This is a genomic window from Mesorhizobium sp. 10J20-29, from assembly GCF_054130485.1.
Window position 1 is genome coordinate 2,575,428 of record NZ_CP199156.1, and the last position, 224,079, is coordinate 2,799,506.

General features: G+C 65.0%; 206 protein-coding genes and 4 tRNA genes (2 of these 210 running past the window's edge). 95 read left to right on the top strand and 115 right to left on the bottom strand.

Going from position 1 to position 224,079, the window contains the following annotated elements:
• Positions 1-413 carry the 3' portion of an extracellular catalytic domain type 1 short-chain-length polyhydroxyalkanoate depolymerase gene (locus ACT2BZ_RS12315; RefSeq protein WP_457935450.1) on the top strand. It extends 718 nt beyond the left edge of the window, so only the last 413 of its 1,131 coding nucleotides appear in the window; the start codon falls outside the window, past its left edge; it ends in the stop codon at positions 411-413.
• Positions 414-1,009: 596 nt separating this feature from the next.
• Here the strand turns inward: ACT2BZ_RS12315 and ACT2BZ_RS12320 are convergent.
• From ACT2BZ_RS12320 to ACT2BZ_RS12330, 3 genes are all read right to left on the bottom strand, one after another.
• The gene (locus ACT2BZ_RS12320; RefSeq protein WP_457935451.1) at positions 1,010-1,921 is read right to left on the bottom strand and encodes a PfkB family carbohydrate kinase; all 912 of its coding nucleotides are present in this window, start codon (positions 1,919-1,921) and stop codon (positions 1,010-1,012) included.
• A gap of 62 nt (positions 1,922-1,983) precedes the next feature.
• Positions 1,984-2,967, bottom strand: a complete 984-nt coding sequence (locus tag ACT2BZ_RS12325) for a sugar phosphate isomerase/epimerase family protein (protein ID WP_457935452.1) — start codon at positions 2,965-2,967, stop codon at positions 1,984-1,986.
• 246 nt (positions 2,968-3,213) lie between these two features.
• Positions 3,214-4,083: a LysR substrate-binding domain-containing protein gene (locus ACT2BZ_RS12330; protein WP_457941287.1), complete on the bottom strand. Its 870-nt coding sequence runs from the start codon at positions 4,081-4,083 to the stop codon at positions 3,214-3,216.
• 116 nt (positions 4,084-4,199) lie between these two features.
• On the opposite strand from ACT2BZ_RS12330, the gene ACT2BZ_RS12335 reads away from it, so the two are divergent.
• On the top strand, positions 4,200-5,759 hold the full coding sequence (locus ACT2BZ_RS12335; protein ID WP_457935453.1) for a trimethylamine methyltransferase family protein: 1,560 nt from the start codon (positions 4,200-4,202) through the stop codon (positions 5,757-5,759).
• Between the two features lie 194 nt (positions 5,760-5,953).
• On the opposite strand, the gene ACT2BZ_RS12340 is transcribed toward ACT2BZ_RS12335, so the two are convergent.
• The 7 genes from ACT2BZ_RS12340 to ACT2BZ_RS12370 all read right to left on the bottom strand — a co-directional run bounded on the left by ACT2BZ_RS12340 (position 5,954) and on the right by ACT2BZ_RS12370 (position 14,336).
• Positions 5,954-6,103, bottom strand: coding sequence for a hypothetical protein (locus ACT2BZ_RS12340; RefSeq protein WP_457935454.1), 150 nt, complete (start codon positions 6,101-6,103; stop codon positions 5,954-5,956).
• Between the two features lie 411 nt (positions 6,104-6,514).
• Positions 6,515-7,507, bottom strand: a complete 993-nt coding sequence (locus ACT2BZ_RS12345; protein WP_457935455.1) for a sugar ABC transporter substrate-binding protein — start codon at positions 7,505-7,507, stop codon at positions 6,515-6,517.
• Between the two features lie 112 nt (positions 7,508-7,619).
• Positions 7,620-8,678, bottom strand: a complete 1,059-nt coding sequence (locus ACT2BZ_RS12350) for an ABC transporter permease (RefSeq protein WP_457935456.1) — start codon at positions 8,676-8,678, stop codon at positions 7,620-7,622.
• Between the two features lie 12 nt (positions 8,679-8,690).
• Positions 8,691-10,208, bottom strand: a complete 1,518-nt coding sequence (locus tag ACT2BZ_RS12355; RefSeq protein WP_457935457.1) for a sugar ABC transporter ATP-binding protein — start codon at positions 10,206-10,208, stop codon at positions 8,691-8,693.
• Positions 10,205-11,092 carry a sugar phosphate isomerase/epimerase family protein gene (locus ACT2BZ_RS12360; protein ID WP_457935458.1) on the bottom strand — a complete coding sequence of 296 codons (888 nt, stop codon included), beginning with the start codon at positions 11,090-11,092 and terminating at the stop codon, positions 10,205-10,207. The genes ACT2BZ_RS12355 and ACT2BZ_RS12360 overlap by 4 nt, the downstream gene beginning before the upstream one ends.
• A 40-nt stretch (positions 11,093-11,132) precedes the next feature.
• Complete coding sequence (locus ACT2BZ_RS12365; protein WP_457935459.1) at positions 11,133-13,199, bottom strand: oxidoreductase; 2,067 nt, start codon at positions 13,197-13,199, stop codon at positions 11,133-11,135.
• 183 nt (positions 13,200-13,382) lie between these two features.
• Positions 13,383-14,336, bottom strand: coding sequence for a LacI family DNA-binding transcriptional regulator (locus ACT2BZ_RS12370; protein ID WP_457935460.1), 954 nt, complete (start codon positions 14,334-14,336; stop codon positions 13,383-13,385).
• A gap of 204 nt (positions 14,337-14,540) precedes the next feature.
• On the opposite strand from ACT2BZ_RS12370, the gene ACT2BZ_RS12375 reads away from it, so the two are divergent.
• The 3 genes from ACT2BZ_RS12375 to ACT2BZ_RS12385 all read left to right on the top strand — a co-directional run bounded on the left by ACT2BZ_RS12375 (position 14,541) and on the right by ACT2BZ_RS12385 (position 17,269).
• Positions 14,541-15,560, top strand: coding sequence for a Gfo/Idh/MocA family protein (locus tag ACT2BZ_RS12375; protein ID WP_457935461.1), 1,020 nt, complete (start codon positions 14,541-14,543; stop codon positions 15,558-15,560).
• 406 nt (positions 15,561-15,966) lie between these two features.
• Positions 15,967-16,254: an XRE family transcriptional regulator gene (locus tag ACT2BZ_RS12380; RefSeq protein WP_457935462.1), complete on the top strand. Its 288-nt coding sequence runs from the start codon at positions 15,967-15,969 to the stop codon at positions 16,252-16,254.
• Complete coding sequence (locus ACT2BZ_RS12385) at positions 16,241-17,269, top strand: tyrosine-type recombinase/integrase (RefSeq protein ID WP_457935463.1); 1,029 nt, start codon at positions 16,241-16,243, stop codon at positions 17,267-17,269. Before ACT2BZ_RS12380 ends, ACT2BZ_RS12385 begins: the two co-directional genes overlap by 14 nt.
• A gap of 72 nt (positions 17,270-17,341) precedes the next feature.
• Here ACT2BZ_RS12385 and ACT2BZ_RS12390 read toward each other — a convergent pair.
• Together ACT2BZ_RS12390 and ACT2BZ_RS12395 are read right to left on the bottom strand one after the other, a co-directional pair.
• A tRNA-Gly gene (locus ACT2BZ_RS12390) sits at positions 17,342-17,415 on the bottom strand.
• A gap of 119 nt (positions 17,416-17,534) precedes the next feature.
• Positions 17,535-18,443, bottom strand: coding sequence for a glycosyltransferase family 25 protein (locus tag ACT2BZ_RS12395; RefSeq protein ID WP_457935464.1), 909 nt, complete (start codon positions 18,441-18,443; stop codon positions 17,535-17,537).
• Positions 18,444-18,607: 164 nt separating this feature from the next.
• Between ACT2BZ_RS12395 and ACT2BZ_RS12400 the strand changes: the two genes are divergently transcribed.
• The gene (locus ACT2BZ_RS12400) at positions 18,608-19,429 is read left to right on the top strand and encodes a hypothetical protein (protein WP_457935465.1); all 822 of its coding nucleotides are present in this window, start codon (positions 18,608-18,610) and stop codon (positions 19,427-19,429) included.
• A 186-nt stretch (positions 19,430-19,615) separates the two neighbouring features.
• A complete protein-coding gene (locus ACT2BZ_RS12405; RefSeq protein WP_457935466.1) occupies positions 19,616-20,776 on the top strand; it encodes a sugar-transfer associated ATP-grasp domain-containing protein in 1,161 nt (386 codons plus the stop codon).
• Between the two features lie 13 nt (positions 20,777-20,789).
• Here ACT2BZ_RS12405 and ACT2BZ_RS12410 read toward each other — a convergent pair whose 3' ends face one another.
• Entirely contained in the window at positions 20,790-22,076 is a 1,287-nt protein-coding gene (locus ACT2BZ_RS12410) for a mechanosensitive ion channel family protein (protein ID WP_457935467.1), read from the bottom strand.
• 158 nt (positions 22,077-22,234) lie between these two features.
• Between ACT2BZ_RS12410 and ACT2BZ_RS12415 the strand changes: the two genes are divergently transcribed.
• From ACT2BZ_RS12415 to ACT2BZ_RS12455, 9 genes are all read left to right on the top strand, one after another.
• Positions 22,235-22,642: a baeRF12 domain-containing protein gene (locus tag ACT2BZ_RS12415; protein ID WP_457935468.1), complete on the top strand. Its 408-nt coding sequence runs from the start codon at positions 22,235-22,237 to the stop codon at positions 22,640-22,642.
• Positions 22,639-22,959: a c-type cytochrome gene (locus ACT2BZ_RS12420; RefSeq protein ID WP_457935469.1), complete on the top strand. Its 321-nt coding sequence runs from the start codon at positions 22,639-22,641 to the stop codon at positions 22,957-22,959. The genes ACT2BZ_RS12415 and ACT2BZ_RS12420 overlap by 4 nt, the downstream gene beginning before the upstream one ends.
• Before the next feature lie 270 nt (positions 22,960-23,229).
• A complete protein-coding gene (locus ACT2BZ_RS12425; protein ID WP_457935470.1) occupies positions 23,230-23,655 on the top strand; it encodes a PqqD family protein in 426 nt (141 codons plus the stop codon).
• Positions 23,628-24,737: a serine kinase gene (locus ACT2BZ_RS12430; RefSeq protein ID WP_457935471.1), complete on the top strand. Its 1,110-nt coding sequence runs from the start codon at positions 23,628-23,630 to the stop codon at positions 24,735-24,737. Before ACT2BZ_RS12425 ends, ACT2BZ_RS12430 begins: the two co-directional genes overlap by 28 nt.
• Before the next feature lie 7 nt (positions 24,738-24,744).
• The gene (locus tag ACT2BZ_RS12435; protein WP_457935472.1) at positions 24,745-25,491 is read left to right on the top strand and encodes a glycosyltransferase family 2 protein; all 747 of its coding nucleotides are present in this window, start codon (positions 24,745-24,747) and stop codon (positions 25,489-25,491) included.
• Positions 25,488-26,189, top strand: a complete 702-nt coding sequence (locus tag ACT2BZ_RS12440) for a glycosyltransferase family 2 protein (RefSeq protein WP_457935473.1) — start codon at positions 25,488-25,490, stop codon at positions 26,187-26,189. Before ACT2BZ_RS12435 ends, ACT2BZ_RS12440 begins: the two co-directional genes overlap by 4 nt.
• The gene (locus tag ACT2BZ_RS12445) at positions 26,189-27,649 is read left to right on the top strand and encodes a nucleotidyltransferase family protein (RefSeq protein WP_457935474.1); all 1,461 of its coding nucleotides are present in this window, start codon (positions 26,189-26,191) and stop codon (positions 27,647-27,649) included. Before ACT2BZ_RS12440 ends, ACT2BZ_RS12445 begins: the two co-directional genes overlap by 1 nt.
• A gap of 86 nt (positions 27,650-27,735) precedes the next feature.
• Entirely contained in the window at positions 27,736-28,005 is a 270-nt protein-coding gene (locus ACT2BZ_RS12450) for a DUF6460 domain-containing protein (RefSeq protein WP_457935475.1), read from the top strand.
• Between the two features lie 122 nt (positions 28,006-28,127).
• The gene (locus ACT2BZ_RS12455) at positions 28,128-29,387 is read left to right on the top strand and encodes an MATE family efflux transporter (protein WP_457941288.1); all 1,260 of its coding nucleotides are present in this window, start codon (positions 28,128-28,130) and stop codon (positions 29,385-29,387) included.
• On the opposite strand, the gene ACT2BZ_RS12460 is transcribed toward ACT2BZ_RS12455, so the two are convergent.
• Both ACT2BZ_RS12460 and ACT2BZ_RS12465 read right to left on the bottom strand, forming a co-directional pair.
• Positions 29,384-30,475 carry a quinone-dependent dihydroorotate dehydrogenase gene (locus ACT2BZ_RS12460; RefSeq protein ID WP_457941289.1) on the bottom strand — a complete coding sequence of 364 codons (1,092 nt, stop codon included), beginning with the start codon at positions 30,473-30,475 and terminating at the stop codon, positions 29,384-29,386. The genes ACT2BZ_RS12455 and ACT2BZ_RS12460 overlap by 4 nt on opposite strands.
• The gene (locus ACT2BZ_RS12465) at positions 30,475-30,822 is read right to left on the bottom strand and encodes a DUF952 domain-containing protein (RefSeq protein ID WP_457935476.1); all 348 of its coding nucleotides are present in this window, start codon (positions 30,820-30,822) and stop codon (positions 30,475-30,477) included. The genes ACT2BZ_RS12460 and ACT2BZ_RS12465 overlap by 1 nt, the downstream gene beginning before the upstream one ends.
• Positions 30,823-30,936: 114 nt before the next feature.
• Between ACT2BZ_RS12465 and ACT2BZ_RS12470 the strand changes: the two genes are divergently transcribed.
• Entirely contained in the window at positions 30,937-31,401 is a 465-nt protein-coding gene (locus tag ACT2BZ_RS12470; RefSeq protein WP_457935477.1) for a hypothetical protein, read from the top strand.
• Between the two features lie 163 nt (positions 31,402-31,564).
• Positions 31,565-32,224: a response regulator gene (locus ACT2BZ_RS12475; RefSeq protein WP_457935478.1), complete on the top strand. Its 660-nt coding sequence runs from the start codon at positions 31,565-31,567 to the stop codon at positions 32,222-32,224.
• A 4-nt stretch (positions 32,225-32,228) separates the two neighbouring features.
• Here the strand turns inward: ACT2BZ_RS12475 and ACT2BZ_RS12480 are convergent, their stop codons facing one another.
• Entirely contained in the window at positions 32,229-35,705 is a 3,477-nt protein-coding gene (locus ACT2BZ_RS12480; RefSeq protein WP_457935479.1) for a PAS-domain containing protein, read from the bottom strand.
• A gap of 249 nt (positions 35,706-35,954) precedes the next feature.
• Between ACT2BZ_RS12480 and mscL the strand changes: the two genes are divergently transcribed.
• Positions 35,955-36,383, top strand: coding sequence for a large conductance mechanosensitive channel protein MscL (gene mscL / locus ACT2BZ_RS12485; RefSeq protein WP_457941290.1), 429 nt, complete (start codon positions 35,955-35,957; stop codon positions 36,381-36,383).
• Positions 36,384-36,500: 117 nt separating this feature from the next.
• Positions 36,501-37,667: a pyridoxal phosphate-dependent aminotransferase gene (locus ACT2BZ_RS12490; RefSeq protein WP_457935480.1), complete on the top strand. Its 1,167-nt coding sequence runs from the start codon at positions 36,501-36,503 to the stop codon at positions 37,665-37,667.
• Between the two features lie 54 nt (positions 37,668-37,721).
• Here ACT2BZ_RS12490 and hemA read toward each other — a convergent pair whose 3' ends face one another.
• The gene (hemA, locus tag ACT2BZ_RS12495) at positions 37,722-38,999 is read right to left on the bottom strand and encodes a 5-aminolevulinate synthase (protein ID WP_457935481.1); all 1,278 of its coding nucleotides are present in this window, start codon (positions 38,997-38,999) and stop codon (positions 37,722-37,724) included.
• Positions 39,000-39,247: 248 nt separating this feature from the next.
• Between hemA and galE the strand changes: the two genes are divergently transcribed.
• Positions 39,248-40,240 (top strand): UDP-glucose 4-epimerase GalE, encoded by a 993-nt coding sequence (galE, locus tag ACT2BZ_RS12500; protein WP_457935482.1) that lies wholly within the window; start codon positions 39,248-39,250, stop codon positions 40,238-40,240.
• A 93-nt stretch (positions 40,241-40,333) separates the two neighbouring features.
• Here galE and ACT2BZ_RS12505 read toward each other — a convergent pair whose 3' ends face one another.
• Positions 40,334-41,089, bottom strand: coding sequence for an SDR family NAD(P)-dependent oxidoreductase (locus tag ACT2BZ_RS12505; RefSeq protein ID WP_457935483.1), 756 nt, complete (start codon positions 41,087-41,089; stop codon positions 40,334-40,336).
• Positions 41,090-41,203: 114 nt separating this feature from the next.
• On the opposite strand from ACT2BZ_RS12505, the gene ACT2BZ_RS12510 reads away from it, so the two are divergent.
• Complete coding sequence (locus ACT2BZ_RS12510) at positions 41,204-42,094, top strand: LysR substrate-binding domain-containing protein (protein ID WP_457935484.1); 891 nt, start codon at positions 41,204-41,206, stop codon at positions 42,092-42,094.
• Between the two features lie 78 nt (positions 42,095-42,172).
• Here ACT2BZ_RS12510 and ACT2BZ_RS12515 read toward each other — a convergent pair.
• The 10 genes from ACT2BZ_RS12515 to ACT2BZ_RS12560 form a co-directional block, all read right to left on the bottom strand.
• Positions 42,173-42,247: transfer RNA gene (locus ACT2BZ_RS12515), tRNA-Phe, on the bottom strand.
• A 170-nt stretch (positions 42,248-42,417) separates the two neighbouring features.
• Positions 42,418-42,633 (bottom strand): DNA gyrase inhibitor YacG, encoded by a 216-nt coding sequence (gene yacG / locus ACT2BZ_RS12520; RefSeq protein WP_457941291.1) that lies wholly within the window; start codon positions 42,631-42,633, stop codon positions 42,418-42,420.
• A gap of 5 nt (positions 42,634-42,638) precedes the next feature.
• On the bottom strand, positions 42,639-43,268 hold the full coding sequence (locus tag ACT2BZ_RS12525) for a Maf-like protein (RefSeq protein WP_457935485.1): 630 nt from the start codon (positions 43,266-43,268) through the stop codon (positions 42,639-42,641).
• Positions 43,269-43,292: 24 nt separating this feature from the next.
• Entirely contained in the window at positions 43,293-43,511 is a 219-nt protein-coding gene (gene infA / locus ACT2BZ_RS12530) for a translation initiation factor IF-1 (protein WP_019172992.1), read from the bottom strand.
• A 91-nt stretch (positions 43,512-43,602) separates the two neighbouring features.
• Positions 43,603-43,998: an arsenate-mycothiol transferase ArsC gene (locus ACT2BZ_RS12535; protein ID WP_457941292.1), complete on the bottom strand. Its 396-nt coding sequence runs from the start codon at positions 43,996-43,998 to the stop codon at positions 43,603-43,605.
• Between the two features lie 48 nt (positions 43,999-44,046).
• Complete coding sequence (locus ACT2BZ_RS12540; RefSeq protein WP_457935486.1) at positions 44,047-44,532, bottom strand: UPF0262 family protein; 486 nt, start codon at positions 44,530-44,532, stop codon at positions 44,047-44,049.
• A 1-nt stretch (position 44,533) separates the two neighbouring features.
• Entirely contained in the window at positions 44,534-45,826 is a 1,293-nt protein-coding gene (gene hisD, locus ACT2BZ_RS12545; RefSeq protein WP_457935487.1) for a histidinol dehydrogenase, read from the bottom strand.
• 10 nt (positions 45,827-45,836) lie between these two features.
• On the bottom strand, positions 45,837-46,271 hold the full coding sequence (locus ACT2BZ_RS12550) for a DUF2948 family protein (RefSeq protein WP_457935488.1): 435 nt from the start codon (positions 46,269-46,271) through the stop codon (positions 45,837-45,839).
• A 91-nt stretch (positions 46,272-46,362) separates the two neighbouring features.
• The gene (murA, locus tag ACT2BZ_RS12555) at positions 46,363-47,655 is read right to left on the bottom strand and encodes a UDP-N-acetylglucosamine 1-carboxyvinyltransferase (RefSeq protein WP_457935489.1); all 1,293 of its coding nucleotides are present in this window, start codon (positions 47,653-47,655) and stop codon (positions 46,363-46,365) included.
• Positions 47,656-47,822: 167 nt separating this feature from the next.
• The gene (locus ACT2BZ_RS12560; protein WP_457935490.1) at positions 47,823-48,008 is read right to left on the bottom strand and encodes a hypothetical protein; all 186 of its coding nucleotides are present in this window, start codon (positions 48,006-48,008) and stop codon (positions 47,823-47,825) included.
• 157 nt (positions 48,009-48,165) lie between these two features.
• Here ACT2BZ_RS12560 and ACT2BZ_RS12565 point away from each other — a divergent pair.
• The 9 genes from ACT2BZ_RS12565 (at position 48,166) to ccoS (ending at position 55,523) form a co-directional block, all read left to right on the top strand.
• A tRNA-Thr gene (locus ACT2BZ_RS12565) sits at positions 48,166-48,240 on the top strand.
• Between the two features lie 313 nt (positions 48,241-48,553).
• Complete coding sequence (gene ccoN / locus ACT2BZ_RS12570; RefSeq protein ID WP_457935491.1) at positions 48,554-50,209, top strand: cytochrome-c oxidase, cbb3-type subunit I; 1,656 nt, start codon at positions 48,554-48,556, stop codon at positions 50,207-50,209.
• Between the two features lie 5 nt (positions 50,210-50,214).
• Entirely contained in the window at positions 50,215-50,955 is a 741-nt protein-coding gene (gene ccoO / locus ACT2BZ_RS12575; RefSeq protein ID WP_457935492.1) for a cytochrome-c oxidase, cbb3-type subunit II, read from the top strand.
• Positions 50,952-51,122, top strand: coding sequence for a cbb3-type cytochrome c oxidase subunit 3 (locus ACT2BZ_RS12580; protein WP_457935493.1), 171 nt, complete (start codon positions 50,952-50,954; stop codon positions 51,120-51,122). Before ccoO ends, ACT2BZ_RS12580 begins: the two co-directional genes overlap by 4 nt.
• Positions 51,113-51,991 (top strand): cytochrome-c oxidase, cbb3-type subunit III, encoded by an 879-nt coding sequence (gene ccoP, locus ACT2BZ_RS12585; RefSeq protein ID WP_457935494.1) that lies wholly within the window; start codon positions 51,113-51,115, stop codon positions 51,989-51,991. Before ACT2BZ_RS12580 ends, ccoP begins: the two co-directional genes overlap by 10 nt.
• On the top strand, positions 51,988-52,209 hold the full coding sequence (locus ACT2BZ_RS12590) for a hypothetical protein (RefSeq protein ID WP_457935495.1): 222 nt from the start codon (positions 51,988-51,990) through the stop codon (positions 52,207-52,209). The genes ccoP and ACT2BZ_RS12590 overlap by 4 nt, the downstream gene beginning before the upstream one ends.
• Positions 52,210-52,250: 41 nt before the next feature.
• Positions 52,251-53,030, top strand: coding sequence for a DUF2189 domain-containing protein (locus tag ACT2BZ_RS12595; RefSeq protein ID WP_457941293.1), 780 nt, complete (start codon positions 52,251-52,253; stop codon positions 53,028-53,030).
• A 40-nt stretch (positions 53,031-53,070) separates the two neighbouring features.
• The gene (locus ACT2BZ_RS12600) at positions 53,071-55,344 is read left to right on the top strand and encodes a heavy metal translocating P-type ATPase (protein WP_457935496.1); all 2,274 of its coding nucleotides are present in this window, start codon (positions 53,071-53,073) and stop codon (positions 55,342-55,344) included.
• Positions 55,345-55,346: 2 nt separating this feature from the next.
• On the top strand, positions 55,347-55,523 hold the full coding sequence (gene ccoS / locus ACT2BZ_RS12605) for a cbb3-type cytochrome oxidase assembly protein CcoS (RefSeq protein WP_457941294.1): 177 nt from the start codon (positions 55,347-55,349) through the stop codon (positions 55,521-55,523).
• Between the two features lie 14 nt (positions 55,524-55,537).
• Here the strand turns inward: ccoS and ACT2BZ_RS12610 are convergent, their stop codons facing one another.
• The 7 genes from ACT2BZ_RS12610 to ACT2BZ_RS12640 form a co-directional block, all read right to left on the bottom strand.
• A complete protein-coding gene (locus ACT2BZ_RS12610; protein WP_457935497.1) occupies positions 55,538-56,224 on the bottom strand; it encodes an ABC transporter ATP-binding protein in 687 nt (228 codons plus the stop codon).
• A complete protein-coding gene (locus tag ACT2BZ_RS12615; protein WP_457935498.1) occupies positions 56,221-56,970 on the bottom strand; it encodes an ABC transporter ATP-binding protein in 750 nt (249 codons plus the stop codon). Before ACT2BZ_RS12615 ends, ACT2BZ_RS12610 begins: the two co-directional genes overlap by 4 nt.
• Positions 56,963-57,943: a branched-chain amino acid ABC transporter permease gene (locus tag ACT2BZ_RS12620; protein ID WP_457935499.1), complete on the bottom strand. Its 981-nt coding sequence runs from the start codon at positions 57,941-57,943 to the stop codon at positions 56,963-56,965. Before ACT2BZ_RS12620 ends, ACT2BZ_RS12615 begins: the two co-directional genes overlap by 8 nt.
• Positions 57,944-57,945: 2 nt before the next feature.
• A complete protein-coding gene (locus ACT2BZ_RS12625; RefSeq protein ID WP_457935500.1) occupies positions 57,946-58,866 on the bottom strand; it encodes a branched-chain amino acid ABC transporter permease in 921 nt (306 codons plus the stop codon).
• A 136-nt stretch (positions 58,867-59,002) separates the two neighbouring features.
• Positions 59,003-60,145: an ABC transporter substrate-binding protein gene (locus ACT2BZ_RS12630; RefSeq protein WP_457935501.1), complete on the bottom strand. Its 1,143-nt coding sequence runs from the start codon at positions 60,143-60,145 to the stop codon at positions 59,003-59,005.
• 147 nt (positions 60,146-60,292) lie between these two features.
• Positions 60,293-60,691: a Cu(I)-responsive transcriptional regulator gene (gene cueR, locus ACT2BZ_RS12635; protein WP_457935502.1), complete on the bottom strand. Its 399-nt coding sequence runs from the start codon at positions 60,689-60,691 to the stop codon at positions 60,293-60,295.
• Positions 60,692-60,704: 13 nt separating this feature from the next.
• Positions 60,705-63,215, bottom strand: a complete 2,511-nt coding sequence (locus ACT2BZ_RS12640) for a heavy metal translocating P-type ATPase (RefSeq protein ID WP_457935503.1) — start codon at positions 63,213-63,215, stop codon at positions 60,705-60,707.
• A gap of 178 nt (positions 63,216-63,393) precedes the next feature.
• Between ACT2BZ_RS12640 and ACT2BZ_RS12645 the strand changes: the two genes are divergently transcribed.
• Positions 63,394-63,918 (top strand): Spy/CpxP family protein refolding chaperone, encoded by a 525-nt coding sequence (locus ACT2BZ_RS12645; RefSeq protein ID WP_457935504.1) that lies wholly within the window; start codon positions 63,394-63,396, stop codon positions 63,916-63,918.
• Between the two features lie 41 nt (positions 63,919-63,959).
• Positions 63,960-64,346, top strand: coding sequence for a DUF302 domain-containing protein (locus ACT2BZ_RS12650; protein WP_457935505.1), 387 nt, complete (start codon positions 63,960-63,962; stop codon positions 64,344-64,346).
• A gap of 29 nt (positions 64,347-64,375) precedes the next feature.
• Here the strand turns inward: ACT2BZ_RS12650 and ACT2BZ_RS12655 are convergent, their stop codons facing one another.
• From ACT2BZ_RS12655 to ACT2BZ_RS12675, 5 genes are read right to left on the bottom strand one after another with little or no spacing between them, the layout of a single operon-like run.
• The gene (locus ACT2BZ_RS12655) at positions 64,376-66,103 is read right to left on the bottom strand and encodes a SulP family inorganic anion transporter (RefSeq protein WP_457935506.1); all 1,728 of its coding nucleotides are present in this window, start codon (positions 66,101-66,103) and stop codon (positions 64,376-64,378) included.
• A gap of 14 nt (positions 66,104-66,117) precedes the next feature.
• Positions 66,118-66,549 (bottom strand): DUF6691 family protein, encoded by a 432-nt coding sequence (locus tag ACT2BZ_RS12660; protein ID WP_457935507.1) that lies wholly within the window; start codon positions 66,547-66,549, stop codon positions 66,118-66,120.
• Positions 66,550-66,559: 10 nt separating this feature from the next.
• On the bottom strand, positions 66,560-66,982 hold the full coding sequence (locus tag ACT2BZ_RS12665; protein ID WP_457935508.1) for a YeeE/YedE family protein: 423 nt from the start codon (positions 66,980-66,982) through the stop codon (positions 66,560-66,562).
• The gene (locus ACT2BZ_RS12670; protein WP_457935509.1) at positions 66,979-67,335 is read right to left on the bottom strand and encodes an ArsR/SmtB family transcription factor; all 357 of its coding nucleotides are present in this window, start codon (positions 67,333-67,335) and stop codon (positions 66,979-66,981) included. The genes ACT2BZ_RS12665 and ACT2BZ_RS12670 overlap by 4 nt, the downstream gene beginning before the upstream one ends.
• Before the next feature lie 4 nt (positions 67,336-67,339).
• A complete protein-coding gene (locus ACT2BZ_RS12675; RefSeq protein ID WP_457935510.1) occupies positions 67,340-68,218 on the bottom strand; it encodes an MBL fold metallo-hydrolase in 879 nt (292 codons plus the stop codon).
• Between the two features lie 231 nt (positions 68,219-68,449).
• Here ACT2BZ_RS12675 and ACT2BZ_RS12680 point away from each other — a divergent pair, with 231 nt between their 5' ends.
• Entirely contained in the window at positions 68,450-68,896 is a 447-nt protein-coding gene (locus tag ACT2BZ_RS12680) for an N-acetyltransferase family protein (RefSeq protein WP_457935511.1), read from the top strand.
• A gap of 1 nt (position 68,897) precedes the next feature.
• On the opposite strand, the gene ACT2BZ_RS12685 is transcribed toward ACT2BZ_RS12680, so the two are convergent.
• Positions 68,898-69,977, bottom strand: a complete 1,080-nt coding sequence (locus ACT2BZ_RS12685; RefSeq protein WP_457941295.1) for a DNA topoisomerase IB — start codon at positions 69,975-69,977, stop codon at positions 68,898-68,900.
• A gap of 282 nt (positions 69,978-70,259) precedes the next feature.
• On the opposite strand from ACT2BZ_RS12685, the gene ugpB reads away from it, so the two are divergent.
• The 4 genes from ugpB to ACT2BZ_RS12705 all read left to right on the top strand — a co-directional run bounded on the left by ugpB (position 70,260) and on the right by ACT2BZ_RS12705 (position 74,447).
• Positions 70,260-71,570, top strand: a complete 1,311-nt coding sequence (gene ugpB, locus ACT2BZ_RS12690; RefSeq protein ID WP_457935512.1) for a sn-glycerol-3-phosphate ABC transporter substrate-binding protein UgpB — start codon at positions 70,260-70,262, stop codon at positions 71,568-71,570.
• A 70-nt stretch (positions 71,571-71,640) separates the two neighbouring features.
• A complete protein-coding gene (ugpA, locus tag ACT2BZ_RS12695; RefSeq protein WP_457941296.1) occupies positions 71,641-72,525 on the top strand; it encodes a sn-glycerol-3-phosphate ABC transporter permease UgpA in 885 nt (294 codons plus the stop codon).
• Positions 72,526-72,531: 6 nt separating this feature from the next.
• Complete coding sequence (gene ugpE, locus ACT2BZ_RS12700; protein ID WP_457935513.1) at positions 72,532-73,380, top strand: sn-glycerol-3-phosphate ABC transporter permease UgpE; 849 nt, start codon at positions 72,532-72,534, stop codon at positions 73,378-73,380.
• Complete coding sequence (locus tag ACT2BZ_RS12705) at positions 73,380-74,447, top strand: sn-glycerol-3-phosphate import ATP-binding protein UgpC (protein WP_457935514.1); 1,068 nt, start codon at positions 73,380-73,382, stop codon at positions 74,445-74,447. Before ugpE ends, ACT2BZ_RS12705 begins: the two co-directional genes overlap by 1 nt.
• A 21-nt stretch (positions 74,448-74,468) precedes the next feature.
• Here ACT2BZ_RS12705 and ACT2BZ_RS12710 read toward each other — a convergent pair whose 3' ends face one another.
• From ACT2BZ_RS12710 to ACT2BZ_RS12730, 5 genes are all read right to left on the bottom strand, one after another.
• The gene (locus ACT2BZ_RS12710; RefSeq protein WP_457935515.1) at positions 74,469-75,581 is read right to left on the bottom strand and encodes a GNAT family N-acetyltransferase; all 1,113 of its coding nucleotides are present in this window, start codon (positions 75,579-75,581) and stop codon (positions 74,469-74,471) included.
• Positions 75,582-75,660: 79 nt separating this feature from the next.
• Entirely contained in the window at positions 75,661-77,046 is a 1,386-nt protein-coding gene (locus tag ACT2BZ_RS12715; RefSeq protein WP_457935516.1) for a lipopolysaccharide biosynthesis protein, read from the bottom strand.
• Positions 77,036-78,151: a GNAT family N-acetyltransferase gene (locus ACT2BZ_RS12720; protein WP_457935517.1), complete on the bottom strand. Its 1,116-nt coding sequence runs from the start codon at positions 78,149-78,151 to the stop codon at positions 77,036-77,038. Before ACT2BZ_RS12720 ends, ACT2BZ_RS12715 begins: the two co-directional genes overlap by 11 nt.
• 32 nt (positions 78,152-78,183) lie before the next feature.
• Positions 78,184-79,119, bottom strand: a complete 936-nt coding sequence (locus tag ACT2BZ_RS12725; protein WP_457935518.1) for a hypothetical protein — start codon at positions 79,117-79,119, stop codon at positions 78,184-78,186.
• A gap of 279 nt (positions 79,120-79,398) precedes the next feature.
• On the bottom strand, positions 79,399-81,138 hold the full coding sequence (locus ACT2BZ_RS12730) for a GumC family protein (RefSeq protein ID WP_457935519.1): 1,740 nt from the start codon (positions 81,136-81,138) through the stop codon (positions 79,399-79,401).
• 211 nt (positions 81,139-81,349) lie between these two features.
• Between ACT2BZ_RS12730 and ACT2BZ_RS12735 the strand changes: the two genes are divergently transcribed.
• From ACT2BZ_RS12735 to ACT2BZ_RS12750, 4 genes are read left to right on the top strand one after another with little or no spacing between them, the layout of a single operon-like run.
• Entirely contained in the window at positions 81,350-82,894 is a 1,545-nt protein-coding gene (locus ACT2BZ_RS12735) for a hypothetical protein (protein WP_457935520.1), read from the top strand.
• A gap of 45 nt (positions 82,895-82,939) precedes the next feature.
• On the top strand, positions 82,940-84,145 hold the full coding sequence (locus ACT2BZ_RS12740; RefSeq protein ID WP_457935521.1) for a glycosyltransferase family 4 protein: 1,206 nt from the start codon (positions 82,940-82,942) through the stop codon (positions 84,143-84,145).
• Between the two features lie 5 nt (positions 84,146-84,150).
• On the top strand, positions 84,151-85,737 hold the full coding sequence (locus ACT2BZ_RS12745; RefSeq protein WP_457935522.1) for a glucosamine inositolphosphorylceramide transferase family protein: 1,587 nt from the start codon (positions 84,151-84,153) through the stop codon (positions 85,735-85,737).
• A gap of 41 nt (positions 85,738-85,778) precedes the next feature.
• Entirely contained in the window at positions 85,779-86,150 is a 372-nt protein-coding gene (locus ACT2BZ_RS12750) for a nuclear transport factor 2 family protein (protein WP_457935523.1), read from the top strand.
• An 18-nt stretch (positions 86,151-86,168) separates the two neighbouring features.
• Here ACT2BZ_RS12750 and ACT2BZ_RS12755 read toward each other — a convergent pair whose 3' ends face one another.
• The 3 genes from ACT2BZ_RS12755 to proC form a co-directional block, all read right to left on the bottom strand.
• A complete protein-coding gene (locus ACT2BZ_RS12755) occupies positions 86,169-87,320 on the bottom strand; it encodes a glycoside hydrolase family 5 protein (RefSeq protein WP_457935524.1) in 1,152 nt (383 codons plus the stop codon).
• Between the two features lie 11 nt (positions 87,321-87,331).
• Entirely contained in the window at positions 87,332-88,090 is a 759-nt protein-coding gene (locus ACT2BZ_RS12760) for a WecB/TagA/CpsF family glycosyltransferase (protein ID WP_457941297.1), read from the bottom strand.
• A gap of 263 nt (positions 88,091-88,353) precedes the next feature.
• A complete protein-coding gene (proC, locus tag ACT2BZ_RS12765) occupies positions 88,354-89,169 on the bottom strand; it encodes a pyrroline-5-carboxylate reductase (RefSeq protein ID WP_457935525.1) in 816 nt (271 codons plus the stop codon).
• A 207-nt stretch (positions 89,170-89,376) separates the two neighbouring features.
• On the opposite strand from proC, the gene folD reads away from it, so the two are divergent.
• The 3 genes from folD to ACT2BZ_RS12780 all read left to right on the top strand — a co-directional run bounded on the left by folD (position 89,377) and on the right by ACT2BZ_RS12780 (position 93,104).
• Complete coding sequence (gene folD, locus ACT2BZ_RS12770) at positions 89,377-90,276, top strand: bifunctional methylenetetrahydrofolate dehydrogenase/methenyltetrahydrofolate cyclohydrolase FolD (RefSeq protein WP_457941298.1); 900 nt, start codon at positions 89,377-89,379, stop codon at positions 90,274-90,276.
• A gap of 56 nt (positions 90,277-90,332) precedes the next feature.
• A complete protein-coding gene (locus ACT2BZ_RS12775; RefSeq protein WP_457935526.1) occupies positions 90,333-91,295 on the top strand; it encodes a GlxA family transcriptional regulator in 963 nt (320 codons plus the stop codon).
• A 99-nt stretch (positions 91,296-91,394) separates the two neighbouring features.
• Positions 91,395-93,104: a vWA domain-containing protein gene (locus tag ACT2BZ_RS12780; protein ID WP_457935527.1), complete on the top strand. Its 1,710-nt coding sequence runs from the start codon at positions 91,395-91,397 to the stop codon at positions 93,102-93,104.
• Between the two features lie 68 nt (positions 93,105-93,172).
• Here the strand turns inward: ACT2BZ_RS12780 and edd are convergent, their stop codons facing one another.
• The 3 genes from edd to zwf form a co-directional block, all read right to left on the bottom strand.
• Positions 93,173-94,996 carry a phosphogluconate dehydratase gene (gene edd / locus ACT2BZ_RS12785; protein ID WP_457935528.1) on the bottom strand — a complete coding sequence of 608 codons (1,824 nt, stop codon included), beginning with the start codon at positions 94,994-94,996 and terminating at the stop codon, positions 93,173-93,175.
• Between the two features lie 71 nt (positions 94,997-95,067).
• Complete coding sequence (pgl, locus tag ACT2BZ_RS12790; protein ID WP_457935529.1) at positions 95,068-95,769, bottom strand: 6-phosphogluconolactonase; 702 nt, start codon at positions 95,767-95,769, stop codon at positions 95,068-95,070.
• The gene (gene zwf / locus ACT2BZ_RS12795; RefSeq protein ID WP_457935530.1) at positions 95,769-97,241 is read right to left on the bottom strand and encodes a glucose-6-phosphate dehydrogenase; all 1,473 of its coding nucleotides are present in this window, start codon (positions 97,239-97,241) and stop codon (positions 95,769-95,771) included. The genes pgl and zwf overlap by 1 nt, the downstream gene beginning before the upstream one ends.
• A gap of 158 nt (positions 97,242-97,399) precedes the next feature.
• On the opposite strand from zwf, the gene ACT2BZ_RS12800 reads away from it, so the two are divergent.
• From ACT2BZ_RS12800 to ACT2BZ_RS12810, 3 genes are all read left to right on the top strand, one after another.
• Positions 97,400-98,875, top strand: a complete 1,476-nt coding sequence (locus ACT2BZ_RS12800; protein ID WP_457935531.1) for an aldehyde dehydrogenase family protein — start codon at positions 97,400-97,402, stop codon at positions 98,873-98,875.
• Between the two features lie 57 nt (positions 98,876-98,932).
• On the top strand, positions 98,933-99,682 hold the full coding sequence (locus ACT2BZ_RS12805; protein ID WP_457935532.1) for an SDR family oxidoreductase: 750 nt from the start codon (positions 98,933-98,935) through the stop codon (positions 99,680-99,682).
• A 132-nt stretch (positions 99,683-99,814) separates the two neighbouring features.
• Entirely contained in the window at positions 99,815-101,131 is a 1,317-nt protein-coding gene (locus ACT2BZ_RS12810; protein WP_457935533.1) for a Mur ligase family protein, read from the top strand.
• Here ACT2BZ_RS12810 and ACT2BZ_RS12815 read toward each other — a convergent pair.
• Positions 101,128-102,414 (bottom strand): NAD(P)/FAD-dependent oxidoreductase, encoded by a 1,287-nt coding sequence (locus ACT2BZ_RS12815; protein ID WP_457935534.1) that lies wholly within the window; start codon positions 102,412-102,414, stop codon positions 101,128-101,130. The genes ACT2BZ_RS12810 and ACT2BZ_RS12815 overlap by 4 nt on opposite strands.
• A 146-nt stretch (positions 102,415-102,560) precedes the next feature.
• On the opposite strand from ACT2BZ_RS12815, the gene ACT2BZ_RS12820 reads away from it, so the two are divergent.
• Entirely contained in the window at positions 102,561-103,634 is a 1,074-nt protein-coding gene (locus ACT2BZ_RS12820) for a hypothetical protein (RefSeq protein WP_457935535.1), read from the top strand.
• 189 nt (positions 103,635-103,823) lie between these two features.
• Here ACT2BZ_RS12820 and ACT2BZ_RS12825 read toward each other — a convergent pair whose 3' ends face one another.
• From ACT2BZ_RS12825 to aceA, 4 genes are all read right to left on the bottom strand, one after another.
• Positions 103,824-105,257 carry a glutamine synthetase family protein gene (locus tag ACT2BZ_RS12825; protein ID WP_457935536.1) on the bottom strand — a complete coding sequence of 478 codons (1,434 nt, stop codon included), beginning with the start codon at positions 105,255-105,257 and terminating at the stop codon, positions 103,824-103,826.
• Positions 105,258-105,389: 132 nt separating this feature from the next.
• Entirely contained in the window at positions 105,390-105,884 is a 495-nt protein-coding gene (locus tag ACT2BZ_RS12830) for a response regulator (protein WP_457935537.1), read from the bottom strand.
• Positions 105,885-106,106: 222 nt separating this feature from the next.
• Complete coding sequence (locus ACT2BZ_RS12835) at positions 106,107-106,349, bottom strand: SMc00767 family acetate metabolism repressor (protein WP_457935538.1); 243 nt, start codon at positions 106,347-106,349, stop codon at positions 106,107-106,109.
• Between the two features lie 30 nt (positions 106,350-106,379).
• Complete coding sequence (gene aceA / locus ACT2BZ_RS12840) at positions 106,380-107,693, bottom strand: isocitrate lyase (protein ID WP_457935539.1); 1,314 nt, start codon at positions 107,691-107,693, stop codon at positions 106,380-106,382.
• A 238-nt stretch (positions 107,694-107,931) separates the two neighbouring features.
• Here aceA and ACT2BZ_RS12845 point away from each other — a divergent pair, with 238 nt between their 5' ends.
• On the top strand, positions 107,932-109,362 hold the full coding sequence (locus ACT2BZ_RS12845; RefSeq protein WP_457935540.1) for a helix-turn-helix domain-containing protein: 1,431 nt from the start codon (positions 107,932-107,934) through the stop codon (positions 109,360-109,362).
• A 1-nt stretch (position 109,363) separates the two neighbouring features.
• Here the strand turns inward: ACT2BZ_RS12845 and ACT2BZ_RS12850 are convergent, their stop codons facing one another.
• Positions 109,364-110,341, bottom strand: a complete 978-nt coding sequence (locus tag ACT2BZ_RS12850; protein ID WP_457935541.1) for an NADPH:quinone reductase — start codon at positions 110,339-110,341, stop codon at positions 109,364-109,366.
• A gap of 174 nt (positions 110,342-110,515) precedes the next feature.
• On the opposite strand from ACT2BZ_RS12850, the gene ACT2BZ_RS12855 reads away from it, so the two are divergent.
• The 5 genes from ACT2BZ_RS12855 (at position 110,516) to ACT2BZ_RS12875 (ending at position 115,740) form a co-directional block, all read left to right on the top strand.
• On the top strand, positions 110,516-111,481 hold the full coding sequence (locus ACT2BZ_RS12855; protein ID WP_457935542.1) for a DMT family transporter: 966 nt from the start codon (positions 110,516-110,518) through the stop codon (positions 111,479-111,481).
• A 151-nt stretch (positions 111,482-111,632) separates the two neighbouring features.
• Positions 111,633-112,730 (top strand): polyamine ABC transporter substrate-binding protein, encoded by a 1,098-nt coding sequence (locus ACT2BZ_RS12860; protein ID WP_457935543.1) that lies wholly within the window; start codon positions 111,633-111,635, stop codon positions 112,728-112,730.
• A 72-nt stretch (positions 112,731-112,802) separates the two neighbouring features.
• Complete coding sequence (locus tag ACT2BZ_RS12865) at positions 112,803-113,942, top strand: ABC transporter ATP-binding protein (protein ID WP_457935544.1); 1,140 nt, start codon at positions 112,803-112,805, stop codon at positions 113,940-113,942.
• Between the two features lie 8 nt (positions 113,943-113,950).
• The gene (locus ACT2BZ_RS12870) at positions 113,951-114,925 is read left to right on the top strand and encodes an ABC transporter permease subunit (protein WP_457935545.1); all 975 of its coding nucleotides are present in this window, start codon (positions 113,951-113,953) and stop codon (positions 114,923-114,925) included.
• Positions 114,922-115,740 (top strand): ABC transporter permease, encoded by an 819-nt coding sequence (locus ACT2BZ_RS12875; RefSeq protein ID WP_457935546.1) that lies wholly within the window; start codon positions 114,922-114,924, stop codon positions 115,738-115,740. The genes ACT2BZ_RS12870 and ACT2BZ_RS12875 overlap by 4 nt, the downstream gene beginning before the upstream one ends.
• 6 nt (positions 115,741-115,746) lie before the next feature.
• Here ACT2BZ_RS12875 and ACT2BZ_RS12880 read toward each other — a convergent pair whose 3' ends face one another.
• On the bottom strand, positions 115,747-117,585 hold the full coding sequence (locus ACT2BZ_RS12880; protein ID WP_457935547.1) for an AsmA family protein: 1,839 nt from the start codon (positions 117,583-117,585) through the stop codon (positions 115,747-115,749).
• 223 nt (positions 117,586-117,808) lie between these two features.
• Here ACT2BZ_RS12880 and ACT2BZ_RS12885 point away from each other — a divergent pair, with 223 nt between their 5' ends.
• On the top strand, positions 117,809-119,767 hold the full coding sequence (locus ACT2BZ_RS12885; RefSeq protein ID WP_457935548.1) for an acetoacetate--CoA ligase: 1,959 nt from the start codon (positions 117,809-117,811) through the stop codon (positions 119,765-119,767).
• Positions 119,768-120,022: 255 nt separating this feature from the next.
• Here ACT2BZ_RS12885 and ACT2BZ_RS12890 read toward each other — a convergent pair whose 3' ends face one another.
• From ACT2BZ_RS12890 to ACT2BZ_RS12900, 3 genes are all read right to left on the bottom strand, one after another.
• A complete protein-coding gene (locus ACT2BZ_RS12890; protein ID WP_457941299.1) occupies positions 120,023-121,711 on the bottom strand; it encodes an ABC transporter permease in 1,689 nt (562 codons plus the stop codon).
• A gap of 105 nt (positions 121,712-121,816) precedes the next feature.
• On the bottom strand, positions 121,817-122,866 hold the full coding sequence (locus ACT2BZ_RS12895) for a Fe(3+) ABC transporter substrate-binding protein (protein ID WP_457935549.1): 1,050 nt from the start codon (positions 122,864-122,866) through the stop codon (positions 121,817-121,819).
• Positions 122,867-123,071: 205 nt separating this feature from the next.
• Positions 123,072-127,055 carry a PAS domain S-box protein gene (locus ACT2BZ_RS12900; RefSeq protein ID WP_457935550.1) on the bottom strand — a complete coding sequence of 1,328 codons (3,984 nt, stop codon included), beginning with the start codon at positions 127,053-127,055 and terminating at the stop codon, positions 123,072-123,074.
• 245 nt (positions 127,056-127,300) lie between these two features.
• Here ACT2BZ_RS12900 and ACT2BZ_RS12905 point away from each other — a divergent pair, with 245 nt between their 5' ends.
• Entirely contained in the window at positions 127,301-127,765 is a 465-nt protein-coding gene (locus tag ACT2BZ_RS12905; protein ID WP_457935551.1) for a phasin, read from the top strand.
• A 280-nt stretch (positions 127,766-128,045) separates the two neighbouring features.
• Positions 128,046-128,122 (top strand) — tRNA-His (locus ACT2BZ_RS12910).
• A 62-nt stretch (positions 128,123-128,184) separates the two neighbouring features.
• Here the strand turns inward: ACT2BZ_RS12910 and ACT2BZ_RS12915 are convergent.
• From ACT2BZ_RS12915 to ACT2BZ_RS12940, 6 genes are all read right to left on the bottom strand, one after another.
• Positions 128,185-128,520 carry a hypothetical protein gene (locus tag ACT2BZ_RS12915; RefSeq protein ID WP_457935552.1) on the bottom strand — a complete coding sequence of 112 codons (336 nt, stop codon included), beginning with the start codon at positions 128,518-128,520 and terminating at the stop codon, positions 128,185-128,187.
• A gap of 111 nt (positions 128,521-128,631) precedes the next feature.
• Positions 128,632-129,576, bottom strand: coding sequence for a carbohydrate kinase family protein (locus ACT2BZ_RS12920; protein WP_457935553.1), 945 nt, complete (start codon positions 129,574-129,576; stop codon positions 128,632-128,634).
• Positions 129,577-129,700: 124 nt separating this feature from the next.
• The gene (locus tag ACT2BZ_RS12925; RefSeq protein ID WP_457935554.1) at positions 129,701-130,819 is read right to left on the bottom strand and encodes a DmpA family aminopeptidase; all 1,119 of its coding nucleotides are present in this window, start codon (positions 130,817-130,819) and stop codon (positions 129,701-129,703) included.
• 7 nt (positions 130,820-130,826) lie between these two features.
• A complete protein-coding gene (gene xseA / locus ACT2BZ_RS12930) occupies positions 130,827-132,398 on the bottom strand; it encodes an exodeoxyribonuclease VII large subunit (protein ID WP_457935555.1) in 1,572 nt (523 codons plus the stop codon).
• Between the two features lie 78 nt (positions 132,399-132,476).
• Positions 132,477-132,680, bottom strand: a complete 204-nt coding sequence (locus ACT2BZ_RS12935) for a hypothetical protein (RefSeq protein ID WP_457935556.1) — start codon at positions 132,678-132,680, stop codon at positions 132,477-132,479.
• A 75-nt stretch (positions 132,681-132,755) separates the two neighbouring features.
• Positions 132,756-133,712 (bottom strand): LysR substrate-binding domain-containing protein, encoded by a 957-nt coding sequence (locus tag ACT2BZ_RS12940; protein WP_457935557.1) that lies wholly within the window; start codon positions 133,710-133,712, stop codon positions 132,756-132,758.
• Between the two features lie 179 nt (positions 133,713-133,891).
• Here ACT2BZ_RS12940 and ACT2BZ_RS12945 point away from each other — a divergent pair, with 179 nt between their 5' ends.
• Complete coding sequence (locus ACT2BZ_RS12945; RefSeq protein WP_457935558.1) at positions 133,892-134,179, top strand: DUF1127 domain-containing protein; 288 nt, start codon at positions 133,892-133,894, stop codon at positions 134,177-134,179.
• Positions 134,180-134,276: 97 nt separating this feature from the next.
• On the opposite strand, the gene ACT2BZ_RS12950 is transcribed toward ACT2BZ_RS12945, so the two are convergent.
• Together ACT2BZ_RS12950 and ACT2BZ_RS12955 are read right to left on the bottom strand one after the other, a co-directional pair.
• Positions 134,277-135,899, bottom strand: coding sequence for an ABC-F family ATP-binding cassette domain-containing protein (locus tag ACT2BZ_RS12950; protein ID WP_457935559.1), 1,623 nt, complete (start codon positions 135,897-135,899; stop codon positions 134,277-134,279).
• Positions 135,900-136,031: 132 nt separating this feature from the next.
• Positions 136,032-136,829: a class I SAM-dependent methyltransferase gene (locus tag ACT2BZ_RS12955; protein WP_457935560.1), complete on the bottom strand. Its 798-nt coding sequence runs from the start codon at positions 136,827-136,829 to the stop codon at positions 136,032-136,034.
• 108 nt (positions 136,830-136,937) lie between these two features.
• Between ACT2BZ_RS12955 and ACT2BZ_RS12960 the strand changes: the two genes are divergently transcribed.
• From ACT2BZ_RS12960 to ACT2BZ_RS12970, 3 genes are all read left to right on the top strand, one after another.
• On the top strand, positions 136,938-137,789 hold the full coding sequence (locus ACT2BZ_RS12960; RefSeq protein ID WP_457935561.1) for a hypothetical protein: 852 nt from the start codon (positions 136,938-136,940) through the stop codon (positions 137,787-137,789).
• A gap of 266 nt (positions 137,790-138,055) precedes the next feature.
• Positions 138,056-138,265 carry a hypothetical protein gene (locus tag ACT2BZ_RS12965; RefSeq protein WP_457935562.1) on the top strand — a complete coding sequence of 70 codons (210 nt, stop codon included), beginning with the start codon at positions 138,056-138,058 and terminating at the stop codon, positions 138,263-138,265.
• Positions 138,235-139,968, top strand: a complete 1,734-nt coding sequence (locus ACT2BZ_RS12970) for a putative bifunctional diguanylate cyclase/phosphodiesterase (protein WP_457941300.1) — start codon at positions 138,235-138,237, stop codon at positions 139,966-139,968. Before ACT2BZ_RS12965 ends, ACT2BZ_RS12970 begins: the two co-directional genes overlap by 31 nt.
• Positions 139,969-139,986: 18 nt before the next feature.
• On the opposite strand, the gene ACT2BZ_RS12975 is transcribed toward ACT2BZ_RS12970, so the two are convergent.
• From ACT2BZ_RS12975 to ACT2BZ_RS12985, 3 genes are all read right to left on the bottom strand, one after another.
• The gene (locus tag ACT2BZ_RS12975) at positions 139,987-140,931 is read right to left on the bottom strand and encodes a DUF937 domain-containing protein (protein ID WP_457935563.1); all 945 of its coding nucleotides are present in this window, start codon (positions 140,929-140,931) and stop codon (positions 139,987-139,989) included.
• A gap of 93 nt (positions 140,932-141,024) precedes the next feature.
• Positions 141,025-142,398 carry a glutamate--cysteine ligase gene (locus tag ACT2BZ_RS12980; protein ID WP_457935564.1) on the bottom strand — a complete coding sequence of 458 codons (1,374 nt, stop codon included), beginning with the start codon at positions 142,396-142,398 and terminating at the stop codon, positions 141,025-141,027.
• Between the two features lie 136 nt (positions 142,399-142,534).
• On the bottom strand, positions 142,535-143,269 hold the full coding sequence (locus ACT2BZ_RS12985) for a 16S rRNA (uracil(1498)-N(3))-methyltransferase (RefSeq protein WP_457941301.1): 735 nt from the start codon (positions 143,267-143,269) through the stop codon (positions 142,535-142,537).
• 211 nt (positions 143,270-143,480) lie between these two features.
• Here ACT2BZ_RS12985 and ACT2BZ_RS12990 point away from each other — a divergent pair, with 211 nt between their 5' ends.
• Positions 143,481-144,368 carry a hypothetical protein gene (locus ACT2BZ_RS12990; protein ID WP_457935565.1) on the top strand — a complete coding sequence of 296 codons (888 nt, stop codon included), beginning with the start codon at positions 143,481-143,483 and terminating at the stop codon, positions 144,366-144,368.
• A gap of 16 nt (positions 144,369-144,384) precedes the next feature.
• Here the strand turns inward: ACT2BZ_RS12990 and ACT2BZ_RS12995 are convergent, their stop codons facing one another.
• Positions 144,385-144,843: a hypothetical protein gene (locus ACT2BZ_RS12995; RefSeq protein ID WP_457935566.1), complete on the bottom strand. Its 459-nt coding sequence runs from the start codon at positions 144,841-144,843 to the stop codon at positions 144,385-144,387.
• A gap of 57 nt (positions 144,844-144,900) precedes the next feature.
• On the bottom strand, positions 144,901-145,575 hold the full coding sequence (locus ACT2BZ_RS13000; protein WP_457935567.1) for a hypothetical protein: 675 nt from the start codon (positions 145,573-145,575) through the stop codon (positions 144,901-144,903).
• Between the two features lie 74 nt (positions 145,576-145,649).
• On the opposite strand from ACT2BZ_RS13000, the gene ACT2BZ_RS13005 reads away from it, so the two are divergent.
• Positions 145,650-146,348, top strand: coding sequence for a type 1 glutamine amidotransferase (locus tag ACT2BZ_RS13005; protein ID WP_457935568.1), 699 nt, complete (start codon positions 145,650-145,652; stop codon positions 146,346-146,348).
• Positions 146,349-146,655: 307 nt separating this feature from the next.
• On the top strand, positions 146,656-146,793 hold the full coding sequence (locus tag ACT2BZ_RS13010) for a hypothetical protein (RefSeq protein ID WP_457935569.1): 138 nt from the start codon (positions 146,656-146,658) through the stop codon (positions 146,791-146,793).
• Here ACT2BZ_RS13010 and ACT2BZ_RS13015 read toward each other — a convergent pair.
• Genes ACT2BZ_RS13015 through ACT2BZ_RS13035 form a run of 5 tightly spaced genes read right to left on the bottom strand, consistent with a single transcriptional unit; the run spans position 146,785 to position 151,189 of the window.
• Positions 146,785-147,537, bottom strand: coding sequence for a metallophosphoesterase (locus ACT2BZ_RS13015; RefSeq protein WP_457935570.1), 753 nt, complete (start codon positions 147,535-147,537; stop codon positions 146,785-146,787). The genes ACT2BZ_RS13010 and ACT2BZ_RS13015 overlap by 9 nt on opposite strands.
• Complete coding sequence (locus ACT2BZ_RS13020; protein WP_457935571.1) at positions 147,538-148,212, bottom strand: LutC/YkgG family protein; 675 nt, start codon at positions 148,210-148,212, stop codon at positions 147,538-147,540.
• The gene (locus ACT2BZ_RS13025) at positions 148,209-149,636 is read right to left on the bottom strand and encodes a LutB/LldF family L-lactate oxidation iron-sulfur protein (RefSeq protein WP_457935572.1); all 1,428 of its coding nucleotides are present in this window, start codon (positions 149,634-149,636) and stop codon (positions 148,209-148,211) included. Before ACT2BZ_RS13025 ends, ACT2BZ_RS13020 begins: the two co-directional genes overlap by 4 nt.
• Before the next feature lie 4 nt (positions 149,637-149,640).
• Positions 149,641-150,405: a (Fe-S)-binding protein gene (locus ACT2BZ_RS13030; protein WP_457935573.1), complete on the bottom strand. Its 765-nt coding sequence runs from the start codon at positions 150,403-150,405 to the stop codon at positions 149,641-149,643.
• A complete protein-coding gene (locus ACT2BZ_RS13035; protein WP_457935574.1) occupies positions 150,398-151,189 on the bottom strand; it encodes an FCD domain-containing protein in 792 nt (263 codons plus the stop codon). Before ACT2BZ_RS13035 ends, ACT2BZ_RS13030 begins: the two co-directional genes overlap by 8 nt.
• Before the next feature lie 233 nt (positions 151,190-151,422).
• On the opposite strand from ACT2BZ_RS13035, the gene ACT2BZ_RS13040 reads away from it, so the two are divergent.
• From ACT2BZ_RS13040 to glcF, 5 genes are all read left to right on the top strand, one after another.
• Positions 151,423-152,667 (top strand): DUF3422 family protein, encoded by a 1,245-nt coding sequence (locus ACT2BZ_RS13040; protein ID WP_457941302.1) that lies wholly within the window; start codon positions 151,423-151,425, stop codon positions 152,665-152,667.
• A 112-nt stretch (positions 152,668-152,779) separates the two neighbouring features.
• On the top strand, positions 152,780-154,276 hold the full coding sequence (locus ACT2BZ_RS13045) for an FAD-linked oxidase C-terminal domain-containing protein (RefSeq protein ID WP_457935575.1): 1,497 nt from the start codon (positions 152,780-152,782) through the stop codon (positions 154,274-154,276).
• A gap of 11 nt (positions 154,277-154,287) precedes the next feature.
• Positions 154,288-155,556 (top strand): FAD-binding protein, encoded by a 1,269-nt coding sequence (locus tag ACT2BZ_RS13050; protein ID WP_457935576.1) that lies wholly within the window; start codon positions 154,288-154,290, stop codon positions 155,554-155,556.
• On the top strand, positions 155,553-155,933 hold the full coding sequence (locus ACT2BZ_RS13055) for a DUF4870 family protein (RefSeq protein WP_457935577.1): 381 nt from the start codon (positions 155,553-155,555) through the stop codon (positions 155,931-155,933). The genes ACT2BZ_RS13050 and ACT2BZ_RS13055 overlap by 4 nt, the downstream gene beginning before the upstream one ends.
• Before the next feature lie 32 nt (positions 155,934-155,965).
• Positions 155,966-157,294 (top strand): glycolate oxidase subunit GlcF, encoded by a 1,329-nt coding sequence (gene glcF, locus ACT2BZ_RS13060; RefSeq protein WP_457935578.1) that lies wholly within the window; start codon positions 155,966-155,968, stop codon positions 157,292-157,294.
• On the opposite strand, the gene ACT2BZ_RS13065 is transcribed toward glcF, so the two are convergent.
• Positions 157,295-158,215: a bifunctional 5,10-methylenetetrahydrofolate dehydrogenase/5,10-methenyltetrahydrofolate cyclohydrolase gene (locus ACT2BZ_RS13065; RefSeq protein ID WP_457935579.1), complete on the bottom strand. Its 921-nt coding sequence runs from the start codon at positions 158,213-158,215 to the stop codon at positions 157,295-157,297. It abuts the gene before it with no gap.
• Between the two features lie 211 nt (positions 158,216-158,426).
• On the bottom strand, positions 158,427-159,191 hold the full coding sequence (locus ACT2BZ_RS13070) for a L,D-transpeptidase (RefSeq protein WP_457935580.1): 765 nt from the start codon (positions 159,189-159,191) through the stop codon (positions 158,427-158,429).
• Between the two features lie 196 nt (positions 159,192-159,387).
• Between ACT2BZ_RS13070 and ACT2BZ_RS13075 the strand changes: the two genes are divergently transcribed.
• The 3 genes from ACT2BZ_RS13075 to ACT2BZ_RS13085 all read left to right on the top strand — a co-directional run bounded on the left by ACT2BZ_RS13075 (position 159,388) and on the right by ACT2BZ_RS13085 (position 161,465).
• The gene (locus ACT2BZ_RS13075; protein WP_457935581.1) at positions 159,388-160,029 is read left to right on the top strand and encodes a DNA-3-methyladenine glycosylase I; all 642 of its coding nucleotides are present in this window, start codon (positions 159,388-159,390) and stop codon (positions 160,027-160,029) included.
• Positions 160,010-160,441, top strand: coding sequence for a DUF1801 domain-containing protein (locus ACT2BZ_RS13080; RefSeq protein WP_457935582.1), 432 nt, complete (start codon positions 160,010-160,012; stop codon positions 160,439-160,441). Before ACT2BZ_RS13075 ends, ACT2BZ_RS13080 begins: the two co-directional genes overlap by 20 nt.
• Positions 160,442-160,523: 82 nt before the next feature.
• Complete coding sequence (locus tag ACT2BZ_RS13085) at positions 160,524-161,465, top strand: glycosyltransferase (protein ID WP_457935583.1); 942 nt, start codon at positions 160,524-160,526, stop codon at positions 161,463-161,465.
• Between the two features lie 16 nt (positions 161,466-161,481).
• Here ACT2BZ_RS13085 and ACT2BZ_RS13090 read toward each other — a convergent pair whose 3' ends face one another.
• The gene (locus ACT2BZ_RS13090) at positions 161,482-161,736 is read right to left on the bottom strand and encodes a hypothetical protein (protein ID WP_457935584.1); all 255 of its coding nucleotides are present in this window, start codon (positions 161,734-161,736) and stop codon (positions 161,482-161,484) included.
• 96 nt (positions 161,737-161,832) lie between these two features.
• Positions 161,833-162,453: an FkbM family methyltransferase gene (locus ACT2BZ_RS13095; RefSeq protein ID WP_457935585.1), complete on the bottom strand. Its 621-nt coding sequence runs from the start codon at positions 162,451-162,453 to the stop codon at positions 161,833-161,835.
• 182 nt (positions 162,454-162,635) lie between these two features.
• On the opposite strand from ACT2BZ_RS13095, the gene hisS reads away from it, so the two are divergent.
• From hisS to hisG, 3 genes are read left to right on the top strand one after another with little or no spacing between them, the layout of a single operon-like run.
• Positions 162,636-164,234, top strand: a complete 1,599-nt coding sequence (hisS, locus tag ACT2BZ_RS13100) for a histidine--tRNA ligase (protein WP_457935586.1) — start codon at positions 162,636-162,638, stop codon at positions 164,232-164,234.
• A 60-nt stretch (positions 164,235-164,294) separates the two neighbouring features.
• On the top strand, positions 164,295-165,416 hold the full coding sequence (locus ACT2BZ_RS13105) for an ATP phosphoribosyltransferase regulatory subunit (RefSeq protein WP_457935587.1): 1,122 nt from the start codon (positions 164,295-164,297) through the stop codon (positions 165,414-165,416).
• Entirely contained in the window at positions 165,413-166,111 is a 699-nt protein-coding gene (hisG, locus tag ACT2BZ_RS13110) for an ATP phosphoribosyltransferase (protein ID WP_457935588.1), read from the top strand. Before ACT2BZ_RS13105 ends, hisG begins: the two co-directional genes overlap by 4 nt.
• 2 nt (positions 166,112-166,113) lie before the next feature.
• Here hisG and ACT2BZ_RS13115 read toward each other — a convergent pair whose 3' ends face one another.
• Positions 166,114-167,025, bottom strand: coding sequence for a hydrogen peroxide-inducible genes activator (locus ACT2BZ_RS13115; protein ID WP_457935589.1), 912 nt, complete (start codon positions 167,023-167,025; stop codon positions 166,114-166,116).
• A 254-nt stretch (positions 167,026-167,279) separates the two neighbouring features.
• Between ACT2BZ_RS13115 and katG the strand changes: the two genes are divergently transcribed.
• From katG to guaA, 7 genes are all read left to right on the top strand, one after another.
• On the top strand, positions 167,280-169,463 hold the full coding sequence (gene katG, locus ACT2BZ_RS13120) for a catalase/peroxidase HPI (RefSeq protein ID WP_457935590.1): 2,184 nt from the start codon (positions 167,280-167,282) through the stop codon (positions 169,461-169,463).
• 171 nt (positions 169,464-169,634) lie between these two features.
• Positions 169,635-170,924, top strand: coding sequence for an RsmB/NOP family class I SAM-dependent RNA methyltransferase (locus ACT2BZ_RS13125; RefSeq protein WP_457935591.1), 1,290 nt, complete (start codon positions 169,635-169,637; stop codon positions 170,922-170,924).
• A 62-nt stretch (positions 170,925-170,986) separates the two neighbouring features.
• Positions 170,987-171,751, top strand: coding sequence for a Crp/Fnr family transcriptional regulator (locus tag ACT2BZ_RS13130; protein ID WP_457935592.1), 765 nt, complete (start codon positions 170,987-170,989; stop codon positions 171,749-171,751).
• A 56-nt stretch (positions 171,752-171,807) separates the two neighbouring features.
• Positions 171,808-172,263, top strand: coding sequence for a TspO/MBR family protein (locus ACT2BZ_RS13135; RefSeq protein WP_457935593.1), 456 nt, complete (start codon positions 171,808-171,810; stop codon positions 172,261-172,263).
• Between the two features lie 82 nt (positions 172,264-172,345).
• Entirely contained in the window at positions 172,346-172,813 is a 468-nt protein-coding gene (locus ACT2BZ_RS13140; protein ID WP_457935594.1) for a PaaI family thioesterase, read from the top strand.
• A 46-nt stretch (positions 172,814-172,859) separates the two neighbouring features.
• Positions 172,860-173,450 (top strand): 5'-methylthioadenosine/S-adenosylhomocysteine nucleosidase, encoded by a 591-nt coding sequence (locus ACT2BZ_RS13145; protein ID WP_457941303.1) that lies wholly within the window; start codon positions 172,860-172,862, stop codon positions 173,448-173,450.
• A gap of 135 nt (positions 173,451-173,585) precedes the next feature.
• Positions 173,586-175,145, top strand: a complete 1,560-nt coding sequence (gene guaA, locus ACT2BZ_RS13150) for a glutamine-hydrolyzing GMP synthase (protein WP_457935595.1) — start codon at positions 173,586-173,588, stop codon at positions 175,143-175,145.
• Between the two features lie 12 nt (positions 175,146-175,157).
• On the opposite strand, the gene ACT2BZ_RS13155 is transcribed toward guaA, so the two are convergent.
• Positions 175,158-175,799: a Vgb family protein gene (locus ACT2BZ_RS13155; RefSeq protein WP_457935596.1), complete on the bottom strand. Its 642-nt coding sequence runs from the start codon at positions 175,797-175,799 to the stop codon at positions 175,158-175,160.
• 38 nt (positions 175,800-175,837) lie between these two features.
• Entirely contained in the window at positions 175,838-177,058 is a 1,221-nt protein-coding gene (locus tag ACT2BZ_RS13160) for a helix-turn-helix domain-containing protein (protein WP_457935597.1), read from the bottom strand.
• A 112-nt stretch (positions 177,059-177,170) separates the two neighbouring features.
• Here ACT2BZ_RS13160 and ACT2BZ_RS13165 point away from each other — a divergent pair, with 112 nt between their 5' ends.
• Together ACT2BZ_RS13165 and ACT2BZ_RS13170 are read left to right on the top strand one after the other, a co-directional pair.
• Positions 177,171-177,965, top strand: a complete 795-nt coding sequence (locus ACT2BZ_RS13165; RefSeq protein ID WP_457935598.1) for a DUF899 domain-containing protein — start codon at positions 177,171-177,173, stop codon at positions 177,963-177,965.
• The gene (locus ACT2BZ_RS13170; RefSeq protein ID WP_457935599.1) at positions 177,962-178,225 is read left to right on the top strand and encodes a hypothetical protein; all 264 of its coding nucleotides are present in this window, start codon (positions 177,962-177,964) and stop codon (positions 178,223-178,225) included. The genes ACT2BZ_RS13165 and ACT2BZ_RS13170 overlap by 4 nt, the downstream gene beginning before the upstream one ends.
• Positions 178,226-178,264: 39 nt before the next feature.
• On the opposite strand, the gene ACT2BZ_RS13175 is transcribed toward ACT2BZ_RS13170, so the two are convergent.
• From ACT2BZ_RS13175 to ACT2BZ_RS13200, 6 genes are all read right to left on the bottom strand, one after another.
• Entirely contained in the window at positions 178,265-180,346 is a 2,082-nt protein-coding gene (locus ACT2BZ_RS13175) for an ATP-dependent helicase (protein ID WP_457935600.1), read from the bottom strand.
• Between the two features lie 340 nt (positions 180,347-180,686).
• On the bottom strand, positions 180,687-181,973 hold the full coding sequence (locus ACT2BZ_RS13180) for a cysteine desulfurase-like protein (RefSeq protein WP_457935601.1): 1,287 nt from the start codon (positions 181,971-181,973) through the stop codon (positions 180,687-180,689).
• Positions 181,974-182,031: 58 nt separating this feature from the next.
• The gene (locus ACT2BZ_RS13185) at positions 182,032-182,706 is read right to left on the bottom strand and encodes an amino acid ABC transporter permease (RefSeq protein ID WP_457935602.1); all 675 of its coding nucleotides are present in this window, start codon (positions 182,704-182,706) and stop codon (positions 182,032-182,034) included.
• A gap of 173 nt (positions 182,707-182,879) precedes the next feature.
• Positions 182,880-183,677, bottom strand: coding sequence for an ABC transporter substrate-binding protein (locus tag ACT2BZ_RS13190; RefSeq protein WP_457935603.1), 798 nt, complete (start codon positions 183,675-183,677; stop codon positions 182,880-182,882).
• A 71-nt stretch (positions 183,678-183,748) separates the two neighbouring features.
• Positions 183,749-184,942, bottom strand: a complete 1,194-nt coding sequence (locus ACT2BZ_RS13195; RefSeq protein ID WP_457941304.1) for a pyridoxal phosphate-dependent aminotransferase — start codon at positions 184,940-184,942, stop codon at positions 183,749-183,751.
• A gap of 147 nt (positions 184,943-185,089) precedes the next feature.
• Entirely contained in the window at positions 185,090-185,881 is a 792-nt protein-coding gene (locus ACT2BZ_RS13200) for an HpcH/HpaI aldolase family protein (RefSeq protein WP_457935604.1), read from the bottom strand.
• Between the two features lie 128 nt (positions 185,882-186,009).
• Between ACT2BZ_RS13200 and ACT2BZ_RS13205 the strand changes: the two genes are divergently transcribed.
• Entirely contained in the window at positions 186,010-187,101 is a 1,092-nt protein-coding gene (locus ACT2BZ_RS13205) for an LLM class flavin-dependent oxidoreductase (RefSeq protein WP_457935605.1), read from the top strand.
• On the opposite strand, the gene ACT2BZ_RS13210 is transcribed toward ACT2BZ_RS13205, so the two are convergent.
• The 18 genes from ACT2BZ_RS13210 to ACT2BZ_RS13295 form a co-directional block, all read right to left on the bottom strand.
• Positions 187,098-189,098 carry a 3-hydroxyacyl-CoA dehydrogenase NAD-binding domain-containing protein gene (locus tag ACT2BZ_RS13210; protein WP_457935606.1) on the bottom strand — a complete coding sequence of 667 codons (2,001 nt, stop codon included), beginning with the start codon at positions 189,096-189,098 and terminating at the stop codon, positions 187,098-187,100. The two genes, ACT2BZ_RS13205 and ACT2BZ_RS13210, sit on opposite strands and share 4 nt — an antisense overlap.
• Entirely contained in the window at positions 189,098-189,493 is a 396-nt protein-coding gene (locus tag ACT2BZ_RS13215; protein WP_457935607.1) for a RidA family protein, read from the bottom strand. The genes ACT2BZ_RS13210 and ACT2BZ_RS13215 overlap by 1 nt, the downstream gene beginning before the upstream one ends.
• A 21-nt stretch (positions 189,494-189,514) precedes the next feature.
• Complete coding sequence (gene kynA / locus ACT2BZ_RS13220) at positions 189,515-190,354, bottom strand: tryptophan 2,3-dioxygenase (protein ID WP_457935608.1); 840 nt, start codon at positions 190,352-190,354, stop codon at positions 189,515-189,517.
• Entirely contained in the window at positions 190,351-191,544 is a 1,194-nt protein-coding gene (gene kynU / locus ACT2BZ_RS13225) for a kynureninase (protein ID WP_457935609.1), read from the bottom strand. The genes kynA and kynU overlap by 4 nt, the downstream gene beginning before the upstream one ends.
• Positions 191,541-193,160 (bottom strand): benzoate-CoA ligase family protein, encoded by a 1,620-nt coding sequence (locus tag ACT2BZ_RS13230; RefSeq protein WP_457935610.1) that lies wholly within the window; start codon positions 193,158-193,160, stop codon positions 191,541-191,543. Before ACT2BZ_RS13230 ends, kynU begins: the two co-directional genes overlap by 4 nt.
• A 1-nt stretch (position 193,161) precedes the next feature.
• The gene (locus ACT2BZ_RS13235) at positions 193,162-193,614 is read right to left on the bottom strand and encodes a cupin domain-containing protein (RefSeq protein WP_457935611.1); all 453 of its coding nucleotides are present in this window, start codon (positions 193,612-193,614) and stop codon (positions 193,162-193,164) included.
• A 22-nt stretch (positions 193,615-193,636) separates the two neighbouring features.
• Positions 193,637-194,794, bottom strand: a complete 1,158-nt coding sequence (locus ACT2BZ_RS13240) for an acyl-CoA dehydrogenase family protein (protein ID WP_457935612.1) — start codon at positions 194,792-194,794, stop codon at positions 193,637-193,639.
• On the bottom strand, positions 194,794-195,597 hold the full coding sequence (locus ACT2BZ_RS13245) for an enoyl-CoA hydratase family protein (RefSeq protein WP_457941305.1): 804 nt from the start codon (positions 195,595-195,597) through the stop codon (positions 194,794-194,796). The genes ACT2BZ_RS13240 and ACT2BZ_RS13245 overlap by 1 nt, the downstream gene beginning before the upstream one ends.
• An 11-nt stretch (positions 195,598-195,608) precedes the next feature.
• On the bottom strand, positions 195,609-196,085 hold the full coding sequence (locus ACT2BZ_RS13250; RefSeq protein WP_457935613.1) for a MarR family winged helix-turn-helix transcriptional regulator: 477 nt from the start codon (positions 196,083-196,085) through the stop codon (positions 195,609-195,611).
• Positions 196,079-196,837, bottom strand: coding sequence for an SDR family NAD(P)-dependent oxidoreductase (locus ACT2BZ_RS13255; RefSeq protein WP_457935614.1), 759 nt, complete (start codon positions 196,835-196,837; stop codon positions 196,079-196,081). The genes ACT2BZ_RS13250 and ACT2BZ_RS13255 overlap by 7 nt, the downstream gene beginning before the upstream one ends.
• Positions 196,834-199,131, bottom strand: a complete 2,298-nt coding sequence (locus tag ACT2BZ_RS13260) for a bifunctional salicylyl-CoA 5-hydroxylase/oxidoreductase (RefSeq protein WP_457935615.1) — start codon at positions 199,129-199,131, stop codon at positions 196,834-196,836. The genes ACT2BZ_RS13255 and ACT2BZ_RS13260 overlap by 4 nt, the downstream gene beginning before the upstream one ends.
• Before the next feature lie 153 nt (positions 199,132-199,284).
• Positions 199,285-199,800: a VOC family protein gene (locus ACT2BZ_RS13265; protein WP_457941306.1), complete on the bottom strand. Its 516-nt coding sequence runs from the start codon at positions 199,798-199,800 to the stop codon at positions 199,285-199,287.
• Positions 199,801-199,963: 163 nt separating this feature from the next.
• Positions 199,964-200,779 (bottom strand): ATP-binding cassette domain-containing protein, encoded by an 816-nt coding sequence (locus ACT2BZ_RS13270; protein ID WP_457935616.1) that lies wholly within the window; start codon positions 200,777-200,779, stop codon positions 199,964-199,966.
• On the bottom strand, positions 200,776-201,651 hold the full coding sequence (locus tag ACT2BZ_RS13275) for an ABC transporter ATP-binding protein (protein WP_457935617.1): 876 nt from the start codon (positions 201,649-201,651) through the stop codon (positions 200,776-200,778). Before ACT2BZ_RS13275 ends, ACT2BZ_RS13270 begins: the two co-directional genes overlap by 4 nt.
• The gene (locus tag ACT2BZ_RS13280; RefSeq protein ID WP_457935618.1) at positions 201,648-202,523 is read right to left on the bottom strand and encodes an ABC transporter permease; all 876 of its coding nucleotides are present in this window, start codon (positions 202,521-202,523) and stop codon (positions 201,648-201,650) included. The genes ACT2BZ_RS13275 and ACT2BZ_RS13280 overlap by 4 nt, the downstream gene beginning before the upstream one ends.
• The gene (locus tag ACT2BZ_RS13285; RefSeq protein WP_457935619.1) at positions 202,489-203,496 is read right to left on the bottom strand and encodes an ABC transporter permease; all 1,008 of its coding nucleotides are present in this window, start codon (positions 203,494-203,496) and stop codon (positions 202,489-202,491) included. Before ACT2BZ_RS13285 ends, ACT2BZ_RS13280 begins: the two co-directional genes overlap by 35 nt.
• Positions 203,497-203,568: 72 nt before the next feature.
• Positions 203,569-205,101, bottom strand: a complete 1,533-nt coding sequence (locus ACT2BZ_RS13290) for an ABC transporter substrate-binding protein (protein ID WP_457935620.1) — start codon at positions 205,099-205,101, stop codon at positions 203,569-203,571.
• 76 nt (positions 205,102-205,177) lie between these two features.
• Positions 205,178-206,755, bottom strand: coding sequence for a phytoene desaturase family protein (locus ACT2BZ_RS13295; protein ID WP_457935621.1), 1,578 nt, complete (start codon positions 206,753-206,755; stop codon positions 205,178-205,180).
• A gap of 105 nt (positions 206,756-206,860) precedes the next feature.
• Between ACT2BZ_RS13295 and ACT2BZ_RS13300 the strand changes: the two genes are divergently transcribed.
• The 5 genes from ACT2BZ_RS13300 to ACT2BZ_RS13320 all read left to right on the top strand — a co-directional run bounded on the left by ACT2BZ_RS13300 (position 206,861) and on the right by ACT2BZ_RS13320 (position 213,606).
• Entirely contained in the window at positions 206,861-207,652 is a 792-nt protein-coding gene (locus ACT2BZ_RS13300) for a cyclase family protein (protein ID WP_457935622.1), read from the top strand.
• Between the two features lie 87 nt (positions 207,653-207,739).
• On the top strand, positions 207,740-209,311 hold the full coding sequence (locus ACT2BZ_RS13305; RefSeq protein WP_457935623.1) for a phytoene desaturase family protein: 1,572 nt from the start codon (positions 207,740-207,742) through the stop codon (positions 209,309-209,311).
• Positions 209,311-209,793 carry a MarR family winged helix-turn-helix transcriptional regulator gene (locus tag ACT2BZ_RS13310; RefSeq protein ID WP_457935624.1) on the top strand — a complete coding sequence of 161 codons (483 nt, stop codon included), beginning with the start codon at positions 209,311-209,313 and terminating at the stop codon, positions 209,791-209,793. The genes ACT2BZ_RS13305 and ACT2BZ_RS13310 overlap by 1 nt, the downstream gene beginning before the upstream one ends.
• A gap of 44 nt (positions 209,794-209,837) precedes the next feature.
• Positions 209,838-211,991 carry a thiamine pyrophosphate-dependent enzyme gene (locus ACT2BZ_RS13315; RefSeq protein WP_457935625.1) on the top strand — a complete coding sequence of 718 codons (2,154 nt, stop codon included), beginning with the start codon at positions 209,838-209,840 and terminating at the stop codon, positions 211,989-211,991.
• Positions 211,984-213,606: an indolepyruvate oxidoreductase subunit beta family protein gene (locus ACT2BZ_RS13320; protein WP_457935626.1), complete on the top strand. Its 1,623-nt coding sequence runs from the start codon at positions 211,984-211,986 to the stop codon at positions 213,604-213,606. The genes ACT2BZ_RS13315 and ACT2BZ_RS13320 overlap by 8 nt, the downstream gene beginning before the upstream one ends.
• Positions 213,607-213,620: 14 nt before the next feature.
• Here the strand turns inward: ACT2BZ_RS13320 and ACT2BZ_RS13325 are convergent, their stop codons facing one another.
• Positions 213,621-214,730, bottom strand: a complete 1,110-nt coding sequence (locus ACT2BZ_RS13325) for a calcium:proton antiporter (protein WP_457935627.1) — start codon at positions 214,728-214,730, stop codon at positions 213,621-213,623.
• Between the two features lie 163 nt (positions 214,731-214,893).
• On the opposite strand from ACT2BZ_RS13325, the gene ACT2BZ_RS13330 reads away from it, so the two are divergent.
• From ACT2BZ_RS13330 to ACT2BZ_RS13340, 3 genes are all read left to right on the top strand, one after another.
• A complete protein-coding gene (locus ACT2BZ_RS13330) occupies positions 214,894-215,844 on the top strand; it encodes a sugar-binding transcriptional regulator (protein WP_457935628.1) in 951 nt (316 codons plus the stop codon).
• A gap of 88 nt (positions 215,845-215,932) precedes the next feature.
• On the top strand, positions 215,933-217,987 hold the full coding sequence (locus tag ACT2BZ_RS13335) for a bifunctional aldolase/short-chain dehydrogenase (protein WP_457935629.1): 2,055 nt from the start codon (positions 215,933-215,935) through the stop codon (positions 217,985-217,987).
• A gap of 101 nt (positions 217,988-218,088) precedes the next feature.
• A complete protein-coding gene (locus tag ACT2BZ_RS13340) occupies positions 218,089-219,264 on the top strand; it encodes a M23 family metallopeptidase (RefSeq protein WP_457935630.1) in 1,176 nt (391 codons plus the stop codon).
• 78 nt (positions 219,265-219,342) lie between these two features.
• On the opposite strand, the gene ACT2BZ_RS13345 is transcribed toward ACT2BZ_RS13340, so the two are convergent.
• From ACT2BZ_RS13345 to ACT2BZ_RS13355, 3 genes are read right to left on the bottom strand one after another with little or no spacing between them, the layout of a single operon-like run.
• A complete protein-coding gene (locus ACT2BZ_RS13345; protein WP_457935631.1) occupies positions 219,343-220,395 on the bottom strand; it encodes a substrate-binding domain-containing protein in 1,053 nt (350 codons plus the stop codon).
• A 46-nt stretch (positions 220,396-220,441) separates the two neighbouring features.
• A complete protein-coding gene (locus ACT2BZ_RS13350; RefSeq protein WP_457935632.1) occupies positions 220,442-221,437 on the bottom strand; it encodes an ABC transporter permease in 996 nt (331 codons plus the stop codon).
• 40 nt (positions 221,438-221,477) lie between these two features.
• On the bottom strand, positions 221,478-222,989 hold the full coding sequence (locus ACT2BZ_RS13355) for a sugar ABC transporter ATP-binding protein (protein WP_457935633.1): 1,512 nt from the start codon (positions 222,987-222,989) through the stop codon (positions 221,478-221,480).
• 135 nt (positions 222,990-223,124) lie between these two features.
• Between ACT2BZ_RS13355 and mtnK the strand changes: the two genes are divergently transcribed.
• A protein-coding gene (gene mtnK, locus ACT2BZ_RS13360) for an S-methyl-5-thioribose kinase (protein WP_457935634.1) crosses the window boundary here: on the top strand, positions 223,125-224,079 show its 5' portion. Its footprint extends 320 nt past the window's final position; only the first 955 of its 1,275 coding nucleotides appear in the window; its start codon is at positions 223,125-223,127; its stop codon lies beyond the right edge, outside the window.

Below are 224,079 nucleotides of genomic sequence, written 5' to 3' on the forward strand. Positions count from 1 at the left end.
GGGTGCATGGCGCAGCCGGCGAGGCGTCACGAGAAGAAATCGTAAACGGGCATCGGCGACTGGCCTGGGACAACAGCGAGGGAACGGAAGCAATCGAGTATTATCTCGTCCAAGGCATGCCACACGGCACACCTCTCGATACTGCCGATGGCCTGAGCCACAGCGCACCCTATATGATCGACACCGGCATATCGTCCACGCAGCATATCGGCAGGTTCTGGGGGCTGGTCGAATCTGGGTCAGCTCGGATTTTGTCGGCTAGCTCCGGGTCGAGACTCAACGGCGCAGGTGCTCGCGCAGCCGACGGAGCGAAACATCGAGAGGCGAGGAGCGGATCCATTCCCCACGGCACGGTCGGCGGCGTGCGCCAGATCATTGAGGAGGCGCTACGCAAGGCGGGACTGATGAAGTAGCGGCAGTGGGGAGCATTTCTAAAGCTAACCTTCACATCAACGGTCTTCCCCCGCCAATGTCGGTCTCTGCGAACAGGAAAAGCCACACTACGAGCGCTACCGCTGCCACAATGGCAGCCGTGACCGTTCCGCACTTCCTGAGTTAACTACTGGACCGGTCTGCCATGAGTATCTCCTATTCAACCAGCAAGGATCCCAAGCTGAGGAATGCGCCGCAAATTGCGAAATTCGGCGCGAGTATCCGCCGAGATTCAACGACACTTTTGTCCATTGCACCCTCCGCAATTTTGTCAGCTAACAAACGGGGTCGTGTGGACTTGGTTTCGAGGAAACCATGTCCGCGACCGACGACTTATCAAACGTTTTCAGATTTGCCCTAACTGTTGCAGCAGTCTCGAAGCAGCGTAGCTTTGCGTCGATACGTAACTGCACACTCGAACCAAATTGCACCAAGAGCGATTTCGGTTCGGAGCTCGACACAGAGACGCTCCAGATGCGCCGAGCCGACGAGGGCGCGCTGCCAAGCCGGTTGCTTCAGTTCACCAGAGCAGCAAGAACGAAGGCGAAGGGATAAAGCGGGGTTCGGGTCCGAGGAATCATTCCATGTGATCATGCGAAGGCCGCTGCGACACATGAATCCCGGCCGCCTCATTTGCAGCTCGCATACTTGTTTCGAACGAGTGACCTGTCGAAAGGGCCACCACCAGCGTGCCCATGAAGACGTCGCCAGCGCCATGCGTGCTGACAACCCGCACCGGCCTGACAGGCAGAAGGACCGGCGGCTCGCCGACGGTGATGCCGGCCGCTCCCGACCCGCCCGCCGTAACCACGACCGAGGCGATTCGCCCAGCAAGGACCTTTGCGGCAGCCTCCGCAGATATAAGGTCGGTCACCGCGATGCCGGTGAAGTCCTCTGCTTCGATCGCGTTGACGACCAGCAGGTCGACCAGCGCGGCGAGTTCGCCTGAAATCGGACGGTAGGGCGCCGCATTGAGGCACACCCTGAGCCCCGCCTCTCTGGCTGCCCTTGCGGCCGCCAGGTTGATCGCCTCGGGCATCTCGTTCTGCATAACCAGGGCCTGCACCTCTCCTGCGAAGGCCAACCCGACCAGGCCCGCAGGGTCGGCTAGCAGGTTCGCTCCCGAGACGATCACGGCACCATAGTCTCCGTCCGAGTCGGAGATCGCGACACTCATGCCCGACCCGATGCCCGCGCATCGGGCAACCGACGAAGTGTCGATGTCATGGGCGGTGAGTTCATCGAGCAAGAAGCGTCCGAAGGCGTCGTCGCCCACCGCCCCAACCATGCGGACGGTCGCGCCCGCCTTGGCCGCCGCTATGGCCTGGTTGCCGCCCTTGCCGCCGAATTTCGGGCGCCAGGACCTGCCGATCACGGTCTCGCCTTTGCGGGGCAGGCTCGGCGCATCGACCATTATGTCGTAGTGCAGGCTGCCGGCCACGACGATGACGGGAGCCACGCTGCTGTCGGATGGGGCAGACAAGACCATGCCTTTCTTGCGAGACTGATCGCCGCGTCGGCGTAAGCCTGCCGCGGCGGCTTCCCGCGGGCTCAAGCTCCGAAGAGAGCTTCGTTGACGATTCTTTGGCTCGCGACCGCGTCCTGCTTCGCAAGTGCCTCGCCCAGCCGGTTGTTCGCATCGAGCGTTGCGGCGACTTTCAGCAGCCGCTCGACCGTCGCGATGTTTGCCTCGCACTCTGCGATCGGGTCGAGGCCGCTGGCATCGGGAAAAGTGTCGAAATAGAGCGCCCCCTTGTAGCCGTCCCGGTGCACCTGCCGCAGCAGCTCCAGCGTCGAACGCAGATGCACGGAGCCGACCATTAGGCCGTCGTCGCGCTTCGAGTATCCGTCGTTGAGGTGCACGCCAAGCAGCCTGCTGCGGCGATGGATCAGGTGAGCCACGAATGCAGGCTGCTCGCCGGCATAGAGCGAGTGGGCGAAGTCAAGGGTCACGCCGACATTGGGAGCGCCGACCTCGTCGATTGCCAGCAGCGTCGTCGCGGCGTCGCGCAGCAGGCTCTGGGCGCGCGGTTCGTCAGGCTTGTATTCGATGCTTACACGGCAATCCGGATCGTGTTGCGCGACTTCCCGGATGCCCTCGATTTCCCAGGCCCATACCTGTTCGTAGTCGAGCTGGAAGTTGTAGTCGAAGCCATCCTGGCCTAGCCAGATCGTCATCAGGTCGATGCCCATCTCCCGCGCGGCGTCGATGCCCCGCTTCGTCATATCGAGCGCTTCCTGCCTGACGTTGCGGTCCGGATTGGTGAAGGCGCCCCGCTTGAAGGCAGGGTTGGTGTAGTAGCGCATGGCTAGGCCGTTGACAGTCAGGCCGAGATCGGAAATTCGCGCGGCGAGGGCTTTCGGCTCGCCCGGGACGTGGTCGGGAAAATTGAGATCGAGATCCGTCAGGCCATCGACCGTCGCTGCTCGCTCGATCAGTTGCAGCGTCGACGGTTTCCCCGCAAGGTCGGGCCAGAACAGGTGCGGCGCCGAGCCGAACGAATTCAGTCGAGTGGCAAAGCGGGAAAGCGTCATCGCGTGGCCTTCAAGATGTTGTGGCGACGAGATGCGCCGGGTGGTGCACTCATCCATATTCCGATCAACGTCGCAACCCTGCTCAGCCGCCTGACCGGTTGGTGCGCTACACGTGCCGTAAACCGAGCACTCCAGCTATCCAATAGCACTCGCGTTCAGTCGCTCAGTGACATGAACAAGTTGACCGATGCGCCCATCTGCAATGTGACATGCAGACGGGGTAACGAAGCCAGGGAGGGGGCTCCGTTAACTTTCGAGGGACAATACCCAGCGCGCGAAATCCGCAACATCGGGATTGCTCATCGCGTCAGCCCTATGCACCAGAAAATACCCGTAGCCCTCGATCTGATGTTGAGACAGACGGAATAGACTTCCACGCTCCATTTCAGTCTCGACAAGCGCATCGTTGAGCGCAATTCCTTGGCCGTCGATCACTGCCTGCACCCGGAGGTTGGGGTCGGGGATGGTAAGCACGGCGTCGCGCGCCTTGAATGGCAGACCGGCAACCCGATGCCAATCCTCCCACGCTGCACTGCCACTGCGATCGGCAAGCAGAGTGAGTGTGCTTACCGCCGACGCCAGCCCTTCAGCCTGAACCAGAGCCAGCGCATCTGCCGAGCCGGTCGCAAAGGCGGGGCAAGCGAAAAGCCGCTGTGTCACGGAGTCTGCCGAGTCGCCGCGGCCCCACCTGATGGCTAGATCAACGCCCTCATTATCCAGATCCTTGAGGTCGATCATCGGTTGCAACCGTAACCGAACACGCGGATGCCCCTTCATGAACATCATCAGCCGCGGCGACAGCCAGCGCGAAGCAAAATAGGTGGTCGTCGCGATTGTGATCGGCGCCCGTGGTGCATCGCGCAACTCGTCAATGCGCGCCTCGATGGCATCAAGCGAGCGCATGCTGCATATCCACAGCTCGCGGCCCTTCGGCGTCAGCACAATGCCACGCGGCTTACGGTCGAAAAGATTGAACCCAAGTGCTTCCTCAAGCACCCGCAACTGGTAGCTGACCGCGCCCTTCGTTAGATTCAGCTCATCCGCTGCACTGGAGAAGCTCTCGTGCCGAGCCACGACATTGAAAACGCGCAAGCTGTCGAAATGCTGGAACCGCATCAACACCGTCTAGTTTTTCTGAACGCTCCAGGCAATTGATTTCGTTTGTCATGTGATGTGTTTTGAGGTGCAATTCAGTCGACGGTTCGAGCCATTACCGTCGAGAGGTTCAGGCCATGCTGGAAATGCCGGTCGACGAGTGCCCACGCGTTCCTCAGAATCCGCGCCGCGGCGGCCGAACGCGCCCCGTTGCGGTCAATCCAACCCGGCAGGCCATGGGAACATTTCGGCGCGAGGTTCCCGCCTACGAATTGCTGAGCGAGGAAGCACTTCGTGCCCTGGAAGACCAGGCCGACTGGCTGCTTTGCGAGATCGGGATTGATTTCCGAGGAGATGTCGAGGCCCTACGCTTGTTTTCCAATGCGGGTTGCAGCGTTGTCGGTGAGCGGGTTCGATTCCAGCTTGGCCAAGCAAGAGCGCTTTGCGCATCAGCCCCGTCGAGCTTTACCCTGCACGCTCGCGACCCCCGGCGATCGGTTGTTCTGGGTGGCGATCATGTGGTCTTGATGCCCGGCTACGGTTCACCGTTCGTCACCGATCTCGACCGGGGCCGGCGCTACGCTACGATCGAGGACTTTCGCAACTTCGTGCGTCTGACCTTCATGTCGCCCTGGTTGCACCATTCTGGTGGCACGGTCTGCGAACCGACCGACATTCCGGTGAACAAGCGCCACCTCGATATGGTCTATGCTCACCTCACGCTTTCATCCAAACCATTCATGGGCGGGGTGACATCGTCCCAGCGCGCCGCTGATTCAGTCGCCATGGCACGGATCGTCTTCGGTGCGGACTTCATGGAAACCAATGCCGTCATGCAAGGCAATATCAACGTCAACTCGCCGCTGGTTTTCGACGAAACCATGACCGGCGCGCTACGCGTCTACGCCGCGGCAAACCAATGCGTCTGCGTCTCGCCGGCGATCTTTTCCGGCGCCATGGGGCCGGTAACCCCGGCCGCCGTCGCCGCTCAGACTCACGCCGAGGCAATGGCTGGCATTGCACTCGCACAACTCGTTCGGCCGGGATGCCCCGTCGTCTATGGCAGTTTCCACAACTCGATGAGCCTGAAATCGGGTGCGCTCACCTTCGGCTCACCCGAGGCCAATCTGGTCACCATGGCGCTGGGACAACTGGGACGGCGGCTTGGCGTGCCCGTGCGCTCAGGCGGCGGCCAGATCACGGCTGCTAATTCCGCTGATGGTCAGGCCATGCAGGACAGCGCCTCGGCCATGTGGGCAACCATTATGTCAGGGGCCAACCAAGTCTGGCACGCAGCCGGCTGGCTAGAGGGCGGCCTGACTATGGGCTACGAAAAGTTCGTGATGGATCTCGACCATTGCGGCGCCATGCTGCGCTTGGTTGCCGGAATGCCGGTTTCGGACGACACACTGACCAGAGAATCCTATTTCGAGGCGGGACCTGGTATCAATTTCTTGTCGACCCGGCATACGATGCAGAACTTCGCTACTGCCAATTTCATGCCCGATATCGCCGAAGCTGGCCCATACGAGATGTGGGTCGAAAACGGAAGCCGCACCGCTGAGCAGCGCGCAAACGATCGCTGGAAATCAATGCTGGAAGACTATCAGGCACCTCCGATCGATCCCGCTGCAGAAGCGGCCCTGCGAGCCTTCATCGCGGATCGCAAATGTGCGATGGCCGACGAATGGTATTGAATAGATACTGGCTTTCATACCAATGCTGAGAAGTCCGCTGGTCATGCGCTTATCGTGATAGATCAGCTTCAGTCGCACCTTCCAGCGCTTGCCAATACTCGCCGTGTCCCGAGCAGCATCAAAGTTTCAAACGCACACTACGACTCACCCCCGGCCGATTGGCGCGCTATCTGTGCAAAGACTGAGCATTGCAGTCATCCAACAGCGTTGGCGTTAAGTTTCTCGAAGACGTGAAGAAGCTGGTCCGTGCGCTCGATCGAGAAGACCTGCTCCGGGCCGGATGGTGCGATGTCTATAGACGGGCTGGCATAGAGCAGCCTCGAATCCATTGCGCCCTTATCCATCGGGTATGCCGTCGCTCAGGACCTGTGGTCGTCAACGAGCAGGATCATGTCTCGATGACATAACTGAGAGCAAAGAGCCCCAGCACAATTGAAGCTACGGCCGTCCAGCCACGTTGTGTAGCCTTGATCTCGTCGTTCCTGTCCGGGTCGCTCATTTTTTGTCCCCTGGCTTCGTATATTATTTGGGCCCCGCTACATGACTTTCAACCGCATCACAGTCTTGCTGTCCTTGCGTCAACGCAACCGTGGTTGAGACTCGGAAGCGCTCCGCCATTGACTGCTAGCGCATCAGAGACCCGCAGAGTGCGCCTTCTCGCGACTGCATCAGATAGCATCCGGCGCGCCGAGACGCACCACGAGTCGCTCCAGGAACGGCCCGGTTCCCGGACCGCTCCTGGTTCACGCAGTAGACTATTTCTTCAGGTTGCCCCAGTTACGGGCGTCATCAACGTTGGACTTGTCTATGAGGTATGGCTTGGTCTGCATGCTGTCTTCATATTCCTTACCTTCGAAATATGCGATGACCTGCTCGAGTATTCCGCCGCCGCCCATAGCGTAAGGGTCCTGCGCAACCGTTGCGTCTTGCGTGCCCTCTCTGATGCGATCCAAAGCCAGCGGCGTGCCGTCAAGACCAATGACGGTGACGTGGCCGGCCTCACCGGGTGGCACGAGTTTTCCAATCTGGCGCAGCGCGGAGACGATGCCCCGCACCATTTCGTCATTGTGGCTGAACACGCCGACGATGTTCGGGTCCTGAGTGAACGAGTCCAATACCATCTTGTTCGCGTTGTCCGCCGCCCACTCCGTGTTTAGGGAGCGCACCTCAACGTTCGGATAGTTGGCCGCCATCCGATCAGTAAAGCCCTTATGGCGAGCCTGCGCCTGGGCTGAGCCTACTGAGCCGCGCGTCTCAAGCGCGACACCCTTTTCACCAATCGCCTTCGCAAGAGCGTCTGCTCCAAGCGCTCCTCCTGCCTCGTTGTCGAAATCGACAAAGCCCAGATACTCTCCCTCTGGAGGTGCATTCTCCATGATGAAAACCGGAATGTTGGCCTCGTTGGCGCGCTTTACGCCTGCCACCAGCAAGGTCGCGTCGATCGGGTTGATGATGATCGCATCCGGCTGTTTGGTGACCGCGTCAAGCGCTTGCGTGACCTGATTGTTCGGATCGCCCTTGCCATCGATGACGTTGAGCACGATGCCAGCTTCTTCGGCCCGTTTCTTCATGCCTTCGACCATGGCAACCTGATACTCGAACTGAAGGCCAAAGGTGATGTATTCTACTGTCTTTCCCTTGGCATCCCCTTCGGCGCTAAATGCTGTGCTGGACAGTGCTGTCGAGCCGACCGTGGCGGCGACAGTCGCTACGAGCAGCATCCGCCGCGATAATGTGTTCAGTGTCATTTCTTCCTCCTTGTGGTTCTCTTTGATCCCGCGTGATCAAATTAGCGAAGCCTGCGGGCCGACTTTCGATTGGGCGTGGACTCATTGCGGGCGGGGTCGAACCAACCGCTCTCTATTCCCGCGCGGTTCGGCCTTGAGATTTTTCGCGCCGGATAAGCATGGTGCGCTTGCGCAAGCCCGTTTCGACATATGAGCGTCGATATACGTCGAGTGCAGCCGCGGCGGCGATGACCGCGCCACTAACGATGTAGTCGTAGTTTGGCGGCACGTTCAGCAGGTTCACGGCATTCTGGACGAGCCCAAGCAGAATGACACCAAGAAGCACACCTGAAATCTTGCCCTCGCCGCCGAACAGACTTACGCCGCCGATGACCACTGCCGAAATAACGGTAAGTTCGTAGCCGAAGCCGGCCGTCGCAGCTCCCGCCTCTAGGCGCGCGGTTATCATCAGGCCGCCGAGTGCCGCAGCAAATCCTGAAATGACATAGGCCATCAGAACTACCCGGTTGGTCTGGATGCCGGCCAGTCTTGCTGCTACCGCGTTGCCGCCGGTGGCGAATATCTCACGTCCGAACCGTGTTCGCGTAAGCACGACATGAGCAACAAGCGCGACCGCCGCCGTGAAGATGATGACAAAGGGAATGCCAAAGATGCGAAGCGACTGGATTTCGATATAAATTGAGGGCACCGGCGCAATGTTGCGCCCATCCGAGATGAGATAGGCAACGCCGCGAGTGACGCTCATCATCGCCAACGTTGCGATCAAGGCAGGCACCCTTAGCTTGGTGACGGCGACCCCATTAAGCAACCCGATGCCGGCGCCGGCGGCAAGTGCCAGCAGTGCCGCGACGATAACTGGTAGCCCAGTCTGGGTTGCCAGCACCACGCCCAACACCGACGAGAGTGCCAGCACCGCACCGACCGACAAGTCGATGCCTGCAACCAAGATCACGAAGGCTTGGCCAATCGCGACGACGGCGATGATGGTCGAAGAGAAGAGCAGGTTCTCGATGTTGATGCGGGTGAAGAAGACCGGCGATGCAAAGCTAAGCATCACCCCGCCAATTATGATGACGACAAGCAGGCCGAGACCCTGAACCAGGTCCAGCAGACGTGTGCTCTCCTGCATAGGGGCGGCGGTAATAGGGGCTGATTTCGTTGAGTTTGCCATCGGTTCCGTCTTTCAACCAGTGGTGGCCAGGGCGATCACCGCCTCCGGGGTGAGGTTCGAGCGATCAAGTTCCCCGACTATTCGGCCTGAGCGCATGACGAGGACGCGGTCGCTGAGCGACAGCACTTCGGGCATTTCGGAGCTGATTAGCAGGATCGCCGTGCCGGCCTCGGCAAGCCGGATTATGAGCTCGCTGATCTCGGCTTTAGAGCCGATGTCGATACCCTTTGTGGGCTCATCGAGAATGAGTAGCTTGGGCTGACGCGCCAGCCAGCGTCCAATCACGACTTTCTGCTGGTTGCCGCCGGAAAGCGTCGAGATGGGGACGCTTGTCGAAGCCATTTTGACCGCGACGGAACGGGTGGCTGTGGCAACCGCTTCGTCCTCGAGACGCTTTGAAACGAACCCGCCCGGCGCGATGCGGTCCAGCACGGCCAGCGATGCGTTGGTTGATACGCTGAGATTCGCTACCAGACCCTGATGACGACGGTCCTCGGGCACCAGGCCGATCCCAGCCTGGATCGCGGCGCGCGGGCTACCTGCGGGCACTGGCTGTCCAGCCAATTCGACGCTACCGCTCTCATAGGGCTCAACGCCGAAGACGCAGCTCGCCAGCTCTGTGCGGCCAGCTCCAATCAGGCCGGCGAGGGTCACGATCTCACCGGCGCGGACCTCGAACGAGATATCGTCAACCACGCCGACCCGCGTCAAGTTGCGAACTTTCAGCACCGTGTCGCCGATCGGACGCGGCTGCGCTTTGACGTGTGCGACATCGCGGCCAACCATCAAGCGGATGACCGCATCGGCATCGAGCGAGTCGGCCGGCTCGCTCGCAACAAGACGGCCGTCTCGCAACACTGTTACCGTGTCAGCGATGCGAAAGACCTCCTCCAGCCAATGCGAGACAAAAACGATGCCCATGCCTTTGGCTTTGAGCTCGTCGACGACGTGGAAGAGTTGCTCGATCTCTCGGCCGGAGAGCGACGTTGTCGGTTCATCCATTATGAGCACGCGCGAATCCTCAGAAATTGCACGCGCAATCTCGACCAACTGACCCTCGGCGGGCGAAAGGCGATGCGCGAGCATGTTGGGTGAGAGCGACGGTGCGACTAAGGCAGTGGCCTGCTCCGCTCGGCGATACTGCTCGCGACGGGAGATGAACCCGTAGCGGGTCGGCCAGTGGCCGAGCATGATGTTCTCCGCGACGGTCATGTTGGGGACGAGGTGGCTGTCCTGATGAATGGTCGCCACGCGGGCACGGTGCGCAGCCGCTGGCGTCGCCTCCAGCCGTTTGCCCTCGACGCGGACCTCGCCGCCGTCAGGCGCGTAGTTTCCCGACATTATTTTTATTAGAGTCGATTTTCCTGCACCGTTCTCGCCGACCAGCGCATTTACCTCGCCGGCGCGCACCTCGAAGTTGACATCGTCAAGCGCAATGACGCCCGGAAACGTTTTGGAGACGTTTTCAGCGATCAGTATCGGCTCGGCGTGCCCGGTCATCGGCAACACGGCAGAACGGACGGCGCTCATACCCCCCTCCCCAACCCTTTTGCAGCAGCCTTACCGGCAGCAGGACTCGGGAGTTCGTCGACCAGCGATTTGACATAGAAGAAAGCTTCGCGGGCGATGCGGTCAGGCTCGACAGCGCGGCGATCGAACCCAATTTCCATGGTGAGGTAGCCGTCAAAGCCTTGCTCTGCCAGCGCTGTGACCAGCCCTCGATAGTCTGCGCGTCCTGCATCACTCGGTGCAGCCCGGTTTGCATCGGCGAGATGAACGTGTCGCAACGCCCCGCCCATTCGGTGGACGTAGTCGACCGCAACCTCGTTGCGGTAGATAGTATGGTAGGTGTCAAACATCAGTCCGACATTGCTTGCGCCAACCTCACGCTTCATGCGCATAGCGTCGTCGCAGGAGTCCACGAGATTGCTGTCGGCCGAAGTGGGCTCGATGATCATCGACACGTCGCGAGTAGCGGCATGTTCGGCGAGCTTGGCTAGAGCGGACCGGCTCCATTCCCACGCTTGCTCTCGCTGGGTGCCGAATATCTGCCAACCAGCGACATAAAGAACCTGCTTGCCACCCAAGTCGGCGCAGAGATCAATTACCTTGCGATACTGGTCGAGTGTGTTTTCGCGTTCCGCGTCTAGAGGCGAAGCAGCATTGAAACCCGGTCCGCCGCCTGGTGCAGGCAGCATACTGGCCAGCGCCAGTCCATTCGCTTCCAGACAAGCCTTGATCTCGCGGCGGCGTTCCGAATCCAGATAGTCGGGGTAAGCATGGGGGCTTGCTGCGCCGATTTCGACTCCGTCGTAGCCGATAGCAGCAATACGTTCGATGGTGTCGTTGAGCGGATAAGATGGGACCCAAACCGGAAAGCTGGAATAGACCCAGGTGTTAAAAGCTAGCTTCACGTTTTCCTCCCAAACTTCTTGATCGAGTCGCTCCCCGAACTCACAAGTCGCGGCCGAGTTCGAACGCTTCCTGGATGGTGCTCTGGATGAGCCTCGGCACGACGCAGTCACCGACCCGCTCGACTCTGACCCCAGCAAAATCGGGCGATTGCTTGAGTTTGAGATAGAGGTCCTCGCGAGATCGCCTGCCAATCACTGGCACTACCCAGTCCACTCCCTCGATGGCTTCCTCGTCACCCGGCATCAGGATGTATTTGGCCCAGCCGATGGCGTCCGCGGCGCTAAAGACGGCAGAGACCCGCACTCTTCCAGGCTCGATCGCAGTGACGTTTGTGGCGGTCCGCATGGAGATCCCTTTTATGGCGGCGCGCCGGTAGAAAAGTGTGCGATTCCCGGCCTCGATATCCTCGCCGACAAGCGTGTGGCCTGAGACAATCGTCACTTGGCAGCCATCATCGGCCAGGAACTCAGCAGTGCCAGCTGCCTCCCAGTGTCCGTTGTTGTCGATCAGCACGACGTGGCCGGAAAGACGAATGTCGCCAGACAAGACCTGGTCGCAGGAAACTACGTTGTCGCCACCAAGCCCTTCGATTTCGGGCAAGATTTGTCGCCCGAGTTTCCTCGAGAGAACGGAGTCGGCATCAGCCTTGCCAGGCAGGTTAGGGTCTGAACCAGTCGCAACGACCACGATGTCCGGATCGCAGGCTTTAATGTTATCTAATGTCGCCGCCTCGCCGAGCCGAACGGTGACGGCGTGCTCGCTCACGGCGGCTTCGAGATATGACGTTACCTCGCCAACTGCCGCATGCTCGGGCTGCGCAGCGGCCAGGTTGACGAGGCCGCCAAGCCGCTTCGCACGCTCGAACAAGACTACACTATGGCCTCGACGTGACGCGAGTTCTGCCGTCTTTAGCCCGGCAGGACCCCCGCCCGCGATGACTACACGCAATTGCTTGGGCGCCAAGGATATGATGCGCTCGCTATGCGTCAGCTCGCGCCCGGCGCCCGGGTTGTGTATGCAGCGCACACCCTTCTCTTGGCCAACCTGGAAAATGCAGCCATCGTTGCATGAGATACAATTGCGCACGAGGTCGCCGCGACCAGCCTTGAGCTTATTTGCCGTCTCCGGATCGGCGATCAACTGCCGAGCCATACCAACGAGGTCGGCTTCGCCGTCGCGAACAAGCGCTTCTCCGGCCTGCGGCGTTATCCGGCCGAAGGCCACGACGGGTAGTTTGGTGGCGGCCTTCAGCGCCGCGTTGATCTTACGGAAATCTTCGCGGGCGACGGCCGCCGGCGGAATCTCCATCCAGTAGCTGGAGAATGAACCGGCGTCTGCATTGAAGTAGTCGACGGCTCCTGTGCCCTCCAGCGCGGCCGCCATTTCCAGTCCATAGTCCGTATCGTAGCCGAATGGAGTGAACTCATTTACGCACAGCCTGATACCGATGGGCACGTTGCCGATCGCGTCGCGGATTGCAGCTACAACTTCGCAGGAAAGTCGCATGCGGTTCGCGAAGGTGCCGCCATAGGCATCCGTCCGGTGGTTGAAGTAGGGCGAGGCGAAGGAACGCAGCAGCCCGTCATGTGCGATCTTGATCTCGATGCCGTCGAGGCCGGCATCTATCAAGTTCTTGGCGCTTCGGGCAAATCCCTCGATCACCGCACGGATATCGTCGTCGTCCATCGCCTTGGTCGAGTGATGGCTCGACGGTTCTGGCATCTGCGTTGGCGCCCACATTATATGTGGCGGCTGCTCAAGTGATGTGTGTCCGCCATGCGTCAGCTGGCCGAAAATTTTCGCGCCATGGCTATGGACCGCGTCAGCGATTTTGGCGAGACCCGGGATTACCGCCGGGTCCCAGGCGTTGATAAAGCGGCGTGACATCTTGCCAGTCGGATGCACCGCTTGGCTTTCCATGATGATCAGGCCGACGCCGCCGCGGGCCCGCTCCTCATGATAGGCGCGCAGATCGTCTGAGGGCATGCCGTCGAGATGACCCAGCGCGGTAAAATGCGGTTGAAACACCAGACGGTTGCGTAGTGCAACACCCCGAAGGGCGAAACTACTGAGCAGATGCGGATGCCGCGATGTGTCGGCCTTCATATGATCACCAATGAGAAATCGTTTACGTAATCGATTACGTAAACGATTACTCTCTGATGGTCAACGGTGAATCTTGGCGTGACCGGCCAAACTGGTCGGCTTGCCAACCGTCTTTATTTGAAGGCGGCCTGAGCCCGCACTAGACGATGCGCAGCTGCCGTCGCCGAGCGCACTCGCCCGTGATCACGAAGACTTCCGTCGACGCGACGACTCGCGCACGATGAGGTGGGTATCGAGGAGCTTGTGGATAGGCGGACCGATTTGCGTCTTGTCGATCCGTGACATCAGGAGCCGAGCCGCCTCCTCGCCCATCTCGATGCTCGGCTGCGCCACTGCGGTGATGCGCGGCCGAAAAGCGTCGGCCCACGCAAAATCGTCGAAACCGGCAATGGCGATATCCTCAGGACAGCGTAAGGTGCGCGCGTTGATTGCGCGCACCATGCCGAGTGTCATGAAATTGTTGGTGCAGAACACTGCGTCTGGAAGCGGATCTAGATCGAGAAGCTTGCTGCCGCCCGCTTGGGCCGAAACGACGTCGGAGGCACATTCGACCACTAGTTCTGACAGAATCTCCAAGCCGGCGTCTTCCATTGCTTGCTTGTAACCGGTCAGACGGTCGTCAATGGAATTGGCCTGAAGCGTCGCTTTTAGCACTGCGATACGTTGATGCCCCTGATCGATAAGGTGTTTGATCATCCTGGCAGCTGCACCACAATTGTCGACTTCGACCGAATCGACATTGATACCAGCAAGCGAACGGTCGACGAACACTAGCGGAAATGCCTGATCCATGAGCGACTTGAAGTAAGGGCCGTTGTCGCCGGCAGGCGCCACGATTAGGCCATCGACGCGCTTTTCCATCAGCACGTCGAGATAGGCTCGTTCTTTATCCGGGTCCTCTTCCGTATTGCACAGCATCACGTTCACACGGTTGGGAAGATTGTGGACGACATGGTCAATTCCCTTCACCAAATCGGAGAAGAATGGGTTGGTAATGTCCGAGATAATCGCGCCGATGGTTCCGGTGTGACTCCGCCTGAGACTGCGAGCGATTCCGTCTCGGCGATAGTGGAGCTCGGCTATGGCGGCGAGCACGCGGGCTTTGGTGTCTTCTGCTACAAAACGCGACTCGTTCATTACGTGCGATACCGTCGCTACCGATACACCAGCGCGACGCGCCACATCTCGTATGTTAGCCATCCATGATCCCCAAAGCCGATAGCACTAGACATTCCACAATGAGCCGTCGAATGGCTTGACGTAATCGTTTAACTTGTTCATTTGGACGGTTCAACGATGTTTTTTTGAACACTAGTCGAAAAGTCCTGAGCTGAGATGGCTATGCAAAATCCAGTGCGATTCGGTGTGCTAGGTGCTGCTGGAATAGCTAAGGCGGCAGTAGTGCCCGCCATCACAAGAGCCCGTAATGCTGAGGTTGTCGCAGTCGCAAGCCGACACCCGGGGGCTGCTACTGACTGGGCCCGCGAGGCTGGCATCGAGCGCGTGTTCGGCTCCTATGATGAACTGCTGGCCGATCCGAATGTCGAAGCTGTTTACATACCGCTACCAAATTCCGAACACGCGCACTGGACCGTCGCTGCCGCTCGTGCTGGCAAAGCAATCCTGTGCGAGAAGCCGCTCGCGATGAGCGCATCGGTCGCCGAAACTGTGGCGCGAGCCTGCGCCGACCACAAGGTGCTGCTGATGGAGGGCTTCATGTATCGCTTCCATCCCCAACATGACCGTGTGCGGGAAATCATCGCGTCGGGAGAGATCGGCGACGTGGTCGAGGTCCACGCTCACCTTTCGGTCGATCTCATGAGCCCAGTGGATCCCGCTAATGTTCGGTTTGACAAGAAACTTGGCGGTGGGGCGCTCCTCGACATGGGCTGCTATGTCGTCCACATCGCCCGTAGCCTCTTCGCCGAGGAGCCAGTAAGCGTTTTGGGGCGTTGGTCAATCGACGATCGATTTGGGGTCGATGTGGCGGCTGCCGCTTTCCTCGAATTTTCGGCGGACCGCGTCGCAATGGTGAGCTGCTCCTTTAAGGGCAACGCTCAGGGCTTCTACCGAGTTCTAGGGAGGCGCGGCCAGATAGACGTGCCGCGGGGCATTATTCCAGGCTTGGGTTCGCGCATGTCCGAGACATTAGTCATCGTGGTCGACGAAAACGGACGCCGACGCGAAGAAGAACTGCCGGGGGTGGATCAATATCAGTTGATGATCGAGGCTTTCGCCAATGGGGTTCGCGGCGATCTCTCCGCCATCCCGCCGATTGAAGATTCGGTGAACAATATGCGTGTCCTCGATGCCTTTGCCAATTCAGCGAGTTCGACCGCCAATACTTCGCTTAGTTTCTGAGAGCATGGCCGTGGGGAGATTGTCGGCACCGGAGTCTAGCGGGGCTAGAGAACGTCAGGCAGGCAACCTCTGTTCCAGTCAATTGACCCGGCACATCCCCGCCACTCGCACCAATCAGGATTCGAACCTCTGACCTCTGCCTGAGGAGGACAGCGCAGCCTCCATATTAGCCGTTGATGCGCCATGTCTCTTCGGCTATGACAGCCAGGTCGCGGCGGCCGTCAGGCTCCCGCGCCCGGAGCCGCTTCGGTTCCCGGCCAGCACCCGTAGCTCAGCTGGATAGAGCGCTGACCTCCGAAGGCACTGACTGCCCGCCCCTTCGCGAGAGGTCAAAATTGCATGATGATTCCTAATGCGACGCAAGCGCTGAAAATCTTGATATAATAGGCAGCGAAAGGAATTTCGCATGCTAGTCAATGCCGCACTCATCCATGCTCTTCCCATTTCGAAGCGTAGGGTTTTCAATCGCAAAGAAGCCGCAAGCTACGTCAGCCTCAGCATAGGCAAATTCGACGAGTTCGTGCGTGTCGGACTAATGCCCAAGCCGTTGCCAATGCCAGGTGTCAAACGCTGGGACTTGCACGCTCTCGACCGTGCGATCGACGCAATGTCCGAGTGTTTCAGTTCTCGACCGCCGGATGACGAGCTCGACCGAGAGCTGGCTGAGTTTGAGGCAAAGCATGGTCGCGCTTGAACTGAAAGGTATACACAAAGTCAAATCAAAGGGCCGAACTTACTGGTATGCTTGGCGCGGCGGCCCACGCCTCGCCGGTGAACCGGGCACACCTGAATTCGTGGCCAGCTACAACGAAGCTGCCGCGAGTCGCATATCTAGTGATGACAATCGCTTTTCGTCGCTCGTTGCCCTCTATAGGGCGAGCGGCGACTATAAGAAGCTTGCTGACTCGACCAGGCGACAGTGGGGCCCATGGCTTGATCGCATTGCTGAGCACTTTGGCGAGTTGCGCATTGCGCAGTTCGGTCGCCCGGAGAAGATAAGGCCGCTGATCGTCAAGTGGCGCAACCGATACGCTGCAACGCCGCGGACTGCCGATTTCGGCATGCAGGTGCTTTCTCGGGTCTGCTCTTTCGCTGTTGATCCTCTTTGCAGGATTGCCTCGAACCCTTGCGAGGGCATCAAGCAGATCTATTCCGCAAACCGCTCCGAGATCATCTGGACGGACGACGATATCGCAAGAGTGAAAGCTTTCTCCTCGCCGGAGGTTGGCCTTGGCATCGATCTTGCTGCATGCACGGGGTTGCGCGCCAGTGACCTCACTCGCCTGTCCTGGTCACACGTCGGCGAGCATGCAATCATCATCACAACGGGCAAGAGTAGAGAGCGCCGTCGCGAGGCCGTGATCCCGATCTATCAGGACCTCCGTGATGTGCTTGCGCGAATTCCACGCCGCTCAACTGTGATCTTGACCAACAGCAAGGGGCGTCCGTGGGCGCCAGGGTCACTTGGCGACCGCGTGGTCGAGGCGAAGAAGCGCGCGTGGCCTGACGGCACCAAGCTTCACTTTCACGATCTCCGCGGCACGGCCGCCACGAGATTCTACAATGCCGGGATCCCGGAGCGAGAAATCGCCGAGATCTTGGGTTGGGAAGAAGAGGGCGTCTCCCGCATCATTCGACGCTACGTGGGCAGGCAGGCATTGGTCCTGGAGCACATCAGGCGACTTAACGAGACCGGATCGAGAACGTAGCCTGTAAAACGCACTGTAAAACGTCGCTCAGAGAGCCAGCGTCAGATATCCGCAAACGCTTATAGGACAAGCTGGAGCGGGTAGCGGGAATCGAACCCGCGCGTTCAGCTTGGGAAGCTGACAAGCTACCATTACATCATACCCGCACGAGCTCTCGATACCATGCCCCGCCCGCCGCCTGCAATCGCAAAGCGGTGGTCGGGCAACGCGCGATCCCTGCCAGGAAATCGCCGGTAACGGCCCGCCCGGACAGGATTTTTGGCCTCTACACGGCAGTGTTTGTGATCATGATCAGGGAGCGGCAACGCGCCACCAGGCCGGTAGAACGGCGTTTTCCAGATAGCAGTTTTCCGCCGATCCGGATGCGCACAGCTTTGGTGATGGACTTGCGGAACGCACCTCGGCACAACCGTCTCCTCAGGGCAGCCAACTGGAGGAACGGCCGAAGGACTTCATGGCGTAATTTTGCAGTCCCAGTGCGTTTGGGCTCGCGTGTCGCGGTTGCCGGCCCGTCGCCACCCCACGGGATGTTTCCCTTCAATCCCAGTCCCAGTCCCTGCGCGGTCAAGTAGCAGTCCTGTGTGCAGAGCGCAGGGTCGAGCTGATACGGCCGAAGGGCCTGGGCAGCGGGAAGGTCCGGCGAAAACAGAAACCGGTCCACCGGTTCGCAGACGGTATCGGCCAACCGCAGGAGAACCTCTGCGCCTGTCCGGGAAACGAAATACCCGCCTGACCCCGTATGGTCTGACGCTAGCCGGCACATCCGGTGCATGCGGGCTTTCCGACATCCTTTCTTGGACATCTCGATCCGTGCAAAAGACGTCTCCGCTTTCACCAGAGCCGCATCTGCCGGCAGCCAGTCCGCATTGTTTAAGAAGTCGCTGAAATCGTCCGAAAGATGAATGTCGTCTTCTGCGATGAACGCCCAGGGTTCGCCGCGCTCCACCACCATTGACCATGCCTCGCGGTGGCTGAGGAAACAGCCAATTTCGGCACTCGAAAGGGGCGACCACACCGTGGACCGCTCCTGCCATTGCCGGTTTTCCGCTGCCGAAAGTGCCAAGCCATCCACGGCTTCCACCCTGGCGACTTCCAAGTCGTGACCTTCGACCTGCGCCATGAAGTGAGCGAGGCGTTCGGGCGTTCGCTCAAGATTGATCAGGTAGCAAATCATCTCGCAAAAGGTCTCGAATCCAGTTCAAAAAGGGCGATTGGCTGGGGACGAATGACGGTCATCCTTTCCAGATAGACGCGCTGCTTGCGCAAAGGCATTGATCAGGGTCAATCGGGAAGGCGCCCGAGGGCGGTGCCGGTTGTGCCTTTTGCCCGGCCCGACGAATGCACAACGCGGATGCAGTTCTTCTCGCCGCTCCGCTCATGATGCAAAATTTGCTTGCGGCCCACCCCTGCGATAGACAGGGCTTCAGGCCTGCGGAGAACCATTGCAATCGGAGAATCAGGTTGTCGCCGACTCTCGCACAGACAAATCTGCAGCTCTATCAGCAGTTGCGAGCGGCCGGACACTCACGGCAGGACCTGGCCATCCTGCAGAGGGACAACGAGACAGCCTGCATGCTCTTTGGCAGCAAGATCAGGTCGACTGGAAGACCGTTCCTCTGTCACGCCGTGGGAACGGCCAGTGCGGCCCTGGCACAGGGCGCGAGCCTCGATCTGGTCCGAACCGCGTTCCTCCACGCCGCTTACAAGCATGGACGGTTTCCCGACGGTACGCGCGGAAACAGCGATGCACATCGCAGCTGGCTTCGCGAGCGCACGGGAGGTGGGGTCGAGAAGCTTGTCTTCGCCTTCTCGCAATACCCCTTCAATGTTTCGATCGCCCGGAAGCTGGTGGACAATGGAGCCGATGAGAGCCAGAACAAGGAGATGCTGCTGCTGAAGCTGTGCAACGATGTCGACGATACCCATGACTTCGGCGCCTTGCTCGCGCACAAGCCGCGCTACAGCGACCCGCACTACCTGAGCGATCTGGAGACATTGTCCACGCATTTCGGCTTCGATGTCTGCGCCGAATTCTTTGCCCAAGCCAGGCGCGACATGGCCGACAACCAGTGGCTCGATGCAGAAACGGTCTACAGTCGTTTTCCCTTCCCGCGTTCGCTGGTCGGGGAGATATGGCGCAGGATCAAGGGAAGGAACTAGCAAACTCCGTGGGCTTGGCTTAGCGACAAGCCGCCATCTCGTCGTTCCGGCGCGCCAGATGCCATGCCCGCCGCGGCTCATAAGGCTGTGGTCGCACCGCGGGAAAATCTGTGCCAGACATTCCCCTGCAACCCGCCCCGGACCGGGTGCCGGCGATGCGCAGGAACGGGTGGTGCAAGGTTGGGCATGTCAGGCGAGTTTGCGACACGGTTTTTCGGCCCGGGTTCCGCGCTCGCCGCCCTCAAGGCCCGGCTGCGGCGGGCGCGGCGGGTGCGCCGCCAAATCCGCAACAGTCCGATGCTGCTGAAGGCGCGCCGGCTCATGGCCGATCCGCGTTACGACGCCTACCGCGCAGACGTGGCACGCTATTGGCGGCTGCATTTCGGCCTCGAGATCACCCCGCTCTGGCATCTCGCTTTCGCCGATGGCACCGGCAACGATGATGTCCGCTTCATTCCGGGACAGGTCTGGGTCGACGACATCCTGCCCTTCTTCAACGAGAACGCACTCAGGCCCGCCTATCTGGACAAGAATCTCAGCGACGTACTCCTGCAGGCGGACCGGACGCCCGTCACGATCCTCAAGCGCATGCACCGGACCTACTACGTCGGCTCGGCGCCGCTGTCGCGCCGCGATGCCGCGGCACACCTCGCTGAATTCGAGGGTCGGCGTTTCATCGTCAAGGGCAGCCGTACCGACAACGGCGTCGGCATCCGCCTGCTGGAGGTCGCCGGCGGCGCTCTTCGCGTCGGTGGCCAGGGATGCTCCCTCGAGGATATCGAGCGGCTCTACGGCGACGACTTCCTCGTCCAGGAGATGATCGTCCAGCATGCCGATATGGCCGGCGTCCATCCCGCCTCCGTCAACACCATCAGGGTCGTGACGCTGCGCTGGCGTGAGGAAATTCGCGTGCTGATGACGATTGCGCGCTTCGGCGTCGGCGGCCGCATCAATGACAATCTTGGCACCGGCGGTATCGCCTGCGGCATCGGGCCGGACGGCCGGCTGGCCCAGCGGGCCTTCGACATCCACGGCAACGTCTTTGCACAACATCCGACCACCGGCTTCAGCTTCGCCAGCCGGCTCGAGGTCCCGGGTCACGCCCGTGCCTGCGCCTTCGCGCGCGACCTGCATCGGCAGATCTACCACTTCGACATCGTCTCGTGGGACATCGCGATTGCGCCCGATGGCGAGCCGATCTTTCTCGAGGTGAATTTCCGCGGCGGCTGCGATTCCTACCAGCTCGTGCACGGTTCGCCGCTGTTCGGCGATCTCACCGAGGAGATTCTGCACGCCGTCAGGGAGAGCCGGACATCAGCCGGAGCAAGGCGCCGCCGCCCATCCTAGCGACAGGCCACCTTCAATCCCCTGCCTCCCTGCGCATGATAACCTCGCGGTGCGGATAGGGGATTTTCACGCCATGCTCCTTGAAGGTGTCCCACAGCGCCAGCAGAACCTTGCCGCGCACATTGGTCAGCCCCTGTTGCGGGTCGTGGATCCAGAAGCGCAGCACGAAGTCGAGCGAGGAATCGCCGAAAGCCGTCAACCAGCAGACCGGCTTGCGGTCGGCGTCGACTCGGGCAACGCCCATGGCGGCCTTGATCGCGATCTTGCTCACCAGATGCGGGTCGGAATCGTAGGAGACGCCGAAATGGATATCGAGCCGCACATGGTCGTCGCTGAACGACCAGTTGATCACCTGCTGGGTGATGAAGTCCTCGTTGGGGATGAGGTATTCACGGCCATCGCGGGTCACCACCGACACGAAGCGCGCGCGCAGTTCGCGGATCCAGCCGAAGGTCTCGCCAAGCGTGATCGTGTCGCCAGGCTTGATCGACTTGTCGAGCAGGATGATGACGCCCGAGATGAAGTTCGACACCACCTTCTGGAGGCCAAAGCCGAGGCCGACGCCGATGGCGCCCGACAACACGGTCAGCGCGGTCAGGTCGACGCCGACCATGGACAGCGCGGCCGCACCGGCGAAGATGACGAGGCCAATCTTGACGATCTTGCCTATCAGCACGCGGATCGACGGCGTCAGTTCTTCCGACTGCTGCAGCCGCTCGTCGAAATAGTTGCCCGAAACGATCGCCAGCCAGATCGTGCCGCTGAGCAGCAGGAAGGCCTTGATCGCCATCAGGACGGTCAGGCGGATGTCGCCGAGTTGCACCGCGAGCCCGTCGAGAAATGCCGCCACCTCGTCGTTCAGCCCGAGGATGACCAGTGCCGCGTATGTCCATGCAAGCACGCTGATCACCCGCGCGACCAGCCGGTTGCGGATGACGCGCGACAGTACCGAGACCGTCAGCCAGGCCAGCGCCAGCGACAGGGCAATGCTGATCAAATAACTCCGGCTCGGCCAGGTCGTGGCACGCAGGATGGTCAGCGTGACGAACAGCAGGCCGACGAAGACGATCCACTTGGTGCGCCGCATCAGCGCGACCACCACCCGCAGCAACCCCTGGTGCCCTTTGATTCGTCGGGCGCGTTCCTCGAGCCGTCCCTCCACCCGGCCCGCCAGCAGCTTGGCGGCAAGGAACAGCACCGCGATCATGGCGAGCTGGTAGAGCGACCAGGGCTGCGACAGCTCGACGATCTGCTGTTCGACCCAGCCTGCTACGTCGCCTGCGATGCGCTCGATATCCATTGATCCACTCTATACAGCCGGCCGTCGCGGGCAATGCGCCGGTGGTATTGACTTGCGTCAATGCCGCGCGTGCCGCGACCTGCGATTTTGCAGGACCGGCCGCGCGTTCAGCGACAATCAGGGCCGATGGTACAACAGCAGGACGAGGCAGGCTTCTCATGATCATTCCCAACGACACCGTCATCGCCGTCGCGGACGGACAGTCGCTGCGGCTCTTCCGCAACAAGGCGGCAGAACCGCAGATCGCACTCGAAGCCATGCCCGACGCGTCGATAGAGATTCGCAACGAGGGCTCGGGCATGCGCCACAGAAGCACCGGCGCCAATCCCGACAGGAGCCGTCTCGCCGAGGACGACCATGCAGCGTCCGTCGCCAGCTATCTCAACCGCCAGGTCATCGCCGGTGAGGTCGGCCAGCTTGTCGTCATCGCAGATCCGCGGACGCTCGGCGAAATGCGCAAGCACTTCCACCCGGCTGTCGCCTCCGCCCTTGTTGGCGAGATCGCCAAGGATTTGACGGGCCAGTCCGTGGAATCGATCAAGGCCGCGCTGGTCAAGGCATCATGAAAAGGCTGCTCGCCGTACTGACCGTCCTCTCGGCAGCGCTCCCCGCGGCGGCGCAGGACAATGGCGACATCGAGGCGGGCAAGGCCCTGATCGAGGCCCGGTGCGCCGCCTGCCACGCCATCGGCGTCGCCGACAAGAGTCCCCACCCGGATGCACCGGCCTTCCGTACGCTGCACGAAAAATATCCTCTGCAGAACCTGGAGGAGGCTCTGGCAGAAGGCATTTTCACCGGCCATCCCGACATGCCTGAGTTCGAGGCCACGCCGGTCCAGATTGCCGGCATCATCGCCTATATTTCCAGCCTATCCGGCAACTGACCTGCAAGTTGTCGCGGAGGAGTGGCATCGCGTTCATCACCTCTGCAGGACTTTTTGATTCGGCACGCTGCCGGCCTCCGGCGATGGCTTCGTGCCAGCCAAAACCAGGAAAATCTTTTCCGACTGTGGGCAAGCCGCCGGTTACGGCCCTCCTGCTTTAACCACAGCATTTCTCCGTCGTCCGCCCGCGCTTGAAGCACAAGGCCCGGATAGTCTATAAGAGCACTGCCCCTCCCTTAGGTAATGCAAGGCTTTTTCGATGGAGATTCTATGTCCATCAGAGTGACCGACGTCTATGCGATTAACGACCCGGACATCGTTGCCGAGGATTTCAACGGTCAGGTCGTGATCCTGAACCTGTCCGACGGGCACTATTTCAGCCTTGGCGGCGTGGCGTCTCCGATCTGGGCCGCGCTGCTTGATGGCCACACGCCTCAGGCCATTCTGGGCAGCATTGCCGCTAGCCAGCCGGGCTTGCGCGACAGCGCGGCGCAGTTCCTTGATCGCGTGCTCGAACTCGGATTGATAAGGCCGCGCGAGGGCTCTGCCACGCCCACCGGGCCTCTCGCCGCCGACTGGTCCGGCGAGGCAGCCCAGATAGAGGTCTTCGACGATCTCGCCGAACTGATTTTTGCCGATCCTATCCATGACGTTGACGAGCAGGCGGGATGGCCGGCGCCACGTCCCGACCGGTGACCGCCGAGCAGCGGCTTTCACCCGCCACCGTTTCGCAGGATGGCCTTGCCGCCTATGCCGGCCGGCTGCTTGAGGCAGCCAGGCATTATCCGCGCGAGCGCCTGCAGCGGCGAAGCTTTGCCATGCCAGGGCTCGACCTTGCAGTCTGGTTCGCCAGCCCCGAACTCGCCGATCTCTGCGCCGCGATGCTCCTGCAACAGGACCGCACCGCGGCGTCGCCGCATAGGGCAGAGGTGTTCGCCCTGGACGCCGGTGCGGATGGCTGGGATCACCCAGCCGGATGGGACGAACATGCCGGCTTTTCGTCGCGCGAGTTTAGCCAGATCCTGGCCGCTGCCGGCAGGCGTGGCTTCTACCACCACGACGCGCCGTCTTGGCAGTTCTACGATCCGGCCGAGGCCTTCGGGGTCCAGTCCCTGCCGTCTGGTCTGGCCATGCCGCCATGGGAGAAGGCCTCGCCGCTCCGCCTGTTCCTGCACTGGGCCTACGCGCAAGCAGGCATGCGCCTCACCCATGCCGCGACCCTGGGGTTCGACGGCCGCGGGGCACTTATTGTCGGCGCCAGCGGCTCGGGCAAGTCCGGCACCACGCTTGCCGGCGTGATGAACGGCCTGGCGAGCGTCGGCGACGACTACGTCGCGGTCGTGCAGGGCAATCAGGTCACTGCCTACCCGGTCTTCCGCCAGTTCAAGCAGGACCCGCCCGGACTTCGTGGCGCCGGCGTGCGGCTCGAAGCCATTCCCGATTCCCGGTTGAACTGGCACGGCAAGATCGAGTTCGACCCGGCGGGCCTGGCGCCGGGCTGCATCGCCGACAAGCTGGAGATCCGGGCCATCCTGCTGCCGCATGTCGCCCGGCTCGAGCGCACCCGCATCGAGCCCGTCGGCACCCGCGAAGCTGCGCTCGCCCTCGTGCCCTCGGCGGTCTTCCAGCTTCCCGGCGATGCCGAGGAAGGGTTCCGCTTTTTCGGCAGCATCGCAAAGCGCCTTCCAGCCTACCGCCTTCACCTGTCGGAAGATCCGCGCGAGATCGCCGATACAATCGCATCCCTGCTTTCCCAGGAGGCCGGTCATTTCCGTTAGCGTCATCATGCCTGCCTTCAATGCCGGCCGCTTCGTCGACGTCGCCGTGCGCTCGCTACTCGCCGAGCGCGACGGCATAGACCTCGACGTGATCGTCGTCGACGACGGATCGACCGACGACACGCGCGACATCGTGGCGGCAATCGCAGCGGAGTTTCCCGAGGTCAGACTGCTTGCCAATCCGCGCAAGGGCATCGCCGCGGCGCGCAACACCGGCGTCGCCAGCATCCGGCCGGACTGCCGCTTCGTCGCCTTTCTGGATTCCGACGACATTTCCTATCCGGGCCGGCTGGCGCGCCAGCGCGCCATCCTCGCCGGAGACCCTGCCATCGACGTGCTCTACGGGCTGATGGAGATGTTCTCGGTCGCCGATGAAACGGGCATGAGGCCCGACCCCGCCAGCCCCACCAAGGTCATCCGCGGCCCCTATCTCCAGTCAGCCATGTACCGCCCCTCAGTCATCGCCGCGGTCGGGCAGTTCGACGAGAAGTTCCGTCAGGGCTGCGATACCGATTTCATCCTGCGTGTCGTAGAGAAGGGCTACAATCTGGTCCTCGACGAAGGCATTGCCGGCTATTACCGGCGCCACGACGCCAACGTGACCCTCAACGTCGAGGAGATGCAGCGCGAATTCATGCTGGCCAGCATGAAATGGGCCGCCCGCAACCGACTCGGCGGCAAGAGCGGAATTCCCAAGGTGTTCTCGGAACTGTTCCTGCGCCGCGACCAGATCGAAGAGGGATTCGGCGAATGACGACGTCCTATGTGGTGGTGATCCCGGCCTATAACGCAGCCGCCACCATCGGCGAGGCAATCGACTCGATCCTCGGCCAGAGCGTACCGCCCGAAGCCGTCGTCGTCGTCGATGACGGCTCGACCGACGAGACAGCCGCGCTGGCCGCCGCAAGCTCCGGCAAGGTTACCGTCATCCGCCAGATCAACCAGGGCCCCGGCGCCGCGACCACGGCCGGGTTGAAGACGGTGGACACGCCCTTCTTCGCCACGCTCGACGCTGACGACATCTGGCTGCCCGGCAAGGCCGAGCGCCAGCTTGCCATCCTGCGCGACGACCAAGGCCTCGCCGCCGTGTTCACGCTCGGCCGCCTGTTCAGGGATGGAAGCCAACCGGACCCGGCGGGAGACGGCAGGGTCACCCGTCTCTGGACGCGCACCACGATGTTCTTCCGGACCGGCGCTGCGCAGGAAGTGGGCGATCTTGTTGATCCGCCGGGGCGCCTCGGTGAACTGGTCGACTGGCTGGCGCGCAGCCGCGAAATCGGCCACCGCCATGTCATGCTGGAGGAAATCCTCGCCATGCGCCGCATTCGCCCGGGCAGCCTGTCGAGCAATCTCGACGCCGAGCGCAGTCGCGGCTACCTGATTGCAGCGCACAACGCCCTGGAGCGGCGGCGCCAGCGCGCCAGGCAATCCGGTTCCGGACAAGATAGCTGATGCCCCGCCACCGCTCCGGTGCGATTTTCCGTGCGGCATGGCCGACGCCGCAGATCGACAGGCTGCTGCGCGCCGCGACCCTGCCGGACGATGCGCTTGCCGCCGAGTCGTGGCGCGCCTTCGAGGCCGCCGCCGACTTCGACCAGCTAACCGCAGGCGAAATGCGCCTGATCGGGCTGGCGGCGAGGCGCCTCGCCACGCTTGCCCCCGATAGTCCCATGCGGCCCCGCATCGAGGGCATCGAGCGCGCCAACTGGTCGCGCAGCCAGCTTGCCATCGGCGAGGCCTCCGCCGGCATGCGCGCGCTGCAGGCCGCTGGCGTCGAAATGCTCGTCATAAAGGGCGCCATGCGCGCGGCGACAGGCGACGCGGGCGCGCGCGGCCGCATGCTGAACGATGTCGACGTCGTGGTCCGCCCCGACGACCTCGCCCGTGCCTACGAGATACTCACGGACGATGGCTGGCGTCCCGCCGGTTCGGGCTCGATCGTCTATCACGCAAGCCGGCTTTCCGACGCCGTCGGCATAAACCTTGTGCACGGCCGCTTCGGCAATCTCGATCTTCACCGCACGCCATTTCATCCGCCTTATGAACTTGCAGAGGACGATGCCGCGATCTGGCGGCGCTCGCTGGCAGGCACAGTCGGCTATGCTTCCGTGCGCGCTCCGTCGCCGACCGATGCGGTCACCATCTCCATGGCGCATGGCGCGCTCGACGCTCACAAGTCGAGCGACTGGCTGGCCGATATCGCCGCAAGCATCGACCGCGGCGTTGACTGGAGCATGCTCGAAGAAGTGGTCTCCCGCCGCCGCCTTCAGGCCGCAGCCGCCATCGCGCTCGGCTATGTCAGCGACAGGCTGGACCGTGAGGTACCTGCCGAGCTGCAGCGGAAGTTCGAGCGCTCCGCCTACAGCCATCCGTTCGGCCTCCTGGCCGCCGCCGCGGAAACGCGCCCCAAGGCGAGAACCCTCGGCTTGGCCTGGCTGCTGCGTGCCGTCGCCAAGCAGGGTCGGCTGTGGCGCACGCATCGCCGCTCCTCGGCGCGCAGACGGGTCGTGCTGTCCAGGCCGGTTATCGGCAGGGCGCCGACCGAGACGGCCGTCCGCACGCTGCAGAAGGTCCTGGAGTTGCCCGACCGGGGCGATGGCGAGGCCTGGGATGGCTCCATCGACCTGACACTGGCGCTCGACCTGCCGCCGGCCATGCGCCGCATCGATTTCGAGGTAAACTCGCTGACCCGCCACCACGTCCGGCTGAGAACGCTGGTGCTCGGCCGCAGCGCGCGCGCGCGCCTGCTCCGCTTCCGCTTTCCCCTCTCGCTTGCCGAAGGCGAGGGCGCTCCGACGCTCAACGCGGTTCCGTCCCGTCGCTTCAACGCCGGCGCCCCGGATGAGATGCTGGCACGCTACGGCGCCACGCCTTTCCAGATCGTCAGCATCAAGGCGCGCAAGGGCGCCTGACAGCCTCCCTGGCCGTCCGGGCAACTGCTTGCTTGAATGCAAGCGGCCGAATGCGTATCTCGGGGCGACGGTTCACAGGCTGGAGAATGACATTGTCGGCAATGGCGCGCTTTCTTGGCGATACGCCGCTTCGGGTCTTTCTGAAGCTGGTCGTCATCTCCTTCCTGGTCGGCGTCGTCATGAGCGCCTTCGATTGGTCGCCCTTCGACGTGCTCGCGGGCATCCGCGAGTTCTTCTTTGACATCTGGAACATGGGCTTTTCAGCGCTGGAACGCTTCTTCGGCTACTTCCTGCTGGGTGCTGCCATCGTCGTCCCGGCATTCATCATCCTCAGGCTGTTCAGCTTCCGCCGTTAGGCCGCGTTCACAATGAGCGGGAGAACCTCGTGACGGGTGCCGTGCAAGGCCACACGCCCCAACAGGCGGCGGTCGCGCCCTTCTCGGTGACGCACCGTGCTGTGCTCGCCATCGCCATTCCCATGACGCTGGCCTACCTGACAACGCCGCTGCTCGGCCTCGTCGATACGGCCGTTGTCGGCCAGTTCGGCGACGCCGCGCTGCTCGGCGGGCTCGCGGCCGGCGCCGTCGTCTTCGACGTCGTCTTCACAAGTTTCAACTTCGTGCGTTCGGGCACCACCGGGCTCGTCGCCCAGGCCTTCGGGCGCAGCGATGCCGCCGAGGAACAGGCCGTCTTCTGGCGCGCCTTCGCCATCGCGGTTGTCGCCGGCGTGGTGCTGGCGGCGCTGGCGCCGCTGATTGTCATTGGCGGCAAGTGGTTCATGGGTGCCGAGCCGCGCGTCAACGAGGCGATGAGCACCTATGTCAACATCCGGCTCTACGGAGCGCCTTTCCTGCTCATCAACTACGCCATCCTCGGCTACGTGCTCGGCCGCGGCGAGGGCGCGCTCGCGCTGCTCCTCCAGATGGTGCTCAACCTCAGCAACATCGCACTCTCCATCCTGCTCGGCCTGAAGCTCGGCTGGGGCGTCGCTGGCGTCGCCTGGGGCACGGTCGGCGGCGAGCTCATCGCCGTGCTGTTCGGCATGGCGGTGCTGCTGCGCCGCTTTGCCGGCGCGCCCCGGCTGGAGCGGGCGCGGCTCCTGGACCGACCCGCCTTCCTGCGCATGATCTCGCTCAACCGCGACATCATGATCCGCTCCTTCTCGCTGCTTGCCGCCTTCGCGCTGTTCACCCGCCAGGGCGCGCAGTTCGGCACGCTGACGCTTGCCGCCAATGGCGTGCTGATGAACTTCTTCCTGGTCGCCGCCTTCTTCCTCGACGGCTTCGCCACCGCGGCCGAACAGCTTGCCGGACGCTCGCTCGGTGCCCGCAACGAGACGGCATTCCGCCGCACCGTCTATCTCTCCTCGCTCTGGGGATTTGCCCTGGCGGGCATCGCGACCGTTCTGCTGCTCTTCTTCGGCGAGCATCTGATCGCGCTTGTCACCACCGCCGAGGACGTCCGCTCCGCCGCAGCAGCCTATCTGCCCTGGGCGGCCTTCACCGCGGTCAGCGGCGTGCTCGCCTTCCAGATGGACGGTGTCTTCATCGGCGCAACCTGGTCGAGGGACATGCGCAACATGATGCTGCTGTCCTTGCTGGCCTTCGTGGCGGCGCTGCTTACCCTGACGCCGCTCTTCGGCAATCACGGCCTGTGGATGTCGCTGCATCTCTTCCTGATCGTGCGCGGCTTCAGCCTGCTCGCCATGCTGCCAGCAAAACTCAGGACGGCCTTCTAGAAGTCCTTCGCCGCCCAGTCGTCGACGCTGGCGTCGCGCAACTCGGCGATCGACTTCAGCTTCTGTGCCTTGGCGAGCCGCGACATCTCGCCGAGGATCCGCCCCGGCAGGGCAGGACCGGCATAGACCATGCCGGTATAGAGCTGCACCAGGTCGGCGCCGGCGCGGATTTTTTCCAGCGCCGTCTCGCCGCTGTCGATGCCGCCGACGCCGATCAGCGCGACTTTCGGCCCGAGCAGCTTGCGCATCCGCGCCAGCGCGATGGTCGAACGCTCGAACAGCGGCCTGCCGGACAGCCCGCCCGTCTCGCCGGCATGGTCGCGTGATGCAAGAGCCGGCCGCGCGATCGTCGTGTTGGAGACGATCACGCCGTCGATTGCATGCGCCTTCACCTCGGCGGCGATGTCCTCAAGATCGGATTGCGCGAGGTCCGGCGCGATCTTCAGGAACAGCGGCACCTTGCGCCCGGCGGAGGCAATCGCCGCATCGCGCGCGGCCGATACGCGCGCCAGCAGTTCGGCGAGGCTCGCCCGTGCCTGCATGTCGCGCAGGCCTGCGGTGTTTGGCGAGGAGATGTTGATCGTCAGGTAGGCGGCGAGCGGTGCGAAGCGTTCGACGCCAAGTTCGTAGTCGCGCACCCGGTCGGCGCTGTCCTTGTTGGCGCCGATGTTGACGCCGACAATGCCGGCCCGGACTTTCCGTGCCTGCAGCCGGGCCTCTGCTGCCGCGTGCCCCTCATTGTTGAAGCCCAGCCGGTTGATGACCGCCCCGTCCTCGACCAGCCGGAAGATGCGCGGCTTCGGGTTCCCGGCCTGTGGAAGTGGGGTCACCGTGCCGACCTCGGCGAAGCCGAATCCCAGCCTCAAAAGCGCGTCGGGCACCTCGGCGTTCTTGTCGTAACCGGCGGCCATGCCGAGCGGGTTGTCGAAGTCGAGACCTGCGACCGAGAGCTTGAGCAGCGGGTCGAGGCGTGGCGACAGTGCGACCGGCAGGCCGGACTTCAGTGCTGCGATCGACAGACCATGTGCGGTCTCCGGGTCGAACTGGAACAGCGCCTTGCGCCCGAGCCGCTCGAGCAGGCCGAGCATCATGAGGTGAGATCCGGAAAGGAGTGCGCACCATCGGAGCCGATCGGCAAGGGTTTGACCCAGGAAACCGCCGACAGGTCGAGCGGCGCGTAGAGATGCGGAAACAGCGCGCCGCCGCGAGAGACCTCGTATTTCAGCGCTCCGCCGAGCCGGCTTTCGTCGATCGCCACGAGCAGCAACCCGCTCTGGCCGGCAAAATGCTTGGCAGCGGTCTCTCGCACCTGGTCGGCGGTCGAGAAATGGATGAAGCCGTCGGCGAGGTCTATGGGCGCGCCGTTGAAGGATCCGCGCTTTTCGGCCTCGCGCCACAGCGCCTCGGGACAGATCTTGAAAATGGTCTTGGACATGCGCGCCCTATAGGCTCAAACCGCGCCGCCGCAAAGCCGAAGCTGACGCGAATTCCCCATTTTCGGCGCAAATGAGGCCGAAAATCCGCTACAGTCCAGCGACCGGAGAAGACCATGCACGCCAAGCCCGCTATTGCCGCCCTGTTCGCCGCGCTCGTCGTCGCCGGCCCCGCCTCGGCGGCCGACACAGAGAACTTCCGCCTTGAGCGATCAACTGACGGCTATGTCCGCATGGACACCCGTACCGGCGAGATGTCGATCTGCGAGGAGAAATGGGGCGAGCTGGTCTGCCGGATGGCCGCCGACGAGCGCACCGCGGTACAGGACGAGATCGAGCGGCTGCAGGACGAGGTCAAGGCGCTGGAAACGCGGCTTGCCGACGTCGCCGCGCTGGAGGATCGTGTCGCCAAGCTCGAAAACTCGCTGACCGCCCGTATCGAAAAGACCCTGCCGACAGAGGAGGAGTTCAACAAGACGATGAGCTACATGGAGCGCTTCTTCCGCGGCTTCATCGGCATCGTCAAGGATCTCGAGGGCGAGAACGCCAAGCCGGTCGAGCCCGAGGCCAACCGCACCTGACGCGATGGCATGCTCTTCGCCACGGTAAAGTTGCGGCCGTGCGGCGTTTGCATGCGCGCAATTGGGGACCTGCCTGATTGCGGCTTGAAAAACCTGTCCACCCCCTCATAATCGGCTAACTGTCCGGCGCCACGCCGTGTTGGGCGGATTCGGGGAGGAATATTTGCCGTCAGGCTACAAGTTCGTCATCGCGGACGACCATCCGTTGTTTCGTGGCGCTTTGAAGCAGGCCCTGTCGGGGCTGAGCAGCGCGGCGACGGTCCTGGAGGCAGGCGACTTCAAGAGCGCCAAGGCGCTGGTCGCCGGCCACGACGACATCGATCTGGTGTTGCTGGACCTTACCATGCCGGGTGCCGCAGGCCTTTCAGGCCTCGTCTCGCTGCGCGGTATTCACGCCGCCGTGCCCATGGTCGTCGTTTCGGCGCATGACGATGCCGAAACCATCCGCCGCGCGCTCGAACTCGGCGCCTCTGGCTTCATCTCCAAGTCGGCCAGCATGGACGACATCCGCAAGGCAGTGGAGATGGTGCTTGCGGGCGGCGTCTGCACGCCGAGCGACGTCGAACTCGGCGTCGAGCACGACCCCGAAATCCTGGACCTGATCAAGCGGTTGCAGTCGCTCACACCGCAGCAGGCACGCGTGCTGGGCATGCTGGCCGAGGGCCTGCTCAACAAGCAGATCGCCTACGAGCTCGGCGTCTCCGAGGCCACCGTCAAGGCGCATGTCTCGGCGGTCCTGCACAAACTCGGCGTCGACAGCCGCACCCAGGCCGTTATCCTGCTGTCGCGCATCGGCACCGACCCGCTGCCGCCGGTCGGCTGAAGGCCTATTCTGCAGCTGCCGGCGTCATGCGCCGCAGCCGCGTCATCATCGAACGCAGCACTGCCGGCTTCAGCGGCTTGTTCAGCACCGGCACATCGATCAGTTCGGCGGCCGCACGGACCTCGTTGGAGCGGTCGGCGGTGATCAGCACGGCCGGGATGTCGTCCCCGTGTCGGTTCCGGAAGGCGCGGATGAAGTCGATGCCGGTCTGGCCGTCGAGATGGTAGTCTGCGAGCACGATGTCGGGCCGAATTTCGGTCGGACTGTCGCCCGGATGCGTGATCACCCGGCACCCCCAGCCCTCGAGCAACAGGCGCATGCCATCGAGGATGCGCGCTTCGTTGTCGACGCACAGCACCACCATGCCGCTGAGCGCCGCCGTCGGCCCGCGCGCTGCCGCTGGCTTCTCGGGCCGCACCGCTTCCGCAGCCTCGGTCACCGGCAGGATGACGGAGAAGCGGCAGCCCTTTCCCCGCCCGGAATCGACCTGCAGCTCGAGCCGCAGCACCCGCGCGATGCGGTCGACGATCGACAGGCCGAGCCCAAGCCCCTGCGCCTCACGCGCGCCTTCCTCGAGGCGCGTGAATTCGCTGAACACCGAATTCAGCTTGTCGATCGGAATGCCGATGCCGGTATCGTAGACCTGGATTTCGGCGAGTTCGCCGCGCCGCCTGACGCCCACCAGTATGCGGCCGCTGCGCGTATACTTGATGGCGTTGGACACCAGGTTCTGGATCAGCCGGCGAAACAGGTTGCGGTCGGTGCGCACCATCAGCGAAGACGGCACGATGATCAGCTCGAGCTTCTTTTCAGTGGCCATCGGCTGGAAATCGGTTCCGATCTGCCTGAGCAGGCTGTCCAGCAGAAACACAGTCTCGGCGGGCTTCATCGCGCCTGCATCGAGTCGCGAAATGTCGAGCACGGCGCCGAGGATCGTTTCGACCGATTCGAGCGAGGATTCGATATTCAGCGCCGCTTCGCTGGCCACTCCCTTGCCGGCCTTCTCGATCAGCGAGGCGCAGTAGAGCCGCGCCGCGTTCAGCGGCTGCAGGATGTCGTGCCCGGCCGCCGCCAGGAAGCGCGTCTTGCCGAGGTTGGCCTCCTCGGCAAACATCTGCGCCTGCGCCAGTTCCTCGTTGACGCGCGTCAGTTCGGCGGTGCGCTGCTGCACCCGCTGCTCAAGCGATTCATTGGCGCGCTTCAAAGCCAGGTCCGCGGCAACGCGTGCCGAGATGTCGGCGTAGGTTGCCACGATGCCGCCGTCAGGCATCGGGTTGGAGCGCAACTCGATGGTTCGTCCGCTGGTCGCAAGTTCGAGTTGCCAGGGGCTGCCGAAATTGGTCATTCGGTTGAGGATCGTGACCTCGGTCTCGGCCGAGATATCGCCTCGCTGCACAAGGTAGCCGAGGATCTGGTCGAGTGAGACGCCGACCTGGCCCATCTCGTCGGGCAGGTCGAACAGCGCGCGGTACTGTCTGTTCCAGCACGTCAGCCGGAAGTCGCGGTCGAGCACGGTAATGCCCTGTTCCATCTGGTCGAGCGCGGTCTGCAACAGGTCCCGGTTATGCTGCAGCGCCTCGGTCGCGTCATCGAGCAGCCGGAACGTGTCACGCGAAGCGCTGTCGCCGCGCTTGACCAGCAGCGACAGGATCAGCCGCGCCGAAGACGAGCCCACCGCGCTCGCCAACAGCTGCTCGGAAAAGCGGATGACGTCCATGCCGGCCTGTTCGCTGCCGACCAGCGGGCCGTTGTTGCGCTCGTAGGTCTGGAACGAGCGTTCCGTCCTCTCGACACCGAGATAGCGCGCGATCGTGTCGCGCAACTCGTTGACGGTGATTGCCGTGCGGAAGCGCTTCAGGCTGGGCATCGGGCTGGTGTCGCGTGGCACGAAGATCGACGCCTGGATGCGCTCGAGCGGCGCTGCCGCGCGCGACAGCGAGCCAAGCACGAAGAACAGCAGGTTGATCGAAAGGCTCCACATCACGCCGTGGTTCAGCGGTTCAGCCTCGGTGCCGAACAGCGACTGCGGCCTGAGCGCCTGGATGCCGAACGGACCGTTGATCAGGATGCCGGTGTCGGGCGCCGCGAGCGAGGGCAGCAACAGCGTGTAGCCCCACACCGCGATTCCGGCTGCCATGCCGAGTGCCGCGCCGCGGCCATTGGCGCCGCGCCAGATCAGGCCGCCGAAGAAGGACGGCGCGAACTGCGCGATCGCCGCAAACGACATCAGCCCGATCGAGGCGAGCCGCGCATTGTTGGTGCTTTCGCGGTAGTAGAGAAAGGCGGCGAACAGGATGACGAAAATCGACGCTCGCCGGACATTCAGGATCAGGCTCGACCAGTCCTCGTTTTCGGGCTGCTGTGTGCGAAGCAGCCGCCGGACGAAGAGCGGGATCACCAGGTCGTTGGAGATCATGATCGACAGCGCGACACTTGCCACGATCACCATGGCGGTAGCGGCCGATAGCCCGCCGATGAACGCCACCATCGCCAGCAGGTCATGCCCGGTAAGCAGCGGCAGTGAGAGCACGTAAAGGTCGCTGCTGGTCTGATCGCCCACCACCGCGATGCCGGCCAGGGCAATCGGCAGCACGAAGAGGTTGATGAGGATCAGGTAGAGCGGGAAGACCCAGGTAGCCGTCCTGACCTCGGCCTCTGATCGGTTCTCGACGATCATCACGTAGAACTGTCGCGGCAGCATGATGATGGCAAAGCCGCTGAGTGTGGTCAGGACCAGCCAGGTTCCAAGCGAAGTCCGGTACGCCACCGACTCGAGAACTTCGGCATGTGCCGATACAGCGGCGACAAACCCTTCCGGGCTGCCGAACAGAAAGAAGCTGACAAACACGCCAACCGCCAGGAAGGCCGCCAGCTTGACCACCGATTCGACAGCGACGGCCAGGACCAGCCCATCCTGGTGCTCGGTCGCGTCGGCATGCCGGGTGCCAAAAAGCACGGCAAACAGCGCCAGCAGCATGGCGATGATCAGCGAGATGTCGCTGACGAAGGGGTCGAAGGATGGCGGTGCGCCGTTGTAGTGTTCGACCATCAGGCTGACGGAACCCGCGATCGCCTTGAGCTGAAGCGCGATATAGGGGATTGCGCCGACGACCGCGATCAGCGTGGCGATGGCCGCCACAGCGAAGCTCTTGCCGTAGCGCGCACCGAGGAAGTCTGCGATCGAGGTGATGCGTTCGGACTTGGCCAGCCGGATGACACGGCTCAGCAGCGGAAAGCCGAAAAGGAACACCAGCACCGGCCCGATATAGATGGCGAGGAACTCCAGCCCGCGGCCGGCCGCGAGCCCAACCGAGCCAAAGAAGGTCCACGACGTGCAGTAGATGGCCAGGCTGAGCGCGTAGATATAGGGGCGCGGCTTGCCCGGGCCGCGAAGCGCGGTGCGGCGATCCCCGAGGCTGGCGATCGCGAACAGCAGGGATACATAGGCGACCGCGATGATGACGACGACCCAGCCTTGCACGTCCCGGCAACCTCCTCGCGTCTTTTCGAGACGCAACCACAGCTTGGCGCGTCTGTCCATTGCCGAGCGCGAGGGCAGGCGTCCGGCGCGGCGGGAGAGCCGCGCCAGGCATCAGGCCGGATGACGTGGCGTCATGCCCGAAAAGGTTAATTGACAGTGTAAGCAATTGAGGCTTTTGCTAGCTTGTCCCCGCTGGCGCTGGCGGTTGGGATGACGCAGCGCGACAGCAATATAACAAGGAGGGCGAACATGCTGAAAGAATTTAAGGAATTCATCTCAAAGGGCAATGTCATGGACCTTGCCGTCGGTGTCATTATTGGTGGCGCCTTTGGTTTGATTGTCTCGTCACTGGTTGACGATATCATTATGCCGATCGTCGGGGCGATCTTCGGCGGACTTGATTTCTCCAACTACTTCATTGCGCTTTCGTCGGCAGTATCGGCCGACTCTCTGGAGGAAGCGCGCAAGCAGGGTGCCGTCTTCGCCTATGGCAATTTCCTCACCGTGCTCTTCAACTTCCTGATCCTTGCCTGGATCATTTTCCTGATGGTCAAGGCGGTCAACAACCTGCGGCGCAACATGGAGGCCGACAAGGCTGCCACGCCGGAGGCGCCAGCGGCTCCTCCAGCCGATGTCGCTCTGCTGACCGAAATCCGCGATCTGCTGGCCAAGAAATAGGCTCAAGCTGCGCTGGACCGACGAAAATCCCTCGCTGCCTGCGCAGCGGGGGATTTTTTCATGCGCGGATGCGGGATAGACATCGCGTGCTCAGTTCCTGAAACGGGTGCCGTAACCATGCCGCTCATAGACAATCTGCGCGCCGAAGCGCGGCTCGCGCCCACCAGCGGTATCGAAGCCGTCATGGACTACGGCCGCGGCCGGTCCGGCCTGATCCCGCTCTGGGCGGGCGAGGGCGACCTGCCGACGCCGGACTTCATCAACGCCGCCGCCATGCGTGGCCTTGCCGGTGGCGAGACCTTCTACACCTGGCAGGCCGGCATTCCCGAGCTGCGCGAGTCGCTGGCCGCCTACCACAGGCGTCATTTCGGGCGCGAATTCTCGGCTGACGAATTCATCGTCACCATCGGCGGCATGCAGGCGATCGTGCTTTCGCTGCTTGCCACATGCGGCGCCGGCGACGAGGCGATCTATCTGACGCCGGCCTGGCCGAATTTCGCCGGCGCCGCTGCGGTCGGCGGCACCAAGCCGGTCGCCGTGCCGCTGCGGTCGAGCGACAATGGCTGGGTCTGCGACATCGACGCGATCGAGGCCGCGGTTACCCCGCGCACGAAGGCGATCTTCGTCAACACGCCGGCCAACCCGACCGGATGGACCGCCGACCGCGAGACGTTGCAGGCAATCCTCGACCTGTCGCGCCGCCACGGCCTGTGGATCATCGCCGACGAGATCTATGCGCTGTTCCATTTCGGCGGACGCCGCGCGCCCTCCTTCGTGGACATCATGGTTCCGGAGGACCGCATCCTCTTCGTCAACACCTTCTCCAAGAACTGGGCGATGACCGGCTGGCGCATCGGCTGGCTGCGCGCGCATCCCTCGCTCGCGCGCACTTTCGAGAACCTGATCCAGTATTCCACCTCCGGCGTGGCGCAGTTCCTGCAGCGCGGGGCCATTGCGGCGCTCGATGAGGGCGACGGCTTCCTCGCCTCGCAGGTCGAGCGCGCCCAGGCGGCCCGCGACCTCGTCTGCCGCATCCTCGGTGACACCGGCCGGGTCAGGTTCAGCGTGCCGCCCGGAGCATTCTATCTGTTCTTTGCCGTCGAAGGGCTTGCCGATTCGCGCAAGGCTGCCTTCGAGATCGTCGACAAGGCCAATGTCGGCCTGGCGCCGGGCAGCGCGTTTGGCGAAGCCGGCGAGGGCTATCTGCGACTGTGCTTCCATCGCCGGCTCGACCAGCTCGAGGAAGCGGCGAACCGCATCGCAGACTGGATCGGCAAAACCTGACAAGATTGTCTGACTGGAAGTCGCGGCAGCGCTCTGCCGCCGGACCCGGGCGGCTCAGCCGCCGGACTTCGGCACCAGAAGCGGAATGATGCGATCCGACTTGGCGACAGATGGTCGCCCGGCGTCGGCATAGGAAATACCCAACGCATCCCAGGTTTCCACCAGTGCGTCCTGCAGCCGGTTGATCAGCACGTCGTCATGGAACGGCGTCGGGGTAATGCGCAGCCGCTCCGTGCCGCGCGGCACGGTCGGATAGTTGATCGGTTGGATGTAGATGCCGTGCACGCCGAGCAGCCGGTCGCTCGCCATCTTGCAGAGCTCGGGATCGCCGACCGCGACGGGCACGATATGCGTCGCCGAATCCATCACGGGCAGCCCGGCTGCCGACAGCACCTCCTTGGTGCGTGCCACCTGCTGCTGCTGCGCTGCACGTTCGGCCTGCGAGTTCTTCAGGTGCCGGATCGAGACGGTGGCCGCCGCGGCGACGGCCGGCGGCAACGCCGTGGTGAAGATGAAGCCCGGCGCATAGGAGCGCACTGCATCGATGACGGCGCAGGAGCCGGTGATGTAGCCGCCCAGCGTGCCAAAGGCCTTGGCCAGCGTCCCCTCGATGATGTCGATGCGGTCGGCAAGTCCCTCGCGTTCGGTGATGCCGCCGCCGCGTTCGCCGTACATGCCCACCGCATGGACCTCGTCGATATAGGTCATGGCGTTGTACTTGTCGGCGAGGTCGGCGATCTCCTTGATCGGCGAGACGTCGCCGTCCATCGAGTACACCGACTCGAAGACGATCAGCTTGGCGCGCTCGCGGCCGGCCGCCGCCAGGATGCTTTCCAGGTGCGCCACGTCATTGTGACGGAAGATCTTCTTCTCCGCGCCGGAGCGCCGCACGCCCTCGATCATCGAGGCGTGGTTGAGCTCGTCGGAGATGATCAGGCAGTTCGGCAGGAGCCGCGCTATGGTCGATATCGACGCCTCGTTGGAGACGAAGCCCGACGTGAAGACCAGAGCCGATTCCTTGCGATGCAGGTCGGCGAGTTCAAGCTCAAGCTCGACCAGTGGATGGTTGGTGCCCGAGATGTTGCGCGTGCCGCCGGAGCCGGCGCCCATGCAGCCGGCTGCCTGCTGGAAGGCGGCGACGACATCGGCATTCTGTCCCATGCCGAGATAGTCGTTCGAACACCAGACGGTGATTTCCTCGGCCTTGCCATTCGACCGCCAGATGGCGCGCGGAAACGCGCCGACGATGCGCTCGAGGTCGGCGAACACCCGGTAGCGGCGCTCGGCGTGGACCTGGTCGATGGCTTCTTCGAAAAACCGCTGATAATTCATTGTGACCTTCCGGTTTTGGGCGGATCATAGTCGGTGGGCCTCGGATCGTCTATTCCGTCTGCTCGGTCAAAATGCCACGCCCGGCCAGCCATTAACGACCAGATTTCGCGTCTTATTCCCTTGATCGGGATCAAGGCGGCGGTCGGCAATACACATCGGACACGTAACCGTCTGGTGTTCCGGCGGTCCGAGGTGGTATCCGCTTGGTAGCGGCGGATGGGTCGGCATAGTGATCTGGGAGTGTCCATATGAGCGTTTTGGTAACGGGCGGAGCCGGTTACATCGGCAGCCACATGGTCTGGGAGCTGCTCGACCATGGCGAGAAGGTTGTCGTGCTCGATCGCCTGTCGAGCGGCTTCGACTGGGCCGTGCCGGCCGAAGCGCCACTGGTCGTCGGCGATGTCGGCGACAGCGAACTGGTGCGCTCGGTGATCCGCGAGCACGATGTCGACGCCATCATCCATTTCGCCGGCTCGCTGATCGTGTCGGAATCCGTCTCCGAGCCGCTTCTCTATTATGAGAACAACACCTGCAGGACGCGCAGTCTGGTGGCTGCCGCGGTCGCCGAGAAAGTGCCGCACTTCATCTTCTCTTCGACGGCCGCCGTTTACGGCACGGCCGGCGTCGAGCCGGTGCGCGAGGACGCTGCCACCAGGCCGGAATCGCCCTATGGCACATCCAAGCTGATGACCGAGTGGATTCTGCGCGACACTGCGGCCGCCTATGATTTCGACTACACGGTGCTGCGCTATTTCAACGTCGCGGGCGCGGACCCCAAGGGCCGCACCGGCCAGTCGACGCCCGGGGCAACGCTGCTCATCAAGGTTGCCGCCGAAACGGCGCTCGGCAAGCGTCCCTACATGGAGATCTTCGGCGACGACTACCCGACGCCGGACGGCACCTGCATCCGCGACTACATCCATGTCAGCGATCTCGTCGAGGCGCACCGCCTGGCGCTCGACCGGCTGCGCGGCGGCGGGGGGAGCCTGGTCGCCAATTGCGGCTATGGCCACGGCTATTCGGTGCTGGAGGTCATGGGCAGCGTCAAGCGGGTCTATGGCGGCGAGATCGACGTGCGCATGTCGGGCCGCCGGCCGGGCGACGCTGTAGCCGTCGTCGCCAATTCCGACCTCGCGCGTAGCGCCTTCGGCTGGAAACCCCGTCTCGACAACCTTGACGGCATCGTCTCCGACGCGCTTGCCTGGGAACGAAAACTTTCGATGAAGAATTCGTCGCGCTGACGAGGCGGGCCGGAGCCAAAGCGGACCGGCAGCCTCGACGGCGCATCGGCGACGCTGCCACAGAGTGAGGCGGCAGGCGCTTCGCCGCGCCGCTCAGGCCTGCACCTGGCCGCCGTCGACGAAGAATTCGACGCCGTTGACGAAACTCGCCTCGTCGGAAGCCAGGAAGAGGACCGCCTTGGCGATTTCGTCCGGCCGGCCGACCCGTCCGAGCGGGTTGCGCGAGGCCAGGAAGTCGAGCAGGCCCTCCTGCTGGGCGACATCATCGCCGGCAAGTCCGACCAGGCCAGGCGTCCGGGTGGCGCCGGGGCTGATGACGTTGACGCGGATGCCGCGCTCCTTGAGGTCGAGGATCCAGCTGCGGGCGAAATTGCGAACGGCAGCCTTCGTTGCCGAATAGACGCTGAACGCGGCCGTTCCCTCGGCACTCGTCGTCGAGCCCGTCATGACGATCGCACCGCCGTCCTTCAGCAGCGGCAAGGCCCTCTGAACGGTAAACAGCACGCCCTTCACATTGGTGTCGAACGTCCGCTGGAAATGCTCCTCGGTAATCGCGTCGAGCGTCGCGAATTCACCGCCGCCGGCATTGGCGAAGACGACGTCGATCTTCTCGTGCTTGCTTGCAACAGCGTCGTAGAGGCGGTCGATATCGGCCAGCTTCGACATGTCGCCCTGGACGCCGGTTGCCTGGGCGCCGATCTCCTTCAGCGCAGCATCCAGCGCCTGCTGGCGGCGCCCGGTGATGAAGACCGAAGCGCCCTCTTCCGCAAACGCCTTGGCCGTTGCCAGGCCGATGCCGCTCGTCGCGCCGGTGACCACCACCACCTTGTTCTTGAACCTGTCAGTCATCGTTCTGCTCCTTGGCTGCGGCACTTTGTGTGCCGTCGCCTGGATATGTTTCTGCAACGCTCATGCTTGAAGACGTTGGTTGTGCTACATAGCGTTCCATCAGGAGAACGATGATTGCGCAGCGACCTGAACGACTATGTCTATTTCGCCGAGGTGGTCTCGCATGGCGGGTTTGCAGCCGCCGGGCGCGCCCTCGGCGAGCCGAAGTCCAAGCTCAGCCGCCGGATCGCGGCTCTGGAAACGCGACTCGGCGTGCGTCTCATCGAGCGGTCGAGTCGCCGCTTCCGCGTCACCGAGATCGGCCGGACCTTCTACGACCGCTGCCGCATGATGATGCTGGAGGCCGAACGGGCCGAGGCGCTGGTTGCAGAGGCGCATTCAGAGCCGCACGGCCGCATACGGGTGGCTTGCCCGACAGGCCTGGCCAAGATCGCCTCGACCATCCTGCGCGGCGTTCTCGCCCGCTACCCGAAGGTCAGCCTCCAGCTCATCGCCACCGATCGCGCGGTCGACCTCATCGAGGAGCGCATCGATGTGGCGCTGCGCGTCCGGCACGAGCTGACAAGCGATGCTTCGCTGACGATGCGCGTGCTTGGCCATTCGCGCTGGATACTCGTCGCCAATCCCGAGACCGCCGGCCGTCTGGGTGCCGACATCGCCACGCTTGGCGCGCTGCCGACGCTGGGAACCAGCGACCAGGCCGGAGAGGTCGAATGGAGGCTCGAGCGAGAGGACGGCGCGACGCACGTGCTTCGTCATGAGCCACGCATGACATGCGCCGACTTCACGGTTCTCTGCGATGCGGCGGCCGACGGTATCGGCATCGGCTTCCTGCCGGATCACGCCTGCGCCGGTCATGTCGCATCCGGCCGGCTTGTGCAGGTGTTCGGCGACTGGCGCGGCCCGGACGGCATTGTCCACCTCGTCTTCACGACCCGCCGCGGCTTACCACCGGCCGTCCGCGCCCTCATCGACTGCCTGGCGAAAGAATTTCCCGGCATCTAGGAGGAAGACGCCACGGGTGCGCGCACCACCCGCGCGATCTGCCGGATCTCAAGTGCTTGAGTTTAAGGACTAAGGGAATGGTGCCCAGGGGCGGATTTGAACCACCGACACGCGGATTTTCAATCCGCTGCTCTACCCCTGAGCTACCTGGGCTTACCATCGCGATGCCGGGTCGTCTGCTGCATCGCTCGTCTTGTCAGGGTGCTGCGGCACCCCTCGAAAGCGGCTGCGTTATAGCACGGGATTTCCGCCTGTCCAGCGCCCGTTCGGCAATTTGGGAAGGAGAAATCGGCAGGCTGTTTCGCCGACCCCGACAGCCGGCCTCAATCCGCGTGCTGGCCGCCTGTTCCGGCCGCATCCTCGCCGGTTTCCTCGTCCTCGTCTTCGCGTACCGGAATGGCGTAACTTCCCGAGAGCCAGCGGTTGAGGTCGACGTCCTTGCAGCGCGGCGAGCAGAAGGGATAGGTGGCGCGCGCCGAGGGCTGCCCGCATTCGGGGCAGGGCCGCTTCGGTCTCAGCGGCGTCACCTTGGCGCCCATATCCCTCACGCCCGCGCGCCCGACAGCCAGTTGAAGTGCACCTGGTAGCCATCGGCATTGAGCAGCCCGACGGTCTCGTAGAGCGGCAGCCCGACGATATTGGTATAGGAGCCCGTCAGCTTGACGACGAAAGTGCCGGCCAGTCCCTGCACGGCGTAACCGCCGGCCTTGCCGCGCCATTCGCCCGAGGCGAGATAGCTTTCCAGTTCCTCGCGGCTGATGCGCTTGAAGCGCACCCGGCTCTCGACAAGCCGCTGGCGCACCTTTCCGGACGGCGCGATCAGGCAGACGGCCGAATAGACGCGGTGCGTGCGCCCCGACAGCATCTGCAGGCAGTTCGACGCCTCGTCGATCATCTCGGCCTTGGGCAGGATGCGCCGGCCGAGCGCCACCACCGTGTCGGCGGCAAGCACGAAGCAGGGGGCGTAGTCGGCCTCGGTTTTCAGCGAGGCAAGTGCCTTCTGCGCCTTTTCCTTGGCCAGGCGCTTGGCCAGCGAGCGCGGATGCTCGGAGCGGAGCGGCGTCTCGTCGATGTCGGCCGGCAACAGGCGGTCAGGCTCGATGCCTGCCTGCTGCAGCAACTCGATGCGCCGCGCCGAACCGGACGCCAGCACAAGCTTCTGGAAAACGCTCATCCGGACACGCGGCCAGCGGCCGTCCTATTTGAAGCGATAGGTGATGCGGCCCTTGGTCAGATCGTAGGGCGTCATTTCAACGAGGACCTTGTCGCCGGTCAGAACGCGGATGCGGTTCTTGCGCATGCGTCCGGCGGTGTGGGCAATGATTTCGTGCTCGTTTTCGAGCTTCACCCGAAACATCGCGTTCGGCAAAAGCTCGGTCACGGTGCCCGGAAATTCGAGGACTTCTTCCTTCGGCATTCTCTACCTTTATTTTGGATCGTTTCCGGCGGCCTGCCCGGAATTGCGCGGAACCTATATGATTGTCGCCGCTTTGTGAACACGCTTTAAATCATGTCGTCCCGGGGGTAAATCGGGCCTCGATCCGCGCCTTCAGCCGGTCGCGCACGTCGCGGTAGGCAGCAAGTATGTGCTCGCGCGACCCGCGCGCCGATGTCGGGTCGGCCGTCGGCCAGTATTCCACGTCCACCGCCAGCGTGCGCGTCAGTTCCAGCGCCGCATGGTGCGCCTCCGGCGCCAGCGTCACGATGAGGTCGAAATAGAGGTCCTCGAGATCGTCGATCGTCCGAGGATGCCGTTCCCCGAGTGTCAGCCCGGCATCGGCAAGGACGGCCTCGACGAAGGGATCGGGCTCGCCTGCATGCAATCCGGCCGAGGCTATGAAGGTCGAGCCCGGCAGCATGGAGCGCGCGAGGCACTCGGCCATCGGCGAGCGCACCGTGTTCATGCGGCACATGAACAGCACGGAGCGGGGAGGCGGGCCGCCGGTCAGCTTCTATCCCCTCCAGTGCAGCACGCAGACCAGCGTGAACAGCCTGCGCGCCGTGCTGAAGTCGATGTCGATCTTGCCGGCCAGCCTGTCCATCAGCGTCTGCGAGCCGTCGTCGTGCAGGCCGCGCCGGCCCATGTCGATCGCCTCGATCTGGCTTGGCGTCGAGATGCGGATCGCCTCGTAATAGCTCTCGCAGATCATGTAGTAGTCCTTGACGATGCGCCGGAACGGCGTCAGCGATAGGATGTGGGTGACCACGGGATCCCCGTTCTCGCGGCTGACTGAGAACACCAGCCGGGATTCGGCAATCGAGAGTTTGAGTTTGTAGGGGCCGCCGACCGGATCATCGACCGGTGCGAAGCTGTTTTCCTCGATCAGGTCGAAGATCGCGACGGCGCGCTCATGCTCGACATCAGGCGTGGCGCGGCCGATCGATTCGTCGAGCTCGACGTCGATCAGCCTGCAATTGTCGCGGCCGTCCTCTGCCATATTACAGGTTGAGCCGGATCGCGACGGAGCGCCCATGCGCGTCCAGCCCCTCCGCCTTTGCCAGGTCGATCGCGGCCGGCGCCAGCAGCCGCAGCTGCTCCGGCCCGAGCTTCAGCACCGAGGTGCGCTTGACGAAGTCGAGCACCGACAGGCCGGACGAGAAGCGCGCCGAGCGCGCCGTCGGCAGAACGTGGTTGGAGCCGCCGACATAGTCGCCGATCACTTCCGGCGTATGCCGGCCGAGAAACACCGCGCCGGCATTGCGCAGCCGCGCGAAATAGCCTTCCGCGTCGTCTAGAGCCAGTTCGACATGCTCGGCCGCGATCCGGTCGGCAAGCGCTACCGAGCCCGCCAGGTCCTCGACCAGGATCACCGTGCCGTAGTCGCGCCAGCTCTGCGCTGCGATCTCGCCGCGCGAAAGAGTCTTGATCTGGCGCTCGACCGCCGCCTCCACGGCGTCGGCGAAGGCGCCGTCGTCGGTGATCAGGATCGACTGCGCTGCGATGTCGTGCTCGGCCTGCGCCAGAAGGTCGGCGGCGATCCATTCCGGGTCGTTGCTGCCGTCGGCTACCACCAAAACCTCGGACGGCCCGGCGATCATGTCGATGCCCACCGTCCCGAACACCTGCCGCTTGGCGGCCGCCACATAGGCATTGCCCGGGCCGACTATCTTGGCGACAGGGCGGATGCTCTCGGTACCATAGGCAAGGGCCGCGATCGCCTGCGCGCCGCCGATCTTGTAGATCTCCGACACGCCGGCAATGTCGGCCGCCACCAGCACCAGCGGGTTGATGACGCCGCCCGGCGCCGGCACCACCATGACGATGCGCTCGCAGCCTGCCACCACTGCGGGAACCGCGTTCATCAGCACCGAACTCGGATAGCTCGCCGTGCCGCCCGGCACGTACAGGCCGACCGCCTCGATGGCTGTCCAGCGCGAGCCGAGCTCGACGCCCGAGGCGTCGGTATAGCGGTCGTCGGCGGGTTTCTGGCGCGCGTGGTGGCTGCGGATACGATCACGCGCGAAGGTAAGCGCCTCGATCGTGCCCGCGTCGGCCGCGCCATAGGCGTCCTTGATCTCCTGCGGCGTTACCGCAAAGCCGGTCGCCGAGAGATCGACCCGGTCGAATTTCTTCGTGTAGTCGGCCAGCGCCGCGTCGCCTTCGGCGCGAATCCGCGCAATGATCTCGCGCACCACGGCGTCGACGTCTGCCGAGGCTTCGCGCTTGGCGCCGAGGAAGGCTGTGAAGCGCTCCTCGAAATCGGTGTCGGTCTGGCGAAGGGTGGTGGCCATGGCTGTTCCGTCAGTCCGCGTGCTCGGGCCGTGATTCGGCCTCCCAGGCGCCGCCGAGGTCGGCGAGCCGCGCCTCGATGCATTCGACCTCGAGCCTGATCGCCGCGCCGCCGGAAAAGACCAGGTCGACGGTGCCGGCCGGCTCGTCGCCCGCGGTGAACAGCACCGCAAGCAGCGACAGCACGTCTTCGGGTTTGTCGCGGGCGATTCCCGACAGCTTGACCGACAGTACGCGCGAGAAATGCAGCACGCTGTTGCGCCGCTCCGGCTGCGCCTTGCGGCTGGTCGGCGCAGCTTCCCAGGCAAAGCGGTACATCGGCAGCACGAAGAGCTTCGAGGCCGGCAGGAATTCCAGGTCGCCGACCTTCAGCACAGCATCCTGCACATGGGCCGAGACGATCTTCAGGTCTTCTTCGTCGAGCGCGACGAGCTTGAGCTGCTTCATGGCCTGATTTGCCTGTTCGGGTTGCCGGTTGCGGCCTTGTTATGCGCTCCGGGCAGGCCGTGCAACGCCCGCCGCGGGCGGGACGTGCGGCCTAGCTGGAAAGCCGCTCGATCACCGCGCCGCAATTGGAGAGCTTCTCCTCCAGCCGTTCGAAGCCGCGGTCGAGGTGATAGACACGATTCACCTCGGTTTCGCCTTCCGCCGCAAGTCCCGCGATCACCAGCGACACCGAGGCGCGTAGGTCGGTTGCCATCACCGGCGCGCCCTTGAGACGTGCCACGCCCTCGACCGTGGCGGTCTGGCCCGACAGCGTGATGTGGGCGCCCAGGCGGGCCAGTTCCTGCACATGCATGAAGCGGTTCTCGAAGATCGTCTCGGTGATCTTCGACTTGCCGTTGGCCATCGTCATCAGGCCCATGAACTGTGCCTGCAGGTCGGTTGGAAAGCCGGGGAAGGGCGCCGTCGAAACATCGACAGGCAGGATTCCGTTGCCGTTGCGATAGACGCGGATGCCGCGCTCTTCCTCGGTGATGTCGGCGCCGCTCTGGCGGATGATGTCGAGGGCACCGCTCAAGAGGTCGGCGCGTGCGCCTTCCAGCAGCACGTTGCCGCCGGTCATGGCGACCGCCATGGCGTAGGTTCCGGTCTCGATGCGGTCGGGGATGACCCGGTGGCGCGCGCCCGACAGCGCGTCGACGCCGTCGATGGTGATGGTCGAGGTGCCGGCGCCGGAGATCCTGGCGCCCATGGCATTGAGGCATTCGGCGAGGTTGACGATCTCGGGCTCGCGCGCGGCGTTTTCCAGCACCGTCTCGCCCTTGGCCAGCGAGGCGGCCATCAGCATCACATGCGTGGCGCCGACCGAGACCTTCGGGAAGACGAAGCGGTTGCCGACCAGCCGGCCATTGCGCGTCTTGGCAATCACATAGCCGCTTTCGACGTCGATATCGGCGCCGAGCGCCTGCAGGCCATCGAGGAACAGGTCGACCGGACGCGTGCCGATGGCGCAGCCGCCGGGCAGCGACACCTTGGCCTCGCCCATGCGGGCAAGCAGCGGTCCGACAACCCAGAAGGAGGCGCGCATCTTCGACACCAGCTCATAGGGTGCCGTCGTGTCGACGATATTGCGGGCGGAGAAATTGATGGTGCGCGAATAGCCCTCGTTCTGCTTCTCGCGCCGACCGTTGACCGAATAGTCGACACCGTGATTGCCGAGGATGCGGATCAGCTGCTCTACATCGGCCAGGTGGGGCACGTTCTCGAGCGTCAGCGTGTCGTCGGTCAGCAGCGACGCGATCATCAACGGCAGGGCTGCGTTCTTGGCGCCCGAGATCGGGATGACGCCGTTCAGTTCGTTCCCGCCGACTATTCTGATGCGATCCATGAAAAATCACTTTCCCGGCTCAACTGCCGGTTCTTTTGCCAAGCGGACCGTCTAGACCATCGTACGGGCCGGTTCAAGGAACAGCTTGCCTCCGCTGCTCCGACCGCGACGAAAGTTGACCTCCCTTGCCGGTCCTCGCCTGGATTGTACCTATAGGGTCGCTCCATTCACCCCTTGTCTGGCGGGTTGCCGTCGGCAGACCCCAGGCCCTCCGGCCGCTCGTCGGCGTCGCCGTCGCGCCGGGCCCGGGCCTGCGCCTTGCGGCGCAGCAGGTTGGCGCGCAGTTCCTCGGCGAGCCGGGCCTTGCGGTCCGGCTGCTTCGGCTTTGCCGTCGCGCCATCCTTTGAAGTCATGTCCATCCGTCCCGACCCGCCGCGGCAGCTTGGCCGCCAGCAAAACATGCGGGCCATTGTGGCCCTGTCGTGGCAGCAGGTCCAGCCTCGCGCAATGGCGGCATTACATGCCTTGCGCTGGCCCCATCCTTGTGGCAGAAGTCCGCCGCGTCGGCAGGCTGCGGTAGCTCAGTGGTAGAGCACTCCCTTGGTAAGGGAGAGGTCGAGAGTTCAATCCTCTCTCGCAGCACCATTTTCCCTCAGATCTCACTATTCCTGCATCCTGCAGGCACATTGATTGTGCGGTCGGACCGATCCCTGACGTTGCCGACACTGGCTTGTGCCCGTCGAACGCAGATCTGGGGCCAGCAGGTTCACGCCTTTCCGCCCCCACGCCCCATCCGCGTCAAATTTGCGCCAGATCAATTCGCGCCGTTCGCTCTTGTGCGAGACACGCCGGGAGGGCATGCCCGTCTCGAGACGGGCATCGGGCGCGCAGCTGCACAGGCTGCGGCGTCCGCATTGCAGTCTGGGGATCGTGACATGGAATTTCGGGGAACGGCGACATGGTAGCGCAGCTTACGAAAGGCGAACGCCAGCTTTCGGTGATTGTTCTCCTGGCATTGGCGCTTGCCGGCCTCGCCATGGCGGTGGCCGGCCGGGCCGACCCGCTGGGCGTCCACGGCATCATCGTCATCCTCTTCTCGGCTGCCCTGGTTTTTGTCATTCTGGCGCAGTTCAATGCGCCCGAACCCTCGCCCGAGCGGCTGAAGGACTACTACGACGACCCCAGCAAGGTCGGCATCGTGCTGTCCATGTTCTGGGCGGTCATCGGCATGGCGCTCGGCGTCTGGGTCGCGGCCCTGCTGGCCTGGCCCGACCTGACCATCGATGCTGCCTGGGCGAGCTTCGGCCGCCTGCGGCCTGCCCACACCAGCGCCGTCATCTTCGGCTTCGGCGGCAATGCGCTGATCGCCACCTCCTATCACGTCATGCAGCGCACCTCGCGCGCGCGCCTGCCCGGCCAGTTCAGCCCCTGGTTCGTGCTCATCGGCTACAATCTCTTCTGCGTCGTGGCGGCCGCCGGCTACTTCATGGGAGTCACCCAGTCGAAGGAATATGCCGAGCCCGAATGGTACGCCGATATCTGGCTGACCATCGTCTGGATTGCCTACTTCGTCCTCTACATACGCACCCTTGCGCGCCGCAAGGAGCCGCACATCTACGTCGCCAACTGGTATTACCTGGCCTTCATCCTGGTCGTGGCGATGCTGCACATCGTCAACAACCTTGCCGTTCCGGTCTCGCTCGGCCACGCCAAGAGCTATTCGGCCTTCTCCGGCGTGCAGGATGCAATGACGCAATGGTGGTACGGCCACAACGCCGTCGCCTTCTTCCTGACCGCCGGCTTCCTGGGCATGATGTACTATTACCTCCCGAAGCGCGCCGGCCGGCCGATCTTCTCCTACCGGCTGTCGATCATCAGCTTCTGGGGCATCACCTTCATGTACATGTGGGCAGGCTCGCACCACCTGCACTACACGGCACTGCCGCAATGGGTGCAGACGCTCGGCATGACCTTCTCGCTGGTCCTGCTGGTGCCATCCTGGGCCTCGGCCGGCAACGCGCTGGCCACCCTCAACGGCGCCTGGCACAAGGTGCGCGACGACGCCACGCTGCGCTTCATGATGGCGGCGGCCGTGTTCTACGGCCTCACCACCTTCGAGGGTTCGTTCCTGGCTATCCGCCCGGTCAACTCGCTGTCGCACTACACCGACTGGACGATCGGCCATGTCCATGCCGGTGCGCTCGGCTGGGTCGCGCTCATCACCTTCGGCTCGATCTATGCGGTCGTGCCATGGCTGTGGCGGCGCCAGGCCATGTACTCGGCAAGGCTCGTCGAGTGGCATTTCTGGCTCGCCCTGTCCGGCACCGTCATCTACGTCTTCGCGATGTGGAACTCGGGCATCATCCAGGGCCTGATGTGGCGCACCTACAATGAAAGCGGGACGCTGACCTACTCCTTCATCGAATCGATGGTGGCCATGCATCCCTATTACATCGCGCGCGCCTTTGGCGGCCTGCTGTTCCTGCTTGGCGCGATCATTGGAACCTACAATGTCTTGATGACGATCACCGGCCATTCCAGGGCCGTGGAAGAAGTCGGCGAGGACATGCCGCACCGCGCGGGTGCGGCGATTTCGGCAGAGCCGGCGGAGTAAGGCAGATGGCAGAATTTCACCGCAAGCTCGAGCGCAATGCCATCGGCTTCGTCCTGGCCATCGTCGTGGTCGCCAGCATTGGCGGCTTCGTCGAGATCGCGCCGCTCTTCACCATCGACGAGACGGTCGAGGACGTGCCCGACATGCGCGTCTACACGCCGCTGGAACTGGCCGGCCGCAACATCTACATCCGCGAAGGCTGCTACGCCTGCCACAGCCAGATGATCCGTACCTTGCGCGACGAGGTCGAGCGCTACGGTCCCTATTCGCTGGCCGTCGAGTCGAAATACGACCATCCGATGCTGTGGGGGTCAAAGCGCACCGGCCCGGATCTCGCCCGTATCGGCGGCAAATATTCCGACGCCTGGCATGTCGCCCATCTGACCAACCCGCGTGACGTTGTCGTGGAATCGGTGATGCCGAAATACGGCTGGCTGAACCGCAACACGCTGCGCACCGACGACCTCGGAGACCACCTCCTCGCCCAGCGCCGGGTCGGCGTTCCCTATACCGACGAGATGATCGCCAACGCCACCAACGACGCCTACGGCCAGACCGCGCCGGACAGCGAATTCGCGACGGGGGTGGCCGAGCGTTACGGCGAGGCGACGCAGATCCGCTCCTTTGACGCCGACGCTACCCGCGTCACCGAGATGGATGCGCTCGTCGCCTATCTGCAGATTCTCGGCCATCTCACGGACGCCGCCTACAAGCAGTCGGCAATGGCCGGGGAGGCCGCCAAGTGAGCCTAGATCACCAAACCCTGGTCGGCTTCGCCAAGAGCTGGGGCCTGTTCTACCTGATGGCGCTGGCCGTCGGGGTCCTGATCTACACGTTCTGGCCGTCCAACAAGAAGCGTTTCCAGGACGCCAAGAAGAGCATTCTCGACGAGGACGACAAGCCATGGATGTAGGCGATCGCGACCCCGTAACCGGTCAGCTGACGACGGGTCACGAATGGAACGGCATCACTGAGCTCTATACGCCGGTGCCGCGCATCGTGTTCTTCTTCCTCTTCGTCACCATCCTGTTTTCGATTGTCTACTGGGTGCTGATGCCGGCCTGGCCGCTCGGCTGGACCTACACCAAGGGCATTCTCGGCTTCGACCAGAAGGCGGTGGTGCAGAGCCAGCTCGCCGAGGCGGGTGCCGAGCAGTCCGCCTGGACGAGCCGGATCGACGGCATGGACTATGCCGCCATCCAAGCCGACCCGGAACTGATGAAGATCGTGCACGAGGCCGGCGCCACGCTGTTCGGCGACAATTGCGCCGTCTGTCACGGCACCGGCGGCACCGGCGGCAAGGGCTTTCCCGACCTGACGGCGGGCGCCTGGCTGTGGGGCGGCGAGCCGGAGGTGATCGCCGAGACGCTGCGTGTCGGCATCAACGCGCCGCATGAGGAAACCCGCGTTTCGCAGATGCTGTCCTTCGGTCGCGACGGCATTCTCGCCCGCGACCAGATAGATGACGTGGTCGGATATGTGGAGTCGCTGGGGCCGTCTGTCGCGGCCGCTCATGACGAGGAAGCTCTAGCGCGTGGCGCCGAGGTGTTTGCCGGCAATTGCGCCGCTTGCCATGGCGAGGACGCCAAAGGCAATCGCGACCTTGGCGCGCCAAACCTCACCGATGCGTCCTGGATCTATGGCGGCGACCGCCAGTCGATAACCTCGACCGTCTACTCCGGGCACCAGGGGCTGATGCCGAGTTGGGAGCAGCGCCTGACACCGACCCAGCGCAAGATCCTGACGCTCTACGTGCTCGGTCTCTCGGGAGAGACACAGTGACAGCGCTGCCGCAGCATGCAGTGGCTGTCGAGCGCACGCCGCACCGCGGCAGGGCGCTGGCGATCGGGCTGGTGATTGCGGGCGTGGCGCTATTGGTCGCCGCCAATGCACATTTTCTCTATGTTGCGGTGACCTCGCAGCCCGATTGCGTACCCTACAGCAGGGCTTCGGGCGAGAACGCGGCCGGCACCTACGGTGCCGCAAAGCCGGCGTGCTGAGAGAGCGAGACGAAGTGGCAGGACAGGAAGGGATCATCAGCATGGGCAAGGCAGGCACGGTCACAAACGTACCCGTTGTTGGATCGCGCAATCGCGGCCTGCCGGTCAGCGCCGCCTTCGGCTGGCTCGCTGCCGGCGCACGCGACCTCACCACCCAGGCGGGGCTCAGCCTCGCCTACGGGCTCGCCGTCTTCCTGGTCTCGATCGGTATCGTTTCGGGGCTGTTCTATCTCGACCTCGACTACATCCTGTTCCCGGCCATCGCCGCCTTCATGGTCGTCGGGCCGCTGGTTGCCGTCGGCCTCTACCAGAAGAGCCGACTGCTCGAAGCCGGCGAGAAGGTAACGCTGGCGCGCATGCTTTTCGTGCGCCCGGCCTCCGGCCCGCAGATCATGTTCATCGGCGTCATCATGCTCGGCCTCGCCCTGCTGTGGATGCGTGCCGCCGTCATCATCTACGCGCTGTTCTTCGGCCTGCGCCCCTTCACCGGGCTCGACAACATCGTGCCGATCCTCTTCGGCACTCCGCTCGGCTGGTCGATGCTCGTCACGGGCACGGTGGTCGGCGGCGTCTTCGCCGCTTTCTCCTTCGCCATCAGCGCCTTTTCCGTTCCGATGCTGCTTGCCGAGAAGACCGACGCCTTCACCGCCATCGGCACCTCGATCTCGCTGGTATGGAACAACCGCCCGGTGCTGATTGCCTGGGGTGCCATCGTGCTGGTTCTGACCGCCATCGGCCTCGCCACGGCGATGGTCGGGCTGATCGTGATCTTCCCGCTGGTCGGACACGCGACATGGCATGCCTACCGGGCGATCAGGTGATGCGCCCGCTGCCCGGCCACGCCCGCCCGGCCTGACCGCCATGAGTTGCTGCGCGCCCGGCATCGAGGCATCGCTCCAGGCCGAGGCTTCGAGCCCGGCCGAGGAACTGCACCTTGCCAGCCGCGATCTCGGCGACGGCACCTTCCAGACCGACCTCTCGGTGCCCGGCGTCCACTGCGCCGCCTGCATCGCCGTGGTCGAAAAGAGCCTCCAGGCGCTGCCCGGCGTCGAGCATGCCCGCGTCAACCTGTCGATGAAGCGCGCCAGCGTGAAGTGGAGCGCCGGCGCTGCGCCCGACCTGATCGGCGCGCTCAGGACCGCGGGCTATGCCGCCCATCCCTTCGCGGTCGAGACGTCGGCGGGCGATCCGGAATATTCCCGCCTCGTCAAGGCGCTAGCCGTTGCCGGCTTCTGCGCCATGAACATCATGCTCCTGTCCGTCTCGGTCTGGGCGGGCGCTTCCGGCGGCACTCGCCAGGCCTTTCACCTGATCTCGGCCGTGCTTGCCGTCCCGGCCATCGTCTATTCCGGCCGCATCTTCTTCCTCTCCGCATGGTCGGCGCTTCGTCACGGCCGCACCAACATGGACGTGCCGATCTCGGTCGGCGTGCTGCTTGCCTTCGGCCTTAGCCTCTACGACACTCTGAATGACGGCACGCATGCCTATTTCGACGCCGCCACCACGCTGCTGTTCTTCCTGCTGATCGGCCGCACCCTCGACCACCTGATGCGCGAGAAGGCGCGTTCAGCAGTCGCGGGCCTCGCCCGGCTGACGCCGCGCGGCGCTACCGTCGTCGAACCGGACGGCGCCCGCCGCTACCTGCCGCTCGCCGAGATCGAGCCGGGCACGGCGCTGCTGATCGCCGCCGGTGACCGCATCCCGCTCGATGGCATTGTTACCGGTGGTGTTTCCGATCTCGACCGCTCGCTGGTCTCGGGCGAGGCGGCGCCCGAAGTCGCGCGCGCCGGCACGCGCGTGCAGTCCGGCCTGATGAACCTGACCGGCGCGCTGACCATGCGCACCACGGCGCGCGCGGAGGATTCCTTCCTCGCCGAGATGGTGCGCATGATGGAGGCGGCCGAGGGCGGCCAGGCCGGTTATCGCCGCATCGCCGACCGCGCCGCGGCGCTCTATTCGCCTGTCGTTCATCTGGTTGCACTCGCCACGCTGCTCGGCTGGTTCTTCGTCACCCTCGACTGGCATGCCTCGATCACCGTTGCGATTGCCGTCCTCATCATCACCTGCCCCTGCGCGCTGGGCTTGGCCGTGCCGATCGTCCAGGTCGTCGCCGCGCGCCGCCTGTTCGAGCGCGGCATCCTAGTCAAGGATGGCTCTGCGCTCGAGCGTCTGGCCGGGATCGACACGGTCCTCTTCGACAAGACCGGCACGCTGACGCTGGGCAGCCCGCGCATCGTCAACGTCGCTGACATTGATCCTGCCGCTCTCGGCATCGCGGCAAGCATGGCCGCCGGCTCGCGCCATCCGCTCTCGGCGGCGATTGCTGCCGAGGCGCGCAAGGACATCGCCGCCCCGATTGTCTTCGACCGGCTCGGCGAACAGCCGGGCAACGGCCTCGAGGCGTACGCCGGCGATACTGTGTATCGCCTGGGCCGGCCCGACTGGGCGCTTGGCAAGACCGCCGATGCCGCCGGCGACGAGCCCTATTCGATGGTGCTGCTTGCCCGCGACGGCGTCGAGCTTGCCCGCTTCAAGCTGGAGAGCACCATTCGCCCGGGTGCGGCCGCGACGGTGGCCGGCCTGCAACGCCAGGGTGTGGAAGTCGAAATCCTGTCGGGCGACCGCGAGGCGGCGGTTGCCGCGCTTGCCTCCCGCCTCGGCGTCGAGCGCTTCGGATCCGCCCTCCTGCCTGCCGAGAAGGTCGCCCGCATCGAGGCGCTGCGGTGCGAGGGGCACAGGGTCCTGATGGTCGGCGACGGGCTGAACGACGCGCCGGCCCTTGCCGCTGCCGACATCTCGATGGCGCCGGCAAGTGCTGCCGACATCGGCCGCACGGCGGCGGGTTTCGTCTTCATGAACGAGAGCCTGTCGGCGGTGTCCGATTCGCTGCAGATCGCCCGCAACGCCAACACGCTGGTGCGCGAGAATTTCGCTCTGGCGATCGGCTACAACGTTATCGCGGTCCCGATTGCCGTCAGCGGCCAGGTCACGCCCCTGCTGGCGGCGGTCGCCATGTCGCTCTCCTCGGTTGTGGTTGTCGCCAATGCCATGCGGCTCGGCCGGCCTGATGCGAGGAAGCCAAGCTGGCGCGCGCTGTTCGACGCCGGCCATGGTGGCGAGGCGGTGGGCGCATGACGATGAGCTATCTCGCCATTCTGGTGCCGATCGCCCTGCTGCTAGGCCTTGCCGGGCTGGCGGCCTTCCTGTGGAGCCTGCGCGCCGGTCAGTATGACGATCTCGAGGGTGCTGCGCAGCGTATCCTGCTTGAGGATGATGACCGGCCGATCGAGCATGCTCCCAGCCCCCGCGAGTAGGGCGTGCCTGCGCGTCAGACCCCGAGATAGCGGTCCTGCAGGTCCTCGGTCAGTTCCTGTGGCCGCCCGGTCCAGACCGTACGGCCCTTTTCCAGCACCACGCAGCGGTCGGCCACCGGCAGCAGCTCCGCCATCGTCTTGTCGACCACCAGGATCGACTGGCCCTCGGCCTTCAGCTTGCGGATCGCCGTCCAGATGTCCTGCCGGATCACTGGTGCCAGTCCTTCGGTCGCCTCGTCGAGGATGACCAGCCGCGGATTGGTCATCAGCGCGCGGCCGATCGCCAGCATCTGCTGCTCGCCGCCCGACAGCGTGCTGGCATATTGCCCGAGCCGCTCGCCGAGCCGGGGGAACAGGCCGGTCACGCCGTCGATGGTCCACTTGCCCGGCCGCGCCGCCGCGACGAGATTTTCGCGCACCGTCAGGTTCGGAAAGCAGCGTCGTCCCTCCGGCACCAGCCCGATGCCCAATCGCGCGATCCGAAAGGCCTGCTTGCGCGCGATTGCTGTGCCGCCGAACTCGATGGCGCCACTGCGCGGCCGGTTCAGCCCGCAGATCGAGCGTATCGTCGTCGTCTTGCCCATGCCGTTGCGGCCCATCAACGCCACCACCTCGCCCTCGGCGACGTCGAGGTCGACGCCGAACAGCGCCTGGCTGGCGCCGTAGAAGGTTTCGATGCCGGCGACCCTGAGCAGCGTCATTGCGGCTCTCCGAGATAGGCGGCGCGTACTGCCGCGTCGCTGCGGATGTCGGCGACGCTGCCGCTGGCGATGACGCGCCCGTAGACCAGCACCGTCACCCGGTCGGCCAGCGCGAACACCGCGTCCATGTCGTGCTCGACGAGCAGGATCGGCGCCTCGGCGCGCAGCCCGTCGAGAAAGCCGGTCAGCGCCTTGGCGCCCTCCGGGTCCATGCCGGCCATAGGCTCGTCGAGCAGGAACGCCTTGGAGCCCAGCGCCAGCGCAATGGCGATCTCGAGCTGCCGCCGCTCGCCATGCGACAGTTCGGCCGCCGTGACGCCGGCGCGCCCGGCCAGACCCGTGCGCTCCAGGGCCTGCATCGCCGGCCCGGTCAGTCTGTCGTCCTGCATCACGTTGCCGAAGAAGCGGAAGCTCGACCCCTGCCTTGCCTGCACCGCCAGCATGACGTTGCGCAGCGCCGAGAATTCCGGCGTCAGCGATGAGATCTGGAAGGTCCGGCCGAGCCCGCGCCGCGCCCGCTCGGCGACGCCCAGCCCGCCAATATCCTCGCCGAGGAAGCGGATCGTGCCGGCCGACGGCTTCAATATGCCGGAAATCTGCTGCATCAGCGTCGTCTTGCCGGCGCCGTTCGGCCCGATCAGCGCGTGGATTTCGCCGGGCCTGAGGTCGAGGCTGACGTCGTCGGTCGCCTTCAGCGCGCCGAAGCTCTTCGACAGATGGCTGATGTCGAGCACCGGTTCAGCCATGCCGCGGCCTCCCGGCGATCAGCCCGACCACGCCGCCGCGCGCAAACAGCACGACGCCGAGCAGGATCAGCCCGAGGAAGAACTGCCAGCGGTCGGTCATCCCGCCGAGCACGAATTCCAGCATGACGAAGAGGATGGCGCCTGCCACCGGCCCGAACAGCCGCCCGGTGCCGCCGAGGATGATCAGCACGATCAGTTCGCCCGACATCTGCCAGGACAGCATCGACGGGCTGACGAAGCGGGTGAGGTCGGCAAACAGCGCGCCGGCGATGCCGGTGATCATCGCCGAAATGACGAAGGCGGCGAGCCTGATCCTGAGCGGATCGATGCCGACGGCCGCAACCCGCGCCTCGTTCTGGCGTGCCGCCTGCAGCGCTGCGCCGAAGCGAGAATCGCGCAGCCGCCAGGTCAGCAGCAGCGCCGCCATCAGCAACCCGTAGCAGACCAGGAAGAAGCTCGTCGGCGCCATGGTGTTGAGGCCGGGAAAGCCGTTGCGTAGCGTGATCGACAGGCCGTCCTGCCCGCCATAGGAGGGCCAGGAGATGGCGAAATAGTAGATCATCTGCGCGAAGGCCAGCGTGATCATGATGAAGTAGACGCCGCTGGTCCTCAGGCTGATGGCGCCGATCGGCAGCGCCACGAGCCCGCAGGCAAGCGCCGCCACCAGCCAGATGACGGGCATCTGGTCGCTGCCGCCGATCTCGAAAGGCCAGGTCATCAGCGGTTCGGCGTTGAAGGCGTGCGCGGCGAGAATGCCCGCCGCATAGCCGCCGATGCCGAAGAAGGCGGCGTGTCCGAAAGATACCAGCCCGCCGAAGCCGAGCGCCAGGTTGAGCCCGGCGGCGGCGAGCGCCAGCACCGCCATGCGGGTGGCGAGCGTCACGTAGAAGGGCTCGCCGGCCGCATTCGCCGCGAAGGGCAGGGCCAGAAGCAGGATGGCGAGGAAGGCGTTGAGGACCGTTTCGCGCGTCATGCTCAGCCCTGTGCCGCGAACAGGCCCTTGGGCCGGAAGGCGAGGATCAGCGCCATGACGATGTAGATCAGCATCGAGGCCAGTGCCGCGCCGATGCCCGACGCCTTGGCCGGGCCGATCACCGCCGCCAGCATCCCGGGCAGCAGGAAGCGCCCCATCGTGTCGGTGACGCCGACCAGCAGGGCGCCGACGAAGGCGCCCTTGATCGAGCCGATGCCGCCGATGACGATGACGACGAAGGCGAGGATCAGCACCGGCTCGCCCATGCCGACCTCGACCGACTGCAGTGCGCCCACCATGGCGCCGGCGAGCCCCGCCAGGGCCGCGCCGAGCGCGAAGACCACCGTGTAGAGCGTCGAGATGTCGACGCCGAGAGCGCCGATCATCTCGCGGTCGGATTCGCCGGCCCGGATCCGCATGCCGAGCCGCGTCCTGCCGATCAAGAGATAGAGGCCGAGCGCCACGCCGAGCCCGACGCCGATGATCGCCAGCCGGTAGAGCGGGTAGTGCACGCCGCCCGGTAGCGCCACCGCCCCCTGCAGCTGCGACGGAATGTTGAGATAGAGCGGGAAGGAGCCGAACAGCCAGCGCGTGCCTTCCGAGAAGATCAGGATCAGCGCGAAGGTCGCCAGCACCTGGTCGAGATGGTCGCGCTCGTAGAGCCGCCGGATCACCGTCACCTCGACGATGGCGCCGGCCGCCGCGGCGGCGGCGAGGCTGGCCACCAGGCCGAGCCAGAACGAGCCGGTCGCCGTCGCGACGCTTGCGCAGGCGAAGGCGCCGACCATGTAGAGCGAGCCGTGTGCCAGGTTGATCAGCCCCATGACGCCGAAGATCAGCGTCAGCCCGGCCGCCATCAAAAACAGCATCACGCCGAACTGTATTCCGTTGAGCAGTTGCTCGATGAAGAGGGCGGTTTGCACGTGGGATTACAGTCGTCCGATCACTGGGGAACAGTGGTCCAGGTCTTTGCCTGGATTGACGGATTGGTGGTCGCCCCGGAGGCGGCCCGACGAGGCCGCCTCCCGACGTCCGGCAGCATTTGCCTCCTTTCGACTGCTACATCTTGCAGTCTTTGGCGTAGGCGTCTTCGTGATCGACGAAGCTGGTCGCCGCGATCTTGTTGGTCATCACGCCGTCGGCATCCTTGATCACCTCGCGGACGAAGAAGTCCTGGATCGGGTGATGGTTGGTATTGAAGGCGAACTTGCCGCGCACCGAATCGAACTCGGCGGCCTCGAGCGCTGCGCGGAAGGCGTCGGCGTCCTTGACGTCGGCCTTGGCCGCGGCCGAAGCGATCAGGCTCGCCGTGTCGAAACCCTGCGCCGCGTAGATCGAGGGCAGGCGGTTGTACTCGGCCTTGAAGGCCGCGACGAACTCCTTGTTCTTCGGATTGTTGAGGTCCGGCGACCATGAAGCCGTGTTCTTGGCGCCGAGTGCGGCGTCGCCCATGGCGCCGAGCACGTCCTGGGAGAAGGAGAAGCCGGGTCCCATGACCGGGATCTCGACGCCCGACTGCGCGTACTGCTTCATGAAGGCGATGCCCATGCCGCCCGGCAGGAAGAAGAACACCGAGTCGGCGCCCGAGGCGCGGATCTGCGCGATCTCGGCGGCGTAGTCGGTCTGACCGAGCTTGGTATAGACCTCGCCGACCAGCTCACCCTTGTAGAAGCGCTTGAAGCCGTTCAGAGAATCCGTGCCGGCCGGGTAGTTCGGCGCCATGATGAACATCTTCTTGATGCCCTGCTTCTCCGCATAGTTGCCGGCAGCTTCATGGAAATTGTCGTTCTGGTAGGCGACGTTGAAATAGTTCTTGTCGCACTTCTCGCCGGCGAGCGGCGAGGGGCCGGCATTGGGCGACAGGTAGAACTTGCCCTGCGCCACCACGCTCGGCACCACGGCCATGGCGAGATTCGACCAGATGATGCCGGTCAGCACGTCGACCTTGTCGCTCTGGATCATCTTGTCGGCGATCTGCACGGCGATTTCCGGCTTCATCGCGTCGTCTTCGGTAATGACCTCAATGTCCTTGTTGCCAGACATTTTCAGCGACAGCATGAAACCGTCGCGCACGTCGGTGCCAAGTCCGGCGCCGCCGCCCGAAAGCGTTGTGATCATGCCGACCTTGACCGGTTCGGCGAAGGCCAGGCCTGACACGCTAAGCCCGAGAGCGAGCGCGGCAGCTGCAAAAAGAGGTTTCATACTGGTCTCTCCCATTGGTTTCAGGTGCTCAAAGTGCCCAAAACGGGAGCTGTTGCAAACCCTATATTTTAAGGATGAAGTAATTTTGTTGGCCAGCGCACGACTGGCGGGCCGGCCTGCTCCATCCGCATGCTCGCCGCTCGCCCCTCAGGCTGCCGCGTGGTCGCCGGAAAGCCCGTCCATGATCGGGCATTCCGGCCGCTCGTCGCCATGGCAATGGCGCACCAGGTGCTGCAGCGTGTCGCGCAGGCCCGCCAGCTCGGCCAGCTTGCGGTCGATTTCCGCCAGCTTTGCCTCGGCAATCGCCTTCACCTCGGCACTTTCCCGCTCCTTGTCGTCGTAGAGCGACAGCAATTGCCGGCATTCCTCGACCGAGAAGCCGAGGCCGCGCGAGCGCTGCAGGAAGCGCAGCCGGTGTACGTCTTCGGTCGAGTAGTCGCGGTAGCCGTTTTCGGCGCGGCCGGCCTTCATCAGGCCGATGTCCTCGTAGTAGCGGATCGTCTTCGGTGGCAGGCCGGAGCGTTCCGATGCGGTGCCGATGTTCATCGCTTCCTCCGTCTCACTTCAGGTCCAGCGTCCGCAGTCTCAGCGCGTTGCCGATCACCGACACCGAGGACAGGCTCATCGCCGCCGCCGCGATCATCGGCGACAGCAGCGTGCCGAACACCGGGTAGAGCACGCCCGCCGCCACCGGCACGCCGACGGCATTGTAGACGAACGCGAAAAACAGGTTCTGCTTGATGTTGCGGATCGTCGCCTGCGCCAGCGTGCGCGCCCTCACGATGCCGTTGAGATCGCCCTTGAGCAGCGTGATGCCGGCGCTCTCCACCGCCACGTCCGCGCCAGTGCCCATGGCGATGCCGACATCGGCAGCGGCCAGCGCCGGCGCGTCGTTGACGCCGTCGCCCGCCATCGCCACCTTCGCGCCGGCCGCATGCAGTTCGTCGACCAGTTGCTTCTTCTTCTCCGGCAGCATGTCGGCGCGCACCTCGTCGATGCCGAGACTGGCGGCCACCGCCTTCGCCGTGCGCTCGTTGTCGCCGGTCGCCATGATGATGCGCAGCCCGCTCTCGTGCAGTGCGCGGATCGCCGCGGCGGTCGTCTCCTTGATCGGGTCTGCAACGGCCACCAGCCCGGCAGCCTTGCCGTCGACCGAGATGAACATCGCCGTCTTGCCTTCCGAGCGCAGAGCGTCGGCCCGTTCGGTCAGCGCGCCGACATCCACCTCCAGGCCGTCCATCATGGCGCGGTTGCCGAGCGCAACGTTCGCACCGCCAACCTTGCCCGCGACGCCCTTGCCGGTGACGGAGTCGAAATCCTCCGCCTTCTCGACGCTCGCGCCGCGCTCCTTGGCGCCGTCGACGATCGCCTCGGCCAGCGGATGCTCGGAGCCCGTCTCGAGGCTTGCCGCCAGCGACAACGCCTGCGCCTCGTCGAAGCCGTCCGCCGCCACCACGTCGGTCAGCACCGGCCGGCCCTTGGTCAACGTGCCGGTCTTGTCGACGATGAGCGTGTCGACTGTCGAAAAGCGCTCTAATGCCTCGGCATCCTTGATCAGCACGCCGGCCTGTGCGCCGCGCCCTGTCGCCGTCATGATCGACATCGGCGTCGCCAGCCCGAGCGCACAGGGGCAGGCGATGATCAGCACCGACACCGCCGACACGATGCCGAAGACGAGGCTCGGCTGCGGCCCGAACGCCCACCAGGCAAAGAAGGCGATGATCGCGACAAGCACCACCGCCGGCACGAAATAGGACGACACCCGGTCGGCCAGGCCCTGGATCGGCGCGCGGCTGCGCTGCGCCTTGGCCACCATCTCGACGATGCGCGACAGCACCGTGTCGGCCCCGACTTTTTCTGCGGTGATCACCAGCGAGCCGTTCTTGTTCAGCGTGCCGCCGGTCACCGTGTCGCCCGCGGTCTTCTCGACCGGCACCGCTTCGCCCGACAGCATGGACTCGTCGACCGCCGAACGGCCTTCCGTCACGCTGCCGTCGACCGGAATGCTCTCGCCCGGCCGCACCCGCAGCCGGTCGCCCGTCTGCACGTGCTCCAGAGGCACGTCGGTCTCGGATCCATCCTCGCCGATACGCCGCGCCGTCTTCGGCGCCAGGTCGAGAAGCGCGCGGATGGCCGAGCCGGTTCGCTCGCGCGCCTTCAGTTCCAGCACCTGGCCGACGAAGATCAGCGCCACGATCACCGCCGAGGCCTCGAAATAGACCGGCACCGTGTCGCCATGACCGCGGAACTGGTGCGGGAAGATATCCGGAAACAGCGTCGCCACGACGCTGTACAGATAGGCCGTGCCGACGCCGATCGAGATCAGCGTCCACATGTTCGGGCTGCGGTTGACGATCGATTCGTAGCCGCGGTGGAAGAAGGGAATAGCAGCCCACAGCACCACCGGCGTCGCCAGTGCCAGTTCGATCCACGTCGCTGTCGGCTCGCCGATCCAGGCGCGGAAGGGCAGGCCGATCATCGGCCCCATGGTGATCAGCAGCAGCGGAACCGACAGCAGCCCGCTGACCCACAGCCGCCGCGTGAAGTCGACGAGTTCCGGGTTCGGTCCCTCGTCACCGGTCGGCACGCCCATCGGCTCCAGCGCCATGCCGCATTTCGGGCAGGAGCCGGGTCCGTCGCGCACGACTTCCGGATGCATCGGGCAGGTATATTGCGTGCCCGCTGGCATCGGCTCGGGGGCAGGCGGGCCGTCGGCATATTTCTCTGGATCGGCCTCGAATTTGGCCTTGCAGCCGGCCGAGCAGAAATAGGTGCCATGCCCCGCGTGGCGGGCAAAATGCTTTGCGGTCGCGCGGTTGACCTTCATGCCGCAGACCGGGTCGGTCGCGGTCAGATAGGCTTCCGGATCCTTGGTGAATTTCGTCCGGCAGGACTCGCTGCAGAAGTGAAATACGTGCCCGTCATGCTCGGCGCTCGGCTTGCCGGCGGTAGGGTCGACGGTCATGCCGCAGACCGGGTCGCGCACCACGTCTTCTGCCTTGCCGGCGGCGCTGGCGCCGCTCGTGCAGCAGCCCGCGGAATGGGTATGGTGGTGGTCTTGGCTGGTCATCGGAATATCCTCTGAACGATATGTAGGATCACTGCCTACACTTTCCAGTCACTGGAAGGTCAAGGCCTGTTTGCCGTGTCGCAGGATAGTCGCTCGGGAGTGGTTGATTGAGATCAACGCGCATGACGGCCGGTTGGACCATAATGCCCGTCTGTCACTGGAAAAGGAGATTACTCCTATGACCCGTCTTATCGTTTCCGCTGCTCTTGCTTGCGCCATGGCCCTGGCAAGTCTTCCCGCCCACTCGCAGTCCATGCGCGGCCCCATGGGCATGATGGGCGGCGGTTGTCCCATGATGGGCATGATGGGGCGCGGCATGATGGGCCGCGGCTGGAGCGACGACCAGGGCGGCCGACACATGATGGGACGCCACCCGAGAATGGGCGCCATGGTCGACGGTCGCCTCGCCTATCTCAAGAGCGAGCTTGAGATCACCGATGCCCAGGCTGCGGCTTGGGATGCCTACGCAACTGCGGTGAAGGATCGTGTCGAGACCATGCAGGGCATGCACGAGGGCATGATGGAAACAATGACCGCCGGCACCGCCATCGAACGCATGGATGTCCGTATCGCCGGCATGGAAGCCATGCTGGAATCCCTCAAGGCCATGAAGCCCGCAACCGAAGGCCTCTATGCGGCGTTAAGCGACGATCAGAAGAAACTCGCAGACGAGTTGATCGGAAACGATTGCGGCGCCTTCTAGGTGCCGCTTCGCGGCCGTCGGCTCGCGCCAAAGGAGCCAGAATGAGCTATACTTTTACCAAGGTGCTGAACGCGTCCATGAGCGACGCCGTCGAGCGTGCCACGGCCGCTCTTGCGGCCAAGGGCTTCGGCGTCCTCACCACGATCGACGTAAAGGCCACGCTTAAGAAGAAACTTGACGTCGATTTCCGGCCCTATGTCATCCTGGGTGCCTGCAACCCCGAATTCGCCTACCAGGCGCTGCAGCATGAGGACAAGATCGGCGCCATGCTGCCTTGCAACGTCGTCGTCCAGGAACTCGACAAGGACCGCGTCGAGGTCTCGGCGGTCGATCCCGTCGCCTCGATGCAGGCGGTCGCTAACCCCAAGCTGGGCGCGGTCGCTACGGAAGTGCGCGACCGCCTGAAATCGGTCATCCACAATCTTTGAATAAGGGGAGGGCGGTTTCGCTGGCCGGCTCAGGCTGGCGGCCGCCCGCTCAGCTTCTGCACCGCCTGATACTGGCTGAGAAAGACTTCGCCGGAAAGATCTTGCAGGAAGTGCGAGCGCTTCAGCCTGTCCATCACCGGACCCTTCACCTCCGACAGGTGCAGCGTGACCCCGGCCGCGCCCAGCCGGTGGCTGATCTCCTCCAGGCTTTCCAAAGCGCTGGCGTCGATGGCGTTCACCGCCGGGCACATCAGGATCAGATGCTTCAGCTCCGGCCGGTCGGCGGTCAGTTCAGCGATGCGGTCCTCTAGGTAGCGGCTGTTGGCGAAGTAGAGGCTCTCGTCGACCCGGATGGATAGTATCTCCGGGCAGGTTACCACGCTGTGGCGCTCGACGTTGCGGAAATGCTCGGTCCCCGGCACGTTGCCGACGATCGCCATGTGCGGCCGCGAGCTGCGGTAGAGGTGGAGCAGGAGCGACAGAGCCACACCCGCCACCACGCCGGTTTCGACCCCTAGGAACAGTGTGCCGAGAATGGTCGCGGCCATCGCCGAGAAATCGATCTTCGAATAGGTCCAGACGCGGCGGATTGCGCCGACATCGACCAGCGACAGCACCGCGACGATGATTGTCGCTGCCAGCGTGGCACGCGGCAGCTCGGCCAGCAGCGGCGTCAGGAACAGCGTCGCGCCGGCAATGCCGACGGCGGTGAACATGCCGGCCGCAGGCGTCTGCGCGCCGGCGTCGAAATTCACCACCGATCGGGCGAAGCCGCCCGTCACCGGGTAACCCGACGAGATCGCCGAGGCGATGTTGGCGGCGCCGAGACCGATCAGTTCCTGGTCGGGAATGATCCGCTGGCGCCGCTTGGCCGCAAGCGTCTGCGCCACCGAAACCGATTCGACGAAGCCGATCAGGCTGATCAGCAGGGCAGGGACGGCGAGCGCCCGGATCAGTTCAAGATCGAGCCCCGGAACGGCCGGAACCGGCAGGCCGGGCGGGATGGCGCCGACCAGCGCGACGCCGCGCTCGCCGAGGTCGAAAAGCGAGGTGGCGAAAATCGTGCCGGCCACCGCCAGAACCGGGCCGGCCTTGGTCAGAAAGTCGGCGAGGCGGGGCGCGAGCCCGGCGCCGACCAGAATCGGCTTCAGCCTAAGCCGCACGAAATAGAGGAAGGCCAGCACCGAGAGCCCGACGGCCAGCGTCGGGCCATTCGCCTGGCCGATGGTCCCCGCCAGCCCGGCGAAGATTTCGGTCAGCGTGCCGCCGCCGGCCGGAATGCCGAGTACGTATTTCAGCTGGCTTGCCGCAATCAGCAGTCCCGACGCGGTGATGAAGCCGGAGATCACCGGGTGGCTGAGGAAATTGGCGACGAAGCCGAGCCGGAACAGGCCCATCGCGATCAGCATGACGCCGGACATCAGCGCCAGCAGCATCGCGGCCGCGACATAGGTCGCGGTGCCCTGCGCGGCGATTTCGCCGATCGCCGAGGCGGTCATCAGCGACACTACGGCGACCGGGCCGACCGCCAGCGTACGGCTGGTGCCGAAGATGCCGTAGGCGATCAGCGGCAGCACCGAGGCGTAGAGACCGACCTCGGCGGGCAGGCCGGCCAGCATCGCATAGGCCAGCGACTGCGGGATCAGCATGACCGTCACGATCACCGCCGCCACCAGGTCGCTCGACAGCATCGCGCCGTCGTAGCGCCGGCCCCAGTCGAGGATCGGCAGGTAGCGGGCTGCACCCGTCCGCGGCATCGGCTTCCCTCTCGTCAGGCTGGCTGCGGCACGGCGGGCCTGTCGGCGAGCGTCCTGGCAATCCACATGCCAGCGAACATCGCCGGCACGAAAACCAGCGTGCCGGGTGCCGCAAGGCCGATCGCCGTCAGAGCCGGCCCCGGGCAGAAGCCGCCGAGGCCCCAGCCGATGCCGAAAATCGCCGACCCCGTGAGGATGCGGCCGTCGATGTCCTTGCGGGTCGGGATGTGGAAGCTGTCGCCGGTGATCGGCCTATTGCGTCTGAACACAAGCCTGTAGCCGATGAAGGTCACGACCACTGCGCCGCCCATGACAAAGGCGAGCGAGGCATCCCAGGAACCGGCGAGGTCGAGGAAGTTCAGCACCTTGGCCGGGTCGGACATGCCGGAGATGACGAGGCCGAGGCCGAACAGGAGGCCGAGGCCGAGATTGACGAGGAAGGTCATGCCTGGCTCCTCAGATCACGTGACGGACGATGAACACGGTGACGATGCCCGTCGCCATGAAGGTGGCGGTCGCCACGATGGAGCGCGTCGACAGCCGCGAGAGGCCGCAGACGCCGTGGCCGCTGGTGCAGCCATTGCCGTAGACCGAACCAAAGCCGACCAGCAGTCCCGCGACGGCCATCAGGGCCATGTTGGATGATACGGTCTGCACGATGTCCGTGCCGGTCACGGCGGCCATGGCGAGCGGCGCGGCCACCAAGCCGAGCACGAAGCCGAAACGCGACAGGAAGGCGCGGTCGCTGTAGGAGGGCATCAGCCGGCTGGCGATCAGGCTGATGCCGGCAATGCGGCCCTGCCAAAGCATCAGCAGAACGGCCGACAGGCCGATAAGGGCGCCGCCGACGAGCGAGGCCACGGGCGTGAATTCTGTCATGTCGATGTTCTTTGCGTTGGAGGGGATTTCCTGTCCTGCGGCACTTCGCAGAACATGCGGTGCATGAGTCCGATGAATTCCGACACGCGGCCGTCGGCGAGGCGGTAGAAGACCGACTTCGATTCCTTGCGGCCGACGATGAACCCTGCCTCTCTAAGTTCGGCGATCTGTTGCGAGAGTCCCGGCTGGCGAATGCCCAGCGTGTCCTCGAGGTCGCGCACCGAGCGCTCGCCATCGACCAGCGCGCAGACGATCATCAGCCGGCTGCGATGCGCCAGCCGCTTCAGGAAGGTGGCCGCGTCGCCCGCACTTTCCACCATGTCGCGCGTCTCGGGCGCGAGGTCGAGCTTCACGGCGTCACCCCCACGATGCCCCGGAGAGCAGGTCGAGCGGAAATTTCAGGTAGCGCTTGCCGTTCGCCTCGGGCTCGGGCAGCACGCCGGCATTCATGTTGATCTGCAGCGCGTGCAGGATCAGCTTCGGCATCGGCAGGGTCTTGTCGCGCGCCTCGCGCACGGCGACGAATTCCGCCTCGCTCTTGCACTTCGACATATGCGAGTTCGTTGCCTTCTGCTCGCCGACCGTCGATTCCCACTGCGGCTCGCGACCGCCCGGCTGGTAGTCGTGACCGGTGAAGACGCGCGTCTCGTCCGGCAGCGCCAGGATTTCCTGGATCGACTGCCACAGGCGCTTGGCGCTGCCGCCCGGAAAGTCGGCGCGCGCCGTGCCGCTGTCGGGCATGAACAGCGTGTCGTGCACGAAGGCCGCGTCGCCGACCACATAGGTGATGGAGGCCAGCGTATGGCCGGGCGAGAACATCACCTTGGCGGGAAGCGAGCCGACCGTGAAGGTCTCGCCATCGGCGAACAGGCGATCCCATTGCGAGCCGTCGGCCGGGAAGTCCGGCCAGTTGTAGAAACCCTTCCACAGCTTCTGCACCTCGGTCACCTTGGTGCCGATCGCCTTCGGCGCGCCGGTCTTTTCCTTCAGGTACTGGGCGGCCGAAAAATGATCGGCATGCGGGTGGGTGTCGAGGATCCATTCGACTTCGAGACCCTGCTCGCGCACATAGTCGAGGATGGCATCGGCGTTGATCGTGGCCGTCGCGCCGGACTTTTCGTCGAAGTCGAGCACCGGGTCGATGATGGCGCACTTCTTCGTTGCCGGATCAGCGACCACATACTGGATGGAGAAGGTGCGCTTGTCGAAGAATCCTTTGACCTGTGGTTGTTGCATGTATCGGCCTCCGGGCTTTGCTGGTTGCTGTCGGCGGAACGCTGCCCGCCTGCGGCTGTTCCGCCGGGCGTGCCATCCTTGTCGCAAGACCTATTATCCTTGCAGAAAAATGCAATAGTTAAACCGAAGTCGTTGGCAGGGCTCCCCGCTGGGCGTCGGATTCCCTGCCCTGCCCATTCCGTTCGCCGCGTCCCCGGGCTATCAAATGCGTCAGACCGAGGGAGACGATGCATGGCCGACATCACGATCCGACCGCTTGAGTTGTCAGACAATGCCGATTGGCGCCGGCTGTGGACGCTCTATCTCGAATTTTACGAGACCACGGTATCGGAGGATGTCTACCGCTTCACCTGGCAGCGTCTGTTCGAGAAGGGGGAGTTCGAGCCGAAGGGGTTGCTCGCCATCGTCGACGGCAAGCCGGTCGGCCTCGTGCACTATCTCTACCACCGCTCCTGCTGGGCGATCGCCAACAATTGCTACCTGCAGGATCTCTTCGCCGCCCCGGAAGTCAGGGGGACCGGCGTCGGCCGCGCGCTCATCGAGGCGGTACATGCGTCGGCTGCCAGGGCCGGCGTTTCGAATGTTTACTGGATGACGCACGAGACCAATACCGTTGGCCGCAGGCTCTATGACCGCATCGCCCGCCGCACCGGCTTCATCGAATACGACATGCTATAGGCTAGGTCCGATCCTGCGCCTCCAGCCAGCGCAGTACCAGCAGCTCTTCCTCCTCAAGGCCCTCCACCGGCTTGCGCCGCGAGCGGCGCGCCTGCGCGAATTCCTCCGCCAGTAGGCCCTCCTCCCAGGACGTCATCACTCGTGGGTGGATGTAGCAGTTGCGGCACACGGTGCGTGTGTTGCCGAGATGGCCAGCCACCTGGTCGATCACCGCGTTCATCGTCATCGCCCGTTCCCGCTTGGTCTCGGGCAATCCCGTACCGGCAAACAGCGACGCCGCGGTTACCGTGCCGCCCCAGGTGCGGAAGTGCTTCGAACTGAAGCCGTTGCCGGCCGCCTCGTGGATATAGGTGTTGACGTCCTGCGAGCGCACCACGCGGCGGTCGCCTTCCTCGTCGACGTACTGGAAGAGGTGCTGCCCCGGCAGTTCCTGGATGCCGCGGATGATTTTGGCCATCCGCCGGTCCGTCACCTTCAGGTTCCATTCCTTGCCCGACTTGCCCTTGAAGGCGAAGCGCAGCCGCGAGCCCTCGACCACGACATGCCGGTTGCGCAGCGTCGTCAGTCCGAAGCTCTTGTTGTCGCGCGCATAGGTGGCGTTGCCGACTCGGATCATCGTGTTGTCGAGCAGCCAGACGATCGAGGCTACGACGCGCTCGCGCGGCAACTCTCGCCGGCGCAGGTCCCGGTCAAGCCGTTCGCGGATGGCGGGCAGGGCGCGCGCGAACTCGGCAAGGCTTGAATACTTCACCTCGTCGCGGCTCGCCGACCAGCGCTCATGGTAGCGGTACTGTTTGCGGCCGCGCTGGTCGCGCCCGGTCGCCTGCAGGTGGCCGTCGGCGTCAGCGCAAATCCAGACGTCCGTCCAGGCCGGCGGAATCGCCAGCATGCGGATGCGGTCGAGCGTTGCGGCATCGCGCACCGGGCTGCCGTCGGCCTGCTCGTAGCCGACGCCCTTGCCGCGCCGCCGACGCCTGATACCCGGCTCGGCGTCGCTGACATAGGTCAGGTCCGCCTGCCGGGCATATTCGGCAGCCTCCGTTATGCCGCCACCGCCGCCGGTGGCCGAGCCGCCTGTCATGATCCGCATGTCGCTTGAACCTCCGTGACGCCCGGAATAACCGGTCCGGCCGTCGGAGGTTCCCACGATCCTGACAGTCCGCCGTCAGGGCCGGATCAGGTCCCCGCCGCAGCTGCCGCAGCGTTAGTCTTGTGCCGGCTAAGCAGTGGGTCGCGACAGGCCCGTCTGGGCGACGCGAAACTTCATGGAACCGCAACAAAACCATTGTCGATCTGTCACAATCGAAAGATACTCCCCGTCGCGAGACACCCCCATCTCGCCAACCACATACGGGAGAGAAACATGTCGTTTCAACGCTTTGCGGCCGGACTGGCTGCCACCATCACGTTGCTGTCCACGACTTCTGCCTTTGCTGTCACAGAGATTTCCTGGTGGCACGCCATGACCGGCGCCAACAATGAAGTCGTCGAAACATTGTCCAAGGAGTTCAACGAGAGCCAGAGCGATTACAAGGTCGTTCCGGTCTTTAAGGGGACCTATCCCGAGACGCTGAATGCAGGCATCGCCGCCTTCCGCGCCAAGCAGCCACCGCACATCATGCAGGTGTTCGACGTCGGCACCGGCGTCATGATGGCCGCCGAGGGAGCCGTCAAGCCGGTTGCCGAAATCCTCTCCATGGGCGGCACCGCCTTCGACAAGAGCCAGTACCTGCCGGGCATCGTGGCCTACTACTCCAAGCCCGATGGCACCATGCTGTCCTTCCCCTACAATTCCTCCTCGCCGATCCTCTATTTCAACAAGGACATCTTCGAGAAGGCCGGCCTCGACGTGAACAATCCGCCCAAGACCTGGCCGGAAGTCTGGGACGCTGCAAAGAAGATCAAGACAAGCGGCGCTGCGCCCTGCGGCTACACCTCGACCTGGCTCACCTGGATTCACACCGAGAACTTCGCCGCCTGGAACGACCTGCAGTACGGTACGCAGGAAAACGGACTGGCCGGCACCGATGTCGAGCTCACGCTCAACTCGCCGCTCTTCGTGAAGCACTTCCAGGAACTCGCCGATCTTGCCAAGGACGGCACCTTCAAGTATGGCGGTCGCACCTCGGAGGCCAAGCAGATCTTCCTCGCCGGCGAATGCGGCATCTTCACCGAATCGTCCGGCGGTCTCGGCGACATCGTGAAGTCGGGCATGAACTACGGCATCGGCCAGCTTCCCTACGAGCCGGAAGCCCCGAACGCGCCGCAGAACACCATCCCCGGCGGCGCCAGCCTGTGGGTCTTCGGCGGCAAGTCCGACGAGGAATACAAGGGTGTCGCGGCCTTCTTCACCTTCCTGTCACAGACCGAAATCCAGGCGCGCCTGCATCAGGTCTCGGGCTATCTGCCGGTGACGCTTGCTGCCTACGAGGAGACCAAGAAGTCCGGCTTCTACGACAAGAACCCCGGCCGCGAGACGCCCATCACGCAGATGATGGGCAAGGAGCCCACCGCCAACTCCAAGGGCGTTCGCCTCGTCAACCTGCCGCAGGTCCGCGACATCGAGAACGAGGAGTTCGAGAAGCTGCTCGCCGGCGAACAGACGGCACAGCAGGCGATGGACAACATCGTGTCGCGCGGTAACGCGGCAATCCAGCAGGCCATCGGCAACTGATCCCGGCCGTCACCAACGACAATCGCCCCGCGCATCCCAGCGCGGGGCACTTTGCTGATCGGAGGATGTCCTGACTCCACGCGTGGTATTTCCCAACAAGGTGCTGCCCTATCTGCTGGTCGCGCCGCAGCTTGCCATCACGCTGGTGTTTTTCTACTGGCCGGCGAGCCAGGCGCTCTATCAGTCGATGCTGCGCGAGGACCCGTTCGGCTTGAATTCCAGTTTCGTCTGGTTCGACAATTTCGAGCGCGTCCTGTCGGACCCCTCCTATCTCAATTCCATCAAGGTCACGGCGGTCTTTTCGGTCGCCACTGCCTTCGTCGCGATGTCCACGGCGCTCCTGCTCGCCGTCATGGCCGACCGGGTGGTGCGCGGCCGCGGCATCTACCGCACGCTGTTGATCTGGCCCTATGCCGTCGCGCCGGCCATTGCCGGCATGCTGTGGCTGTTCCTGTTCAATCCCTCGATCGGCACGCTGGCCTACGGGCTGCGCTGGCTCGGCATCGCCTGGGATCCGCTGCTCAACGGCACCGATGCCATGGTCCTCGTGGTCGCCGCCGCCTCGTGGAAACAGATCAGCTACAATTTCCTGTTCTTCGTCGCCGGCCTGCAGGCGATCCCGAAGACGCTGATCGAGGCAGCCGCCATCGACGGCGCGGGACCGACCAAGCGCTTCTGGACGATCGTCTTTCCGCTGCTGGCGCCGACCACCTTCTTCCTGCTGGTCATCAACACGACCTACGCCTTCATCGACACCTTCGGCATCATCCACGCCGTCACCGGCGGGGGGCCCGGCAAGGCGACCGAGACGCTGGTCTACAAGCTTTACAATGATGGCTTCGTGAACCTGATCCTCGGCGACAGCGCCGCCCAGTCGGTGATCCTGATGATTATCGTCATCGCGCTCGCCGTCTTCCAGTTCCGCTTCGTCGAGAAGCGGGTGCATTATGGTTAGGCCGGCATGATCGAGAACACGCCCGTCCGCACCGTCATCGCGCACCTCCTCTTGGTGCTCGGCATCCTCGTCGTCGCTTTCCCGATCTATTACACCTTCGTGGCGTCGACCCATTCGCTGCAGACCATCCTGCGGCCGCCTCTGCCGCTGCTGCCTGGCGACCGTTTCATCGAGAACTATTCCACCGCGCTGTTCGGCGGCATCGGCCGCATCGGCGGCGTCTCGGTCGCCACCATGCTGTGGAACACCACGGTCATGGCGCTCGGCATCGCCATCGGCAAGATCGTCATCTCGATCCTCTCTGCCTATGCCATTGTGTTCTTCCGCTTTCCCTTCCGCATGACCTTCTTCTGGCTCATCTTCATCACCCTGATGCTGCCGGTCGAAGTGCGCATCCTGCCAACCTACAAGGTCATGGTCGACCTGCATCTGATCGACACCTATGCCGGACTGATCATCCCGATCATCGCCTCGGCGACCGCAACGCTGCTGTTCCGGCAGTTCTTCCTGACGATTCCCGGCGAGCTGGTCGAAGCCGCGCGAGTCGACGGCGCCGGCCCGTTCCGCTTCTTCAAGGACATCCTGCTGCCGCTGTCCAAGACCAACATCGCGGCGCTCTTCGTCATCCTCTTCATCTATGGCTGGACGCAGTATCTCTGGCCGCTGCTGGTCACCAATTCCAACGACATGAACACCATCGTCATCGGCCTGAAGAAAATGATCTCCTTTGCCGATGCCGATACCGAATGGCACCTCGTCATGGTCACCTCGATGCTTGCCATCGTGCCGCCGATCCTGGTTGTCGTGCTGATGCAGCGCTGGTTCGTCCGCGGCCTCGTCGATACGGAGAAATAATGGCAACCGTCACGCTCAACGATGTGAGGAAGGTCTATCCGGGCGGCGTCGAAGCCGTCAAAGGCGTCTCCATCGTCATTCCGGACAAGGCACTCTGCGTGCTGGTCGGCCCGTCAGGATGCGGCAAGTCCACCCTGCTGCGCATGATCGCCGGCCTGGAATCGATCACCGCCGGCACCGTCTCGATCGACGACAGTGTGGTCAACGCCATTGGCCCGACCGAACGCGACATCGCCATGGTCTTCCAGAACTACGCGCTCTACCCGCACATGAAGGTCTACGACAACATGGCCTACGGCCTGCGCAACCGCGGCACGCCGAAGGACGAGATCGACCGGCGCGTACGCGAGACCGCAGAGAAGCTCGAACTCACGCCGCTGCTCGAGCGGCGGCCGCGCGAACTGTCGGGCGGCCAGCGCCAGCGCGTCGCCATGGGCCGCGCCATCGTGCGCAACCCGAAGGTCTTCCTGTTCGACGAACCGCTCTCCAATCTGGATGCCAAGCTGCGCGGCCAGATGCGCATCGAGATCAAGAGCCTGCAGCGCTCGCTTGGCGTCACCAGCGTCTACGTCACCCATGACCAGTTGGAGGCGATGACGCTCGCCGATCTCCTCGTGGTGATGAACGCCGGCAAGGTAGAGCAGATCGGCGATCCGCTCGACATCTACGAGAAGCCTGCATCGACCTTCGTGGCGAGCTTCATCGGCGCGCCGCCGATGAACCTGTTGCCGGTCACCTTGGGCGAGAAGGGTTTTGCCTTCGCCGACGGGTCGGCGGTCGACGCCGCCCAGGGTCACAAGGATGCTGCCACCTTCGGCTTCCGCCCGGAGGACGCCGACGTCGCCTTCGATGAAGACGTTCCGGCCGGCGCGCTGACGCTTGCCGCCGAGGTCCAGGCGGTCGAGCCCGTCGGCGCCGACAGCTTCCTCTATTGCGCCGCCGCGGGCTCGCAGATCGTCGTGCGCGTTGCCGGTCGCGCCAAGGCAAGGCCCGGCGACCAACTGCGCGTCATCGTCCGTCCCGAAAAGCTCCACTGGTTCGACGGTTCGGGCAAGCGCACAGACTGAGCCGCCGCCCTTTGGCCGCAGCTAGCGCAGGCGCCCGTCGATGCGTCTCAGCAGGGTCTTCAGCGGCTTGGCCTGGTTGTAGACCAGCGACACCGCCTTGCCCTTTATGCTGCGCGCAACGGTCAGGTTGTAGAGCGGGATTTCGGTCGAGCCGAAATCGCTCTTCTGCCGCGTCTTGCCGATGCCGAAGTCGAAGCGCGCCCGGCCGTTCTCGTGGCTGCGCCTTATCATCGCGAACAGCGATTGCAGCCCCGGCGAATAATGGCCGTATTCGTCGATGCGTGAGGCGCAAAGGATGGCGTGGTGGGCGTTGTCGTTGACGATGCCGAAGTCGGCCGACACGAGTTCGCCGTTGACCAGCAGTCCGGACGTCACCGCCTCGCCCGATTCAGCTCCCATCACCGCCACGCGCGTGTAGAAGTCGAGATAGGCCTCGTTGTGCAATATGTCGTCGGCAAAGCGCGCCGTGCGCAGGTCGCGGATGAAGCGGATGGCACGCTCGATGTCGGCCTTGTCGCTGAAGGTCACTGTTTCGACGCTGCCATGCGCTTCCTGTAGCCCCTGCAGCTTGCGCCGTATCCCGTTGCGGAACTTCTTCTTCAGCGCCTTCTTCTGCCACTCGTCGAACGTACCGACGCCGAGTGCCAGCTCGTAGCCGGCATTGTCGTTCAGCGTCTCGGTGCCCCTGAAGAGTGCCGCCACCGACTTCGGGCAGCGCTGGATCTTGCGGAAGATCAGCACGTCGGCTGGCGCAAGGCACTGCCTGATCTGGCCGATCAGGTCCGGGTCGGAGGCGGCCAGTTCGTGTGTCGCCTTGTCGGCGACGAAGGCGTTGTAGTCGGAGACGCCGAGGTCGGCCGGCTGCAGAATGTTGATGCCTGCCGCGCGCTGCAGCACCAGCGGGATCACCATCCTCAGCCGCCCGGCGCGGTCGCGTAACGTCACGACGTGCGGGCGCGCGTCCATCCGCCTGGCCAGCACCGCGTAGAGCGAGTCCAGCCACAGAGGCGACTGGAAGGCGGTCGCGCCGCTTGCCGCAAACAGCGCCCGGTATTCCGGCGACAGGAAGTTGAAATCGCCTGCGACGCTGGCGCTCAGGCGCTGGTCGGCGGGTCTGACGATCTCGATGTACATCCTCGTTGCACCACTCTTCGAGGTGGGGGCAGGGGCTGGAGATCCCCGGCCTTCTGGGAAATCATGCGTTTCGTCGCGGCTACTCCGCCGGCGACGCGTAGGCCGGTTCGCCGCGCGTGCCCACCAGCCGCAGCACGGAGCCGTCGAGCCCGGTCAGCGACTTGGAGGAATGGCGCAGCATCGCCGCCATGAAGATGAAGGAAATCGTCGTCGCCGACACCGCGCCCATGATGCCGAAGCCCGGAATCAGCGTGAAGAAGCCGACCGCGCGGATCAGCACCGACAGCGCGATGATCTTCAGGTAGCGCCCCTCGTGGCCGGTCAGCATCAGGATCGAGCCCGACGGTCCGGCGGCCGCGGTCGCCGCAGTGCCGAAGCACAGCAGCGCCAGTGCCGGGTAGTAGGGCACGTAGGCTTCGTTGAAGACCATCAGAAAGAAGTGACCGCCGGCCAGGATCACCACCATGCCGCCGATCACAACCGCCAGCGTGATGCCGGCAACCGAATTCAGCAGGCTGTTCAGCTGCTTGAACTCTCCGCGGTAGTAGAGGTCGGGAATGTGACGCGTCGAGAACATGTGCATCGTGTCGGATGCGGTAGCGAATGCGTTTGCGAGCCTCGTCGTGACGAAATAGGCGCCGGCGATCGCCGGGCTCATCAGGTAGCCGATGATCAGCACGTCGAGATACTGGTTCGAGGCCTCCAGGCAGTTGGAGATCCACAGCTTGAACGAGCGCGACCGCCAGCTCGCCCGGTCATGCCGGGGTTCGATGGCGGCAAAGTCGGGATAGAGCGCGTGGATACGACGCCGCATGAACACGAAATGCAGCAGCATCGCGGTGATCGCGCCGCCCGAAAACAGGAAGAACACGGTGCTCACATCAGCAGCGGTGCCGGTCGCCAGGCAGAACGCCAGGTAGGAAAGCGCCGGCAGCACGACGAGCAGATTGCCGAAGCCATCTCCCGCGCCGACGCCGACCGCCGTGCGCACGAGGTGCGCCGTGGTCAGCACCGAGGCCTGCGCGACCATGAACAGCGTCACAGCGGCTGCCAGCATCATCGCGTGGTTGGAGGCTGCCCAGAAATAGAAACCTGCCGCCACGATCGCGCAACCGGCAAGGCAGGTCGCGAAGCTGAAGCGCAGCGCGCCCTTCAGCAGCGCGGGGTCGTCGGCGGCGGTGTATTCGTTCCACCAGCGCATTACCGAGACCTGCTGGCCAAAGGTCGCCACGATGCAGAACAGGCCGACCGCCGAGAACAGGATCGAATAGATGCCGAAATGCTCGGTATCGAGCACGCGTGCCGCTGCCATGATCAGCAGGAAGTTCGACACGATGATCGAGCTCTTCATGACGAACACGCCGGCAATGCCGCGCAGCGCCGGGTTGCGCGCCAGTCTGCCGACTCGGGCGGCAATTCCGTCGGCCTCGGCGCCCGGCTTTTTGTGCGGGCGATCAGCGGACATTCGGCACGAACTTCCTGAGCAGGTTTTTCACAGGCTTGGCGTGGTGGTAGACCGTCGCCATCGCGTAGCCGGCCATCGAGAACGTCTTCGTATGGTTGCGCAGCGCGGTCTCCTCGACGCGGAAGTGCGTCTTGTAGCCGCTATTGCCGAGACCCATGTCGAAGCTCCGGAAACCCTCCTCGAAGCGCCGCTTGATGATCTGGTAGATGACCTGCGTGCCGGGTGAGCTGCGGCCGAAACGCTGCGTGTCCGAGCCGATCAGCACGGCGTGGAATTCGCCGTCGCCGACCAGGCCGAACAGCACCGCCACCGGCTCGCCGGCTACATAGCTGACATAGGTGACAGCCTCGCCGCGTTCGGCGGCCGCAATCGCGTAGTCGCGATAGAACTCGAAATAGAGGTCGCTCTGCAGCAGGTCGTCCTCGAAGCGTCCGCTACGCGAGGCGCGCAGGAAGTCGAAGGCTTTGCGGATCTCGTCCTCGGTCGCTGCCGCGCGATGCTCGTAGCTGCCGAATTCGCGCTCCATCTGGCGCTGCAGCCGGCCGAGCTCCTTGGAGAATTTCTTGCGGATCGTGCGGCTGCGCCAGGCGTCGAAATCGTCGCCTACCGTGCTGTGATAGGCGGCATTCTCTGCTGGCGTGCTCGTCGATCCGGCAAACAGCCGGCCGATATCGAAATCGTCTTCGCGCACCTTGCGGAACATCAGGATGTCCGCGCCTGAAACCAGGGCGTTGAGCTCCGCGACAAGGCTCGCGTCGGCAGCGATCATGTCGAGCATGTTGCGATCGGCCACGATCGAGTTGTAGTCGCAGACACCGAAGTCGGCCGGGCGCAGCAGGCGGATGCCCTTCGAGCGTTGCAGCACCAGCGGGATGACGGCGACCAGCGCGCCATCGGCGCGGTTGCGCAGCGTCAGTGTCTGCTGTGTGGCGTTGAGGCCGCCCGCCAGCCGGGAATGGATCATCGCCATCCATAGCGGCGCCTGGAAGGCCGTCGCCCGGTCGGCGGAGTAGAATCCCGCATATTCGTCGGAAAGGAAGTCGAAACCGGGCTCGAGCGAGACGGTCAGGTCGAGCCGCATGTCCGCCCCGGCGACTGACAGCATCGCGATGCTCCTCGCTATGGGCGGCAGCGCGTTCAGCGCAGGCTCGCACGGCCGTTGGGCGACTTCGCATCGATGCGAAAGTCACGCTGTTTCACCACGTCGCCGGTGATCTGCTTGCCGAGCTTCTTCCACAGGAACGTCGCTGCAGCCTTCGGATAGACATGCAGGCCGTGGTCGCGCGTCGAGCTGTTCTTGAGACCAAGCGTGCGTCGCAGAACGCCGTTGCCGTAATGGACGGCGTAGGAATTCCAGATCTGCTTCGTCCAGTGCTCCATCGTCACCGAGATGTTCAGGCAGTCGTGGTTCTTGACCCGGTGCGGCGCATAGAGCGGCCAGGACACCATCTCGCCGGGCTTCAGGTCGACATGCGTCGCATAGTCGTCAAACCAGTTTTCGTAGGGCATGTCCTCGGCGGTCTCGCGTAGCAGGATCTTCTCGACATTCTCCGGCGTGATGAAGATTTCCGAGCGGGGGTAGATGTAGACGCTCTTCGATCCCTCGATCTGCCACAGTGACTGGCCCTGGATGTCGGCGTGGTAGAAGACATTTGCGTTGGGCGAGGAGATCAGAACGCCGAGATTGCGCTTGAATGTTTTGAAGCCCGGCATGCGCGCCTCGAATTCGCCGAACACCTCGTCGAGCAGTGTCTTGTATTCCGGCGCCCAGTCCATCACGCGGCGGATGTTCATCCACATGCGACCCTTTTCGATCGCCTCGATGGCCTCCATGCCGTTGGCGTTGCCGAGCTCGCCTTCCATCCGCTTCGGATCGTCGATCTCGGTGCCCATGGCGCGCAGCCCCAGATGTTCGCTTGGGCAGCGCTCGATCACCCTGCCGAGGGCTTCGCGCGAGAACAGGCCTGAATCGATCAGGCGATGGTTCAGCTTGACGAGTTCAACCCCGAACAGGCTTTCATGACGGTCCTCCCAGTTGGAGATGATATCCGCCTGCATCACCATGGAATTCATTGTCGTGCTCCGTATGCGTCACGCTGCCGCCGGCCGTGGAATCATGGTTTCCGCCAACGCCTGAAAACTGGCTTCATCGCCGATCAGGCTAATGTCTGGAACCTTGCCGTCAATAAACCGGATCGTGGTCGCAATGGGTAAACGCTGGCGGTAAAGATCGCTCCCCGGTTAACGAGGCGTTAACCGGAAGGAACGGATTTGAATGAAGTCTTAACGGTCCCGGTAACCCTGCCCCGAGGCCATGATCATGCGGCAGTCTTATGGGCTGGTCCGGCGCCTTCAGCGGCGGCGGAGACGTCGTTCGGCAGGCGACGGGTCGCGCGGCAGCTCTTCGCCAGCCTGGCGTCGCATCGTTTCGGCCATCATCAGCAGCGAGTCAGCCTGGCGGTCGCGGTAAGCTCTCTTCGGTAGCCTCTCCTGCCGCTCTGCGAATGCGCTTCGCACGGGCTCACGGTCCTTGGCCAGCATCAACAGCGAGGCACCCGCCTGCCGCCTTGCGAAAAGGTCGTTTCGGGCCGGCCGGGCCGTGAAGTCTGGCTGCTCGCGCTCGGCCGTTGGCGTCATGCGGCTCCTCTCGGGCGAGGGCGGCGGCGCGCCGGGGCTGCGCGGCACGCGTGCCATGCTCGCGGGCGTCGTGGCGCGCTCGGCCACAGCCAGCATCACTGTGGCGGCAATGGCGCTCAGGAAGCCCAGCACCGGCGCCAGCAGCGTCAGCGAGGGCCGGCTCGACTTCAGCGGCGGCACGGCCGGCGAGACGACGCGCACATTGTCGCTCTTCATCGCCGCCAGTTCGTCGGTCGCCTTGTTGCGGCTCAGGAACTTCTCGTAGATGTCGCGGTCGGCGGCGGCCTCGCGCCGCAGCGCCTCCAGCCGCACCTCGGCGGCGTCGGTCAGCACCACGCCCGAGCTCAGCTTGGCGATGTCGGCCTCGAGCTTCTTCTGCTGCGCCTCGGCCACTTCCAGGTCGCCCTTGAGTTGCCGTGCAAGGCTTTGCTTCTCGTCGCGGATCTGCCGTTCGATTCCGGCGATCAGCTGCCTTGTCTGCGCGATGCGCGGGTGGCGCGATCCATAGGTCAGGCTCTGCTGTTCCAGCGTCTGCATCAGTTGCGCGCGCTGCTGACGCAGGAAGGAGAGCTGGGCCGGTTCGCCGTTGCGCTGATCATTCAGCACCGCGCCGCCGTCGGTCTGGCCCTGATAGCGTGCGCGTGCGGCTTCCGTGGCGTTCTTGGCCAGCGCCAGCTGCGCGCTGAGTTCGGTCAGTTGCCGCATCTCCAGCGTGTTTCCGCTGTCGACATAGAGAATGCCGTGCTCCGCCGCAAAATCGGCTACGGCCTTTTCCGAAGCGTTCAGCTTGCGCCGTAGTTCAACGAGTCGCTCCGAAAGCGCCTGCGCCGCGTCCTGGTTGGCCTGGCGCAGATAGCCGTTCTGGGTCTCGGCAAAACTGCTGGCGACGCTGTTGGCGACGCGCGCCGCCTCCTGCGCCGTGTCGGCCTTGTAGGAGACCTCGACTAAGTAGGTGGCGCCCTTGCGCTCGACCGACAGGTCCTTCTTGAACTTCGCCAGCAGCTTGAGCTGCTCCTCTTCGCTGAGCTTGGCCTTGGCATCGCCCGCCATGCCGAGTTGCTGCATCACGGTCAGCAGGAAGCCGTCGGACTTCATGATCTGCACCATGCTTTCCAGCACGGCGGCGTCGCTGCCGATCGACCGCAGCACGTCTTCCTGCAGCGTCACCTGCTGGTCGCGCGGATCGACCAGGACGGTTGCAGTGGCGCGGAATGGAAAGGGTACGAAGCTGATCGCCACGATGCCGATGGCCGTCAGGATGATGGCGATGACCGCGATCTTGCCGATGTTGCGAAAGACGAAGCCGAACAGCGCCAAAGGGTCGATTGCGCCGGTGCCGCGCGTTTCTGGGACCCCGAATACTGTTGAATTGTGCAGGGAGTCGGCCAGGGAGGGGACCGTTCTCGGCCGCGCCTCTTGGTGGCGCGATTCGGGCAGATCCCATTCCGAACTCATTACCCCGATCCTCAATGACAACCGAATTGCGCAAAATGCCGCCCGCCTGGCAGGCGACCAAACATGACCGAACCGTAAACAGGAATGCTGAACGGGCGGTTAACCAATCGGATAGATTGCCCCTGTAGTGTCCCGGCGGAAGGGAATATTCCCTCCGGACCTCAAGACGGAACCGGGAGTTCAAACTGTACGGTCAGGTTGAAAGCGGGGCATGACGCAGGTGTCGAGCATCGCCGGCGGCGTTACGCATGGCGCCATGGCACACCCGGGGGATCTGGCGGCCGCGAATTTCGCGAATGCCATTCTCACAGTGGTCATTGCTGTCTGCATGACGGCCTTGCCGGTATTTGCGCATATATTGCACCCCGGCTTCGGCATTCTCTCGGCAGCACTGCTCGCCGGCATCTGCGCGTGGCGCATGCCTTCCATCGCCATAGTGGCGATCTTCTTTGCGCTACTCTACCAGAATTTCTTCGTCTCGCTCGCCGCCGGCTACATCGTCAGCGACGATGATTTTGACATCATCCGCGGCTACAACTTCGTGCTCCTGAGCGTCACCTGGCTGGTGACGACGGTGACCTTCCTCGCCGGCTGGCAGCAGCGCAACCGAGCGCTCGACCCCTTCGTGAAAGTCCTGATAGGTGTCTTCGCCGTGCTCGGCGTCTACTTCCTGCTCGGCTTCGCGCTCTATGGCATCACTGCCGTCATCTACCTGCGCAACATCGTCACCCCGCTGCTCCTCTTCCAGATCTGCATGCTGGCATTCGTGCGCCAGCCGATCCGGCTCGGCCAGGCGATGACGGTGCTGTCCGTGCTTGTCCTGGTCTGCGGCTTCGTCGAGTTCTTCCAGCGGGACCTCTGGCTCGAACTGTCGAACAGCTATGCCTATTGGGAAAGGGCGCAGGGCCCGAACTATGTCACGCTGGCCTATGACAAGGCCTTCAAGGAATCGGGCATCGTCCAGACCGGCCTGCTCGACAGCTTTTCCATCACACTGTTCAACTCGCCACTGCTTGCCGACTACGACATCCGCATCATGCGGCTATTCGGCCCCAACATGCACGCCATCAGCTTTGCCTATGCGCTGAGCTTTCTCGCCACTTTCGCGCTATATCGCGGTCGCATCATGCTCGCCGGCCTGCTCTTCGTGCTGCTCTTCCTGACCAGCGCCAAGGGACCGCTGATCCTCTTCCTGCTGGTCGGGATGAGCTGGACCCTGTTCCGTCTGTTCGGCGCCCGCTTCGCCTTTGCCTGCCATTGCCTGGCGCTCGCGGCCTATGCGGTGATCGGCATCCTGCTTGGCCTCTCGATCGGCGATTATCACGTCATCGGCCTGATGGGGGGGCTGTTCGAGTTCTTCGCCAACCCAATCGGGCTCGGCATCGGCGCCGGCGGCAACCTGTCGTCGGAATTCATCAATATCGACTGGCCCGCCGCGCAGGCTGCCGGCCGCACGCCCTTCGCGGTCGAAAGCGCCGTCGGCGTGCTGCTCTACCAGACCGGAATCTTCGCAGTCGCCGTCATTGGCGCCTATGCCTGGACCGCCTGGCGCATCCTGCTGATCGCCGAAAAGACCGGCAATGATCTGCACGCCGCCGCAGCACTCGGACTGATGGCGATGACCGTGACCGGCCTGTTCCAGGAAGAGGCCTATTTCGCCCCGTTGGCGCTCGCCATGTTCATGGCGCTCGCCGGCATGATCGTCGGCGCCAGCGCCCGGACCGGGCTTCTCGCCCGGCCGCCAACCATTTCTTGAGGGATTTGCGTCTTGTTGCAGCGGACCGAAACAATACAGGCGGATATGCGTAAGCGGAAAAAGGCCGGGCCAATCCGGCTGCTGTTCATCCAGACGCAGGCCGAAATGGCCGGCGCGCAGGAGATTTCGCGTCTCATCGGCGAGGGCCTTGCGCATGCCGAGCGCATCGGCGAGCCCGAATACGAGGTCCACCACCTCTTCTTCTACCGCAAGACGGCGGCTTTCGACCGCTGGGCAAACGTGCATTTCTGTCTCGAGGACAGCCCGCGCAACCCGGTTTCGTTCATGGTCTTCCTTTGGAAGCTTCTGCGCATGATCCGCCGCATCCAGCCCGACGTGCTGCTGACCTTCCAGCACTACGGCAACATCTTTGGCGCCGGCGCCGGTCGGCTTGCCGGCGTGCCCGTCGTCATTGCCAACCATGTCTCCGCACCCGCCACGGTCAGCCCGGCAGCGCGCCGTATCGACCGCGTTCTCGGTCTTCTCGGCGCCTATGACGTCATCACCGTCAATTCCAACGAGACCTGGCGAAACTTCCAGTCCTACCCGGCGCGCTATCGCCGCCTGCTCACCCACGTCCCGCACGGCTTCGAGGACAAGTCGGTCGAGATTGGCCGCCAGGAGGCGCGCGCGCTGTTTGGCCTGCCGCCCGGCGTTCTGCTCATAGGCTCGGTCGCAAGGCTGCATCCGCTGAAGCAGCTTGACGCGGCAGTCGCCGTTCTTGCCGAACGCCCGGCGCTCCACCTCGCCATAGCCGGCCAGGGGCCGGACGAGCAGCGCCTGCGAGCTATTGCCGATGGGCTTGGCGTTTCCGACCGGCTCCATCTCGTCGGCGACATGCCGCCGCGGAAGGTCGGTCTCTTCCTCGCCAGTCTCAACGCCTTCGTCTTCCCCTCGCTCGCCGAGACCTTCGGCCTCGCCGCCGTGGAGGCAGCCCAGGCCGGCGTGCCTGTTGTCGCCAACGACCTGCCGGTGCTGCGCGAGGTGCTCGACGTCGACGGTGAGCCCTGCGCGCTGTTTGCCAACGCCGCAGACACGGACGACTTCGCCGCCTGCATCGACCAGGTCTTCCAGGACCACGCTGCGACCGCGCGCATGGTCCTGCTCGGTCGCCGCCTTGCCGCGCGCTATTCGGTGGCCGGCATGGTCGACGCCTACGCCGGGCTGATCGGCCAGGCCCTCGGCCGCGGCGGTTCGGCCCCCGTGTCGCGGCCTCCGCAGTCCATGGCGCTGCACTCCTCGCAGCGGTGAGCGCCGTGTCGCTTGCCGAACCGGCCGTATTTCTCATCCACGTAGAGCGTCCGGCGCTGTCGCGCTGGGTGCTTTGGCTGGTCGAGGCGCTGGAGAAGCGTCCGGGCAGTGAGGTCCATGTCCGGCTGGTCGACCCCGCGCCCGGCGAGAGCTCCGCGCTCGACACGCTGCTGTCGCTCGAGCGCATGGTCCTGCGTCGTCATGGCGCGAGCGGCGCAGACCGTCTGCCGCCATCCGCACTCGCCGATCGCCCCCCCGTCTCTGACCGGCTCAGTCCCGACCTCGTCATCGACCTTACCCGCCAGGGCGTGCCGGGCATTCGTGCGCCCTATCTGCGCCCTCTCTACAACGGCCACCCCGGCGAGACGGCTCTAGCAGCCGCCCTGTTCTTCCAGGGCACGCCGGCCATCGCCATCGAGCGCAGCGGCACGCGCGAGGAGGCCCGCATCGTCGCCGCCGGCACCGCCTCCCTCGAGGCCGCATCAGGCATCGGTGGCGCCATCGAGGCTGTCGGCTCGCGCGTCATCGCGCTCATCCTGAAATCGCTGTCGCCCGCGGCCGACGCCGTGCTGCGCGACCAGAAGATCGCCGCGCCGTTCCGCTCCATCGGCCGCGCCGACGTTGCGCGCGACATGGCGAAAAGCGTCGCCCGCGCCGCCGTCCGCGCCGCCTACCGTCTCTGCTGCCACGGCTCGCACTGGCGCGTCGGCTACCGTTTCGTCGAGCCCGGCGGCGATGTCTGGTCGCGCCGCGATCTCGCCGGCGCGCGCTGGAGCGTGCTCGCCGACCCGGTCGACCACTTCTACGCCGATCCCTTTCCGCTCCACTGGCAGGGCCGAGACTACCTGTTCTTCGAGGACCTTCACCACAGGACGGAAAAGGGCATCATCTCGGTCGTCGCCTTCGACGAGGCGGGCCGTCCCGGCCCCGTCATGCCGGTGCTGGAGGAGCCCTGGCATCTCTCCTATCCGTTCCTGATAGAGCATGAAGGCGAGCTCTACATGCTCCCAGAGAGCTCCAACAATTTCGATATCCCGATCTACCGCTGCACCGGCTTCCCACTGAAATGGGAGCGCCACGCCGTGCTGGTCGACGATGTAGAGGCGGCCGACGCGACGATCGTCCGCCACGCCGGCCTCTACTGGATGACGGCCGTGGTGCGCGACGGCGCCGGCGGTTATTCAGACATGCTGGCGCTGTGGTCGTCCGAGAACCTGTTCGGCCCGTGGCAGCCGCACCCGGCCAACCCGGTGCTCGTCGACGACCGAACGGCGCGGCCCGCCGGCAACATGATAAGCCGCGACGGAAATCTATACCGCCCGGTGCAGGACTGCCGCCGCACCTATGGCGCGGCGCTGAGTTTCATGCGTGTCACGCAACTCGATGGCGACGGCTTCACCCAGGAGAGCGAGGGCACCGTGACGGCCGGCGGTGCCTGGCCGGGCAGCCGCATCCACACGCTGAATTACAACGGCCGGCTTGAGGCGATCGACGGCTACACGCTACGCCCGCGGCTGAAGCCCGCAGCCGATTTCGTCGACTGGTGTTACCGCCCGCCGGAAGCGCTGGGAATCGGCCCCGCACCAGGATAAACTCGCTGCAGCGAAACGGGCCGGACCGGGGAGGATGGGCCATGGCGGACGCACAGGAATACAGCGCAGTTTCGGAAGTCGTGAAATCCTACGTCGAAGGCATGTGCCGCAACGATCCTGCCAAGCTGCGTGCGGCCATGCACGAGAAGTCATCCATCATCGGCCACTACGGTGGAGGGCTGGAGTGGGACAGCCGGGACGGCTTCATCGCCGCGGTCAACGAGGCGGTGGACACGCCTGACCCGTCGCCATGGTACGTCATCAACGCCATGTCCATCGTTGGCGACGTTGCCACGGTCCAGGTCGAGGACATCTGGCTCGGCATGCATTTTGACGACACGCTGACGCTTCTCAAGCATGAGGATCGATGGCTCATCGTGTCCAAGGTATTCTTCCACAGGTCGGCGACCTGAGGCGCGGCGTCGGGCGCCCTAGTCCGCGTCGGGCGTCAGCGCCTGCATGATGCCGGCGTCCGGCATGCCGGTTTCGGGGTCGATCAGCCCGAACCCGTCCTGAAAATCCCAGTGCATCCAGCCGATGCAACGCTTTTCGGCCTGCCGCCGCACCGCGGCGAGCCAGTCGAGCCGCGCCTGGCGCGGCGCGACATGCGACAGCGCGCCGAACTCGTTGACGATCACCGGCCGGTCATGCGCCACGCTCCAGTCGCGCATCGTGTCGAAGGCGCCCGCCATGCCGGCCTCGTCCCACGGCGTATCGAGCGCATCACGCAGCACCGTCGCCGCCCGCTGTTGCCCCGCCTTCTCCAGCTCCGCGATTTTCTCCTGCATCGCGGGGTCGACCAGTCTCGCCGGAAACGGCAGGCCCTTCAGGTGGCTTATCGGGTCATCGTCGCCGCCCCAGTCGGCTCCCTGGTGGGTGAAGGCAAACGGGTCGTAGTAGTGGATCGCGTAGATGACGTTCGGGTCGGCGAGCGGCTGCAGCCCGGCCAGCGTCTCGTGTCGTTGCGGCCCGGCCGGGCCGACAATGATGGTGTGCGCCGGCAGGATCGTGCGGATCGCCGCGGCCGTCCTGCCTGCCGCCTCCCACCAGATCGCCGAGGAGACGTCCGGTTCGTTGAGCAGTTCGACCGCCAGCTTCTGCGGGTCGATCGAGCGTACCCGAGCCGTGATCGCCTGCCACAGTTCCGCCAGCCGAGCCTCGCCTCTCTGGGAGTCCGCTTCCAGCATGGCGCCGATGGCGCTGCCGGCATGCAGGTCGAGCGATACCGTGTAGTCGAGGCTGAGCAGGAAAATCACCTGCTCGAACATGCGGTCGAGATAGGCCTCGCTCCCTTCGCCCTCGAGCTTGCGCTCGTCGAGCGGCAGCCTGATGTGGCGGAAACCCCGTTCGTGCAGGGCGGAAAGCTGCACCGCGTTCGGACGCCGGCTTTTGTCCTCATGGTCCCAGCCGGGCAGGTTGACGCCGCGCCGCATTGTCGAAAGCAATTCGTGGTTGGCGAAACCTTCCGCCACCGCGCAGGCCTCCGCGTCGCGCTCGGCAGCAAGGGCATGGCCTGGCGCCAGCATGCAGCCGAGCAGCACCAGCCGCGCTGCGAAGGGCAGGCGGGAAGGTCGGCCGGACACGCTGGCGGCCCCTAGGCCGAGTGGCGGATCAGCGCCCGGATCGCCTTGGGATTGGTCGTCAGGTAGCGCATGCCCAGCCGGCGCGGTTCGCGCAGCGTCCGGTAGACCCACTCGAGCCCTGCCGCCTGCATCCATTGCGGCGCGCGCGGGTTCTTGCCGGAAATGAAGTCGAACAGCCCGCCGGACGTCTTCACCACGCCCACCCCGGTCAGCCTGTCAATGTTGCGCTCGATGAACTGCTGCTCAAGCGGCACGCCGAGACCGATCCACAGTATGTCGGGCTTGGCCGCGTTGATTGCCTCGACCACGCCTGCCTCTTCGTCGCGGCTGAAATAGCCGTTGCGCCGGCCGGCGAAGGTGAGGCGCGGATAGGCCTTGCGCATCTCCTCGACCGCCTTGGCATTGACCTCCTCGCTGGCACCGAGGAAGTAGAAGGACAGGTCCTCCATCTCGGCCAGCCGCGCCACCTCGTGCACCAGGTCGGTCGTGGCCACCCGCTCGGGCAGCGGCGCTGACGAGAACAGCCGCGAATAGAGCACCATCGGCATGCCGTCGGCATGGATCTCGTCGGCCTGCAGCATCAGCTTGACGAATTCCGGGTCCTTGCCGCACAGCGCCAGCACCTGGCCATTGGCCGAGGTCGAATAAAAGGGACGCCTGCCGTTGCCGCGCCGCTCCAGCGCCTCGACGATGAAGCCGCGCGCGGACGTCTTCATGTCCGTCTGCGCGATCGGCAGCCCGCCGAGCAGGCTCGTCGGCCATTTCTTCACAGTGGGTTCAAGTGTCGTCGCCAAATCGCTTCACCGGTCGGTTTTCTGCCGGCAGGCAGTAGCAAGTAATGAATCTGGTATCGTCGCCAGATATTACATTATCTCTGCCGGGAAGCTAATTATTCAACGAATTCATCGCGCCATGGTTAATGTGGTAAAGGTAAAACTGTAGAAATACTTAAAACACTATTTAAATTTTATGCGAATTTTCATAACCCATCTGGCGCGTCATCGGATCCCGCTGGCTGGCAGCGGAGGATGCGCTACTTGCCGAGTTCCACCGACCTTGCCCGCGCGGCCTCAACCGCCTCGCCCACCAGCGTCTTTAGTCGGTTCTCGCCCATCAGCACGGCAAGTGCGGCCGCAGTCGTGCCGTTCGGGCTCGTCACCTGCTGGCGCAGCGTGCCGGGCTCGTCCAGGCTCTCCGCCGCCAGCGAAGCCGCACCGTAGACGGTCTGCATCGCGAGCAGTTTGGCCGTTTCGGCAGGAAGCCCGGCCTTCTCGCCCGCCGCCGTCAGGCACTCGATGAAGTGGAACACATAGGCCGGTCCCGAACCGGACACAGCCGTCACCGCGTCCATCAGGCTCTCGTCGTCGATCGTCGCGACTTCGCCGCTCGCCGACAGCAGGTCGGCAACGAACTTCTCTGTCGTCGCCGTCACGTGCGGGTTGGAGAAGGTCACCATCATGCCTTTGCCGATGGCCGCGGGCGTATTGGGCATGCAGCGCATCAGCGCCGTCTCGGCGCCGAGGATTTCAGCGAAGGTAGCGATGGGGGTTCCGGCTGCGACGCTCAGGAACGTGGTCTTGCCGGCGAAGCGCCGGTAGCCGGCGACCACGTCGCGGATCACCTGCGGCTTGACCGCGATGACGATCAGTTCCGGCGCAGCGTCGGCGGCGATGTCGCCTGCCGACGCAACGGCGACGCTGCCCAGCCGCGCTGCTCGCTCGCGCAACTCCGCGTTCGGCTCCACGACCAGCGTTTCCTTCGCGTCGAGCTTGCCGGAATTGATCCAGCCCGAAAGCATCGCGTAGCCCATGTTTCCGCAACCGGCCAGCAACACGCGGATCGATGTCATGCTGTAACGACTCCTCTTCACACCCATGCGGCGCATGGCCTCCGGTTTATCCACCGTCTCTGCCGAGGTCCAGCGATTAGGCCGCAAACGCATGGCCGCGCCGCGCCGGTTTCGCTATCGCGGCACGCGACGCCGCAAAGTCGCGATTGCCCGTCGCCTGAATCGGCATTATGCGGGAGGCAACGCAAAAGCATGCCCGGGGGAAATATGGCCGAGATCATCGACGGAAAACAGGTTGCCGAGGACGTCGTGCAGACGGTCAAGCGTCTCACCGCCGATCTGGTTGCGGCCGGCCACCCCGCGCCTGGACTGGCCGTCGTCATTGTCGGAGAGGATCCTGCAAGCCAGGTCTATGTCGCATCGAAAGGCAAGAAGGCTAAGGAATGCGGCTTCAAGTCGGTGCAGCATACGCTGCCGGACGACACCAGCGAGGCCGACCTGCTGAAGCTGATCGGCGAACTCAATGCAGACGCGTCGATCGACGGCATCCTCGTTCAGCTGCCGCTGCCCGGCCACATCGATTCGGGCAAGGTCATCCAGACCATCGCGCCGGAAAAGGATGTCGACGGCTTCCATTTCATCAATGTCGGCAAGCTCGGCACCGGCGAGCTCGAGACCGCCTTCGTGCCCTGCACGCCGGCCGGCTCCATGCTCCTGATAGAGCGCGTGCGTGGCAAGGACCTTTCGGGCCTCAACGCGGTCGTCGTTGGCCGTTCCAACATCGTCGGCAAGCCGATGGCCAACCTGCTGCTCGCCGCCAACTGCACCGTCACTGTCGCGCATAGCCGCACGAAGGACCTGCCGGCGCTGGCCCGCACCGCCGACATTCTCGTCGCCGCCGTCGGGCGCCCTGAAATGATCAAGGGCGACTGGGTCAAGGAGGGCGCCACCGTCATCGACGTCGGCATCAACCGCGTGCAGGCGCCTGAGAAAGGCGATGGCAAGACGAGGCTGGTCGGCGACGTCGCCTTTGCAGAAGCGGCCGAAAAGGCCGGCGCCATCACGCCCGTGCCGGGCGGCGTCGGGCCGATGACCATCGCCCTCTTGATGGCCAACACGCTTGTCTCTGCCTCGTTGAAGGCCGGGCTTCACCGCCCGAGCTTCTGACCCGGCCTTCTGCTGCCGCTTTGCCCAAGATGTCTTCTCCTGTAGACATGCCGGTCATGTCCGAACCGACGCAAGACAGCCGGCAATTCGCCTTCCTGCTGGTCGACAAGTTTTCGATGTTTTCGCTCTCCGCGGCCATCGACACCTTCCGCTCGGCCAACCGGCTGCTAGGCCGCGACTTCTATGGCTGGACCACCGTATCGGCCGACGGCGAGGCGGTCATTGCCTCCAACGGCCTGCCGCTCAAGATCGACTACGCGGTCGCCGACCTGCCGCCGGTCGACATACTCTTCGTCTCCGTCGGCCTGACCACCGAGTTTCCCGGCAAGAGCAAGATTCTGGGCGCCCTGCGCAGCTGGGGCCGTCGCGGCGGCGCGCTCGGCGCGCTCTCTGTGGGTTCCTACCTTCTGGCCGAGGCCGGCCAGCTCGAGGGCTACCGCTGCACCATACACTGGGAAAACCGCGCCGGCTTCATGGAGCGCTTTCCCGAGATCGAATGCACCGGCAATGTCTTCGAGATCGACCGCAAGCGCTACACCTGCGCCGGCGGCACCACTTCGATCGACCTGATGCTGGAGATCGTGCGCGGCGATTTCGGCTCCGGCCTCGCCAACGGCGTCGCCAACCAGTTCCAGCACGAGCGCATCCGTTCGGCCGGCGACCGCCAGCGCGTCGGGCCGGAGCGCGACCTGTCGGGCAAGTCGGAAAAGCTGCGCAAGATCGTCGAGCTGATGGCCGACAATCTCGACGAGCCCTTTTCCGCGGTCCAGCTCGCCAAGTCTGCCGGTCTCTCGGTACGCCAGGTCGAGCGGCTCTTCCTGCGCCACCTCTCCGTGACGCCGGGCCGCTACTACATGCGGCTCAGGCTCGAGCGGGCCCGCGAGCTGCTGCGCCAGACTAACATGCCGATCCTCGACGTCGCCATCGCCACCGGATTCACCTCGCATTCCTATTTCGCGCAGAGCTACCGCCTGCAGTTCGGCCGTCCGCCGAGCGAGGAACGCCGCACCACCTATTGATGACCGCGACGCAGATCTGGCCCGCATCCAGCCTTGCCAGCATCCGGAGCCTCCTCTAGCGTTCGCCGCCACGGCGGGCTGATTCACGAGGAGACGATCTTGGCGCAGATTTTACGTGGCATGCTTGCCGCAACGCTCCTGTTTTGCATGTCGGCCTATGCCGCCGCCGCCGACCGCGCCATCATCGTGCTCGATGCGTCGGGCTCGATGTGGGGGCAGATCGACGGCACCCCGAAGCTCGAGATCGCGCGCGACACGCTGCGCACCGTGCTGCAGACCGTACCCGCCGACATGGAGCTCGGTCTGATGGCCTATGGGCACCGCGAAAAGGGCTCCTGCGAGGACATCGAGCTGATCGTGCCGCCGGCCGCCAACAGCGCCGCCTCGATCACCGCTGCCGCCGACACCATGAAGTTCCTCGGCAAGACGCCGCTTTCGGCCGCAGTGAAGCAGGCCGCCGAGTCGCTGAAATACACCGAGGAAAAATCCACCGTCATTCTCATCACCGACGGCATCGAGACCTGCGAGGCCGACCCCTGCGCGCTCGGCAAGGAGCTCGAGGAGGCCGGCGTCGACTTCACCGCCCACGTGCTCGGCTTCGGCCTGTCGGCGGAGGAGGGCAGGGAGGTCGCCTGCCTCGCCGAGAATACCGGCGGCAAGTATTTGCAGGCATCCGATGCCGCCGCGCTGAAGGACGCGCTCGCCGAGGCCGTCACCATCGCCCCGGAACCGGAGCCCGAGCCGGCGCCCGAACCCGAACCGGAAGTCGTTGCCGAGCCGGCCCCCGAGCCCGCGCCGGCGCCTGCACCCGAGCCCGCGAGGCCGGCGCAGAATTTCGCGCCCAGCCTTGTCATGGTCGCCGGCGGCGCGCCGCTCGCCGATGACGGCCAGGCCTGGGAGATTTACGCGGTCGAAGCTGATGGCTCGAAGGGCGAGCGCCTTGCCACCGAATACAATGCCTACAAGGGCACGCTCAAGCCTGGCGACTACATCGTCCGCGCCCGTCTCGGCGAAGCCGCCGTCGAGGTGCCGGTAAAGATCGAGGCCGGGTCAACCGCCTCGCCGGTCTTGGTGCTCGACGCCGGCACGCTGATCGTCCGGCCGCGACCGCACGAGGGCGGAGACGTTAGCGAATCGGCCACCGTCGTCGTCGACTATCCCGGCGGCTCGGGCCCGGCGACCAATTACGGCGAGACGAAGATCGTCCTGCCGGCAGGCGAGCAGAAGCTCACCGTCAAGATCGGCCAGGGCGAGGTCACCGAGACGCTGCAGCTTGCCGCCGGTGAGACCGTCGAGAAGGACGTCGTCGTCGGCGTCGGGCACGCCGTCCTCAACGCCTTCTATGTCGAGGGCGGCGACCGGGTCGATGCGTCCGGCCTGTCGGTCCGCATCCTCAAGGCACGCGCCAAGGTCGACGGCACGCGCGACGAGGTTGCCTATGGCTACGGCCCTGACGGCAAGTTCGACCTGCCGCCCGGCGACTATGTCGCCATGATGCGGATGGATCAGGCCGAGGTCGAGCGCCCCTTCAACATCCGCGCCGGTGAGGCCAAGGACATCACGGCCTTCCTCGACGCTGGCGTTCTCGCCATCTCGGCACCAGGGGCCAAGCACATCGAGGTCTTCGAGGCGAAGAAGGATATCGAGGGCAACCGCAAGTCGGTCGGTTACGCCTATGACGAGAAGCACCAGACGACGCTTCCGGCCGGCGACTATGTCGTCGTCGCCGAGATGGCCGACGACAGCGGCAAGAAGGAAGCGACCGCCACCGTCGCGGCCGGCGACCGCGCCGAAGTCACCGTCGAATAGCTTCGCTGTTGTCCAAATGTAAAGGGCGGCCTCGGGCCGCCCTTAGTTTGTCCGGTTCAGCAGCGGACTTATGCGATGCCGAAGGCGCTCGCGCCCTGGTCTGCCCGCGCCACCAGTTCGCGGAAGCCGGCGAAAAGCTCACGCCCCATGCCATGCTCGTTATCTGAGAGATCGGGCACGATGCAGCTTCTCTGCGCCAGCACGTCGGGCGCCACCAGCACTTCCAGCAGCCCGCCATCGGCGTCGACCCGGATCATGTCGCCGTTCTGGATCTTGCCGATCACGCCGCCTTCAACGGCTTCCGGCGTCACGTGGATTGCCGCCGGCACCTTGCCGGATGCGCCCGACATGCGCCCGTCGGTCACCAGCGCGACCTTGTGCCCGCGGTCCTGCAGGATGCCGAGCACGGTGGTCAGCTTGTGCAGTTCCGGCATGCCGTTGGCCTTCGGTCCCTGGAACCGCACGACGGCCACGAGGTCGCGGTCGAGTTCGCCGGCCTTGAAGGCATCGTGCAACGCCTGCTGGCTGTCGAGCACCAGCGCCGGTGCTTCGATCAGCCGTCGCTCCGGCTTCACCGCCGAGGTCTTGATGATCGCATGGCCGAGATTGCCCGACAGGACCTTCAGCCCTCCGGTCGGCTGGAATGCCTTGGGGAACGGAGCGAGCACCTTCTCGTCGCCGCTCTTTGCGGGTGCCGGCTCGCGCTCAACGCTACCGTCCGCGCCGAGCTTCGCCTCTACAGTATAGGGCCGCAGCCCTTCGCCCCACACTGTCTGCACGTCCTCGTGCAGCAGCCCGGCATCGAGCAACTCGCGAATCAGGAAGCCGAGCCCGCCCGCTGCGTGGAAATGGTTCACATCGGCCAGCCCGTTCGGATAGACGCGCGCCAGCAGCGGCGTCGCTTCCGACAGGTCGGAAATGTCCTGCCAGGTGATGGCGATACCGGCCGCTGCCGCCATGGCGATCAGGTGGATCGTGTGGTTGGTTGAGCCGCCGGTGGCGTGCAGCCCGACGATGCCGTTGACGATCGACCGCTCGTCGATCATCCGGCCGACCGGTGTGTAGGCGTTGCCGAGCGCGGTGATCGCCAGTGCTCGCTTGGCCGCCTCGCGCGTCAGCGCGTCGCGCAGCGGCGTGCCGGGATTGACGAAGGAGGCGCCCGGCGTGTGCAGGCCCATGATCTCCATCAGCATCTGGTTGGAGTTCGCCGTGCCGTAGAAGGTGCAGGTGCCCGGGCCGTGATAGGACTTGGATTCGGCGTCCAGCAATTCGGCGCGGCCGACCTTGCCCTCGGCAAACAGCTGGCGGATCTTCGCCTTCTCGTCGTTGGGCAGGCCGGTCGTCATCGGCCCGGCCGGGATGAACACCGCCGGCAGATGGCCGAAGGTCAGCGCTGCGATGGTCAGGCCCGGCACGATCTTGTCGCAGACGCCGAGATAGACCGCCGCGTCGAACATGTTGTGCGACAGGCCGATGGCCGCCGCCATGGCGATCACGTCGCGCGAGAACAGCGACAGTTCCATGCCTGGCTGGCCCTGCGTGACGCCGTCGCACATTGCCGGCACGCCGCCGGCCACCTGCGCGATGCCGCCGGCCTCGCGTGCCGCGTGCTTGATCGTCTGCGGGAAATTCTCGAAGGGCTGATGCGCCGACAGCATGTCGTTATAGGAGGTGATGATGCCGAGATTGGGTACTTTCTCGCCGCTGAGCGCGACCTTTTCGGTCGGGCTGCACACCGCGAAGCCGTGTGCCAGGTTTCCGCAGGAAAGCACGCTGCGGTTGGCGGTCTTCTGCGACGCCTGCTCGACGCGATCGAGGTAGAGGCCGCGCGCCGGCTTGGAGCGCTCGCGAATGCGCTCAGTTATCGCTTCGATGTCTTTTCTTGCCGTCATCGGACTCGTCCTTGTTCAGCATGTCCCGGAAAAGTGGGAAGCCTTTCCGAACCGGACATGTATGTGAGGGCCTATTCGGCCCAGTATATCTGCACCGGCCGTGATGCCTGGTCGAGGACTGCCCGGATCGGCAGGTCTTCGCCATTGCAGGCACGGTCCAGCACGGCCCTCTTCTCGACGCCCTCGATATGCAGCCCGAGAAACCGCGCCTTGACGATCGTGGCGAGCGTCAGCGTCAGCCGCGGCTCCACCGCGCTTGCCGCATGGACGGGCAAGACGACCGCTTTCTGGTCGGGATCGAGCAGCGCCTCGAGGTTATCGGCATCGGGAAAGAACGACGCCGTGTGCCCGTCCGTTCCCATGCCGAGGATGGCCGCGTCGAGCGGCCAGGGCAATCCTTGAAGCGCTTCGCCGGCGAGCTTCGCCGCCTGTTCGGAGCTGTCGGCCTCCTGGTAGAGCCCGACGAAGCGTGCTGCCGCTGCCGGACCCTGCAACAACTTGCCCATGGCAAGTGCAGCGTTGGAACGGGGCGAAGACGCCGGCACCAGCCGCTCGTCGATCAGCGTTACCGTCACCTTGCTCCAGTCGAGCGGCATTCCGGAAAGCTCGGCGAAGAACAGCCCGGGTGTCGAGCCGCCCGAGACGGCGAGAAACGCCTCTCCGCGCGATTCGATGGCGCCGGAAAGCACCCGTGACACCGCCTCGGCCAGAGCCTTTGCGAGCTTCGCGCGGCTGTCGAATATGCGCCGGTCCGGCCGGATCTCTTCGCCCATCAACTGCTCTCGTGCCAGGTTCGGCCGTCGCGCTCGATGAGTGCGATGGAGGCGGACGGGCCCCAGGTGCCGGCCGTGTAACCCTGCGCTTCCTGCCGGCTGTCGGCCCAGGCCGAGAGGATCGGATCGACCCAGGCCCATGCCGCCTCGACCTCGTCGCGGCGCATGAACAGCGTCTGGTTGCCACGGATCACGTCCATGATCAGCCGTTCATAGGCATCGGGCGATCGGCCGTCGAAGCTCTGCGCGAAGATCATGTCGAGCGGGATCTGCCTGAGCCGCATGCCGCCCGGGCCTGGATCCTTGATCATGATGTACTGCTTGACGCCTTCGTCGGGCTGCAGCCGGATCACTAGCTGGTTGGGCGAGACGTTGCCGGCGCTGTCGCCGAAGATGTTGTGCGGGATCGGCTTGAACTCGATGACGATCTCCGACACCCGCGTCGCCAGCCGCTTGCCGGTCCGGAGATAGAACGGCACGCCGGCCCAGCGCCAGTTGGCGATTTCCGCCTTCAGCGCCACGAAGGTTTCCGTGTTGCTTTCCTTGCTTTCCAGCTCCTCGGCGTAGCCCTTGACGGCGCCGCCTGCCGACGCGCCGGCCCGGTACTGGCCGCGCACCGTCGACTTCGGCGCTTCCTGGCCGTTCACCCGCGTCAGCGAGCGCAGCACCTTTAGCTTCTCGTCGCGCACCGAATTGGCGTCCATCGAGGGCGGCGCCTCCATGGCGACGAGGCACAGCAGTTGCAGCATGTGGTTCTGCACCATGTCGCGCAGCGCGCCGGCCTTGTCGTAGTAGGTCACGCGGTCTTCCAGACCGACCGTCTCTGCCACCGTGATCTGCACATGGTCGATATGGGCCGAGTTCCACAAGGGTTCGTAGAGCGCGTTGGCAAAACGCAACGCCATCAGGTTCTGCACCGTCTCCTTGCCGAGATAATGGTCGATGCGGAATATCTGATGCTCGCCGAAATTGGCGCCGATCTGGTCGTTCAGTTCCTTCGCCGAGGCGAGGTCGCGGCCGATCGGCTTCTCCACCACGATGCGCGAGTTGTCGGTGACGAGCTTGTGCTCCTTGATCCGGTTCGAGATCATGCCGAACAGCGACGGCGCGACCGCCAGATAGAAGGCGCGGATGGCCTTGCTGTCGCCGATCGCCTTTTTCAGCTTGTCGAAACCCTCGCCGTTGCTGGCGTCGGCGGGCACGTAGCTGAGCCGCGCCAGGAAGGTGTCCAGTTCTTTCTTATCGATATATTCGGGCTTTACGTGCTCCTTGATCGCCTTTCTGGCAAAGGTCCGGAACTCCTCGTCGCTCATCTTGGACCGCGAGGTCCCGATGATGCGCGTCGGCTCCGAAAACTGGTGATCGCACTGCCGGTGATAGAGCGCCGGCAGGAGCTTGCGCTCGGACAGGTCGCCCGTGCCTCCGAAGATGATGAAGTCGAACGGGTCGACTGGAATGATCTGGCTTGTCATGGCTTGTCCACTTGATGCCGCAGTGCAGCAAGATAATCAAATCGATTTAAAATGACCAGTGCCAAGGTGTCACATATGCCGATCCAGCCACTGGTCCTGCCGGCTCGGCGGTGGCACCATAGAGCGGGCCTGTGACAAAATTCAAAGGAGAATCGGCGGTGGGTGCACATATTTCGACAGATGTCGCCGACGGCCGTGCGTTCCAGCAACTGGTGAATGGCAAGCACGCGGACGCTCTTTCGGGCGCGCGAATCGATGTCCTTTGCCCGTCCGACGGCAAGGCCTTCGCCTCCATTCCGGCCTCGGGCGAGGCAGATGTCGGCCTGGCTGTGGGCGCCGCGCGCCACGCCTTCGAGGCCGGTCCGTGGCCGGCGATGCCGGCCTTCGAGCGCGGTCGGCTTCTGACCAGGTTGTCGCGGCTGGTCGAAGAGAACGCGACCGAACTCGCCGCACTCGAATCGCGCGACACCGGCAAGCCGCTGCGCCAGGGCAGGGCCGATGTCACCGCCGCCATCCGCTATTACGAGTTCTACGGCGGCGCCGGCGACAAGGTCCACGGCCAGACCATTCCCTTTCTGGAAGGCTACACGGCGCTCACGCTGCGCGAGCCGCATGGCGTCGTCGCCGGCATCATTCCGTGGAACTATCCGCTGCAGATTCTCGCCCGCGTTGCCGGCGCCGCGCTCGCCATGGGCAACACGCTTGTCGTCAAGCCGGCTGAGGACGCCTCGCTAACCACCATCCGGATCGCCGAGCTGGCGCTCGAAGCCGGCATTCCGGCCGGCGTCTTCAATGTCGTCACCGGCTATGGCGCCACGGCGGGCGCGGCACTCTCGGGCCACCCCGGTGTCGACTACGTCACCTTCACCGGCTCGCCCGCCACCGGCACGGCGATCCAGCAGGCCGCCGCCCGCAACAACCGTGGCGTCACGATGGAACTCGGCGGAAAGTCGCCGCAGATCGTCTTTGCCGACGCCGATCTCGACAGGGCGCTGCCGGTCCTCGTCAACGCGGTGATCCAGAATGGCGGCCAGACCTGCTCGGCCGGCAGCCGCGTGCTGATCGAGCGCCCGGTCTATGACCGCGTGGCCAATGCCCTGGCCGAGCGCTTTTCAAAACTCGTCGCCGGCCCGCACGAGGCCGACCTCGATCTCGGCGCGCTGATCAGTGCACAGCAGCGCGACCGCGTCGCCGCCATGGTTGCCGACGCCGAGGCCGCCGGAATCCCAGTTCTGTCGCGCGGCTCGGTAAGCAACGACGCACCATTGGGTGGCTACTATTTCGCGCCGGTCCTGTTCGGTGATGTCCCGCCGGATGCCCCGATCGCCCAGGAAGAAATCTTCGGGCCGGTCCTGTCGCTGTTTCCGTTCGAGGGTGAGGAGGAGGCCGTGCGGCTAGCCAATTCCACCGACTACGGCCTCGTCGCCGGGATCTGGACGCTCGACGGCGCCCGCCAACACCGCGTCGCCAAGCGCGTGCGCGCCGGTCAGGTCTTCGTCAACGCCTACGGCGCCGGCGGCGGCGTCGAGCTTCCCTTCGGTGGCTTCAAGCGCTCCGGCCATGGCCGCGAAAAAGGGTTCGAGGCGCTCTACGACATGTCTGCCACCAAGACGATCGTGTTCAACCATGGATGAGAATTTTTCGATGACTTCATTCCGCGCCGCATGCGTCGCAACCTGGCGAGCCAAATCATGAGTCGCCTCGCAGGCAAGGTCGCCATCGTCACCGGTGCCGCCTCCGGTTTTGGTGAGGGCATGGCAAAGCGCTTCGCCGAGGAGGGCGCGAAGGTCGTTGTCGCCGACCTCAATACCAAGGGTACCGAACGCGTCGCCGGAGAGATCGGCAGCGCGGCGATCGCCATCACCACGGACGTCTCGGTCCGCTCCGATGTCGAGGCCATGGTCTATGCCGCCAAGAGCTCTTTCGGCGGCGTCGACATCATGGTCAACAATGCCGGCTACACCCATCGCAACGGCGACATGCTGGAAGTCGGCGAGGATGTCTTCGACCTCATCACCGCGGTCAACATGAAGGCGATCTACCACGCCGCAATCGCCGTCGTGCCGATGATGGAGCGCCGCGGCGGCGGCGTCATCCTGACCACCGCCTCGACTGCCGGCCTGCGCCCGCGCCCCGGCCTCACCTGGTACAATGCCTCGAAGGGCTGGGCGATCACCGCCACCAAGTCGATGGCCGTCGAACTGGCGCCGAAGAACATCCGCGTCAACTGTCTCTGCCCCGTCGCCGGCGAGACCGGCATGCTGGCGAAATTCATGGGAGAGGACACGCCGGAATTGCGTGACAAGTTCCGCGCCTCGATTCCGCTCGGCCGTCTGTCGACCCCGCTCGACATCGCCAATGCCGCCCTCTGGCTCGCCTCCGACGAGGCGGCCTTCATCACCGGCGTGGCGCTGGAGGTCGATGGCGGCCGCTGCATTTGAACATGCACGGCAACTCGTGCAGAATACCCGGGTATAGGGCTGCTTTTCAGCCACCCGGCCAACTCTCCTCGCAGACTTGGCTATTTTTCGGCATTTCTTGCCAGTTTTTGCCGTCAAATCGGATCATTCTGCATGCGTCTTCTGGATAAGAACGGACCCTTCAGGAACTGGCTTAGGCCGAGGCTCAGGCGCGCCAAGGTCTCGTACCGGGCATTCCTTTCCCGCCGTGCGCGCAAGCGCAGTACCGCCCGGTACATCGGCGTAACCGGCAGTTCCGGCAAGTCCACCACCACCGCGCTGCTCGCCCATATGATCTCCGGCCAGGCGCCGGCCGCGAGCCAGTTGTTCCGCAATACCATGGGGATGCTGACGCGATTCCTGCGGAGGGATCACAGCGGCATTGACTACGTCGTCGTCGAGCTAGGCGCCGCGGGCCCCGGCGATATCGGCCCCATGACGGCGCTGCTGAAGCCGCATGTCGGCATCGTCACGCTGGTCCGGCTCGAGCACTATTCCGCCTTCCGCAAGATCGAGGCTGTCACCGCCGAGAAGGCCGCACTCGTCCAGGGCGTGCTGCCCGGCGGCCTTGTCGTGCTCAACGCCGACGACGAGAATGTCCGCGGCATGGCGGCGCTGACCGGCGAACGCGTAGTTACCTTCGGCACCTCGCCGGAGGCGGATTACCGGGTCTTCGACATCCACGCGGCCTATCCCGACACGCTGAGCTTCAACCTGCGCGGGCCTGCCGGCGACCTGGCGCTGAAAACACGCTTCCCGGCCTCCCACTTCTGGATGCCGGTCGCCGCGGCGGCGGCGGCTGCGCTCGAACTGGGCATGGCGCCGGAGGTCGTGGCCAGCCAGGCCGCAACCTTTGCGCCGCTGATCATTCGGGGCGAGGTGATGGCCATCCCGGGCGGTCCGGACTTCATTCTCGATACCGCCAAGGCGCCATGGCACTCGCTCAACCTGGCCTTCGACATGATCGGCGCCGCCACCGCGGGGCGCAAGCGCATCGTGCTCGGCCACATCTCCGATTATGCCGGTTCGACGCGCAAATACGGCAATGCGTACCAGGCGGCCAGCGAGGCCAGCGACGAGGTGATCTTCGTAGGCGACAATTCTCACCGTTCGCGGGCCTCGCAGGAAGACCGGGATACCGGCAGGTTCCAAGAGTTCGTCTCGGTCAAACCCGCCGCAGATCACATCCGCCACACGGCGGTTGCCGACGAACTGATCCTCATCAAGGGTTCGTCGAACCTGCATCTCGAACGTATCGCGCTGAGCTTCACGCATGACGTCCAGTGCTGGGTCGATGCCTGCGGCAAGCAGGTGGACTGTCGCAGCTGCGGTCTCTTTGACCTGCCCTTCGAGGAACATTCCACGCTCAGCCGGCGCGAGAAGCGTCGGCGCCTGACCATGGATGGCGGACCCGGCCTCGACCGTGACTAGATCCGGTCGCGCAGTGCGAACCAGTTGAGCGCCAGGAACAGCAGCGGCGCGCGAAACCGCCGGCCGCCTGGAAAGGCCGGAATCTTCAGTTCCTCGAACAGCTTCAGCCGGTCGCGGTTGCCGGCAACGGTCTCGGCGTAAAGCTTGCCGACATAGTTCGACAGCATGACGCCGTGGCCGGAGTAACCACCCGCCGAAATGACGTTCGGCATTACTTCGCGCACATAGGGCTTGCGCGGCATGGTGATGCCGACAAAGCCGCCCCAGCCATGCGTGATCTCGACATCCTTTAGCGCCGGGTAAAGCTCGGCGATCTGCTTGCGGATGTGGATGTGGATGTCCTTGGGGTCGTTGACGCCATAAATCTCGCGCCCGCCAAACAGCAGGCGCCCGTCAGGCGACTTACGGAAATAGCGTACCACGAAGCGCGAGTCCGATGCTGATTCCCAGCCGGGCAGCACCGGGCTGTCGTCGCCGAGCGGCACGGTGGCGCCGATGAAGGAGCCGATCGGCATGACATGAGCAGCGCTCTTCGGCTCCAGGTCGCCACCATAGGCGTTGACCGCGATCAGGCATTTCTGGGCCGTGATCGTGCCGCTCGCCGTCGTGACGATCACCTTGCCGCCATTGACGGAAATGCCCGTTGAGCGCGTGTTTTCGAATAGCTGGGCGCCGGCTTCCGCCGCCACCCGCGCCGTGCCGATGACCAGCTTGAGCGGGTGGATATGGCCGGTGCCGGTGTCGCGCACCCCGCCATAATAGTGATCGGACCCCAGCCGCTCGGCTGCTTCGGCGGCATCCATATATGTCAGGTGCTTGTAGCCGAAGCGCGTGGTCATCGCCTCGACATGTTCCTTGTACTCGGGCAACTCGCGCTTCTTGTGGGACACGTTGAGGTGGCCGGGCCGGAAATCGATGTCGATCTTGTTGGTGGCGGCGAAATCGAGCAGATGCGCTTTGGCTTCCTCGGCAACGTCGAACAGCGCCTTGGCGCGTTCGAAGCCGAACTCGGCCTCCAGTTCCTCCGCGCCGGCGCGCTGACCGGTTCCGAGCTGGCCGCCGTTTCGGCCGGACGCGCCATCGCCGAAGCGGTGCGCCTCGATCAGGGCGACGCTGGTTCCTGCCTTGGCCAGATGCGTGGCTGCCGACAGCCCGGTGAAACCGCCGCCGATGACGACGACATCGACCGTCCGGTCGCCGTCGAGCGTCGGATATTCCGGCCGCGGGCCGGCAGTCTCCTCGTACCAGGAATAGCCGGGGGAGATCGGGGATTGGTATGTCATTATTTCTGTCTGGTTTGGGGGGGCGGTTATGTGTTCCGGCCGACTATCGGTTTATCCCCAAACGTTTGCAAGAACGGTCCGGCGGATAATATCCAGCGCCTAGATGAGGGATTGAGGAGTCGTGGTCTAGGCGGTAGGAGGCGATCATGACCGACGCATCAGTGGAACCGATTGCATTCGATCTTCAAGCCTGGGCGGCGGACGTCAACAGCGGATTTCTGTTTCACGCTGCGAGAGCGCGGGGCATCGCCGCCGACCAGGTTGAATTCCGCCCGCGCAGGTCCGTACCCTTGCAGCTGTGGCTCCGCCTCAGGATTGGCCGCCGCGTCTACATGCACCGCAAGGCTGTCATCTATTGCCGGAGGGGCCTCTTGCGCCGTCGCTGGCGTCATGTGAACGGCAAGGCGCTGCACGTGACCGGCAACAAGCATATTGTCAACGAGCACTTGCGACAGGCCGGATACTCCGTTCCAAAGGGTAGGTTGTTCTCGCGAAGCGAAATCGGCGCAGCGCGCGAATTCTTTCTCTCGCTCGGTGGCGATGCCTGCATAAAGCCCACCAACGGCCTCAAGGGCGCAGGCGTTGTGCCGCATATCAGCGACATGCTCCATTTTGAGCAGGCCTTCTCCAGCGCGGGTCACGCTTTTGAGAACATACTGGTCGAGCAAAGTGTCAGGGGTTCTGCCGTCCGCTTCATGTTCGTGGGCGGCGAACTTGTCGCGACACGCCTCGACCGTCCTGCCAGTGTCGTGGGCGACGGCACGGCGACAGTCGCAGAACTCGTAGCTTTGAGAAACGAAGCAACGATTGCCGCGGGGCTGCCGATCTGGTCCCCGATCATCATGGATGCGGAAGCGGACCGGATGCTGGCGATGGCAGGATCGACCAGAGGGTCCGTTCCTGGCCCCGACATGCGGGTCTTTCTTCGTGCGACTTCCAATATTCCGACTGGCGCGGACGGCATCGGGTGTCCGCCCGGTCTGCATCCCGGCTATGCCGATCGGGTCAGGAGGGCGGTCGAAGCCATTCCTGATCTGGTCATCACTGCTGTGGATGTGATGATTGCCGATCCCGGCGCGCCGGCAACCGATTCAAACTACTGGATTCTGGATGTGAATTCGGCGCCGGGTATCGCCAATTTCCATGTCGTGCGCGAAGGGGCAAGCCAGGACGTCGCGGGAGCCATAATCGACTGGCTCGTTGCTGAAAGTTCAAGCTGAGTTCAATCTGATCATGCTCCATGTCCGGCAAACCGATCGGCATTTTTCGCGATCGAACCGGAGTTCAGGTGCGACCGGGTCGGTCCGTCCGCAACGCGCCACTGGACGCGCCTCGTCTGCTGGCTGTGATGCTCGCCAACAGTCCGGTCACATAGCGGCAGCGCCATGCTCCATGAGCCGCGCCCTCGCTCACACGTTGAGCAGCAGGAACTCGCGTTCCCAAGGGCTGATGACCTTCATGAAGGTCTCGAACTCGGCCCGCTTGATCGCCGCATAGGTCGACACGAAGCTGGCACCCAGCGCATCGCGCAGGTCCTCGTCCGCCTCGAACAGGTCGACCGCCTCGAGCAGCCCGCGCGGCAGATCGATCTCGTCCTCGTTGGCCGTGGTAACGATCGGGTCGTCCGGCTTGATCTTCTTGGTCATGCCGATCAGGCCGCAGGCGAGCGATGCCGCCAGTGCGAGATAGGGGTTTGCGTCCGACGAGGGGATGCGGTTCTCAACGCGCCTGGCCGCGGGGTCGGATCGCGGCACGCGAAACGCCGTGGTGCGGTTGTCGTAACCCCACTTCGTATTGACCGGCGCTGACACGCCCTGCGTCAGGCGGCGATAGGAGTTGACGTAGGGCGCAAACATCACCAGCGCGCTCGGCACGTGCCTCTGCATGCCGCCGATGAAGTGGAAGAAGGCGTCTGTCTCGCTGCCATCCTCGGCCGAAAACAGGTTCTTGCCTGTCTTGCTGGAGATGATCGACTGGTGGATGTGCATCGCCGAGCCCGGCTGGCCCTGCATCGGCTTGGCCATGAAGGTTGCGTAGGTCTCGTGCTTGAGCGCGGCCTCGCGGATCGTGCGCTTGAACAGGAAGACCTGGTCGGCGAGCTTCACCGGATCGCCGTGCCGGAGGTTGATCTCGAGCTGGCCCGCACCCTCTTCGTGGATCAGCGTATCGATCTCGAGACCCTGGCTTTCGGAGAAGTGGTAGATGTCGTCGATCAGCTCGTCGAACTCGTTGACCCCGGCAATGGAATAGCCCGCGCCGCCACCGATTGCGCGACCGGAGCGGCCGACCGGCGGGGTCAGCGGGTAGTCGGGATCGGGGTTCTTGCGCACGAGGTAGAACTCGATTTCCGGCGCGACGACCGGCGTCAGTCCCTGCTTGTCGTATGCGGCAACCACGCGGCGCAGCACGTTGCGCGGCGTGAACTCGACATAGCGGCCGTCCTGGTGGACGAGGTCGCAGATGACCTGTGCGGTCGGGTCTTCCTCCCAGGGCACCACCGACAGCGTCGACAGGTCGGGCATCAGCTTGAGGTCGCCGTCATCCTCCGGATAGGCGAAGCCGTTGCCGTTCTCCGGATAGCCGCCCGAGATCGTCATCATGAAGGGAGCTGAAGGCAGCGCCAGCGAGGTGTTGGAGGTGAACTTGTTCGACGGCATCATCTTGCCGCGCGCGATGCCCGCCTGGTCGGGCGTGATGCATTCGATATCTTCGATACCGCGCCATTCCAGCCAGCCGCTAACTTCTTTCCAGTTCTTTACCCCTCGGATGTTCTTCACGAACGCCGGGGTACGCGCGCGTCCCACGCGGCTGGAGGGACGGGCTTCCTTTCTTGCAGGCGGCATCAATCACCAATCATGTTTCGAATAGCCGACTATAGCCGTTCGGCAACGGTGAAGGGAAGGGGGCGCGAGAATCCTGCGCAGCCGCAGACATCTTGTCCCCCCACGCAATTGGCCCAGGGGCACGATCAGTGATCAGCGCTGCTTGCTTGCGGTCGCCTCCTGCGGGTCCGCTTCTCGCGCCGCGCTTAGCAGCCGCTCGACGACAGGCTGCAACTGGTCTGTCGTGAACGGTTTCGTCACCACCGCGTCGATCGCCTCCGCAAGCGCCAGGCTAGCCGTATCACCGCTGCGCGTTGAAAGCAGGATCGCGGCTGGGAGCTTCTTGCCGGCGACGCGACGCAGGGCGGCAATGCCCGAGATGACTGCGTCACAATCGGAATTATCGGGTCCGCCGTCCAGTATGACCAGACCGGGAAACATCAGTGGCAGCACGCGAACGGCCGTGACCGGCGTTTCCGAGACCGGCTTCAGGCCGGAGCGTTCGACGATCTTGCAGACGACGATACGGTTGATCTGCGATTGGCCGACGACAAGAACCTTGGAAAGATCGGGCGAAAGCCGCGACGCGCCATCTGTCGCCAGGCTCCTGTCCTGGTCAAATCCCGGCTCGACCCGCAATGTCGTCATCTACCCCCCGATGCAGCAAGAACAGGGTACGGTCGACCGCCGGCCCTGCAACTGAAATCATATGTCGGGACGATTGCAACCGCTAGTTAAAACCTGCGGCTCTCACACCGAATTGAAGCAGTGGCCGGAACCCGGGCGCCGGCACGTCGCGACGCGAGTGGAGACGAGGCGCCGGGGAGCAGGGCGGCGCGCAGGGAGGTCATCTGCGCGCCGCTCGCCTCCTCAGCCCTGTGTCTGCTGGGTGACGATGACCGGGATCAGCAGGTCGCCCCAGTTGCCGTTGCCGCCGTGGTGGCGGGCCGAGCGGACCAGCTCGACCGACACGCCGGCCTCGACCGCCTTCATGACGGCCTGGTTGAGGCGGTGGAGGTCGTTGGCGAGCATCCGGGTTGCCGCTTGCTGGTCGGCGCTCATCGACGACGACTGTTCCTCGGTGCGTTCCTTGACTTGTGGTCTGACGTTCATGGCTTTTCTCCTGAATTGGGATTCGGTTGGCTATTCAGCTGCTGGCCGGAACTCGGCCTTTTCCGTGGGTCTGAACTGGTCGTGCTCGGTTGATTCACCCATCGCGGTGGTCGACGACTTGCCGCCGGAGATGGCCATCGACACGGCGTCGAAATAGCCGGTGCCGACTTCGCGCTGGTGCTTGGTCGCGGTGTAACCATTCGCCTCGGAGGCGAACTCGGCCTCCTGCAGCTCGGAATAGGCCGCCATCTGGCGATCCTTGTAGCCGCGCGCCAGTTCGAACATGCCGTGGTTCAGCTGATGGAAGCCGGCCAGCGTGATGAACTGGAACTTGTAGCCCATGGCGCCCAACTCGCGCTGGAACTTGGCAATCGTTGCGTCGTCAAGGTGCTTCTTCCAGTTGAACGACGGCGAACAGTTGTAGGCCAGCAGCTTGTCAGGGTGATGCCGGCGCACGCCCTCGGCGAATTTCCGCGCCTGCTCGAGGTCGGGCTTGGAGGTCTCGCACCAGATCAGGTCGCAGTTTGGTGCATAGGCGACCGCGCGGGCGATGCAGGGCTCGATGCCGTTGCGGACATGGTAGAAGCCCTCGGGCGTGCGGCCGGCCTCGTAGTCGACGAAGGGCTGGTCGCGCTCGTCAATGTCGGAGGTCAGAAGCTTCGCGGCCTCGGCGTCGGTCCGGGCGATGACCATGGTGGGCGTGCCCATCACGTCGGCGGCCAGCCGCGCCGCGTTGAGGTTGCGGATGTGGGCTGCGGTCGGGATCAGCACCTTGCCGCCGAGATGGCCGCACTTCTTTTCCGATGCCAGCTGGTCCTCGTAGTGGACGCCCGCCGCACCAGCCTCGATGAACGCCTTCATGATCTCGAAGGCGTTGAGCGGACCGCCGAAGCCGGCCTCTGCGTCGGCGACGATCGGCGCGAACCATGTGTCGACCGACAGGCCGTTGCCTTCCGCCGTTTCGATCTGGTCGGCGCGCTGCAGGGTGCGGTTGATGCGCCTGACGAGTTCGGGCGCCGCATTGGCGGGGTAGAGCGACTGGTCGGGATACATGGCGCCCGCCGTGTTGGCGTCGGCGGCGACCTGCCAGCCCGACAGGTAGATCGCCTTCAGCCCGGCGCGGACCTGCTGCATCGCCTGGTTGCCTGACATGGCGCCGAGCGCGTTGACGAAGTCTTCCTCGTGGATCAGCTGCCACAGCCGGTTGGCGCCCTGCTCGGCCAGCGTCTGGCGGATCTGCACCGAGCCGCGCAGGCGCTTCACGTCGGCCGGCGTGTAGGGCCGGTCGATGCCGTCGAAGCGGCCTTCCGGTGCCGAGGGAACAAGGTTGTAAAAATCGGTCATGGCATGCTCTCCAGTGCTGGTGCCGTGGGTTTGGATCGCCGCTACCTGACGATCTCGATGTGACTTGATTTGCATTGCAGCGCACGCAAAGCCATGAAATTTGGTCTTTAGACCGAAAAATAAGGGAAAATCTGTGTTGGCTTTTACCGCCCACCGGCGTAAATCTGTCAAATCTGTAAAGAAACGCTTCCTGTCGCGCGAATGGTTCAGGCAGTAAAATTCCTGTCAAAGAGGTCGAATGGCTGATCAGAAAATCTTCGCCGGGCCGCGCATCCGCCGCATCCGCACCGCCAAAGGGCTGACCCAGACGGCAATGGCCGAGGGGCTCGGCATCTCACCCAGCTATCTCAACCTCATCGAGCGCAACCAGCGGCCGCTGACCGTTCAGCTCATCCTCAAGCTCGCCTCCGTTTACAAGATCGATCCGCATGAGTTGCAGGGCGAGGCGGGGGGCTCGATCGCCGCCCTCAAGGAGGTGTTTTCAGATCCGCTGCTGGCGGGCGAACTGCCCGGCGACCAGGAACTGATAGAGATCGCCGAGGCCGCGCCCAATGCCTCGGCAGCGGTGATAAAACTGTTCCGCGCCTACCGCGAACAGGCCGAGCGCCTGTCGGGATTGAACGAGGTGCTGGCGCGCGAGGGCAAGGCGACAGCCCTGTCTGGCGCACGTCTTCCCATCGACGAAGTGCGCGAGATCTTCGAGCGCCGCGCCAACCATTTTCCCGCTCTCGAGGAGGAGGCCGAGGCTTTCACCGCGCTGCTCGACCCGGGTGACGACCTGTTCGGCGCGCTGAAGGCCTGGCTGAAACGTGAATATGGCATCGTCGTGAAGGTGCTGCCGGTTGCCACCATGCCGAACTGGCGCCGTCGCTACGATCGCCATTCGCAGCGCCTGTTCCTGTCGGAGCGCCTGTCGCCCTTCGACCAGCTGCGCGAGGTGGCCATGGAGGCCTGCCTGATCCGCATGTCGGTCGCTGTTGCCGCCGAGATCCAGGCCCTGCCGCTGTCGTCGGATGAGGCGCGCCGGCTCGCCCGCTTCGAGCTCGGCCGCTACGCCGCGCACGCGCTGATGATGCCCTACCAAGCTTTCCAGGCGGCGGCGGTGCGCGCCCGCTACGACGTGGATGTGCTGAGGTCGCGCTTCGGGGTCTCCTTCGAGCAGGCGGCCAACCGGCTGACCATGCTGCAGCGGCCGGGCGCTTCGGGCGTGCCCTTTTTCATGCTGGAGATCGACAATGCCGGCAACCGCTTCCGCCGCGCCGGCGCCCACGGCTTTCCGCACAGCCGGTTCGGCGGCGGCTGCCCAAAACTTGCCGTGCATGCCGCCTTCGCGCAGCCCGGCCGGATTCTCGTCGAGGCGGTCGAGATGCCGGACGGCGCGGAGTTCCTGACCATCGCCCGCACGCTGGAGGGCCCGCAGGGCGCCTTCAATGAGCGGCCGCGCCGCACCGCCATGCTGCTCGGCTGCGACATCGGCTTCGGCGACGAGATCGTCTATGGCGCGGCGCTCCCAGCAGGGACGGGCAAGGCGCCGGTCGCCGTCCCGATCGGTCCCGCCTGCCGGCTCTGCGAGCGCGTCGGCTGCCTCGCCCGCGCCGAGCCGCCGGTGACGCGGCCGCTCGGGCTGGACGAGATGGTGACGGGCCTCTCCGCTTTCGATTTCCAGTAGGCTAAGCGATCGTCAGCACCACATTGCCGTTGACGCGCCCGCCCTCGACGGCCTCGTGCGCGGCGACAATCTCACCCAGCCCGTAGCGCGCGCCGATCGAGTGTTTCAGCGCCCCGGCGTCCAGCAGCCGCGTCAGTTCTGCAACCGCTGCCTGCCGTTCGTTCGCCAGCAACTCGTAGACGACGAAGACCTGCAGCGTCAGGCTGCCCCACAGCATCGCCGGGAAGGAGATCGGGATGTCTCCCGCCACATTCGAGCCGTAGCAGACCAGCTTGCCATGCGGCGCCAGCAGGCCCTTCGGCAGCAGGGTGGCCGTCGTCGACAGATCCATGTCGATCACGCCGTCGGCGCCCCTGCCACCGGTCAGCGCTTTGACGCGCTCTGCAACATCCTCGTTGCGATAGTCGATCACCTCATCCACGCCGGCGTCGCGCGCGTGGGCCTGCCTGTCCCTGGAAGCGGTGCCGATCACCCGCGCGCCGCGCAGCTTGGCAATCTGCACGGCGTAGTGCCCGACCGCCGCTGCGGCCCCCGTCACCAGCAGTGTCTTGCCGGCGATGTCGCCATGCAGTCCGACGGCATGAAGCGCTGTCAGTGCCGGAATGCCGAGGCACGCCCCGGCATCGAAATCCGTCCCGTCGGGCAGGACGACGGCCTGCGCTGACGGCAGCACGATATGCTCGGCCGCCGTGCCGTTCGCCCGCTTCCACTGGCCGTTCCAGATCCAGACGCGTTCGCCGAGACGGGTTTCCGGCACGCCGGAACCGACCTTGTCGACGACACCCGCGCCGTCCGAATGCGGCACGATGCGCGGCCCGACCATCGGCCGACCGCGCCGGCTCTTCACGTCGGACGGGTTGACGCCCGACATCGCGAGCTTGACACGCACCTCGCCGGCGCCGGGTTCCGGCGTCTGCATCTCGCCGACGACCAGCACGTCACGCGCAGCGCCATTCTTCTCGTACCAAGCTGCTTTCACCGAAGAATCTCCAGTCTGCGACGCGATCGCCCCGCCGCCTAGCATGTAGCCACGCATCGGCTTGTCACAAGAGGAAGCAAGTGCTGGACCACGCCAGCGCTGCCTCTATTGAATAGCGGTGAAAGCAGAGCGGCCTGCCGCCACGACCCTGGCCCCTGCGATCGGCGACCGAAGATGAACAACAAGCCGGCTGCATCCTTGCTGCCCACCGCTGCCATCCCTGCGCCGGTGGGGCAGGGCGACGAGCGCCGCGGCTTCCTGCTTGTCTTCCTCTCGGCACTATTCTGGAGTTTTGGCGGCGCCATCGCCCGCTTCATTGAGACCGCCGATTCCTGGACGGTCGTCTTCTGGCGCTCGCTCTGGGCGGCCGCCTTCCTGCTCGGCTTCATGCTGTTGCGCGACGGCGCGCGCGGCACGCTGAGGCTGTTCCGCGACATGGGACTGCCGGGCATCGCCGTCGCCTTCTGCTTCGCCACCGCCTCGACCTCCTTCGTGGTGGCGCTCGCCTACACGACGGTCGCCAACATCCTCCTGATGCAGGCAGGCGTTCCGCTGATCGCCGCGCTGCTCGCCTTCATCCTCTTCCGCGAGAAAGTGTCGCTGCCCACTTGGGTGGCCATTGCCGCCGTGATCGGCGGGGTCGCCATCATGGTCTCGGATTCGCTTGGCGGCGCGGTCTCGCCGGTCGGCGACGGCCTGGCGCTGCTGATCGCCGTCGCCTTCTCCATCGCCACAGTCATCACGCGCCGCTTCGCCCATGTGCGCATGACGCCGGCCACCTGCCTGGGCACCGCCATCGGCGCCGCCTTCGCCGCCACGCAGGCCTCGGGCTTTGCCGTCTCGGCCCCCGATTTCGCCCTTCTGTTTGCCTTCGGCGCCCTCAATCTCGGCCTCGGCCTGGCCTTCTTCGCCACCGGGGCGCGCTTGATCGCGGCGGCCTTCGCCGCCCTGCTCGGCACCTTCGAAACGCTGCTCGGCCCGATCTGGGTCTGGCTGATCCACGGCGAGGTGCCTTCGACGCGCACGGTGATCGGTGGCGCCGTCGTCTTTGCTGCCTTGCTCGTCCACATCGGTATGGAATTTCGTCGCCAGCAGCGGCCGCAGAAGCCGGGCGTCACCGGCATGCCCTCGCCGCACTGACCGCGAGGCTCCCGCGCCGCATATTGCATTGCCGCATGGGAAGTCGATTGCTCCTTGTCGAGACCGAAAAACGTCAATAGGCTGAACCTCATAGCAGGTGGGATGCCATGGGAGGTGCGTGTTCGGCCGGCAAGAAAAAGGGGAATGCAAGATGAAGACAACAGGTTTTTGGCTATCGGCGGCGACCGTCGCATTGATCGCATGGACGGGCGCCGCACAGGCGCAGGATCGCGTCGTGAACGTCTACAACTGGTCCGACTACATCGACGATTCCATCATTGAGGAGTTCACCAAGGAGAGCGGCATCAAGGTCGTCTACGACGTCTTCGATTCCAACGAAATCCTTGAAACCAAGCTGCTCGCCGGTGGCACAGGCTACGATGTCGTGGTCCCGACCGGTACCTTCCTCGCCCGCCAGATTCAGGCAGGCGTGTTCCAGAAGCTCGACAAGTCGAAGCTGCCCAACCTGTCCAACATGTGGGACGTGGTGGCCGAGCGCACCGCCGTTTACGATCCGGGCAACGAATACTCGATCAACTACATGTGGGGCACCACCGGCATCGGCTACAACGTCAAGAAGGTGCAGGATGCGCTGGGCATCGAGAAGATCGACACCTGGGACGTCGTGTTCAAGCCGGAAAACCTCGCCAAGCTCGCCGATTGCGGCGTCTACATGCTGGACGCCCCGGCCGAGATGATCCCGGCGGCGCTGAAGTATCTCAAGCTCGACCCGAACTCGACCGACGCGGACGAACTCGCCAAGGCCGAGGAACTTCTTCTCAACATCCGGCCGTCGATCCGCAAGTTCCATTCGTCCGAATACATTAACGGCCTCGCCAATGGCGACATCTGCCTGGCAGTCGGCTGGTCGGGCGACGTCTTCCAGGCCCGCGATCGTGCGGCGGAAGCTGATCAGGGCGTGGCGATCGATTACTCGATCCCCAAGGAAGGCGCGCAGATGTGGTTCGATCAGATGGCGATTCCCGCCGACGCGCCGCATGTCGAGGAAGCGCATGAGTTCCTCAACTACATCATGCGGCCAGACGTCATCGCCAAGGCTTCCAACTACGTCTTCTACGCCAATGGCAACAAGGCCTCGCAGGCCCTGCTCGATGAGGAAGTGATCGACGATCCGGCGGTCTATCCGGATGAGGAGACGATGGCGAACCTGTTCACCACCGTTCCGCTCGACCCCAAGACGCAGCGTCGCGTCACCCGCATCTGGACCAAGATCGTTACCGGTCAGTGACCATCCAGGGAGCCCCGGCGCAAACGCCGGGGCTTTTTACTTCAAGTGGGGCAACCGGCGTCCGGAGGGGACATGAAATCGCTTGGCAGCATCAGGAGGGAGTTCGCGCCCTGGAACGACCCATCGGCGACGCCCTACATCGTCTTTGAGAACGTGACCAAGCGGTTCGGCGACTTCACCGCCGTCAACAACTTGTCGCTGTCGATCTACGAGAAGGAATTCTTTGCCCTGCTCGGCGCGTCTGGCTGCGGCAAGTCCACGCTCTTGCGAATGCTTGCAGGATTCGACGAGCCCACCTCTGGCCGCATCCTGCTCGACGGCCAGGACATGCGCGGCATCCCGCCCTACCGCCGGCCCGTCAACATGATGTTCCAGTCCTACGCGCTGTTTCCGCACATGACCGTCGAGGCCAATATCGGCTTCGGGTTGAAGCAGGAAGGCATGCCCAGGGCGCAGATCGAGCAGCGCGTCGCCGAGATGCTGAAGCTCGTCAAGCTGGAGCAATTCTCCAAACGCAAGCCGCACCAGCTCTCCGGCGGCCAGCGCCAGCGCGTCGCGCTCGCCCGCTCGGTGGCCAAGCGGCCCAAGGTGCTGCTGCTCGACGAGCCGCTCGGCGCGCTCGACAAGAAGCTGCGCGAGGAGACCCAGTTCGAACTGATGGATCTGCAGCAGTCGCTCGGCCTGACCTTCGTGGTGGTGACCCACGACCAGGAGGAAGCCATGACCATGGCCGACCGCATCGCCATTCTCGACAAGGGCGAGGTGATGCAGGTGGCAACCCCCGCCGAGGTCTACGAGGCGCCGATCTCGCGCTTCGTTGCCGGCTTCGTCGGCAATGTGAACATGTTCGAGGGCACGGTTGCGGCGCGCGACGACGACAGCGTGCGCATCACCGGCGCCAGCGGGGCCGAGATCGTCGTCGGCAATGCTGGCGAGGCGGCTGCCGGCAATGCCGTCGCCTTCGCCATCCGGCCGGAAAAGATCAGGGTCTCGTCGCGCCGGCCCGAGGGTGCCGCGAACGCCATGGAGGGCGAGGTCTACGATCTCGCCTATCTCGGCGACATGACCATCTACCACGTCAGGCTTGACGACGGGCAGGTCGTCAAGGCCAGCGCACTCAACAGTTCGCGCGCAGTCGAGGAAGCGCTGAGCTGGAACGACCGCGCCTGGATCTCCTTCCCGCCGGACGCCGGCGTCGTGCTGACGAGGTAGGAGCGACCATGTCGAACCTTGCCGCATCCGCCGACACCATGAACATCGACGCCGCGGCCGCCCGGCCGCTCGCCTCGCGTTTTCTGTCCGGCCTGGTCAGCCGTCTGGTCATCATCGTTCCATACCTGTGGCTGCTGGTCTTCTTCCTCGTTCCCTTCATCATCGTCTTCAAGATTTCGCTGTCGCAGACTGCGATCGCCATGCCGCCCTATGTACCGGCGTTCAGCCTGGAGGACGGGATCAGCGGGTTCTTCTCGCAGCTCGGCCAGATGAGCATCGACAACTATCTATGGCTGACCGAGGATGCGCTCTATTTCAACGCCTATGTCTCGAGCATCGTCATCGCCGGGATTTCGACCCTGCTCACCCTGCTGGTCGGCTATCCCATCGCCTACGGCATGGCGCGCGCGCCAGCGAACCTGCGCCCGACGCTCCTGATGCTGGTCATCCTGCCCTTCTGGACCTCGTTCCTGATCCGCGTCTATGCCTGGATCGGCATCCTCAAGCCGGAGGGCCTGCTCAACCAGTTCCTGCAGGCAATCGGCATCATCGACGATCCGCTGCTCATCATGAACACCAACACGGCGATCTACATCGGCATCGTCTACTCTTACCTGCCCTTCATGATCCTGCCGCTCTACGCAGCGCTGGAAAAGATGGACTATTCGCTGATCGAGGCGGCGCAGGATCTCGGCTGCCCCCCGATCAGCGCCTTCTGGAAAATCACCTTCCCGCTGTCGCTGCCCGGCGTCATCGCCGGCTGCATGCTGGTCTTCATCCCAGCCGTCGGCGAGTTCGTGATCCCCGACCTGCTCGGTGGCTCGCAGACGCTGATGATCGGCAAGACGCTGTGGAACGAGTTCTTCAACAACCGTGACTGGCCGGTTTCGTCCGCTGTGGCTGTGATCCTGCTGCTGCTGCTGATCGTGCCGATCATGATCTTCCAGGCGGCACAGGCACGCGCCCAGGAGCAGTCGCGATGAACAGTGGATGGAGCCGCTTCAACATCAGTTCGATCGTGCTGGGTTTTGCCTTTCTCTACCTGCCGATCGTGCTGCTCATCATCTTCTCGTTCAACGAGTCCAAGCTGGTGACAGTATGGGGCGGCTTCTCGACCAAGTGGTACGGCTCGCTGTTCAACAATCAGGGACTGATGGACGCTGCCTGGGTCACGGCCCGTGTCGGCGTCATCTCTGCCACGGTCGCCACGGTGCTGGGCACAATGGCGGCGCTTACACTGACTCGCTACACGCGCTTCCGCGGGCGCATCCTGTTTTCCGGCATGGTCTTTGCGCCACTCGTCATGCCGGAAGTCGTCACTGGCCTGTCGCTGCTGCTGTTGTTCGTTGCCATCGGGCTCGACCGCGGTTTTCTTACCGTGACGCTTGCCCACATCACCTTCTCGATGTGCTTCGTGGCGGTGGTCGTGCAGTCGCGGCTGGTCAGTTTCGACCGTTCGCTCGAGGAGGCGGCGATGGACCTCGGCGCGCCGCCGGTCAGGACCTTCTTCCAGATCACTCTGCCGGTCATCGCGCCGGCCATCGTGTCGGGCTGGATGCTCGCCTTCACGCTGTCGCTCGACGATCTGGTCATTGCCAGCTTCGCCTCGGGACCCGGCGCCACCACACTGCCGATGAAGATCTACAGCCAGGTGCGGCTCGGCGTGACGCCGGAGATCAATGCCGCCTGTACGCTCATGATCGGGGTTGTTGCTGTCGGGGTAATCGCCGCGTCGCTGATCAACAAGCGGCGCGAAATCCAGCGGCAGCGCGACGAACAGGCGGCGCAGCGCGCCTGATCGCGACTACTCGGCCGACAGCGCCTCGGCAGTCGGTGCTATGAAGGGATTGTTCCAGGCGCCGCCGACGTGGAAGGGCAGTGGCTTGGCCGCGTCTTCCCCGGCCGGCCCGGCGGCCGGGCCGACCGAGCCGGAGAGCGCCAGGCTGCCGCCCCTGTAGGGCACCTTGCCCGAGAGCGTGACCTGGCGCGCTGCGGACCTCGCCTTGGCCGTCTCGATGCTTGCCACCCCGTCAGCGACGCTCGCCTTCACCTCCATCGCCTCGATCGGGAAGCTGCCCTTCGAAACCTCGTCGAGCGGAAAACTCTGGCCTTCGCCGAGCTGCGTGACGAAACGTTCAATGTCGAGGCCTGCCAGCGCGCCGGCGCCGAAGCTCGCCGCGACCGAGCCGTTGGCATGCTCCATGATTTCCTCCCAGGTCGTGCCCTGACCCTTGAGGATGACAGAGACGGTACCGCGCCCGACCGGCACCAGACGGGTTATGCCGGCCGCTGCGCCGAAGGCGCCCCCGTCGATCTCCGAAGCCAGGAGACGAAGCTCGATCTGGGTGCCCTCCGGCTTGCGGTCGAAGCGCAGCCCGGTCTGGACATTGCCGCCGAAGGCGCTGGCGTCCGAGATGTCGAAGGCGGCGAAACCGTCATTGACCCGCGCCGTCGCGGCGACGTCGGCCAGCGTCAGCGACCCCGCCGTTGCCTGCCGCGCCGACAGGCGGAGGTCTAGGTTGAGGCGGCTGGCGAAATCCCTGTCGACGTCGCCCGGGCCGCTGCCGGCCGCGTGTTCCAGCGGCGTGAAGGCAGACAGGAAGGATTTCAGGTCGATGGCGTCGAAGGCGAGCGTGCCGGCCACCACCGGCAGGTCGCCGGTGAGAAGCAGGTCCAGGGTGCCCGTGCCCGGATTGCCGTCAAGCGCGATAACCGCTTCCTCGAAGCGGATGCGCTGGGCGTCGCCGCTGACATTGCTCCTGATGCTGACGGCGCCGATCTCGGTGCCGTGCAGGATGTCGGCATTCGTCCACTCGATCATCCTCAGCATCGATGGGGTGGTGAAGCTGGCGCGCCCGTCGAAATAGGCGTTCTCCGACAGGCTCGCCTTGCCCTCGAAGGACAATGTTGTAGGCGCCGACTTGAAGGCAATGGTGAGCGGGCTTTCGCCACCCCCGAGCATCAGCAGAGGGCCTGCCGCGGCGGCGTCGACCGAAAACTCCTCGCCACGCCAGACGCCCGTGGCGGCAAGTTTTGCCTGCCCGTTCAGCCGCTCCCATTGCAGGTTGCCGGCGAGGCCGGAGACGAGTTCGGTCACGGCGCTTCCCGTGCCGGAGACGATGCGGCCGTCCGTGAAGGCCACGGTGCCGAAGCGGTCATCCGGCAGCCGCGCGGTATTGGGCGCCAGGCGGTCCTCGGCGACGATGCCGCGGGCAATCGCCAGCGACTGGCCTATGCGGCCGCTGCGCGGCAGGGCGGCAACCGGCAGGCCGTTGGGGGCAAGCGCAACGCGAAGCGTCGGGCGCACCAGGCGTGCGGTCGAAAACTCGACATTGCCGGCAAGTGCGGCGAACGCCGACAGGCTTATCTCCATCCGCTCCGTCGCCAGCACCGGCTCGCCGGGCTCGTCGGGCCGCGTCATCGAGACGTCGGTCAGCACCGCCTGGAAGCGCGGCCAAACGGTGATCTGCGGATTGCCCCCGATCGAAACGACGAGGCCGCTCCAGTCACCGATCTCCTCGGCGATGCGGTCGCGCACGATGCGGGTCGACGCGAAATAGGGCAGGGCGACCGCCGCCGCGACGACAAGGAGCACGGCGAGGCCAAGCGCCCGGATGCTGCGTCGCAGGAGGGGTGAGGGCATGTCGTTCGTCAGCCCCGGCCGGATCGTTGTGTGCTTGCTTGCAACCGCTCGCGCCCATCGGATCGTTGACTAAATCGGTCCATCGCCGGCTCGAGGCATCTCAGGCCTTTGTGTCCGGGCGATGGCATTGCGCGACTCGCCGAGAGCCCTGCGGCGAATCCATACAGCATCTTGTTCCGGTGCGCCGCCATATGCAAAAAGGATGCGCATTGGAGAACAAATAATGGTTGAAAACGCGCCGCTCTGGACCCCCTCGGCCGAACGGATAGCCTCGGCGCCGCTGACGGCGTTCATGGCATTGGCTTCGGAGCGCGCGGGCAGGCCCTTTGCGTCCTATGCGCAACTGCACCGCTGGTCGGTCGAAGACCGCGAGAATTTCTGGGACCTGCTGTGGGACTTCTGCGGTGTGATCGGCGAAAAGGGCGGCCGGCTGCTCGCCGACGGAGACCGCATGCCCGGTGCACGGTTCTTTCCCGATGCGCGGCTGAATTTCGCCGAGAACCTGTTGCGCGAGGCGGGGCAGGGCGATGCCCTGGTCTTCTGGGGCGAGGACAAGGTAAAGCGCCGCATGTCCTGGGACGAACTGCGCAACCAGGTGTCACGCCTGCAGCAGCTGTTCCTGTCGCTTGGCGTCAAGGAGGGCGATCGCATCGCGGCGATGATGCCCAACATGCCCGAGACGATAGCCGCCATGCTGGCCACAGCGTCCATCGGTGCGGTCTGGTCATCCTGCTCTCCCGACTTCGGCGAACAGGGTGTGCTCGACCGCTTCGGCCAGATCGAGCCGGTCGTCTTTATCGCGCCGGACGGTTACTGGTACAACGGCAAGCAGAACGACGTGACGTCCAAGGTCCAGGCGGTGATGGCGAAGCTGCCGACGCTGCGCAAGACCATCATCGTCGACTATCTCGGCACCGCCGCCCAGGCCGTGACCGCGATGGACGGCGCAGAAACCTTCGACCAGGCGCTGGCGCCTTTCGAGGCGAAGCCGCTGACCTTCGTTCCCTTGCCCTTCGCGCATCCGCTCTACATCCTGTTTTCTTCGGGCACGACGGGCATTCCCAAATGCATCGTCCACTCGGCCGGCGGCACCCTGCTGCAGCACCTCAAGGAACACCGCCTCCATGCCGGGCTCATCGAGGGCGACCGGCTGTTCTACTTCACCACCTGCGGCTGGATGATGTGGAACTGGCTGGTCTCGGGCCTTGCCTCGGGCGTCACGTTGCTGCTCTACGACGGTTCGCCCTTCCACCCGAGCGGCAACGTGCTGTTCGATTTCGCCGACGCGGAGCGCATGACCTATTTCGGAACCTCGGCCAAATTCATCGATTCCGTGCGCAAGGCCGGACTGAGGCCGATCGACACGCACAGCCTGGCAACGGTCCGCACCGTCTCCTCGACCGGATCGCCGCTGTCGCCGGAGGATTTCGTCTTCGTCTACGAGGGCATCAGGCAGGACGTGCATCTGGCCTCGATCTCGGGCGGCACAGACATCGTCTCCTGCTTCGTGCTCGGCGTGCCGACCGAGCCCGTCTGGTCGGGCGAGATCCAGGGTCCCGGCCTCGGCATGGCGGTCGACGTCTGGGACGACGACGGCCGGCATATGGAAAGCGGCAAGGGCGAACTGGTCTGCACCAGGGCGTTTCCGGCCATGCCGATCGGTTTCTGGAACGACCCCGACGGCGCGAAATACCGCGCCGCCTATTTCGAGCGCTTCGACAATGTCTGGTGCCATGGCGATTTCGCCGAGTGGACCGAACATGGCGGGCTGGTTATTCACGGCCGTTCCGACGCGACGCTCAACCCGGGCGGCGTCAGGATCGGCACCGCCGAGATCTACAATCAGGTCGAGCAGCTGCCGGAGATCGCCGAGGCGCTGTGCATCGGCCAGGATTTCGACGGCGATGTGCGCGTCGTGCTGTTCGTTCGGCTGGCCGGCGGCGTCGCGCTCGACCCCGAACTGGAAACGCGTATCCGCGCCAGAATCCGCAGCGGCGCCAGCCCCCGCCACGTGCCGGCAAGGATCGTCGCGGTGGCCGACATTCCCCGCACCAAGTCGGGCAAGATCACCGAGCTTGCAGTGCGCGACATCGTCCACGGGCGCGAGGTGAAGAACCGCGAGGCGTTGGCCAATCCTGAGGCCCTGGAACTGTTTCGTGACCTCGAGCAGCTGAAGTCGTGAGGTCTATACACCGGCTTCGCATGGTTAACGAAAGATGTTTGCTAAATTTACCTAGATTTCATGAGTGGTACACTTTCGTAAAGATTCAACGAGTCTGGTAAGGACCTGTTAAGCTCTCTGGCGCGATAGTCGATCCCAACTTGAGGGAGAAATCCCCCTCCTCAGCCCCCGAGGAGAACAGTTCGCTCAAGCCCCGTTATCGCAGCATCACTTTTCTTCAGGGCGCTCCTCACGGAGCGCCCATTTTTTTGTGTGCTAGAGGCTGGCCTCGCGGTCGCGCGCCAGCGCCCCTGACAGCAGCAGGACCGGAATGAGCGCTGTCAGAATGATGACGATCGCCGCAGCCGCGCCATCCTGCGGAACCCCGCGCGAGGCATTCTCGTAGACGTAGGTGGCAAGCGTCGTGAAGCTGAAGGGCCGCAGCAGGATCGTTGCCGACAGTTCCTTGATCGTGTCGACGAAGACCAGCACCGAGGCGGTGAAGATCGCTGGCTTCAGAAGCGGCAGCAGGACGACCCGGGCGCTCTCGGCCGGGGTCTTGCCGAGGCTCCGCGCAGCTTCGTCGAGATGACCGGGCAGTTTCTCCAGGCCGGAGCGGATGGCGCCCTCGGCAAGCGCCAGGAAGCGGATGCTGCAGGCCATGACCACGGCGGCCGCCGACCCGGTGAGCAGCAGTCCGGTCGAGAAGCCGAAATAGTCGCGAGCGAAGCTGTCCAGCGTGTTGTCGAAGCGCGCCAGGGCAAAGAGCAGGCCGAGCCCGAGAATGCCGCCGGGCAGGGCATAGCCGACCGAGGCCAGGCGAACGGTCGCCGTCACGCCCTGCGATCGGGTCAGCCGCACGGCGTTGAGCAGGAACAGAGCCAGCACGACGGTCAGCGCAGCCGTGAAGGTCGCCGTCATCAGGCTGTTGAAGAAGGCGTCGGCAAGGCCCGGCGACCAGAACTGGTCCATCCGGCGCCAGGCATACTGGCCGAACACCGAGATCGGGATGCCGAAGCCGCACAGGACCGGAAGCGAGACACCGAGGGCCGCCAAAAGGCCGGCCGTCCTGCCGAGGCGCACACGCGGCGGATATACCTTCATGTGGGTGGCGCGCCCGGTGTGGAAGCGCTGGCGGCGACGGCCCCACTGTTCGGCAAAAAGGATGAGGAACACCAGCACCAGCATCAGAAGCGCGATCTGCGCGCCGCCCTCGAGACTGCCGCGGTTCAGCCATGTCGTGTAGACCGCGAAGGTCAGCGTATGGACGCCGAGATACTCGGCCGCACCGATGTCGTTGATCGTCTCCATCATCACCAGGGCGACGCCTGCAAGGATGGCCGGCCGTGCAACCGGCAGGAGAACGCGCCAGAACACTTTGGCCGGCCGTGCGCCGAGCGTTCGCGCCACGTCGGCAATGTTGCGGCCCTGCATCAGGAAGACGATGCGCGTTGTCAGGTAGACATAGGGATAGAGCACCGAGGACAGCACGAAGGCACAGCCGGGCGTCGTGCGGATATCGGGAAACCAGTAGTCGCGAAAACTCTCGAAGCCGAAGACGGCGCGCAGAGCCCCCTGCACGGGGCCTGTGAAGTGGAAGAATTCCCCGAAGGCATAGGCAGCCAGGTAGGACGGCACGGCGAGCGGCAGCACCAGCGCCCAGGCCAGCGTCCGGCGCAGCGGGAATTCATAGGCAACCACCATCCAGGCAGTCGCAACGCCGGTCACGGCGGTCGCGGCTGCGACCATTGCGAGCAGGCAGAGCGTCGTCGCGCTGGCGCCCGGCAGCACGTTGCGGAAGAGATGCGGCCAGTCCTCGCCGCTGCCCGACAAGGCCACATAGGCAAGCGACACGATCGGCAGCAGAACGACTGCGCAGACGCCGAGCGCAAGGGCGCGCAGCCAGGGATGGCTGGGGCGCTTCACCGCGCCCGACGCAACGACGGGCGGCGTGCCTTGCGGCAAGATCTCGCTTGTGCCCAGAAGTCCCGCCAATGGATACGCCACCCCTGAAATGGAAAGGCCGGGCCGTTGCCGGCCCGGCTGGATTAATGCCCGTGAAGCGCTCTGCTAGCTGCTCGGGCCGTCATTGAGGCCAACCCTGTCGACCATCTCGGAAGCCGCCTTGCGATGCTTGGCGATGTCGGCGAGCGGCAGCGTGTCGGCGTTCAGCTTGCCGAAGGACTTGACGATTTCCGACGGCTCCAGGCCGGGCTCGACCGGATACTCGAAGTTCTTCTCGGCGTAGATCTGCTGCGCCTCGTGGCTGGACAGAAATTCCAAGAGCTTCACGGCGTTGTCGCGGTTTGGCGAATGCTTGGCCAGTGCCGCGCCCGAAATGTTGACGTGCGTGCCGCCGTTTTCGAAGGTCGGGAAGATCACGTTGATCGCGTTACCCCAGTCCTTCTCGGCGGCCTCCTTCTCGTTGGTCCGCATCAGGCCGACATAGTAGGTGTTGCCGAGCGCGATGTCGCATTCGCCGGCGTAGATCGCGCTGGCCTGGCCGCGATCGTTGCCGTCCGGCTTGCGCGCGAGGTTGGCCTTGAAGCCGGTCATCCACTCCTCGGCCTTTTCGGTACCCCAATGTTCGATCATCGCCGAAAACAGCGCGAGATTGTAATCGTGCTGGCCGGAGCGGACGCAGATTCGGCCCTTCCACTTCGGGTCGGCCAGATCGGCGTAACTGAGGGCGGTGTCCGTCACGCGGTCCTTCGAGGCGTAGACGACGCGGCCGCGCTTGGTCAGGCCGAACCAGTGGCCCTCCGGATCGCGGTACTCGGCCGGCAGGTTGCCGTTGACGATGGCGTCGTCGAGCGCCTGGGTGATGCCCTTTTCCTTGGCGGCGGTGAGGCGGGCAATGTCGACCGTCATGATCAGGTCGGCCGGCGAATTCTGGCCTTCGGCGGCGATGCGCTCCTCAAGGCCCTTGTCGAGGAACAGTACCTGCGTGTCGATGCCGGTCTCGGCGGTGAAGGCGTCGAGCACGGGCTGGATCAACTCCGGCTGGCGATAGGTGTAGATGTTCACCACGCCGTCGGCCATGGCCTGGACGGGGAGCATGGCGGTTGCGGCAAGCGCTGCGAGGCAGGCGGCTTTCAGCGGGAACGTCGGAAGCTTCATGGCATATCTCCTGGACACCCGGGTTCAAGGCCCTGGGCTCGGATGGCGGTTCGCCCCTTTCAGGACGGAGCCTCTATGGATAAATGGACAAGATTAGTCAAGATAAACTCGATACGATTTCAACAGCTTAGAATTATTCTAAGGTAGCTGTCCGCGCTTTCCGGCGACTCGGGCGCTCTCGGATGGCGGCGACGCGCTGTACGTCTCAGTCGGCTAGAACCCGCGTTGGCGGAAAGCTGATTTCGACCAGCGTGCCTTCGCCGGGCGTCGAGTTGATGGTGAACTTCGCCCGATTGGCCTCGACCATCGCCTTGGTCAGCGGCAGGCCGAGACCGGTGCCGTCGCCGCGCGCCCGCTTCAGCGAATTGATCTGCTTGAACGGCTTCAGCGCCTGCTCGATCTCCGACGACGACATTCCGATGCCGGTGTCGCGCACCCGCATGACGACTTCGCCCGCCGCCTCATAGGCGGTCGAGACGATCACCTGGCCGCCGGCCTGCGTGTAGCGGACAGCGTTGGACAGGATGTTGAGCGCGATCTGGCGCACGCTGCGCAAGTCGGCCACCACGTCGGGCAGGCTGGAGGCAAAGCTCGAGCGGATGATGACGCGCTCGCGATTGGCCTGCGGCTGCATCATCGCCACGGTCTCCGACAGCGTGTCGTTGAGCGATACCGCCTCGTAAGCCATTTCCTGCTGGCCGGCCTCGATCTTGGAAATGTCGAGCAGGTCGTTGACGAGGTCGAGCACGTGGTTGCCCGAACGGTTGATGTCGCGCAGGTAGTCGCGGTAGCGGTCGTTGGCGACCGGACCGAACTTCTCGTCCATCATCAGCTCGGAAAAACCGATGATGGCGTTGAGCGGCGTGCGGATCTCATGGCTGACGCGGGCGAGGAAGTCGGTCTTCTGCGAGGATGCCCTTTCGGCAAGCGCGCGCGCCTGGGTAAGGTCTTCCTCGGCCCGCTTCCACTGCGTGATGTCGCGCACCACGGCGCAATAGCCACTTTCGCCCGGCAGCTTGCCGATGGTCATGAACAAGGGGATGAAGCGGCCTTCCGCCTCGCGCCCGATCACCTCGCGCCCGTCGTTGAGCACGCTCGCCACACCGTTCTCGGAAAGGCCGGCAAGATAGTCCCGCGCGGCGCGCTGGCTTTCGATGGCAAACAGCGAGGCGAAATGCTTGCCCACGACCTCGTCGCTCTCGAAGCCGAACAGCGCCTCGGCGGGGCGGCTGATCGAGCGGATCGTGCCGTCCGGCGAGATCAGCACGACGCCGTCGGTCGCCGTATCGATGATGGTGCGCATCTCGGCGACGCGCGCCTCGAGTTCGGCGATCAGCGGCGACTGGCCGGCGGCGAAGCCGCCTTCCTTGCTGCGCGAAAGCACCAGCAGGAGCGCCTTGCCGCGGTTCCACGGCACCGACTGCAGGAAGGCCTCGACCGGGATTTCCTCGCCGTCGCGCGTCTTCAGGCGCAACTGCCGGTCGACCTTTTCGGGCGCGTCCTCGTCTTCATAGCTGTCGGCGAAAAGCACGCCGATGCCGCCGGCCTCCGCGAGTTCCTCCACCGACCCGTAGCCGGTCAGCACAGCGAACTCGTCATTGGCGTAATGCAGCGTGTCTCCGGAGTGAACCAGCACGGGCACCGGCAGCTTTTCGAGGATCGACAGGCCGGCTGCGGATTTCGGCGCGACGTCGGCCAGCGCGGCGGCGGCTGCCTTGCCACGCCTGTCGGCGGGTTCTCCCGGTAATGCCTCGCTGCCGTCGCTTGGGCCCTGCGGAGTTTCGCCGCCGGCGACAGCGTCCGGCGCGGCCTCGCTGGCTGGCCCGGACGGATCCTCCTTGGCGGAAGGCTGCTCGGCGTCGGCGGCGGGCCCTTCCGTCCGCGCCGGCTCGGGCGTCGAAACATCGAGGCCCGCGGCTTCTTCCATCTCGACCAGCGTGAACTTGCGCCAGCCGGGCGCCCGCCTCGACGCCGGTTCGTCGTCTTTCTCGGCGCGCGGCGCCTCGTCCTTCGTCTCCGAGGACTGCTCTGCCTGGATTTCGGTCGACGGCTCGTCGGCAGCCTCGGCGGATGGCCCGGATGCCTCAGTGTAGGGTGCCTGCTGGGCGTCCCACTGCGCGAAGTCGAGCAGCGACATTCCGGGCCTGCCGGGCTTCTCGGCTGCCGGCTCCTCGGGTGTTGTTTTCCGTGCCGGCGCGGAATCGGTCGCATCCTCTCCGGCAGCCGGCGCGCCGGCCGAAGCCAGCTCCCCCTCATCGTCGGCGGAAGGCACAGCCTCGTCCGCGCCGTCGATGCGGCGCAGATCGTTTGTCTCGGCCTCCGTGTCACCCGTCGGCTCCGCATCGGGGTCTACCGCTGCGATATCCGGCACCTCGGGAGCGTCGGGCGTCTCGGCCTCGAACGGTGCGCCGGGCGCCTGAACGGCCTGCGTCGTCTCGTCGGTTTCGGCGGGAGAGTCTTCCGTTGCCGGCGGCGATCCACGCGTCGACGCGCCGTCTTTCTTCAGCCGCTCGCCGATCTGCTGGAAGGCGAGGCGCTCGCCGGAAGAAAGGCCCTTGTCGTTGTCGGCAGTCGGGCGGCGCTCGGCCAGCCGGATCACCTTGTCGGTGAAGCGTCGGTCTTGCGCAGGCACGATGCTGAGCGCCGGAACCTCACCGCGGAAAGGGTCTGCCGGCGGTTCGGATGGCTTGTCGGAGGCAGGGTCGCTCGCCGCGACGTCCTCCTGCGGCTCCGTCTCGATCTCTTCCTGCCCAGCGCCCGAGGCGGCGGCGACGTCCTCGGCGTGTGTCATCGTCAGCGCCAGGCCGGTCGCCCGCGGATCGACCGTGGCATCGCCGGTGCGCGCGACGCCGAAGCCGCGAAAGCCCTCGAAGGCACGGTTGCGGTCGTAGACCGGCAGGGCGGCGAGATCGACGGGTACCTGCAGGTCGGTGCCGGAAACCGGCCACATCACGCTGCGGCCCGACCAGGTATCGCGCCGCGCCAGCAGGCCGGCAATGTCGCCCTTGGGATCGAGACCCAGGGCCCTGGCTACCTCGTCGAAGCTCCGGCCGACGATATCGGCGGCTTCCTCGCCTACCGCGTCCGCGAATTCCGGCGAGATCTGGCTGAACTTGCCCTCGGCATCAGTGCGCCAGACGAAGCGAACCGGCCCGGTGGCAGATGATGGACGAGCAGTGGAAGGGGACGGCGGCACCGTCGCGATATCGCTTTCTGGCTCGACTGTGTTGGCGGGCTCTGAGTCCAAGGGCAGATCCGAGGAGGCAGGGTCGGCCGTTGGCGTGCCGGCTTCGTCCGCCGGGGCGACTTCGGTCGGCTCTTCAGTGGGCATGCCCGCACTGTCAGGCCTTTCGGCGCCCGGCGGCTGCCGCTTGCCGGCCTCGCTGAAGTACCAGCTGTCATGCGAAGGCGTCTCGCTGCCTGATAGCTTGGCTTCGGCCGGGGCCTCACCGGCAGTCGGTTCGGTCGTTGACGGAGCGGGAGTTTCGGCGTGAGGCGCCAGGGCGGGCTCGCTCGTGTCGGGCCCGGAGCCGCCCTCGTCGATGACGACGAGCAGGTTGCGCCTTTCGGTCAGCCGCGCGAGGCCGGCCGGCAGGGAGCCGCTGGCGCCGGGAATCATCTGCTTGACGATGCGATCGGCCTCTTTGGCTGCCTGCCGCACGAGGTCCGCCAGCGTGTCGTGCCCTAGGCCAAGCGCGTCGAAGCCGGCCGAGGCGGCCTCGACATTGCCGTCGGCGTCCAGGAAGGCGGCAAAATGGCCGACTTCGGCAAAACCGCCGATCGCCCGTTCGGCAATGTCGCGCTCGCTGCGCGCGCCGCCGGTCGGCGCCGGTGCGGCAAGCAGGATCGCCGCCTCGCCGTCGGGCAGCACCAGCGAGCTGGCGAGGAATGAGACCATGCGGCTCGTCATGCCCGTCGTCATGCGCAGTTGCACCGGCCGGTCGCGCCCGATGTTCGGGAAGCCGCGCGTCGCGGCGATCTGCCGGCGCGTCGCCATGCCGAGCCGCGATGCGGCCCCGATGCCATCCTCGATGTCGGCATAGCCGAGCAGGGCTGCGCCCGGACCGTTCGCCCAGATCACCTCGTCGAGGTCGCTCGACAGGATGGCCAGCGCGTCGCCAGAAGCGAAACGTTCGCGCACGCCGTCAAGGGCAGCGACATCGAGGAAGGAATAGGAAGCAGAAGGCATACGCGGAACAGGACCCCTCTCTGACGGTACGCGGCCATTAACCGTTTATTAGTAATGCGGGTCGCCTCCAGCGTCCATAAAGCAGAGGGCGCAAAGCGGGCTATTTGGCGGCTTGGTTAACCGCCGTCAGGAATTTATGGTGCAGCGCAACAAAAATGTTGCAATGCACCATGACATGGTCTATATAGGCTGCATCACCAATCAGACGGCTTTCCAGCAAGCCGCTTCTAACAAAGGACAGGAAAATGGCCAAGACAGCAGAGAAGACCAACGAATTCATGGAAAACGTCGAGTTCCCGACCTTCGACGCATCCAAGGCTACCGACCAGATCCGCGCTTTTGCAGAAAAGGGCGTCGAGCAGTCGAAGGAAGCCTACGCCAAGATGAAGTCCGGCGCCGAAGAGACCCAGAAGACGGTTGAATCGACCCTCGAGACCGCCAAGTCCGTGTCGAACGAGATGTCGATGAAGACCATTTCGGCACTGCGCGCCAATGCCGATGCCGGCTTCAACCACCTCGAGGCCCTCGTCGGCGCCAAGACCCTTTCGGAGGTCTTCGAGCTGCAGACCTCGTTCCTGCGCAAGCAGGTAGAGAGCGGCGTCGAGCAGGCCAAGGAATTCCAGGCGACCGCCACCAAGGCTGCCGAGGAAATCTCCAAGCCCGCCAAGACCGCCTTCGAGAAGGCGATGAAGGAACTTAAGGTCGCCTGATCAGTTAAGGCGACAGCAGATACCTGGAAGGCGGCACCTCCTCCCGCTTCCTTCCGGGGTGACCAGCCGGCACCTCCTCCCGCCGGCTCGTAAAAGGAAAAGGCCGGCACCTCCTCCCGCCGGCCTTTTTCTTTGCCTGCATGTCTGTGGGCGGCCTGGCCGCCGTCCGGCATGCCAAGGGCATGGAGGCACAAGGCCTTCCGCGTCGTTTTTGCGCGCAGAACCGGCTTGAATTAAGTTTCGATAGCCCGTATGCACCGCTACGCCAAAGGCAGGGCGTGCGGTTGTAGCTCAGTTGGTTAGAGCGCCGGATTGTGGATCCGGAGGTCGGTGGTTCGAGCCCACCCAACCGTACCATTCCAAAACCCCGAAATCGTCCGATAGCTTGCCCGCGTGCGGGACTGCGAGATGTTCCTCGGCTACCCCGTCGCCTGTCGCCTGGTGCCCTGTTGACGCCGATGTGTCCGCGAGCGTCCGGGCAAACCGCCGACCGGGTCTCGTGTCGGCTGCAGCTTTGCCGTTTCGGCCAGTGCCATCGCGTCGAAACTCCACAGCATGGCAATGATGTCGGAAGAGGCGGACGTTTCGGCCAACCGGCTGAGGTCGGCGCGGATCAGCTCGCTGTCGAGCACCGAAGCAGCCTCCGGGTAGCCTTCCTTGACCAGTTTTGAGACCACGTCGAGCGGGCCATGCCCGGTGACGGCAAGCGCGTGAGCGCGGTTATAGATGTGATCCAGGCGTTGGTTACTATCCATGATGACACCACCCTTTTCATTGTCAGGGTTGTCAGCAAGAACAGGCTGCAGGCCGATTGGTTCCGTTGGCGGAGGACGCCACCTCCCGGTCGGGCGCGGGCGTGGGCGCGCCTAGCCCCTGATCGGCAGGCTCCGCATCGTCTCCATGGTATGCTCGAAAGAGTGGATACCGGCATCCGACCCGAGTCCAGTGGCGACCAAGGCCGCGCTTGCCTGGGCGAAACGCAGTGCCGTCTGGAGATCCATCTGGTGATGCAGCGCGGCAATGAAGCCCGCATCGAAGGCATCGCCGCAGCCGGTCGTGTCCACGACGTCTATTGAATAGGCCGGCGATTTCAGCCGAGTTCCCTCACGGTCGGCATAATAGGCGCCCTCGCTGCCGAGCGTGAAGATGCAGGCCGTCGCTCCCCCGCCGAGATAGAATTCAGCGCAGGCTTCCGGTCCCTCGAGACCCGACATGTCCTGCGCTTCCTCGATCGAGGGCATGAAATAGTCGACATGCGGCAGCAGGGGCAGCACCAGATGCGCCGTCGAGGCGTTGCCGGCCAGGAGGTCGAGCGTGGTGGTCCGACCGCGCCGCTTGGCTTCGGCCAAGAGGTCGGTGCTGCGCTGTCCGTCGAGCCTGCTCAGCAGGCCCGTGCCGCCGAGATGCACGATCGGCGCATCGAGCACGCGGTCGTAGTCGGTGGGCAGGACATCGAAATGGTCTGAAGCGCCGCGCACATGCAGCGCCGGGCGGTCGCCATTCGGGCGCACGTTGAGGATCGACGCCGAGGTCGGCACGCCGGCGATGCGCTGCATGGCCGAGGTGTCGACGCCGAACTTGCCAAGCGTCATCAACACCCAGTCGGCCTTCTCGTCGTCGCCGACAGCACCGACTGCCAGCGCCTTCAGCCCGAGCTTCGCCGCGTCGATGACGGTGCCGCCGGCGGTGCCCGCGACGGTGAGGCGGATCTCGTCGATGAAGTCGACATTGCCGCGATCGGGGATTCGCTCGACCGGCCGGCCGAGAACGTCGAGGATGTAGAGCCCGATAAACGATGCATCGTATGTCATGGCGTCACCCGCTCTGCCGGGTGGCGGTGGTATCTGCTTTTCATCGGCTCCCCCCGGTGCCTTCGGCGGCTTTCGACGGCCTGCCTGTCCTCGGCGCCATGATCGCGGCGACGAGCGGGGGACGTCAAGCCGACCCGAGTTTTTCGATCAGCCGATCCTTTGGCAGCGCCGGGACGAAGTTGCCGTCGCGCCCAGTCATGTCCTCGTTGGCCGTCAGGCTGTTGAGGATCGCTTCCTCGGTCGCCTGAACCACCGCGTCGAAGAAGGGATTGATGTCGATGTCGGGAATATAGGCCGCCTGCAGCAGCGTTCCCGACTTTCCCGTTGCGGCCTCCGCGTTCGCCGTGGAGAAGGCGAGAAAGATGTCGCCCGACGTGGTGTAGCCATAGCCGCCGGTCAGCGCGATGCCGAGTGGCACGCGCTTGGCAAGCCGCTCCATCTGGTGCGGCATGAAGGGCGCGTCGGTCGCCACGATGGCGATGATCGAGCTCTTTTCGGCGCGTGGTGTGCCTTCGCGGATCGCTGGTTCGGCGAGTTCCGGCCCGACGCGGACACTGCGCACCGTCAGATTGTGCCGCGTGCCGAAATTCGCCTGCACGAAGACGCCGACCGTGTAGCGCCCGCCATTCCACTCGACCATCCGCGATGCCGTACCCGAACCGGCCTTGAAGCCGAAGGTGATCATGCCGGTGCCGCCGCCGACGCTGCCTTCCTCGACCGGTCCGCCGGACGCCTGGTCGAGCGCCGAATAGACATGCTCGAAAGTCACATGGTGGCCGTTGATGTCATTGAGAAACCCGTCATAGGTCTCGCCCGCCACCGGCAGCGCCCAGGCGCTGTCGAGCGCTTCGGGCAGCGCCTTCTGCATCCAGCGCAGCGTGCCATCGCGTGTCACGCCACAGGAGTGCGTGTTGGTGATGGTAATGGGAAAATTGAACGCCCCGAGTTCCTCGATCAGGTGCGAGCCGGTCAGTTCGCCGTCGCCGTTCTGGCTGAACATGCCGGCAAACACCGGCTCGGCCAGCCGCTCGCGCGGCCGCGGCAGGATCGCCGTCACGCCGGTCCGCACCGGTCCCTTGCCGACATCTAGCGAGCCTTCACCGGAGATCAGCGTGGTGTAGCCGAGTGACACGCCGGGCACGTCCGTGATCGCGTTGTGCGTCCCCGGTTCGCCGTCGAAAGAAATGCCCAAGCCGCGCGCACGCGGCTTGCCGGAAGGGGTAAGGAGATGGGGATTGTTCACATTGGCCTCAGAATAGCGAGCCCTGGCTGCCGGGCATTTTCGGTTTGCTTGCCGGCTTCGGCGACGGTTTCGGCCGTGCGGCCTCGCTGGTCGCAATGACCCCGGCCACGCCGTCGGCAAAGCGCAGCGACAGTTCCGTTCCGGGCGAGACGTCCGCGGCGCGCCGCAGCACCGCGCCGTCCGCGTCCATGACCAGCGCGTAGCCGCGCTCGAGGATCGCCTCGTCCGATAGTTTCAGCGTCGACAGCAACCGCTCGGCCTGGGTCAGCTTGGCGCGAAGCCGCTCCAGCCGGAAGCCGATCGCCTGGTCGCCGCGCCGTGCCAGCGCTTCGAGCGTCTCGGCTGCCCGCCGGTTGCGTCGCGCCACCGGCTCGGGCGACAGCCGCGCCACGACCCGCCTGAAATGGGCTCGCCGCTCGCGCACAAGGCCCGACAGCGCATTCTGTGCGCGGGAAAAATCGCGGTCGCTGGCCCTGCGCGCCTCGCCGATTCGGCGCGACAGCGTCGCCGGCGTCAGCCTGACCGCGCCGAGCCGCGCCCGCTTGCGCTCGGTGGCGACGGTTAGCGCCCGGCCGAGCCGGCTCGTCGCCTCGTCGAAGCGGCGGCGTGGCAGCGCCAGAAGCTGGTCGGGCGAGGGCAGGGCGCGCATCGCTGCGCGGAGCGCCGTTCGCTTGCGGTCGAAATTGCGTGTCGTGCAGGCGCGCAGGCGCGCCGACAGGCTGGCCAGCGTCGCCTCCAGCTCTGCCTTCACCGGCACCGCCATCTCGGCCGCGCCCGTCGGCGTCGGCGCCCGCATGTCGGCGGCAAGGTCGATCAGCGTCCAGTCGGTCTCGTGGCCGACCGCCGAGATGATGGGGATGTGCGATGCTGCTACCGCGCGGGCCAGCGCCTCGTCGTTGAAGCCCCAAAGGTCCTCGAGGCTGCCGCCGCCGCGCGCCACGATAAGCACGTCGGGTTGTGGTATCGGTCCGTCTGCGGGCAGCGCATTGAAGCCCTCGACCGCTGCGGTCACTTCCGCGCCGCTCGTCTCACCCTGCACGCGCACCGGCCAGACGATGACATGCAGCGGGAAGCGGTCCTTGATGCGGTGGATGATGTCGCGGATGACCGCGCCCGTCGGTGACGTGATGACGCCGATCACCATCGGCATGTGCGGAAGCAGCTGCTTGCGGCCGGCGTCGAACAGGCCTTCCTCGGCCAGACGCTTCTTGCGCTCCTCCAGCAGCGCCATCAGCGCGCCGGCGCCGGCGGGCTCGAGATTGTCGATGACGATCTGGTATTTCGACGATCCGGGGTAGGTCGTCAGTTTGCCCGAGGCGATGACCTCCATCCCCTCTTCGGGGCGGAACTTCAGGCGGCCCATCGTGCCCTTCCAGACAACAGCGTCGATCTTGGCGCGGTCGTCCTTCAGGCTGAAATAGGCGTGGCCGGAGCCGTGCGGGCCGCGGTAGCCGGAAATTTCGCCGCGCACCCGCACATTGCCGAACGCGTCCTCGACGGTGCGTTTCAGCGCGCCGGAAATCTCGCTCACGGTGAATTCGGCGGCGTTGGTCTTCGAATCGGTTGCCTGATCGCTCATCGGGCGATTCGTGCGGATTCCCGGGCGAGGGTCAAGTGCCGTCGCCCGATGGGCGCCGGCGGCCGTGCCTTCCTGGTGCTACTTGTTCGCGCCGATGATGGCGCCCGTCGCAGCGCCGCCGATGCCGCCGATCAGCGCGCCGGGCGTTCCGGCGATCGCTGCACCGGCAACGGCGCCGGTTCCCGCGCCGATCGCGGCGCCAGAGGCCGTCCGCGTCACCTTGGTCGATCCGCAGCCGGCGAGCATTACGGAAACCATCGTTACGGCCAGGATGCGGGTCATGCTTGTCTCCGTCGGTGCGGGGTGCCGACTGAGACTGGCCGCTTGCGGTTAATGATTGCTTTCCGGACCGCGAATTTACCAGCCCGGAAGGATGTGGCCGGGCTTCGTCTTGCGCCCGCGAGAGGCGGCCAGCGCAGCCATGTCGAAGCCTGCCGGCGCGTCAGTCATCGGCACGGAGATGTTGTCCAGGCTGTCGGAAATGTGCCTGGCGATTGCATCCACGAGTTCCGGTCTGGCCGAGGCGCCGCGGATGATGCCGATCTTGCAGTCGGGCAGCGCGCCGAAGCCGTCGGCATCGCTGAGCACGCGCATCCCGGGCCGCAGCGCACACTCCGGCAACACGGAGATCGCCAGTCCCGACAGCACGGCCGCGGTAATCACGGTGGCCGACCAGCTCGTGAACAGGATGCGGTATTCACGGTTCATCTGATCGAGAACCTGGCAGGCCGAGCGGCGCCACACGCAGGTGGGCCGGCCGAATGCCATTGGTAGGATCGTTTCCTCGTGGATGGCGTGATTGGCCGATGCCACCCAGAGCAACGGTTCGCGTCGCACCACTTCGGACTGTCCGCGTTCGGCATTGTGGGTCACGATGGCGAGGTCCAGATTGCCGCGCTTGATGTGGTCCACCAGACCAGGCGTCGGCTCGCAGATGACGGTCAGTTCGACGCGCGGGTTCGAACGCGCAAAACGCGCCATGATCTCGGGCAGGAAACGGTCGGCATAGTCGTCGGGTGTGCCGATGCGCAACGTGCCCTCGAGCGCCCGATCGTCAAACGCGCTCAGTGTCTCGCGGTTAAGATGCATCATCCGCCGAGCATAGGACAGCAGACGCTCGCCCTCCTCGGTCAGCTTGTTGGTTCTGCCATCCTTCTCGAACAGCGGCTTGCCGATACGCTCCTCGAGGCGGCGCATCTGCATCGACACGGCCGACTGGGTGCGGTGCACCTCGTCGGCGGCGCGGGTGAAGCTGCCGGTGTCGGAGATGGTTATGAAGGTTTGGAGCTGGTCGAGATCGAGGGGCGCGGCCATCGGGGGATCCATCATCCTTGCTGATGATAAAGATTAAAAACATTCGTTGGATAAATCAATGACCCGATGGCAATGTCGCAGGGTCAGCAGCGGCAGGATCAGTAGGACCGGAACGGGACCAGCCATCGGGCGGTCGCGCCGGATCGGAGGACTCTTGCCCGCATTCAAGGAGAAAGACCATGACCACGCTCACCCACGACGTCTCGCATTCGATGTCGGCGACCGCACGCCCGTCCATCGCGACGGTTGTGGTGAACGCGATCGTGAAATTCCTGCGGGCCTGGAAAAACCGCCGCGCCTTCTATCGCCTCGGCGAGATGTCGGATGCAGAGCTCGCCGATATCGGCTTGACGCGCGCCGACCTCAACGTTGCAATCGACCTGCCCTTCGGCAGCGATCCGACGTCGCATCTGGGCTCGATGGCGGAGACGAGGCGCGTCGAGGCGCTTGCCCGCCTGACGGCCTAACCCGGTAACCGTTACGCAGGCTCCCCGAAAACCCGCCGGCTCCCCCTCCGGCCCAGCCTGCACATTGCCCGGTCCCAAAGGACCGGGCTTTTTCGTATCAGCTTCGCAGACCCGGCGCCTCGTGGCCGGTGCGTGCGACATATTCGGTATAGCCGCCGCCATAGGTGTGGATGCCATCCGGCGTCAGTTCCAGCACGCGGTTGGACAATGCCGCAAGGAAATGCCGGTCATGCGAGACAAACAGCATGGCGCCCTGGAATTCCGAAAGTGCTGTCACCAGCATTTCCTTCGTCGCGATATCGAGATGGTTGGTCGGCTCGTCCAGCACCAGGAAGTTCGGCGGGTCGAACAGCATCTTGGCCATCACCAGCCGCGCCTTCTCGCCGCCTGAAAGCACGCGGCACTTCTTCTCGATCTCGTCACCCGAAAAGCCGAAGCAGCCGGCGAGCGCCCTGAGCGGCGCCTGGCCGGCCTGCGGAAAATCGTCCTCCAGCGACTGGAACACGGTGCGGTCGCCATCGAGAAGCTCCATCGCATGCTGCGCGAAATAGCCCATCTTGACGCTCGGTCCGCGCGCCACCGTCCCGTCATCCGGTTCGGCCGCCCCTGCAATCAGCTTCAGCAGCGTCGATTTACCGGCGCCGTTGATTCCCATCACCGCCCAACGCTCGCGCCGTCGAACCTGGAAGTCGAGCCCCTCGTAGATCGTCCGGCTGCCATAGCTCTTGTGCACGCCTTTCAGCGTCGCCACGTCCTCGCCGGAGCGCGGCGCAGGCTGGAACTCGAAATTCACCGTCTGGCGTCGCTTCGGCGGCTCGACGCGGTCGATCTTCTCCAGCTTCTTTACCCGGCTCTGCACCTGCGCGGCGTGGCTGGCGCGCGCCTTGAAGCGCTCGATGAAGGCGATTTCCTTGGCCAGCATCGCCTGCTGGCGCTCGAACTGCGCCTGCATCTGCTTTTCGCTCTGCGCCCGCTGCTGCTGATAGAACTCGTAGTCGCCCGAATGCGAGGTCAGCGCGCCGCCATCGATCTCGACGATCTTGTTGACGATGCGGTTCATGAATTCGCGGTCGTGCGAGGTCATCAAGAGGGCGCCTTCGTAGCCCTTCAGGAACTCTTCCAGCCAGATCAGGCTTTCGAGGTCGAGATGGTTGCTCGGTTCGTCGAGCAGCATCGCGTCGGGCCGCATCAGCAGAATCCGTCCCAGCGCCACGCGCATCTTCCAGCCGCCCGACAGCTTGCCGACGTCGCCGTCCATCATCTCCTGGCTGAAGCCGAGGCCGTCCAGCACTTCGCGCGCTCTTCCGTCCAGCGCGTAGCCGTCGAGTTCCTCGAAGCGCCCCTGCACCTCGCCGTAGCGCTCGATGATCGCGTCCATCTCGTGGGCGCGCTCCGGGTCGCTCATCGCGGCTTCCAGTTCGGCGAGTTCGGCCGCCAGCTCGCTGACCGGCCCCGCGCCGTCCATCACTGCCGCCACGGCGGAGAGGCCGGCCATGTCGCCGACGTCCTGGCTGAAATACCCGATGGTGATGCCGCGCTCGACAGACACCTGGCCCTCGTCGGGCTGCTCTTCGCCGGTCATCATGCGAAACAGCGTCGTCTTGCCCGCGCCGTTGGGGCCGACCAGCCCGACCTTCTCGCCCTTGAGGAGGGTGGCCGAGGCTTCGATGAAGACGAGCTGCTGCCCGTTCTGCTTGCTGATGCTTTCGAGACGGATCATGGTGCGGAGAAGCCTGAAAGAAGAGTTGTTGCGCGCCCATAGCCGATGGGCTCCGCCGGCGACAGTCCCGCAATTGACGCAGGACGCGGCTTTTAGGCCCTCCTTTGGAGAAGCTCCCGGTAATGACCGCTGTCAGGAGACCTTCGGCCTGCGCATTACCAGCAGCGGGCAGCGTTCGGCGAGAGGATAGTCGCCGCTGGCAACCAGCGAGACGTCCTCGAAGTAGCGGGATGCCTCCTCGGCCAGTATGTCGGCCGTCGCGAAGGTGTAGACGGCAGGCGAGCCGGCATAGAGATCGATGGTGCCGATCGTGTCGCGGGACCAGCCCGTGAGCGAGGCAAGCGCGTCGCGATCCGGAAACAGGCCATGGATCGTATCGAGGATGCTCTGGACAGCTATCCGGCAGTCGGCGTCCTCCGATACGCAGGCCATGGCGGCGCGCCACTTCAGCACATGAAAATTGGCGACCGCCCCGGCCTGGGTATCCCTGCGGACCGTGTCGAGGGTCTCGCGCTGTTCGGGCGCTGCGAAAAGCCGGACACTCGCGGCGCCGTCGGGTGCCAGGACCCGCGCGATCTCGCGCAGGAGCCCGAGCCTCGCATCGCGGCTGTCCACGGCACTGAGGCAGCCGTCGCCGACGACGCAGTCCATGCTGCCGGCCTCGACCGGGAGTGCGAGCCAGTCGCCGAGCATGGCCCGTCGGGAGCCATCATTGCCCGGCCAGATCTTGGCGATCATCGAAGCCGAGGAATCGACAGCGATCATGCTGCGGCTGAGGTCGCTGAGTTCGGGCGTAACGCCGAGAAGCAGCACCGTCTTTCCGGCGGGTTCGAGAACGCGTTCGACGGCACGCACAACATCCGGCGGCGGGCGGAGTGGTGCGCCAAGCTGCTGCCAGCGCCGGTCGTAGGCATCCCAGTGCTTCGCCATCGGCAGGTTTCCGTTGCGTGAGCGTGTGAAGCGTGGGAATAGCCTGTCCTCGCATCCGCCGCAATCGCGGCTATTCTGTCGCCGAGACAACCGACATCGTTCGACTGCATGGCCAGAATCGTCATCATCACGCATGAGTTCGACCATTTCCTGCGTCGGCGCTGGCCGTTTTTCGTCAAGACCAGCGCGTTCCAGATATTCGACGTGATGCGTGAACTGCAGCGTCGGGGTCATACCGTCATCCTTCAGCAGGGCCTGGCCCGCGCGACCGAGGGCGATGCCGCGCTGCTGCATGTCGACAGCACCGTCGTGCCGCAGGACTATGTCGACTATGCCGCCCGCTTTCCGGTCTGCCTGAACCTCGCGACGGCCGATATCTCGAAGCGCCGGATCAGTGGTGCGCTGCTGTCGCGCGGCGACGACTGGCCGGGCCCGGTCATCGTCAAGACCGACCTGAACCGCGCCGGGCTCGCCGAACGCCGCCATTATCGCCACGCCCTGCGGGCCGGCAGGCCCCTAACCGGTCCGATGCCCCCGGCGCCGACAGACTACAAGGTCTACGAAAGCCTCTCGCTCGTTCCCGAATCCGCCTTCGACGACCCGGCCCTGATCGTCGAGCGCTTTCTGGCCGAGCCGGAGCCCGACGGGTTTGCCGCGCGGTTCTGGGTGTTCTGCGGCGATCGCGGACGCTGCGCCCGCTATGTCGCCTCGAGCCGCATCGCCAAGGGAAAGGACACGCTGCGAAGCGAGGAAGTGCAGGTGCCGGACCAACTCCGCGCCATCCGTGAGAAACTCGGCTTTGACTACGGCAAGTTCGATTTCGTTATGCATGACGGGCTGGCGATCCTGCTTGACGCGAACCGCACGCCCGGCCGGCCGCGCGCGCTGCGCAAGAGGCTCGAGGAGGGCGCACCTGAACTCGCCGACGGCTTCGAGCAGGTCATGCGCGCCAGGGGCTGAGGGCACCGATGCTTGCGGGAAGCCGAATTCTGGCCGATCCGAAATGCACTTCCGGTTCCGACAAGAGTTGGCTTTGTTGGACAGTAATGTAAAGAAATCTAGTCGACCCAATCTAGTGGTCGGCCCTGTCTGCAGCCGCAGTCGGCAGACCAGATATCCTTTTGAACTCTAACTATTTTGAGAACAGGCCTGCTTGCTGCATGACGTAAAGTCATTCCATGCATTCATCGTGAGCTCTATTGACGCTTTCTTAAGGCGGCGCGGCGTTGATGGAGGTGCATTCTCGCCCGGACCAACTGTACTCGATGCCGCAACGTCCAGCCAAAGCCCTGCTGATCGACCTCCTGAGCGATGTTCTGGAGATGGTCGCCTATGGTGAAGATGCGAAGTCGGAGATCTGCTGTGCAGGCGCGCGGAAACCTTCGCTCCGGAAGTCATTTGCTCAATCCTTTATGTCGATGACGAACGAAAACTGAGGCCACTGGCCGCCCCGAGCCTCCCGGAGCACTATTCGGCAGCGCTTGACGGTCTGCCGGTTGGACCGAAGGTCGGCTCCTGTGGAACGGCGGCTTTTCGCGGAGAGCCTGTCGAGGTCGACGATATAGAAAACGACGAATTGTGGGCCGATTTCAAGGCGCTCGCCCTGCCGCTCGGTCTGCGCGCCTGCTGGTCGAGCCCCATCAAGACGCGCGACGGCCGCGTCGTCGGCACCTTCGCCTTCTACTATCGCAAACCGCGCGGTCCGACGGCTCACGAGCGCCAGATCGTTGCGCGCTGCACGCATCTTTGCGCAGTGCTGATAGAGAACAACGAATTCCGTCGGCGAGCCCATGACGAAGCCTTCATCGACGCGATGTCGGGGCTTCCCAACCGCGCGAGTTTCGACGTCCGTCTTGAGGAGATGACCGCCGAACAGAGGCAGTTCGCCCTGCTCTTCGCCGACCTGGACCATCTGAAGCGGGTCAATGACACGCTGGGTCACGCCGCCGGCGACGAACTGATCCGCATCGCATCGACGCGCCTGAAGTCGGTGAGTCCGGACGTCGAGGTCTTCAGGCTGGGTGGCGACGAGTTCGCCTTCATCCTGCGTGCATGCGAGTCCGAGCCCCAGATGGTCGCAATCGCCCAGTCGCTTATCCAGGCGGTCGGCCAGCCGGTCGAATACCAGGGCATGACGCTGCAGCCTTCGCTGACGGCGGGCGGCGTGTTCCAGGGCGAGACCGGCTCCGACAAGAACACGCTCTACCAGAATGCCGATTTCGCGCTCTACCATGCGAAGGACGTCAACCGCGGCGGCTTCGTCTCATTCCGCCAGGGCATGCGCACCACGATGACGCAGCGCTTGCGCGCCATCGCCGAGGTCGACGAAGCCTTGGCAGAAGGCCGCATCCTGCCGCATTACCAGCCGATCGTCCGCCTCGGGACGGCCGAGATCGTCGGTCTGGAGGCGCTTGCGCGCATCAGGACACGCGACGGCGGCATCATGGCGGCGGCTGAATTCCATTGCGCACTGAGCGATCCGCGCATTGCCTACGCCCTGACCAGCCAGATGCTGGTCCAGGTCGCAGCCGATATCCGCCACTGGCTGGCCCTCGGACTTCCGCTCCAGCATGTTGGCTTCAACATCACCACCGCCGACCTCCAGAAAGGCGATCTCGAGCGACGTGTCGCGGCAGCCTTTCCCGATGGCGAGGAGGCGCTGCGGCATCTCATCCTGGAAGTGAACGAGGCCGTCTTCGTCAACGACGACATGGTGGCCGACGAGATCAAGAGCCTGCGTGGCAAAGGCATTCTCGTTGCGCTCGACGACTTCGGCACCGGCTTCGCCTCCCTGACGCATTTGTTGGACTTCCCGGTCGACATCATGAAGATCGACAAGTCTTTCATCGACAGGATCGTCGACGACCCGTCGAGCGCGGTCATCGTTCAGGCCCTCCTCGACATCTCCCGCAAACTCGGCATGCGCATCGTTGCCGAGGGCGTCGAGACCAAGGAGCAAGCCGAGAGGCTGATGGAAATGGGTTGCACCATGGGGCAGGGCTACTACTTCGCCCGCCCGGCATCGGCTGCAATTACGGCGGAACTGCTCACCCGCTTTGCCCATCGCCCGTCCGACAAGACGCGCAGCATCGCCAGCCGGACGGCCGCAACCGGGCAGCGCGCGAGACGCGCCCGCTAGGCCAACCGTGCTCAGCCGCTAGCGGTAGCGGTCCATCCCCTTGGAGAACTGGTCGAAGATCGATCCGATATTCTTCTCGTATTCGTCGCGCTGCTTGGCGCCGGTCTCGAACATCTGGCCGAACAGATCGTCGTAGGGGTTCTTGGCAGGCCTTTCGGGCGCCTTCTTCTGCCGCGCCCGGGGTTCGGGTTCGGGCGGGGGTGACGGTTGCTGCCGGGGTTGGCCTCCCTGCATCATCTCCTCGAAGATCTTGCCGAGCGGGTTGTCGCCCCATGGGTTCTGAGCCTGCGCCTGCGGCTCGGGCTTGCGCCGCTGCTGCGGTGCCGGCTGCTGTGGCATGCCGCCGCCGAACATGTCCTTGAGCACCTTGCCGAACGGATTGTCGAACGGATCCGCCGGCTGAGCCTGCCGCGGCTGGGGCGCCGGCTGCGGCGTACGTCCGGCCATCATGTCGCCGCCCTGCTTCATCATCTGCTCGATGATCTCGCCGAGCGGATTTCCGGCACCACCGAAGCCGGCCGCCTGCTGCGCACCGGGCATCTGGTTGGTGGTCTGCTTGTAGAGCCCGCCCATGATCATCGAGGCGATGACTGGCAGCATCTGCTGCAGCACCTGCTGGCCGACGCCGGTTGCCTGCGCCGCCTGTGCGGCCACCGCGCGCGACAAATCCTTCGAGCCGAAGAGGTGCCCCAATATGCCGTTACCCTCGTCGACGCCCTGCGGCGCGAAGGCCTTCTGGGCGTCCTCGAAGTATTTCGCATGGTTGCCCGACGCCATGGCGCTCATGAACGCGGCGACGCCATAGGGATCGGAGGCATTGCGTTTCAGCCCCTGGCTGAAGGCGGGCATCAGCGCCTCGACGGCGGCCTGTGTCTGCTGCTGCGACAGGCCGAACTGCCGCGACAATTGTTCCATCGCATGGCCGTTCTGCGCATTTGCCAGCATGTCGAAGAGGGGAAGCATGAACGTGGTCTCCTTTGAAACCACGTTATCCGATCGAGGCAGCCCGCGCAAAGCAGAGGGACGGTTTCGCCGCCGCAGCGCGATAGCGGGCGGTCAGTAGGCGTATTCGAGGAAGGCAGGCTCGATCGATCCGCCCCAGCGGGTGTGGTAGGCCGAAAGCATCTCTTCAGCGCTCGTGGTGCCGCGGGCGACCACCTCGTCCAGCGTGCTGAGAAAGCTGGTCTCGTCGTAACCGTCGCGGTTCTTCCGGTCGCGGTTGGTAAGGCCGGTTCGCGAGATATTGAGCACCTCGCGCGCCATCTCGCGCAGCGTCGAATTTCGGAACGGCGTTGCCATGCCCTTTTCCGGAACCGCATCGCGCATCGCCAGGACTTCGTCGAAACTCCAGTCGCGCGTCAGCGCCTCGGCCGCCTCTAGCGCCTCGGCATCGTAGAGCAATCCGACCCAGAAGGCCGGCAGCGCGCAGATGCGCCGCCACGGGCCGCCGTCGGCGCCGCGCATTTCCAGGAAGCGTTTCAGCCTGACATCGGGAAACAGCGTCGACAGATGGTTCGCCCAGTCGCCGATCGTCGGCACGCCGTCGGCAATCTCGTTATGCGCGGCCCCGGCCATGAACTGGCGGAAGGTCATGTGCGTCATGTCGTGGTAATGGCCGTCGCGGATGACGAAATACATCGGCACGTCGAGCGCCCAGTCGACATAGTCGAAGAAACCGAAATCGGGGGCGAAGCAGAATTCGAGAAGGCCGGAGCGCTGGTTGTCGGTGTCGCGCCAGATGTCGCCGCGCCAGCTCAGGAAGCCGTTGGGACGGCCCTCGGTAAAGGGCGAATTGGCAAACAGCGCCGTCGACAGCGGCTGCAGCTTCAGCGAGACCTGCATCTTGCGGCGCATGTCGGCCTCGCTCTCGAAGTCGAGATTCACCTGGATGGTGCAGGTGCGGTACATCATGTCGAGACCCTTGGTGCCGACCTTGGGCATGTAACGGGTCATGATGTCGTAGCGAGACTTCGGCATCTTGGGTGTCTCGGCGAGCGACCATTTCGGGCTCCCGCCGAGGCCGAGGAAGCGGATGCCCATCGGCTCGGCGATCTCGCGCACCTGCGCCAGATGCGCATTGCCTTCGCGGCAGGTCTGGTGGATCGTCTCCAGCGGCGCCCCGGACAGCTCGAACTGGCCGCCGGGCTCCAGGCTGATGGCGCCCTGGCCGGTCGGCTCGACCAGCCCGATAATGCGGCCCGCATCCATGATCGGATCCCAGCCGAGCTTCTCCTGCATGCCTTCGAGGATGGCGCGGATGCCGTTGGAGCCGCCATAGGGTACCGGCGCATTGCCATCGACATAGAAGGGGAATTTCTCGTGCTCGGTGCCGATGCGCCAGTCTTGGCGCGGCTTGTTGCCTTCGGCCAGATGCGCGACCAGTTCGTCGATGCTTTCGATCGGCCGGAAATCGGTTGTGTCGCGCGCCATGATGCTTCCTCGTCGCGACCCTGTAGATCGCCGGCGCTTGATGGACGAAATGTCAGGAGCGGATCAAGCGAAAAACGCTGAACCAGGGGTCAAGAGGAATTGATGGAGGGGGGCTCGCAAAGCGTCGGGCGAACGCCTACCAGTCGCCCACCGTCGCCTGAATGACCGCCAATGCAGCCACAGCGGCCGTGTCGGCCCGCAGGATGCGCGGTCCGAGCGGGATGGCCGTCACGAAGGGCAGGGCGCGCAGCATTTTGCGTTCGTCGTCCGAAAAGCCACCTTCCGGGCCGACCAGCAGCGCGAGCTTCTTCCCGGCGATGCCTTGCAGCGCGGGCAGGGGATTGTTGGTCTGCGCACTCTCGTCGCAGAAGATCAGCCGCCGGTCCTTCTCCCAGCCGGCCAGAAGCTTTTCGAACTTCACGGGTTCGCGGACTTCTGGAACGGCGAGGATGCCACATTGCTCGGCCGCCTCGACGGCGTTGGCGGCCAAGCGCTCGGTGCCGAACTTCGTCACCTGCGTATGCTGCGTGATGACCGGCTGCAACACGCCGGCGCCCATCTCCACCGCCTTCTGGACGAGATAGTCGAGCCGTCCCTGCTTCAGCGGCGCAAAGCAGTAGAGGAGATCGGGCAAGGCCGGCTGCGGGCGGGTTTGCTCCACGGCCTCCAGCCGGACCGCCTTCTTCGTCTTTGCCGCGACGCGCGCCAGCCATTCGCCGTCACGCCCGTTGAACAGAAGAAGTTCGGCATCTTCGGCCATGCGAAGGACATGGATGAGATAGTGGCTCTGCTCCGGGCTCGCCTCGACGGCGATGCCCTTGGCAAGGTCCTGCGGCACGAAAAGCCGCTGCATTTTGTAGTTGGCGCGCATCGCCGAGCAATGCGGCAGGGTGGCCTGCCGGTCAAGCGACTTGGTCGGCACACCAGCAGGTCGCGGGTTGAAGCCTGCGCGATGTTATTACAGGCCTGGCCCTGTTGCGAGCGTGCAACAGACTGTTTTTCTTGCGAATATCGCTACGCATGCCGTTGCGTCGCCTCTGCAATCCAGGGTAGAGAGGCGCAGTTTCGCCTGTGGGGACCCTATGCGTAAGATCCTTTTGTCCGCTTGCTGCCTGGCCGCGCTGGCTGCTGCCTCGTCCATGGCGCCGCAGGCCGCCCTTGCCCAGGATGCCGGGGCCGAGCCCGGCAAGCAGGGCTGGTGGGTCAGTGTCGAGGGCGGCGTCGCCTTCTCGGCCAGCGACGAGAGCCTGGATTTCAGAGACGACGACAAGCTGGGGGATCTTGATTCCCTCGCGCCCGGCGACGATGGCTTCGAGGCCCGGTTTGAGGCTGGCAAGCAGTTCGACCAGACCTGGGATCACAAGGTTGGCGTCGGTGTCCTGTCGTTTGGTGACGCCTCAGACCGCGGCGGATTCACCTTTGCCGAGCAGGATCTTGCCGTCGGCCTGGCGGATATCGAGGTCGGCTACCGTCCCGAATGGAATTCGGCGATGGATCTCAGGTTTTCGGCAGGCGTGCGGGGGCTCACCGCCTCGGGCAAATCGAATTGGTCGGATTTTCCGGAAGTCGGTGAGTTTACGGACAAGACGTGGGCGCTCGGGCCACGTTTCGGTGTCGAGGCCTCGGTGCCGGTGAATGTCGAGCGCGCGCTGAGCCTTGTCGGCTCGGTTGGCGTTGCGGCGCTGTTCGGCGAACGCAGCACCGATTACGAGATTGGCTTCCTGTCGCCAGCGCGGACCAGCTACTCGGAGTCGGTGACGATCTGGAACGTCGACGCATCCGTCGGGCTGAACAAGGCCATGTCCGACGGCTCGAGTTTCACCGTCGGCTACAGGGCCCAGGGTTTCGGCAACCTCGCTGCGAACCGCTTCAATGTCGGCAGCGACGGCATAACCGATTTCGTCGAGGATGGCGGCACGACGGTCATTGCTCACGGACCCTTCGCGAAATTCACGATCCCCTTGAACTAGATTGCGATCGGCGCCGCTACTTGCTGTGGACGGTTGCCTTGCGGCTGCCGCCGGCGGCAGTGTCGCGCTTGAAGAATACCCGCTGGTCCGGATGCAGGCGCCTGCAGGCCCTGATGATCGGCATCAGATATTCGTTTGAAGCGACCGAGACGATGGTCAGCGCGAAGGCGTTGGCCTTCGCCGGGTCCACCGGCTTGAGCGTGGTCTCGCTCCTCAGCCAGCGCTCGCCCTGTTCGACGGTGATCCTGAGCCAGCCGCAATAGCCGACCAGCGTATCGTCCCTGAGCAGGCAGACGTGGTTGCGCGTCGACAACTGATGCTTGAGCGCCATGACGAGACGTCCCGCCCGGTACTCCGAGAATGGCGGTTCCCGCGCCACGAAAGACATGACGAGGCCAAGCGCCTCCATGGAGGCCACCAGTTGGCGCGACGTGACACCGGCCGGGAGAGAAGGTTTTTCGGTATTATCGGACATTCGACTGCCTGAATCTGTTCACAGAACCACTGGCCTGCCGACCGGTTCCGATCCGCCCTATGCCGCATCGCCGATGAGCGCCACGCCGGCCTCGGCAGTAGGGTGCCAGACAGGGCGATATCCGCGGCTGAGAACGGCAATCGTCGTCGCCGGTGTCACGATGCACATCTCCTGCGGTCCGAAATTCGCGAAGGGGATCGCCCGGTCGTAGCCGCCAAAACTCCAGCGCAGCGCCTCGCCGCCGCGGATCGCATAATCGTATTGCCCGTCAAAGATCACGGCGCCGTCGGGCAACAGCCCGAGGCCCTGGCGGTCGAGCTCCACCATGCTGCCGCCGGACGCCAGCCTTTCGCGGTGCAGCCGCGCATCGATATCGGGCGCGCGCGGCGCCGCAATGCCGAACGCCGTGCCGAAGGCCGCTGCAAAGGCCTTTGCCTTTTCACGTTGGCAGAAAAAGCAGGGCCGGTGCCCGGCTGCCAGCGCCGTCACCTCATCGAGAAAGAACAGCTCCGTCCAGCCGGCCCTGTCTCCCACGCCGTTGCGTCCCATCGGTTCGCGCCGCCGGTCCTGGAAATCGCAGGCGCAGATGATCCAGGCCTTCGCCGTCCACCGCTTCTTCAGAAGCGTCTTGGTGGCCGGGTCATGGATGATGCCTCGGTTGCCGGTGAACAGGCCGCGTTCCGTGACGGCGTGGATGTCGCCGAACGGATCGACCCGGTTCTGGAGTGGCATAGTCTCTCCTCTCTTCTTGCCTGCCGGACTGCGTGCTATCGCTCGGCGGGCAATTCACCTGACAAAGGAATAGCATGCGCGTCCTCATCGTCCAGAATTTTGAGAAAACCGGCCTCGGCCAGATCGGCGTGGCGCTCGCGGAGGCTGGCGCGCAGATGGACATCCGTTATGCGCATCTGGGCGATCCGTTGCCGGCAGATGCTGCGGGCCACGACGCCATCGTGGTGCTCGGCGGCGGCCAGAACGCCCTTGATGATGCCAGCTCACCCTATTTCCCGGAACTGCTGGCGCTGATGCGCGATTTCGCCGATAGCGGGCGCGCCTTGCTCGGAATCTGCCTCGGCAGCCAGTTGCTGGCGCGTGCCTACGGCGCCGACAACCTGATCGGCGCGGCCAGCGAGTTCGGCTGGTGCGACGTGGCGCTGACTCCCGAGGCGGCCGACGACCCGGTCCTCTCCGCCGCCCCCGAGCGCTTCCCGATCTTCCAGTGGCACGACGATACCTTCACCCTGCCGCGCACCGGCACGAGGCTGGCCGGTAACATGGTTGCCCACAACCAGGCCTTCAGGATCGGCCGCGCCGCCTATGGCATCCAGTTTCACTTCGAGGCCGACCGCGCGATGGTCAGGCAGTGGAATGCCGATTTCGCCGAGACGATCGCGAAGAGCCAGCCCGACTGGCCGGCCCGCCATGCGGCAGCGGAGGCCAGGCATGCCGAGGACGCGGACCGGACCGGCCTGGCGCTGGCGCGCGCCTGGGTCGCCATCGTGTGAGAATCAGACCCTGCTGCCAATTTGGAGAGGGGCCGGGTCCGACGGCGTTGCATATTTGGCACGCCCGGTTTCTTTCGTGGCGTAAGCATGAATTCGCTCTGGCCTGAAGGTCCCGGGCTGCGTAGATGGTCGGCGTCTCTGGGAGGAGAATTTGATTCTCGTCGATGCAGTTTTCGCTCCCCGCGACATGGAGAGGATACAGGACTTGCCTATCAATGAGCGGATCAACCGCTCTGACGACGCAATCTGGATCGCAACTGATTAGTAACCCTATTTGTGCCAGATGTGGCGAGAGCAAGAACCTGAGATGAATCCCGTGAAAGCTGTGTTTCTTTCCTTCGTCATGCTGTCGGCGATCGCCCTCGGCGGACTTGGCATCTATGCCGCTGACGCCTCCAGCGGCCACGCGCCAATCGACGGTTACGGCGTTACCGTCTCACGCTGAGGCGTTCCCCACCGACAGTATCTGCTTGTCCGAACCCTCGATGACGAGGGCGGTCAGCACGCCCGACGCATAGGCGCCAGTGTCGACATTGACACGATTTGGCATGACCTCCGGCTCGACCACCGGCGTATGGCCATGCACCACGATCTTCTCGTAGAGCCCGACATGGCGGTGGAATTCGCGGCGGATCCAGATCATGTCTGACGGCACCTGCGCGTCGAGTGCGATGCCCGGCCGGATCCCGGCGTGGCAGAAGAAGAAGTCGCCAGCAACGTGCGTGTAGGGAAGCGCCTGCAGAAAGTCCCGGTGGCTCTGTGGCACGGCCGCCACCAGCTTCGCATGCGAGGCGGCAAAGGCCTTTGGGCTGGAAAAATCGAGCTCGACCCCGTAGGAGCGCGCCGTCTGCTTGCCTCCATACTCCACGAAGACCCCGTCGGGCGTGCCCTCCTTGAGGAAGTCGAGCATCGACAGGTCGTGGTTGCCCGCCACGCTGGCGATGCGCCTCTGGTCGTTTCCCGCGGACAGGATGAAGTCGATCACGCCTTTGGAGTCAGGGCCGCGGTCGACATAGTCGCCCAGATGGACGATCAGCCAGTCGCTGGCCGCGCGCTTCTTGCGGTCGGCCGCGATCGAATCGTATAGACGGGTAAGCAGGTCGAGCCGCCCGTGCACGTCGCCGATCGCATAGACCACAGTGTCATCGGGTCCGCGCGCGTCGAGGAAATGAATGCCGCCCCCAGCCAATTATCCGCCGACCACGAGCAGGTGCAGCGCGCGCGGCCCATGCGCGCCAAGTATCAGTTTCTGCTCGATGTCGCCGGAGCGGGAAGGTCCGGAGATCAGGTTGACGGTACGCGGCATCTCGCCCTTGCCGAAACGCGTGCGGATCCCGGCGATCGCTGTTTCCAGGTCTCCCTTGATCGAGGTTACGTCGATCACCACGATATGGTGCTCGGGCAGGAAGTTGATCGTCGTCGGATTGTCGGCGCCCGACACCATCACCACGGTTCCGGTCTCTGCGACGCCGCCGAAGGCGTGGCTGACGCCAACCTCGTCATTGCCGTCCGACGGACCGTGCCTGACCTCGAGAGCGCCCTCCTGCGACCAGGGCAGGTCGGACAGCCGTGGGTCGTCGCCCATGCGCACCGATTGCGGCAGGTTCTTCTGCCTGAGGTAGCCTGCCACCGCCGCGGGCACCGCGTCGGCGCTCGCCAGCCGCTCGACGCTGGCGAAGAGTTTCACGGCCTGGGCGCAGAACAGATCGATCCGCTCCTTCGCCGGCAGTTGCCCGCGCGCCGGGATGATGCCCGGCTCCGACTTGGTCAAGCGTTCGTTCACCGCCGCCAGCCGCGCCGTATCGCCGGCCTTCGCCTTGAGCGCCGTCCGAACCTTGCCCAGAATTGCCTCGCGACCGCTCATCGTGCACCTGCCGGCCTGGCGCTGCGCACCTGCTGCATGAAGGTCTTGCCCTGCGGCGCCGGCAGTTCGCGGTGCTTGGTCCATCCGCCGGCCAGCGGCAGCCAGCCGAAGCGCTGGCTCTTGCCGCCAAGCAGCGACAGCAGCGGCATGCCGATGGCCGTCATCGCCTGGTAAAGCGCCGGGCGTCTCGCGAAGAAGGCCCAGAACTTCAGCCCGCTGCGCGCTGCGGCCGGATTCAGCCCGCGCTCGAACTCGCGCTCGCGCCAGTGCCGCATCATCTTGGGCAGCGGTATCTTCATCGGGCAGACGCTCTCGCAGCGGCCGCAGAAAGTCGAGGCGTTGGGCAGGTGCCCGGCCTTGTCGACGCCGATCAGCGACGGCGTCAGCACTGCGCCCATCGGGCCGGGATAGACCCAGCCATAGGCGTGGCCGCCGACCGCGTGATAGACCGGGCAGTGGTTCATGCAGGCGCCGCAGCGAATGCAGCGCAGCATTTCCTGGAATTCCGTGCCGAGCATCGACGATCGGCCATTGTCCAGCAACACCACATGGTATTCCCCGGGCCCGTCGACGTCGCCCTCGCGCCGTGGTCCGGTCGACATGGTGGTGTAGACGCTCATGTCCTGGCCGGTCGCCGAGCGCGCCAGAACGCGCAGGATCTGGCTGGCATCCTCCAGCGTCGGCACGATCTTCTCGATCGAGGCCACCGCGATATGCACCTTGGGCAGGATCTGCGTCAGGTCACCATTGCCCTCGTTGGTGACGATGATCGAGGTACCCGTCTCGGCAATCAGAAAATTGGCGCCGGTGATTCCGACATCGGCGGCGAAGTATTCTTCACGCAGCACCTTGCGCGCCTCGTTGAGCAGCGCTTCCGGCTCCCTGAGATCGCGTGCTGCATCGAGATGCGTATGCACGCGGCGGAAGTCGGCCTCGACCTGGCTCTGCGTGACATGCACGGCCGGCGCGATGATGTGGCTCGGATGCTCGTGGCGCAGCTGGATGATGTATTCGCCAAGGTCGGTCTCGACCGGGCGGATGCCCTTCTCCTCGAGGAAGTCGTTGAGCGCGATCTCCTCGGTGATCATCGACTTGCCCTTGGTCACTGTCTTGGCGTTGGCCTTGCGGCAGATGTCGAGGATGATGTTGCGCGCGTCCTCCGCGCTCTCGGCCCAGTGCACATGGCCGCCGGAGGCGACGACCTTTTTCTCGTAGGCTTCGAGATAGAGGTCGAGATTGGCCAGCGCATGGTCCTTGATGGCGCGGGCACTGTCGCGCAGCGCGTCGAATTCTGGCAGCGCCTCGACCGCCTTCAGCCGCTTGTCGATGAAGCCCGAGCGAACATTGCCGAGCGCTTGCTGCAACTGCACGTCGGCCAGCGCGCCCTTGGCGTTCTGCTTGAAGGCGGGGGAGGTGATTTGCATGCGCCTATCCCTTCCCGCCGATGGGGGCTGCATCGGTCATCCCGGCCAGCACTTCGGCGACGTGCCTCACCTCGACGGCCGATCCCTGCCGCTTCAGCTTGCCGGCCATGTTCATCAGGCAGCCGAGGTCGCCGGCCAGCAGCGTCTGTGCGCCCGACGCCTCGATGCAGCCGGTCTTCTGCTCGACGATGGCGTTGGAAATGTCGGGATATTTGACGCAGAACGTGCCGCCGAAGCCGCAGCACACGTCGGCATCCTTCAGCTCGACCAGTTCCAGCCCGTCGATTGAGCGCAGCAGCTTGCGCGGCTGCGCCTTGATGTTGAGCTCGCGCAGGCCCGAGCAGGAATCGTGGTAGGTGACGCTGCCGGCCTCGCTGCCGGCCACCGCCGTGACGCCGCGCACGTCGGCCAGGAAGCTGACCAGCTCGTGCACCTTGGCCGAAAAGTCCCTTGCCCGCGCTTCCCATTCAGGTTCGCCGGAAAACAGCCCCGGATAGTGCTTCTTCAGCATGCCGGCGCAGGAGCCTGAGGGCGCGACAACGTAGTCGAACGCCTCGAAGGCCTCGATCGTGTTTTCCGCGATTGCCCTGCTGTCCGCCCGGTCGCCGGAATTGTAGGCCGGCTGGCCGCAGCAGGTCTGCGTCATCGGCACCTCGACGGTGCAGCCTGCATCTTCCAGCAGCTTGATCGCGGCAAAGCCGACCGACGGTCGGAAGAGATCGACGAGGCACGTCACGAACAGCCCGACGCGGGGATTTTGATCAGGCACTCTTTTCTCCACTCTTTTCGGTTCGTTGCCGCAGCCGCAGCCGCGATACGCGCTCCCAGTCGCCCGTGCGCTCCGCCTCGGCCATGCCCTTCTCGACATAGGTTATGTGATCCATCGCCGCCTCGCGCGCCGCCTTCGCGTCGCCGCGCCGCACGGCGTCATGGATCGCCAGGTGCTGGTCCAGCAGCGCGTCGCGCGCGCCGGGCTGCGCGAACAGGAGCAGCCGGTTCTGGAACACGCCGTCAGACAACAGGCGGTAGCAGGAACGCAGCGTGTGCAGCAGGATGATGTTGTGTGCGCACTCGCCGATGGCGTTGTGGAACTCGACGTCGATCGCGGCTTCTTCGGCCAGGTCGTTTGCGCCATGCGCGGCCTTCATGCGCGCCACGATGGCGTCGAGCAGCGCAAGGTCGTCCGCCGTGGCGCGCCGCGCCGCGTAGTCCGCAGCGACGCCTTCGATCTCGCGCCGGTATTCGAGATAGTCGCGCGCCGCCTTGGGGTGGGTCGAGATCAGTTCCATGACCGGCTGGGTGAAGACCTGCCCGATCACGTCCGCGACATGCGTGCCGCCGCCATGCCGCGTCACCAGCAGGCCGCGGGCTTCGAGCAATTTCAGTGCGTCCCTCAGGATCGGGCGCGACACCTCGAATTGCTTGGCCAGCTCGCGCTCGCCGGGCAGCCGGTCGCCCACCCTCAGCACGCCTTCGAGGATCAGGCTCTCGATCTGCTGCACCACCTCGTCGGCGGTGCGCGAATGCTCTATTCTGGAAAATATCGCGCCCAAGGCGTGGTCCCGGAAATGGATCGGAGGGTGGCAGGATAGTGCGATCGGGGCAAACTGGTCAAATAATTTATCCAGTTTCGGGCCCCCACCTGCGCTTTCCTGAAAGCCTGTCCGCGACAACGTTCCGCATAGGAATTGCCAGAGACTTGCTGTAGGCGGAAAATCGAGGGAGCCCGCCATTGTCCGATACGCCCGAAGAAATCAGGACGCCATCGACCCTGACCGGCAGCGTGATGGGTTTCCCGGCCTATGGCGGTCGCTCCGAAGCGATAGGCGAAGTCCACTCCCGCCCGCACCCGCCGATCGAACAGCCGCGCGCGCTGATCCAGCTGGCCTTCATGACCGAGGGCGGTGCAGCCGTCGACCGCGCCGTGCTGTCGGAACTGTCCCGTCGATTGGGTACGGCCGCGCCCGACAAGCAGGCCCGCCACCATGCGATGAACTGGGGCAAGGGCACGCTGCGCTGGGAGCGCCATACCGAGTTCTCGACCTATCTCTATGAAGGCCCGCTCGCCTCGACGGGTCGCTCGCCGGAGGAAAGCCCGTTCGGCAACGGCTTCAGCCCGCCAGGCACGGTGATCTCCGGCATCCGGCTGGAGATCCGCAAGTGGACGCCGGCTGCCGAGAAGCTGATTGCCGGCTTCGACGCCTCAAGTCTCTGCTACTCCCTGGTCGAGAATGAAAAGGCCGCGATTGTCACCGATTTCAGGCAGGACGGCGACGGCCTGACGCGCATTCTCGTGCTGGAGCGCGGGTTGACCCCGCAGCGCACGGGAGCGCTCTGCCAGCGCCTGATGGATATCGAGACCTACCGCACGCTGGCGCTGCTCGGCCTGCCGCTGGCGCAGTCCCTTTCGGCGCGGGTGCGGCGCATCGAGGACCGGCTGGCGGCCATCACGGCGGCCATGAAGGCGCCGGACAGCCGCAACAGCCAGGAACTGCTGGCCGAACTGACCGAGCTTGCAGCAGAACTCGAAGCCGACGCGGCGTCCAGCCTCTACCGATTCGGCGCCAGCCGCGCCTATGACGGCATCGTCGCCGAGCGTCTGCTGGCGCTCGACGAGGTGGCTGTGCCTGGCTACGACACCTGGGCGACCTTCCTGCAGCGGCGCGTCGCGCCGGCCATGCGCACGTGCCGCTCGGTTGAGGAGCGCCAGGCCAACCTGTCGCGCAAGCTGACCCGCGCGACCCAGTTGCTGCGCACCTGGGTCGATGTCGAGGTGGAAAAGCAGAACCGCGACCTGCTCGCCTCGATGAACAACCGCGCCCGGCTGCAACTGCGCCTGCAGCAGACCGTCGAGGGTCTTTCGGTGGCCGCCGTCTCCTACTACGTGGTCGGCCTGATCGGCTACCTCGCCAAGGGAACCAGCGTCTTCGGCAAGGTGGTTGCCCCCGAACTGATCACCGCGGCCTCTGTGCCGGTAGCGCTTCTCGTGGTCTGGTGGCTTGTCCGCAAGGCCCGGCGCGTGCACGAATAGCGCCTCTGGCCGTCGCCCGTTTCCCAATGCCTGACCGCACGCCCAAGAGGTTTGCGCTGGCTGCGATTAACAGGTAAAACCTTTTTACCAGTTGAACCTTGCGGGGAATGCGATGTCCGGCCTGGCCATGCCGAAGCCCGATGCCGAAACGATGCGGCGCCGCGACGAGATCGTCGCCGGCCTGAGCGCCATCGTGCCGGGGGAGGGCGTCGTCGATGCAGTCAACGAAATGCGCGCTTTCGAAAGTGACGGGCTGACCGCCTACAGGCAATTGCCGCTGGTCGTCGTGCTGCCGGAAACCGTCGGCCAGGTGTCGCGCATCCTGAAATTCTGCAACGAGCGCAACATCCGCGTCGTGCCACGCGGCTCGGGCACCTCGCTGTCGGGCGGCGCGCTGCCGCTGGAAGACGCCGTGCTGCTCGTCATGAGCCGCTTCAACCGCATCCTCGGGATCGACTATCCGAACCGTGTCGTCGTCGCCCAGCCGGGCGTCACAAATCTCGGCATCTCGACCGCCGTCGAGCAGGAGGGTTTCTACTACGCCCCCGATCCGTCCTCGCAGATCGCCTGCTCGATCGGCGGCAATGTCGCGGAGAATTCCGGCGGCGTGCACTGCCTGAAGTATGGCCTGACCGCCAACAACGTGCTGGGCATCGAGATGGTGCTTATGGATGGCGAGGTCGTGCGCCTCGGCGGCCGGCATCTCGATTCGGAAGGCTACGACCTGCTTGGCGTCATGACCGGTTCGGAGGGTCTGCTCGGCGTCGTCACCGAGGTCACGGTGCGCATCTTGAAGAAGCCGGAGACGGCGCGCGCGTTGCTGATCGGTTTTCCGTCGAGCGAGCAGGGCGGGCAATGCGTCGCCGACATCATAGGAGCGGGCATCATCCCCGGCGGCATGGAGATGATGGATCGGCCGGCCATCCACGCCGCCGAGGATTTCGTCCATGCCGGCTATCCGCTCGAATGCGAGGCGCTGCTGATCGTCGAACTCGATGGTCCGGGCGTCGAGGTCGACCACCTGATCGGACTGGTCGAGCAGATCGCGCACAAGAACGGCTCGACAACCTGCCAGATCTCGTCATCGGAGGTCGAGCGGCTGAATTTCTGGGCCGGGCGCAAGGCGGCCTTCCCGGCGGTCGGCCGCATCTCGCCCGACTATTACTGCATGGACGGCACCATCCCGCGCAAGCAGCTGCCGCGGGTGCTGGCCGGCATGCGCGAGATGTCGGAGAAATACGGCCTGCGTGTCGCCAACGTCTTTCACGCCGGCGACGGCAACCTGCATCCGCTGATCCTTTACGATGCCAACGTCCCGGGCGAGCTCGACAAGGCCGAGAGCTTCGGCGCCGACATCCTGCGGCTCTGCGTCGAGGTCGGCGGCGTGCTGACTGGCGAGCATGGCGTCGGCGTCGAGAAGCGTGACCTGATGCCGGAAATGTTCAACGAGATCGACCTCAACCAGCAGATGCGCGTCAAATGCGCCTTTGACCCCAACCATCTGCTCAACCCCGGTAAGGTCTTCCCGCAGTTGCGCCGCTGCGCCGAACTCGGCCGCATGCACATTTCCGGCGGCAAGCTGCCGTTCCCGAACATTCCGAGGTTTTGACGGCCCGCCCCATGACCACCTTCATGCCCTTTTCCCAGACCGACGTGCTGGACGCAGTGAAGTGGGCGCTGTCGGAAGACGCGCCGCTCGAAATCTTCGGCCATGGCTCGCGGCGCGGCATTGGCCGGCCGATGCAGTGCGAGCATGCGCTCGACCTGTCGGGCCTGTCCGGAGTCACGCTTTACGAGCCCGAGGAACTGGTCCTGTCGGCCAAGGCCGGCACGCCGCTGATCGACATTGAGCGCCTCCTGGCCAAGCACAGGCAGGAACTAGCCTTCGAACCGATGAACTGCACGCGGCTGTTCGGCGGTACGCCCACCCAGACCGACAAGACCGGAACGATCGGCGGCGCGCTCGCCACCAATCTTTCCGGTCCGCGCCGGCTGCGCGCGGGCGCGGTGCGTGACCACGTGCTGGGCGTCAACGCCGTGTCGGGTCGAGGCGAGCTGTTCAAGTCGGGCGGACGCGTCGTCAAGAATGTTACCGGCTACGACCTCTCCAAGCTGATGGCCGGATCCTGGGGCACGCTCGCCGTCGTGACCGACATTACCGTGAAAGTGCTGCCTGCGGCCGAAACGCAGACGACGCTCGTCATCCGCGGCCTGACAGACGAGCTGGCGACCGCCGCCATGGCCCTGGCACTCGGCTCGAGCGCCGAGGTTTCGGCCGCCGCGCATCTGCCCTATGGCGTCACGCAGCGCGTCGCCAGCGACATGCGCGGCGACGATGCGGCGACGCTGCTGCGCGTCGAGGGGTTTGGGCCGTCGGTCGCCTACCGCGTCGATACGCTGAAGAGGCTGCTCGAAAATGCCGGTCCGCTGTCGGAAGTCGGAGCGCAGTTTTCGAAACCCCTGTGGCGCGACATCCGCGACTGCGTCCCCTTCGCCGACGGCACCGAGCGTCCGGTCTGGCGCGTCTCTATGGCGCCGTCCGAGGCGCACAAGATGGTTCTGGCGCTGCGCATGGAAACCGGCGCCGACGCCTATTACGATTGGCAGGGCGGTCTTGTCTGGCTGCGAATGGAGGCCGAGCCCGAGGCCGAGACGCTGCGCAGGCTGATCGCCGATTTCGGCGGCGGCCATGCCACGCTGATGCGCGCCAGCCCCGCCTGGCGCGCCGCCGTTCCCGTCTTCGAGCCGCAGCCGGCCCCGCTCGCCGCACTGGCCGCGCGGCTGAAGGTCGAGTTCGATCCCAAGGGGATACTCAGCCCGGGCCGCATGGTGTCCAGCGCGCCGTCTGCTAAGGTTGCCGCAACCGAAGAGGAGAGGAGCGAGTCATGAGCGACAGCAATCCCCAACCGGCGACGCCGCGCAAGACCGACAGCTGGCTCGAGCCCGGCCCGACCAACGTCATGGTCATCTACATTCTCTATCTGGCCGGACTCGTCATCGGCGTGAGCGGACTGGTCGGCATCGTGCTGGCCTATGTCAACCGCGGCAAGGCCGGCGGCTTCATCGAGAGCCACTACACCTGGCTGATCCGCACCTTCTGGATCGGCCTGCTCTATGCGCTCGTATCAGCCGTGCTGATGCTGCTCGCCATCGGCTTCCTGCTGATGTTCGCGGTCGCCGTCTGGTTCATCGTCCGCTGCATCATCGGGCTGCAGGCGCTGGGCCGCAACGAGCCGATCAAGAACCCCGAAAGCTGGATCATTTAGGGCGAAAGCCCAAGTCGAGGAATTGTCATCGCGTGCAGACCACATTCACCGCCGAGCAGCTGGCCGACCCGCATGTCGAGGAGTCGGAGAAGATCCTGCGCAAATGCGTGCATTGCGGCTTCTGCACGGCCACATGCCCGACCTATGTGACACTCGGCAACGAGCTCGATAGTCCGCGCGGGCGCATCTACCTGATCAAGGACATGCTGGAGAACGGCCGCGCGGCCGACGAGCAGATCGTCACCCATATCGACCGCTGCCTGTCCTGCCTCGCCTGCATGACGACCTGCCCGTCGGGCGTAAACTACATGCACCTCGTTGATCACGCCCGCGCGCATATCCAGAAGACCTACACCCGCGCACCGGCCGACCGCTTCATCCGTTCGCTGCTTGCCTTCGTGCTGCCGAAGCCCGGCCGCTTCCGGCTGGCGCTAAGGCTGGCGCGGCTCGGCCAGCCATTTGCCAGCCTGTTCGAGCGCACGCCATCGCTGAAGCCTCTGGCGGCGATGCTGAGGCTCGCGCCCGCCACCGTGCCGCCGAAATCGCCGACCTCGCGCCCCGGCAATCATCCGGCCGATGGCGTGTCGCTCGGCCGCGTCGCCATCCTCACCGGCTGTGCCCAGCCGGTGCTCGATCCCGGCATCAACGAGGCGGCGATATCGCTGCTCACCAGGCTTGGCATCGACGTCGTGGTTCCGAAGGGCGAGGGCTGCTGCGGCGCGCTGGTGCATCACATGGGCCGCGAGGAGCAGGCGCTGGCCTCGGCGCGCCGCAACGTCGACGCCTGGACGCGCGAGATCGATCGGGGCGGGCTCGACGCCATCATCGTCACCACCTCGGGCTGCGGCACGACGATCAAGGATTACGGCTTCATGCTTAGGCTCGACCCTGCCTATGCCGAGAAGGCGAAAAGGGTTTCCGAGCTGGCGAAGGACATCACGGAATATCTGGCGACGCTCGACCTGCCCGAGCCGCCGCAAAAATCGGGCCTTGAGGTCGCCTACCACTCTGCTTGTTCGATGCAGCACGGCCAGAAGATCGTCCGCCAGCCCAAGGAACTGCTGGCCAAGGCCGGCTTCGTCGTGCGCGAGCCGCGGGAGGGTCATCTCTGCTGCGGCTCGGCCGGCACCTACAACATCATGCAGCCGGAAATTTCGGCCAGGCTGCGCGAGCGCAAGGTGAAGAACATCGAGGCCACGGGTGCTGCGCTTGTCGCCACCGGCAACATCGGCTGCATCACGCAGATCGCCTCGGCCGCCTCGCTGCCCATCGTCCACACGGTCGAGTTGCTCGACTGGGCCTATGGCGGCAGGCGGCCGAAGGGCCTGCCCGACACCGCCTCGCTGCAAGCCGCCGAATAGCTACTCGGCCGCCAGGCTGTCGCGCTCGACACCGTAGGTCGCCTGGTAGAGCGAGCGCTGCCGGTTGAGCGCGACGATGGTGTTGCGTAGCAGGATCGCGACCGTCACCGGCCCGACGCCACCCGGCACCGGCGTGATCCACGAGGCGACCTGACGCACGCTGTCGGTGTCGACATCGCCGACGATCCGCGTCGATCCGTCGGACAATGTCTCGCTGTTGATGCCGATGTCGATGACCGCGGCGCCGGGCTTCACCATGTCGGCCTTGATCAGCCGGGGCTTGCCGACAGCGACGAACAGCGCGTCGGCCCGGCGGGCATGCGCGGCGACCGAGCGGGTCATATGGTGGCACACCGTCACCGTCGCCCCCTCGCTCATCAGCAGGAACGCGATCGGCTTGCCGACGATCTCGGAATGGCCGACCACGACCACCTCGAGCCCCTTGAGGTCGAGCCCGGTCTCCTTCAGCAGCTCGACCGATGCCGCCGCCGTGCAGGGAGCAAGATCGAGCTCGTTGTAGACGATGTTGCCGATCGAGGCCGGGTGCATGCCCTCGACGTCCTTTAGGGGATGCACGGAAGCCTGGATCGCCTTGATCGGGATATGCGCCGGTGTCGGCCGCTGGATGATGATGCCGGTAACGCGCGGGTCGGCGTTCATGGCGTGGATCGCGGCCTCCAGTTCGGCGGCCGTCACCTCGGCGGGAAAGCGCCGCTCCTCGAAACCGATGCCGGCCATCTCGGCCTTGGCTCGCTGGTTGCGCACATAGACGTCGACCGCATCGACATCGCCGACCGTTACCGAGACCAGCTTCGGCGGAAAACCCTGCTCGGTTGAAAGCGCCGCGGCCTCGCGCACTTCGGCGATGATGCGGGCGGCAACCGGGCCGCCCTTCAGGGTGCGCGTGTCTTCGATCGACATGGGAGGAGTCCTGTTGATGGATCGCCACTATCGCGCACGCGCCAGGAGCGCAATACGACAAATGCGAAACGGGCTGGCCATCCCGCGACGCGCGCGCCGCTCAGGTCGGGCCGTGCTGAAACAGGAAAGGGCGGGCGGCCTTTTGCCGGCCGCTCCGCCCTTGCCGGCAGGCCGTGCCCCCACGCCCGGCCCGTCCCCCGACCCGTGAATGTTAAATGACGATGACCGTCGTGCCGACGCCGGCCCGTTCGTAGAGCTCGATCACGTCCTCGTTGCGCATGCGGATGCAGCCCGACGACACGGCGCGCCCGATCGTCCAGGGCTGGTTGGTGCCGTGGATGCGGTAGAGCGTCGAGCCGAGATAGAGAGCGCGTGCGCCGAGCGGATTCTCCGGCCCGCCAGCCATGTGCACCGGCAGGTTGCGGCCCTTGGCGCGCTCGCGGGCGATCATCTCCGCCGGCGGGCGCCAGTCCGGCCACTCCCGCTTCTGCGTGATCTTGTGCGTGCCGGCCCACTCGAAGCCGGGCTTTCCGGTGCCGACGCCGTAGCGCCGCGCCTTGCCGCCCTGCTCGACCAGGAACAGGAAGTTCTGGTTGGTGTCGATGATGATGGTGCCCGGCTTGTGCGGCCCGTCATAGTCGACCACCTGCGGCAGGAACATCGGATCCATCTGGGGCTGCGCCTGGCGCTGCGGCTTTGGCTGCGGCTGCCGCCCGATCACCGCGGAGGTGCGAACCGGGTCCTGCCGGCCCCCCATCAGGCTGCGGATCCGCCGGTCAGCCTCGCGCTGGGTGACCGCCGGCTGCTGCCGCCTGAGCACCTTGCCAGGCGTGCGGCCAAGCTGCAAAAGCCAAGGCGCCGAGAGATCGGGGCTGACGACTACCGGCGGACGCTCGGCATAACGGTCGTTGGCAGAGGCCGGGACGGCGGAAACGGCGATCAGGGCCGAACTGACAAGCACAACAAGTTTCTTCATGACACGCTCTCAACACGGGGACGCTTGGCGAGGAATTCCCTCGGGCTCGGCGATCATGTTGGCGCGTGTCGGCAACCGAAAGGTGAATCGAAATGGTTCAAATGCCGTTTTGTCAGTAAAGCTTTTGGTGTGGTTACCGCCGGGTTCAGGAATCTGGTAAAGGCCGTCTAAACAGGGGCCGATCGGGCGTTAACGAATGGCTTTAGACGAAAACAGCACCGGATTGATCGAGGGGCCGGACGGCCGCATGCGCTGTTTCTGGCACGGCAACCTCCCCGACTACCTGCACTACCATGACCATGAATGGGGCCGCCCCGTCTCGGAAGACCGCCGGCTGTTCGAGAAGATCTGCCTCGAGGGGTTTCAGTCCGGCCTGTCCTGGCTGACCATCCTGCGCAAGCGCGAGAACTTCCGCGCCGGCTTCGCCAATTTCGAATTCGACAAGGTCGGCGAGTTCGGCGACGCCGACATCGAACGCCTGCTGCAGGACGCCGGCATCGTGCGCCATCGCGGCAAGATCGTGTCGACCATCAACAATGCGCAGCGCGCCCGCGAAATGGCCGACGAGTTCGGCTCGCTGGCCACGTGGTTCTGGCGCTTCGAGCCTGGCCCGGAAGAGCGGCCGGCACGGATGGACCTGGCGCATCTGCGCGCCAATCCGACGACCGCCGTCTCGGTCCGCATCTCCAAGGAGCTGAAGAAGCGCAGCTGGTCATTCGTCGGCCCGACCACGGTCTACGCCTTCATGCAGGCCATGGGCCTCGTCAACGACCACCTTGAGGGCTGCATCTGCCGCGACGCGATCGAGAAGGAGCGCAATGACTTCGTCCGTCCGTGAGCAGGCGGTCGATACGTTCCTCGCCTCGGCCCCAGAGCCGGCGCGGACGGAAATGCTGCGCCTTCGGGCGCTGATTCACCGGGTGGCCAAAGAATTGCCCCGCGTCGGACAACTCGCGGAATCGCTGAAATGGGGCCAGCCGTCCTTCACCCCGCAAAAGGCAAATGTAGGAAGCTCTGTCAGGCTGGCGCCGTCGGCCGATGGTCGCGTGGGCCTCTATTTCATCTGCCACACAGGACTGGTGAACCGCTTTCGCGAGATTTACCCGCAAGGCCTCGTCTTTGAAGGCAACCGTGCGATTCTTCTGACGCCGGGCGGCGCTGTTGACCGCGATATCCTGGCGCACTGCATCGCCATGGCACTGACCTATCACCTCGACAGGCAGGGAACCCAAGCGCCGCCTCGGGGTTGATTAGCAACTACGCTTCAGGCAGTCCCGGGTGACTGTACCCAGGTTCGTTTCCCTGTGGGCTGACCTGTGGGGCAAATGACAGATGAAGATCACCCTGATTGTTGAAGAGATGATCCCCGTAGTCGGCTACGGCGGAACGGGCAGGCAGGTCCAGTGGCTGGCGCGTGAACTGGTCCGCCTCGGCCACCGGGTTACCATCCTGGCTCCCGCCGGGTCGAGCCATCCATTCTGCGAGGTGCGCGCGGTGCGGGAGGCGTCCGAGGTGGCAGGGCTGGTCCCTCCGGACAGCGATATCGTGCACCGGCACGGCTGGTACGACGAGGACATGCCGTTCAAGATCCTGAACACCGGCCACAGCGGCAGTCGAACCGTCAATTGCGAGCGTGGCAACTGGAACTTTGTGAGCCGCCGTCATGCCGAGAGCCACGGCCGCGAAACCTTCGTCTACAACGGCTTTCCCGTCGACGAATACCACCTGAGTCCGAAGACGGACCGGCTGCTTTTCCTTGCCGGTTTCGCACGGCCGGACAAGGGCTTGGCGCGCGCCATGGATCTTGCCGAACGCTTTGACTTCAAGCTCGATCTTGCCGGCGGGCGGCGCGTAGACATGCTGGCCCGCAGCACGAATCGTCGAAACCGTCTCTTCCTGAAGTCTTTTGCATCGCGATACCGAATCCACGGCTCGGTCGACGGACAGGGCAAGGTGGAACTCCTCGGCTCGGCAAGGGCATTCCTCAACCCGATTTCGATCGAAGAGGCATTCGGCATGGCGCCGGTGGAGGCGATGCTTTGCGGGACACCGGTGCTCTCGACACCATGGGGCGCCTTGCCCGAAACCGTATCGGCAGAATCCGGGCGCCTGTTCGAAACCGACGATCAATTCGCCGAGGCGCTCGAAGAGGTCGCGTCGCTCAAGCCCGAGAACATCCGGCAATACGCAGCCGACAAGTTCCCGATCTCCGCCACGGCAGCGGGCTATCTGGAGCTATACCAGCGTGTCATCGACGGCGAGACGCTTGCCTGACCGGACCGCTTGAAGCTCAGGCGCCGGCCGGTCCGAGCAGCAGGCCGAGCGCAATGACGGTGACGGTCGCGAAGGCGGGATAGACGATCAACAGCGCGGTTAGCATGGCGCCCGTCGTGCTGCCGGTTCGCGCGGCGCCGTTCGCGGGAATGCCGAAGGGACCTGCGGCCACCTCGGCGTTCGGCCGCCGCACGGTCTCGGCCGGACGCAGCCGTGATGGCGCCCCGTAACGGGTGTCCGCGCTTTCGCGGCGCATGCCAGTGGTCGTCATGATAAGCCCCGGGCCCATTTTCCTAGGCTGGCTTATCGGTCGCGATTGTGTCGGTTCAATGCTGCGAATGCGGCAGTTTTGTATCGTTTCCGGGCGTCAGACCCACGTCAGATCGATATTGTCGATGCCTTCGTTCTCGATCCGGGCACGGATCGCATCGAGGCGTGCAGCGAGATCGTTGGAAAATCGATCATGCGTCTCGACCAGGATGGTGCCGACGGACCGATGCAGACCTGAATCGAGCAGCGCCTCGAGACACTCCGCCTCTGCCCCTTCAATATCCATTTTCATGACGCCTACCGGCCTCGGCAGCTGTCGGACGAAATCGACCAGATCGACAACGTCGACATCGACTGCCAGATCGTCGGCATGGAAGTCGAATTCGATCAGGGACGACCACTCGGTCAGGTCCCCGGTCCTGCGGTGAAGCTTGGCCGCGCGGTTGGAAGCGCCCACTGCCTTCGGGATGATCTCGATGTTCGGATTGTTGCCGAAGCGACTGCGAAGCAGGGTCAACGCTGCCGGATCAGGCTCGAAGGCGATCACTTTCAGGTTGTGCTCCAGCGCCTTTGCCGAGACGTGTCCGACATTGGCGCCGAGATCCAGGAAAATGCTGTCGGCAGCAACGCCGTCGAGCATCTTGTGAAAGCTGTATTCTGCCTGTCGCCTTGTACTGGGCGGCTTCTTCCAGCGCCTGTAAAGATGCCAGCGAAGCATGAATTCCGCGCGTGATTCTTCCAACATCCGCTGCCCATAGCAGGTGCGCAGCAGCCGCAACACCCTTCCTGCCTTCTTTGGCGGCGGCGGCCGGTGCCAGCCCGCCCTTGCCGCTCAACGGCGCATCGGTTACGACGCGCGCGGACTATCTGGCACCAGAACCCATCCGAAGAGCGACTTGCATGGCCGACAAGACCCAAAAGACCAAAGCGCGGCTGCCGCGCGGCTTTGTCGACCGCTCGCCCGACGACATCCGCGCCGTCAACGAGATGGTCGAGAAGATCCGCGAGGTCTACGAGCGCTACGGCTTCGATCCGATCGAGACGCCGCTCGTCGAATACACCGACGCGCTCGGCAAATTCCTGCCCGACCAGGACCGGCCCAACGAGGGCGTCTTCTCGCTGCAGGACGACGACGAGCAATGGCTGTCGCTGCGCTACGACCTGACCGCGCCGCTCGCCCGCCATGTCGCGGAAAACTTCAACGAGATTCAGTTGCCCTACCGCACCTACCGCGCCGGCTGGGTGTTCCGCAACGAGAAGCCAGGCCCCGGCCGCTTCCGCCAGTTCATGCAGTTCGACGCCGACACGGTCGGCGCGCCCTCCGTCGCCGCCGACGCCGAAATGGCTATGATGATGGCCGACGTCATGGAAGCGCTTGGCATCCCGCGCGGCGACTACGTCATCCGCGTCAACAACCGCAAGGTTCTGGATGGCGTTCTGGAGGCAATCGGGCTCGGCGGCGAGGAGAACGCCGGGCGCCGCCTGACCGTGCTCCGCGCCATCGACAAGCTCGACAAGTTCGGCCCGGAAGGCGTGCGCCTGCTGCTCGGCGAAGGACGCTGGGACGGCGGCAGGGAAGGCGAGGGCGATTTTACCAAGGGTGCGGGGCTGGATGATGAGCAATCGTCACCGATCATCGACATTCTCGACTTCAATCGAGCCGCCGAAAGCTATCTTAGGACAATCATCACCGGTAGCGACGATCCAGCAGCCTTCGAGGACCCGCGCCTAGTCCAACAGACGCGGGCAAGCTCCCTATTCGCGATTATGGCAGGTGAACAGGATTCTTCGGAGGTTGCCGGTCTGCCTGAATTGGTTGAGATCTGGTCTCTCGTTAGTGCAGCAGGTTATGATGATGGCCGTATTATAATCGACCCCTCCGTCGTCCGCGGCCTCGAATATTACACCGGCCCGGTCTACGAGGCCGAACTGACGGCAAAAATCCCCAACGAAAAGGGCCAGCTTGTGCAGTTCGGCTCGGTTGGCGGTGGCGGGCGCTATGACGGGCTGGTGTCGCGCTTCCGCGGCCAGCCGGTGCCGGCGACAGGCTTTTCCATCGGCGTCTCGCGTCTGATGACGGCGCTGAAAAATCTTGGCAAACTCGGCCAGAGCGATGTGCTCGGCCCCGTTCTCGTCACCGTCATGGATGGCGATACGGAATCGATGGGAAAATACCAGTCGTTCACGCAGCAGCTGCGCAGCTCCGGCATTCGCGCCGAGATGTACCAGGGCAACTGGAAGAAATTCGGCAACCAGCTGAAATATGCTGACCGTCGCGGCAGTCCGTGCGTGATCATCCAGGGCGGCGACGAGCGCGCCAAGGGCGTCGTCCAGATCAAGGACCTCGTCGAGGGCGCGCGGCTTGCCGAAAACATTACCGACAACGCCGCCTGGCGCGAAAGCCGCCCCGCGCAGGTCGAGGTCGGGGAGGCCGACATCGTCAAGACGGTGCAGGGCATCATTGACGCGCAGAAGGCGGAGCGCGCCGGTGGGCGATAAAGGCCTCGTTTCGTCGCAACGTCGAGCCATGACGCTTGTTGCTGCCGAAAGGCGCGCAGCATGACCGCGCGCTATCCCGAGATTGCGCCCGCCATCCAGAAGCTCTTCGCCGAGCGCGGCGCCGGAACCGTCGACGTGCCGGTGATCCAGCCGGCCGATCCGTTTCTGGACATGGCCGGCGAGGATCTGCGCCGCCGCATTTTTCTCACCGAGAGCGAGACCGGCGAGGTGCTTTGCCTTCGCCCGGAATTCACCATCCCCGTCTGCCTCGGCCACATTTCCAGCCAGTCCGGCACGCCGCGCCGCTACGCCTATCTCGGCGAGGTGTTCCGCCAGCGCCGCGAGGGCGGCAATGAGTTTTTCCAGGCCGGCATCGAGGATCTTGGCGACGCCGACCGCGCCCGCGCCGACGCCCGCTCGCTGGCCGATGCCCATGCGTTGCTGGCGCTGACGCTGCCCGGCCAGCCGCTTGCCATCACGCTTGGCGACCAGACGATCTTCGAGGCGGTGCTCGCAGCTCTTGGCCTGCCGCGCGGCTGGCGCATGCGGCTTGCCCGCGCCTTCGGCTCGGCCGACATGCTGAAGGCAGCGCTCGCCGACCTCGCCAACCCGCCGAAGAACGGCGCGCTGCCGGAGGCCGAATCCGCGCTGGTCGCGGCCGGCGACCTCGAGGGCCTTGCCGCTCACATCGCCGCCGGCATGGCCGAGTCCGGCCTGTCGCCTTCTGCCGGCCGTACGCCGGAGGAAATCGCCCGCCGGTTGGTCGAAAAATCGGAGCTGCGCAGCGTTCGCCTGTCGGCCGAGGCTTTTGCGGCGCTGGAAACCTTTCTCGCCATAAACGTGCCTCTCGACCGCGCAGCGGATGCGCTGGAGCGTTTCGCGGCCTCCGCCGGCCTGTCGCTTGGCACGGCGCTGGCCGGCTTTTCCGCCCGCGTCGACGCGATCGCAGGGCAGGGGCTGGAGGCGGACAAGATCCGCTACGACGCCGCCTTCGGTCGTCCGCTCGATTACTACACGGGCCTCGTCTTCGAGATTTCCGCTGGCGATGGCGAGCGCCCGCTTGCCGGCGGCGGCCGCTACGACCGCCTGCTGACGCTGCTCGGCGCGCAAAAGCCCATTCCCGGCGTCGGTTTCTCGGTTTGGCTCGACCGTATCGAAGCCCTGCGGGGAGAGGCCCGATGACCGTCACCCTCGCGCTTCCGTCGAAGGGCCGCCTCAAGGACCAGGCGCTCGACGTGCTGGCACGCGCCGGTCTTGCCGTCAGCCTGCCCGGCGACGACCGAAAATACCGTGCTCGCATCGAGGGCCGCGACGATATCGAGGTGGCATTCCTGTCGGCCTCCGAGATCGCCGGAGAACTCGGACAGGGCAGCGTCGATCTCGGCATAACCGGCGAGGACCTGGTGCGCGAGAATCTTGCCGAATGGGACCGCAAGGTGGCGATCGACGCGCGGCTCGGCTTCGGCGAGGCCGATGTTGTCGTCGCGGTGCCCGACGCCTGGCTCGACGTCGAGACCATGGCCGATCTTGATGACGTCGCCGCCGATTTCCGCCAGCGCCACGGCCGGCGGCTCAGGATTGCGACAAAGTACTGGCGGCTGACCCAGCAGTTCTTCTCCCAGAAGCACGGCATCCAGGTCTACCGCATCGTCGAAAGCCTCGGCGCCACCGAGGGCGCGCCCGCCGCCGGCTCGGCCGATGTCATCGTTGACATCACCACCACCGGCTCGACCCTGCGGGCCAACCATCTGAAAATCCTGTCGGATGGCGTCATCCTGCGCTCGCAGGCCTGTCTCGTTCGCTCTCTGAAAGAGCGCGATGCGCAGCAAGAGGCGGTGCTCGCCGGCATTTCAGCCGCGGTTGTCGCCCTCGGCTGATGTCACGCGGCGGCGAGCAACGTGTGCTTCAGCCCGCGGATGATCCGCGCAAGTTCCATGCATTCCTCGTGCCGGGCGCTGTTGCGCCGCCACGCCAGGCAGACGCTGCGTGAGGGCATCGGGTCGGCAAAGGGCACGACCTTCAGCCCGCTGGCGCCGCCGCTCGCAGACATCGCCATTTCGGGGATCAGCGTGACGCCCAGCCCATGCGCCACCATCTGCAGCAGCGTCGTCAGGCTGGTCGCGCCATAGCTCGCCATGGCCACCGGCTTGACCTTGCCGCAGACAGCCAGTGCCTGTTCGCGCAGGCAATGGCCTTCCTCGAGCAGCATCAACCGCTCCAGCGCCGGGCTTTCCGGCGGCACGGGCGGCGAATCGAAACCCGGATCGTCGGCAGGCACCGCCAGGAAGAAGCGGTCGTCGAAGAGCCCCTCCGCCACCAGGCCGGGATAGTCGAGCGGCAGCGCGGCGACGAAGGCGTCGATGCGGCCGCTCGCGGTGTCCTCGACGAGCGATCCGGTGACGGCCTCGCGCAGTTCGAGGCGCATGCCCGGAAATTCGACTTTCAGGACGGGCAGTACCTGCGGCAGCAGATAGGGCGCGATCGTCGGGATGATGCCGAGGCGGAAGCGCCCCTCCATCACCAGCCTTCCGCGCCGGGTGGTCGCCTCGATCTCGCGGATGTCGGCCAGAACCCTCTCGATACGCGGCTGCAGGGCCCTCGCCTCGTCGGTCATCGTCACCGATCGGCCGCCGCGCTCGAACAGGCGGCAGCCGAGCCTCTCCTCCAATTCGGCGATCTGCGCAGAGAGCGCCGGCTGGCTGACGCCGGAGAGTTCTGCGGCCCTGCCGAAATGCAGCGTCTGTGACAGCGCATCGAAATACTGCATCTGGCGAACGGTCATCCTGATCATAGGCTTAGGCTATCGCAACGAACAGCAAAGGCAATTTGTCTTTATGACGCGGGCGTCCTAGTCTGGAATTCTTCCAGTGTGGCGAAGCCATCGGTGCGCACCGGTCGTCGATGTGGCGGCCCGGCTGGCGCCGGACGTCGGGGGCCGGCAGGCCGCCCGGAACGCCAACGGAATGCAGCGGCATCGATACCTGCAGGTCATCAAGGCCCGCTACGCCAGAAGAATTGAACGACATCATACGATCGGAGGACGACATGGACGCAAAGACAGACGAAGGCGCCGGCAAATGCCCATTCGGTGGCGGCTCGCGCAGGCCCAGGAACCGTGACTGGTGGCCGGAACTGCTCGACATCGAAATGCTTCACCGCAATTCCAGCCTCTCCGATCCCATGGGCGAGGACTTCGACTACGCCAAGGAATTCCAGAGCCTCGACCTGAACGCCGTGATTGCCGACCTGAAGGCGGTAATGACGGACTCCAAGGATTGGTGGCCGGCTGACTTCGGTCACTATGGTGGCCTGTTCGTCCGCATGGCCTGGCACTCGGCCGGTACCTATCGCATCACCGACGGTCGCGGCGGCGCCGGGGCAGGGCAGCAGCGCTTCGCGCCGCTCAGCTCGTGGCCGGACAACGTCAACCTCGACAAGGCGCGCCGCCTGATCTGGCCGATCAAGCAGAAATACGGCCGCAAGCTTTCCTGGGCCGACCTGATGATCCTCACCGGCAACGTCGCGCTCGAATCCATGGGCTTCAAGACCTTCGGTTTTGCCGGCGGCCGTGCCGATGTGTGGGAGCCGGAAGAACTCTACTGGGGCCCTGAGGGCACATGGCTTGGCGACGAGCGCTATAGCGGCGAACGTCAGCTGGAAGAGCCGCTCGCTGCCGTGCAGATGGGCCTCATCTACGTCAATCCGGAAGGCCCGAACGGCAACCCGGATCCGGTCGCCTCTGCCAAGGACATCCGCGAGACCTTCCGCCGCATGGCGATGGACGACGAGGAAACCGTTGCGCTGATCGCCGGCGGCCACACCTTCGGCAAGACGCACGGCGCCGGCGATCCGTCGCTGATCGGTGCGGATCCCGACAGCGCGGCGATCGAGGATCAGGGGCTCGGCTGGAAAAGCGGCCACGGCACCGGCTTCGGTGACGACACCATCGGTGGCGGACCCGAAGTCACCTGGTCGCAGACGCCGACCAGGTGGAGCAACAACTTCTTCGAGAACCTGTTCGGCTTCGAGTGGGAGCTGACGCAGAGCCCTGCAGGCGCCAAGCAGTGGGTGGCCAAGGACGCGCCGGAATCGATCCCCTATGCGCACAACCCTTCGAAGTTCCGGCGGCCCATGATGCTGACGACAGACCTCGCGTTGCGCTTCGACCCGGCCTACGAGAAGATCTCGCGCCGCTTCCACCAGAACCCGGACCAGTTCGCCGATGCGTTCGCCCGGGCATGGTTCAAGCTCACCCATCGCGACATGGGTCCGCTGGTGCGCTATCTCGGGCCGCTCGTCCCGAAGGAAGAGCTGATCTGGCAGGACCCGATTCCCGCTATCGACCATGAACTGGTCAGCGAGCAGGACATCGCCGACGTGAAGGCGAAGATTCTCGCGTCGGGTCTTTCGGTTTCCGAACTCGTTTCCACCGCCTGGGCGTCTGCGTCGACTTTCCGCCGTTCCGACAAGCGCGGCGGCGCCAACGGGGCGCGCATCCGCCTGGCACCCCAGAAGGACTGGGAGGTCAACCAGCCGGCTCAGCTGACGCGGGTTCTCGACAAGCTGGAAGCCATCCAGAAGGAGTACAACGCTGCCCAGACCGGCGAGAAGAAGGTTTCTCTCGCCGACCTGATCGTGCTTGCCGGCGTTGCGGCGGTCGAGAAGGCTGCCCGGGATGCCGGTGTCTCCATCAAGGTCCCGTTCACGCCGGGCCGCATGGATGCCTCGCAGGAACAGACCGACGTGGAGTCCTTCGCCGCGCTCGAGCCGCGTACGGACGGCTTCCGCAACTACCTCAGCGGAAAGCAGTTCATGCAGCCCGAGGAGGCGCTGGTCGACCGGGCGCAGCTGCTGACGCTGACGGCGCCCGAAATGACGGTGCTGGTCGGCGGCCTGCGTGTTCTCGGAGCCAACGCCGGCAACTCCAGCCATGGCGTCCTGACCGATACGCCGGGCATGCTGACCAACGACTTCTTCCTCAACCTGCTCACCATGGATACGCAGTGGCAGGAAGCCGGCGAGGAAGGTGTTTACGAAGGCCGCGATCGCAAGACCGGCGCCCGGAAGTGGACCGCGACGCGCGTCGACCTGATCTTCGGATCGCACTCGCAGCTTCGTGCCTTTGCCGAGGTCTATGCCTGCGCCGACTCGAAGGAGAAGTTCGTCAAGGACTTCGTGGCGGCCTGGACCAAGGTGATGAACGCCGACCGCTTCGACCTGCAGCGTTGATCCCGTCCCGCGGGATCGCGGGATGCTGAACAGAAGAGGCGCGGAGCAATCCGCGCCTTTTCCATGTCCGGCGTTTGCCGAGTGGACTGGAGAGCCTCATGCCGCTTGTGTCGGACCGCGTCACCAGCTAGCTAGGCGCGATACGGGCAACCGACATCGGGAAACCAGAACATGCGCCTAGGCGGACGGCTCGCGGCAGCCATCGACGTGCTGGAAGACATTGCGCGGCGCCACCGGCCCGTCGCAGAGGCCCTGAAGGATTGGGGCGTCTCCCACCGCTTCGCCGGATCAGGTGACCGCTCGGCTATCGGCAACATCGTCTACGACGCCCTGCGCCGCAAGCGCTCCGCAGGCTGGCTGCTCGGTGCCGATACGCCGCGCGCCATCGGCTTCGGGGCGCTGCTCCTCGAATGGAACCAGACGCCGCAGTCCCTCAACGAGGCATTGCAGGACGACAAGTTCGCGCCGCCGCCGCTGAGCGACGAGGAGCTTGCCGGGCTGGAATCCCGCCGACTTGCCGATGCGCCGGACGAAATCCGCGCCGACAGCCCGGACTGGTGCGCGCCGCTTCTCGAGGCCTCCTTCGGCGAAGCCTGGGTAGATGAGGCCGCCGCTTTGTCCACACGGCCGCCGCTCGACCTGCGCATCAACACGCTGAAGGCCAATCGCGAGCGCATCCTGACCGAACTTGCGGGCGTCGGCGCCGCAGCGACCCGGCTTGCGCCACATGGCATCCGCATTCCGCCGATTGACGGCTCCGGCCGCCACCCCAATGTCCAGGTCGAGCCCGCCTTCCAGAAGGGCTGGTTCGAGGTGCAGGACGAGGGCTCGCAGGTCGCCGCCGAACTGGCCGGCGCCGCCGCCGGCATGCAGGTCCTCGATTATTGCGCCGGCGCCGGCGGCAAGACCCTGGCGCTGTCAGCCGGGATGGAAAACCGCGGCCAGCTTTTCGCCTATGATTCCGAGAAGGCCAGGCTGGCGCCGATCTTCGACCGCATCCGTCGTGCAGAAACCCGCAACGTGCAGGTTCTGTCGAAGCCGCAGGAACTGGCGCCGCTAGCCGGCCAGATGGATCTCGTGCTGATCGACGCGCCCTGCACCGGGTCCGGTACCTGGCGTCGGCGGCCCGACGCCAAGTGGCGGCTGACGCAGAAGCAGCTCGATGTGCGCATCGGCGAGCAGGTGGCGATCCTCGACGCCGCGAGCGCCTATGTGAAGCCGGGCGGCCGGCTCGCCTATGTCACATGCTCTGTTTTTGCCGCGGAAAATGGCGAACAGATCGATGCGTTCCTGAAGCGGTCGCCGGACTTCGCGCCGCTCGACCATGCTATGCTGTGGAAAGAGCACTTCCCGGAGCACATGGATGCGGCGCGCATCGACGGCGGGCGTGGCATCTCGCTCACGCCGGCCCGCAGCGGCACGGACGGCTTCTTCTTCAGCGTTCTTTCAAGGGTATCGTGATAGCATTAGTCATTTGTTGACCTTGGCGACAGCCGGGCCAAACGGAATTGGCAGAGCAGCCCATGGACGAGTTCTTCACCAACCTGATGAATCCGGACAATGCGTTCGGACACGTCAATTACATCCTGATCATCCTGTCGGTCTCGATGAGCAGCATGCGCTGGCTCCGCGTCTTCGCCATCGCCAGCGGCATTACCGGCGTCATCTATTACGGCTTCATCGTCTCCGACGAGATAAGCGCCATGTGGGAGACGATCTTCACGTCGGTGAACGTCATCCAGCTCGCCATCATCCTCTTGGCCAGCCGGCGCCGCTCTACCAGCGAGGACGAGCAGTTCTTCATCGATACGGTGATGCCGAACCTTGAGGGCAACCTGCGCGCCCGCATGTTGAAGCTGGCGCGCTGGCAGACCAAGGAACCCGGCGAGGTCCTGGTCGAGGAAGGCGAGGCCAAGCCGCAACTGGTGTTCATCGCGCGCGGTGCGGCGAGCGTCGAGCGGGGTGGCAACATCGTCGGCGTCTGCGGTCCGGGTGATTTCCTCGGCGAAATGAGCTTCCTGACCGGCAAGCCGGCATCGGCGACCGTTCGGGTCGCCAACGAGACGCGTTGCTGCGTCTTCGATCCCGGCGTCCTGAGAATACTGACCGACAAGAACCCGGGCATCCGCCAGAGCCTCGAGGTCAGCTTCAACCGCAACCTCGTCGGCAAGCTCGAGCGGATGAACGAGGCCAATCGCGCCGCCAGCAAGCCGGCCGTGGCCGAAGCAGCCGCCAAGACACCGGCCGAAGGCTCGACCGAAACGGATCCCGCGCCACCGGTGACTTGATCTTGCGGCCGGCTGCGCCAGATGGAGACCATCTCGCCCAGCCCCGCAGGAGCACCATGATCCGTCGTCCCCTCGTTCTGCTCGCCTTTCTCGCCCTCGTCGTCGGGGGAGGCCTGCTGATTGGCTTTCTCACGCTGCCGGGTCCCTGGTACGAGGCGCTGCAGAAGCCTTCCTTCAATCCGCCCAACTGGCTGTTCGGGCCTGCCTGGACGACGCTCTACGTGCTGATCGCGATCGCCGGTTGGCGGGTCTGGCTGCGCGACCGCGCCGGCAGCCTCATGAAGCTCTGGTGGCTGCAACTCGCGCTCAATTTCCTCTGGTCGCCCGTCTTCTTCGGCATGGAGCTGATCGCACCGGCGCTGCTCGTCATTCTTGCCATGCTCGCGGTGATCCTCCTCTTCATCGGCCGCGCCTGGAGCCAGGACAGGGTGGCTGCACTGCTCTTCGTACCCTACGCCGGGTGGGTCGCTTTCGCCACGCTTCTCAACGCCGCGATCTGGCAGCTGAACTAGCCGGACTATCCATCGTGCTGCAGTGCAGCAAAAGTCGATTGCCGCAGACCTCGGCTTTGTCATAAGCTGTTCTGGAAAGGACATGCCGATGGCAATCGCGAAGCGCGTTACGAACCCAGACTACGAGGAGCGCGTCCGCGCCTCCTTCGCGCGGCAGAACGCCATGGCGACGATCGGCGCGGAACTGACGCTGGTGACGCCGGGCATCGTCGAGATCGAAATGCCGTTCTCTGATGCGCTGACACAGCAGCACGGCTTCCTCCACGCCGGGGTGATTTCGACCGCGCTGGATTCGGCCTGCGGTTATGCCGCCTTCTCGCTGATGCCCGAAAATGCCTCGGTGCTGACCATCGAGTTCAAGGTCAACCTGCTGGCGCCGGGCAGGGGCGTGCGCTTCCTGTTCCGCGGTTCGGTGACCAAGCCCGGCCGCACCATCATCGTCGCTGACGGGCAGGCCTATGCCATCGGCGAGGACGACGAGGCGAAGCTGATCGCCACCATGACCGGCACGATGATGACCATCGTCGGCCGCGGCGACGTTGAGGGCTAGGGTGCCGCAACCGACCGCTCTTGGCGGCAAGCAGGTCCTTTTCGTCATGGCGGCGGATGCCGAATATGGCCCGCACCTGCAGGCGCTTTTCAAGCCGCTGATGACCGGGGTCGGACCGGTCGAGGCGGGCATCGCACTCGCTTCTGCGCTGGCACGGCTTTCGACGGAAGGCACGCCGCCCGACCTCGTCGTTTCGCTCGGCTCGGCCGGCAGCCGGAGGCTCGAACGGACCGAAGTCTATCAGGCCGTCTCGGTCAGCTATCGCGACATGGATGCCTCGGCCTTCGGCTTCGAGAAGGGTGTCACGCCCTTCCTCGACCTGCCGGCGACGGTCGCCATGCCGCTTCGCATTCCGGGCGTCAGGGAGGCTTCGCTGTCTACCGGCGCAAGCGTGATCGGCGGCAGGGCCTATGACGCCATCGCCGAGGACATGGTCGACATGGAGACCTTCGCCTGCCTGCGCGCCTGCCAGAAGTTCGGCGTGCCGCTGATCGGCCTGCGCGGCATCTCGGACGGCCACGCCGATGTCGAGCATGTCGACGACTGGCTCGAATACCTGCACGTCGTCGACGAGAAACTGGCAGACGCCGTGGGCCGTCTCGAAGTCGCGATCGGGGAGGGACTGCTCGACCGCTGAACGGCCATCCGCCGGCCTTCAAGCGCTGCGTGAAGGAGGCCCGACTTGAATCAGTTTGGCAGCCGCCTGAATCGAATTGGCCGCCCCTGCGCGTAAGCCATTGCGCCGACTCACTCTTTTCTTTATGTGCCCGCCATGAAAAGCGCCCATCCCGACACCGTCCTGATCATCGATTTCGGCAGCCAGGTCACGCAGCTTATCGCGCGGCGCATACGCGAAGCCGGCGTCTTCTCCGAGATTGTCCCGTTCCAGTCCGCCGAAGCGGCCTTCAAACGCATCAAGCCGAAGGCGGTCATCCTGTCCGGCGGACCGGCCTCGACGACCGACATCGGCAGCCCGCGCGCGCCCGACATCGTCTTCACCTCCGGCGTTCCAGTGCTCGGCATCTGCTACGGCCAGATGACCATGTGCGTGCAGATGGGCGGCGTCGCCGAGAGTTCCGACCACCGCGAATTCGGCCGCGCCTTCGTGCAGATCGAAAAGGACTGCCCGCTGTTCGAGGATCTCTGGGCCCCCGGTCAGCGCCATCAGGTCTGGATGAGCCACGGCGACCGCGTCATCTCGCTGCCGGACGGTTTCAGGATTTTCGGCAAGTCCGAGGGAGCCCCCTTCGCCATCTTCGGTGACCCGGACCGCAAGATGTACGGCATCATGTTCCACCCCGAAGTGATCCACACGCCGGACGGCGCGAGGCTCTTGCAGAACTTCGTCCACAAGATCGCCGGCATCGAGGGCGACTGGTCGATGCGCGCTTATCGCGAGCATGCGGTCGAGGCGATCCGCAAGCAGGTCGGCACGGGTAAGGTGATCTGTGGCCTGTCGGGCGGCGTCGATTCGTCGGTGGCGGCCGTGCTGATCCACGAGGCGATTGGCGACCAGCTGACCTGCATCTTCGTCGACCACGGCCTGATGCGGAAGAACGAGGCCGAGGAGGTCGTGGCGATGTTCCGCGGCCACTACAACATCCCTCTCGTGCATGTCGACGCAGCCGACATGTTCATCGACGCGCTGGAGGGCGAGAGCGATCCGGAGACCAAGCGCAAGACGATCGGGCGGCTCTTCATCGAGGTATTCGAACGCGAGGCCAAGAAGATCGGCGGCGCCGACTTCCTCGCCCAGGGCACGCTCTACCCGGACGTCATCGAGAGCGTATCCTTCTCCGGCGGCCCCTCCGTCACCATCAAGTCGCACCACAATGTCGGCGGCCTGCCCGAGCGCATGAACATGCAGCTCGTCGAGCCGCTGCGCGAACTGTTCAAGGACGAGGTGAGGGCCCTCGGACGCGAACTCGGCCTGCCCGATCACTTCATCGGCCGCCACCCGTTCCCCGGACCCGGCCTCGCCATTCGCTGCCCCGGCGGCATCACCCGCGACAAGCTCGAGATTTTGCGCGAGGCCGATGCCATCTATCTCGACGAGATCCGCAAGGCCGGCCTCTACGACGCCATCTGGCAGGCCTTCGCCGTGCTGCTGCCGGTGCAGACCGTCGGCGTTATGGGCGACGGGCGCACCTACGAATTCGTCTGCGCGCTGCGCGCCGTGACCTCCGTGGACGGCATGACCGCCGACTTCTTCCACTACGACATGAACTTCCTCGGCGCGGCCGCCACCCGCATCATCAACGAGGTGCGCGGCATCAACCGCGTCGTCTACGACGTCACCTCGAAGCCGCCCGGCACCATCGAGTGGGAGTGACGGCGGCGCGGTCTACCGATCCGCAGCCGGCCTCCGCACGACCCTGATCTTGCCGCTGCCGCCGCCGCCGCAATAGAGCTGGCCTGCGCCGTCGGACTCCATGCCGGAGACGCCGGTGTCCGGCGGCATTTCAACCAGCTCGAGAACCTCGCCCGTCTCTGCGTCGACGCGCCTGATATCGCTGCCGTCGCTGTCCCAGGTGGCGTGCCACAATTCGCCGTTGACCCAACTGACGCCGGTGACGAAGCGGTTGGAATCGATGGAGCGCAGGATCGCCCCGGTCTCCGGGTCTACTTGGTAGATCTTGCTGCCGCGATGCTGGCCGACCCACAGCGTGCCCTCCGCCCAGGCAAGGCCGGAGTCGCCGCCCCCGCCCGGGGCGGGGATGGCGGACAGGATTCTGCCCGTTTGCGGATCGATCTTCTGGATGCGGTTTTCGGCGATCTGGAAGATGTGCCGGCCGTCGAAGGCCGTGCCTGCATCGGCTGCCGCGTCGATGGTGCGCACGATCTCTCCGCTATCGGGATCGAGCACGTTGAGACGGTCGCCGGAGGCGAACCAGACGTAACGGCCGTCGAAGGTGACGCCAGCGACGTTGTCGGCTCCCGGAAACGGTCCGTATTCCCGAACGATCTCCGCGGGTGAAGGCTTCATGTGATCGTCGTCCTCATGGGTGGATTGAAGGCGCTATCCTAGCCGCCCGGCATCGGACCGGGGAGTAACAGTGTTGTCGGGAATCCCGGTACCGGCGGCGTCATCCAGCGGCGGGCGCGGCCCTGGCCGACAGCCTGCACCTTGCCGTGGCCGGAAAGCTGTTCAAGCGCGCGCTGCACGCTGCGGGCACTGATGTTCAGCGCGATCGCCAGCGCCGAACTCGACCAGGATTCGCCGTCGGCAAGCAGCGCGAGAATCGTGGCGTGCTCTTCATCCGCCGTTGGCGCCAGCACGACCACTTCGCCGGCGCGACTTGGCGCCAGCACAAAACCCCGATCGGTGGCATTGATGTCGGAAAGGCCGGCAAGCTCCGCACGAAGCCTACCGATTTCTACCCGAAGCCTCGCCCGGTGCGATTCATCGGCATTCTTTGCCCGAAAGGCGCACCGGACCAGCACATCTCGACTCACATCCCCGGGCCATCCTTCGGCCAATGCCCGCGCGAGCGCGAACAGGATGGGGCGGGTCGCAAGCGTGATGGTCTGCTCGCCTTTTCGCACGGCGTTCCGGCAGGCGTCGACGATCAGGCCGGTTGTGCCAAGCAGCGCTTCGACCTCATCCAGCCTGAGCACGCGTTCCGTGCCGCGCGAAATGAGCCGCGCCGCCGGCTGCTTCAGCAGTTGCGCCACGGCCTCGACCTCGGCGCCGAGCGCCGGGATGCCGGCGACTTGCGCCGCATGTTCGGCCCGCGCTATCGCCCTGCGGGCCTCTTGCGTCCTGAGGTGCCGGATTGCGATGCCTGCCCAGGCGAGCTCGTAGGCCGCATGCAGAACCGGCGACAGTGGCCCGGGATCGACGCCGGCAAGCACCCGCTCGGCTTCTTCGAGACGGCCGATCAGCAGCAGCCGGCGGGCGATCAGACAGCCCGCATGCGCGGCATTGACCCTGTCTCCGCGCCTTTCGAGAACGGCGCGCGCCGCATCCAGCGCCTTGACCGGCCAGGCAAGGTCGCGTGAGACGAGCGCGATCTCGGCCTCGGCGACGATGCAGCGCGCACGCGCGACGGCCTCCTTCTGGCCGAAAGCCCGTGCCGCGCGCTTCAGAAGATCCTTAGCGCGCGCCATGTCGCCGAGCTGTGCCATGGCAATGCCGCGCAGCGCCAGCGCTGGAGCGTCGTCGCGCAGCGCAATCAACTTCAGGGCCAGCAGCGGATCGCCGACGGCGAGGGAGCGCGCCGCGGCATTGATCAGCGAGTCCATCGCAATCCCGTCACACTTGTTACTCTCACCAGCCAGCGTCCCGGTGCCAGTCTATCCCGGCAGCGATGCGCAATGCGATCGTGCTCAAACGAGATAGGGAGACTTCAGGACCATGACTACATCAGCCAGGAACGGACAGAAAGCCGGTGGCCTTTCGAGGCAGGCACCGGAGATCGCGTCGCCGGCGGCATGGCAGGCGGCTTGGGCGAAGATGCTCGTCAAGGAAAAGGCCCACACGAGGGCTGGCGACGCCTTGGCTGCCGAGCGGCGGCGAATGCCGTGGATGTCGGTGGACAAGGACTATGTCTTCGACGGTCCGGCCGGCAAGGCGAGCCTGTTCGACCTCTTCGAGGGCCGTCGCCAGCTGATCGTCTACCGGGCCTTCTTCGAGCCGGGTGTGCACGGCTGGCCCGACCAGGCCTGCCGCGGCTGCTCGATGGTCGCCGACCAGGCGAGCCACCTTGCGCATCTGAACGCCCGCGACACGACGCTTGCCTACGTCTCGCGTGTTCCCTCTGCCGACATCGAGCGGCTCAAGGCACGGATGGGCTGGACCATGCCCTGGTACAGCATCACGGACGGGTTCGACGCAGACTTCGGCGTCGATGAGTGGCACGGCCACAACGTCTTCATCCGCGACGGCGACCGCATCTTCCGCACCTATTTCATCAACAATCGCGGCGACGAAGCGCTTGGCACGGTCTGGAGTTACCTGGACATCACGCCGCTCGGCCGCCAGGAGACCTGGGAAGACTCGCCGGAGGGCTTTCCGCAGACCGCCCCCTACAAGTGGTGGAACTGGCACGACAGCTACGAGCCAGGCGCCGCGCCGGATCAGCGTTGGGTCGAGGTGTCGGATGCCGGCGAAGCGGCCATGCGCAGGTCGAAGCAAGGCGCGCAACAATGAGCCATCTCTGTTGTGGCGAAAACGCGGGCAGGGAGGGCGGCCGTGAGGCCGCCCGTGGAGGAGCCATCGACTGGCTGGCTCTTGCGGCATCGCCCACCTTCGCCGCCATGGCACTCTTGAGCAGCCTCGGCGGCGATCCGGCGGCGATGATATGCTCGACCACGCCTTTCCTGCCGCTCAACGGCATGGCGCTGATGTACCTGCTGATGAGCGCCTTCCACGCGACGCCGTGGCTCAGGTTGCTTGGCGGGCGACCGTAACAGGGCGGGGCGTCCGCGGCGGCTGCCCGCCGCGTAGGCCTATTTCCACATGCCGCGCATGCGCGCGCCGAGGTCGACACGCACCTGCGGGTGGCGCGGCGTCTCGCCGGCCTTGGGTGCCGGCGCCCAAGAGGTCTGCTGAAAGTCCCCGAGGAGGGCCGCCGGGATAAAGCGGGTCCGCGAGGCATTGACATGCCGGTCGCCGCGTGCGGCCTGGCCATGCACGTAGAAGCGCTGCGGCGTCACCAGATGCAGGCTGTCCTTGGCGCGCGTCATGGCGACGTAGAGCAGCCTGCGCTCCTCGTCGATTTCCTCCTTGCTGCCTACGCTGAGGTCGACCGGGATGCAGCCGTCGACGGCGTTGAGCACGAAGACGTTCTTCCATTCCTGACCCTTGGCGGAATGGATCGTCGACAGGATCACGTAGTCCTCGTCGAGATGCGGCGGGCCTGCCTGGTCGCTCGTCGCATCCGGCGGATCGAGCGTCAGTTCGGTCAGAAAGCGCTCGCGCGAGGCATAGCCGGAAGCGATCTGCTCGAGCTGCAGCAGGTCGGCACGCCTGCTCGTCGCGTCCTCGTGGATGCGCTCGAGATGCGGCTCGTACCAGAGCCGCACGCGCTCGAGGTCGGCCGGCCATTTCCCGGCGCCGGCGCGCAGCCCCGCATAGAGCTCGACGAAGCCCGGCCAATCGGCGGCTGCGCGCTGCGGCGGCCGGTAGGCGGCGAGCCCCATCTCGTGGTCGAGCGCCGTGGTCATGCTCTCGACGACGGCATTGGCGGCCGACGGGCCGATGCCTGGAAGCAGTTGCAGCACCCGGAAGCCGGCAACCCGATCGCGCGGGTTTTCGGCGAAGCGCAGCACGGCCAGAACGTCCTTGACGTGCGAGGCGTCGAGGAATTTCAGGCCGCCGAACTTGACGAAGGGGATGTTGCGGCGGGTCAGCTCGATTTCGAGCGGGCCGCTGTGATGCGAGGCGCGAAACAGCACGGCCTGCGACTTCAGCGCCGTCCCGGCTTCGCGTTCGGCAAGGATTTCCTCGCAGATGTAGTTGGCTTGGTCGGCCTCGTCGCGCACGCTGACCAGCCGCGGTCTCTCGCCCGACTCCCGCTCTGACCAGAGGTTCTTGGTGAAGCGATCCGAGGCCTCGCCGATCACCGCATTGGCGGCGGCCAGGATGGTCTGCGTGGACCGGTAGTTGCGCTCCAGCATGACGACTTCGGCCTCGGGCGCGAACAGCGTCGGGAAGTCGAGGATGTTGCGCACCTCGGCCGCGCGGAACGAGTAGATCGACTGTGCGTCATCGCCGACCACCGTCAGGCCGGTCCCGTCCGGCTTCAGCGCGGTCAGGATCGACGCCTGCAGGCGGTTGGTGTCCTGGTATTCGTCGACCAGTATATGGTCGAACCTGGCGGCGAGATGATCGGCGATTGCCGGCTCGGCCGCCATCTGCGCCCAGTAGAGCAGCAGGTCGTCGTAATCGAGGACGTTCTGCGCCTGCTTGGCCTCGACATAGGCGGCGAACAGTTGCCGCAACTCGTCGTGCCAGCCCGAGCACCAGGGGAAGGCGGCGCCGAGGATTTCGCCGAGCGGCGCCTGCGCGTTGACGGCGCGCGAATAGATGGCGAGGCAGGTGCCCTTTGCCGGGAAGCGGCTCTCCGTGCTCGAAAAGCCGAGCTCGTGGCGCACTAGGTTCATCAGGTCGGCCGAATCCTCGCGGTCGTGGATGGTGAAGGCCGCGTCGAGCCCGATCTCCAGCGCGTAGTCGCGCAGCAGCCGCGCTCCGATGCCGTGGAAGGTGCCGGCCCATGTCAGTGCGTCGGTTATCACGGCGGCGTCGCGGCCGAGCACATCGCCGACGATCCGCTCGACCCGTCGGGCCATCTCGGACGCAGCGCGGCGCGAAAAGGTCATCAGCAGGATGCGGCGCGGATCGGCGCCCTTGACGATGAGATGGGCAACCCGGTGGGCGAGCGTGTTGGTCTTGCCGGAGCCTGCGCCGGCGATCACCAGCAACGGCCCGGCGATCCCGCCATCGCCATGTTCGACGGCAAGGCGCTGCTGGTCGTTCAGCCTGTCGAGATAGGCCGGCCGGGAAGCCGAATCAAACGCAACGATGTTCATGCCCCATGAAGCATCGTTTCTGTTTCGTTCGCAACGGAGAGGGTGGAGGCGGGGCCGGTTTCACCACATTCCGGGACCGCGATCGTTCCGAAGACCGGTAAAGGGATGGCACACGAAAACACTTTGCCGGCATTCTCGAAAGAACTTCCCGGGCCGTTGCGCGAGGATGCACCTGGCCCGGGACACTCGCGGTCAGCGCTGGGGCCAGACCATGTCGCCTCCCCCTCGGCATGCAGCGGTCCGCCTTAGGAGGTTGCACCTCTCCCATGCTCCCTCCGACCCGGCAAATGCAATCGTTCGATGTCCCGGGCTGCCGCAGGGCCTCGTCGCCGCCAATTCCCTACAGGGAGTGCCTGGCGACGATCTCGCGCAGCGCCTCGCCGAAGCGGTGGATTTCCTCGAGCGTGTTGTAGTGGACCAGCGAGGCGCGGATGGCGCCCGAATCCATCGACAGATTGAGTCTTTTCATCAGCCGAGGCGCATACATGTGGCCGTCGCGGATGCCGATGTCGCGCTTGGCCATCTCCTCGACGATCATCTGCGGCGACAGGCTGCCGATGTTGAAGCAGAAGGTCGGCACGCGCTCATTGATGCGCGCATCGTCGGCAACGCCGTAGATGGTCGCGCCGCAGCCCTTCAGCACCTTCATCATCTCACGCGCCAGTACGATCTCGTAGTCGCGGATGGCTCCCATGCCGGCGACGATGTTTTCGCGCCGTGTGCAGTTGTTGGAAGGCGCGAAATTGCGCCCGATCGATTCCAGGTAGCGCACGGCGGCGTCCATGCCGGCGACGTTCTCGTAGATGAAGGTGCCGGCTTCGACCTTGTGCGGCGGCTCGTCGGGAATGAAATCCTCTCGGAAGGTCGGCAGCCGCTTCAGTGTCTCGAAGCGGCCCCACAGAAAGCCCATATGCGGCGAAAAGTTTTTGTAGCCGGAGCAGACCAGGTAGTCGCAATCCCACGCCTGCACGTCGATCAACCCGTGCGGGCCGTAATGCACGGAGTCGAGAAACACTTCCGCGCCGGCGGCGTGCGCGATTTGGGCGACCGATGCGACATCGACGATGGAGCCGATCGAGTGCGCCGTCACCGTGCAGGCGACGAGCCGCGTGCGCTCGCAGACAAGCGGGCGCAGATCATCGACGTGCAGATTGCCGTCCTCGCGCATGCGCCACCAGACGATCTTCGCACCCTGCGATTCCAGCGCCGTCCAGGTCGCGATGTTGGCGTCGTGGTCCATGTCGGTGACGACTATCTCGTCGCGCTCGCCGAGCATCTGTGCAATGCCGAGGCTGACCAGCCGGATGAACGAGGTGGCGTTCATGCCGAAGCAGATTTCTTCGGGCCTATAGGCGTTGATGAGCAGCGCGACACTCTCGCGCGCCGTCGCCACCGACTGGTCGACCGTGACGCTGCGGCCATAGCGGCCTCCGCGCTGCACATTGTGGTCGATAAGATGATTGGTGACGGCGTCGAGGACACTCTGCGGTATCTGCGCGCCGGCGGCATTGTCGAGAAAGATGAACGAGCCGGCCTTATTCAGTGCGGGGAACATCGCCCGCACGGTCTCTACCGGGAATGTCGCCGGTGCCTGGGTTCCGGCGGGCTTTGTCGGGTGCTGGTTCACGGTAGTCTCCTTGAAATGCAATTCTGGAATTCGAGTGGGTCCCTGAGTGGCCCGGATGTCAGTGCGTTTTCTCGGTCTGGAAACGCTTTTCGAGCAGGCTGACCAGACGCACCATCGGCCACAGGAAGATCAGGTAGACCAGCGCCGCGCCGATCAGCGGCGAGGGGTTGGCATAGAGCGCCTGGGCGTTGTTAGCTTCCTTCAGCAGTTCCGGCAGCGCGACGACCGAGGCAAGCGCGGTATCCTTGAACATCGACACGCAGTTGGACGTGGTCGGCGGGATGACCAGCCGGATCGCCTGCGGCAGGATCACCTTGCGCAATGTCAGCAGGAAGGGCAGGCCGAGCGCGTGCGCGGCCTCGAACTGTCCGCGCGGGATGCCTTCGATGCCTGAACGGAAGACTTCGGCCGAATAGGCCGACATGACGAAGGAAAAGGCCATGGTCGCCGACACCCAGGACGAAAAGCGGATGCCGACGAAAGGCAGCGCGTAGTAGATCAGGATCAGCACCACCAGCACCGGCATGGCGCGGAAGATGTCGATGTAGCCGATCGCCAGCCAGCGAAAGGGCTTCGGCGCGTAGAGACGAACCAGGCTGATGACGAGGCCGGCCGGGATGCCGATGCCGATGCTCAAAAAGCCGAGCAGCAGCGTGTTGAGGAACCCGCGCAGCAATGACGGAAAGGCCGACAGCATGACCTGACCGTTGAAGAAGGTGTCGAGCAAAGTCATGGACGTCCCCCGCTAGAGCATCCGGCCGAGCAGTGGATATCGGTTGTCGGCGTGTTACGGTGCTCGATCAGATCCTGGATTGTCAGAGCTGTCCGACCTGGACAAACGGCGATCCGGAAAGAAATCGTGCCGGCATTTCGCCGGCACGACCTGGTACAACGATGGTGCCTGTATCAGGCCTTGGGCAACGGCGCTTCGGACACCGTTGAGGAGTCGGCGGGCGCGTCGGTACCGAACCACTTCTTGTGGATCGCCTGCATCGTGCCGTCCTTCTTCATCTCGGTCAGCGCGTCGTTGATCTTGCCGAGCAGCGGATGGTCCTTGGTCATCATCAGGCCATACTGTTCGCCGGTCTTGATGCGCTCGACGACGGCCAGGCCCTGCATCTTGGTGAAGGCATATTCCATGCCCGGTACGTCGCTTACCACGCCATCGACGCGGCCGGCGGAAAGGTCGAGCAGCACGTCCTGCTGGCTGTTGTAACCCTTGACCTCGCTGAAGCCCTGCGCCTCCTTGTTCTCATTGGCATATTTCTCGCCGGTCGAACCGGATAGAACGCCGACGACCTTGCCCTTGAGGTCGGCCATGCCCTTGACGTCGCCGTCCTTCTTGGCGGCGATGCCCATGTCGGAATCATAATAGGGCTGCGTGAAGGACTGCGATCCGAGCCGTTCGGGGGTGATCGTGATCGACGAGATGGCGACGTCGACGCGCCCCGAGCTCGTCGCCGCGAACAGCGGCTGGAAGTCGTAGCCTTCCACGTTCACGGTCATGCCGATCCGCTTGGCGGCCTCGGTGACGATGTCGACCTCGAAGCCCTCGAAATTGCCGCTCTCGCCCTTGAACTCGAAGGGCGGGTTGTTCGGGTAGGAGGCGACGTTCAGCACGTCGGCGGCATAGGCGGTGGCCGGGCCGGCAATCATGCCGACGGCGGCGGCGATAAGCAGGAAGTTGCGACGGGTAAAGCTCATTTTCGTTCCCTCTTGTTGGTCCGGACGGTTGTTCCGACCGGCTTTCGTTGCCGCCCGCTCCCTGCGGGGCGTCAATTCCTCATGGCGAGCATGCGGCCGAGAGCCGTCTCGATCTGGCCGCGCTCGCGGCACACGCACATGCGCAAGAAGGCGTTCGCCTTGCTGCCGAACAGGTAGCCGGGCGCCAGGCCGACGCGGGCCTTCTCGAGAATGTCAGCGCAGACCTTGCGCGCATCGGCCTCGCCCTCGACGGCGAAGAAGGCATACATGCCGCCGCGCGGCTTGGTTGGAAGGACCATGCCGGGGATCTGCGCCAGCGCGCCATAGGCGAGGTCGAGCCCGGTGCGGATACGCTGCCGGATCTCCTCGACCAGCGGCTCGCCTTCAAGGATCGCAGCCGTCGCGCCGGCCTGCATCGAACCCGACGTGCCACTGTTCATCAACTGCGTCATCGCGCCGATCTGGCCGGCGATGCCGGACGGATGCGTCAGCCAGCCGATGCGCCAGCCGGTCATTGCCCAGGCCTTGGAGAAGCTGTTCACTGACAACACCCGGTCGCCGTCCTCGGCAATCTGCAGGATCGAGGGCGCGACGGGGGCGTCGAAATAGAGCCGCCCGTAGACCTCGTCCGAGATGATCCAGATGCCGGTGCGCCGGCTGAATTCGAGCAGCGCCAGCATTTCCTCGCGGCTCGCCGTCCAGCCGGTCGGATTGGACGGCGTCGACAGGAAAACGGCGCGCGTGCGCGCGTCGCAGGCTGCGAACAGCCCGTCGAGATCGAGCTTCCAGTCGCCGTCGAAGTCGAGCGAGAAGGGGCGCGGTTCGCCGCCGACCAGATGGATGGCGTTGTGGATGTTGGGCCATTGCGGCGCGACGTAGACGACGTTGGTGCCGGTATCCACCAGAAGTTCGAGCGCCATGAAAAGCGCCTGCATGCCGCCTGGCGTGACTGTCGTGCGGGAGACGGGAATGTCTCTGCCGTGCAGCCGGGTCTGGTACCCGGCCAAGGCCTCGTTCAGGGGCCCGTAGCCGTGCATGTTGGGAATATAGAAGGTCTGTCCCTCGTCCAGCGCCGCCTTGGCGGCCTCTCGGATGAAGGGCGGGGTGACCATGTCACCTTCGCCATACCATAGCGGGATGACGTCACCGAGCTCGCGGGCACGGATCGCAAGGTCGGCGATGCTCTCGGTGTGCAGGTCGCGGATCTGCGCGCGGATGCCATCGAACGCGAAGCGCGGATTGGCGACGGAGGCTTGGGGCGGCATGAACGTCAACGACTGAACCCTGATTTCGAATGGATACTCAGGCTGCGACGCGCCGCCCTGTGAACTGCGCCGGAAGGACGGCGCGCCACGAGGAAATGCTACCCCAAGCACGGCGCATTTCAAGGCAAAAGTTTTAAGCTTAAAAAATCATCCGGTTGGGCCAGGACGCGTTCTGGCGGGCTTTGCTGTCTCCCGTACCGCCGTCAATCGTGCCGCGGCTTCGGCGCCGAGAAACATCGTGTCGCTGGCGAGAATCATGAACGTGGCGCCGGCTGCCGACCATTTTCCGGCGGCTTCTGGGGTAGTGCAGAACATGCCCGCGGCCTTGCCCTCGGCAAGGCTGGCCGCAATGATCGTCTCGATGGCGCTGGAAAGCCGGTCGGCATGTTTCGGCCCGATGGCGTCGATCGACACCGAGAGATCGCCGGGCCCGACAAAGACGAGGTCGACGCCCTCGGTCGCCGCGATTGTTGCGACGTTCTCGAGCCCTTCCGCGGTCTCGACCTGCACCGCCACGACGATCTCGACATTGGCGCCGGCCAGATACTCCGGAATGCGGTAACCATAGCCGGCCGCACGTCCCGGCCCCACGCCGCGCGCGCCGAGAGGTGGGTAGCGCGCAGCTGTGACCGCGGCCGCTGCCTGCGCGGCGGTCGAGACACGCGGCACGAGCACGCCGCGCGCGCCGCTGTCCAGCGCGGCGGCGATAGCCTCGACGCCATGGCCCGGAACCCGCACCATGGCCGGAACCTGATGGACGTCGCAGGCCCGCACGAGGTTTTCGATCGTGTCGCGCGAGATCTGCGCATGCTCCCAGTCGATGCAGATGAAGTCGAACCCCGCCTGCGCGGTGATCTCCAGCGCGACCGGGTGAGGGATCGCGGCGAAGGTTCCGACCAGCATTTTCCTGCCGGTGCATCTGTCACGGAAGCTGCTCATTGGCGTCCTTTGGTACTTTCTCTTCTGGCGAGTCATATCCGCAAAACCTGCGCGTACAAGCATGCTATTTCAGGCTTGAAATATTTGCACGCCGCCGTAGCGTGCCGTGGCAACCGGGAACGTGCCACATGGTCAAACTGCATCCCCTGAAGGGCCCCAACCGGCTCAAGCTGGGCATCTTCTCGGCCAATGCCGATGGCGGGCTGGCCATCACCGACGTTCCGGAGCGCTGGACGGCCGGCTGGCAGGACAATCTGACCGCCGCGCAGATCGCCGACCGCGCCGGGCTCGAATTCGTGCTGCCGATTGCCCGCTGGAAGGGTTTCGGCGGTAAGAACAAGGTCCGCGAATGGTCCTTCGAGACTTTCACCTGGGCGGCCGCACTGGGTGCTGCGACCGAGCAGATCGGCCTGTTCATGACCGTGCACGTGCCGCTGGTGCATCCGCTCTATGCCGCCAAGGCGCTGGCCACCGTCGATCACATCAGCCGGGGCAGGGCGGGCCTCAACATCGTCTGCGGCTGGAACCCGAAGGAGTTCGGCATGTTCGGCGTGCCGCTGGTCGAGAAGGGCTACGACCAGGCGGCCGAGTGGCTGGCGATCGTCGAGCGGCTCTACGCGTCGGACCAGCCTTTCGACCATGACGGCACCTACTACACGATGAAGGACGCGGTCAGCAGCCCGGCCAGCCTGCAGACGCCTCGCCCGGTGACCATGAACGCGGCCTTCGGCGGGCCGGGACGCGACTTTGCCGCCGCCCAGTGCGACTACCTCTTCACGACCTTCTCCGAAATCGCCGATGCCGGCCGCCATGTCGCTGACATCGGCGAACGCGCCCAGAAGGCCGGCCGCGATGTCGGCGTCTATACGGTCGCGCATGTCGTCTGCCGCGAGACGATGGAGGAGGCGAGGGCCTATTACGACCGCTATGCCGTCACCCAGGCCGATCACGCGGCGGTTGACGCGCACATGGCCGGCAAGAAGGAATTCTCGCAGTCGCATGACAGCCATGCCTACGATCGCTACCGCCAACGCTTTGCCGGCGGCGCCGGCACCTACCCGCTGATCGGCACGCCGGAATCGATTGCCTCCGAGATGATCTCTATCGCCGACCAGGGTTACCAGGGCATCGCGCTGTCCTTCGTCAACTACACGCAGGAACTACCCTATTTTTGCGACCGCGTGCTGCCCTTGCTGAAGGCCGCCGGCTATCGCGGCTAGCTGCGCCCCGCAGCGAACATCGGTCCGCCCTTGTGGGCCGGAAATCCGTAGCCGTTGATCATCACAAGGTCGATGTCGCTGGCGCGCTGCGCAATGCCCTCGGCAAGCAGGGCATCGCCTTCGGCAGCCATGGCGGCGAGCAGGCGCGACACGATCTCGCCGGCATCGATCCCGCGCGGCTGGATGCCCTTGGCGGCGCGCGAAGCCTCGATCAGTGACGTCACTTCCGGGTCGACGGTGCGCTTGCCATCGGGATAGGCGTACCAGCCCTTGCCGCTCTTCTGGCCGAAGCGTCCGGCTTCGCAGAGCCGGTCTGCGATCTCGACATAGCGCTCAGCCGGGTCGCGGGTGGCTGCCTGTCGCTTGCGGCGTGCCCAGGCGATCTCCAGCCCGGCGAGGTCGAAAACGGCGAAGGGGCCCATGGCCATGCCGAAATCCTCCATCGCCTTGTCGATTTCCTGCGGCAGCGCGCCGTCCTCGACCAGAAACTCGGCCTCGCGCCGGTAGGCCGAGAAGATGCGGTTGCCGATGAAGCCTTCGCAGACGCCGGAGACGACCGGCAGCTTGCCGAGCTTTTTCGCCACCGCAAGCCCTGTCGCCAGCACGTCCAGCGTGGTCTTGTCGCAGCGCACCACCTCGACCAGCCGCATGATGTTGGCCGGGGAGAAGAAGTGCAGTCCGAGGACGCGTTCAGGATGCGGGGCCGCTTCCGCGATGGCATCGGGATTGAGATAGCTGGTGTTGGTCGCCAGGATGGCATCCGGCCGGACGAGCCTGCCGAGCTCGCGGAAGAGCTCCGTCTTGACCGTCAGGTTGTCGAACACCGCCTCGATCACCAGGTCGGCGGTCGCCACCTCGTTCATGTTGGCCGTGACCTCGAGCCGCGACAGCCGGTCGGCGCGCCCATCGGCGTCGAGCCTGCCCGATGCGACCGCGCGATCGAGCAGAGCCGAAATGCGCTTCTCTCCCGCCGTCGCCCTCTCGGCGGTCTGTTCGATGCAGATCACCCGGTAGCCCCCATTGAGCGCCGAGACGGCGATGCCCGAACCCATCAGGCCGGCGCCGATCACGCCTATTGTTGCGACGGGCCGCGGCTCGACATGCTCGATGCCGGGCACCTTGGCCGCGGCGCGTTCGGCAAAGAAGACGTGGCGCAGCGCCTTCGACTGCTCGGAATCGCGCAGCATCAGGAAGGTCGCGCGCTCCTCGGCCAGGCCGTCGGCGAGACTGGCTTCTGCCGCAAGGCGCACCAGCCGGATCGCTTCGGCAGGCGCGATCTGTCCGCGCGCCTTGACAAGGACCTTGTCGGCCAACGCATCGACATCGTCACCCTTGCCGACGGCGACAGCAAGCTCGCCGGTGCGGCGCGGCGGCGTGACGACCAGTCGTCGCGCGGCGGCGATCGCCTGCCGGGGGAGGTCGCCGTCGGTCACTTTGTCGACGATGCCGAGCGACTGCGCTTCCTCGGCGCCGATGATGCGCCCGGTCGCGATCATCTCCGCCGCGGCCAGCGTGCCGGTCAGCCGAGGCAGGCGCTGCGTGCCGCCCGCGCCCGGAACGATGCCGAGCTTCACTTCGGGCAGGCCGATCCTGGCCGCCCTCGAAGCGATCCGGTAGTGGCAGGCCAGCGCGATCTCGCAGCCGCCGCCGAGTGCCACGCCGTTGAGCGCCGCGACAACCGGCTTGTCGCTCGCCTCGATCAGTTCGACGACCTGCGGCAGGGTCGGCTCGGCCATCGGCTGGCCGAACTCGCGGATGTCGGCGCCGCCGACGAAGCTGCGCCCGCTGCCGATGATGACAACGGCGCGGACCTCTTCGGTGATGCCGGCATGCACGATGGCGCATTTCAGGCCGGCCCGCATGGTTGCCGAGGCCGCGTTGACCGGCGGGTTGTCGATGGTGACGACGAGGACGCCGTGCTCCTTGCGATAGGAGACGCTATCGGAAAACCGGGTGCCTGCGGCCGCCGGCTTCACCTCACCGCCCTTTGCCCGCATCAGTCGGGCACCACGGCGATCGCCTGGATTTCCACCTTGGCGCGGTCCTCGATCAGCGCCACCACCTGCACGGCGGCCATCGCCGGGAAATGCCGGCCGATCACCTCGCGATAGGCCTGGCCGAGGCCCTTCAGGTTGGCGAGGTATTCGCCCTTGTCGGTAAAATACCAGGTCATGCTGGTGATGTGTTCGGGGCCGGCATTGGCGGCGGCAAGGATCGCGACCACGTTCTCGAGGGTCTGGCGAACCTGACCGACGAAATCATCGGTCTCGAATTCCTGCTGGCCGTTCCAGCCGATCTGGCCGCCGACAAAGATCTGGCGGCCGCGCGCGGCGACGCCGTTGGCGTAGCCGACCGGCTTGGCCCAGCCCTCGGGCTGCAGGATGTCATGCATCGGATCGTTCTCCCCCTCGACCTATAATTCGGTCCGCACTTTCCACAGTTCCGGAAACAGCTCGACCTCGAGCATCTTGCGCAGATAGGACACGCCGGCCGTGCCGCCGGTCCCGCGTTTGAGGCCGATGATGCGTTCAACCGTGGTGACATGGTTGAAGCGCCAGCGGCGGAAATAGTCTTCGAAATCGACGAGCTTCTCGGCCAGCTCGTAGAGCATCCAGTGCGTCTGTGGCGCGGCGTAGACGACCTTCCACGCGGCCAGCACTTTCGGGTTCTCGCCGCGCGTCTCGCGCCACGAGCCACGGTCGGCATCCGCACCGATATCGAAGCCGTTGCGCGCGAGCAGCATCAGCGCCTCGTCGTAGAGGCTGGGCTCGGCCAGTATGTCCTCCAGCCGCTGCAGCGTTTCAGGGCGGTGGGCATGCGGGCGCAGCATCGCCGGGTTGCGGTTGCCGGCCAGAAACTCGATCGCCCGGTACTGCCAGGACTGGAAGCCCGAGGACTGGCCGAGCGCGTCGCGGAACTCGGTATACTCGCTGGGCGTCATGGTGCGCAGCACGTCCCATGCGCCGGTCAACTGTTCGAAGATGCGCGCCACGCGGGTCAGCATCTTGAAGGCCGGTTGCAGCTGGTCGACACGGATCGCCCGGATCGCCGCGCGGATCTCGTGGATCGCCAGCTTCATCCACAGCTCCGATGTCTGGTGCTGGATGATGAACAGCATCTCGTCATGCGCCGCCGACAGCGGCTTCTGCGCATCGAGCACCTTCTCCAGCCCGAGATAGTCGCTGTAGGACATGCGTCCCTCGAACGACATCTGCGCACCTTCCGTCGCGGGATCGTAGGGCTTGCCACTCATGTCACGGCAGCCCTGCGCCTGTATTCGGGCCGGTCCCACAGGCGGTTGGCCATGATGTCCGCCAGGATCTCGACGGCGCCGCGCACCTCTGCCTCGCCGATATAGAGCGGCGTCAGGCCGAAACGGATGTTGTCGGGAGCACGGAAGTCGCCGATCACGCCGCGCGCGATCAGCGCCTGCATGATGGCATAGCCCTCCGGATGGCGGAACGACACCTGGCTGCCGCGCGCAAAACCGTCGCGCGTCGTGGCCAGAACCAGCTCCGGGCAGCGCGCCTCGACCTCGGCGATGAAGAGATCGCAAAGCCCGATCGAGGCGGCGCGCACGTCTTCCATCGACACGCCGTCCCAGGCGTCGAGCGCGGCGTCGAGTGCTGCGAGCGCGATGACGGGCGGCGTGCCGACGCGCATGCGTTCGATGCCCTGGCCGGCGCGGTAGTCGAGATCGAAGGCAAAGGGGGCGGCATGACCCATCCAGCCGGAGAGGGCAGGGCGGGCGGTTTCGGCGTGGCGCGGCGCGACATAGATGAAGGCCGGTGCGCCGGGCCCGCCATTCAGATATTTGTAGGTGCAGCCGACCGCGAAGTCGGCATCCGCCCCGGCGAGATCGACGGGCAAGGCGCCGGCCGAATGCGCGAGATCCCAGACGGTCAGTGCGCCATGCGCATGCGCCTTTTTTGTCAGCGCCTTCATGTCATGCAGCCGCCCGGTACGGTAGTCCACCTCGGTCAGCATCAGCACGGCGACGCTGTCGTCGATCGCCGCCTCGACGGCTTCCGGTTCGACCACCTTGAGTTCCAGCCCGCGCCCGAGCGACTCCAGCAGGCCCTGCGCCATGTAGAGGTCGGACGGGAAATTGCCGCTGTCGGACAGCACGACGCGCCGCGCCGGGTTGAGGTCCAGCGCCGATGCCAGCGCCTGGTAGACCTTGATCGACAGCGTGTCGCCCATCACCACCGTGCCTTCCGCCGCGCCGATCAGCCGGCCGATGCGGTCGCCGATCCTGCGCGGCTGGTGCATCCAGCCGGCGACATTCCAGCCGCGGATCAGGTGCTCGCCCCACTCCTTCTCGATCATGTCTGCGACGCGCGCCGTGGCGGCAAGCGGCAGCGGACCCAGCGAATTGCCGTCGAGATAGATCACGCCCTCGGGAATGTGGAAAAGCGCGCGCGTGCTGGCGAAGTCCGTCATCGCTTTTCCTTCAGCCGGAAACGCTGGATCTTGCCGGTCTGCGTCTTCGGAAGCGCCTCGACGAACTTCACCGAGCGCGGATATTTGTAGGGGGCGATCACCGCCTTAACGTGGTCCTGCAGGCGCTTGCGCGTCAGCTCGTCGGCGGCAATGCCCGCCACCAGAACGACATGCGCCTCGACGATCTGGCCGCGCTCGGTGTCCGGGACGCCGATCACCGCGCACTCGCTGACCTCGGCATGCGCCAGAAGTGCTGCCTCGACCTCGGGTCCGGCAATGTTGTAGCCCGACGAGATGATCATGTCGTCCGAGCGGGCGGCGAAGTGGAAGGCGCCGGCCTCGTCCTGCACGAAGGAATCGCCGGTGAGGTTCCAGCCGCCCCGTACATACTTGGTCTGCCTGTCGTCGGCGAGGTAGCGGCAGCCGGTGGGGCCGCGCACGGCCAGCCGCCCGACGCTGCCGCGCGGCAATTCCTTCATGTCCTCGTCGACGATTTTCGCCTCGTAGCCGGTCACCGGGCGGCCGGTCGTCGCCGGTGCGAGGTCGTCGAGTCGGTTGGAGATGAAGATGTGCAGCATCTCGGTGGCGCCGATGCCGTCGAGGATCGGCTTGCCGGTCTTCTTCGTCCATTCCTCGAACACCGGCGCCGGCAGCGTCTCGCCGGCCGAGACGGCGATCCGCAGCGACGACAGGTCGGCGCCCTCGTCCATCGCGGCAAGCATGGCGCGGTAGGCCGTAGGCGCGGTGAAGCTGATCGTAGCGCGATAGGTCTCGATGATCTCGACCATGTTGGGCGGCGTCGCGCTTTCTAGCAGCGTCGCCGCGGCGCCAAAGCGCAGCGGGAAGATCGCCAGTCCGCCGAGCCCGAAGGTGAAGGCAAGCGGCGGCGAGCCGACGAACACGTCGTCGGGCGTGACGCCGAGGATCTCTTTCGCATAGCCGTCAGCAATGATCAGCAGGTCTCGGTGGAAGTGCATCGTCGCCTTGGCGACGCCGGTGGTGCCCGAGGTGAAGCCGAGCAGCGCGACGTCGTCGCTGGCGGTTGCGACGGCGTCGAACTTGACCGGCTTGTTCAGCGCCACGCGGTCGAGTTCGGCGTCGTGGTTGGCCGTGCCGTCGAAGCTCACGACCTGCTTCAGGAAGCGACTGCTCTTGGCGCAGGCGATCATCTCTTCCATCAGTCGCGTATCGCAGAGCGCGATGGTCACCTCGGCCTTGTCGACGATCTGCGTCAGTTCGCCGGCGCGCAGCATCGGCATGGTGTTGACGACGACAGCACCTGCCTTCGTCGCCGCAAGCCAGCACGCCACCATGGCGGGGTTGTTGGCCGAGCGGATCAGCACACGGTTGCCGGGCTTCACGCCGTATGTTTCGACCAGCGCATGCGCCAGCCGGTTCGTCCAGTCCGACAGTTCCTTGTAGGTCCGTCGCCGCCCGTTGCCGATCAGCGCGGTGTTGTCGCCAAAACCCTTCTCCACCAGCCGGTCGGTCAGCTCGACCGCTGCGTTCAGGCGGTCGGGATAGTCGAAACCGTCGAGCAGCAGGTCCGGCCACTGGTCCTGCGGCGGCAGGTTGTCGCGTGCAAACGTGTCTGTATGGGCGGAGGCGGAGTGCATCTCAGGCGTTCGCTTCTTCCGGCAGGAAGTCCACGTCGTGCTCGGCCGACAGCTTGATGATGGTCGGGATGTCACTCTTGTCGTGCAGCTCCTCGAACAGCTCCTTCAGGCGTCCGGCCGGCGAGACCCAGAACAGCGCGCGGCACGGCTTGTCGGACTTGTTGAAGTAGCCGTGCGGAATGCCGCGCGGCATGCGCACGAGATCGCCGGCTCTGGCCGTGGTCCATGCGCCGTCGAGCTTCAGCTCCAGCTGGCCCTCCTGCACGAGGATGAATTCGTCCTGGTCGGGGTGGATGTGGACCGGCACGAACTGGCCGGGTGCGCTGTTGGTCTCGAAAGCGAAGCTCGACTCGCAGACCGCCTTGGGAAAATAGGTCTGGCCCAGGATATTCCACTTCACGCCGTCGAAGCCGGTGCCGTTGACGGTGATGCCCTTTGCGAGGTCGGTCGTCATGTCGCGGTCCTTTCGGTTGGAGTCATCTGCTTCTGAAATCCGACAGCGCCTGGCGTGCGATCACCACCTTCTGCACGTCTGACGCCCCCTCGTAGATCCGGAGCGCGCGGATCTCGCGGTAGAGGCTCTCGATGATATGGCCCTTGCGCACGCCGTCGCCGCCATGCAGCTGCACGGCGCGGTCAATCACCTCCTGCGCCTTGTCGGTGGCGAAGAGCTTGGCCATCGCCGCCTCGCGCGTCACGCGGGCAGCACCCGAATCCTTGGTCCATGCGGCCCGGTAGATCAGCAGTGCGGCGGCATCGATGTCGAGCGCCATGTCGGCGATGTGCCCCTGGACCATCTGCAACTCGGCCATCGGCGCGCCGAACAGTTCGCGCTCGCTTGCCCGCACCAGGCTCTCGTCGAGCGCCCGGCGGGCGAAGCCCAGTGCCGCAGCCCCGACCGTCGAGCGAAACACGTCGAGCACCGACATGGCGATCTTGAAGCCTTCGCCGGGCTTTCCGATAAGCGCCGAGGCCGGCACCCGGACCTTGTCGAAGGCAAGCCGCGCAAGGGGATGCGGCGCGATCACCTCGAGCCGCTCGGCGACCGTCAGGCCGGCGCTGTCTGCCGGCACCAGGAAGGCCGACAGGCCCTTGGCGCCCGGCGCCTCGCCGGTGCGCGCAAACACGATGTAGAGGTCGGCGATGCCGCCGTTGGAGATCCAGGTCTTCTCGCCAGTCAGCAAATAGTCTGAACCGTCGCGCGTGGCACTCATGTCCATGGCGGCGACGTCGGAGCCCGAGCGTGGTTCCGACAGCGCGAAGGCGGAAATCGCCTTGCCTGCGCGCGTCCTCGCGAGCCACTGCTGCTGCTCCGGCGTGCCGAACAGGCTGATCGCCCCGGTGCCGAGCCCCTGCATGGCGAAGGCGAAGTCCGCCAGACCGTCATGGCGCGCCAGCGTCTCGCGCGTGATGCAGAGCGAGCGCACGTCGAGCGGCGCGGGATTGGCCGTGTCGACTGCCGTCGCCTTCAGCCAGCCGTCGCGGCCGAGCATCGCCACCAGCTCGCGGCAGGCCGCGTCGACGTCGTCATGCGCCACAGGCAGGTTTCTCGCGCACCATGCGTCGAGGCTTTCGGCCAGTTCGCGGTGACGCGGCTCGAAGAAGGGCCAGGACAGGAAGGAGCGGTCGGGCATCAGTTCCCCTCGAACACCGGTTTTTCCTTGGCGACGAAGGCCTTGTAGGCGCGCTCGAAGTCGCGCGTCTGCATGCAGATCGCCTGCGCCTGCGCTTCGGCCTCGATTGCCTGGTCGAGGCCCATTGACCATTCCTGGTTGAGCTGCGTCTTGGTGATGCCGTGCGCGAAGGTCGGGCCGGAGACGATGCGTGCCGCCATGTCCAGCGCATCGGCTTCAAGCGCTGTCGCATCGACCAGCCGGTTGTAGAAGCCCCAGCGCTCGCCCTCGGCGGCGGTCATCGTGCGGCCGGTATAGAGCAGTTCCGCCGCGCGGCCCTGGCCGATGATGCGAGGCAGGATTGCGCAGGCGCCCATGTCGCAGCCGGCGAGCCCGACGCGGGTGAATAGGAAGGCGGTCTTGGCTTCCGGCGTTGCGATGCGGATGTCGGAGGCCATGGCGATGATGGCGCCGGCCCCGACAGCTACGCCGTCGACGGCGGAGATGATCGGCTTGCCGCAGTTCAGCATCGCCTTGACGAAGTCGCCGGTCATCCGGGTAAAGGCGAGCAGTTCCTTCATGTCCATCGCGACCAGCGGGCCGATGATGTCATGCACGTCGCCGCCCGAGCAGAAATTGCCGCCGTTCGACAGGAACACCACGGCGTCGACGTCGTCGGCATAGACGAGGTCGCGGAACGTGTCGCGCAGCTCGGCATAGGACTCGAAGGTCAGCGGGTTCTTGCGCTCGGGCCGGTCGAGGCGGATGCGGGCAACCCGGTTCTCGACCTGCCACTGGAAATGCTTCGGCTTCAGGCCGGCCATCTGCGAAGACCTCATTCCCGTCCCTCCCAGTTGCTGCGGAAGCCCTTCAGCATGCCGCTCAGCTGCTTCGTCTCCTCGCCGCCGACATGGCCGAGCAACTCGCCGATCCATCGCTCATGCGCCACTGCCATGGCGCGGAACTGCTCGGTGCCGGCCTCGGTCAGACGGACCATCGAGGTTCTGCGGTCGCCATTGCGCCGCGCCCGCGTCACAAGTCCCTCGGAGACCAGCCGGTCGACGATGCCCGTCACGTTGCCGTTCGACACCATCAGGAAGCGCGACAGGCCGCTCATCAGCATGCCTTCAGGCGCGCGGTAGAGCGCGGCCATGACGTCGAAGCGCGGCAGCGTCGTGTCGAACTCCTGTCGCAGCCGCTCGCGCAGCTCCGCCTCGATGGTGCGCGAGGCGCGCAGCAGCCTGATCCACAGCCGCAGCCGCTCCTTGCTTTCGCCGGAGATGCCCGGCGAGGAAAGCGGCGTGCTCACCATGTCTCGCCTCCCGAGACCGAGATGGCCTGGCCGGTAACCGATCCCGCCGCCGAGCTGCAGAGCCACAGCACGGTTTCGGCGACTTCCTCCGGCTGGATCAGCCGTCCCTGCGGATTGGTCCGGGTCAGGCTGGCGTGCGCTTCTTCCGGCGTGCGGCCGGTCTTCTCGACGATGCGGGCGACGCTCTCCTCGAGCATGTCGGTCTCGACAAAGCCCGGGCACACCGCATTGACGGTAACGCCGGTCTTCGCGGTTTCGGCGGCCAGCGCGCGCATCAGCCCGACCACGCCATGCTTGGCCGCGACATAGGGCGCGACATAGGCGTAGCCCTTGAGGCCCGCCGTCGAGGCGATGAAGACGATGCGTCCGGCCCTGCGTTCCGCCATGCCCTCGAGCGACGGCCTCACCGTGAGAAAAGCGCCGGTCAGGTTCACGTCGAGCGTCTTCTGCCAGTCGGCAAGTGTCGTTTTCGCCGCCGGCGCACTGCCCGCCATGCCGGCATTGGCAACGACGATATCGATCGGTCCGCGCTCGGCCTCCGCCTTTTCGTAGAGCGCGGTCATCGCCGCCTCGTCGGTCACGTCGGCTGCAATGCCGACGATGCGGTCGTTTTGGCTGGCGACTTCAGCCAGCGCTTCCTCGCGCCGCCCGCAGATGGTCACCGCGACACCGGCGCCGGCAAGCGCCAGCGCGATCGCCCGACCGACGCCGGAACCTCCGCCTGTCACCAGCGCGTGACGGCCCGCGATCATACCTTGAGCCCCGAAGCGGCTGCCTCGCGCTCGGCCAGCCGGTAGGCCTGGTCGCGGCCGGGCAGGTACGGGTCGGGCCATTTCACGCCCCGGTCGCCGAGCGTCACGGCGGCGTGCAGCGTCCAGTAGGGATCGCTGAGATGCGGACGCGCCAGGCAGACGAGGTCGGCGCGGCCGGCCATCAGGATCGAGTTGACATGGTCCGGCTCGTAGATGTTGCCGACAGCCATGGTGGCCATGCCGACTTCATTGCGGATGCGGTCAGAAAAGGGCGTCTGGAACATTCGGCCATAGACCGGCTGGGCGTCGGCCGAGGTCTGGCCTGCCGAGACGTCGCAGATGTCCACACCTGCCTTGTTGAGCAGATGCGCGATTTCGACCGCGTCGGCCGGGGTGACGCCCTCGACGCCGACCCAGTCATTGGCGGAAATGCGGATCGAGATCGGCTTCTCGTCCGGCCACACGGCGCGCACCGCGTGGAACACTTCCAGCGGAAACCGCATCCGGTTTTCCAGCGAGCCGCCATACTCGTCGGTGCGGCGGTTGGTAACCGGCGTGATGAAGGATGACAGCAGGTAGCCATGCGCGGCGTGGATTTCCAGCATGTCGAAGCCGCAGCGTTCCGCCATCTCGGCCGATGCCACGAACTGGTCGCGCACCATGTCCATGTCGGCGCGGTCCATGGCCTTCGGCACCTGGTTCTGCGGCGACCACGGAACCTCGGACGCAGCCATGATCGGCCAGTTGCCGGTCTCGAGCGGCACGTCCGTGCCCTCCCAGCCGACCCTGGTCGAGCCCTTGGCGCCCGAATGACCGATCTGGGCGCAGATCTTCGCCTCGGTCTCGCGATGCACGAAATCGACGAGTCGTGTCCACGCCGCCTCGTGCTCCGGCGCATAGAAGCCCGGGCAGCCCGGCGTGATGCGGCCCTCGGGGCTGACGCAGGTCATCTCGATATAGACCAGGCCGGCGCCGCCCTTGGCGCGCTCGGCGTAATGCGTGAAATGCCAGTCGGTCGGGCAGCCGTCGACCGCCTTGTACTGTGCCATCGGCGACACCACGACGCGGTTCTTCAGCTTCATCTCGCGCAGTTGGAACGGTGCGAACATCGGCGCGCGCTGCTGCTGCTTCTCTTCGGCGCCGGCCTGGCGTTGGAACCAGGCCTCGGCGCCGCCCAGCCATTCCGGATCGCGCAGCCTGAGGTTCTCGTGACTGATGCGCTGCGAGCGCGTCAGCAGTGAATAGTTGAACTGAACCGGGTCGAGGCCGAGGTAGCGCTCGACCTCCTCGAACCATTCGAGCGAATTGCGTGCCGCCGACTGCAGCTTCAAGACCTCGGTGCGCCGCTCTTCCTCGTACTTGTCGAAGGCCGCCTGGAGGCTTGGCTCGGAATGCACGTAGCCGGCCAACGCCACCGCACTTTCGAGCGCCAGCTTGGTGCCGGACCCGATGGAGAAATGCGCGCTCGCTGCCGCGTCGCCGAGCAGCGCCACGTTCTTGTATGACCAGCGCTCGCACAGCACGCGCGGAAAATTGATCCAGGCCGACCCGCGTATGTGATTGGCATTGGTCATCAGACTGTGGCCGTCGAGGTGCTTTTCGAAGATGCGCTCGCAGACGGCGATCGATTCCTGCTGCGACATGTCGCCGAAGCCGAACTTGTCCCAGGTCTCCTGGCTGCACTCGACGATGAAAGTCGCGGTGTCCGGGTCGAACTGGTAGGCATGCGCCCAGACCCAGCCGTGCTCTGTCTCCTCGAAGATGAAGGTGAAGGCGTCGTCGAACTTCTGCTTCGTGCCGAGCCAGACGAACTTGCATTTGCGCGTGTCGATGTCGGGCTTGAAGACGTCGGCAAAGGCGGTGCGCGTCACCGAGTTCAGGCCGTCGGACGCGACAACCAGGTCGTGCGTCTCCATATATTGCTTGGGGTCGGGAACATTGGTCTCGAACACCAGGTTGACGCCCAGTTCCCGCGCCCGCCGCTGCAGGAGCATCAACAGCCGCTTGCGCCCGATGCCGCAGAAGCCGTGCCCGGTCGAGACCGTGCGCACGCCCTTGTGCACCACGGCCACGTCGTCCCAATAGGCAAAGTGCCGCTTGATCCAGACCGCGCTGACGGGGTCGTTGCGGCCGAGATTCTCGAGCGTTTCCGCCGACAGCACCACGCCCCAGCCGAACGTGTCGTCCGGGCGATTGCGCTCGACCACCGTCACCTCGTGAGCGGCGCTCTTCAGCTTCATGGAGATGGCGAAGTAGAGCCCGGCGGGCCCACCGCCGAGAACGGCAACTTTCATCGCGCGATCCGCTCCTCTTGCTTCAAGGCTGCATCATCACGCGGGAATCGGATTACTTCAAGCTTAAAATTTCACACTGGGTTGATTTCGGGGGATTACGGGCAGGTGGCCGTGCGCCACCCGCCCGTATTCGAATCTGGAGTGGACCGTCGGCTATTTTGCCGGGTCCTTGGGAGACCAGAGCACGGTCTCTGCATCCTTCTCGTAGGCCATGCCCTCGGGATAGCTGATCGCTTCGAACTGCAAGCCCCATGGCGCCTGGAAATACATGATGGTCTGGCCGGCCGCCGGACCTTCGTTGACGGGCAGGGGCCCTAGCCGTGTGGCAACGCCCTTGCCCTCCAGATAGGCCTTCGCCGCAGCGACGTCGTCGACATAGAAGGCGATGTGATAACCGCCGACATCACTGTTCTTCGGCGTGGCGTCCTTCTGGTCGGGCGCGGTGTATTTGAACAGCTCGATGTTCGAGCCGAAGCCGCAGCGCACGAGGGTGATCTCCTCGATCACCGCCTTCGGGTCCACGCCCAGCAAATCCTGCATGAACGTGCCCTTGTCGTCGGCGAAGGGGCCGAACGACATGGCCTTCTTGCAGCCGATGACATTGGTGAAGAAGTCGACCGCCTGTGCCATGTCGGGCACGGTGACGCCGGTGTGGTCATGCCCGCGCATGCCCGGGACGGAATCGGCCGATGCGACGCTGGCCAGCGTACTGACGGCGGCGACGAGAACTGTACTGCGAAGGATGCTTTTCACGTTCGAGTCTCCCATTGCGGGCCGTTCCCCTGTTGCGCACCGGTGCCTGCTGGGCCGATGCGATTTAGACCTTTTTTCGCTATCCCGTGCTCAGCCACTCGGGATCGATTTCGGGCAGCGGAATCGCTGCGATCAGCTCGCGCGTGTATTCCTGCTGCGGAGCCTCGAAGAGCTGGTCCGTCGGCCCGGCCTCGACGATGCGCCCGTGCTGCATGACGATCACCTGCTGGCACAGCCGCCGGATCACCGACAGGTCGTGGCTGATGAAGGCGACGGTCAGGCCCATCTCGGCTGCCAGCTGCTCCAGCAGCGTCAGGATCTGCGCCTGCGTCGAGACGTCGAGCCCCGACACGATCTCGTCGGCCAGCACGAAGTCCGGCGACAGGGCGAGGGCGCGCGCGATGCCGACGCGCTGGCGCTGTCCGCCAGACAGCTCGTGGCGGTAGCGCTGCGCAAAGGCTTCCGGCAGGCCGACGCGCCTGAGGGCCTCGGCGACCCGTTCAGCGAGATTGTCGCCGAGCCCGTTCTGCTTCAGCGGTGCTGCGATGATCGCACCGATCGTGCGGCGCGGGTTGAGCGACGACATCGGGTCCTGGAAGATCATCTGCAGGTTGCGCCGCAGCGGCTTGAGTTGCGCTTCGGAGAGATGCGCGATGTCGCGTCCCTCGAACTCGATGCTGCCGGTACTTGGCTCGAGCAGCCTGACCAGGGCGCGGCCGAGCGTCGACTTGCCTGAACCTGATTCACCGACGATGCCGGTCACCGAGCGGCGCGGCAGGTCGAAGTCGAGCCCCTTTAGAATCTCGACCATCGGCGCCTTGCCGATCAGCGGCTTCCTAGCCATGTCGGGCAGGGCGACTTCCAGCCCGCGCACCTTGAACAGAGGTTCGCTCATGGCGCCACCCAGTCGCGGTCTGCTGCGGCGATCTCGCTTGCGAGCCCCGCCAGCACGGTCTCGTCGACCGGCTTCAGAGAAGCCAGGGGATCAGTATAGCGCGGCGTCGCAGCCATCAGCGCGCGCGTGTAGGCATGTTGCGGGTTCTCGAAGAGGCTCGGCGTGTCGGCCTGCTCCACGACCTTTCCGGCATAGAGCACGGAAACATTCTGGCTGATCTTGGCGACGACCCCGAGATCGTGCGTGACGAACAGGATCGCCGTTCCGTGTTCCTTCTGCAACTCGGCGATAAGCCGCAGGATCTGTTTCTGCACGGTCACGTCGAGCGCCGTCGTCGGCTCGTCGGCAACAATCAGCCGGGGCTCGGCGGCGAAGGCCGCGGCGATCAGCACGCGCTGGCGCATGCCGCCCGACAATTCGTGCGGATAGGACTGCATCACCCGGTCGGGGTCGCGGATCTGCACCTCGTCGAGCAGCTGCCGGACACGCCTGTCGGCCTTGTCGCCGGCCCAGCCGAGAATATGCACCAGCCGGTCGGTCATCTGCGGGCCGATGCGGCGAGACGGGTTGAGAGCGGTCAGCGGGTCCTGCGGGATGAGGGCCGCCCTTTCGCCCACAAGGACGCGACGTGCCTTTGGCTTCAACTCGCCGAGGTCGATACCTTCCAGCGCGATGTTCCCCTCGACGATCCTCACGCTCGGCGGCAATACGCCGAGAACGGCCTTGCCGATCATGCTCTTGCCGGCGCCGCTTTCGCCGACGAGTGCCGTCACCACGCCGGGTTCGACCGCCAGCGACACCGAACGCAGCACCCGCACGCCGTTGGCGAGCGTCGCGCTGATGTTGGAGATCTCGAGGCAGGGCACGCTCATCGCATCACCGGATCGAAGCGGTTCTTCAGGCCCTCGCCGAACTGGCTGAAGGAGAGGACCGTGAGGAACAGGGTGATCAGCGGAAACACCAGGATCCACCAGGCCTGGTGGATCGACAGCCGGCCCTCGGCGATGATGCCGCCCCAGGTCGGGTCGTCGGTCGAGATCGACAGGTTGACGAAGGACAGGATCGCTTCGACGATCACGGCGATGCCCATTTCCAGCGACAGCAGTGCCACGATCGCCGGCGCCACGTTGGGCAGCACCTCGCGCAGCATGATGCCGATGCGGCCGAAGCCGGCAATGCGCGCGTTCTCGACATAGTCCATGCGCGCCTGGCTCATCGCCTCGGCTCGGATGACCCGGCAGAAGCGCGTCCAGTCGATGATGGCGATGGCGATGATCACCGAGGTGAGGCCGGTGCCGAACACGGCGACCAGCAGGATGGCGAACAGCACCGGCGGGAACGCCATCCAGACGTCCACGATGCGCGAGACGATGCGGTCGGGCCAGCCGCCGAAATAGCCGGCGATCAGCCCGAGCGCCGAGCCGACGAGACAGGCCGCACTTGCCGCCGCGAAGGCGACGATGAAGGCGACACGGCCGCCATAGATCAGCCGCGAAAGCAGATCGCGTCCGAGGCTGTCGGTGCCGAGCCAGAAGCCGGGCTCGGAGCCCTGCATCCAGAAGGGTGGCAGGCGTTCGAACATCAGGTCCTGCGCCAGCGGGTCCTGCGGCGCGATCAGCGGTGCGAAGATCGCGGCGAGCAGCGCCAGCAGCAGCCAGCCGCCGGCGAGCCAAAGCCGCGCGTCGCCACGTCTCGTCACGGCGCGCGGCTCAGCCATGCCTGAGCCTCGGATTGAGCAGCGCATAGGTCATGTCGACGATCAGGTTGATGGTCACGAAAAGCAGCGCGAAGACCAGCACGATGCCCTGGATCAGCGGTAGGTCGCGGTTGATGACCGCGTCGATCGCCATGTTGCCGAGGCCCTCGTAGGAGAACAGCCGCTCGATGATGACGGTGCCGCCGATCAGGAAGGTGAACTGCACGCCGATCAGGGTGAGCGCGGGCAGGGCGGCATTCTTCAGTGCCTCGCGCAGGATTACCTGCGTCTCGGAAAAACCCTTCACGCGGGCGAGTACGACATAGTCGAGCGTCATTACTTCCTTCAGCGACAGTTTCAGAAGCTGCGAGATGATCGCGGCGAGTGGCAGCGCCAGCGCCAGCGCCGGCATGAACATGTGGCTGATCAGGTCCTTTGTCAGGTCGAAGCGCAGCCTCAAAATGCTCTCGAAAAGGTAGAACTGCGTTGCGAAGGGCAGGTCGAGTCGCGGCGACACACGGCCCGAAATCTCGAAGATCGGCCAAAGAACCCCGAACAGGAGGATGAGCGCCAGGCCCCATAGAAAATCCGGGATCGACAGTGCCGCCCCGTTGGCGACGTCGATGCCGGCCTCTACGCCCGTGCCCTGTTCGCGTGCGCCGATCACGGCGAGCGGCCCGCCGATCAGGAGCGCGATGAGAAGTGCGACGATCGACAGTTCGAGTGTCGCCGGCAGTCGGTTCAGCACCAGCCCCAGCACGTCCTGGCGCAGCGAGATCGAGGTGCCGAAATCGCCCTGCAGAACGCCGGAAAGCCAGATGCCGTATTGCTGGAGGATCGACTTGTCGAGGCCGTAGAGCGCCTTCAGCCTCTCGATATCGGCATCGGTCGCGCCGGGCGGCAGCATCATGGCGATCGGGTTGCCGGGCGCCACGCGGATGATGACGAAGACCACGACCGACACGCCGAGCAGCGTGATGGCCATGGTGAGCAGGCGGATGAGAAAGCGTTGCAGGATCATGCGTCGGGTGCCCGGAAAAACGACGCGCGCCGTCCCCGCGGGGGAACGGCGCGCGTCAAACTGGCGTCGGCCTCAGGAGGCCGGCGTCATCAGGGCCGGCAGCAGCGCGCCCGACTTGTGCTGCACGACGTTGACGCCCTTGGCATGCACGATCGGCTGTGCGTACTGGATGAGCGGCAGCACATAGGCGTTGTCGGCGATCAGCTTGCTGACGGCCTTCCACCCGGCGATGCGCTTCGCCTCGTCAGCCTCGCCCCACAGCGGGTTGATGGCGTCGATGACGTCCTGCCCGTCCCAAACCGAGTGTGGGCTCGGGCCGTACATGGCAAAGCCGGTCGAGGTGGTCGGATCGCCGATCGCGTTGCCCCAGTTGTAGAAGGCGGCCGGCGCCAGCTGGTCGGCCGCGCGCAGCTCGTAATGCTTGGCGATCTCGTAGACCTCGATATTGGCCTCGATGCCGACCTTGCGCCACATGCCGACGATGGCCTGAACCATCTCGTAGTCCTTGGGCTTGAAGCCCTTGGTCGTCTGGATGGTGAACTTGACCGGATTGTCGGTCGAATAGCCGGACGCCTTGAGCAGTTCGACGGCCTTCTCGGGGTTGTACTCGACCTTGATCGACGCATCGAAGGCTTCGTATTCCGGCGTCTCCAGCGTATCGAGCGGCAGGCCGTAGCCGCGCAGCAGGCGGTCCACCAGCAGCTTCTTGTCGACCGACATCACGGCCGCCATCCGCACGTTGGGGTCGTTCATCACCTCGATATCGTTGAAGAAGATCATGCCGATGTCCGACACGGTGTCGATTGAGCCGGCAAGCCCATCCTTGGCGATCAGGCGGTCATACTCCTCGTAGGGAATCTCGAGCGTCACCTGCGATGAGCCGGATTCGATCTCGGCCACGCGGCTCGCCGCATCGCCGACGAACTTGATCGTGACGTTCTCGTAGGCCGGCTTGTTGCCCCAGTAGCCGGGATAGGCCTTCAGCCTGACGAAGGCGTTCTGTTCGAATTTGTCGACCATATAGGGGCCGGTGCCGATAGGCGCGGCCTCGAAGCCGGCAGCGCCGACCTTCTCATAATAGGCCTTCGGCAGGATGTAGCCGGTCAGGAACGACATCCACTTGAACAGCACCGGATCGTAGCCCGCTGCGTCGGCGGTGATCTTGTTGCCGTCAATCGTGAAGTTGCTGAGGTTCTTCCAGACGAACTGGATCGGGTTGCCGGTCTCTTCCTTGCCGGCGCGCTCCAGCGACCAGACCACGTCCTCGGCCGAGAAGGGCGAGCCGTCATGCCAGGTCACGCCCTCGCGCACCGTCATGTGGACCTGCTTCTTGTCGTCGCTCCAGCCCCATTCCGTCAGCAGGCCCGGTCCGAAGGACAGGTCTGGCGCCTGCGGGATGAACTGGTCGAAAACCGACTGGTAGATGCCCTGGATGGTCGGGTTGACCGCCGAGGGACCGGTGGTCGGGTCCCAGGAAGGAAGGTTGACGTTGTAGGCGATTACCAACTCGTCCGACTGCGCCATTGCGCCGGTCGGAAAGCCGATCGCCGACAGGGCGAGCACCGAGGCGCTGTAGGCGAGAAGTTGCCGTCTGTTGATTGTCATGGTCATGTTCCCCATTGCTTGTTTCGTCTGGTTTGTCCGGACCGTTTTGCCGATCCTTGGTTCTTCGCTGCGCAGGCTATCTCCCGGCGAGCTGTTGGGCTAGCAAATAGCCTGAACCGGCGCCGACTCCGGCGCCTGGCCATGTTGCTGCGCCGGTAAGATGCAGGCCAGCAACCGGCGTGTTGTATCGGGCATAGCCCCTTGCCGGCCGAAACAGGAAGTTTTGTGCGATGTGGTGGCTGCCGCAGACCTGGTCGCCGCCGACAAGATTGGGGTTTTCGCGTTCGAGGTCGATGGGCGAGAAGACCGCGCGCTTCAGCACCTTCTTCTTCAGGCCGGGCGCGTGCGCCTCGATCATCGCCATGGCGCGGTTGGCGTAGCGCTCCTTGACCTTGTCCCAGGAGGCCGGCGCGATCTTGCCGGCCGCATCGCCTGCGATCTCGGCGGGCAGCACCCTGACCTGCACCCAAAGCACATGCTTGCCGACCGGCGCCCGCGACGGGTCGATCGCCGTCGGCTGTCCGACCACGAGGATCGGCTCGTCGGGCAGCAGCCCGGCGACCGCCTGCTGGTAGGTCTTCGCCATCTGGTCGAGCGACGGCGCGATGTGCACATAGGCGAATCTCTGCAGCTCCTCGCCGGCCGTCCAGTCCGGCAGGCCGTCGAGCGCCAGGTGGATCATCATGGTGCCCGGCGCATGGCGGAATTTCTTCATCGCCGTATCGAAGCCGGCGTCGCCCGAGCCTTTCGCCAGCAACCTGCCCGGCTGCAGCGCGCCAGGCGCGACGCCCGCCACAACCGCTTTGGCCGCGTTATGCGTGTCGCCGTCCGCCAGCCGCACGCCTGTTGCACGGCCGCTGGCCGTGGTGATCTCCACGACATCGCTGCCGGTGAAGACCTCGCCGCCGGCATCGGTCAGCATCTTTTCCAGCGCCAGCATCATGGTGTTGGCGCCGCCCTTGCCGAGCACCATGCCGAAACTCTGGTTGGCCATCGATTCAAGGTAGGGAAAGACAGCGCCGCCGGCGATGTCGGGGGCGAAGTCGAGATGCATGCCCCAGGCGGCGAGCGTCGCCTGGACATGCGGCGACTCGAAGTTCTCCTCCAGCCAGGTGCGTGGCGAGGACAAGAGCAGGCGTGCCGTGTCGAGCGCGCCGCGCACGCCCTTCTTGCGCCACAGCTTCCATGCGGTGCCGGTCAGCGCGCGAGAGCTCATCGGCGATCCGAGCAGGCCGAATATGTGTTCGGCCTCGGCGGGGAATTCCGCGACGAGCCGCTTCCAGCTCTCGGCGTCGGCGGGGGAAAAGGCTTCCAGCCGCGCCACGGTCCTGGCCATGTCCGAGCTGACGCCGAACCAACGCCCGTCCGGGAACACGCTGGCAAAACAGTCGCCCGCCGGAGCAAAGTCCAGGCCGCAGGATTTCAATTCATTTGCATAGTTCTGGTGAAAGGCAGAGCCGGCAAACAGGCTCAGATTCATCGCGCCGAGATCGTGCCGGAAGCCTGGAAGCGTCAACTCTCTCGTCTGGACAGCGCCGCCGATCGCCGGATTTCGCTCGAAAACCGCGATTTTCCAGCCTTTCAGCGCCAGATGCGTTGCGCAAGCCATGTTGTTATGGCCCGCCCCGACAAATATGGCGTCGTAATCACTCACGCCCCAACCCGATCCTTCATGCTTAAAGATAATTGCAGATGCATAGGTTTTCGTCTAGTAGAAGTTTAGAGGCCGACACGAGCCGTCAAACAGGGAACAGGCATCATGGACACGCAGAAAATTCTCGGTGACTTCGCAAGCCAGCTTCTTTCCGGCGCGATTCAAGTCGTCGATCTTTCCGCACCGCTCGGTCCTGACACGCCGCTGCTGAAGCTGCCGCCGGACTTTGCCGTCGACACGCCCAAGATCGAGATCCACACCATTTCCGAATACGACAAGAACGGTCCCTTCTGGGCCTGGAACTGGCTGAAGATCGGCGAGCATTCGGGCACCCATTTCGATGCCCCGCATCACTGGATCACCGGCAAGGAATTCGCCGACGGCTACACCGATACGATTGACGTCAAGAACTACGTCGCGCCGGTCAACGTCATCGACTGCTCGGCCGAATCCGCCGCCGACAACGACTTCCTGCTGACGGCTGACGGCGTGAAGGCCTGGGAAGCCAAGCACGGCGCCATCGGCCGCGGCGAGTGGGTCGTCATGCGCACCGACTGGGACAAGCGCAACAACTCCGAGGAGAAGTTCCTCAACGCAGATGCCAACGGCCCGCATTCGCCCGGGCCCACGGTCGACTGCATCGAATACATCATCGAGCGCGGCGCTATCGGCTGGGGCACCCAGTGCATCGGCACCGATGCGGGCGCTGCGGGTGGCATGGAACCGCCGTTCCCGGCGCACAATCTCATGCACAAGGCCAACCGCTACGGTCTGGCGAGCCTTTGCAACCTCGACAAGCTTCCGGCCAAGGGCGCGATCCTGATCGCTGCGCCGCTGAAGATCGTCAAGGGGACCGGCAGCCCGGTCCGCGCGATGGCGCTGGTACCGAAGAAGTAACGCGCCGGCGGCCAGGCTCATGCGTGCCACGGGCGTCCAGGCTTCGCCTCTCCCTCCCCACCGGCGGAGGGCCGGGGGCGTGCTTCGATGAGCGATCCCGATCACATCATCGTCGGCAGCGGCATCAACGCACTGGTCTGTGCGGCGATGCTCGCCGGCAAGGGCCAGAAAGTGCTGGTGCTGGAACGCAACGACCGTATCGGCGGCTGCATCCGCACCGACGAGATCACCGCGCCGGGCTTCGTTCACGACGTGATGGCGACGACCTTCGTCCTCTTCATCACCTCGCCGGCCTATGCGGCCCTTGCAGCCGACCTCGGCCGCCACGGCCTTGAGTTCTGCAACACGGACATGCCGACCGGCGTGCTTCGGCCGGACGGTTCGCACCTCGTGCAGCGCATGGACCGTGCCGCCAATGTCGCGGCCCTCAACGCCGCCTCGGCCGGTGACGGCGACGCCTATGCAACCGATGTCGGCGGCATAGAGAAAGACGCCGGCCTGCTGTTCGGGCTGCTTGGCGGCGGCCTGTGGAGCTACAAGACGCTGAAGCTCATTGCCGGCGAGGCCTGGCGGCGCGGGCCCCGCGGGCTGGCGGCATTCTTCGGCGAGGCTATGCTGCCGTCGCGCGGCTGGCTGGAGACTTCGTACAAATCCGACCTCACGCGCGCCCTGTGGGCGCCGTGGTCGCTGCATGCCGGCATAGGGCCGGAGGATGCCTTTTCCGGCCAGATCGCCAAGGTCATCGCCTTCGCGCTAGAAGCCGCCGGCGCGCCCATCGTCAAGGGCGGCGCGGGCAAGCTGCTCGACGCCTTCGAGGCGCTGATCCGCGAACGCGTCGGCGACATCCGCACAGGCGCCGACGTTGCCGAGGTGATCGAGACGGACGGCCGCGCGAGCGGCGTGCGCCTTGCCTCGGGAGAGACCCTTTCCGCGAAGAAAAGCGTCATCTGCTCGGTCACGCCGACCCAGCTCTACGGCCGGCTGCTCGCCGGCTCGAAGCACGAAGCAGAAACGAAAGCGGCCCGGAAATACCGCTACGGCAAGGGCAATTTCCAGATCCACTATGCGCTCGACCGTCCCCCCGCCTGGCCCGATGCTTCGCTCGGCAAGGTGGCGCTCCTGCACCTGACGCCCGGCCTCGACGGCGTGTCGAAGGCGAGCAACGAGGCGGCGCGCGGCATGCTGCCCGAGACGCCGACCATCTGCGTCGGCCAGCCTCATGCGCTCGACCCGTCGCGCTGTCCTGCAGGCAAGGCGATCCTGTGGCTGCAGCTTCCCGAAGCGCCGCGCGAGATCAAGGGCGATGCGGCAGGCAAGCTGGCCGCGCCTGCCGACGGCAAGTGGACCGAGGAACTGCGCGAGGCCTATGCAGACCGTGCCGAAGCGATCCTCGCCACGCACATCGGCGGCTTCTCGGCCACAGTGCTCGGCCGCCGCGCATATTCGCCGGCCGATCTCGAGGCGATGAACATCAACCTTGTCGGCGGCGATCCCTATGGCGGTTCGTCGACCATCGACCAGTCATTCCTGTGGCGACCGTTCAAGAGCAGCGTCAACCACACGACGCCGGTCAAGGGCCTCTACCACATCGGCGCATCGACCCATCCCGGCGCAGGGCTCGGCGGCGGCTCCGGCTTCCTTCTGGCGCAGGCGCTGTGATGGATGAGCGGGTTCCCGAAAAGCGCCAGCGGATCTCGACCCTCGGGCAGATCGGCCTGCAGCAATTCGCGCCCTATCTGATGAACCGCATCATGGGCCGCTACAACGCCACGCTGCGCGAGGATTTCCGCCGCCAGGGCAGGACCATCCCGCAGGTGCGCACGCTTGCCGTGCTCTCGGTGACCGACGGTGTCACGGTCGGCGATCTGGCCGTCTTCACCGTCATCGAGCAGTCCACCCTGTCGCGCACACTCGACACGCTGGAAGCACATGGCCTGGTCCGCCGCGAGACGGGCGATACGGACACGCGTATTCGCAAGGTTTTCCTGACCGACGAGGGGCGGGCCGAATTCAACCGTGCTTGGCCGGCCATGCACGACGCCTTCGAGGCGATGTTCGACGGCATCGACGACACCGAATATGCGGCGCTGATCGGCACGCTGCAGCGGATGCTCGCTAACATCCGCAAGCACGACATCTGAGGAATTTACGCCGCCCGGTCAGGCGGCAACGGAATGGAGCCATCATGGCCGAACGGTCATTTGCCAAGGAAGTCGAGAAGCTGAGGCTTGGCGCGGGCGATGAGTTCGCCGGCGAGGGCATTCTCGCCATCACCAAGGCGCTGCTGCAATGCGGCGTCGGCTATGTCGGCGGCTACCAGGGCGCGCCGATCAGCCACCTCATGGACGTGCTGGCCGACGCCCAGGACATTCTGGGCGAACTCGGCGTGCATTTCGAGGCGTCGGCCTCAGAGGCCACCGCCACCGCCATGCTCGCCGCGTCGGTGCACTATCCGATCCGGGGTGCCGCCACCTTCAAGTCGACTGTCGGCACCAATGTCGCGTCCGATGCGCTTGCCAACCTTGCCTCCGGCGGCGTCACCGGCGGCGCGCTGATCATCGTCGGCGAGGACTATGGCGAGGGCTCCTCGATCATGCAGGAGCGCAGCCATGCCTTCGCCATGAAGAGCCAGGTCTGGCTGCTCGACCCGCGCCCCAACCTGCCGTCGATCGTCAAGGCGGTCGAGGATGGCTTCGAACTGTCGGAAGCCTCCAACACGCCAGTCATGCTGCAGGTGCGCATCCGCTGCTGCCATGTGCATGGCCATTTCATCGCCAAGGACAACAAGCGGCCGACCATGTCGGTCGCCGAGGCGCTCGATTCGCCGCGCCGGGATACCGGCCGCATCGTGCTGCCGCCGGCCTCCTTCCTGCACGAGAAGGAAAAGGTCGAGAAGCGCTGGCCGGCTGCCGTCGATTTCATCCGCTCCAACAGCATCAACGAGTTCTTCGGCAAAGAAGACGGCGAGGTCGGCATCGTCATGCAGGGCGGCATGTACAATTCCGTCATCCGTGCGCTGCAGCGCATGGGCCTTGCCGACACTTACGGCGAGACCGACGTGCCGCTCTACGTCCTCAACGCCGTCTATCCGCTGATTGACGCCGAATTTCTTGAATTCTGCGAGGGCAAGGAATCCGTCCTCGTGGTAGAGGAGGGGCAACCCAACTACATCGAGCAGGCTTTTGCCGCGATGCTCCACAAGGCCGATCGCGGCACGCGCCTCGTCGGCAAGGAATATCTGCCTGTCGCCGGCGAATACACCGGTCAGGTCATGCTCGACGGCATCGGCGGTTTCCTGCGCGCCTGCGCGCCGCAACTCCTGTCGAGCGAGGTCCGCGCGCCCAACAAGACCGGCCAGGGCGATACAATCCCCGATCTGTCGCGCGTCGTGCCCGGCCGCCCGCCGGGCTTCTGCACCGGTTGCCCGGAGCGGCCGATCTTCGCCGCCACCAAGCTGGTCGAGCAGGAACTCGGCAAGCACCACATCGCGTCCGACATCGGCTGCCACCTCTTCTCGATCATGCCGCCCTTCGAACTCGGCGCCACCACCATGGGCTACGGCCTCGGCCCCGCCTCGGCCTCGGCCTTCAATTCGCCGGACGCCACGCGGCGTTCGATCTCCTTCGTCGGCGACGGCGGCTTCTGGCACAACGGCCTGACCTCCTCGATCGGCAACGCCGTGTTCAACAAGAACGACGGCGTCATCGTCATCGTCGACAATTTCTATTCGGCGGCAACGGGTGGCCAGGACATCCTGTCGTCGCGCGCCAGCAACAAGACGAAATCGACGAAGCACCCGATCACCGAGGCGGTGAAAGGCATGGGCGTCGGCTGGGTGCGCCACATCGACCGCACCTATGACGTGCCGAAGATGAAGGCGACATTGCGTGAGGCGCTGACCACCGAGCACAAGGGACCGAAGGTCATCATCGCCTCGTCCGAATGCATGCTCAACAAGCAGCGCCGCGAGCGCCCGCTGGTCGACAAGGCGATCAAGGGTGGCGAGCGAATCGTCAAGCCGAAGTTCGGTGTCGACGAGGACATCTGCACCGGCGACCATGCCTGCATGCGGCTGTCGGGCTGCCCGTCGCTGTCGGTCAAGTCGCTCGACGACCCGCTGCGCGACGACCCGGTTGCGCATATCGACCAGAGTTGCGTCGGCTGCGGCAATTGCGGCGAGGTGGCCGATGCCGCCGTGCTTTGTCCTTCCTTCTACCGCGCCGACGTCGTCCACAATCCGGGCCGCTGGGATCGCTTCCTGGAGTCCGCGCGCCGGGGCGCCATCGGCTTCCTGCAGCGCCGCCGCGAAACCCGCCGGCTGAGTTTCGCCGATGCTTGACGCCGTGTCCCCACTCCGTCCCGATGGCGACCCCCAGGCGGGAGAACGCGTCATCAAGCTCGCCGTGCTGGCGGTTGGCGGGCAGGGCGGCGGCGTGCTCGCCGACTGGATCACCGCGGTGGCGGAGCGCAACGGCTTTGTCGCCCAGTCCACCTCCGTCGCCGGCGTTGCCCAGCGCACCGGCGCGACGATCTACTATGTCGAGATGGCGCGCGACACCGGCCGCCTGCCGGTCTTCGCACTGTCGCCCTCGCAGGGCGACGTCGACATCCTGATCGCCGCCGAACTGATGGAAGCCGGCCGCGCCATCATGCGCGGCTTCGTCACCCCGGAGCGCACCACGCTGATCGCGTCATCGCACCGCATCGCCGCCGTGTCCGAGAAGATCGAGCCTGGCGACGGACGCGCCTCGTCCGACAAGGTTCGCGCGACGGCCGAGATGGCGTCGAAGCGCTTCATCGCCTTCGACATGGAAAAGATCGCCGTCGACAACGGCTCGATGATCTCGGCGAGCCTGCTTGGCGCGTTGGCTGGCTCAGGCGAACTGCCTTTCCCGCGCGAAAGCTACGAGCGCACCATTGCCGCATCGGGGCGTGGCGTGAAGGCGAGCCTCGCTGCCTTCACCGGCGCCTATGACCGCGCGCGCGGCGGCGGCGCGCCGGTCCGCAATCCTGTGGAGCCCGGCGGCGTCAACGACAAGGCCGCGCCGCACAGCCCGGTGAGTTCGGCTGAGGCGGCAGACCCCGATGCCGGCAATGCCGGCTTTGCAGGCCCGGTACACGGTCCCGCGCGACTGCTGAAGGAATGGCAGGCGCTGACCACGCGCGTGGCTGCCCTGCCGGAGCCGGTTCGCGACATGGCGGGCCGCGGCCTGCGCAAGGTCGTCGACTACCAGGACATCGCCTATGGCCGCGAGTATCTCGACAGGCTCGAGCGGGCGGTAAGCAGCGACGGCGACGGACAGGAATTCGCTCTGTCGATTGCCGCGGCCAAGCACCTCGCCAATGCCATGTGCTACGACGACATGATCCGCGTCGCCGACCTCAAGACGCGCTCGACGCGCGATGCGCGTGTGCGGCGCGAGGTGGCGCTCGGCGAGGATTCCATCCTGCAGGTAACGGAGTATTTCCATCCGCGCATCGAGGAATTCTGCGGCACCATGCCCGCGCGTCTTGGCCGCTACATAGAGGAGTGGCCAAAGCTTGCCGGCTTCCTCGACCGCCGCATCAACCGCGGTCGACGCATCCGCACCGACAGTTTCGCCGGCTTTGCGGCGCTCTGGCTGATCGGCGGCATGCGCCGCTGGCGCCGCGGCCTGCTGCGCCACAGCGTAGAGACAGCGCATCTCGAGAAATGGTATGCGCTGGCGCTCGATCATGTGCCGACCGACTACGCGCTGGCCGTCGAGATCCTCAACTGCCGCCGGCTGATCAAGGGCTACAGCGACACCCATGTCCGGGCGCAGTCGAAATTCGATCGCGTGCTGTCGGCGCTCGACCTCCTGAAAGGCCGCGACGACGCCGCCGAATGGCTTCGCCGTCTGCGCGAGGCCGCGCTGAAGGACGAAAAGGGCGACATGCTCAACGGTGCGCTGAAGACGGTGGCGACCCTCTAGGAACGCACCGCCCTTCAGGGCGCGAAGATCAGCAGAACATAGGCAAAGAACACGACGAGGTGGACGAGCCCTGTCAGCACGGTGGTGCGCCCGGTTCCGAAGCTGACGAAACTGATCGCGAGTGCGAGCAGCAGCAGTACCGTGTCCCCGGCGTTGAGGCCGAGCGTCAGTCCCTTGCCGGTGACAAGGCTTGCGACCGCAACCGCCGGGATCGTCAGGCCGATCGTCGCGCAGGCTGAACCCAGCGCGACGTTCAGGCTGCGCTGCAGCTCGTTCCTCATCGCGGCGCGGATCGCCGACATCGATTCCGGCAGCAACACCAGCGTCGCGATGAAGGCGCCGACCAGCGCGTCGGCCTGCGAGAACTCGATTGCCGCCAAGCCGTCCTCGATGCCGCCGGCAATCTGCTCGGCAAGCAGCACGATGCCGATCAGCCCGGCGGCCAGCAGGAGGATGTTGGCGCCGATTCCCGGAGCCGCCCCCGCCTCCGCGGCCGTTTCGTCCCCGTCGTCGATCGCCTCGACGAAATCGTCGCGGTGGCGTCCCATCTGGGCGGCCACGAAGCTGACATAGAGCAGCACCGACAGCAGGCTGACGAAGCCGAGCTGCAGGTCCGAGAACGTGCCCGGTTCGGTGGCGAGCGTGTAGTCCGGCAGGATCAGCGTCAGCACCGCCAGCGCCATCAGCACCGCCAGATAGGCATTCGTGCCCTGCTGCTTGAGCTGCTGGTTGCGATGCTTCCAGCCGCCGAGCGTGAGGCAGAGGCCGACAACGCCGCCGGTGACGATCATGACCGTGGAAAACACCGATTCTCGGGCGAGCGTCGGGTTGTTCTCGCCATGCAGCATCATCGACAGGATGACCGACACCTCGATGGTCGTGACGGCAAGCGTCAACACCAGCGTCCCGTAGGGCTCGCCGAGCCTGTGCGCGATCTTCTCGGCGTGGTGCAGCACCACGAACACCGTGGCGAAGACCAGCGCCGTGGCCAGCAGGGACACGATGACTCGCGCCGTCAGCCTCATCTGATCGAGCGGGAAGCCGCTGAGATGGACGGCAGCAGCAAGCACGAGACAGCCAATCGGCAGCAGAATATTGGCTGCATTGCCACGGGTGAATGTCATGCCTGCTCCCGATTCCCCAGGGTGATGTGCCAATGGGGCAAGCTATGCCAGCATAATCGGCCGATTGCGACCCTGCGCGGCCCGAAACCGGGTCAGCTCGTTGGCAGGCGCAACAAATTGACTTTTGTCAGCAGCCATGACTAATGTCGAATTGGAGGGGCTGATGGCTATTCGACCCGCAGAACAGATCATCCACAAGGCGGCCTGGCTTTATTACGCGCACGGCCTGCGCCAGGACCAGGTCGCGAAGGAACTTAACATTTCCCGCGCCTCGGTGGCGATGTATCTGCGCAAGGCCCGCGACACCGGCATCGTCAACATCTCCACCTCGACCCAGCTCTTCACCGACGACGTGCTCGCCCGGCAGGTCGAGGACGCCCTCAAGCTCGACGCGGTCTGGATCGCTCCCGACCGCGACGAGGCCTCCGAGGTGCCGGTGCTGGCCGCAAGCGTCTTTCTGGAGCTCGTCCGCAAGGGCGATCGCATCGGCGTCGCCTGGGGCAAGACCATCTATGCCATCGCTGACGTCATGTCCTATGCCGACCTGCAGGATGTCACCGTGGTCCAGCTCTGCGGCAATCTCGGCGCGCCCTATTCCTACCGACCCGACCAGTGCACCATGGAGATTGCCCGGCGGCTCAACGCGCAGGGCATCAACTTCTATGCGCCTCTGGTGCTCAGCACCGAGGAACTCGCGCGCGACCTGCGCGCCGAGCCGGTCATCCGCGAACAGCTGGCCAGCATTCCCGACTGCGACCTCGCGCTCTACTCCGTCGGCACCGTCGACGCCGAAAGCCATGTCATCAAGTGCGGTGCGCTGAGCGCGCACGAGCTCGAAGCGCTGCGCAAGGCAGGCGCTGCCGGCGTCATAGCCGGCCAGATCATCGATGCCAGGGGCGCGGCGCTCGACTGCAGCTACAACAGGCGCGTCATCTCCGCCGACCTCGCCTCGCTGCGTGCCATCAGGAAGCGCCTGATGGTGGTGCGCGAGGAACTCAAGTTCGAGCCGCTTCTGGCGGCTATCGCCGGCGGTCTGTGCACTCATCTCGTCGTCGGCGCCGCCCTGGCGCGCCGGCTCCTCGACCACGCAAAAGCGACCGCAAGCGCATCCTAGTCTCCAACCAACCTGCCGCAGCGGCCCTGTCATGAGGCCGTCGCGGCGTTCCTGTTTCACCACCAAAGACAAGACGGACACCCGACAAATGAAGAATCTCTGGAACGACGCCGAAGCCGAAAAGCTGGTCGAGGACTATGCCGGGAAAGGCGTCAGCCGGGATCTGGCGCTGCGCGTTTACACGACGCGCCTGCTCGGCGGCGATCCGCGCCTGGTGCTGCATGGCGGCGGCAACACGTCGGTAAAGTCCACCGCAACCGATCTCATCGGCGACAGCTGGGACGTGCTCTGCGTCAAGGGCAGCGGCTGGGACATGGGCGTCATCGAGCCGCAGGGCCTGCCGGCCGTGAAGCTCGGCGCGCTGCTCAAGGCGCGCAAGCTGGACCGGCTTTCGGACGAGGACATGGTGGCGCTGCAGCGCGCCAACCTCATCGACCCGTCATCGCCCAACCCCTCGGTCGAGACGTTGCTGCACGCCTTCCTGCCGCATAAATTCGTCGACCACACGCATTCGACCGCGATCCTCGGTCTCGTCGATCAGGAAAACAGCGAGGAGATCTGCCGCGCAGTTTTTGGCAAGCGCCTCGGCTTCGTGCCCTACATCATGCCGGGCTTCGATCTCGCCAAGGCCGCTGCCGAGGTGTTCGAGCAGGACACCTCCGTCGAGGGCCTGATCCTCGACAAGCACGGCATCTTCACCTTCGGCGAAACGGCCCGCGAGGCCTATGACCGCATGATCGATGCGGTGACGGCTGCCGAGGCGCATATTGCCAAGGGCACCAAGCCCAGGCCCGCCGGTGCGGCACTTCCCGCCAGGCTCGCCACGCCTGCCTCGATCGCGCCGATGCTGCGCGGTGCTGTCGCCGTCGACAGGGGCGAGGGGCGTTTCGACCGCATGATCAGCGACTTCCGCACCTCGGACGCGATCCTCGACTTCTTGGCCTCGTCCAAGCTGGCCGAACTGGCCTCGCGTGGCGTTTCGACGCCCGACCTGTCGATCCGCATCAAGACCGGGCCGATGGCGGTTCCCGCGCCCGATGCCGACAAGGCCGGCGAGTACAAGGCGGTGATCCGCCGGCATGTCGAAAACTTCGCCGACGAATACCGCGCCTACTTCGCCACCAACGACGCCAAGGACGACGTCAAGCGCACCATGCTCGACCAGATGCCGCGCCTGACGCTGGTGCCGGGGCTCGGCATGTTCGGCCACGGCCGCACGCTCAAGGACGCCAGGATTGCGTCGGACGTCGGCGAGATGTGGATCGAGGCGGTGCGCGGCGCCGAGGCCATCGGCGAGTTCCACCCTCTGTCCAAGGCCGACCTCTTCCCGCTCGAATACTGGTCGCTGGAGCAGGCCAAGCTCGCCTCCAACAAGCCCAAGCCGCTGACCGGCCAGGTCGTACTGGTGACGGGCGGGGCAGGCGCCATCGGCGCTGCGACGGCAAAGCTCTTCGCCGATTATGGCGCGCATGCCGTGGTGGTCGATCTCGATGCAGGCAAGGCGGCCGACGCTGCGAAGAAGGCCGGCAACGGCTCGATCGGGGTCGGCGCCGACATCACTGATCCGGGCCAGATGCGCGCCGCCTTCGACAAGGCGGTTGCTGTCTTTGGCGGCGTCGACATCCTCGTCTCCAACGCCGGTGCAGCCTGGGAAGGCAAGATCGGCGAGATCGACGACGCGCTGCTGCGCAAGAGCTTCGAGCTTAACTTCTTCGCCCACCAGTCGGCGGCGCAGAACGCCGTGCGCATCATGCTTGAGCAGGGCACCGGCGGCGTTCTTCTGTTCAACGCCTCCAAGCAGGCGGTCAATCCGGGTGCGAAGTTCGGCGCTTATGGCCTGCCCAAGGCAGCGACGCTGTTCCTGTCGCGGCAGTACGCGCTGGAATATGGCGCCAACGGCATCCGCTCCAACGCCGTCAATGCCGACCGCATCCGCTCCGGCCTGCTCACCGACGCCATGATCGCCAGCCGCTCGGGCGCGCGGGGTGTCTCGGAGAAGGACTACATGTCCGGCAATCTGCTCGGTCAGGAAGTGACCGCCGAGGATGTCGCGCAGGCATTCCTGCACCAGGCGCTGGCTGAGCGAACCACCGCCGATGTCACCACCGTCGACGGCGGCAATATCGCAGCGGCGCTCCGCTAACGGCGTCGGAGCACGCCCGGCGGCGCTTTCCGGCGCCGCCTCTTGGCCATGCCGGCCACGCCCTGTAGCCTCTCGCCATTCAAAGAGGCGAGGGCGACGGCATGGCTTTACGGTTTTTGATTGCTTGGGTTGCGCTTGCGGCACTGGCGCCGATCTCTGCCGCCGCCGAAGCGCCGGCGCGCGAACTGCAGCTCACACCGCTCGTCGCCGAAGTCGTTGCGCCACCCCGGGCCGTTTCTGGCTCCGACGGGCAGCACCATCTCGTCTATGAACTCGCCGTCACCAACATGACCGGCGGCGCCATGCGCATCGAGAGCCTGGACGTCGTCGACGCCGCCTCCGGCAAGCCGGTCGCGACGCTCGGCCCGGACGCGTTGGAAGGCCGCGTCACGCCCGGTGCGCGCCGTGGTCACGAGACGGCGGAACTTTCCGCCTACCAGTTCGCGGTCATCTTCCTGCATGTCGCCATACCCGATGGCGACGCCCTTCCGGCGCGGCTGCTCCACGAGATCAGCGCGAACTTCGAGCTCATCGGGAAAGACATGCAGATGCTGGTCGGCGAGACGGAAGTCATCGCCACGCCACCGGTCCTGCTCGGCCCGCCGCTGCGCGGCAAGGGCTATGTCGTCGGTGACGGCTGCTGCGATTCCATCCGCCATGTGCGGGCGCTTCTCGCGCTCGGCGGACAGCTGTTTCTCGCCCAGCGCTTCGCCATCGACTGGGAGAAGATCGACGAAAACGATACGCTCGTCGCGGGCGACACGAAGGACGTCGCGAACTACCACATCTACGGCGAACAGGTGCTGGCGGTCGCCGACGGCGAGATTGTCGCCATGCGCAACGATCTGCCCGACCAGGTGCCGGGTGCGCTGCCGGCCGGCCTGCCGATCGACGAGGCCGATGGCAATTTCGTCGTGCTTGACATCGGCGCCGGGGCCTATGTGGCCTATGCTCACATGCGCCCGGGCAGCGTGAAGGTGAAGGCCGGCGACAGGGTGCTCCGCGGCGACGTGCTGGGCGAGGTCGGCAACAGCGGCAACAGCCAGGCGCCGCACCTCCACCTTCATGTGATGGATGGCGACTCGGCGCTGGCGTCGAACGGCGTGCCCTATGTCTTCGACGCCTTTGCCATCGCGGCCGTCGACGAGGCAGGCACCGAGGATTTCGACAAGGCGGAAGCGACGGGTTCGCCACTGACCCTGACGCCCCATGCGCCGCCCTCGCGGTTCACCAACGTGCTGCCGCTCGATCTTTCGATCGTCGACTGGCCCGATTGATCCCGACGTCGACGGCGACAAAAAAAGGCCCGGCATCGCTGCCGGGCCCCTTCAGCCCTGGGAGGCTGCGAACGAAGGCTATTCGTTCGGGTTGGGCATCCAGGCCGGCATCGCGACGTCGGCATGGGCGAACTGTGGCAGCTTGGCCGACAGCTCCTCCATGTTCTTGATGTCGTTGTCGATGAGCTGCTTCTGGGTGATCAGAGTCGGCGGCACGATGACGCTCTTGCCCGGGTCCTCGCCGGCCAGAAGCTGGGCGAGCGCCCGCACCGAGACCTGGCCGACGACGGCCGGGTTGGTGGCGGCGGTTGCCGCCCAGGCGCTGTCGGGCTCGCGCATCGCGGCGATGTCCGACGTCGAGATGTCGGCCGAGTAGATCTTGATGTCCTTCGACATGCCGGCTTCGTCGACGGCGATCTTCACGCCCTTGGCGAATTCGTCATAGGGCGCGAACATCACCTGAATGCCCGGGTTCGCCGTCAGCACGGAGCGCGCCTGGTTGGCCACCGAGTTGGCGATCGGGTTGTCCAGCGTGCCGAACATCGCCACTTCGTCGATGCCCGGATATTTCGCCTTGAACTCGACCCAGGTCTCGTTGCGGCGGTCGAGCGGCGCGATGCCGGCGACGTAGACATAGCCGGCCTTCCAGCTCTCGCCATTGTCGGCGATGGCCTGTTCCAGCGCGAGGCGGGCGAGGTCGCGATCCGACTGCTCGATCTGGGGGATCGCTTCGTTCTCGACATTGACGTCGAAGGCGACGACCTTGATGCCGGCGTCGACGGCGCGCTGGGCGGCTTCCTTCATCGATTCCGTCAGGCCATGCTGGATGATGATGCCCTGCACCCCGAGCGCGATGGCCTGGTCCACCATGTCGGCCTGCAGCGCGGCGTCCTGCCGGCTGTCGAGCACGCGCAGGTCGACGCCGAGCGCCTTGGCCTGTGCTTCCACGCCCGACAGATAGGCCTGGAAAAAGTCACCCGTCGACAGATAGCGCACCAGCGCGATCTTGACGTCGCCCGGCTTGTCGAACGGCGCCGGCATGTCGGCGGCGATTGCCGGCATGCCCATCAGGCACGATGCGCCGACGAGGCCCATCGCTATTTTTCCGAGAGTTCTACGCGTACAGCTCATAACGTTTCCTCCACTTTTGACGTATATGTTTCAGTCTTCGGCGGTCCTAGTTCCTGCCCCTGTGCGACAGGGCGAAAGTGAACACCAGGGCGACCACGAGAACCACGCCTTTGACGAAGTCCTGCGTGTAGTAGGGCGCGTTCATCATCGTCAGTCCCTGCAACAGGACGCCGACGAAAAGCGCGCCGATGGTTGTGCCGAATGCATTCGGCTTTGCGGCGCCGAGCACGGCGAAGCCGATCAGCGCGGCCGCAACCGCATCCAGCAGCAGATTGTTACCCGACGCGATGTCCCCGCGTCCAAGCCGGGCGGCCAGCAGAATGCCGCCGATTGAGGCAAAAACACCCGAAATCACATAGGCCCAGATTTTGTATGCCTTGACGGGTGCGCCGGCGAGTTCGGCCGCCTTGGGATTGCTGCCTACCGCGTACATCATCCGGCCGAAGCGGGTGTATTCGAGGAAGAACCAGATCAGCACGGCGAGCACCAGAAGCACCACCACCGAGACCGGGATCAGGCTCGGAATGAAGAAGTCGAAGCGGTGGCGGCCGAGCGCAAGGAAGGCCGGGCTGAACGTCCCGTTGGCGACCGAACCGTCGGGCATGGTCATGCCGGTGGCGATGGAGCGGCCCTCTGTCGGGATGCGCTGCAGGCCGACCAGCAGGAACATCATGCCGAGCGTGGCGAGCAGGTCGGGCACCCGCATGTAGACGATGAGAAAGCCGTTGATGAGGCCGACCATGACGCCGATGGCGAGGCAGGCGAGCACCGCCACCAGCGCGTTCTGTTCCAGCACCACCAGCACATAGGCCGACGCCATCATCGCCGTCGTCGCCACCGAGCCGATCGACAGGTCGAAGCCGCCGACCACCAGCGTCGCCGTCACGCCGAGCGCCAGCACGCCGGTAATGGCGACCGACTGGAAGATGAAGACCGCCGCCTGCGGTGAGGCAAAGCCGTCGGTCGCCAGCGTGAAGAAGACGATCAGCCCGACGAGCAGGGCAATGAAGCCGTAGCGAATGGCAATGTCGCGCAATGTCATGATGAAGTCCGAATGTCTTGAATGCGCTTTGCGACCGCCATCACGCCGCGCCCCTCTGGGCCCGGCCGGCGATCTCGGCGAGCAACTGGTCGATGTCGACATCGGCGTTGCGATGCTCGCCGACGATCGAGTGTTCCGACATCACCAGGATGCGGTCCGCCGTTTCCAGCGCCTCGTCCAGCTCGGTGACGAAGATCACGGTGGCGCGGCCGGCGGCACTCGCGCGCAGCTTGGCTGCGATGTCGCGCCGGGCGGCGATGTCGACGCCCTGGAAGGGCTCGTCGAGAATGAACAGGTTGGCCGGCTGCGTCATCCAGCGGGCGACCATGACCTTCTGCTGGTTGCCGCCCGATAGCGTCGACATCTCGTCGCGCTCGGTGCGGCAGACGATGCCGAGATCGGCGATGCGGTCTCGCGCCATGTTCCGCTCGGCGTTGCGCCGCGACACGCCGAGCCGCGAGATGCGGCTGAGGAAGGGCAGGCTCATGTTCTCGTAGATGTTGAAGTCCTGCACGATGCCGCTGTCGGCACGGTCCTTGGCGACCAGGAACACGCCCTCGGCGATGGCCTCGCCGGTCGAGCGCGGCTGATAGCTTTTGCCGCGCAGCTTCATCGCCCCGCCGAGCGGCTGGCGGTGGCCGAACAGCGTCTCGGCCAGTGCCGTCTTGCCGACGCCGACCAGCCCGGTCACCGCGACGATCTCGCCGTCGCCGAGTTCCATGGAGAAGGGCGTGGCGCCCGGCGCGATGCGCAGGTCTCTGGCCGCGAAAACCGTCCGGTCGGCATCCTTCACCGCGACCTGGCCGAGATCGACCTTCTGGCCGAGCATGGCGTTCACCGCGCCCTCGTAGTCAAGCGGTTTGGAATCGAAGACGCCGGAAATGCCGCCGTCGCGCAGGCAGATGATACGGTCGGCCAGGCGCCTGATGTCGGACATGCGGTGCGAGATATAGAGGATCGCCACGCCTTCCTGGCGCAGGCGGTCGATGACAGAGAACAGCCGGTTGGCTTCCGCGCTCGACAGCGAAGAGGTCGGCTCGTCGAGGATCAGAACCTTGGGCTCGTGCGCCATGGCCCGAGCGATCGACACCATCTGCCGGTCGGCCAGCGACAACTCGCTGATCTCGGCGTCGAGGCTGATCTCGAGCCCCATGCGGTCGGCGACTTCGCGCGCTTGGCGGCGGACGCTTCGCGGATTGAATAGGAATTTCGCGCCGGCACCGTTCAGCCGGTCGAGCGTCAGATTGGTCGCCACGTCGAGCGACATCACCACGCCGTCATTGATGTTCTGGTGCACCGTCACCACGCCGGAGCGCATCGCGTCGGCCGGTGTTTCGGGCGCAAAATCCTTGCCTTCAAGCGTGATCGTGCCGCCGTCTCGGGCGTAGACGCCGCTGACGACCCGCACGAGGGTCGATTTGCCCGCGCCATTGGCGCCCATCAGCACCGTCACTTCGCCCGCATGCAGGTCGAGGCTGACGCCGCCAAGCACCTGGATCGGGCCAAAGGACTTCCTCAGGCCCGCTATGCGGAACACGGCATCCACGGACATTTTTCCTCCCTCCAATCGAACGCTAGGAACAAAGCCGTCAATTGTCAATACGATTGACAATTGACAGGGTGGTGCCTAGTTTCGCCCGTCATCGTCGGCTTTCATGTGCACGGCGCATGGACCTGGGAGGACCACATGAAACAGCCTGCGGCATTCGAAGCGCTGACCGCCGAAACCCTGCCTTCGCGCCTTGGCGGCACCGAGGCGCTGACATCGCGCATCGGCACCGATGCCGCCGGCTGGCGCGTCCGCGAAGTTGGTGACGGCAACCTCAATCTCGTCTTCATCGTCGAGGGGGCCAAGGGTGCGGCAGTCGTCAAGCAGGCGCTGCCCTATGTCCGCCTCGTCGGCGAGAGCTGGCCGCTGCCGCTGAAGCGCTCCTTCTTCGAATACCATGCATTGAAGCGCCAGGAGGCGCGTGCCGGCGTCGGCACCGTTCCCGCCATCTACCATTTCGACGAGGCGCAGGCGCTGATCGTCATGGAGTACCTGTCGCCGCACATCATCCTGCGCAAGGCGCTGATCGAGGGCCGGCAGCTGCCGAAGATCGCCGATGATCTGGGCCGCTTCGTCGCCCGCACGCTGTTCCGCGGCTCCGACCTGTCGATGAAGGCGCGCGAGCGCAAGGAAGACGTGGCGCTGTTCGCCGATAATGCCGAGCTCTGCGACATCACCGAAAGCCTGGTCTTCACGGATCCCTACTACGAGGCTGAGCTGAACAGCCACACCACGCCGCAGCTGGACGGCATCGTCGCCGAACTGCGCGCCGACCGCGATCTCAAGGTCGAGGCGCAGCGCCTCAAGCACCTCTTCGCGTCCAGCGCCGAAACCCTTGTGCATGGCGATCTTCACTCGGGTTCCATCATGGTCACCGACGAAGAGACCCGCGTCATCGATCCGGAATTCGCCTTCTACGGGCCGATGGCCTTCGACGTCGGCATGCTGCTCGCCAATTTCTGGATGGCCTATTTCTCGCAGGCCGGCCACGAGGCGGGCAACGACCGCGCCGGTATGCGCGCCTATCTGCTCCAGGTCATCGTCGACACCTGGTCGGTCTTCCGGAGTGAGTTTTCAAACCTGTGGCGCACCG

Bases quoted from the DNA above. Each gene is read 5' to 3' on its own strand.
- ACT2BZ_RS13335 (WP_457935629.1), top strand. From the start codon at position 215,933: ATGAAGAATCTCTGGAACGACGCCGAAGCCGAAAAGCTGGTCGAGGAC.
- ACT2BZ_RS13280 (WP_457935618.1), bottom strand. From the start codon at position 202,523: ATGCGCTGCTCAATCCGAGGCTCAGGCATGGCTGAGCCGCGCGCCGTG.
- ACT2BZ_RS13320 (WP_457935626.1), top strand. From the start codon at position 211,984: ATGCTTGACGCCGTGTCCCCACTCCGTCCCGATGGCGACCCCCAGGCG.
- ACT2BZ_RS12425 (WP_457935470.1), top strand. From the start codon at position 23,230: ATGTCCATCAGAGTGACCGACGTCTATGCGATTAACGACCCGGACATC.
- ACT2BZ_RS13170 (WP_457935599.1), top strand. From the start codon at position 177,962: ATGAGCCATCTCTGTTGTGGCGAAAACGCGGGCAGGGAGGGCGGCCGT.
- ACT2BZ_RS12620 (WP_457935499.1), bottom strand. From the start codon at position 57,943: ATGACGCGCGAAACGGTCCTCAACGCCTTCCTCGCCATCCTGCTTCTG.
- ACT2BZ_RS12610 (WP_457935497.1), bottom strand. From the start codon at position 56,224: ATGACGCTGCTCAGGGTCGCCGGCATCGAAACCTTCTACGGCGCCAGC.
- folD (WP_457941298.1), top strand. From the start codon at position 89,377: ATGGCCGAGATCATCGACGGAAAACAGGTTGCCGAGGACGTCGTGCAG.
- ACT2BZ_RS13345 (WP_457935631.1), bottom strand. From the start codon at position 220,395: ATGAGCTGTACGCGTAGAACTCTCGGAAAAATAGCGATGGGCCTCGTC.
- ACT2BZ_RS12725 (WP_457935518.1), bottom strand. From the start codon at position 79,119: ATGAATTCCATGGTGATGCAGGCGGATATCATCTCCAACTGGGAGGAC.
- ACT2BZ_RS12450 (WP_457935475.1), top strand. From the start codon at position 27,736: ATGACATTGTCGGCAATGGCGCGCTTTCTTGGCGATACGCCGCTTCGG.
- ACT2BZ_RS13245 (WP_457941305.1), bottom strand. From the start codon at position 195,597: ATGGCCGGCCTGAAGCCGAAGCATTTCCAGTGGCAGGTCGAGAACCGG.
- ACT2BZ_RS13190 (WP_457935603.1), bottom strand. From the start codon at position 183,677: ATGAGCTTTACCCGTCGCAACTTCCTGCTTATCGCCGCCGCCGTCGGC.
- ACT2BZ_RS12955 (WP_457935560.1), bottom strand. From the start codon at position 136,829: ATGGCGAAGCACTGGGATGCCTACGACCGGCGCTGGCAGCAGCTTGGC.
- ACT2BZ_RS12440 (WP_457935473.1), top strand. From the start codon at position 25,488: ATGACGACGTCCTATGTGGTGGTGATCCCGGCCTATAACGCAGCCGCC.
- ACT2BZ_RS12525 (WP_457935485.1), bottom strand. From the start codon at position 43,268: ATGAGCGTTTTCCAGAAGCTTGTGCTGGCGTCCGGTTCGGCGCGGCGC.
- ACT2BZ_RS12830 (WP_457935537.1), bottom strand. From the start codon at position 105,884: ATGACGACATTGCGGGTCGAGCCGGGATTTGACCAGGACAGGAGCCTG.
- hemA (WP_457935481.1), bottom strand. From the start codon at position 38,999: ATGAATTATCAGCGGTTTTTCGAAGAAGCCATCGACCAGGTCCACGCC.
- ACT2BZ_RS12805 (WP_457935532.1), top strand. From the start codon at position 98,933: ATGAGTCGCCTCGCAGGCAAGGTCGCCATCGTCACCGGTGCCGCCTCC.
- ACT2BZ_RS13195 (WP_457941304.1), bottom strand. From the start codon at position 184,942: ATGCCGCCCCAAGCCTCCGTCGCCAATCCGCGCTTCGCGTTCGATGGC.
- ACT2BZ_RS12945 (WP_457935558.1), top strand. From the start codon at position 133,892: ATGACCACGCTCACCCACGACGTCTCGCATTCGATGTCGGCGACCGCA.
- ACT2BZ_RS12660 (WP_457935507.1), bottom strand. From the start codon at position 66,549: ATGACCTTCCTCGTCAATCTCGGCCTCGGCCTCCTGTTCGGCCTCGGC.
- ACT2BZ_RS12860 (WP_457935543.1), top strand. From the start codon at position 111,633: ATGAAGACAACAGGTTTTTGGCTATCGGCGGCGACCGTCGCATTGATC.
- ACT2BZ_RS12335 (WP_457935453.1), top strand. From the start codon at position 4,200: ATGCTGGAAATGCCGGTCGACGAGTGCCCACGCGTTCCTCAGAATCCG.
- ACT2BZ_RS13210 (WP_457935606.1), bottom strand. From the start codon at position 189,098: ATGCGGGCAAAGGGCGGTGAGGTGAAGCCGGCGGCCGCAGGCACCCGG.
- ACT2BZ_RS12320 (WP_457935451.1), bottom strand. From the start codon at position 1,921: ATGGTCTTGTCTGCCCCATCCGACAGCAGCGTGGCTCCCGTCATCGTC.
- ACT2BZ_RS13000 (WP_457935567.1), bottom strand. From the start codon at position 145,575: ATGCCACTCCAGAACCGGGTCGATCCGTTCGGCGACATCCACGCCGTC.
- ACT2BZ_RS12715 (WP_457935516.1), bottom strand. From the start codon at position 77,046: ATGTCCGCTGATCGCCCGCACAAAAAGCCGGGCGCCGAGGCCGACGGA.
- ACT2BZ_RS12750 (WP_457935523.1), top strand. From the start codon at position 85,779: ATGGCGGACGCACAGGAATACAGCGCAGTTTCGGAAGTCGTGAAATCC.
- ACT2BZ_RS13270 (WP_457935616.1), bottom strand. From the start codon at position 200,779: ATGAGCGAACCTCTGTTCAAGGTGCGCGGGCTGGAAGTCGCCCTGCCC.
- ACT2BZ_RS13235 (WP_457935611.1), bottom strand. From the start codon at position 193,614: ATGACGACCGACCTCGCAAAGGGCATCACCGTCAACGGCACCGGCTTC.
- ACT2BZ_RS13010 (WP_457935569.1), top strand. From the start codon at position 146,656: ATGAATCCCGTGAAAGCTGTGTTTCTTTCCTTCGTCATGCTGTCGGCG.
- ccoS (WP_457941294.1), top strand. From the start codon at position 55,347: ATGAGCTATCTCGCCATTCTGGTGCCGATCGCCCTGCTGCTAGGCCTT.
- ACT2BZ_RS12650 (WP_457935505.1), top strand. From the start codon at position 63,960: ATGAGCTATACTTTTACCAAGGTGCTGAACGCGTCCATGAGCGACGCC.
- ccoP (WP_457935494.1), top strand. From the start codon at position 51,113: ATGGATGTAGGCGATCGCGACCCCGTAACCGGTCAGCTGACGACGGGT.
- ACT2BZ_RS12465 (WP_457935476.1), bottom strand. From the start codon at position 30,822: ATGTCCAAGACCATTTTCAAGATCTGTCCCGAGGCGCTGTGGCGCGAG.
- ACT2BZ_RS12920 (WP_457935553.1), bottom strand. From the start codon at position 129,576: ATGACATACGATGCATCGTTTATCGGGCTCTACATCCTCGACGTTCTC.
- ACT2BZ_RS12675 (WP_457935510.1), bottom strand. From the start codon at position 68,218: ATGCAACAACCACAGGTCAAAGGATTCTTCGACAAGCGCACCTTCTCC.
- ACT2BZ_RS13340 (WP_457935630.1), top strand. From the start codon at position 218,089: ATGGCTTTACGGTTTTTGATTGCTTGGGTTGCGCTTGCGGCACTGGCG.
- ACT2BZ_RS13105 (WP_457935587.1), top strand. From the start codon at position 164,295: ATGACCGCGCGCTATCCCGAGATTGCGCCCGCCATCCAGAAGCTCTTC.
- murA (WP_457935489.1), bottom strand. From the start codon at position 47,655: ATGGATCGCATCAGAATAGTCGGCGGGAACGAACTGAACGGCGTCATC.
- ACT2BZ_RS12935 (WP_457935556.1), bottom strand. From the start codon at position 132,680: ATGACCCGCATCCTGGCCGTAACGATGGTTTCCGTAATGCTCGCCGGC.
- ACT2BZ_RS13025 (WP_457935572.1), bottom strand. From the start codon at position 149,636: ATGCAAATCACCTCCCCCGCCTTCAAGCAGAACGCCAAGGGCGCGCTG.
- ACT2BZ_RS12375 (WP_457935461.1), top strand. From the start codon at position 14,541: ATGCAAAATCCAGTGCGATTCGGTGTGCTAGGTGCTGCTGGAATAGCT.
- ACT2BZ_RS13315 (WP_457935625.1), top strand. From the start codon at position 209,838: ATGGCCGAACGGTCATTTGCCAAGGAAGTCGAGAAGCTGAGGCTTGGC.
- ACT2BZ_RS12595 (WP_457941293.1), top strand. From the start codon at position 52,251: ATGGGCAAGGCAGGCACGGTCACAAACGTACCCGTTGTTGGATCGCGC.
- ACT2BZ_RS12405 (WP_457935466.1), top strand. From the start codon at position 19,616: ATGTCAGGCGAGTTTGCGACACGGTTTTTCGGCCCGGGTTCCGCGCTC.
- ACT2BZ_RS12325 (WP_457935452.1), bottom strand. From the start codon at position 2,967: ATGACGCTTTCCCGCTTTGCCACTCGACTGAATTCGTTCGGCTCGGCG.
- pgl (WP_457935529.1), bottom strand. From the start codon at position 95,769: ATGGGCGAAGAGATCCGGCCGGACCGGCGCATATTCGACAGCCGCGCG.
- ACT2BZ_RS12950 (WP_457935559.1), bottom strand. From the start codon at position 135,899: ATGATCCGTCTCGAAAGCATCAGCAAGCAGAACGGGCAGCAGCTCGTC.
- hisG (WP_457935588.1), top strand. From the start codon at position 165,413: ATGACCGTCACCCTCGCGCTTCCGTCGAAGGGCCGCCTCAAGGACCAG.
- ACT2BZ_RS13300 (WP_457935622.1), top strand. From the start codon at position 206,861: ATGGACACGCAGAAAATTCTCGGTGACTTCGCAAGCCAGCTTCTTTCC.
- ACT2BZ_RS12735 (WP_457935520.1), top strand. From the start codon at position 81,350: ATGACGCAGGTGTCGAGCATCGCCGGCGGCGTTACGCATGGCGCCATG.
- mscL (WP_457941290.1), top strand. From the start codon at position 35,955: ATGCTGAAAGAATTTAAGGAATTCATCTCAAAGGGCAATGTCATGGAC.
- ACT2BZ_RS13045 (WP_457935575.1), top strand. From the start codon at position 152,780: ATGTCCGGCCTGGCCATGCCGAAGCCCGATGCCGAAACGATGCGGCGC.
- hisS (WP_457935586.1), top strand. From the start codon at position 162,636: ATGGCCGACAAGACCCAAAAGACCAAAGCGCGGCTGCCGCGCGGCTTT.
- ACT2BZ_RS13155 (WP_457935596.1), bottom strand. From the start codon at position 175,799: ATGAAGCCTTCACCCGCGGAGATCGTTCGGGAATACGGACCGTTTCCG.
- ACT2BZ_RS12615 (WP_457935498.1), bottom strand. From the start codon at position 56,970: ATGGCTGAACCGGTGCTCGACATCAGCCATCTGTCGAAGAGCTTCGGC.
- ACT2BZ_RS13050 (WP_457935576.1), top strand. From the start codon at position 154,288: ATGACCACCTTCATGCCCTTTTCCCAGACCGACGTGCTGGACGCAGTG.
- ACT2BZ_RS13310 (WP_457935624.1), top strand. From the start codon at position 209,311: ATGGATGAGCGGGTTCCCGAAAAGCGCCAGCGGATCTCGACCCTCGGG.
- ACT2BZ_RS12370 (WP_457935460.1), bottom strand. From the start codon at position 14,336: ATGAACGAGTCGCGTTTTGTAGCAGAAGACACCAAAGCCCGCGTGCTC.
- ACT2BZ_RS12710 (WP_457935515.1), bottom strand. From the start codon at position 75,581: ATGTACATCGAGATCGTCAGACCCGCCGACCAGCGCCTGAGCGCCAGC.
- ACT2BZ_RS13240 (WP_457935612.1), bottom strand. From the start codon at position 194,794: ATGCCCGACCGCTCCTTCCTGTCCTGGCCCTTCTTCGAGCCGCGTCAC.
- ACT2BZ_RS12960 (WP_457935561.1), top strand. From the start codon at position 136,938: ATGGCCAGAATCGTCATCATCACGCATGAGTTCGACCATTTCCTGCGT.
- ACT2BZ_RS12680 (WP_457935511.1), top strand. From the start codon at position 68,450: ATGGCCGACATCACGATCCGACCGCTTGAGTTGTCAGACAATGCCGAT.
- ACT2BZ_RS12445 (WP_457935474.1), top strand. From the start codon at position 26,189: ATGCCCCGCCACCGCTCCGGTGCGATTTTCCGTGCGGCATGGCCGACG.
- ACT2BZ_RS12895 (WP_457935549.1), bottom strand. From the start codon at position 122,866: ATGAAGCTTCCGACGTTCCCGCTGAAAGCCGCCTGCCTCGCAGCGCTT.
- ACT2BZ_RS13085 (WP_457935583.1), top strand. From the start codon at position 160,524: ATGAAGATCACCCTGATTGTTGAAGAGATGATCCCCGTAGTCGGCTAC.
- ACT2BZ_RS13265 (WP_457941306.1), bottom strand. From the start codon at position 199,800: ATGCGCGGGCATGACCACACCGGCGTCACCGTGCCCGACATGGCACAG.
- ACT2BZ_RS13055 (WP_457935577.1), top strand. From the start codon at position 155,553: ATGAGCGACAGCAATCCCCAACCGGCGACGCCGCGCAAGACCGACAGC.
- ACT2BZ_RS13075 (WP_457935581.1), top strand. From the start codon at position 159,388: ATGGCTTTAGACGAAAACAGCACCGGATTGATCGAGGGGCCGGACGGC.
- ACT2BZ_RS13290 (WP_457935620.1), bottom strand. From the start codon at position 205,101: ATGACAATCAACAGACGGCAACTTCTCGCCTACAGCGCCTCGGTGCTC.
- ACT2BZ_RS12705 (WP_457935514.1), top strand. From the start codon at position 73,380: ATGGCAACCGTCACGCTCAACGATGTGAGGAAGGTCTATCCGGGCGGC.
- ACT2BZ_RS12820 (WP_457935535.1), top strand. From the start codon at position 102,561: ATGACCGACGCATCAGTGGAACCGATTGCATTCGATCTTCAAGCCTGG.
- ACT2BZ_RS12815 (WP_457935534.1), bottom strand. From the start codon at position 102,414: ATGACATACCAATCCCCGATCTCCCCCGGCTATTCCTGGTACGAGGAG.
- ACT2BZ_RS12720 (WP_457935517.1), bottom strand. From the start codon at position 78,151: ATGCTGTCAGTCGCCGGGGCGGACATGCGGCTCGACCTGACCGTCTCG.
- galE (WP_457935482.1), top strand. From the start codon at position 39,248: ATGAGCGTTTTGGTAACGGGCGGAGCCGGTTACATCGGCAGCCACATG.
- ACT2BZ_RS12985 (WP_457941301.1), bottom strand. From the start codon at position 143,269: ATGCGCGCCAACTACAAAATGCAGCGGCTTTTCGTGCCGCAGGACCTT.
- ACT2BZ_RS12995 (WP_457935566.1), bottom strand. From the start codon at position 144,843: ATGTCCGATAATACCGAAAAACCTTCTCTCCCGGCCGGTGTCACGTCG.
- ACT2BZ_RS13255 (WP_457935614.1), bottom strand. From the start codon at position 196,837: ATGATCGCGGGCCGTCACGCGCTGGTGACAGGCGGAGGTTCCGGCGTC.
- ACT2BZ_RS13355 (WP_457935633.1), bottom strand. From the start codon at position 222,989: ATGTCCGTGGATGCCGTGTTCCGCATAGCGGGCCTGAGGAAGTCCTTT.
- ACT2BZ_RS13065 (WP_457935579.1), bottom strand. From the start codon at position 158,215: ATGTCGATCGAAGACACGCGCACCCTGAAGGGCGGCCCGGTTGCCGCC.
- ACT2BZ_RS13115 (WP_457935589.1), bottom strand. From the start codon at position 167,025: ATGATCAGGATGACCGTTCGCCAGATGCAGTATTTCGATGCGCTGTCA.
- ACT2BZ_RS13135 (WP_457935593.1), top strand. From the start codon at position 171,808: ATGATCCGTCGTCCCCTCGTTCTGCTCGCCTTTCTCGCCCTCGTCGTC.
- ACT2BZ_RS12665 (WP_457935508.1), bottom strand. From the start codon at position 66,982: ATGACAGAATTCACGCCCGTGGCCTCGCTCGTCGGCGGCGCCCTTATC.
- edd (WP_457935528.1), bottom strand. From the start codon at position 94,996: ATGACGGCAAGAAAAGACATCGAAGCGATAACTGAGCGCATTCGCGAG.
- ACT2BZ_RS12810 (WP_457935533.1), top strand. From the start codon at position 99,815: ATGCGTCTTCTGGATAAGAACGGACCCTTCAGGAACTGGCTTAGGCCG.
- ACT2BZ_RS12645 (WP_457935504.1), top strand. From the start codon at position 63,394: ATGACCCGTCTTATCGTTTCCGCTGCTCTTGCTTGCGCCATGGCCCTG.
- ACT2BZ_RS12380 (WP_457935462.1), top strand. From the start codon at position 15,967: ATGCTAGTCAATGCCGCACTCATCCATGCTCTTCCCATTTCGAAGCGT.
- ACT2BZ_RS12835 (WP_457935538.1), bottom strand. From the start codon at position 106,349: ATGAACGTCAGACCACAAGTCAAGGAACGCACCGAGGAACAGTCGTCG.
- ACT2BZ_RS13185 (WP_457935602.1), bottom strand. From the start codon at position 182,706: ATGACTTTGCTCGACACCTTCTTCAACGGTCAGGTCATGCTGTCGGCC.
- ACT2BZ_RS13275 (WP_457935617.1), bottom strand. From the start codon at position 201,651: ATGAGCGTGCCCTGCCTCGAGATCTCCAACATCAGCGCGACGCTCGCC.
- guaA (WP_457935595.1), top strand. From the start codon at position 173,586: ATGAAAAGCGCCCATCCCGACACCGTCCTGATCATCGATTTCGGCAGC.
- ACT2BZ_RS12870 (WP_457935545.1), top strand. From the start codon at position 113,951: ATGTCGAACCTTGCCGCATCCGCCGACACCATGAACATCGACGCCGCG.
- ugpE (WP_457935513.1), top strand. From the start codon at position 72,532: ATGATCGAGAACACGCCCGTCCGCACCGTCATCGCGCACCTCCTCTTG.
- ACT2BZ_RS12730 (WP_457935519.1), bottom strand. From the start codon at position 81,138: ATGAGTTCGGAATGGGATCTGCCCGAATCGCGCCACCAAGAGGCGCGG.
- ACT2BZ_RS13230 (WP_457935610.1), bottom strand. From the start codon at position 193,160: ATGCACTCCGCCTCCGCCCATACAGACACGTTTGCACGCGACAACCTG.
- ACT2BZ_RS12415 (WP_457935468.1), top strand. From the start codon at position 22,235: ATGATCATTCCCAACGACACCGTCATCGCCGTCGCGGACGGACAGTCG.
- ACT2BZ_RS13160 (WP_457935597.1), bottom strand. From the start codon at position 177,058: ATGGACTCGCTGATCAATGCCGCGGCGCGCTCCCTCGCCGTCGGCGAT.
- ccoO (WP_457935492.1), top strand. From the start codon at position 50,215: ATGGCAGAATTTCACCGCAAGCTCGAGCGCAATGCCATCGGCTTCGTC.
- ACT2BZ_RS12880 (WP_457935547.1), bottom strand. From the start codon at position 117,585: ATGCCCTCACCCCTCCTGCGACGCAGCATCCGGGCGCTTGGCCTCGCC.
- ACT2BZ_RS13205 (WP_457935605.1), top strand. From the start codon at position 186,010: ATGGTCAAACTGCATCCCCTGAAGGGCCCCAACCGGCTCAAGCTGGGC.
- ACT2BZ_RS12825 (WP_457935536.1), bottom strand. From the start codon at position 105,257: ATGCCGCCTGCAAGAAAGGAAGCCCGTCCCTCCAGCCGCGTGGGACGC.
- ACT2BZ_RS13325 (WP_457935627.1), bottom strand. From the start codon at position 214,730: ATGACATTCACCCGTGGCAATGCAGCCAATATTCTGCTGCCGATTGGC.
- hisD (WP_457935487.1), bottom strand. From the start codon at position 45,826: ATGGCCACCACCCTTCGCCAGACCGACACCGATTTCGAGGAGCGCTTC.
- ACT2BZ_RS12885 (WP_457935548.1), top strand. From the start codon at position 117,809: ATGGTTGAAAACGCGCCGCTCTGGACCCCCTCGGCCGAACGGATAGCC.
- katG (WP_457935590.1), top strand. From the start codon at position 167,280: ATGGACGCAAAGACAGACGAAGGCGCCGGCAAATGCCCATTCGGTGGC.
- ACT2BZ_RS13095 (WP_457935585.1), bottom strand. From the start codon at position 162,453: ATGCTTCGCTGGCATCTTTACAGGCGCTGGAAGAAGCCGCCCAGTACA.
- cueR (WP_457935502.1), bottom strand. From the start codon at position 60,691: ATGAACATCGGCACCGCATCGGAACGCTCCGGCCTGCCACCGAAGACG.
- xseA (WP_457935555.1), bottom strand. From the start codon at position 132,398: ATGAGCGATCAGGCAACCGATTCGAAGACCAACGCCGCCGAATTCACC.
- ACT2BZ_RS13215 (WP_457935607.1), bottom strand. From the start codon at position 189,493: ATGCATGACATCCTGCAGCCCGAGGGCTGGGCCAAGCCGGTCGGCTAC.
- zwf (WP_457935530.1), bottom strand. From the start codon at position 97,241: ATGACAAGCCAGATCATTCCAGTCGACCCGTTCGACTTCATCATCTTC.
- ACT2BZ_RS12330 (WP_457941287.1), bottom strand. From the start codon at position 4,083: ATGCGGTTCCAGCATTTCGACAGCTTGCGCGTTTTCAATGTCGTGGCT.
- ACT2BZ_RS12655 (WP_457935506.1), bottom strand. From the start codon at position 66,103: ATGCCGCGGACGGGTGCAGCCCGCTACCTGCCGATCCTCGACTGGGGC.
- ACT2BZ_RS12685 (WP_457941295.1), bottom strand. From the start codon at position 69,977: ATGACAGGCGGCTCGGCCACCGGCGGCGGTGGCGGCATAACGGAGGCT.
- kynU (WP_457935609.1), bottom strand. From the start codon at position 191,544: ATGACGGACTTCGCCAGCACGCGCGCGCTTTTCCACATTCCCGAGGGC.
- ACT2BZ_RS12470 (WP_457935477.1), top strand. From the start codon at position 30,937: ATGCACGCCAAGCCCGCTATTGCCGCCCTGTTCGCCGCGCTCGTCGTC.
- ACT2BZ_RS12365 (WP_457935459.1), bottom strand. From the start codon at position 13,199: ATGAAGGCCGACACATCGCGGCATCCGCATCTGCTCAGTAGTTTCGCC.
- ACT2BZ_RS13285 (WP_457935619.1), bottom strand. From the start codon at position 203,496: ATGATCCTGCAACGCTTTCTCATCCGCCTGCTCACCATGGCCATCACG.
- ACT2BZ_RS13125 (WP_457935591.1), top strand. From the start codon at position 169,635: ATGCGCCTAGGCGGACGGCTCGCGGCAGCCATCGACGTGCTGGAAGAC.
- ACT2BZ_RS12340 (WP_457935454.1), bottom strand. From the start codon at position 6,103: ATGGATAAGGGCGCAATGGATTCGAGGCTGCTCTATGCCAGCCCGTCT.
- ACT2BZ_RS12420 (WP_457935469.1), top strand. From the start codon at position 22,639: ATGAAAAGGCTGCTCGCCGTACTGACCGTCCTCTCGGCAGCGCTCCCC.
- ACT2BZ_RS13020 (WP_457935571.1), bottom strand. From the start codon at position 148,212: ATGAGCGGTCGCGAGGCAATTCTGGGCAAGGTTCGGACGGCGCTCAAG.
- ACT2BZ_RS13040 (WP_457941302.1), top strand. From the start codon at position 151,423: ATGGGTTTCCCGGCCTATGGCGGTCGCTCCGAAGCGATAGGCGAAGTC.
- ACT2BZ_RS12460 (WP_457941289.1), bottom strand. From the start codon at position 30,475: ATGCTCGGCCTGCTCGAGCGGCTCGGGCGCAAGGCGCTGTTCCAGTTC.
- ACT2BZ_RS12540 (WP_457935486.1), bottom strand. From the start codon at position 44,532: ATGGCAGAGGACGGCCGCGACAATTGCAGGCTGATCGACGTCGAGCTC.
- ACT2BZ_RS12600 (WP_457935496.1), top strand. From the start codon at position 53,071: ATGAGTTGCTGCGCGCCCGGCATCGAGGCATCGCTCCAGGCCGAGGCT.
- ACT2BZ_RS13090 (WP_457935584.1), bottom strand. From the start codon at position 161,736: ATGACGACCACTGGCATGCGCCGCGAAAGCGCGGACACCCGTTACGGG.
- ACT2BZ_RS12560 (WP_457935490.1), bottom strand. From the start codon at position 48,008: ATGACTTCAAAGGATGGCGCGACGGCAAAGCCGAAGCAGCCGGACCGC.
- ACT2BZ_RS12385 (WP_457935463.1), top strand. From the start codon at position 16,241: ATGGTCGCGCTTGAACTGAAAGGTATACACAAAGTCAAATCAAAGGGC.
- ACT2BZ_RS13260 (WP_457935615.1), bottom strand. From the start codon at position 199,131: ATGAAAGTTGCCGTTCTCGGCGGTGGGCCCGCCGGGCTCTACTTCGCC.
- ACT2BZ_RS12350 (WP_457935456.1), bottom strand. From the start codon at position 8,678: ATGGCAAACTCAACGAAATCAGCCCCTATTACCGCCGCCCCTATGCAG.
- ACT2BZ_RS12435 (WP_457935472.1), top strand. From the start codon at position 24,745: ATGCCTGCCTTCAATGCCGGCCGCTTCGTCGACGTCGCCGTGCGCTCG.
- ACT2BZ_RS12490 (WP_457935480.1), top strand. From the start codon at position 36,501: ATGCCGCTCATAGACAATCTGCGCGCCGAAGCGCGGCTCGCGCCCACC.
- yacG (WP_457941291.1), bottom strand. From the start codon at position 42,633: ATGGGCGCCAAGGTGACGCCGCTGAGACCGAAGCGGCCCTGCCCCGAA.
- ACT2BZ_RS12940 (WP_457935557.1), bottom strand. From the start codon at position 133,712: ATGGCCGCGCCCCTCGATCTCGACCAGCTCCAAACCTTCATAACCATC.
- ugpB (WP_457935512.1), top strand. From the start codon at position 70,260: ATGTCGTTTCAACGCTTTGCGGCCGGACTGGCTGCCACCATCACGTTG.
- ACT2BZ_RS12505 (WP_457935483.1), bottom strand. From the start codon at position 41,089: ATGACTGACAGGTTCAAGAACAAGGTGGTGGTGGTCACCGGCGCGACG.
- ACT2BZ_RS12775 (WP_457935526.1), top strand. From the start codon at position 90,333: ATGTCCGAACCGACGCAAGACAGCCGGCAATTCGCCTTCCTGCTGGTC.
- ACT2BZ_RS12550 (WP_457935488.1), bottom strand. From the start codon at position 46,271: ATGAAGCAGCTCAAGCTCGTCGCGCTCGACGAAGAAGACCTGAAGATC.
- ACT2BZ_RS13330 (WP_457935628.1), top strand. From the start codon at position 214,894: ATGGCTATTCGACCCGCAGAACAGATCATCCACAAGGCGGCCTGGCTT.
- ACT2BZ_RS12855 (WP_457935542.1), top strand. From the start codon at position 110,516: ATGAACAACAAGCCGGCTGCATCCTTGCTGCCCACCGCTGCCATCCCT.
- ACT2BZ_RS12740 (WP_457935521.1), top strand. From the start codon at position 82,940: ATGCGTAAGCGGAAAAAGGCCGGGCCAATCCGGCTGCTGTTCATCCAG.
- ACT2BZ_RS12990 (WP_457935565.1), top strand. From the start codon at position 143,481: ATGCGTAAGATCCTTTTGTCCGCTTGCTGCCTGGCCGCGCTGGCTGCT.
- ACT2BZ_RS12455 (WP_457941288.1), top strand. From the start codon at position 28,128: ATGACGCTGGCCTACCTGACAACGCCGCTGCTCGGCCTCGTCGATACG.
- ACT2BZ_RS13080 (WP_457935582.1), top strand. From the start codon at position 160,010: ATGACTTCGTCCGTCCGTGAGCAGGCGGTCGATACGTTCCTCGCCTCG.
- ACT2BZ_RS12845 (WP_457935540.1), top strand. From the start codon at position 107,932: ATGGCTGATCAGAAAATCTTCGCCGGGCCGCGCATCCGCCGCATCCGC.
- ACT2BZ_RS12640 (WP_457935503.1), bottom strand. From the start codon at position 63,215: ATGACCAGCCAAGACCACCACCATACCCATTCCGCGGGCTGCTGCACG.
- ACT2BZ_RS12535 (WP_457941292.1), bottom strand. From the start codon at position 43,998: ATGAACACGGTGCGCTCGCCGATGGCCGAGTGCCTCGCGCGCTCCATG.
- ACT2BZ_RS12905 (WP_457935551.1), top strand. From the start codon at position 127,301: ATGGCCAAGACAGCAGAGAAGACCAACGAATTCATGGAAAACGTCGAG.
- ACT2BZ_RS13165 (WP_457935598.1), top strand. From the start codon at position 177,171: ATGACTACATCAGCCAGGAACGGACAGAAAGCCGGTGGCCTTTCGAGG.
- infA (WP_019172992.1), bottom strand. From the start codon at position 43,511: ATGCCGAAGGAAGAAGTCCTCGAATTTCCGGGCACCGTGACCGAGCTT.
- ACT2BZ_RS13140 (WP_457935594.1), top strand. From the start codon at position 172,346: ATGCCGATGGCAATCGCGAAGCGCGTTACGAACCCAGACTACGAGGAG.
- ACT2BZ_RS13130 (WP_457935592.1), top strand. From the start codon at position 170,987: ATGGACGAGTTCTTCACCAACCTGATGAATCCGGACAATGCGTTCGGA.
- ACT2BZ_RS12980 (WP_457935564.1), bottom strand. From the start codon at position 142,398: ATGGCGCGCGACACAACCGATTTCCGGCCGATCGAAAGCATCGACGAA.
- ACT2BZ_RS12395 (WP_457935464.1), bottom strand. From the start codon at position 18,443: ATGATTTGCTACCTGATCAATCTTGAGCGAACGCCCGAACGCCTCGCT.
- ACT2BZ_RS13305 (WP_457935623.1), top strand. From the start codon at position 207,740: ATGAGCGATCCCGATCACATCATCGTCGGCAGCGGCATCAACGCACTG.
- ACT2BZ_RS12630 (WP_457935501.1), bottom strand. From the start codon at position 60,145: ATGAAACCTCTTTTTGCAGCTGCCGCGCTCGCTCTCGGGCTTAGCGTG.
- ACT2BZ_RS13200 (WP_457935604.1), bottom strand. From the start codon at position 185,881: ATGAGCAGCTTCCGTGACAGATGCACCGGCAGGAAAATGCTGGTCGGA.
- ccoN (WP_457935491.1), top strand. From the start codon at position 48,554: ATGGTAGCGCAGCTTACGAAAGGCGAACGCCAGCTTTCGGTGATTGTT.
- ACT2BZ_RS12875 (WP_457935546.1), top strand. From the start codon at position 114,922: ATGAACAGTGGATGGAGCCGCTTCAACATCAGTTCGATCGTGCTGGGT.
- ACT2BZ_RS13350 (WP_457935632.1), bottom strand. From the start codon at position 221,437: ATGACATTGCGCGACATTGCCATTCGCTACGGCTTCATTGCCCTGCTC.
- ACT2BZ_RS12430 (WP_457935471.1), top strand. From the start codon at position 23,628: ATGGCCGGCGCCACGTCCCGACCGGTGACCGCCGAGCAGCGGCTTTCA.
- ACT2BZ_RS12355 (WP_457935457.1), bottom strand. From the start codon at position 10,208: ATGAGCGCCGTCCGTTCTGCCGTGTTGCCGATGACCGGGCACGCCGAG.
- ACT2BZ_RS12345 (WP_457935455.1), bottom strand. From the start codon at position 7,507: ATGACACTGAACACATTATCGCGGCGGATGCTGCTCGTAGCGACTGTC.
- kynA (WP_457935608.1), bottom strand. From the start codon at position 190,354: ATGAGTGGCAAGCCCTACGATCCCGCGACGGAAGGTGCGCAGATGTCG.
- ACT2BZ_RS13145 (WP_457941303.1), top strand. From the start codon at position 172,860: ATGGCGGCGGATGCCGAATATGGCCCGCACCTGCAGGCGCTTTTCAAG.
- aceA (WP_457935539.1), bottom strand. From the start codon at position 107,693: ATGACCGATTTTTACAACCTTGTTCCCTCGGCACCGGAAGGCCGCTTC.
- ACT2BZ_RS13175 (WP_457935600.1), bottom strand. From the start codon at position 180,346: ATGAACATCGTTGCGTTTGATTCGGCTTCCCGGCCGGCCTATCTCGAC.
- ACT2BZ_RS12410 (WP_457935467.1), bottom strand. From the start codon at position 22,076: ATGGATATCGAGCGCATCGCAGGCGACGTAGCAGGCTGGGTCGAACAG.
- ACT2BZ_RS12400 (WP_457935465.1), top strand. From the start codon at position 18,608: ATGCACAACGCGGATGCAGTTCTTCTCGCCGCTCCGCTCATGATGCAA.
- ACT2BZ_RS12865 (WP_457935544.1), top strand. From the start codon at position 112,803: ATGAAATCGCTTGGCAGCATCAGGAGGGAGTTCGCGCCCTGGAACGAC.
- ACT2BZ_RS13005 (WP_457935568.1), top strand. From the start codon at position 145,650: ATGCGCGTCCTCATCGTCCAGAATTTTGAGAAAACCGGCCTCGGCCAG.
- ACT2BZ_RS13250 (WP_457935613.1), bottom strand. From the start codon at position 196,085: ATGGTGAGCACGCCGCTTTCCTCGCCGGGCATCTCCGGCGAAAGCAAG.
- ACT2BZ_RS12975 (WP_457935563.1), bottom strand. From the start codon at position 140,931: ATGCTTCCCCTCTTCGACATGCTGGCAAATGCGCAGAACGGCCATGCG.
- proC (WP_457935525.1), bottom strand. From the start codon at position 89,169: ATGACATCGATCCGCGTGTTGCTGGCCGGTTGCGGAAACATGGGCTAC.
- ACT2BZ_RS13070 (WP_457935580.1), bottom strand. From the start codon at position 159,191: ATGAAGAAACTTGTTGTGCTTGTCAGTTCGGCCCTGATCGCCGTTTCC.
- ACT2BZ_RS12915 (WP_457935552.1), bottom strand. From the start codon at position 128,520: ATGGATAGTAACCAACGCCTGGATCACATCTATAACCGCGCTCACGCG.
- ACT2BZ_RS12900 (WP_457935550.1), bottom strand. From the start codon at position 127,055: ATGCCTTCTGCTTCCTATTCCTTCCTCGATGTCGCTGCCCTTGACGGC.